General features: G+C 58.2%; 217 protein-coding genes and 1 other annotated feature (2 of these 218 running past the window's edge). Of the genes, 125 read left to right on the forward strand and 92 right to left on the reverse strand.

Annotated features, from left to right (window positions below):
- On the reverse strand, window positions 1-723 hold the 5' portion of the coding sequence (locus WFM45_RS02820; RefSeq protein ID WP_336954473.1) for an oxidoreductase. Its footprint begins 162 nt before the window's first position; the window shows 723 of its 885 coding nt (coding positions 1-723); its start codon is at window positions 721-723; its stop codon lies beyond the left edge, outside the window.
- An 81-nt stretch (window positions 724-804) separates the two neighbouring features.
- The gene (locus WFM45_RS02825; RefSeq protein WP_336954476.1) at window positions 805-2241 is read right to left on the reverse strand and encodes an aminotransferase-like domain-containing protein; all 1437 of its coding nucleotides are present in this window, start codon (window positions 2239-2241) and stop codon (window positions 805-807) included.
- 180 nt (window positions 2242-2421) lie between these two features.
- On the opposite strand from WFM45_RS02825, the gene WFM45_RS02830 reads away from it, so the two are divergent.
- The 3 genes from WFM45_RS02830 (at window position 2422) to WFM45_RS02840 (ending at window position 4596) form a co-directional block, all read left to right on the forward strand.
- Window positions 2422-2604 carry a DUF1127 domain-containing protein gene (locus WFM45_RS02830; RefSeq protein ID WP_072010125.1) on the forward strand — a complete coding sequence of 61 codons (183 nt, stop codon included), beginning with the start codon at window positions 2422-2424 and terminating at the stop codon, window positions 2602-2604.
- A 9-nt stretch (window positions 2605-2613) separates the two neighbouring features.
- Complete coding sequence (locus tag WFM45_RS02835) at window positions 2614-3237, forward strand: glutathione S-transferase family protein (protein WP_004939402.1); 624 nt, start codon at window positions 2614-2616, stop codon at window positions 3235-3237.
- Window positions 3238-3465: 228 nt separating this feature from the next.
- Window positions 3466-4596 carry a Gfo/Idh/MocA family protein gene (locus WFM45_RS02840; RefSeq protein ID WP_015377116.1) on the forward strand — a complete coding sequence of 377 codons (1131 nt, stop codon included), beginning with the start codon at window positions 3466-3468 and terminating at the stop codon, window positions 4594-4596.
- Between the two features lie 102 nt (window positions 4597-4698).
- Here the strand turns inward: WFM45_RS02840 and WFM45_RS02845 are convergent, their stop codons facing one another.
- Genes WFM45_RS02845 through WFM45_RS02855 form a run of 3 tightly spaced genes read right to left on the reverse strand, consistent with a single transcriptional unit; the run spans window position 4699 to window position 7830 of the window.
- On the reverse strand, window positions 4699-6570 hold the full coding sequence (locus WFM45_RS02845) for an amidohydrolase (RefSeq protein WP_103085792.1): 1872 nt from the start codon (window positions 6568-6570) through the stop codon (window positions 4699-4701).
- Window positions 6571-6591: 21 nt separating this feature from the next.
- Window positions 6592-7137, reverse strand: a complete 546-nt coding sequence (locus WFM45_RS02850) for an antibiotic biosynthesis monooxygenase (protein ID WP_048322496.1) — start codon at window positions 7135-7137, stop codon at window positions 6592-6594.
- A gap of 48 nt (window positions 7138-7185) precedes the next feature.
- Entirely contained in the window at window positions 7186-7830 is a 645-nt protein-coding gene (locus WFM45_RS02855; protein WP_004939390.1) for a hydrolase, read from the reverse strand.
- Window positions 7831-7970: 140 nt separating this feature from the next.
- Between WFM45_RS02855 and WFM45_RS02860 the strand changes: the two genes are divergently transcribed.
- From WFM45_RS02860 to WFM45_RS02900, 9 genes are all read left to right on the forward strand, one after another.
- Window positions 7971-8882 (forward strand): LysR substrate-binding domain-containing protein, encoded by a 912-nt coding sequence (locus WFM45_RS02860; RefSeq protein ID WP_004939387.1) that lies wholly within the window; start codon window positions 7971-7973, stop codon window positions 8880-8882.
- Window positions 8883-8925: 43 nt separating this feature from the next.
- The gene (locus WFM45_RS02865; protein ID WP_033633785.1) at window positions 8926-9288 is read left to right on the forward strand and encodes a cell envelope integrity TolA C-terminal domain-containing protein; all 363 of its coding nucleotides are present in this window, start codon (window positions 8926-8928) and stop codon (window positions 9286-9288) included.
- A gap of 139 nt (window positions 9289-9427) precedes the next feature.
- Entirely contained in the window at window positions 9428-9904 is a 477-nt protein-coding gene (locus tag WFM45_RS02870) for an OsmC family protein (protein ID WP_004939379.1), read from the forward strand.
- An 89-nt stretch (window positions 9905-9993) separates the two neighbouring features.
- Complete coding sequence (locus WFM45_RS02875; protein WP_031299703.1) at window positions 9994-11052, forward strand: fatty acid desaturase; 1059 nt, start codon at window positions 9994-9996, stop codon at window positions 11050-11052.
- Window positions 11053-11065: 13 nt separating this feature from the next.
- Window positions 11066-11995 (forward strand): glycine betaine ABC transporter substrate-binding protein OsmF, encoded by a 930-nt coding sequence (gene osmF / locus WFM45_RS02880; protein ID WP_033633783.1) that lies wholly within the window; start codon window positions 11066-11068, stop codon window positions 11993-11995.
- Window positions 11996-12056: 61 nt separating this feature from the next.
- Window positions 12057-13217, forward strand: coding sequence for an ABC transporter permease (locus WFM45_RS02885; protein ID WP_336954485.1), 1161 nt, complete (start codon window positions 12057-12059; stop codon window positions 13215-13217).
- Window positions 13214-14149: an ABC transporter ATP-binding protein gene (locus tag WFM45_RS02890; protein ID WP_016928556.1), complete on the forward strand. Its 936-nt coding sequence runs from the start codon at window positions 13214-13216 to the stop codon at window positions 14147-14149. The genes WFM45_RS02885 and WFM45_RS02890 overlap by 4 nt, the downstream gene beginning before the upstream one ends.
- The gene (locus WFM45_RS02895) at window positions 14146-14919 is read left to right on the forward strand and encodes an ABC transporter permease (protein WP_336954486.1); all 774 of its coding nucleotides are present in this window, start codon (window positions 14146-14148) and stop codon (window positions 14917-14919) included. The genes WFM45_RS02890 and WFM45_RS02895 overlap by 4 nt, the downstream gene beginning before the upstream one ends.
- A gap of 28 nt (window positions 14920-14947) precedes the next feature.
- A complete protein-coding gene (locus WFM45_RS02900; protein ID WP_082996955.1) occupies window positions 14948-15709 on the forward strand; it encodes a phosphate/phosphite/phosphonate ABC transporter substrate-binding protein in 762 nt (253 codons plus the stop codon).
- Between the two features lie 6 nt (window positions 15710-15715).
- Here the strand turns inward: WFM45_RS02900 and WFM45_RS02905 are convergent, their stop codons facing one another.
- A complete protein-coding gene (locus WFM45_RS02905) occupies window positions 15716-16435 on the reverse strand; it encodes an SDR family oxidoreductase (RefSeq protein WP_048322501.1) in 720 nt (239 codons plus the stop codon).
- A 134-nt stretch (window positions 16436-16569) separates the two neighbouring features.
- Between WFM45_RS02905 and WFM45_RS02910 the strand changes: the two genes are divergently transcribed.
- Entirely contained in the window at window positions 16570-17481 is a 912-nt protein-coding gene (locus WFM45_RS02910; protein WP_099981871.1) for a LysR family transcriptional regulator, read from the forward strand.
- Here the strand turns inward: WFM45_RS02910 and WFM45_RS02915 are convergent.
- The 4 genes from WFM45_RS02915 to WFM45_RS02930 form a co-directional block, all read right to left on the reverse strand.
- Window positions 17469-17645: a hypothetical protein gene (locus WFM45_RS02915; RefSeq protein ID WP_004939348.1), complete on the reverse strand. Its 177-nt coding sequence runs from the start codon at window positions 17643-17645 to the stop codon at window positions 17469-17471. The two genes, WFM45_RS02910 and WFM45_RS02915, sit on opposite strands and share 13 nt — an antisense overlap.
- A gap of 103 nt (window positions 17646-17748) precedes the next feature.
- The gene (gene yedA / locus WFM45_RS02920) at window positions 17749-18672 is read right to left on the reverse strand and encodes a drug/metabolite exporter YedA (RefSeq protein WP_015377127.1); all 924 of its coding nucleotides are present in this window, start codon (window positions 18670-18672) and stop codon (window positions 17749-17751) included.
- Between the two features lie 108 nt (window positions 18673-18780).
- Complete coding sequence (locus WFM45_RS02925) at window positions 18781-19275, reverse strand: DUF2878 domain-containing protein (RefSeq protein ID WP_015377128.1); 495 nt, start codon at window positions 19273-19275, stop codon at window positions 18781-18783.
- Between the two features lie 175 nt (window positions 19276-19450).
- Entirely contained in the window at window positions 19451-20104 is a 654-nt protein-coding gene (locus WFM45_RS02930) for a helix-turn-helix transcriptional regulator (protein WP_015377129.1), read from the reverse strand.
- Between the two features lie 103 nt (window positions 20105-20207).
- Between WFM45_RS02930 and WFM45_RS02935 the strand changes: the two genes are divergently transcribed.
- The 3 genes from WFM45_RS02935 (at window position 20208) to WFM45_RS02945 (ending at window position 22888) form a co-directional block, all read left to right on the forward strand.
- On the forward strand, window positions 20208-21662 hold the full coding sequence (locus WFM45_RS02935; RefSeq protein ID WP_048322505.1) for an MFS transporter: 1455 nt from the start codon (window positions 20208-20210) through the stop codon (window positions 21660-21662).
- A 135-nt stretch (window positions 21663-21797) separates the two neighbouring features.
- Window positions 21798-22367: a helix-turn-helix domain-containing protein gene (locus WFM45_RS02940; protein ID WP_048322507.1), complete on the forward strand. Its 570-nt coding sequence runs from the start codon at window positions 21798-21800 to the stop codon at window positions 22365-22367.
- A 2-nt stretch (window positions 22368-22369) separates the two neighbouring features.
- Window positions 22370-22888 (forward strand): GNAT family N-acetyltransferase, encoded by a 519-nt coding sequence (locus WFM45_RS02945; protein ID WP_085336454.1) that lies wholly within the window; start codon window positions 22370-22372, stop codon window positions 22886-22888.
- 3 nt (window positions 22889-22891) lie between these two features.
- On the opposite strand, the gene WFM45_RS02950 is transcribed toward WFM45_RS02945, so the two are convergent.
- The 3 genes from WFM45_RS02950 to ompC all read right to left on the reverse strand — a co-directional run bounded on the left by WFM45_RS02950 (window position 22892) and on the right by ompC (window position 25868).
- A complete protein-coding gene (locus WFM45_RS02950; RefSeq protein ID WP_060558956.1) occupies window positions 22892-23722 on the reverse strand; it encodes a 5'-nucleotidase, lipoprotein e(P4) family in 831 nt (276 codons plus the stop codon).
- 17 nt (window positions 23723-23739) lie between these two features.
- The gene (locus WFM45_RS02955; RefSeq protein ID WP_085336453.1) at window positions 23740-24591 is read right to left on the reverse strand and encodes a GNAT family N-acetyltransferase; all 852 of its coding nucleotides are present in this window, start codon (window positions 24589-24591) and stop codon (window positions 23740-23742) included.
- A 179-nt stretch (window positions 24592-24770) separates the two neighbouring features.
- Window positions 24771-25868 (reverse strand): porin OmpC, encoded by a 1098-nt coding sequence (gene ompC, locus WFM45_RS02960; RefSeq protein WP_004939326.1) that lies wholly within the window; start codon window positions 25866-25868, stop codon window positions 24771-24773.
- Between the two features lie 241 nt (window positions 25869-26109).
- Between ompC and WFM45_RS02965 the strand changes: the two genes are divergently transcribed.
- The 4 genes from WFM45_RS02965 to dinG all read left to right on the forward strand — a co-directional run bounded on the left by WFM45_RS02965 (window position 26110) and on the right by dinG (window position 29870).
- Window positions 26110-26766 (forward strand): glutathione S-transferase family protein, encoded by a 657-nt coding sequence (locus WFM45_RS02965; RefSeq protein ID WP_082996951.1) that lies wholly within the window; start codon window positions 26110-26112, stop codon window positions 26764-26766.
- 124 nt (window positions 26767-26890) lie between these two features.
- Window positions 26891-27223 (forward strand): carboxymuconolactone decarboxylase family protein, encoded by a 333-nt coding sequence (locus WFM45_RS02970; RefSeq protein WP_004939319.1) that lies wholly within the window; start codon window positions 26891-26893, stop codon window positions 27221-27223.
- Complete coding sequence (locus WFM45_RS02975; RefSeq protein WP_033633774.1) at window positions 27213-27605, forward strand: tautomerase family protein; 393 nt, start codon at window positions 27213-27215, stop codon at window positions 27603-27605. The genes WFM45_RS02970 and WFM45_RS02975 overlap by 11 nt, the downstream gene beginning before the upstream one ends.
- Window positions 27606-27671: 66 nt before the next feature.
- Complete coding sequence (gene dinG / locus WFM45_RS02980) at window positions 27672-29870, forward strand: ATP-dependent DNA helicase DinG (RefSeq protein ID WP_015377137.1); 2199 nt, start codon at window positions 27672-27674, stop codon at window positions 29868-29870.
- On the opposite strand, the gene WFM45_RS02985 is transcribed toward dinG, so the two are convergent.
- Entirely contained in the window at window positions 29871-30305 is a 435-nt protein-coding gene (locus WFM45_RS02985) for an Lrp/AsnC family transcriptional regulator (protein ID WP_033633772.1), read from the reverse strand.
- Between the two features lie 136 nt (window positions 30306-30441).
- Here WFM45_RS02985 and WFM45_RS02990 point away from each other — a divergent pair, with 136 nt between their 5' ends.
- Window positions 30442-31350 carry a DMT family transporter gene (locus WFM45_RS02990; protein WP_033633771.1) on the forward strand — a complete coding sequence of 303 codons (909 nt, stop codon included), beginning with the start codon at window positions 30442-30444 and terminating at the stop codon, window positions 31348-31350.
- Window positions 31351-31353: 3 nt separating this feature from the next.
- On the opposite strand, the gene prpR is transcribed toward WFM45_RS02990, so the two are convergent.
- Window positions 31354-32940 carry a propionate catabolism operon regulatory protein PrpR gene (gene prpR / locus WFM45_RS02995; protein WP_261238024.1) on the reverse strand — a complete coding sequence of 529 codons (1587 nt, stop codon included), beginning with the start codon at window positions 32938-32940 and terminating at the stop codon, window positions 31354-31356.
- A 244-nt stretch (window positions 32941-33184) separates the two neighbouring features.
- Here prpR and prpB point away from each other — a divergent pair, with 244 nt between their 5' ends.
- The 4 genes from prpB to WFM45_RS03015 all read left to right on the forward strand — a co-directional run bounded on the left by prpB (window position 33185) and on the right by WFM45_RS03015 (window position 37483).
- Window positions 33185-34075, forward strand: coding sequence for a methylisocitrate lyase (gene prpB / locus WFM45_RS03000; RefSeq protein WP_016928535.1), 891 nt, complete (start codon window positions 33185-33187; stop codon window positions 34073-34075).
- 33 nt (window positions 34076-34108) lie between these two features.
- A complete protein-coding gene (prpC, locus tag WFM45_RS03005; protein WP_016928534.1) occupies window positions 34109-35272 on the forward strand; it encodes a bifunctional 2-methylcitrate synthase/citrate synthase in 1164 nt (387 codons plus the stop codon).
- 50 nt (window positions 35273-35322) lie between these two features.
- Complete coding sequence (locus WFM45_RS03010) at window positions 35323-36774, forward strand: bifunctional 2-methylcitrate dehydratase/aconitate hydratase (RefSeq protein WP_085336608.1); 1452 nt, start codon at window positions 35323-35325, stop codon at window positions 36772-36774.
- Between the two features lie 79 nt (window positions 36775-36853).
- Complete coding sequence (locus tag WFM45_RS03015; RefSeq protein WP_025302070.1) at window positions 36854-37483, forward strand: LysE family translocator; 630 nt, start codon at window positions 36854-36856, stop codon at window positions 37481-37483.
- Here WFM45_RS03015 and WFM45_RS03020 read toward each other — a convergent pair.
- Window positions 37480-38319 (reverse strand): helix-turn-helix transcriptional regulator, encoded by an 840-nt coding sequence (locus WFM45_RS03020; RefSeq protein ID WP_004939285.1) that lies wholly within the window; start codon window positions 38317-38319, stop codon window positions 37480-37482. The genes WFM45_RS03015 and WFM45_RS03020 overlap by 4 nt on opposite strands.
- Window positions 38320-38418: 99 nt before the next feature.
- Between WFM45_RS03020 and WFM45_RS03025 the strand changes: the two genes are divergently transcribed.
- Genes WFM45_RS03025 through WFM45_RS03040 form a run of 4 tightly spaced genes read left to right on the forward strand, consistent with a single transcriptional unit; the run spans window position 38419 to window position 43431 of the window.
- Entirely contained in the window at window positions 38419-39843 is a 1425-nt protein-coding gene (locus WFM45_RS03025) for an MFS transporter (protein WP_033640935.1), read from the forward strand.
- A 57-nt stretch (window positions 39844-39900) separates the two neighbouring features.
- Complete coding sequence (locus WFM45_RS03030) at window positions 39901-40530, forward strand: FMN-binding negative transcriptional regulator (protein ID WP_166729723.1); 630 nt, start codon at window positions 39901-39903, stop codon at window positions 40528-40530.
- Window positions 40531-40568: 38 nt separating this feature from the next.
- Entirely contained in the window at window positions 40569-41528 is a 960-nt protein-coding gene (gene ybiB, locus WFM45_RS03035; RefSeq protein WP_048322521.1) for a DNA-binding protein YbiB, read from the forward strand.
- Between the two features lie 46 nt (window positions 41529-41574).
- Window positions 41575-43431, forward strand: coding sequence for a M3 family metallopeptidase (locus WFM45_RS03040; protein WP_336954515.1), 1857 nt, complete (start codon window positions 41575-41577; stop codon window positions 43429-43431).
- Between the two features lie 63 nt (window positions 43432-43494).
- Here WFM45_RS03040 and WFM45_RS03045 read toward each other — a convergent pair whose 3' ends face one another.
- The 3 genes from WFM45_RS03045 to WFM45_RS03055 form a co-directional block, all read right to left on the reverse strand.
- A complete protein-coding gene (locus tag WFM45_RS03045; RefSeq protein ID WP_004939270.1) occupies window positions 43495-44130 on the reverse strand; it encodes a carbonic anhydrase in 636 nt (211 codons plus the stop codon).
- Between the two features lie 287 nt (window positions 44131-44417).
- Window positions 44418-44678: a multiple stress resistance protein BhsA gene (gene bhsA / locus WFM45_RS03050; protein WP_004939265.1), complete on the reverse strand. Its 261-nt coding sequence runs from the start codon at window positions 44676-44678 to the stop codon at window positions 44418-44420.
- Between the two features lie 168 nt (window positions 44679-44846).
- Entirely contained in the window at window positions 44847-45476 is a 630-nt protein-coding gene (locus tag WFM45_RS03055; RefSeq protein ID WP_250602361.1) for a flavin reductase family protein, read from the reverse strand.
- A gap of 118 nt (window positions 45477-45594) precedes the next feature.
- Here WFM45_RS03055 and rlmF point away from each other — a divergent pair, with 118 nt between their 5' ends.
- The 6 genes from rlmF to WFM45_RS03085 all read left to right on the forward strand — a co-directional run bounded on the left by rlmF (window position 45595) and on the right by WFM45_RS03085 (window position 53790).
- A complete protein-coding gene (gene rlmF / locus WFM45_RS03060; protein ID WP_166444974.1) occupies window positions 45595-46560 on the forward strand; it encodes a 23S rRNA (adenine(1618)-N(6))-methyltransferase RlmF in 966 nt (321 codons plus the stop codon).
- Between the two features lie 210 nt (window positions 46561-46770).
- Entirely contained in the window at window positions 46771-49773 is a 3003-nt protein-coding gene (locus tag WFM45_RS03065; protein WP_336954520.1) for a DUF4214 domain-containing protein, read from the forward strand.
- A 308-nt stretch (window positions 49774-50081) separates the two neighbouring features.
- Window positions 50082-51386 carry a methyl-accepting chemotaxis protein gene (locus tag WFM45_RS03070; RefSeq protein WP_060558977.1) on the forward strand — a complete coding sequence of 435 codons (1305 nt, stop codon included), beginning with the start codon at window positions 50082-50084 and terminating at the stop codon, window positions 51384-51386.
- A gap of 186 nt (window positions 51387-51572) precedes the next feature.
- The gene (locus WFM45_RS03075) at window positions 51573-52142 is read left to right on the forward strand and encodes a TetR/AcrR family transcriptional regulator (protein WP_004939249.1); all 570 of its coding nucleotides are present in this window, start codon (window positions 51573-51575) and stop codon (window positions 52140-52142) included.
- 11 nt (window positions 52143-52153) lie between these two features.
- Window positions 52154-52792, forward strand: coding sequence for a GNAT family N-acetyltransferase (locus WFM45_RS03080; RefSeq protein ID WP_336954523.1), 639 nt, complete (start codon window positions 52154-52156; stop codon window positions 52790-52792).
- Window positions 52780-53790, forward strand: coding sequence for an alpha/beta hydrolase family protein (locus tag WFM45_RS03085; protein ID WP_336954525.1), 1011 nt, complete (start codon window positions 52780-52782; stop codon window positions 53788-53790). Before WFM45_RS03080 ends, WFM45_RS03085 begins: the two co-directional genes overlap by 13 nt.
- Window positions 53791-53792: 2 nt before the next feature.
- Here WFM45_RS03085 and ybiO read toward each other — a convergent pair whose 3' ends face one another.
- From ybiO to dps, 6 genes are all read right to left on the reverse strand, one after another.
- Window positions 53793-56009, reverse strand: a complete 2217-nt coding sequence (ybiO, locus tag WFM45_RS03090) for a mechanosensitive channel protein (protein WP_336954527.1) — start codon at window positions 56007-56009, stop codon at window positions 53793-53795.
- 154 nt (window positions 56010-56163) lie between these two features.
- Window positions 56164-56886 (reverse strand): glutamine ABC transporter ATP-binding protein GlnQ, encoded by a 723-nt coding sequence (glnQ, locus tag WFM45_RS03095; protein ID WP_004939230.1) that lies wholly within the window; start codon window positions 56884-56886, stop codon window positions 56164-56166.
- Entirely contained in the window at window positions 56883-57542 is a 660-nt protein-coding gene (gene glnP / locus WFM45_RS03100) for a glutamine ABC transporter permease GlnP (protein WP_004939229.1), read from the reverse strand. Before glnP ends, glnQ begins: the two co-directional genes overlap by 4 nt.
- 102 nt (window positions 57543-57644) lie before the next feature.
- Window positions 57645-58388 carry a glutamine ABC transporter substrate-binding protein GlnH gene (glnH, locus tag WFM45_RS03105; protein WP_004939223.1) on the reverse strand — a complete coding sequence of 248 codons (744 nt, stop codon included), beginning with the start codon at window positions 58386-58388 and terminating at the stop codon, window positions 57645-57647.
- A 338-nt stretch (window positions 58389-58726) separates the two neighbouring features.
- Window positions 58727-58993 (reverse strand): DksA/TraR family C4-type zinc finger protein, encoded by a 267-nt coding sequence (locus tag WFM45_RS03110; RefSeq protein ID WP_048322540.1) that lies wholly within the window; start codon window positions 58991-58993, stop codon window positions 58727-58729.
- Between the two features lie 140 nt (window positions 58994-59133).
- Window positions 59134-59637, reverse strand: a complete 504-nt coding sequence (gene dps, locus WFM45_RS03115; RefSeq protein ID WP_004939215.1) for a DNA starvation/stationary phase protection protein Dps — start codon at window positions 59635-59637, stop codon at window positions 59134-59136.
- Between the two features lie 355 nt (window positions 59638-59992).
- On the opposite strand from dps, the gene WFM45_RS03120 reads away from it, so the two are divergent.
- A complete protein-coding gene (locus tag WFM45_RS03120; RefSeq protein WP_048322544.1) occupies window positions 59993-60544 on the forward strand; it encodes an AAA family ATPase in 552 nt (183 codons plus the stop codon).
- Here WFM45_RS03120 and nanQ read toward each other — a convergent pair.
- Both nanQ and rhtA read right to left on the reverse strand, forming a co-directional pair.
- Window positions 60526-60993, reverse strand: a complete 468-nt coding sequence (gene nanQ, locus WFM45_RS03125; protein WP_060558984.1) for an N-acetylneuraminate anomerase — start codon at window positions 60991-60993, stop codon at window positions 60526-60528. The two genes, WFM45_RS03120 and nanQ, sit on opposite strands and share 19 nt — an antisense overlap.
- 132 nt (window positions 60994-61125) lie before the next feature.
- On the reverse strand, window positions 61126-62013 hold the full coding sequence (gene rhtA / locus WFM45_RS03130; protein WP_004939202.1) for a threonine/homoserine exporter RhtA: 888 nt from the start codon (window positions 62011-62013) through the stop codon (window positions 61126-61128).
- Between the two features lie 400 nt (window positions 62014-62413).
- Between rhtA and ompX the strand changes: the two genes are divergently transcribed.
- Complete coding sequence (ompX, locus tag WFM45_RS03135) at window positions 62414-62932, forward strand: outer membrane protein OmpX (RefSeq protein ID WP_004939201.1); 519 nt, start codon at window positions 62414-62416, stop codon at window positions 62930-62932.
- 90 nt (window positions 62933-63022) lie between these two features.
- Here the strand turns inward: ompX and WFM45_RS03140 are convergent, their stop codons facing one another.
- Window positions 63023-64003, reverse strand: coding sequence for a nitrilase family protein (locus tag WFM45_RS03140; protein WP_004939199.1), 981 nt, complete (start codon window positions 64001-64003; stop codon window positions 63023-63025).
- 91 nt (window positions 64004-64094) lie between these two features.
- On the opposite strand from WFM45_RS03140, the gene WFM45_RS03145 reads away from it, so the two are divergent.
- Window positions 64095-64967: a LysR family transcriptional regulator gene (locus WFM45_RS03145; RefSeq protein ID WP_336954534.1), complete on the forward strand. Its 873-nt coding sequence runs from the start codon at window positions 64095-64097 to the stop codon at window positions 64965-64967.
- A gap of 4 nt (window positions 64968-64971) precedes the next feature.
- On the opposite strand, the gene WFM45_RS03150 is transcribed toward WFM45_RS03145, so the two are convergent.
- The 6 genes from WFM45_RS03150 to ltnD all read right to left on the reverse strand — a co-directional run bounded on the left by WFM45_RS03150 (window position 64972) and on the right by ltnD (window position 70625).
- Window positions 64972-65502, reverse strand: coding sequence for a GNAT family N-acetyltransferase (locus WFM45_RS03150; RefSeq protein ID WP_004939196.1), 531 nt, complete (start codon window positions 65500-65502; stop codon window positions 64972-64974).
- 63 nt (window positions 65503-65565) lie between these two features.
- Window positions 65566-66936 carry a GntP family transporter gene (locus WFM45_RS03155; RefSeq protein WP_033633751.1) on the reverse strand — a complete coding sequence of 457 codons (1371 nt, stop codon included), beginning with the start codon at window positions 66934-66936 and terminating at the stop codon, window positions 65566-65568.
- 106 nt (window positions 66937-67042) lie between these two features.
- Window positions 67043-67819 (reverse strand): 2-oxo-tetronate isomerase, encoded by a 777-nt coding sequence (gene otnI, locus WFM45_RS03160; RefSeq protein ID WP_336954538.1) that lies wholly within the window; start codon window positions 67817-67819, stop codon window positions 67043-67045.
- A 3-nt stretch (window positions 67820-67822) separates the two neighbouring features.
- Window positions 67823-68455: a 3-oxo-tetronate 4-phosphate decarboxylase gene (gene otnC / locus WFM45_RS03165; RefSeq protein WP_015377162.1), complete on the reverse strand. Its 633-nt coding sequence runs from the start codon at window positions 68453-68455 to the stop codon at window positions 67823-67825.
- Window positions 68452-69711, reverse strand: a complete 1260-nt coding sequence (gene otnK, locus WFM45_RS03170; protein WP_099981696.1) for a 3-oxo-tetronate kinase — start codon at window positions 69709-69711, stop codon at window positions 68452-68454. Before otnK ends, otnC begins: the two co-directional genes overlap by 4 nt.
- Entirely contained in the window at window positions 69711-70625 is a 915-nt protein-coding gene (gene ltnD, locus WFM45_RS03175; protein WP_082996936.1) for an L-threonate dehydrogenase, read from the reverse strand. The genes otnK and ltnD overlap by 1 nt, the downstream gene beginning before the upstream one ends.
- Before the next feature lie 283 nt (window positions 70626-70908).
- On the opposite strand from ltnD, the gene ygbI reads away from it, so the two are divergent.
- Window positions 70909-71679, forward strand: coding sequence for a DNA-binding transcriptional repressor YgbI (ygbI, locus tag WFM45_RS03180; RefSeq protein ID WP_033633747.1), 771 nt, complete (start codon window positions 70909-70911; stop codon window positions 71677-71679).
- A 149-nt stretch (window positions 71680-71828) separates the two neighbouring features.
- Here ygbI and WFM45_RS03185 read toward each other — a convergent pair whose 3' ends face one another.
- From WFM45_RS03185 to WFM45_RS03200, 4 genes are all read right to left on the reverse strand, one after another.
- Entirely contained in the window at window positions 71829-72356 is a 528-nt protein-coding gene (locus WFM45_RS03185; RefSeq protein WP_021504270.1) for a hypothetical protein, read from the reverse strand.
- Window positions 72357-72478: 122 nt separating this feature from the next.
- Window positions 72479-73246 (reverse strand): molybdopterin-dependent oxidoreductase, encoded by a 768-nt coding sequence (locus WFM45_RS03190; RefSeq protein ID WP_004939173.1) that lies wholly within the window; start codon window positions 73244-73246, stop codon window positions 72479-72481.
- Window positions 73239-73844: a cytochrome b/b6 domain-containing protein gene (locus WFM45_RS03195; RefSeq protein WP_250602367.1), complete on the reverse strand. Its 606-nt coding sequence runs from the start codon at window positions 73842-73844 to the stop codon at window positions 73239-73241. Before WFM45_RS03195 ends, WFM45_RS03190 begins: the two co-directional genes overlap by 8 nt.
- Window positions 73845-73857: 13 nt before the next feature.
- Complete coding sequence (locus WFM45_RS03200) at window positions 73858-74484, reverse strand: hypothetical protein (RefSeq protein ID WP_336954545.1); 627 nt, start codon at window positions 74482-74484, stop codon at window positions 73858-73860.
- A 140-nt stretch (window positions 74485-74624) separates the two neighbouring features.
- Between WFM45_RS03200 and WFM45_RS03205 the strand changes: the two genes are divergently transcribed.
- Entirely contained in the window at window positions 74625-75296 is a 672-nt protein-coding gene (locus tag WFM45_RS03205; RefSeq protein ID WP_015377170.1) for a heavy metal response regulator transcription factor, read from the forward strand.
- The gene (locus tag WFM45_RS03210) at window positions 75293-76711 is read left to right on the forward strand and encodes a heavy metal sensor histidine kinase (protein WP_336954548.1); all 1419 of its coding nucleotides are present in this window, start codon (window positions 75293-75295) and stop codon (window positions 76709-76711) included. The genes WFM45_RS03205 and WFM45_RS03210 overlap by 4 nt, the downstream gene beginning before the upstream one ends.
- Here WFM45_RS03210 and WFM45_RS03215 read toward each other — a convergent pair.
- Window positions 76683-78191: a sensor histidine kinase gene (locus tag WFM45_RS03215; protein WP_049278853.1), complete on the reverse strand. Its 1509-nt coding sequence runs from the start codon at window positions 78189-78191 to the stop codon at window positions 76683-76685. The two genes, WFM45_RS03210 and WFM45_RS03215, sit on opposite strands and share 29 nt — an antisense overlap.
- Window positions 78192-78194: 3 nt before the next feature.
- Complete coding sequence (locus WFM45_RS03220; protein ID WP_004939128.1) at window positions 78195-78908, reverse strand: response regulator transcription factor; 714 nt, start codon at window positions 78906-78908, stop codon at window positions 78195-78197.
- Between the two features lie 151 nt (window positions 78909-79059).
- On the opposite strand from WFM45_RS03220, the gene WFM45_RS03225 reads away from it, so the two are divergent.
- The 4 genes from WFM45_RS03225 (at window position 79060) to WFM45_RS03240 (ending at window position 81344) form a co-directional block, all read left to right on the forward strand.
- Window positions 79060-79671, forward strand: coding sequence for a cytochrome b/b6 domain-containing protein (locus WFM45_RS03225; protein ID WP_060559004.1), 612 nt, complete (start codon window positions 79060-79062; stop codon window positions 79669-79671).
- Window positions 79672-79681: 10 nt separating this feature from the next.
- Window positions 79682-80458, forward strand: coding sequence for a molybdopterin-dependent oxidoreductase (locus tag WFM45_RS03230; RefSeq protein WP_164122749.1), 777 nt, complete (start codon window positions 79682-79684; stop codon window positions 80456-80458).
- Between the two features lie 59 nt (window positions 80459-80517).
- The gene (locus WFM45_RS03235; protein ID WP_336954556.1) at window positions 80518-80808 is read left to right on the forward strand and encodes a pentapeptide MXKDX repeat protein; all 291 of its coding nucleotides are present in this window, start codon (window positions 80518-80520) and stop codon (window positions 80806-80808) included.
- Window positions 80809-80873: 65 nt separating this feature from the next.
- Entirely contained in the window at window positions 80874-81344 is a 471-nt protein-coding gene (locus WFM45_RS03240) for a YkgB family protein (RefSeq protein WP_033637683.1), read from the forward strand.
- 44 nt (window positions 81345-81388) lie between these two features.
- Here the strand turns inward: WFM45_RS03240 and WFM45_RS03245 are convergent, their stop codons facing one another.
- Window positions 81389-83428 (reverse strand): choline transporter, encoded by a 2040-nt coding sequence (locus WFM45_RS03245; RefSeq protein ID WP_004939112.1) that lies wholly within the window; start codon window positions 83426-83428, stop codon window positions 81389-81391.
- On the opposite strand from WFM45_RS03245, the gene WFM45_RS03250 reads away from it, so the two are divergent.
- The 4 genes from WFM45_RS03250 to betA all read left to right on the forward strand — a co-directional run bounded on the left by WFM45_RS03250 (window position 83419) and on the right by betA (window position 87721).
- Window positions 83419-83757, forward strand: a complete 339-nt coding sequence (locus tag WFM45_RS03250) for a hypothetical protein (protein WP_134954089.1) — start codon at window positions 83419-83421, stop codon at window positions 83755-83757. The genes WFM45_RS03245 and WFM45_RS03250 overlap by 10 nt on opposite strands.
- A gap of 71 nt (window positions 83758-83828) precedes the next feature.
- The gene (betI, locus tag WFM45_RS03255) at window positions 83829-84431 is read left to right on the forward strand and encodes a transcriptional regulator BetI (protein ID WP_004939107.1); all 603 of its coding nucleotides are present in this window, start codon (window positions 83829-83831) and stop codon (window positions 84429-84431) included.
- Window positions 84432-84445: 14 nt separating this feature from the next.
- Entirely contained in the window at window positions 84446-85918 is a 1473-nt protein-coding gene (gene betB / locus WFM45_RS03260; protein ID WP_082996929.1) for a betaine-aldehyde dehydrogenase, read from the forward strand.
- Window positions 85919-86053: 135 nt separating this feature from the next.
- A complete protein-coding gene (betA, locus tag WFM45_RS03265) occupies window positions 86054-87721 on the forward strand; it encodes a choline dehydrogenase (RefSeq protein ID WP_033633737.1) in 1668 nt (555 codons plus the stop codon).
- A gap of 108 nt (window positions 87722-87829) precedes the next feature.
- On the opposite strand, the gene WFM45_RS03270 is transcribed toward betA, so the two are convergent.
- The 3 genes from WFM45_RS03270 to WFM45_RS03280 all read right to left on the reverse strand — a co-directional run bounded on the left by WFM45_RS03270 (window position 87830) and on the right by WFM45_RS03280 (window position 90967).
- The gene (locus WFM45_RS03270) at window positions 87830-89455 is read right to left on the reverse strand and encodes an FMN-binding glutamate synthase family protein (RefSeq protein WP_015377182.1); all 1626 of its coding nucleotides are present in this window, start codon (window positions 89453-89455) and stop codon (window positions 87830-87832) included.
- 183 nt (window positions 89456-89638) lie between these two features.
- A complete protein-coding gene (locus tag WFM45_RS03275; protein WP_004939094.1) occupies window positions 89639-90229 on the reverse strand; it encodes a LuxR family transcriptional regulator in 591 nt (196 codons plus the stop codon).
- Window positions 90230-90250: 21 nt separating this feature from the next.
- Window positions 90251-90967: an EAL domain-containing protein gene (locus tag WFM45_RS03280; RefSeq protein WP_004939091.1), complete on the reverse strand. Its 717-nt coding sequence runs from the start codon at window positions 90965-90967 to the stop codon at window positions 90251-90253.
- Window positions 90968-91481: 514 nt separating this feature from the next.
- On the opposite strand from WFM45_RS03280, the gene WFM45_RS03285 reads away from it, so the two are divergent.
- From WFM45_RS03285 to WFM45_RS03300, 4 genes are all read left to right on the forward strand, one after another.
- On the forward strand, window positions 91482-92009 hold the full coding sequence (locus WFM45_RS03285) for a fimbrial protein (protein ID WP_004939088.1): 528 nt from the start codon (window positions 91482-91484) through the stop codon (window positions 92007-92009).
- Window positions 92010-92075: 66 nt separating this feature from the next.
- Window positions 92076-92759 carry a fimbrial biogenesis chaperone gene (locus tag WFM45_RS03290; protein WP_004939085.1) on the forward strand — a complete coding sequence of 228 codons (684 nt, stop codon included), beginning with the start codon at window positions 92076-92078 and terminating at the stop codon, window positions 92757-92759.
- A gap of 27 nt (window positions 92760-92786) precedes the next feature.
- A complete protein-coding gene (locus WFM45_RS03295; protein WP_033633736.1) occupies window positions 92787-95402 on the forward strand; it encodes a fimbria/pilus outer membrane usher protein in 2616 nt (871 codons plus the stop codon).
- Between the two features lie 11 nt (window positions 95403-95413).
- On the forward strand, window positions 95414-96454 hold the full coding sequence (locus WFM45_RS03300; RefSeq protein ID WP_033633735.1) for a fimbrial protein: 1041 nt from the start codon (window positions 95414-95416) through the stop codon (window positions 96452-96454).
- Between the two features lie 76 nt (window positions 96455-96530).
- Here the strand turns inward: WFM45_RS03300 and WFM45_RS03305 are convergent, their stop codons facing one another.
- From WFM45_RS03305 to WFM45_RS03325, 5 genes are all read right to left on the reverse strand, one after another.
- Window positions 96531-96989, reverse strand: coding sequence for a helix-turn-helix domain-containing protein (locus WFM45_RS03305; protein WP_004939075.1), 459 nt, complete (start codon window positions 96987-96989; stop codon window positions 96531-96533).
- A 205-nt stretch (window positions 96990-97194) separates the two neighbouring features.
- A complete protein-coding gene (locus WFM45_RS03310; RefSeq protein WP_015377186.1) occupies window positions 97195-98775 on the reverse strand; it encodes a malate:quinone oxidoreductase in 1581 nt (526 codons plus the stop codon).
- 460 nt (window positions 98776-99235) lie between these two features.
- Window positions 99236-100663 carry an alkaline phosphatase gene (phoA, locus tag WFM45_RS03315; protein WP_033633733.1) on the reverse strand — a complete coding sequence of 476 codons (1428 nt, stop codon included), beginning with the start codon at window positions 100661-100663 and terminating at the stop codon, window positions 99236-99238.
- Between the two features lie 131 nt (window positions 100664-100794).
- Window positions 100795-101502 (reverse strand): glutathione S-transferase N-terminal domain-containing protein, encoded by a 708-nt coding sequence (locus WFM45_RS03320; RefSeq protein WP_085336434.1) that lies wholly within the window; start codon window positions 101500-101502, stop codon window positions 100795-100797.
- 74 nt (window positions 101503-101576) lie between these two features.
- Entirely contained in the window at window positions 101577-102260 is a 684-nt protein-coding gene (locus WFM45_RS03325) for an ArsR/SmtB family transcription factor (protein WP_103085772.1), read from the reverse strand.
- 175 nt (window positions 102261-102435) lie between these two features.
- Here WFM45_RS03325 and WFM45_RS03330 point away from each other — a divergent pair, with 175 nt between their 5' ends.
- A complete protein-coding gene (locus WFM45_RS03330; RefSeq protein ID WP_004939060.1) occupies window positions 102436-102783 on the forward strand; it encodes an antibiotic biosynthesis monooxygenase family protein in 348 nt (115 codons plus the stop codon).
- Window positions 102784-102815: 32 nt separating this feature from the next.
- On the opposite strand, the gene WFM45_RS03335 is transcribed toward WFM45_RS03330, so the two are convergent.
- A complete protein-coding gene (locus WFM45_RS03335) occupies window positions 102816-103553 on the reverse strand; it encodes an isochorismatase family protein (protein ID WP_033633729.1) in 738 nt (245 codons plus the stop codon).
- A 132-nt stretch (window positions 103554-103685) separates the two neighbouring features.
- Here WFM45_RS03335 and WFM45_RS03340 point away from each other — a divergent pair, with 132 nt between their 5' ends.
- Entirely contained in the window at window positions 103686-104582 is an 897-nt protein-coding gene (locus tag WFM45_RS03340) for a LysR family transcriptional regulator (protein ID WP_336954571.1), read from the forward strand.
- 170 nt (window positions 104583-104752) lie between these two features.
- Window positions 104753-105250 (forward strand): AAA family ATPase, encoded by a 498-nt coding sequence (locus WFM45_RS03345; RefSeq protein ID WP_079449484.1) that lies wholly within the window; start codon window positions 104753-104755, stop codon window positions 105248-105250.
- Between the two features lie 32 nt (window positions 105251-105282).
- Here WFM45_RS03345 and WFM45_RS03350 read toward each other — a convergent pair whose 3' ends face one another.
- The 4 genes from WFM45_RS03350 to WFM45_RS03365 form a co-directional block, all read right to left on the reverse strand.
- Window positions 105283-105789 (reverse strand): GNAT family N-acetyltransferase, encoded by a 507-nt coding sequence (locus WFM45_RS03350; RefSeq protein ID WP_336954576.1) that lies wholly within the window; start codon window positions 105787-105789, stop codon window positions 105283-105285.
- A 61-nt stretch (window positions 105790-105850) separates the two neighbouring features.
- The gene (locus WFM45_RS03355) at window positions 105851-106108 is read right to left on the reverse strand and encodes a YjhX family toxin (protein WP_004939031.1); all 258 of its coding nucleotides are present in this window, start codon (window positions 106106-106108) and stop codon (window positions 105851-105853) included.
- A 233-nt stretch (window positions 106109-106341) separates the two neighbouring features.
- Entirely contained in the window at window positions 106342-106812 is a 471-nt protein-coding gene (gene cynS, locus WFM45_RS03360; protein ID WP_004939029.1) for a cyanase, read from the reverse strand.
- Window positions 106813-106831: 19 nt separating this feature from the next.
- A complete protein-coding gene (locus WFM45_RS03365) occupies window positions 106832-107485 on the reverse strand; it encodes a carbonic anhydrase (RefSeq protein ID WP_336954579.1) in 654 nt (217 codons plus the stop codon).
- A gap of 111 nt (window positions 107486-107596) precedes the next feature.
- Here WFM45_RS03365 and cynR point away from each other — a divergent pair, with 111 nt between their 5' ends.
- Window positions 107597-108547, forward strand: a complete 951-nt coding sequence (gene cynR / locus WFM45_RS03370; RefSeq protein ID WP_156865361.1) for a transcriptional regulator CynR — start codon at window positions 107597-107599, stop codon at window positions 108545-108547.
- On the opposite strand, the gene WFM45_RS03375 is transcribed toward cynR, so the two are convergent.
- Window positions 108471-108902, reverse strand: coding sequence for a hypothetical protein (locus tag WFM45_RS03375; RefSeq protein ID WP_033633722.1), 432 nt, complete (start codon window positions 108900-108902; stop codon window positions 108471-108473). The genes cynR and WFM45_RS03375 overlap by 77 nt on opposite strands.
- 58 nt (window positions 108903-108960) lie before the next feature.
- Window positions 108961-109428 carry a winged helix-turn-helix transcriptional regulator gene (locus WFM45_RS03380; RefSeq protein ID WP_336954583.1) on the reverse strand — a complete coding sequence of 156 codons (468 nt, stop codon included), beginning with the start codon at window positions 109426-109428 and terminating at the stop codon, window positions 108961-108963.
- 63 nt (window positions 109429-109491) lie between these two features.
- Between WFM45_RS03380 and WFM45_RS03385 the strand changes: the two genes are divergently transcribed.
- Both WFM45_RS03385 and WFM45_RS03390 read left to right on the forward strand, forming a co-directional pair.
- A complete protein-coding gene (locus tag WFM45_RS03385) occupies window positions 109492-109719 on the forward strand; it encodes a tautomerase family protein (protein ID WP_004939015.1) in 228 nt (75 codons plus the stop codon).
- Between the two features lie 136 nt (window positions 109720-109855).
- Window positions 109856-111448, forward strand: coding sequence for an ABC-F family ATPase (locus WFM45_RS03390; protein ID WP_048322591.1), 1593 nt, complete (start codon window positions 109856-109858; stop codon window positions 111446-111448).
- Between the two features lie 53 nt (window positions 111449-111501).
- Here the strand turns inward: WFM45_RS03390 and moeB are convergent, their stop codons facing one another.
- Together moeB and moeA are read right to left on the reverse strand one after the other, a co-directional pair.
- Window positions 111502-112257, reverse strand: a complete 756-nt coding sequence (gene moeB / locus WFM45_RS03395; protein WP_336954587.1) for a molybdopterin-synthase adenylyltransferase MoeB — start codon at window positions 112255-112257, stop codon at window positions 111502-111504.
- A gap of 2 nt (window positions 112258-112259) precedes the next feature.
- Complete coding sequence (gene moeA, locus WFM45_RS03400; RefSeq protein ID WP_336954589.1) at window positions 112260-113498, reverse strand: molybdopterin molybdotransferase MoeA; 1239 nt, start codon at window positions 113496-113498, stop codon at window positions 112260-112262.
- 157 nt (window positions 113499-113655) lie between these two features.
- Here moeA and WFM45_RS03405 point away from each other — a divergent pair, with 157 nt between their 5' ends.
- The 8 genes from WFM45_RS03405 to WFM45_RS03440 all read left to right on the forward strand — a co-directional run bounded on the left by WFM45_RS03405 (window position 113656) and on the right by WFM45_RS03440 (window position 121486).
- A complete protein-coding gene (locus WFM45_RS03405) occupies window positions 113656-114192 on the forward strand; it encodes a DUF924 family protein (RefSeq protein ID WP_004938999.1) in 537 nt (178 codons plus the stop codon).
- A 358-nt stretch (window positions 114193-114550) separates the two neighbouring features.
- Window positions 114551-115507, forward strand: a complete 957-nt coding sequence (locus WFM45_RS03410) for an isoaspartyl peptidase/L-asparaginase family protein (RefSeq protein ID WP_015377209.1) — start codon at window positions 114551-114553, stop codon at window positions 115505-115507.
- 19 nt (window positions 115508-115526) lie between these two features.
- A complete protein-coding gene (locus WFM45_RS03415) occupies window positions 115527-117401 on the forward strand; it encodes a dipeptide ABC transporter ATP-binding protein (protein ID WP_015377210.1) in 1875 nt (624 codons plus the stop codon).
- A 23-nt stretch (window positions 117402-117424) separates the two neighbouring features.
- On the forward strand, window positions 117425-118960 hold the full coding sequence (gene gsiB, locus WFM45_RS03420) for a glutathione ABC transporter substrate-binding protein GsiB (RefSeq protein WP_336954592.1): 1536 nt from the start codon (window positions 117425-117427) through the stop codon (window positions 118958-118960).
- Between the two features lie 52 nt (window positions 118961-119012).
- Window positions 119013-119933: a glutathione ABC transporter permease GsiC gene (gsiC, locus tag WFM45_RS03425; protein ID WP_049241281.1), complete on the forward strand. Its 921-nt coding sequence runs from the start codon at window positions 119013-119015 to the stop codon at window positions 119931-119933.
- Between the two features lie 9 nt (window positions 119934-119942).
- Window positions 119943-120851 (forward strand): glutathione ABC transporter permease GsiD, encoded by a 909-nt coding sequence (gene gsiD / locus WFM45_RS03430; RefSeq protein ID WP_019454428.1) that lies wholly within the window; start codon window positions 119943-119945, stop codon window positions 120849-120851.
- Window positions 120852-120932: 81 nt separating this feature from the next.
- Entirely contained in the window at window positions 120933-121175 is a 243-nt protein-coding gene (locus WFM45_RS03435; protein WP_049278845.1) for a type II toxin-antitoxin system CcdA family antitoxin, read from the forward strand.
- A 2-nt stretch (window positions 121176-121177) separates the two neighbouring features.
- A complete protein-coding gene (locus WFM45_RS03440) occupies window positions 121178-121486 on the forward strand; it encodes a CcdB family protein (RefSeq protein WP_073528876.1) in 309 nt (102 codons plus the stop codon).
- 36 nt (window positions 121487-121522) lie between these two features.
- On the opposite strand, the gene fghA is transcribed toward WFM45_RS03440, so the two are convergent.
- The 3 genes from fghA to ptrR are packed head-to-tail and all read right to left on the reverse strand — an operon-like array spanning window position 121523 to window position 124454.
- Window positions 121523-122365 carry an S-formylglutathione hydrolase gene (gene fghA / locus WFM45_RS03445; RefSeq protein ID WP_048322602.1) on the reverse strand — a complete coding sequence of 281 codons (843 nt, stop codon included), beginning with the start codon at window positions 122363-122365 and terminating at the stop codon, window positions 121523-121525.
- 14 nt (window positions 122366-122379) lie between these two features.
- Window positions 122380-123504 carry an S-(hydroxymethyl)glutathione dehydrogenase/class III alcohol dehydrogenase gene (locus tag WFM45_RS03450; RefSeq protein ID WP_164122942.1) on the reverse strand — a complete coding sequence of 375 codons (1125 nt, stop codon included), beginning with the start codon at window positions 123502-123504 and terminating at the stop codon, window positions 122380-122382.
- Between the two features lie 29 nt (window positions 123505-123533).
- Window positions 123534-124454, reverse strand: coding sequence for a putrescine utilization regulator PtrR (ptrR, locus tag WFM45_RS03455; RefSeq protein ID WP_103085765.1), 921 nt, complete (start codon window positions 124452-124454; stop codon window positions 123534-123536).
- A gap of 105 nt (window positions 124455-124559) precedes the next feature.
- On the opposite strand from ptrR, the gene WFM45_RS03460 reads away from it, so the two are divergent.
- From WFM45_RS03460 to WFM45_RS03495, 8 genes are all read left to right on the forward strand, one after another.
- On the forward strand, window positions 124560-125717 hold the full coding sequence (locus tag WFM45_RS03460) for a YbfB/YjiJ family MFS transporter (protein ID WP_004938972.1): 1158 nt from the start codon (window positions 124560-124562) through the stop codon (window positions 125715-125717).
- Between the two features lie 244 nt (window positions 125718-125961).
- On the forward strand, window positions 125962-126627 hold the full coding sequence (gene folE, locus WFM45_RS03465; RefSeq protein ID WP_004938969.1) for a GTP cyclohydrolase I FolE: 666 nt from the start codon (window positions 125962-125964) through the stop codon (window positions 126625-126627).
- Between the two features lie 79 nt (window positions 126628-126706).
- Window positions 126707-127879 (forward strand): DUF418 domain-containing protein YeiB, encoded by a 1173-nt coding sequence (gene yeiB, locus WFM45_RS03470; RefSeq protein WP_048322605.1) that lies wholly within the window; start codon window positions 126707-126709, stop codon window positions 127877-127879.
- Between the two features lie 127 nt (window positions 127880-128006).
- Window positions 128007-129044: an HTH-type transcriptional regulator GalS gene (gene galS, locus WFM45_RS03475; RefSeq protein WP_004938964.1), complete on the forward strand. Its 1038-nt coding sequence runs from the start codon at window positions 128007-128009 to the stop codon at window positions 129042-129044.
- A 264-nt stretch (window positions 129045-129308) separates the two neighbouring features.
- A complete protein-coding gene (gene mglB, locus WFM45_RS03480) occupies window positions 129309-130301 on the forward strand; it encodes a galactose/glucose ABC transporter substrate-binding protein MglB (protein WP_004938962.1) in 993 nt (330 codons plus the stop codon).
- 99 nt (window positions 130302-130400) lie between these two features.
- Window positions 130401-131909, forward strand: a complete 1509-nt coding sequence (mglA, locus tag WFM45_RS03485) for a galactose/methyl galactoside ABC transporter ATP-binding protein MglA (RefSeq protein WP_004938959.1) — start codon at window positions 130401-130403, stop codon at window positions 131907-131909.
- 11 nt (window positions 131910-131920) lie between these two features.
- Window positions 131921-132931, forward strand: coding sequence for a galactose/methyl galactoside ABC transporter permease MglC (mglC, locus tag WFM45_RS03490; RefSeq protein WP_004938953.1), 1011 nt, complete (start codon window positions 131921-131923; stop codon window positions 132929-132931).
- 229 nt (window positions 132932-133160) lie between these two features.
- A complete protein-coding gene (locus WFM45_RS03495; RefSeq protein ID WP_099783537.1) occupies window positions 133161-133553 on the forward strand; it encodes a tautomerase family protein in 393 nt (130 codons plus the stop codon).
- Window positions 133554-133678: 125 nt separating this feature from the next.
- Here the strand turns inward: WFM45_RS03495 and sanA are convergent, their stop codons facing one another.
- From sanA to metG, 8 genes are all read right to left on the reverse strand, one after another.
- The gene (gene sanA / locus WFM45_RS03500; RefSeq protein ID WP_004938948.1) at window positions 133679-134422 is read right to left on the reverse strand and encodes an outer membrane permeability protein SanA; all 744 of its coding nucleotides are present in this window, start codon (window positions 134420-134422) and stop codon (window positions 133679-133681) included.
- Window positions 134423-134591: 169 nt separating this feature from the next.
- The gene (locus WFM45_RS03505) at window positions 134592-136289 is read right to left on the reverse strand and encodes an NAD-dependent malic enzyme (protein ID WP_004938945.1); all 1698 of its coding nucleotides are present in this window, start codon (window positions 136287-136289) and stop codon (window positions 134592-134594) included.
- A gap of 221 nt (window positions 136290-136510) precedes the next feature.
- Complete coding sequence (gene cdd / locus WFM45_RS03510; RefSeq protein ID WP_336954605.1) at window positions 136511-137395, reverse strand: cytidine deaminase; 885 nt, start codon at window positions 137393-137395, stop codon at window positions 136511-136513.
- Window positions 137396-137532: 137 nt separating this feature from the next.
- Window positions 137533-138228: a CidB/LrgB family autolysis modulator gene (locus WFM45_RS03515; protein ID WP_004938941.1), complete on the reverse strand. Its 696-nt coding sequence runs from the start codon at window positions 138226-138228 to the stop codon at window positions 137533-137535.
- Window positions 138225-138632 (reverse strand): CidA/LrgA family protein, encoded by a 408-nt coding sequence (locus tag WFM45_RS03520; protein WP_033633713.1) that lies wholly within the window; start codon window positions 138630-138632, stop codon window positions 138225-138227. Before WFM45_RS03520 ends, WFM45_RS03515 begins: the two co-directional genes overlap by 4 nt.
- Before the next feature lie 138 nt (window positions 138633-138770).
- A complete protein-coding gene (locus tag WFM45_RS03525) occupies window positions 138771-139985 on the reverse strand; it encodes an MFS transporter (RefSeq protein ID WP_336954608.1) in 1215 nt (404 codons plus the stop codon).
- 131 nt (window positions 139986-140116) lie between these two features.
- Window positions 140117-141184: a sugar ABC transporter substrate-binding protein gene (locus WFM45_RS03530; protein WP_336954610.1), complete on the reverse strand. Its 1068-nt coding sequence runs from the start codon at window positions 141182-141184 to the stop codon at window positions 140117-140119.
- Window positions 141185-141408: 224 nt separating this feature from the next.
- Window positions 141409-143436, reverse strand: a complete 2028-nt coding sequence (gene metG / locus WFM45_RS03535; protein ID WP_048322608.1) for a methionine--tRNA ligase — start codon at window positions 143434-143436, stop codon at window positions 141409-141411.
- Window positions 143437-143595: 159 nt separating this feature from the next.
- Here metG and apbC point away from each other — a divergent pair, with 159 nt between their 5' ends.
- Complete coding sequence (apbC, locus tag WFM45_RS03540; protein ID WP_033633709.1) at window positions 143596-144708, forward strand: iron-sulfur cluster carrier protein ApbC; 1113 nt, start codon at window positions 143596-143598, stop codon at window positions 144706-144708.
- A 45-nt stretch (window positions 144709-144753) separates the two neighbouring features.
- Here the strand turns inward: apbC and WFM45_RS03545 are convergent, their stop codons facing one another.
- Complete coding sequence (locus WFM45_RS03545) at window positions 144754-145383, reverse strand: phosphatase PAP2 family protein (RefSeq protein WP_033633708.1); 630 nt, start codon at window positions 145381-145383, stop codon at window positions 144754-144756.
- Window positions 145384-145614: 231 nt separating this feature from the next.
- On the opposite strand from WFM45_RS03545, the gene udk reads away from it, so the two are divergent.
- The 4 genes from udk (at window position 145615) to dcuC (ending at window position 150368) form a co-directional block, all read left to right on the forward strand.
- Window positions 145615-146256, forward strand: coding sequence for a uridine kinase (gene udk, locus WFM45_RS03550; RefSeq protein ID WP_004938922.1), 642 nt, complete (start codon window positions 145615-145617; stop codon window positions 146254-146256).
- A gap of 125 nt (window positions 146257-146381) precedes the next feature.
- Window positions 146382-146963, forward strand: coding sequence for a dCTP deaminase (gene dcd, locus WFM45_RS03555; protein ID WP_004938917.1), 582 nt, complete (start codon window positions 146382-146384; stop codon window positions 146961-146963).
- 44 nt (window positions 146964-147007) lie between these two features.
- On the forward strand, window positions 147008-148840 hold the full coding sequence (asmA, locus tag WFM45_RS03560) for an outer membrane assembly protein AsmA (RefSeq protein ID WP_336954614.1): 1833 nt from the start codon (window positions 147008-147010) through the stop codon (window positions 148838-148840).
- A 175-nt stretch (window positions 148841-149015) separates the two neighbouring features.
- Window positions 149016-150368, forward strand: a complete 1353-nt coding sequence (dcuC, locus tag WFM45_RS03565; protein ID WP_015377222.1) for an anaerobic C4-dicarboxylate transporter DcuC — start codon at window positions 149016-149018, stop codon at window positions 150366-150368.
- Window positions 150369-150398: 30 nt separating this feature from the next.
- Here the strand turns inward: dcuC and WFM45_RS03570 are convergent, their stop codons facing one another.
- The gene (locus tag WFM45_RS03570) at window positions 150399-151982 is read right to left on the reverse strand and encodes a TerC family protein (RefSeq protein WP_033633706.1); all 1584 of its coding nucleotides are present in this window, start codon (window positions 151980-151982) and stop codon (window positions 150399-150401) included.
- 611 nt (window positions 151983-152593) lie between these two features.
- Between WFM45_RS03570 and galU (WFM45_RS03575) the strand changes: the two genes are divergently transcribed.
- From galU (WFM45_RS03575) to WFM45_RS03635, 13 genes are all read left to right on the forward strand, one after another.
- A complete protein-coding gene (gene galU, locus WFM45_RS03575) occupies window positions 152594-153490 on the forward strand; it encodes a UTP--glucose-1-phosphate uridylyltransferase GalU (protein ID WP_154870908.1) in 897 nt (298 codons plus the stop codon).
- A gap of 53 nt (window positions 153491-153543) precedes the next feature.
- The gene (galU, locus tag WFM45_RS03580; protein ID WP_336954620.1) at window positions 153544-154437 is read left to right on the forward strand and encodes a UTP--glucose-1-phosphate uridylyltransferase GalU; all 894 of its coding nucleotides are present in this window, start codon (window positions 153544-153546) and stop codon (window positions 154435-154437) included.
- A 188-nt stretch (window positions 154438-154625) separates the two neighbouring features.
- Window positions 154626-156143, forward strand: coding sequence for a hypothetical protein (locus WFM45_RS03585; RefSeq protein ID WP_311266221.1), 1518 nt, complete (start codon window positions 154626-154628; stop codon window positions 156141-156143).
- A gap of 26 nt (window positions 156144-156169) precedes the next feature.
- Window positions 156170-157153 (forward strand): polysaccharide pyruvyl transferase family protein, encoded by a 984-nt coding sequence (locus WFM45_RS03590; protein ID WP_336954622.1) that lies wholly within the window; start codon window positions 156170-156172, stop codon window positions 157151-157153.
- 254 nt (window positions 157154-157407) lie between these two features.
- A complete protein-coding gene (locus WFM45_RS03595; RefSeq protein ID WP_311266223.1) occupies window positions 157408-158493 on the forward strand; it encodes a glycosyltransferase in 1086 nt (361 codons plus the stop codon).
- 73 nt (window positions 158494-158566) lie between these two features.
- Window positions 158567-159904 (forward strand): hypothetical protein, encoded by a 1338-nt coding sequence (locus WFM45_RS03600; protein ID WP_336954625.1) that lies wholly within the window; start codon window positions 158567-158569, stop codon window positions 159902-159904.
- Window positions 159905-160027: 123 nt separating this feature from the next.
- On the forward strand, window positions 160028-161167 hold the full coding sequence (locus WFM45_RS03605; RefSeq protein ID WP_311266225.1) for a polysaccharide export protein: 1140 nt from the start codon (window positions 160028-160030) through the stop codon (window positions 161165-161167).
- A complete protein-coding gene (locus WFM45_RS03610; protein WP_336954628.1) occupies window positions 161167-161604 on the forward strand; it encodes an arsenate reductase/protein-tyrosine-phosphatase family protein in 438 nt (145 codons plus the stop codon). The genes WFM45_RS03605 and WFM45_RS03610 overlap by 1 nt, the downstream gene beginning before the upstream one ends.
- A gap of 12 nt (window positions 161605-161616) precedes the next feature.
- On the forward strand, window positions 161617-163776 hold the full coding sequence (gene wzc, locus WFM45_RS03615; protein ID WP_336954630.1) for a tyrosine-protein kinase Wzc: 2160 nt from the start codon (window positions 161617-161619) through the stop codon (window positions 163774-163776).
- 97 nt (window positions 163777-163873) lie between these two features.
- Window positions 163874-164941, forward strand: a complete 1068-nt coding sequence (locus WFM45_RS03620) for a glycosyltransferase family 4 protein (RefSeq protein ID WP_336954632.1) — start codon at window positions 163874-163876, stop codon at window positions 164939-164941.
- A 13-nt stretch (window positions 164942-164954) separates the two neighbouring features.
- A complete protein-coding gene (locus WFM45_RS03625) occupies window positions 164955-166058 on the forward strand; it encodes a glycosyltransferase (RefSeq protein ID WP_336954635.1) in 1104 nt (367 codons plus the stop codon).
- A gap of 232 nt (window positions 166059-166290) precedes the next feature.
- A complete protein-coding gene (wcaJ, locus tag WFM45_RS03630; RefSeq protein ID WP_311266230.1) occupies window positions 166291-167682 on the forward strand; it encodes an undecaprenyl-phosphate glucose phosphotransferase in 1392 nt (463 codons plus the stop codon).
- A gap of 42 nt (window positions 167683-167724) precedes the next feature.
- Window positions 167725-169053 carry a cellulase family glycosylhydrolase gene (locus WFM45_RS03635; protein WP_336954637.1) on the forward strand — a complete coding sequence of 443 codons (1329 nt, stop codon included), beginning with the start codon at window positions 167725-167727 and terminating at the stop codon, window positions 169051-169053.
- Between the two features lie 484 nt (window positions 169054-169537).
- On the opposite strand, the gene WFM45_RS03640 is transcribed toward WFM45_RS03635, so the two are convergent.
- Complete coding sequence (locus WFM45_RS03640; RefSeq protein WP_336954639.1) at window positions 169538-172495, reverse strand: beta strand repeat-containing protein; 2958 nt, start codon at window positions 172493-172495, stop codon at window positions 169538-169540.
- A gap of 598 nt (window positions 172496-173093) precedes the next feature.
- Between WFM45_RS03640 and WFM45_RS03645 the strand changes: the two genes are divergently transcribed.
- The 15 genes from WFM45_RS03645 (at window position 173094) to gndA (ending at window position 196209) form a co-directional block, all read left to right on the forward strand.
- On the forward strand, window positions 173094-174866 hold the full coding sequence (locus WFM45_RS03645; protein WP_028127960.1) for a type I secretion system permease/ATPase: 1773 nt from the start codon (window positions 173094-173096) through the stop codon (window positions 174864-174866).
- A 52-nt stretch (window positions 174867-174918) separates the two neighbouring features.
- A complete protein-coding gene (locus WFM45_RS03650) occupies window positions 174919-176250 on the forward strand; it encodes an HlyD family type I secretion periplasmic adaptor subunit (protein ID WP_004938859.1) in 1332 nt (443 codons plus the stop codon).
- Between the two features lie 2 nt (window positions 176251-176252).
- Entirely contained in the window at window positions 176253-177629 is a 1377-nt protein-coding gene (locus WFM45_RS03655; protein ID WP_336954642.1) for a TolC family outer membrane protein, read from the forward strand.
- Between the two features lie 271 nt (window positions 177630-177900).
- Window positions 177901-179325 (forward strand): mannose-1-phosphate guanylyltransferase/mannose-6-phosphate isomerase, encoded by a 1425-nt coding sequence (locus WFM45_RS03660; RefSeq protein ID WP_336954644.1) that lies wholly within the window; start codon window positions 177901-177903, stop codon window positions 179323-179325.
- A 12-nt stretch (window positions 179326-179337) separates the two neighbouring features.
- The gene (gene cpsG / locus WFM45_RS03665; protein ID WP_336954646.1) at window positions 179338-180711 is read left to right on the forward strand and encodes a phosphomannomutase CpsG; all 1374 of its coding nucleotides are present in this window, start codon (window positions 179338-179340) and stop codon (window positions 180709-180711) included.
- A gap of 143 nt (window positions 180712-180854) precedes the next feature.
- Window positions 180855-181871 (forward strand): UDP-glucose 4-epimerase GalE, encoded by a 1017-nt coding sequence (gene galE / locus WFM45_RS03670; RefSeq protein WP_336954648.1) that lies wholly within the window; start codon window positions 180855-180857, stop codon window positions 181869-181871.
- 609 nt (window positions 181872-182480) lie between these two features.
- Window positions 182481-183893, forward strand: a complete 1413-nt coding sequence (locus WFM45_RS03675; RefSeq protein ID WP_015377242.1) for a mannose-1-phosphate guanylyltransferase/mannose-6-phosphate isomerase — start codon at window positions 182481-182483, stop codon at window positions 183891-183893.
- 14 nt (window positions 183894-183907) lie between these two features.
- On the forward strand, window positions 183908-185281 hold the full coding sequence (cpsG, locus tag WFM45_RS03680) for a phosphomannomutase CpsG (protein WP_025302181.1): 1374 nt from the start codon (window positions 183908-183910) through the stop codon (window positions 185279-185281).
- 11 nt (window positions 185282-185292) lie between these two features.
- The gene (locus tag WFM45_RS03685; protein WP_033633692.1) at window positions 185293-186078 is read left to right on the forward strand and encodes an ABC transporter permease; all 786 of its coding nucleotides are present in this window, start codon (window positions 185293-185295) and stop codon (window positions 186076-186078) included.
- On the forward strand, window positions 186078-187295 hold the full coding sequence (locus tag WFM45_RS03690; RefSeq protein ID WP_015377245.1) for an ABC transporter ATP-binding protein: 1218 nt from the start codon (window positions 186078-186080) through the stop codon (window positions 187293-187295). Before WFM45_RS03685 ends, WFM45_RS03690 begins: the two co-directional genes overlap by 1 nt.
- Entirely contained in the window at window positions 187292-188629 is a 1338-nt protein-coding gene (locus WFM45_RS03695) for a class I SAM-dependent methyltransferase (protein ID WP_336954652.1), read from the forward strand. Before WFM45_RS03690 ends, WFM45_RS03695 begins: the two co-directional genes overlap by 4 nt.
- Window positions 188629-192273 carry a glycosyltransferase gene (locus WFM45_RS03700; protein WP_336954654.1) on the forward strand — a complete coding sequence of 1215 codons (3645 nt, stop codon included), beginning with the start codon at window positions 188629-188631 and terminating at the stop codon, window positions 192271-192273. The genes WFM45_RS03695 and WFM45_RS03700 overlap by 1 nt, the downstream gene beginning before the upstream one ends.
- 104 nt (window positions 192274-192377) lie before the next feature.
- On the forward strand, window positions 192378-193523 hold the full coding sequence (locus tag WFM45_RS03705; protein ID WP_071826104.1) for a glycosyltransferase family 4 protein: 1146 nt from the start codon (window positions 192378-192380) through the stop codon (window positions 193521-193523).
- Complete coding sequence (locus WFM45_RS03710) at window positions 193516-194646, forward strand: glycosyltransferase family 4 protein (protein ID WP_021504313.1); 1131 nt, start codon at window positions 193516-193518, stop codon at window positions 194644-194646. Before WFM45_RS03705 ends, WFM45_RS03710 begins: the two co-directional genes overlap by 8 nt.
- 156 nt (window positions 194647-194802) lie before the next feature.
- Window positions 194803-196209, forward strand: a complete 1407-nt coding sequence (gene gndA, locus WFM45_RS03715) for an NADP-dependent phosphogluconate dehydrogenase (protein ID WP_004938815.1) — start codon at window positions 194803-194805, stop codon at window positions 196207-196209.
- A 74-nt stretch (window positions 196210-196283) separates the two neighbouring features.
- On the opposite strand, the gene hisIE is transcribed toward gndA, so the two are convergent.
- The 9 genes from hisIE to hisL all read right to left on the reverse strand — a co-directional run bounded on the left by hisIE (window position 196284) and on the right by hisL (window position 203569).
- Window positions 196284-196904: a bifunctional phosphoribosyl-AMP cyclohydrolase/phosphoribosyl-ATP diphosphatase HisIE gene (hisIE, locus tag WFM45_RS03720; RefSeq protein ID WP_336954660.1), complete on the reverse strand. Its 621-nt coding sequence runs from the start codon at window positions 196902-196904 to the stop codon at window positions 196284-196286.
- Window positions 196898-197674: an imidazole glycerol phosphate synthase subunit HisF gene (gene hisF / locus WFM45_RS03725; protein ID WP_033633500.1), complete on the reverse strand. Its 777-nt coding sequence runs from the start codon at window positions 197672-197674 to the stop codon at window positions 196898-196900. The genes hisIE and hisF overlap by 7 nt, the downstream gene beginning before the upstream one ends.
- A complete protein-coding gene (gene hisA, locus WFM45_RS03730; protein ID WP_060559073.1) occupies window positions 197656-198393 on the reverse strand; it encodes a 1-(5-phosphoribosyl)-5-[(5-phosphoribosylamino)methylideneamino]imidazole-4-carboxamide isomerase in 738 nt (245 codons plus the stop codon). The genes hisF and hisA overlap by 19 nt, the downstream gene beginning before the upstream one ends.
- Window positions 198394-198398: 5 nt before the next feature.
- Entirely contained in the window at window positions 198399-198989 is a 591-nt protein-coding gene (hisH, locus tag WFM45_RS03735; protein ID WP_085336419.1) for an imidazole glycerol phosphate synthase subunit HisH, read from the reverse strand.
- The gene (gene hisB / locus WFM45_RS03740) at window positions 198989-200056 is read right to left on the reverse strand and encodes a bifunctional histidinol-phosphatase/imidazoleglycerol-phosphate dehydratase HisB (protein WP_015377254.1); all 1068 of its coding nucleotides are present in this window, start codon (window positions 200054-200056) and stop codon (window positions 198989-198991) included. The genes hisH and hisB overlap by 1 nt, the downstream gene beginning before the upstream one ends.
- Complete coding sequence (hisC, locus tag WFM45_RS03745) at window positions 200053-201141, reverse strand: histidinol-phosphate transaminase (protein ID WP_033640854.1); 1089 nt, start codon at window positions 201139-201141, stop codon at window positions 200053-200055. Before hisC ends, hisB begins: the two co-directional genes overlap by 4 nt.
- A complete protein-coding gene (gene hisD / locus WFM45_RS03750) occupies window positions 201138-202445 on the reverse strand; it encodes a histidinol dehydrogenase (RefSeq protein ID WP_004938796.1) in 1308 nt (435 codons plus the stop codon). The genes hisC and hisD overlap by 4 nt, the downstream gene beginning before the upstream one ends.
- A 4-nt stretch (window positions 202446-202449) precedes the next feature.
- On the reverse strand, window positions 202450-203349 hold the full coding sequence (gene hisG, locus WFM45_RS03755; RefSeq protein ID WP_004938793.1) for an ATP phosphoribosyltransferase: 900 nt from the start codon (window positions 203347-203349) through the stop codon (window positions 202450-202452).
- Window positions 203350-203419: 70 nt separating this feature from the next.
- Window positions 203420-203546, reverse strand: a sequence feature (His leader region).
- Window positions 203522-203569, reverse strand: coding sequence for a his operon leader peptide (hisL, locus tag WFM45_RS03760; RefSeq protein WP_100396937.1), 48 nt, complete (start codon window positions 203567-203569; stop codon window positions 203522-203524). (Overlaps the previous feature by 25 nt.)
- 229 nt (window positions 203570-203798) lie before the next feature.
- On the opposite strand from hisL, the gene WFM45_RS03765 reads away from it, so the two are divergent.
- Window positions 203799-204623: an SDR family oxidoreductase gene (locus WFM45_RS03765; protein WP_015377257.1), complete on the forward strand. Its 825-nt coding sequence runs from the start codon at window positions 203799-203801 to the stop codon at window positions 204621-204623.
- Between the two features lie 15 nt (window positions 204624-204638).
- Here WFM45_RS03765 and WFM45_RS03770 read toward each other — a convergent pair whose 3' ends face one another.
- Window positions 204639-205523, reverse strand: a complete 885-nt coding sequence (locus WFM45_RS03770; RefSeq protein ID WP_048322630.1) for a LysR family transcriptional regulator — start codon at window positions 205521-205523, stop codon at window positions 204639-204641.
- Window positions 205524-205660: 137 nt separating this feature from the next.
- Here WFM45_RS03770 and WFM45_RS03775 point away from each other — a divergent pair, with 137 nt between their 5' ends.
- On the forward strand, window positions 205661-206851 hold the full coding sequence (locus tag WFM45_RS03775; protein ID WP_060559079.1) for an MFS transporter: 1191 nt from the start codon (window positions 205661-205663) through the stop codon (window positions 206849-206851).
- On the opposite strand, the gene WFM45_RS03780 is transcribed toward WFM45_RS03775, so the two are convergent.
- A complete protein-coding gene (locus tag WFM45_RS03780) occupies window positions 206842-207747 on the reverse strand; it encodes a LysR family transcriptional regulator (RefSeq protein ID WP_336954667.1) in 906 nt (301 codons plus the stop codon). The two genes, WFM45_RS03775 and WFM45_RS03780, sit on opposite strands and share 10 nt — an antisense overlap.
- 250 nt (window positions 207748-207997) lie before the next feature.
- Between WFM45_RS03780 and speB the strand changes: the two genes are divergently transcribed.
- The 3 genes from speB (at window position 207998) to WFM45_RS03795 (ending at window position 211307) form a co-directional block, all read left to right on the forward strand.
- Entirely contained in the window at window positions 207998-208930 is a 933-nt protein-coding gene (speB, locus tag WFM45_RS03785) for an agmatinase (protein WP_033633494.1), read from the forward strand.
- Between the two features lie 77 nt (window positions 208931-209007).
- On the forward strand, window positions 209008-210393 hold the full coding sequence (locus WFM45_RS03790) for a sodium:solute symporter (RefSeq protein WP_336954670.1): 1386 nt from the start codon (window positions 209008-209010) through the stop codon (window positions 210391-210393).
- A gap of 104 nt (window positions 210394-210497) precedes the next feature.
- Window positions 210498-211307 (forward strand): nitrilase family protein, encoded by an 810-nt coding sequence (locus WFM45_RS03795; protein ID WP_336954671.1) that lies wholly within the window; start codon window positions 210498-210500, stop codon window positions 211305-211307.
- Between the two features lie 74 nt (window positions 211308-211381).
- On the opposite strand, the gene WFM45_RS03800 is transcribed toward WFM45_RS03795, so the two are convergent.
- Both WFM45_RS03800 and WFM45_RS03805 read right to left on the reverse strand, forming a co-directional pair.
- Window positions 211382-212365: a magnesium and cobalt transport protein CorA gene (locus WFM45_RS03800; RefSeq protein ID WP_015377262.1), complete on the reverse strand. Its 984-nt coding sequence runs from the start codon at window positions 212363-212365 to the stop codon at window positions 211382-211384.
- Window positions 212366-212376: 11 nt separating this feature from the next.
- Complete coding sequence (locus WFM45_RS03805; RefSeq protein WP_336954674.1) at window positions 212377-212796, reverse strand: GNAT family N-acetyltransferase; 420 nt, start codon at window positions 212794-212796, stop codon at window positions 212377-212379.
- A 131-nt stretch (window positions 212797-212927) separates the two neighbouring features.
- Here WFM45_RS03805 and WFM45_RS03810 point away from each other — a divergent pair, with 131 nt between their 5' ends.
- Window positions 212928-214028 (forward strand): PQQ-dependent sugar dehydrogenase, encoded by a 1101-nt coding sequence (locus WFM45_RS03810; protein WP_004938764.1) that lies wholly within the window; start codon window positions 212928-212930, stop codon window positions 214026-214028.
- A 13-nt stretch (window positions 214029-214041) separates the two neighbouring features.
- On the opposite strand, the gene WFM45_RS03815 is transcribed toward WFM45_RS03810, so the two are convergent.
- Window positions 214042-214662 carry a glutathione S-transferase family protein gene (locus tag WFM45_RS03815; RefSeq protein WP_048322642.1) on the reverse strand — a complete coding sequence of 207 codons (621 nt, stop codon included), beginning with the start codon at window positions 214660-214662 and terminating at the stop codon, window positions 214042-214044.
- 89 nt (window positions 214663-214751) lie between these two features.
- Complete coding sequence (locus WFM45_RS03820; protein ID WP_004938759.1) at window positions 214752-215408, reverse strand: HAD family hydrolase; 657 nt, start codon at window positions 215406-215408, stop codon at window positions 214752-214754.
- A gap of 107 nt (window positions 215409-215515) precedes the next feature.
- Between WFM45_RS03820 and WFM45_RS03825 the strand changes: the two genes are divergently transcribed.
- Window positions 215516-215752: a hypothetical protein gene (locus WFM45_RS03825; RefSeq protein WP_156865407.1), complete on the forward strand. Its 237-nt coding sequence runs from the start codon at window positions 215516-215518 to the stop codon at window positions 215750-215752.
- Window positions 215697-216719: an isopenicillin N synthase family dioxygenase gene (locus WFM45_RS03830; RefSeq protein WP_033633490.1), complete on the forward strand. Its 1023-nt coding sequence runs from the start codon at window positions 215697-215699 to the stop codon at window positions 216717-216719. Before WFM45_RS03825 ends, WFM45_RS03830 begins: the two co-directional genes overlap by 56 nt.
- 59 nt (window positions 216720-216778) lie before the next feature.
- Here the strand turns inward: WFM45_RS03830 and WFM45_RS03835 are convergent, their stop codons facing one another.
- Both WFM45_RS03835 and WFM45_RS03840 read right to left on the reverse strand, forming a co-directional pair.
- On the reverse strand, window positions 216779-217924 hold the full coding sequence (locus WFM45_RS03835; RefSeq protein ID WP_004938751.1) for a trans-sulfuration enzyme family protein: 1146 nt from the start codon (window positions 217922-217924) through the stop codon (window positions 216779-216781).
- A gap of 12 nt (window positions 217925-217936) precedes the next feature.
- A complete protein-coding gene (locus tag WFM45_RS03840; RefSeq protein ID WP_048322651.1) occupies window positions 217937-219304 on the reverse strand; it encodes a pyridoxal-phosphate dependent enzyme in 1368 nt (455 codons plus the stop codon).
- Between the two features lie 467 nt (window positions 219305-219771).
- Here WFM45_RS03840 and WFM45_RS03845 point away from each other — a divergent pair, with 467 nt between their 5' ends.
- Window positions 219772-220977, forward strand: a complete 1206-nt coding sequence (locus tag WFM45_RS03845; RefSeq protein ID WP_015377270.1) for a serine hydrolase — start codon at window positions 219772-219774, stop codon at window positions 220975-220977.
- Window positions 220978-221071: 94 nt separating this feature from the next.
- Here WFM45_RS03845 and WFM45_RS03850 read toward each other — a convergent pair whose 3' ends face one another.
- From WFM45_RS03850 to WFM45_RS03860, 3 genes are all read right to left on the reverse strand, one after another.
- Complete coding sequence (locus WFM45_RS03850) at window positions 221072-221560, reverse strand: fimbrial protein (protein ID WP_336954681.1); 489 nt, start codon at window positions 221558-221560, stop codon at window positions 221072-221074.
- Window positions 221561-221579: 19 nt separating this feature from the next.
- On the reverse strand, window positions 221580-222386 hold the full coding sequence (locus WFM45_RS03855) for a fimbrial protein (protein ID WP_048322653.1): 807 nt from the start codon (window positions 222384-222386) through the stop codon (window positions 221580-221582).
- A 243-nt stretch (window positions 222387-222629) separates the two neighbouring features.
- Window positions 222630-222959 (reverse strand): hypothetical protein, encoded by a 330-nt coding sequence (locus WFM45_RS03860; RefSeq protein ID WP_048322655.1) that lies wholly within the window; start codon window positions 222957-222959, stop codon window positions 222630-222632.
- 663 nt (window positions 222960-223622) lie between these two features.
- Here WFM45_RS03860 and WFM45_RS03865 point away from each other — a divergent pair.
- From WFM45_RS03865 to WFM45_RS03900, 8 genes are all read left to right on the forward strand, one after another.
- Window positions 223623-224144 carry a fimbrial protein gene (locus WFM45_RS03865; RefSeq protein ID WP_004938731.1) on the forward strand — a complete coding sequence of 174 codons (522 nt, stop codon included), beginning with the start codon at window positions 223623-223625 and terminating at the stop codon, window positions 224142-224144.
- 78 nt (window positions 224145-224222) lie between these two features.
- Window positions 224223-224759, forward strand: coding sequence for a fimbrial protein (locus WFM45_RS03870; protein ID WP_004938729.1), 537 nt, complete (start codon window positions 224223-224225; stop codon window positions 224757-224759).
- A gap of 48 nt (window positions 224760-224807) precedes the next feature.
- Window positions 224808-227342 (forward strand): outer membrane usher protein, encoded by a 2535-nt coding sequence (locus WFM45_RS03875; RefSeq protein WP_336954685.1) that lies wholly within the window; start codon window positions 224808-224810, stop codon window positions 227340-227342.
- 81 nt (window positions 227343-227423) lie between these two features.
- Window positions 227424-228188, forward strand: a complete 765-nt coding sequence (locus tag WFM45_RS03880) for a fimbria/pilus periplasmic chaperone (protein ID WP_336954687.1) — start codon at window positions 227424-227426, stop codon at window positions 228186-228188.
- A gap of 74 nt (window positions 228189-228262) precedes the next feature.
- Window positions 228263-228901, forward strand: coding sequence for a fimbrial protein (locus tag WFM45_RS03885; protein WP_121976449.1), 639 nt, complete (start codon window positions 228263-228265; stop codon window positions 228899-228901).
- A gap of 50 nt (window positions 228902-228951) precedes the next feature.
- Entirely contained in the window at window positions 228952-229506 is a 555-nt protein-coding gene (locus tag WFM45_RS03890; protein ID WP_166729756.1) for a fimbrial protein, read from the forward strand.
- Between the two features lie 24 nt (window positions 229507-229530).
- Window positions 229531-229953, forward strand: a complete 423-nt coding sequence (locus WFM45_RS03895) for a hypothetical protein (RefSeq protein ID WP_033633481.1) — start codon at window positions 229531-229533, stop codon at window positions 229951-229953.
- Window positions 229950-230686, forward strand: partial view of an FKBP-type peptidyl-prolyl cis-trans isomerase N-terminal domain-containing protein gene (locus WFM45_RS03900; protein WP_336954692.1) — the 5' portion only. The gene runs 652 nt beyond the window's last position; only the first 737 of its 1389 coding nucleotides appear in the window; it begins with the start codon at window positions 229950-229952; its stop codon lies off the right edge, out of view. The genes WFM45_RS03895 and WFM45_RS03900 overlap by 4 nt, the downstream gene beginning before the upstream one ends.

Below are 230686 nucleotides of genomic sequence, written 5' to 3' on the forward strand. Positions count from 1 at the left end.
TAGCGGAGGGGCTTCCAGCGCCGCCAACTGCAGGATCGCCTGCGCCGCCTTGGCCGGATCGCCGGTTTGGCTGCCGTTATGCTGCTGCAGGAAGGCCAGCATCGGCCCCAGCGTCGGCTGATAGGCTTCGCCGATCGGCGCAATGGTCATTGAAGAACCGGCCCAGTCGGTGCGGAAGCCGCCGGGTTCGACCATCGTCACCTTGACGCCGAAGGGGGTCATCTCTTTGGCCAATGATTCGGAGAACCCTTCGACCGCCCACTTGGCGGTATGGTAGGCGCTGAGGCCGGCAATGCCGAGGCGAGCGCCGATGGTGGCGATCTGGATGATGTGGCCGCTGCCCTGCCGGCGTAATATCGGCAGCGCCGCGCGGGTGACGTTGAACACGCCGAAGAAGTTGGTTTCGAGCTGCGCGCGAAAATCGGCTTCATCGGCTTCCTCCACCGGCGCGATATTGCCGTAGCCGGCGTTGTTGACCAGCACGTCCAGCCGACCGAAGCGTTCAATCGCCGTGCGCACCGCGCGTTCGGCGGCGGCGGCGTCGGTGACGTCGAGCGCGACTGTGGCGACCCGATCGCCGTAGCGTTCCACCAGCGGCTGCAGCTGTTGCGGCTGACGGGCGGTGGCGACCAGACGGTGCCCGGCGGCCAACACCGCCTGCGCCAGCTGTTGGCCCAGGCCGCGGGAACTGCCGGTGATTAACCATACTTGTGACTGAGACATCATGACCTTCCTGATTGCGAGTGGGTGTGATGCCACTTTAGAGCGCCGGGCAGCGCAGCGATAATCCGATCGCGTCAAGATTTAATCCGATTGCGCCAAACTGTCGGCCGGCATCAGCCGCTGGATGGTGGCGCCGACCTTCTGCACTGCCATCTCGATCTCTGTCGTCAGCGTCGGCGCATAGTTGATGCGCAGGCAGTTGCGGTACTTGCCGGCGGCGGAAAAGATGCTGCCGACGGCGATTTGTACGCCTTGCTGTTCAAGATGGCGGTTCAGCCGCAGGGTGTCGAACGCCTCGTCCAGTTCGATCCACAGCATAAAACCGCCGCGCGGCCGGCTGACGCGGGTGCCGGCCGGGAAGTGTTTCAGGATAAGATCGGTCATGCGGTCGCGGTTCTGCTGGTAGCGGGCGCGCATGCGCCGCAGGTGCTGCAGGTAATGCCCGCCGCGGATAAATTCGGCGATCGCCAGCTGCGGCTGGGTAGCGGTGGCGCCGGAGCTGATGAACTTCATGTGCAGCACCCGTTCCAGGTAGCGGCCGGGCGCGATCCAGCCCACGCGCAGCCCCGGCGCCAGCGTTTTGGAAAACGAGCTGCACAGCAGCACGCGGCCGTCGTCGTCGAATGACTTGATGGTGCGCGGCCGCGGGTAGTGATAGGCGATGTCGCCGTAGACATCGTCTTCGATGATCGCCGCGTCGTGGCGCTGCGCCAGCGTCAGCAGCCGCTGTTTGTGGGCGTCGGGCATGATGTAGCCCAGCGGATTATTGCAGTTGGGCGTCAGCAGGATGGCCTTGACCGGCCACTGTTCCAGCGCCATCTCCAGCGCGGCCAGGCTGACGCCGGTGAGCGGATCGGTGGGGATTTCCAGCGCCTTGATGCCCAGCCCCTTCAGCGTCTGCATGGTGCCGTGGAAGCAGGGCGAATCGACCGCCACGATGTCGCCGGGTTGGCAAACGGCGCGCAGCCCGGCGGAGATTGCTTCCTGACAACCGGTGGTGATCAGCAGCTGATCGGGGCCGATTTGGCAGCCGGAGTCCAGCAGCAGACGGGCGACCTGTTCGCGCAGCGCGGCCACGCCCTGAATGCTGTCGTAATACAGACTGCGCAGGTCGCCGTGGCGGGCGGCGTTGCGCAGGGCGACGATCAGCGGTTTCATCGTCGGTTCGGCGATATCCGGCATGCCGCGCCCCAGCTGGATCAGGCCTTCGCGCGGCCGGCTGCGCACCAGTTCCAGCACCTGCTCCCATTGCGAAATGTCCACCGGCCGCTGCACCGGCGCCGTCATGGCGGGCAGCTCGGCCTGCGCGCGCTGCATATGCACGAAGTAGCCCGACTTCGGCCGCGCTTCCACCAGGCGCTGTTCCTCGAGCAACCGGTAGGCTTGCTGCACCGTGCTGATGCTGACGCCGTGCTCCTGGCTCAACGTGCGCACCGAAGGCAGGCGATGGCCGGCCGGATACAACCCTTGCTGAATGCGTTGGCTGAGAATGGCGGCCAGCGTGGCGTAGCGTGTCATACAGATGCCTCTCATCGGTGGTCAGGATTAAAAAACCGGTACAGATACGTTCAAAATAAACCATTCAGCGGGTTTTTTGGCGCAGCTGTATGAAAAAAATAGCGCCAGCGTGAATCTGTATTGTTTTTTGCCTGGCGCGCATCATCACTACCAGGCGAAAACATCAGGGGGAATAATAAGATGGCTCTGTTTGATGGCATGACGATGTGGCGACGGGTAGGCTGGTCACGCTGGCGTTGGTATTTGTTGCGTCGCAGAACGCGCAGAGAGTTACTGCTGCTGAACGACAGGCAGCTGGCGGATATCGGCCTGACGCGGGCGGATGCCTGGCGGGAAGGGTATAAACCGTTCTGGAGAGAATAAGGAAAGTGAATGCTGAAATTATTGGGTAAAGCCTCATCGATCAACGTGCGCAAAGTGTTATGGACCTGTCAGGAGTTGGGGCTGACGCTGGAACGGGAGGACTGGGGCAGCGGTTATCGCTCCACGCAGGAGCCGGCGTTTTTGGCGCTGAATCCCAACGGCCTGGTGCCGGTGCTGATCGACGGCGAGCGGGTGCTGTGGGAGTCGAATACCATTTGCCGCTATCTGGCGGGGCGGGAAGGGCGGCAAGATCTGCTGCCGCAGGCACCCGGCGCGCGCGCGGCGGTGGAGATGTGGATGGACTGGCAGGCCACCGATCTGAACGGCGCCTGGCGCTACGTGTTTATGTCGCGGGTGCGTGGGCATGCGGATTATCAGGATGCCGCCAGCCTGGCAGCCGCCGAGCGCGAATGGAACCGGCTGATGGGCTTGTTGGACGCACATCTGGCGCAGCACGGCCCTTATGCCGCCGGCGCCGCCTTCACGCTGGCGGACGTGGTGCTGGGGCTATCGCTGAACCGTTGGCTGATGACGCCGTTCGAGCGGCCGCATTATGCGGCGCTGGCGGCCTATCAGCAGCGCCTGCTGCAACGCCCTGGCTACGTGCAGCACGGTGCTAACGGTTTACCGTGATATGAAATAAACGGTTCGTTTCATCTTGTCCGGATACGCCCCGCCGTGTCCGGACTTTCCTCATTACATCATCCCGTCAACGTTTCATGAACGGCATCACGAATATGAACTTTATTTTCCTGTGTGCTTGTTATTGAAATTTATATTCCATATAAACCCGTTATCAACCGGCGCGTTTCATTGAGCGACGCCTGGTTCTACGCAGAATTTCGGTCACGGGAGAAAATGATGAAACAGGTACGCGTTGGGTTAATAGGCACCGGTTATATCGGGCGTTGTCACGCTATCGCCTATGCGCAGGCCGCCACGGTCTTTCCTCTGAAAGGGGACCTGGTGCTGGAGATGCTGGCGGAAGTGACGCCCGAGCTGGCGGCGCAGCGCGCGGCCGAATTCGGCTTTGCGCGCTCGACCGGCGACTGGCGGCAGCTGGTCGCCGATCCGGCGATCGATGTGGTGGACATCTGCGCCCCCAACTTTTTGCATAAAGAGATGGCGCTGGCGGCGATCCGCCACGGCAAGCACGTGTATTCGGAAAAGCCGCTGGCGCTGGACGCCGCCGACGCGGCGGAGATGGTGCAGGCCGCGCGCGCCAAGGGGGTGAAAACGCTGGTCGGTTTTAACTACATGAAAAACCCCACCAGCCAACTGGCGCGCGAAATTATCGCCAACGGCGAAATCGGCGAGGTGGTGCATTTTTACGGCACCCACAATGAGGATTATCTGGCCGATCCGCGCACGCCGATCGACTGGCACTGCCGCCGCGCCAGCGCCGGATTAGGCGCGCTCGGGGATCTGGCGGCGCACATCGTCAATATGGCGCACTACCTGGTGGGCGATATCGTGGCGGTTTCCGGCGATATGCAGACCGTGATCAAACAGCGCCCGGATCCGCAGGACCCGACGCGCCTGCACCCGGTAGAAAACGAAGATCAGGCCAGTGCGCTGCTGCGTTTCGCCGGCGGCGCGATGGGCACTATCGAAACGTCGCGCATTGCCTGCGGGCGCAAGATGGGGTTGACCTATGTGGTTACCGGCACCAAAGGCACGCTGAGTTATACTCAGGAACGGATGGCGGAGCTGAAGCTGTATCGGCACGATGAACCGGCGGAGCGGCAGGGGTTCAAGACGTTGCTGGTGGGGCCGAAACACCCGGACTATGCGGCGTTTTGCATCAGCGCCGGGCACGGCATCGGCTTTAACGATCAGAAGACGGTGGAGATCCGCGATCTGGTCAACGGCATCGCCGCGGGCGATCGCATGTGGCCGGACTTTGAAGAGGGCTGGAAGGTGTCGTGCGTGCTGGACGCGATAGCCGCCTCCGCCGAACAGCGGCGCTGGCTGGAGATCAACCGCGATTGAAAATGAAATGGCGCTCTCCCGTGGACAGCGCCATTAATTTATTATGTTGCTAGCTTAATACCTTATTAAGTTAACTTTATAATAAGTTATTGGCTTGATGACTTAGAACGAGAAACACGAACAGCCGAACGCGCCCCAGAAGGCATTCTCGTCCGACACCGGGATGCTGGAGCGGCGCGCGATGTCATGCTGGTGTGCGTGCACGCCGCACGGGCCGCAGCATTGATGCGCCTGGCTCACTACCCCGACGCGGGCCGCCGCCGACGGTGGTGCTGAGCGGTAATGGCCCGGCACCTGGGTGACCGGCGACCACTCCGGCAGCACCGGCAGCGGTGGCGGCGCCAGCGACGAGAAGCTGCCGGCGGCGTAGACCACTTTGCCGTCCACCACCGTCATCACCGACTCGATGCCTTTGATCTGCTCTTCCGGCACGCTGAAGTAGTCCTGCGACAGCACCGCCAAATCCGCCAACTGGCCGACCTTGATCTGGCCTTTCTTGCCCTGCTCGGTGGAGAACCAGGCGCTGCCCTGCGTCCACAGCATCAGCGCCGTTTCGCGATCCAGCCGCGCGCTGTCGTCGTACATCGCCATGCCGCCGACGGTGCGGCCGGAGACCAGCCAGTACAGCGCCGTCCACGGGTTGTAGCTGGCGACGCGGGTGGCGTCGGTGCCCAGCCCGACCGGCAGCTCGGCCGCCAGCATTTTCGCCACCGGCGGCGTATGTTTGGCGGCTTCGATGCCGTAACGGTCGGCGAAATACTCCCCCTGGAACGCCATGCGGTGCTGGACTGCAATGCCGCCGCCCAGCGCCTTGACGCGCTCGATATTGCGCTCGGTAATGGTTTCGGCGTGGTCGAACAGCCAGTGCAGGCCGTTGAACGGAATATCGCGGTTCACCTTCTCGAACACGTCCAGCATGCGGCTGATGGATTCGTCATAGGTGGCGTGCAGGCGGAACGGCCAGCGGTGCTCGACCAGATGGCGCACCACTCGCTCCAGTTCGTCTTCGGTGCCCGGCGGCAGATCCGGGCGCGGCTGCAGGAAGTCTTCGAAGTCGGCGGCGGAAAACACCAGCATCTCGCCGGCGCCGTTGTGGCGATAGAAGTCGGTGCCCTGGCCCGGCTTGAGCATGTCGGTCCACAGCTCGAAGTCTTCCAGTTCCTGTTTAGGCCGCTGGGTGAACAGGTTATAGGCGATGCGGATGGTCAGCTGCTTTTTCTCGTGCAGCTCGGCGATCACCTGATAATCCTCCGGGTAGTTCTGGAAGCCGCCGCCGGCGTCGATGGCGCTGGTGAGACCGAGGCGGTTCAGCTCACGCATGAACTGGCGGGTGGAGTTGACCTGCTGCTCCAGCGGCAGCTTCGGCCCTTTCGCCAGCGTGGCGTACAGGATCATGGCGTTGGGTTTGGCGATCAGCATGCCGGTCGGGTTGCCGTTGGCGTCGCGCTGGATCTCGCCGCCCGGCGGGTTCGGCGTGTCTTTGGTGTAGCCGACCACCTTCAACGCCGCACGGTTAAGCAGCGCGCGATCGTAGAGATGCAGAATAAATACCGGCGTGTCCGGCGCCGCCTGGTTGATTTCGTCCAGCGTCGGCATGCGGCGCTCGGCGAACTGGAATTCGGTCCAGCCGCCGACCACCCGCACCCATTGCGGGCTCGGGGTGCGCAGCGCCTGTTCTTTCAACATGCGCAGCGCGTCGGCCAGCGAGGGCACGCCTTCCCAGCGCAGCTCCAGGTTATAGTTCAGGCCGCCGCGGATCAGGTGCAGGTGCGAGTCGTTCAGGCCCGGAATGGCGGTGTGGCCGTGCAGATCGATCACCTGGGTTTCCGGCCCGGCGTGCTGCATGACTTCGCTTTCGCTGCCGACCGCCAGAAACTTGCCGTCGCGGATGGCGACCGCTTGCGCGGTGGGGTGTTGGCGATCGACGGTGTGAAACTTGCCGTTGGTGATGATCAATGAAGCGTGGTGGTTCATAACATTCTCCCGGCGAACCGCCTAGCGGCGGGTCAGCCATTGATGAAAAACGCGAGTCACGATAGGCATCCACAGGTACACCACCAGGGCGACCACGGTGGCGTCATTGAGAAAATGGCCGAGCAGCGTGCCGTCCAGCTGCGGCAGCGCCAGCCCCCAAAACCAGGGCACCAGATTGGTGGATGGAAAGATCACCAGCAGGGTGATGATGAATTGCTTCCACTGGGGCGGCTGGCGCACGCTGGGGTTGGGCGGGGTAAACCAGAACTCTGCGCCGGGGCGGATCTCGATATGGTCGTTCTCCAGCAACAGCGGAGTGACTTCTTCGATGTATTGCTTGCGCTGCGGCGAGTTGAGCCAGCGGTAGAGATTGTCGAGATTGTCGAAGCGGACCAGCACCGTATAGGCCTGTTCGTCGCCGGAAGGGCGAATCACGTTGACGCCTAAATGGCCGGTGAAGCCTGCGGCGTCGGGCATGATGCGGTTCAGCCAGGCCTCATAGGCCTGTTCGTTCCCCGGCGCCAAACGGTGGGTGATCACCAGCGTGACATGCTGCGGATGGGCCATAAAACCGACTCCTGAAAATACCCCGGCGCGAGGCCGGGGCAAGGGGAATTATTTCACCGTGCGGGCCGGTGCGTGGTGCACCATGGTGTAAGCGTAGTCGACGCCCATGCCGTACGCGCCGCTGTGTTCGCGCACCAGCGCCATCACCGCGTCGTAGGTATCTTTGCGCGCCCAGTCGCGTTGGTACTCCAGCAGCACCTGCTGCCAGGTCACCGGTACGGCGCCGGCCTGCACCATGCGGTCGATCGAACGTTCGTGCGCATCGACGGAGGTGCCGCCGGAGGTGTCGGTCACCACATACACTTCATAGCCGGCTTCCAGCGCCATCAGCGCCGGGAAGGTCAGGCACACTTCGGTCCACAGCGCGGAGATCACCAGCTTTTTGCGGCCGGTGGCTTCCACGGCTTTAACGAAGGCCGCGTCTTCCCAGGAGTTCATCGAGGTGCGTTCAATCGGGGTGATTTCAGGGTGTACCGCCAGCAGCTCCGGCCAGATATAGCCGCTGAAGCTTTCGGTTTCGACCGAGGTGAAAAGGGTGGGAACGTTGAAAATCTTGCCTGCCTTCGCCAAACCAACAACGTTGTTTTTCAGTTGCTGACGATCAATATTAGCCACGCCGAAGGCCATTTGCGGTTGATGATCGATAAAAATCAGTGCGGAGTTGTCTTTATCAAGCAGTTGAAACTTGGACATAATTTACCTTCCCAGTGATATTTCGGTTGAACATCTGATGAGTGTAACGCCGATAAAACCCATGGTAGGCAGAGGGCGATTTCAAAGATACCGCAGAATTTTTGCCGACTTGTTGAGTTTTTTTATACACGGGAGAAAACATGAGATTAAACCTGGAAGCGCTGCTGATTTTGGATGCGCTGGACCGGCACGGATCTTTCGCCGCCGCGGCCGCCGCACTGTTTAAAACCCCTTCGGCACTGAGCTATATGGTGCAAAAGCTGGAGAACGATCTCGACATCACCCTGCTCGATCGCTCCGGGCATCGGGCGAAGTTCACCGATACCGGCAAGCTGATGCTGGAAAAGGGGCGGGTGCTGCTGCGGGCGGCGCAGGATCTGGAGCAGCAGGCGCGCTATGTCGAAAACGGCTGGGAAAGCGAAATCACGCTCGGGATTGACGCCTCTTTCCCGTTTGCCCGCCTGTTGCCGCTGATCGACGAGTTCTATCGGCAGCATCACCATACCCGGCTGCGTTTCAGCCACGAAGTGCTGGCCGGCTCCTGGGAGTCGCTGGTCTACGGTTGCGCCGACATTATCATCGGCGCCATCTGCGAGCCGCCGTCACGGGTGGGCTATGCGTTCAGCAGGCTGGGGCAGCTGGATTACGTGTTCGCCGTCGCGCCGCAGCATCCGCTGGCGGCATTGCCGGAACCGTTGCCGAAGGACGAAATCCGTCAGCACCGGGCGGTGGTGGTGCGCGACACTTCGCGCGTCAACGCGCCGCAGAGCCTGAATCTGCTGGAAGAGCAGGATACGCTGACGGTCTTCGGTTTCGACGCCAAGCTGCAGGCGCAGCTGGCCGGGCTGGGCTGCGGCTATCTGCCGCGTTCTTTGGCGGAACCTTACCTGAACAGCGGCGAACTGGTGGCGAAACGCGTCGAATCGGAACGCTGCAGCGACATCGCCTATTTCGGTTGGCGGGAAAGCGCCAGCGGCCTGGCGGCCAAATGGTGGCGCGAACGGCTGCAGCGCTACGCGGACGACGGCGAGGCCTACCCGGCGGCGCAGTGAGGGCCGCCCGATAAGGATTAATCCCCCAATAAGGACATCGGGAATGAAAAAGACACTAAGCCTGTTGGCGTTGTTGTTGCTGAGCGGCTGCGGCGCCGGGCGCGAGGCCGGCATGCCGTTGCCGCAGGCCCCGGCACTGGCCGCAACGCAGCTCAGTTATCCGGAGCGGGTACATAACGCGGTGAGCCGTGAGCTGCGCTTGCCGGAACATGCGCACGGTCAGCGTTGCACCCTTGCTATCCGTTTGCAGCCGGACGGCAAGCTGGCGAGCAGCAAGATCGTAAGAGGCGATGCGCCCCTGTGCGCAGCGGCGAGCGCTGCGGTGCAGCGCGCGCAGTTTCCGCCGATGGCCAGCGCCACTGAATACGCATTGTTCAACGCTGTGGTGCTCGATTTCGTTCCCTGAAAGCATGTGATCGACGGGCCGCTTGCGCGGCCCGTTTTTTCTCGTTTCGCCGTTTGCATCTTCGCGCTTTTCCGCCAATAGTGTTCTCCGGGCATGCAGCAAGGCGATTTTTCATTGGCCGGCCAACGGGAGACAAGGCATGAAAGGTGAGCATCATTATCAGGTGGCGGTCACCTGGCAGGGGAATTTGGGGGCAGGCACCGAGGATTACCGCGCCTATGGGCGCGATCACCTGATCGGCGCAGTGGGCAAGGCAGACATCGCCGGTTCAGCCGATCCGGCCTTTCGCGGTGACGCGACGCGTTGGAACCCGGAGGATTTGCTGGTGGCTTCGCTCAGCGCCTGTCACAAATTATGGTATCTGCATTTATGCGCTACCTCGGGCATTTCCGTACTGGCCTATCAGGACAACGCCGTCGGGGTGATGCGCGAAGATGCGGCGCGCGGTGGCTTTTTCACCTCGGTGACGCTGCGGCCGCAGGTCACGGTGCGCGACGGCGACGATCTGCAGCTGGCGCAACAGCTGCACGAGCAGGCGCATCACCTGTGCTTTATCGCCAACTCGGTGAATTTCCCGGTGGCGTGCGAACCGCAGGCCGAGTACGCAACCCGCTGAATTTTCACTTAGCTTTGCCATTTTCGTTATTTTGAACGTCACTGCGGCTCACCGATACTGGGGGAAAATCCCCAACCGCGAGCCGCAGCATGTCCCACGCCCACTATTTGCACCCTGAACAACGCGACCGCATCCGGCGGCTTCATCGGCGCTGGCACTGGCGGCTGGAGTTGCCCACCTGGGGGATCATGGCGGCGGTGTACGGCGGCTGGTTTGGCGTGGCGCATTATTGGCAGGCGCTGGGCCCGTGGCTTGGCGCGCCGCTGCTGATCCTGCTGACCACCGGGTATATGTCGCTGCAACACGAGCTGATCCACGGCCATCCGACGCGCTGGCCGCGCGTCAATCAGCTGTTCGGCCTGTTGCCGCTGGCGGTGTGGTATCCCTACGGGCTGTATCGGGATTCGCATCTGCGCCACCACCGCAACGACCACCTGACCGATCCGCATGAAGATCCCGAAAGTTACTACTTCAGCGCCGCGCAGTGGCGGCGTTATCCCCGCCTGCTGCCGTTATTGGCCGCGGTGCGCAATACGCTGATCGGCCGGGTGCTCCTCGGCCCGGCGCTGGATATCGTCACCACGCTGTTCGGCGCAGTGAAGACGCTTGCAGCGGGCGATCTGCGCGCCTGGGCGATGTGGCTGGCGCATCTGTCGCTGTTGGCGGCGCTGCTGCACTGGCTGCAGATGCAGGGCATCGGCGCGGCGTTTTACCTGTTGGCCATCAGCTACCCGGCGCTGGCGCTGACCAAGGTAAGATCGTTTTTTGAGCATCGCGCCGTGGACGCACCGCAGGCACGTTCTATTATTAATGAGGCGGGCTGGCCGTGGCGGCTGCTGTTTCTCAATCTGAACTACCATTTAGTGCATCACGATTTGCCCGGCCTGCCCTGGTATGGCCTGCGCGAAGTCTATCTGGCGGAACGCGAGGCGTATCAGCGCCGCAGCCAGGGATTCGTCGCGCAGGGTTATGGCGAGTGGCTGCGCGATTACGCACTGACGCCGATCGACGTCGGCGTGCATCCGCTGAGCGCCGGCGAACGGCGGGAGGAACGCGATGTCCTGCCGAAGAAAAAACTTATTGCGCGCTGGAAGCGCGTTTCTCAGGATTTTCCAACCGAACTGGCCCATGAGCCGGAAAACATATAACCAGAGGAAAAGTATGGCAATCACCTTATCACGCGGACGTTCCTTTGCCGTCGCGCTGGCTCTGCTGGCCGTCGGCGGTCTGGCGCAGGCGGCCGACTCGGTGCGCGTCGGCTCCAAGATCGATACCGAAGGTTCGCTGCTCGGCAACATCATCGTGCAGGTGCTGGAAGCCAACGGCATCAAAACCACCAACAAGCTGCAGCTCGGCACCACCAAGGTGCTGCGTGGCGCCATCACTTCCGGCGAGATCGACATCTACCCGGAATACACCGGCAACGGCGCGTTTTTCTTCTCCGATGAGAAAGATCCGGCGTGGAAGAACGCCCAGGCCGGCTTCGAGAAGGTGAAGCGGCTCGACTACGACAAAAACAAAATCGTCTGGCTCGATGCGGCGCCGGCCAACAACACCTGGACCATCGCCATTCGTCAGGACGTGGCGGACGCCAACCATCTCAAAACGCTGGCGGATCTCGGCAAGTGGATCAACGGCGGCGGCAAGTTCAAGCTGGCGGCCTCGGCGGAATTTATCGAGCGGCCGGATGCGCTGCCGGCGTTCCAGAATGCCTACGGCTTCAAGCTGAATCAGGATCAGCTGCTGTCCCTGGCCGGCGGCGATACGGCGGTGACCATCAAGGCGGCGGCGGAGCAGACCTCCGGCGTCAACGCGGCGATGGCCTACGGCACCGATGGCCCGGTGGCGGCGCTGGGGCTGCAGACGCTGGCGGATCCGAAAGGCGTACAGCCGATCTACGCGCCGGCGCCGATCGTGCGCGAAGCGGCGCTGAAGGCGCACGCCAATCTGCCTGAGCTGCTGAAGCCGGTGTTCGCCTCGCTGGACGGGCCGACGCTGCAAAAACTCAACGCGCAGATCGCTGTGGAAGGCCAGGACGCCAAACAGGTGGCGGCCGCTTACCTGAAAGAGAAAGGGTTTGTTAAGGGATAATGCCGAGGTGCCCCCTTTGCCGTCGGGAGAGGGGGTAAACCGAGGGAGCCGGAGCGTTTCTTTGACTATCGCCGTAAAACATCGCGTCTTGTTGACGCTGTTCATGCTGTTGCTGCTGGCCGCGTTCGGCCTGCCGTTCCTCAGTTATGCCCCCAATCGCCTGTTGTCGGGCAAAAGCCTCTCCTTGTTCTCCCTGCTGCACGGCCCGGCGCTGTGGCTGCTGTTGCCGCTGGCGGCATTGGCGATCCTCAGCCTGTTGCCGCCGACGCGGGGGCGGGCGCTGCTGGCGGCGCTGGCCGCCTGCGGGGTGCTGACGCTGGCGTTCTGGATCAGCGGGCAGGCTGCCGGGCGTCTGGCGCAGGAGGGATCGCGCCTGGCGCGCACCTCTTGGGGCAGCGGCTGCTGGTTGACCATGGCGCTGAGCCTGCTGATCGCCGCCGACGCCATGGCGCGTCTCACCGTGTCGCACCTGCGGCGGATGCTCGGCAACGCGCTGGTGCTGGTGCCGCCGGCGCTGCTGCTGTTCGGCCATCAGCTCGATCAGCTGTCGCTGCTGAAGGAGTATCATAATCGGCAGGAGGTGTTTGATGCTGCGCTGTTGCAGCACCTGACCATTCTGCTGGCGACGATGGCGCCGGCACTGGCGATCGGTGTGCCGCTCGGGGTGCTGTGTTTTCGTTCCGAGCGCTGGCAGCGGCCGATCTTCTCCGTGTTGAACATTATCCAGACCGTGCCGTCGATCGCGCTGTTCGGCCTGCTGATCGCGCCGCTGGCGGGGTTGGCGGTGGCGGTGCCCTGGCTGGCGGAACACGGCGTCAGCGGTATCGGCATGGCGCCGGCGATCGTGGCGCTGGTGCTGTACGCGCTGTTGCCGCTGGTGCGCAGCGTGGTGGCGGGGCTGCAAAGCGTGCCGGCCGGCGTGATTGAGTCCGCCACCGGCATGGGGTTGACGCGCGGGCAGATCTTCCTGCGCGTGCAGCTGCCGTTGGCGCTGCCGCTGTTCCTGACCGGCGTGCGCATTCTGGCGGTGCAGACCGTCGGCATGGCGGTGGTGGCGGCGCTGATCGGCGCCGGCGGTTTTGGCGCCATCGTATTTCAGGGGCTGCTCAGCAGCGCGCTGGATCTGGTTCTGCTGGGGGTGATCCCGGTGGTCATGATGGCGGTCATCGTCGATTCGCTGTTTAAATTTTGGGTTTCAATCCTGGACGTATCGCGCCGATGATTCACTTTGAGCAAGTCAGCAAAATTTTTCAGGGCAAGCCGGCGGTGGACGATCTCACGCTGCACATCGCCGAGGGCGAATTCACCGTGTTGATCGGCACCTCGGGTTCCGGCAAGTCCACGACGTTAAAAATGATCAATCGCCTGATCGAACACGATCGGGGCAAGATTCTCTTTGCCGGCGAAGAGATCCAGTCGTTCAAACCGCAGGATCTGCGGCGGCGCATGGGCTATGCGATCCAATCGATCGGCCTGTTTCCGCACTGGACGGTTGAAGAGAACATCGCCACCGTGCCGCAGCTGCTGAAATGGCCGCGCGCGCGCATTCGCGATCGGGTGACCGAACTGTTGGAGCTGCTGCATTTGGAGCCGGATCTGTTTCGCCGCCGCTATCCGCACCAGCTGTCCGGCGGGCAGCAGCAGCGGGTGGGGGTGGCGCGCGCATTGGCTGCCGATCCCGAGGTGTTGCTGATGGACGAACCGTTCGGCGCGCTGGATCCGGTCACCCGTGCGGCGCTGCAGGCGGAGATCGCGCGCATCCATCAGCTCTCCGGCCGCACTATCGTGCTGGTGACGCACGACATCGACGAAGCGCTGGGCCTGGCGGATCGTCTGGTGCTGCTCGATCAGGGGCGGGTGGTGCAACAGGGCACGCCGCTGACGCTGTTGACCGCCCCGGCCAACGATTTCGTGCGTGATTTCTTCGGGCGCAGCGATCGCGGCATCAAGCTGCTGTCGCTGGGGACGGTGGCGGAGCGGGTGCGACCCGGTGTCGCCGGGGGCGAGCCGATCGCCGCCGCCATGAGCCTGCGCGAGGCGCTGTCGGTGTTTGTGGCGCGCGGCAGCGACTGTCTGCCGGTGGTGGATGAACGGGGCGAAGCGTTGGGGGTGTTGCACTTCAACGATCTGATCGCCGGGCAGGCGCTGTCATGAGCGGGCGCATCGGGCGCCTGCTGCGCGATCCTTTGCCCTGGACGCTGGCGCTGCTGTTGGCGCTGGTGTTCGGCATGGATCATCTGCGCGGCCTGTTCGCCGCCTGGTTCCCCGATCTGGAGCGGCCCATTTACCAGCAGGACAGCTTTATCGCGCTGGTGGGGGCGCACCTGTCGCTGGTGGCGATCTCCAGCCTGATCGCGGTGGCTCTCGGCGTGGCGGCAGGCGTGGCCGTGACCCGACTCAGCGGCCGGGAGTTTCGTTCGCTGGTGGAAACGGTGGTGGCGGTGGGGCAGACCTTCCCGCCGGTGGCGGTGTTGGCGGTAGCGGTGCCGGTGATGGGCTTCAGCGAACAGCCGGCGATCATTGCGCTGGTATTGTACGGCCTGCTGCCGATCCTGCAGGGCACGCTGGCGGGCATTGAATCGGTGCCGCCCGCCACGCGCGAGATCGCCCGCGGCGTGGGGATGAGCGCCTGGCAAATTCTGTGGCGGGTTGAACTGCCGCTGGCGGCGCCGGTGATCGTCGCCGGGATCCGCACCTCGGTGATCATCAACATCGGCACGGCGGCCATCGCTTCCACCGTCGGCACCAAGACGCTCGGCTCGCCGATCATTATCGGCCTGAGCGGGTTTAACACCGCCTATGTGATCCAGGGCGCGGCGGTTGTGGCGTTGTTGGCTATTATCACCGATATGCTGTTCGAACGTTGGGTGCGTTATCTCACCGCCTGGCGTCAGCAGACGCTGGCGCCCACTTCGGCGGGGTAAGGGGGAAATGATGCAGGTGTCTCTACCGATGTACGGCGTTGGCCGGGAGCAGGCCGAATCCTTCTGGCAGGTGTTGCGCGACAAGCTGCTGCGGCTGGGGTTGCCGGCGATGCCGGAACGGCTTAGCTGGCCGGACGATCTGGCGCAGCACTGGCGACGCGAGGATCTCTTGCTCAGCCAAACCTGCGGTTATCCGTTGGTCAGCAGTCTGCCGCAGGTACAGTTGATCGGCACCTATCATTATCGGGTGGAAGGGTGCGACGGGCCGAATTACCGCAGCTGGCTGGTGGTGCGCGCGGACGACCCCGGCGAGCGGCTGGCGGATTTTCGCGGCCGAACGGCGGCGTATAACAGCACCGATTCCCAGTCCGGCTACAACGGCCTGCGCGCGCTGATCGCGCCGCTGGCGCAGGACGGGAAATTCTTCGGTGCGGCTATCGCCTCCGGCGCGCATTATCAGTCGCTGCAGCTGATCCGCAGCGGGCAGGCGGATATCGCCGCCATCGACTCCATCAGCATGGAACTGCTGCGCCGCGCGCAACCGCAGGCGCTGGAGGGGCTAAAAATCATCGGCCGCACGGCGGCGGTGCCGGGCCTGCCGTTGATCACCGCAGCCGGCACGCCGCCGGAACAGGTGGAAATCCTGCGCGCCGGTGCCCGAGCGATGCTGGATGAGGCGGTCAGCGACCGCCTGCTGATCGGCGATTTCAGCCTGGTGCCGCGTTCGGCCTACCAGATTATCACCGTGCTGGAACAGCAGGCCGCCGCGCAGGGCGTGACGGCGCTCTAGCCGCCGTTACAGCAGGCCGCCGCCGTCGATGTCGATCACGCTGCCGGTGACGAAGCCATTCTCCATCGCCAGCAGATACCCCGCCGCGACGTCGGCCGCCTGCCCGACCCTGCCGACCGGCAGGCTGACGCCAACCCGTTCGAACAGCGCCTGACGCTGTGCGGCGCTCATGCCGTCGTAGGCTTCGGTGGCGGTGATACCGGGGCTGACCACGTTCACCCGCCGCGGCGCCAGCTCCTTCGCCAGCTGTTTGCCGACCGCTTCCAGCGCGGCGTTGATGGCGGTTTTGACCAACTGACCGTTGAGGTATTTACGCGACAGCTGGCCGGAGGTCAGGGTGATCGAGCCCTGCGGCGCCAGCGTCGGCAGCGCCGCCTGCACCGCGCGCAAACTTCCCCAGAATTTGACGTTGAAGTCGGCCTGCGCCTGTTCAAGGGCGGTCTCCGCCAGCGGCTTCGCGTCCACCAACGGCCCGGCGGTGATCACCAAATGGTCGAAAGCGCCGACGGCGGCAAACAGCGCGCGCAGCGACGCGTCATCGGTCAGATCGGCCTGCATCAGGCGCAGCGCGTCGTTCTTCTCCCCGGCGTGAGGGAGACGACGCGAAGCCAGCACCACTTCAGCGCCGCGCGCCGCCGCCGCGTAGGCCACCGCGGCGCCAATGCCGCTGGTGCCGCCCAGGATCACCAGCTTTTGTCGTTTCAGGGGGGAGTCAGGAATCGTCATGTTAAGGCCTCTTTTTAGGTAAGTTTCAACGGGATCTATCTTTCCTGATTGAAAATGAGGAAAAAAGCCCGCCTAATAGCAAACACTTGTAAATTAATATTAATAATTGATTGGGCTAAAAAGAGAGGGAGCAGATGACCTCATTTGTCGATCTCGAGGTGTTTGTCCGCACGGTGGACGGCGGCAGTTTTTCCGCCGCGGCGCGCGCGCTGGATATCACGCCGGCGGCGGCCAGCATTGCGGTGAAAAGGCTGGAGCAGCAGTTGGGCGCGCGGCTGCTGGTGCGCTCCACCCGCAGCCTGAGGCTGACGGAGGAGGGGGCGCGCTATCTCGACAGCGCGCGCCTGGCGCTGGGGGCGTTGGCCGAAGGAGAGCAGGCGATCCGCGAGAAGCATCAGGGGCTGTCCGGGGTGCTGCAGATTTCCGCGCCGTCGGATTTTGGCCGCAATCTGCTGCTCGGCTGGCTGGATGAGTTCCGCCTGCAGCATCCCCACATTCAGCTGCAGCTTCTGATCAACGATCGGCAGGCGGATCTGTTCCGCGAACCGGTGGATGTGGCGTTGCGCTTCGGGCCGCTGGCCGACTCTTCGCTGGTGGCGCTGCCGATCCTGCCGCAGCATCGGCGGCTGATCTGCGCCAGCCCGGATTATCTGCGGCGGCATGGCGCGCCGCAAACGCCGGCCGATCTGGTTCGGCACAGCATTCTGGTGTATCAGCCCAGCGGCAAACGGCAGGTGGAATGGCGGCTGTGGCGCGGTGAGGAGCTGGTCGAGCTGCCGCTGAACGGCAGCTATTTTACCGATGACGGTGAGGTCGCGCGGCGATGGGCGCTGGCCGGGCACGGCGTGGTGCGCAAGTCGGCGATCGACGTGGCGGCGGATATTCGCGCCGGGCGGTTGATGCAGCTGTTACCGGAATGGCGCAGCGACGCGGTGCCGATCAGTTTGGTCTGCCCGCATCGTTCGCAGGTGTCGGAGCGCGTCAGGCAACTGCAGCGCTTTTTACAGCAGCGCTGCCAGCGCTGGATGGACGATCACTTGGCCTGAAGAGTTTCGGTTTGCGCCGGCGTAGCGGCGGTATCCCCGGCAGGCGCGCTTTCTTCGTGCGGGGTGGTGGAACGGGTGTAGATGTTCAGCCCGGCGAGGAATACGCCGCCCAGAGAACCGAAGGCGCACAGGGCGATGACGATGACGAACGCTTTTTTCAGCATAGGAATAATTTCGCAGGTTGCTTGGAACAGCGGGAATTATAGCCCCTTCGCCGGGTGAAACAAGAATCGTTTTTAACGGCGGCCCGCAGACCGCCCTTTGTGATCATCGCCGTTCGCAGTCGATGGCCTGCACGTTGGCCGGGCGGGCGAACAGGTATTTTCCCAGCGTCACCAGCACCACCGCCGCCACGATGATCACCAGCGCCAGCCACTCGCGCGGCGCCAGCGATTCGCCGGCAAAACCGATGCCGAGCAGCACCGCCACCACCGGATTGACGTAGGCGTAACTGGTGGCGACCGCCGGGCGCACATTCTTCAACAAGAACATATAGGCGCTGATCGCCAGCATCGAACCGAAGACGATCAGATAGCCCAGCGCCAGAAAGCCGCCGGTGCTCGGCATCTGAGTGAGGCGCTCGCCGCTCAGCTGGCTGGCTGCCAATAACACCACGCCGGCGACCAGCATCTCCGCCGCGCCGGCCATCGGCCCGGCCGGCAGCGAGATGCGCGATCCCAACACCGACCCAAAGGCCCAGCTGGCCGAAGCCAGCAAAATCAGCAGCGCGCCGGTCGGGTTGCCCACCAGGTTGTTGCCGGTGTTGAGCAGCACGATGCCCACCAACCCGAGCGCGATGCCGGCCCATTCCAGCTTGGTGTTGCGCATGCCCCACAACAGGCTGAAGCAGAGGGTGAACAGCGGCACCGTCGCCACCATCACCGCGGCGATGCCGGATGGCACATGTTGGTGTTCCGCCACCGTCACCAGGCCGTTGCCCACCGCCAGCAGCAGAATGCCGATGGCGCCGGCGGCCAGCCACTGCTTCAGCGTCGGCAGCGCGTGGCCGCGCCAGGCCAGGAAACTGAACAGCACGATACCGGCTGTCAGAAAGCGAATGCCGGCCATCATCAGCGGCGGCCACTGCGCGACGCCGAGGCGAATGACGAAATAGGTGGAACCCCAAACGATATATAACGTGAACAACGCCCCGATCAACGGCAGGACGCTACGGCTTTGTTGGCTAAGCATAGGATTGTATTTTGCGGGAATGATTATTATTAGAACGCTCAGTAAACCCGATCGGGCAACCGATAAGCAATGGCCTTCGGCATTATTTTTCCGGCTGCTGAAAGCCGTTCAATGGCCTTGCTGTTTCCACTGCAGCCAGCTGACGGCCGGCAGGTAAATCGACCAGCCGACGGCCAGCAGCAGCAGCATGAACTCGGGCGGCACGCCGGGCAACAAGGCGTCCAGCTTCCAGGACACGGCGTAGGCGAAGGGGCCGACGGCGGCGCCCAACACCGCCAGCGGCCAGGGGGCCGCTCTGACCACGTCCAGCAACCAATACCACCAGCAACCGAAGCCGATCCACAGCGCGATGGTCCAGAGCGGCAGGCCGTGTTGCCCGCTGTAGTGCAGCACGCCGCTGTAGCTCCACAGCCCATCCATGCCGATACCGCCGAGGGCGGCCAGGGCCGCGCCTTTGCGGCGGGCGGCAGGGGTAAAGATCAGCGCCAGCGCCGCGCCGGCCAGCAGTATGCCGTTGAGCCGATCGCGAGTCAGCAGCGCCAGCAGCCAGCAAACGCCCAGTCCCAGCGTCGCCAGCCAGAATCCGGCATGCGGCTTCTTCATCGTTCAACTCCCGTGGGGTTACTCTGCCGCTGCGCTAAGCGCCGACGGATTTGCCAGAGCGGGCGCGAGGCCCGCTGTTTGCCTGAATGTTCGTTAGTTCAACCTTAGAAGGGAAGGTGCGGGGTGCACAAGCAGAATAATCTGTACCGGTTGAAAACGTGGGCAAAAACCGGTGTTACAGGCGGGAAATCCGGTAGGCGCAGCGGCGCGAGCCGGCCAGAATGTGTTCGGCGCGCTCCACCTGCGCCTGCAGCACTTCGGTGAAGATGCTTAATTCCGCCCGGCAGAAGCCCTGGCAGACGGTGGCGGCGGCGCAGATCGGGCAGTGGTTTTCCACCAGCAGATAGGAACCGTCCTCCTCCTGGCGCCATTCGGCCATATACCCTTCGCGGCAGCGGATCTCGGTCAGGCGCGCCACGCGTTCGCGCAGCTCGGTGGCGCCGATCATCGCCTGCTTGTAGTTGATGCGGTTTTCCTGTTCGCGGGTCTCGATCAGCACGTCGATCGCCTGTTCGCCCAACTTGTCGCGCACGGTGCGCAGCAGTTGCACCGTCAGATCCGCATGGGTATCGGGAAAGCGCGCGTTCCCGGCAGAGGTCAAATGCCACAGCTGCACCGGGCGGCCCACGCCGCGCGTTTCCGCCACCGCTTCGACCAACCCCTCTTTCGCCAGCTTGACGAACTGCTGGCGGGCCGCCTCACCGGTGGTGCCGAGCACCTTTCCTGCGTCAGAAGCTAGCTGCGGGCCGCGGGTTTTCAATAACGTCAGCAAGCGGTCACTGACCGATTGTGCGGTGCTGCCGCTATTTTCCAAGTTTATTCTTGACATATTTCTCCGCCTCGCCCTAACTTATTCCAAGATAACTCTTGTTAAATTTAACGCAATCTTATGACCAACTCAATGCCATTCCTCTGAAAACAGGACGACAACCGTGATAACCCATGACGACAGCCGCTGGAGCGACCTTTTCTCCGGCAAAAATGCGGCCAGTGCGATTGCGCTTTCGCTCGGCGTGGCGCTGCATGCCATCAATATTCTGGTCGCCACCACCATTCTGCCCTCGGTGGTGCAGGATATCGGCGGGCTGGATCTCTATGCCTGGAACACCACGCTGTTCGTGGTGGCGTCGATCCTCGGCTCCGCGCTGTCGGCCCGGTTGCTCAGCGGCTATGGCGCACGCAGCGCCTATCTGGTGGCTTCGCTGTTCTTTATCGTCGGGGCGGCGCTGTGCGCGCTGGCGCCGAGCATGCCGGTGATGCTGATCGGCCGCACGGTGCAGGGCTTCGGCGGCGGGCTAATCTTTGCGCTCTCCTACGCGATGATCAACCTGGTGTTCGAGCAGCGATTGTGGCCGCGCGCCATGGCGCTTATCTCGGCGATGTGGGGCATCGCCACCCTGGTGGGGCCGGCGGTGGGCGGCATTTTTGCCGAGTTGCACGCCTGGCGTTGGGCCTTCGGCATTCTGCTGCCGATCATGGCGCTGTACGCGGCGTTTACCTTCCTGATCCTGCCCAAGGGCAAGGCGCAGCAGGCGGCCGCGCCATTGCCGACTGCGCAACTGCTGTTGCTGACCGTGGCGGTGCTGGTGGTGTCCGCCGGCAGCCTGGCGCACAGCGTCTGGATCAATCTGGCGGGCATCGCGCTTTCGCTGGTGCTGATGGCCTGGCTGATGAAGCGCGAGGCGCACGCACGCGCGCGTCTGTTGCCTCATGGCTCGCTACGGCGCGGCTCATCGCTGGCGGCGCTCTATATTACGGTCTCATTGCTGGTGATCGGCATGACCAGCGAAATCTTCGTGCCCTATTTTCTGCAGCTGTTGCACGGCCAATCGCCGCTGATCTCCGGCTATATCGCCGCCACCATGGCCGCCGGTTGGACGTTGTCCGAAATCCTCAGCTCCGGCTGGCGCGGGGCGGGCATTCGCCGGGCGATCGTCAGCGGGCCGCTGTTCGTGCTGGTGGGCCTGCTGGCGCTGGCGATCCTGATGCCGACGCCCTCCGGCGGTGACTGGCAGGCGCTGACCCCGATCGTCATCGCGTTGTCGCTGGTAGGGTTCGGCATCGGCTTCGGTTGGCCGCATCTGCTGACGCGCATTTTGCAGGTGGCGCCTGAAGCGGATAAAGATATCGCCGGCGCTTCAATTACCACGGTGCAGCTGTTCGCCACCGCATTCGGCGCGGCGCTGGCCGGGATGATCGCCAACCTGGCGGGGCTGAACGATCCGGGCGGCGCGGCGGGCGCGGCATCGGCGGCGCGTTGGCTGTTCCTGGCGTTCGCGCTGGCGCCGCTGCTGGCGGTATTCAGCGCCTGGCGCTGCGCGGTGATCGCGCCGCCGGGCGCAGAGACGGGCAATTTTGTACAAACTCCGCCCTCGCGCGAGTGCTAGAACGCTTCTCCTCATTCGGCGATGTTTGCGGTGATCCTGGCGTTCTTCCTGCGCGATATTTTTTAAAATCCGCTTGCTATATCTCTAATTTGAGATTATTTCTCTTATATGGGATTTTTAAGCGGAGTGTGAGCGGTGGATAACGGTCTGGACAATGCCGATCTGAGGTTGGCGCAGCGGCTGGCGGATTTGCGCCAGCAGCGAGCGTGGTCGCTGGAGGAATTGGCGCAGCGCACCGGTCTTAGCCGGGCGACGCTCTCGCGTGTGGAGCGCGCCGAGACCAGCCCGACGGCGTCGTTGCTGAACCGGCTGTGCGCCGCCTACGGGTTGACCATGTCGCGCCTGTTGAGCGAAATCGAAGACGAGCCGCCGGAGCTGCTGCGGTCGCAGCAGCAACCGGTGTGGGTCGATCGCGCCAGCGGTTTTCACCGTCGCTCCGTTTCTCCCCCCGCCGCGCTGTATAAGGCCGAGTTTATCGAAGCCCGGCTTGATGCCGGCGCGCAGATCGATTACGACCTGCCGTCGATTCCGGCGCTGGAACATCACCTCTGGTTGCTGTCCGGGCAGTTGGAATTGACCCTGGAAGGGCGCGTTTTCCGGCTGTCGGCCGGCGACTGCCTGCGCTACCGCCTGTTCGGCGCCTCCCGTTTCCATGTCCCCGGCGATGAGCCGGCTCATTACACGCTCGTTATCTGTAGGCCATAGCCATGATTGAATTGCAACAGTGGGATGCCGCTGCGGCGCAAAGCGCCATTGCCGACTTGGCCGAGATGCTGCACGCCAGCGTGGCGCACGGCGCCAGCATCGGTTTTGTCATGCCCTTTACGCAGGAACAGGCGCAGGCATTTTGGCAGGGGGTGCTGCCGGCTCTGGCGCGGGGAGAGCGTGTGATGCTGGTGGCGCTCGTTAACGGCCGACCGGTCGGCACCGTGCAGCTGTTACTGGCGATGCCGGACAACGGCCGCCACCGGGCGGAAGTGGTCAAGCTGATGGTGCACCCGCAGGCGCGGCGGCAGGGCGTTGCCCGGCTGTTGATGCAGGAAGTGCAGGCGCTGGCGGCGCGCCATCAACGCAGCCTGTTGGTGCTGGACACCCTGAGCGGCAGCGCGGCGCAGGGGCTGTACCGCCAATTGGGGTTCGAGGCGGCGGGCGACATCCCGCAATACGCCCGCGCCAGCGACGGCGGGGCGTTGGAGGCCACCTGCTATATGTACAAACTGCTGTGAGGCTTAGCGCCCGCGCCAGGCTTTGAGCGCCTGTTGGCGCACCTGCAGCTTCTGTTGCGGCGTCAGCTTGTTGTAGTCGCGAGCCAGGCCGCTCTCCCAATCGCCGTACAGCGGGTTGGGCAGCACGATGAATTCGGTGCCGAACTTGCCCTGATTCTCGCTGACAAACGCCCGGCGCTGCGCATTATCCTGGTGGTAGGTCGCGGCGCCGAAGTCGTTCAGGTTGTCGCCCGCGTACACCACGATGTCATAGCCGGCTTGTTTGATGGCGTCGAAGCGCGCCTGCTTATTGGACGTGTCGGTACTGAGCAAGACGGTTTTATCCGACATGCCGGTGAAACCGAGCTTCTGCATGTTGGCCACCGTGGCGGCGTATTCGCTCTGCTTGCGGTTCGAGACGTAGAACATCGTCCCCTGGTGGGCGTTAACGTAGCGGGCGAACGACACTGCCCCCGGCACCGCGCCGGCCTGTTCGGCCTGCGTCCATTGGGCCCAGGTGGCGCCGTCATACGGCTGGCCCTGCTGCGCCTGCCAGGCGGAGTAGGCGCTGTTGTCCAGCATGGTTTCATCCAGATCGACCACCACCGCCTTTTTGCGGCCCGGCGCGGCCCTGGCCCGATCGAAGGCGCGTTGCGCGCTGTTGAACGCTTGGTGGGCCAGCGCCTGGTATTCACCGGACTGTTGGAACCAGTTCACCGCCAGCACCGACTGATCCGCCAGCCGCTGCTGGGCTTGGGCGTCGGTGTGCGGCGGCTGCGCGCAACCGGCCAACGTCAGCAGCGCGATGCCAACCGCCGCGCCGAGGGTGAGTTTCCTTGCCTGTTTTCCTGCCATCGTTATCTCTCCCGGTTTTATTTTTGTGGGCTGTCCAGCAGCATATCCATCTCGAACTGGCGCAGGGGATCCTGCCGCCAGCCAAGATGCGTAAAGAAGGGGGCGGCCACCTCGGGCACAAAAACGTTGGCGGTCAGCGGCAAAGGGGCAAACTGCGCTTGCAGGGCGGCCAGCAAGGCGCGGGCATGCCCCTGGCCGCGGTGCTGCGGCGGCACGTAGATCAGGCGCAGCCAGCAGTGCTCGGCGCCGGGCATCACCACGGCGTAGGCCTGACGATTGAGCGTATAGGCTTGCGGTGTGCCCGGCAGCTTGAACAGCGATTCGGGAGCGATCAACCAGGGCAGATCGGTGGCGCCTTCCGCCGTCAGGCGATGGCTGACGGTCAGCGGATCGACCGCCTGCAGCGCCGCCGTGCCTGGCGGCACTTCCGCCGGCGCCTGATGGCCGGTCAGGGTGCGCACGATGCGCAGCCCGGCGCGGTGGTACAGCGCCAGCGCGGCTTCGTTGCCTTCGATCACCTCCAACGACAGCCGACGGTCGCCGCGCTGGCGGGCATCCGCCACCAGCCGCTGCATCAGCGCCTTGCCCAGCCCCTGACCGCGCATCTCCGGGCGCACGGAAAAGGCCGCCACCCGGCTGTGCCGGCCGCGGCGGGCGATCAGCGCCACCGCCACCGGTTCATGGCGGTGGGTGACGATCAGGCTGTCGTTCAGGCTGAGATCTTCGGCGCCGAAGCGGGCGGCGAAGGTCGGCCCGTCGAGCACGAAACGCACGATGTAGTTTTCAAAACAGTGGTTGAGGATGTTGGCCAGTTCGTCGCTGCTGTAGCGCAAGGCGTTGTGGTAGTCGAAGCGTCCGTCGTTATGCATGGCTGATTCCGCTCGGGGGAAAGCTATACATGTAGACCCGTTTGTTTTGCAAGGCAAGCGGGGGGATTCGCCGGCGGGGAAAATAAAAACAAAAAAGCCGGACGCAGCCGCCCGGCGAAATAAAACTCTGGGTATCAAGTGACGCTAAAGTTTGCAGTGGTGGTTATTCATTCATCACATCAGAACTGGTAGGTCAGGGCGACAACAACGACGTCGTCGTTTTTCAGACCCAGCTTGTTGTCGTCATCAAGCTGGTTGATTTTATATTCGACATAAGTGGACATGTTTTTGTTGAAGTAATAGGTCGCCGCCACGTCGAAATATTTCACCAGATCGACGTCGCCGATGCCTTCAATATCTTTGCCTTTCTGCTGAACGTAACCCAGCGATGGGCGAAGACCGAAGTCGAACTGATATTGCGCGACCAATTCAATCCCTTCCGCTTTATTGGCGAAGCCGCTAACGGAGGTCGAGTTATTATTGATGGTGGCGGTGCCGGAAATAGGCGCGATATTGCGGCTCTGCGAATAAGTCGCGGCCAGGTAGACATTGTTGTTGTCGTATTTCAGACCGCCGGCCCAGATATCGGCCTTGTCGCCTTTACCGAAGGTGCCCGCCTTTTGCGTGGCGGTGCGGTTGGAAGAGGCATAGGCGGCGCCCACGCTCAGGCCGTCGATGATTTCATAGCTGGAGGAGAGACCCCAGCCGTCGCCGTTCGCCTTGCTGGCGGAGCGGCCGTCGTTTTCGTTCTTGCCCTGGTACTGCACGGCAAATTTCAGGCCGTCAACCAGACCGAAGAAGTTGTTATTACGGTAGGTGGCGACGCCATTGGTACGGCCGTTCATAAAGTTGTCGGTCTTGATATAAGCATCGTCGCCGAATTCAGGGATCATATCCGTCCAGGCGCCAACGTCGTAAATGATGCCGTAGTTGCGACCGTAGTCGAAGGAGCCGAGGTCCTTATATTTCAGACCGGCGAAGCCCAGACGCGTTTTGGTGTCTTTGGTGCCGTCGGATTCAGAATGGTTGGCGGCGATCTGATATTCCCACTGGCCATAGCCGGTCAGCATATCGTTAATCTGAGTCGCGCCTTTAAAGCCGATACGGACGTAGGTTTTATCACCATCATTGCCGGCATCATCAGAGAAATAATGCAGGGCTTTCACACGGCCGTAAAAATCGAGTTTGTTGCCGTCTTTATTGTAGATTTCTGCTGCCTGTGCCGCTTGCGCAAGTAAAAGTGCCGGAATAATAACGGCCAGAAGATTACGTTTCATGGGTTACCCTGCTTTATTCGATTGAAAGACGCTTATCATCAGTTGCATTGCTGTTTTACTGTGCCGCCTGATTGTTGGCGGCGGAGAATTTTTACCGTAGTAATGTGATCTATTTATGACAAAAAATTCATTTTCATGTCGAACGATTAAAAAAGTCGCGCAAAGGGTGAATTTTTTCTTCAGCCGATGGTCGGCGGCTGGTCTACAGTTACCGATACCTTGTTCCGCTGCGGGAGGAATCATGCACGATACTTATACTTTGTTCGGTACGCAGGGCTGCGGTTCGACCATCGTGGCCGCCGCGTTGGCGTTGACCGCTTTCCCCTGGGGCTATGAGGAGGTGGATTACACGCAGGACGGCCCGGAGCGCGATCGCCTGTTGGCGCTGAACCCGCTGGGTCAGGTGCCCACCTTAGTGCTGCCCAATGACGAAGTGATGACGGAGAGTGCGGCGATTATCCTGCTGCTGCACGATCGCGCACCGCATGCCGAGCTGGCGCCGCCCGGCGGTTCGCCGCTGTTGCCGCGTTTTCTGCGCTGGCTGCTGTTCATCAACGCGGAGATTTACCCCACTTTCACCTATGCCGACCATCCGCAGCGCTGGCAGCCGCAGGCGGCAGGGGCGGAACAGCTGAAAAACGCGGTAATGGATTATCGCGAGCGTTTATTGCGGCAGTTGAACGCCGCCGCAGGGGGGGCTGGCCCGTGGTTTCTCGGCAAGAGCTTCAGCGCGTTGGATCTGTACGTGGCGGTAATGTGCAACTGGCGGCCGGGCCGCGCGTGGTTCCGGCAACACTGCCCGCGACTGTACGCCATTGCCGAACGGGTGGAGCAGCGGCCGGAGCTGAATGCGCTGCTGAGCGCCCATTTCGACGGCGTTGCCTCGCTGGAACCGTGAAATCGCTCCGCCGCCTGGCGGGGAACCATCCCGTTTTTCTGAACTGAGAGTGCCGAAAATCCCGATTTTCACTCGCCTCGGCGGCGGGTAGCGTAAGGCTATCCGCAACTGACAGGAGAGTGTGATGCCATCAAAATCCCAGGCCGGGCAACAGGCGTTCGGCGATATCGCCCCCAAGCTGGCGCAGCTCAGCGACAGCGTCTTGTTTGACGATGTCTGGCAGCGGCCAGAGCTGAGCCCGCGCGAGCGCAGCCTGATCACCGTCGCCGCGCTGGTGGCGCTCAACCGCGTGGAACAGCTGCCGTTTCATCTGCAGCTGGCGCAGCGCAATGGCGTGGCGCATCAGCAACTGGCGGAGCTCATCACCCACCTGGCGTTTTACGCCGGCTGGCCCGCGGCGGCGTCGGCCGTGGCGCGCTTGCGCGAGCTGGAACCGGAGGCGCCCCATGCCGTTTAGCCGCATCGCCCTGCATCAGGGCAAGTCCGCCGACTATCTGCAAACCTTGTCCGACAGCCTGCATCAGGCGCTGGTGGAGGCGTTCGACGTGCCGCCGGCGGACAGGTTTCAGGCGATCGATCAATACCGCCCCGGCGAGCTTATCTACGATCGCGACTATCTCGGCGGGCCGCGCAGCGCGGATTTCGTGCTGTTTTACATCACCGCCGGGCGGCCGCGCGACAGCGACACCAAGCGGCGCTTCTACGGGCGGCTGGCGGCGCTGCTGGCGGAAAACCTGCGGCTGAACCCCGAGGATGTGATGGTGGTGATCGCCACCACCCAGTTGGACGAGTGGTCATTCGGCGGCGGGCGCGCCTCAATGATCGATCCGCAGACGTAACTCGGGCTGACGTCGTCGGCGGTCTGTGGGACAATAGCGCCATCATTTCGTTTAGATAAGAGTTGAATGGCGCTCTCCTCCGCAGTTAAAGATCAGATTGGCCAGTGGTACAAAGCCCTGCAGCAGCAAATACCGGATTTTATTTCCCGCGCGCCCCAGCGCCAGATGATCGCCGAGGTGGCCAAGACGCTGGCCGGCGACTACCCGCGCCATCTGGCGATCGAGGCGCCGACCGGCGTCGGCAAAACGCTGTCTTACCTGATCCCGGGCATCGCCGTCGGGCGGGCGGAGAGCAAGCCGCTGGTGGTGAGCACCGCCAACGTGGCGCTGCAGGATCAGATTTACAGCAAGGATTTGCCGCTGCTGAAGAAGATTATCCCCGATCTGAAATTTACCGGCGCCTTTGGCCGCGGGCGTTACGTCTGCCCGCGCAACCTGGCGGCGATGAGCACCGACGTCAGTCAACAGGGCGATCTGACGCTGTTCCTCGACGACGAGCTGGCGCCGTCCAGCGGCGAAGAGCAGGCGCTGTGCCAGAAACTGACCAAGGCGCTGGCCCGCTTTGAGTGGGACGGGCTGCGCGATCACTATCAGCAAAGCATCGACGATCCGCTGTGGGCCAAGCTGAGCACCGACAAGGCCAACTGTCTGGGGCGCAACTGTCACTACATTCGCGAATGCCCGTTCTATATCGCTCGCAAAGAGATCGAGAGCGCCGACGTGGTGGTGGCCAACCACGCGCTGGTGATGGCGGCGCTGGAGACGGAATCGGTGCTGCCGAACCCGAAAGAGTTGCTGCTGGTGCTGGACGAAGGCCACCATTTGCCGGAGGTGGCGCGCGACGCGCTGGAGATCGACGGGGAAATCACCGCGCTGTCGACCAACCTGCAGCTGGACATGATCGTGCGCCAGGTCGAACAGTGCATGACGCAGTACCGGCCGAAGAATCCGCCGGGGCTGGCCAACAGCGAACGGCTGAAAAACCATTGTGAGGAGCTGCGCGAACTGGTGCAGATCTTCGAGCATCAGGTCAGCGCCTACCTGCCTGGCGACAGCGTGGCGGCCGAGCATCGTTTTGAAATGGGCGAGCTGCCGGCGGAGATGGTGGAGAGCTGCGCGCGGTTGTTCAAACTGACCGATGCGCTGCGCGGGCTGGCGGAGTTCGTGCTTAACGATCTCACTGAGCAGACCGGCAAGCACGACATCATGCGCCTGCACCGCGCCATCCTGCAGATGAGCCGCACGCTGGGCTATCTGGAAGCGATGAGCAAGCTGTGGCGGCTGGCGGCGCTCGACAAGTCGTCCAATGCGCCGATCTCCAAATGGGTCACGCGCGAACTGCGCGATAACGTCACCCATCTGTATTTGCACTGCGTCGGCATCCGCGTCAGCGATCAGCTGGAGAAGCTGCTGTGGCGCAAGGTGCCGCACGTGGTGGTCACCTCGGCCACGCTGCGTTCACTGAACAGCTTCGCGCGTTTGCAGGAGATGAGCGGGCTGAGCGAGAAGGCCGGCGATCGCTTCGAAACGCTCTCTTCGCCGTTCAATCACGTCGAACAGGGCAAGATTGTTATTCCGCAGATGCGCTACGAACCGGCGCTCGCCAACGAGGCGGAACACCTCGAGGAAATGGCGCGGTTTTTCCGCGCCGAGCAGGCGAGCGGCAAGCACAAAGGCATGCTGATCCTGTTCAGCAGCCACCGGGCTATGCAGACTTTCCTCAGCTACGTGACCGATCTGCGGCTGATGCTGCTGGTGCAGGGTGACCAGCCGCGCTACCGGCTGGTGGAAGAGCACCGCAAGCGGGTGGAGAAGGGCGTCGCCAGCGTGCTGGTGGGGCTGCAATCGTTCGCCGAAGGGCTGGATTTGAAAGGCGAACTGCTGACCCAGGTGCACATTCACAAAATCGCGTTCCCGCCGATCGACAGCCCGGTGATCATCACCGAAGGCGAGTGGCTGAAATCGCTGAAGCGCTATCCGTTCGAAGTGCAGAGCCTGCCGAGCGCCTCGTTCAACCTGATCCAGCAGGTCGGCCGTCTGATCCGCAGCAACCAATGCTACGGCGAGATCGTGATCTACGATCGCCGGTTGCTGACTAAAAATTACGGTTCGCGGCTGTTGGCGTCGCTGCCGGTGTTCCCGATCGAACAGCGCGCGGTGCCGGAGGCCGACAAGGCGCATCTGGCGGCGTTGAAATCCGCCGCCGACGCGGCCAAAAAAGAGAAGAAGCGCGGCAACCCGTTCGCCCGCAAGCGGCGGCGTTAATCAGAGCAGCGGCGGCAGGCGGCGCTTGACCGGCGTGGTTTTCACGATCGAGGTGTTGCTCTGCGCATGCTCGGCCAGCCGATCGAGGGTGTGGTCGAGCTGTTCCATCGAGTGCGCCACCAGCCGCACGATAAAGCAGTCTTCGCCGGTCACCTTATCGCATTCGACCACTTCCGGGATCGCCTGAATCAGCTGCTCGACCTTCTTCAGCATGCCCGGCAGCGGCTTGATGCGCACCAGCGATTCGAAGGCGTAGCCCACCGCCTGCAGATTGACGTTCAGGGTATAGCCCTGGATCACGCCGTTTTCCTCCAGCCGCCGCAGTCTTTCCGACGTGCTTGGCGACGACAGGCCCACCTGCGCGCTCAGCGTCTTCAACGATGCGCGCGCATCGTCCGCCAGAATGGTCAGGATTTGGCGATCGATATCATCCATAACGCCTCCGTTAGGTATTTTCATTATTATAACTGCGAGAAAAAGGCAGTTAAGCATATCTGCCTTTTTTATGCTATGGAAAGCCGCCCTGCGAAGCCGCAAGCTATGTCTCTGGGCAAGCTTCGAGGAACGCAGAATGAATGCAGAGATAAAACGCGGATCGCTGGAGATGGCGGCGGCGATGTTGATTTCCGGCTCTATTGGCTGGTTTGTGTTGATGTCCGGCCAGCCGGTTATCAACGTGGTGTTTTGGCGCTGCGCGGTAGGCGCGCTGACGCTGCTGGCGGTGTGCGGCGTATTGGGGCAGCTGCGACGCGATGCGCTGACGCGCGCCACGCTGCTGCTGGCGATCGCCGGCGGCGTCGCGCTGGTGATCAACTGGCTGCTGCTGTTCGCCGCCTATTCCTATGCGTCTATCTCCATCGCTACCGCGGTGTACAACACCCAGCCGTTTATGCTGGTGGGGCTGGGGGCGCTGTTTCTGGGGGAACGGCTGACCGCCCGCAAGCTGCTGTGGCTGGGGCTGGCGTTCGGCGGCATGATGCTGGTGGTGCTGGCGCAGCCGCGGCAGGCGGGGGAGCAGAGTCATTATCTGGCGGGCATCGCGCTGGCGCTCGGCGCGGCGTTTTTCTACGCCCTGATGGCGCTGGCGGCCAAGCGGCTGAAGGGCACGCCGCCGCATCTTATTGCGCTGATCCAGGTGACGGTGGGGGCGGTGATGCTGTTGCCGCTGGTGGATTTCCACGTTTCGGCCAGCGTGGGGCAGTGGGGGATGTTGGCGACGCTCGGCGTGCTGCACACCGGCCTGATGTACGTGTTGATGTACGGCGCCCTGCAGAAGCTGCCCACCAATCTGATCGGCTCGCTGTCGTTCATCTACCCGATCGCCGCCATGCTGGTGGATCGCCTGGCGTTTGGTCACCGGCTGTCTGTGTGGCAGCTGCTGGGCGCGGCGATCATCCTGCTGGCGGCGGCGGGCATGAACCTGCTGGGCGAGCGGCGAGCGCGGCTGCTGCCGGCCTCGGACGGCCGGCGCGCCGGCTGATGCTCAGCGCGGTTTTTTCAGCCGGCGCCATAAAGTGGTGCGGCTGATCCCGAGCAACCGGGCGGCGGCGGCGTGGTCGCCTCCGCACCGCGCCAGGGCTTCGTGGGCGGAGACGGGCGCCGCCTGCGTCTCGGGCGGCGGCGCCACCGCCAGCTCCGGCAGCAGCCACTGCAGGGTCTCGCCGCTCGGCGCAGCGCCGGTGCTCAGCATCAGCGCCACCCGCTCCATCATGTTGCGCAGCTCGCGCAGGTTGCCGGGCCAGGCGTAATGACTCAGTGCGGCGTAGCAGCCGGCCAGGGCGGTGCGCAGCGGCTCCGTCAGCGGCACGTCGAGCGCCGCCAGCGACTGTTTCAGAAAGTGTTCCGCCAGCATCGCAATATCGTCGCCACGCGCCCGCAACGGCGGCAGCTGCAGCCGCAGGGCGCTCAGACGGTAAAACAGATCGGCGCGAAAATCGCCCTGTTGAATCGCCTGCTCCAGGCGATTGTGGGTGGCGCTGATAACGCGAAAATCGACCGTTACCGGCTGTTGCCCGCCGACCCGGGTGATGGTTTTCTCTTCCAGCGCGCGCAACAATCGGGTTTGCAGGTGCAGCGGCATTTCGCCGATCTCATCCAGAAACAGGGTGCCGCCGTTGGCGGTTTCCAACAGCCCGCGTCGGCCGCCGCGCCGTGAGCCGGTGAAGGCGCCTTCCTCATAGCCAAACAGCTCCGCCTCCAGCAGCGATTCGGCGATGGCGCCGCAGTTGATGGCGACGAACGGCGGCGTCGCGCCGCGCCGGGAAAAGTATTCGCGGTGGATCGCCTGCGCCGCCAGCTCTTTGCCGGTGCCGGTTTCGCCTTCGATCAACACCGCCGCCGGCGATCGGGCGTACAGCATGATGGTGCGCCGCGTCTGCTCCATCTGCGGGGAATCGCCCTGTAAATCGCTCAGCCCATAGCGCGGTTGCAGGGTATTGCGCGCGGCGTAGTCGCCGCCGCGCTTGGCGCCGCCCAGCATCAGGCGCGTCACGTCCAGCGCGTCGCTGAAGGCGGCGCGCAGGGTGGCGGCGGAATAGAGAAAAATGGCGGTGAGCCCGGCCTCTTCCGCCAGATCGCTGATGAGGCCGGCGCCGACCACCGCCTGAATGCCGGCGGCTTTCAGCTCGGCGATCTGGCCGCGCGCGTCCTCTTCGGTGACGTAGCTGCGCTGCTCCAGCGGCAGATCGAAGGTTTGCTGGAACTCCAGCAGCGCGGGCAGCGGCGTTTTGTAGGTGATGACGCCGATTCGATCGGCGGTTCTGCGCGCCTTGCTCAGCGCCTGCAGCAGATCGAAGCCGCCGGGTTTGACCAAAATGACCGGCACCGACAGGCGGCTTTTCAGGTAGGCGCCGTTGGAGCCGGCGGCGATGATGGCGTCGCAAGGCTCGGTCGCCAGGCGAGCGCGGATATGCTGCACCGCCTCCTCAAAGCCGAGGCGGATCGGGGTGATGACCGCCAGATGGTCGAACTCGAGGCTGATATCCCGGAACAGATCGAACAGGCGGGTGATGGAGACGGTCCAGATCACCGGTTTGTCCGGCGTGCGGGACGGCGTGATGTGATCGCTCATGGTGGGTTACCGAATGAAAGTGGCTGCATTAGGTGTAGCCTTGTTTCAGTCATGTTTCAAATATGCCGAGTGAAACCGCGATTGAAACGTTAACTGAAACGTTTTTTATCGCTTGGTCTGCCCAATGGCGACGCGAATTTTATAACTCACTTATTTTTATCGCTTTTAATTTTTTCCTCGCCAAAGTGCAACCTGGCCCGCCCCTTGCTCTGTCTGTTCCATCTAGCTAATCGGAGAGAACGTCATGACGCTGCGCTCACCCGGGCTCGCCTTTCGTCAGGCCCTGAGTAAAGAGAAACCCCTGCAAATCGCCGGCGCGATCAACGCCAACCATGCCCTGCTGGCCCAGCGGGCGGGGTTCCAGGCCATCTATCTTTCCGGCGGCGGCGTGGCGGCCGGTTCGCTGGGGCTGCCGGACCTGGGCATTTCGACGCTGGACGATGTGTTGACCGATATTCGCCGTATCACCGACGTCTGCCCGCTGCCGCTGCTGGTGGATGTCGACAGCGGTTTCGGCGCATCGGCGTTCAACGTCGCCCGCACGGTGCGCTCGGTGAGCAAGGCCGGGGCGGCGGCGCTGCATATCGAAGATCAGGTTGGCGCCAAGCGCTGCGGCCATCGGCCCAATAAGGCCATCGTTTCCACCGAAGAGATGGTGGATCGCATCAAGGCGGCGGTGGATGCGCGCAGCGATCCGGACTTCGTGATCATGGCGCGCACCGATGCGCTGGCGGTGGAGGGGCTGGAGGCGGCCATCGAGCGCGCTCAGGCTTACGTGGCGGCCGGGGCCGACATGCTGTTCCCGGAAGCGATCACCGAACTGGGCATGTACCGCCGCTTCGCCGAAGCGACGCAGGTGCCGATCCTCGCCAACATCACCGAATTCGGCGCGACGCCGCTGTTCACCACCGACGAGCTGCGCAGCGCCCGGGTGGATATGGCGCTGTATCCGCTGTCGGCCTTCCGGGCGATGAATCGGGCGGCGGAGCGGGTGTACCGCGCCCTGCGCGAAGAGGGCACGCAGAAAAGCGTCATCGACACCATGCAGACCCGCAACGAGCTGTATGAAAGCATCAACTACTATTTGTTCGAAGAGAAACTCGACGCTCTGTTCGCTCGCCAACGCGACGAATAAGCGCCATTCACGCAGAAGCCAAATGAGGACAGTATGAGCCAAGCGATCCCCCCGCAAAGCCCGACTGGCGTTAAGCCGAAAAAATCCGTGGCGTTATCCGGCGTGCCCGCCGGGAATACCGCGCTGTGTTCCGTAGGACGCAGCGGCAACGATCTGCACTATCGCGGTTACGACATTCTCGATCTCGCGCGCCACTGCGAGTTTGAAGAGGTCGCCCATCTGCTGATCCACGGCAAGTTGCCCAACCGCGACGAGCTGCAGGCCTATAAACACCGTCTCAAAGCGCTGCGCGGCCTGCCCGCCAGCGTGCGCACGGTGCTGGAGGCGCTGCCGGCGGCGTCTCACCCGATGGACGTGATGCGCACCGGCGTTTCGGCCCTCGGCTGCACCCTGCCCGAAAAAGAGCAGCACGGCGCAGCCGGCGCGCGCGACATCGCCGATCGGCTGCTGGCGTCGTTGGGATCGATGCTGCTCTATTGGTATCACTACAGCCACAACGGCGAGCGCATTCAGCCGGAGACCGACGACGATTCCATCGGCGGCCACTTCCTGCACCTGCTGCACGGCGCAGCGCCTTCCGCCAGCTGGGAACAGGCAATGCATGCGTCACTGATCCTGTACGCCGAGCATGAGTTCAACGCCTCGACCTTCGCCGGCCGGGTGATCGCCGGCACCGGATCCGACGTCTATTCGGCGATCGTCGGCGCCATTGGCGCGCTGCGCGGGCCGAAGCACGGCGGCGCCAACGAGGTATCGCTGGAGATCCAGCAACGCTATGAAACGCCGGACGAAGCGGAAGCCGACATTCGCCGCCGCATCGACAACAAAGAGGTGGTGATCGGCTTCGGGCACCCGGTGTACACCGTCTCCGATCCGCGCCATCAGGTGATCAAAGAGATCGCGCTGCGCCTGTCGCAGGATGCGGGCGCGATGAAGCTGTATGACATCGCCGACCGGCTGGAAAGCGTGATGCGCGACACCAAAAACATGTTCCCCAACCTTGACTGGTTCTCGGCGGTGTCTTACCACCAGCTGGGGGTGCCTACCGAAATGTTCACGCCGCTGTTTGTCATGGCGCGGGTGAGCGGCTGGTCGGCGCACATCATCGAGCAACGGCAGGACAACAAAATCATTCGCCCGTCCGCCAACTATACCGGGCCGGAAGCGCGGGCGTTCGTACCGCTGGATCAGCGCTGAGCGCCGATCGTTATCGTGTCGTTTTCACTATGGAGCCTTTGGAAATCATGATGCTTGAGTCTGCCAACACCGGCCGTCCGCCGTTCGATCGCGAAATGGTCGATATCGTCGATTATGTGATGAAAGAGGCCGTCGATACCCCGGCGGCGTACCGCACCGCCCACTATTGCCTGCTCGATACCCTCGGCTGCGGGCTGGAGGCGCTGAGCTACCCGGCCTGCAAGAAACTGATGGGGCCGGTGGTGCCGGGCGCCGAGGTGCTGAACGGCAGCCGGGTGCCGGGCACCCGCTTCCAGCTGGATCCGGTGCAGGCGGCGTTCAATATCGGCGCCATGATCCGCTGGCTCGATTTCAACGACACCTGGCTGGCGGCGGAGTGGGGCCACCCGTCGGACAACCTGGGCGGGATCCTGGCGGTGGCCGATTGGCTCTCTCGCCAGGCGGTGGCGGCGGGCAAAGCGCCGCTGACCATGCGGCAGGTGCTGATCGCCATGATCAAGGCGCACGAGATCCAGGGCTGCCTGGCGCTGGAAAACGCCTTCAACCGGGTGGGGCTGGATCACGTGCTGCTGGTAAAGGTGGCGTCCACCGCGGTGGTGGCGCAGCTGCTCGGCCTGAGCCGCGAGGCGATCCTGAACGCGGTGTCGCTGGCGTGGGTGGACGGGCAGTCGCTGCGCACCTACCGCCACGCGCCGAATGCCGGCACCCGCAAATCCTGGGCGGCGGGGGATGCGACCGCGCGCGCGGTGCGGCTGGCGCTGATGGCCGCCACCGGCGAGATGGGTTATCCCTCGGCGCTCACGGCGCCGACCTGGGGATTCTACGACGTCTCGTTCAACGGCGAACCTTTCCGCTTCCAGCGGCCGTACGGCGCGTATGTGATGGAGAACGTGCTGTTTAAAATTTCGTTCCCGGCGGAGTTCCATGCCCAGACCGCCGTGGAGGCGGCCATGACGCTGCACCGCCAGATGCTGGCCGCCGGCAAAACCGCCGCCGATATCGCCAGGGTGAGCATCCGCACCCACGAGGCCTGCCTGCGCATTATCGACAAGCAAGGGCCGCTGGATAATCCGGCGGATCGCGATCACTGCATTCAGTATATGGTGGCGATCCCGCTGCTGTTCGGCCGGCTGACGGCGGCCGATTACGAGGATCGGGTGGCCGAGGATCCGCGCATCGACGCATTGCGCGGCAAGATCCACTGCCATGAAGATCCCGCCTTCACGCGCGATTATCACGATCCGGAAAAACGCTCGATCGCCAATGCGCTGACGGTGGAGTTCACCGACGGCAGCCGCCTGGATGAGGTGGCGGTGGAGTACCCTATCGGCCATGCGCGGCGGCGCGAAGCGGGCATCCCGCTGCTGATCGAGAAGTTCAAAACCAATCTGGCGCGCCAGTTCCCGGCCCTGCAGCAGCAGCGCATTCTCGAGGTGTCGCTGGATCGGCAGCGGCTGGCGCAGATGCCGGTCAACGAGTACCTCGATTTGTGGGTGATCTGACGCGAGCGGCGCTGACAAGCCACGTCGGCGTCGCTATGATGGAGGCTCCATCCCCGTCCGTCTTCTTATCAGGTGATTCATGATTGATGCCGCAACGCTGTTGTTGTTTTCCGGCGCCTGCGTGGCGCTGGCGCTGACCCCCGGCCCGGATATGCTGCTGATCGCTTCGCGCAGCGTCAGCCAGGGGCGGCGCGCCGGTTTCGCTTCGCTGGCGGGCATTCAGCTCGGCACGTACTGCCATGCGCTGGCGGCGGCGCTGGGGTTGTCGCAACTGTTCGTGGCGGTGCCGCTGGCTTACGACGCGGTGAGAATGTTGGGCGCGGCCTATCTGCTCTATCTGGCGTGGAAAACGCTGCGATCCGGCAGCAGTCTGCAGGCTTCCGCCGGGTTGCAGGCGGTGCCGACCGCGCGCATTTTCCGTCAGGGATTGTTCACCAACATCCTCAACCCGAAGATGGCGCTGTTCGTGCTGGCGCTGTTCCCGCAGTTTATCGATCCGCGCGCCGGCTCGGTGGTGGTGCAGATGCTGGCGCTGGCGACGGTGCTGAATCTGGTCGGCTTGCTGATTAACGGCGGGGTGATCCTGGCGGTCAGCGGCATGAAAAGCCGTTTCGCCGGCCGCCGTTTCAGCGCCCGCTGGCCGAACTATCTGCTGAGCGGCGTGTTCGCCGGGCTGGCCTGCAAACTCATTTTCGACAGCCGTCGTTAATCTTCGCGCAGCAGCGCTTCAAACGCCGCGCTGGCCGGTTCGTCCGGCAGCGCGCTGTACATCACCAGCCGCAGGTGGTTCTCTTCGTCGACGATGAAAGAGGCGTGGTCAAAGGTGACCGGGCCGATCTCCGGGAGGGTGAAGCTGCGCCGCCCCTGGCAACGTCCGTGAATATCATGCTGTCGCCAGAGCTGGCGGAACTGCGGCGATACCTGCTCCAGCGCCTGTACCCGTTGGCGCATCACCTCATCCTCCGGCGCACGGGCGTAGTCGCGGCGGAAGCTGGCCAGGATTTGCGGCGCCTGCGCCCGCCACTCCAGCAGGCGCGCATTGAGCTGCGGATCGGCAAACAGCATCCACAACATGTTACGCTCTTGCGCCGGGCGCTCGCCGATGGCGAACAGCCGCTGCGCCGCCGGATTCCAGGCGATGATGTCCCAACTGAGGTTCATGACGTAGGCCGGCCGCAGCGTCAGGTCGTCCAGCAGGCGCCGCACCAACGGCGAAACCTGGCACCACTGATGCCCGACCGGCACCGGCGGGCGCTGATGCGCCAATAAAAACAGGTGGTAGCGGCCGGCGGCGTCGAGCTGCAGCACCCGCGCCAGATTTTCCAAAAACGTCACCGACGCATTGATTTCCCTGCCTTGCTCCAGCCAGGTGTACCAGGTGAGGCCGACGCCGGCCAGCGCCGCCACCTCCTCGCGCCGCAAGCCCGGCGTGCGGCGGCGGCTGCCGCTCGGCAAGCCGACTGCCTCCGGCGACAGTTGTTCTCGCTTTTGCCGCAGAAAATCCCCCAGTTCGTGGCGGGTGCGTTCGAGGGTGCGTGGGGGCATGTCGGCCGTCCTGTTGCTGTTAGTAATAGTATAAATGGCTATATAGTAACAGTTTAAACGCTATTCCATACTGCGACCATCATAATCTCTGGAGGTGGTATGGAACATTCATTATCTGTTGAACGGCGGGGATTGCCCGGCCTGCCGGTGCTGCTGTTGGGCGGCTTCGTCACGGTGTTCGATCTGTTTGTGGTCAACGTGGCGGCGCCGGTGATCCAGCAACAGTTCGCCGCCGATTTCGCCGGTATCGGTTTGATCGTCGCCGGTTATGAACTGGCGTTTGGGGTGCTGTTGATCGCCGGTGGGCGTCTGGGCGATCGCTTCGGGCGTCGGCGTCTGTTCAGCCTCGGCATGCTGGGATTCACGCTGAGTTCCCTGTTGTGCGGACTGGCGGGATCGCTCAGCCTGCTGATCGCCGCGCGTATCCTGCAGGGGGCGGCGGCGGCGCTGTTGTTCCCGCAAATTTACGCCTTGATGCGGGTGCTGTACGCGCCGCAACAGCGGCGGCGTGCTTTCGCCTGGCTGGGCATGACACTGGGGTTGGCGGCAATCTTCGGCCAGATCCTCGGCGGATTTATCATCGAGGCCAACCTGTTCGGCAGCGGCTGGCGCATGATCTTTTTGATCAATTTGCCTATCGGCGCGCTGGCGCTGTGGGCGGCGCGGCGCATTCCCGAATCGCGAGTGGCGCAGGCGCAGCGGCTGGACGGCGTCGGCCTGTGGCTGGCGGCGGCCGGCCTGTCGCTGTTGCTGCTGCCGTTGCTGGAAGGCCCGGCGCGCGGTTGGCCGTGGTGGATCGCGCCGATGTTGGCATTGGCGTTGCTGACGCTGTGGGGCTTCCTGCGTTGGGAGCGCCGCCTGGCGCAGCGCGGTGATGATGCGGTGCTCGATCCGGCGCTGTTCCGCCAGGCGGGCTTCGCGCCGGGCATGGCGGTGGTGCTGGCGATTTATGCCACCGCCTCCTCGTTTTTCTTGTGCTTCGCGCTGCTGCTGCAGGCGGGGGCGGGGCTGACGCCTTTTCAGGCGGGCAGCCTGTTCGCCCCGGCCAGCGCGGCCTTTATGCTGGCCTCGATGCTGGCGCCCCGGCTGACGTTGCGTTGGGGCAACGGCGTGCTGAGCGCGGGCGTGGCGATTTACGCCGCCGGGTTGGCGCTATTGATGGCGCAGGCGCTGTGGGGCGGGGCGCTGGCGCATCCGCTGCGGCTGCTGCCGGGGTTGGTGGTGTTGGGATTCGGCCAGGCGTTGAGCATGACGCCGCTGCTGAATCTGGTGCTCGGTTTGGCGCCGGAGCGGCAGGCGGGCATGGCGGCGGGTCTGGTGGCCACCGTGCAGCAGGTGGGGGGCGCGCTGGGCATCGTGGTCAGCGGCGTCGGTTTTGTGCCGCTGTTGGCGAGCGGCGGCGCGGCGGAACGCTATGCGCAGGCCTTTGCCGGCGCGATGCTCTGTAATTTGGTGGCGATGGGCGTCGCCCTGATCTTGTTAAACCGGATCACTCGAAATACTCAGAAAGCGGATCTTAAGTAGGCCGCCGGCGGGTGCTTTACTGTCGACATCATGAGAGAGCGATAAGGAGCCACACTGATGTTTCAACCCGCCGCATTTCGCGAAGACGATCTGGATGCCCAACTGGCGTTGGTGCGCGCCCACCCGCTGGGGCTGTTGGTCAGCCACGGCGAGCAGGGATTGACGGCCGATCCGCTGCCGTTTCTGGCCGATGTCGAACAGGGGCAGATCCGGCTGCGGGCGCACCTGTCGCGCGCCAACGAGCACTGGCGACGGTTGCAACAGGCGGCGGAATGTCTGGTGATTTTTCAGGGCCAGGGGGGCTATGTGTCGCCCGGCTGGTACCCGAGCAAGCGCCAGACCGGCAAGGTGGTGCCGACCTGGAATTACAGCGTGGTGCAACTGCATGGCGTGCCGACGGTGACGGACGACCCGGCCTGGCTGCGCCGCCAACTGATCGATCTCACTGCGCAGCAGGAAGGGCGGCGTCCTGAACCCTGGCGGATCGAGGATGCGCCGGCCAACTACATCGCCGCACAGCTTAAAGGCATCGTCGGTATCGAGATCGCCGTCACCCGGCGCGAAGGCAAATGGAAGATGAGCCAAAACCGCAGCGCCGAGGATGCCGATGGGGTGATCGCCGGGCTGCGCGAGGGCGATGAAGCGCAGCAGCGACTGGCGGCGGAGGTTGAGCGGCGGCGCGGATAGGGTATGCTAACCGAAGAGTGGGCTGAGGGAACCTTCGGATGGATTACACCAAAATTATCAAAGAAATAGGCCGCGGCAAAAACCATGCGCGCGATCTGGATCGACAGACCGCCTTTGAGCTGTATCAGGCGATGCTGGCCGGGGAGGTCCCCGAGCTGGAGTTGGGCGGCATTCTGATCGCGCTGCGTATCAAGGGCGAAGCCGAAGAAGAGATGCTGGGTTTTTACCAGGCGATGCAACAGCAGGTCTTGCCGTTGCAGGCGCCGCAGGGGAGGCCATTACCGGTGGTGCTGCCGAGCTACAACGGCGCGCGCAAGCAGGCCAACCTGACGCCGCTGCTGGCGCTGCTGCTGGCGAAAGTGGGCCTGCCGGTGGTGGTGCACGGCGTGCTGGACGACAGCACCCGCGTGACCAGCGCCGAGATTTTCCGCGCGCTTGGGCTGCCGTGGTCGGAACAGGCCGCTCACGCCCAACAGCGTCTCGATAACGGCGAGGCGGTATTCATGCCGGTTTCCACGCTGTCGGCGCCGCTGGCGCGGCAGCTCGGGTTGCGTTGGCGCATGGGAGTGCGCAACAGCGCCCATACGTTGGCCAAGCTGGCGACGCCGTTCGGCGAACAGGATGCGTTGCGCCTCGCCAGCGTTTCACACCCGGAGTATGTCGGCCGGGTGGCGTCGTTTTTCCGCCAGATCGGCGCCCGCGGGCTGTTGATGCACGGCACGGAAGGCGAAGCTTACGCCAACCCGCTGCGCTGCCCGCAAATTCATCATATCGTCGGCGGCGAACAGCGCATCTTGCTGGAACGGACCTTGCAGGATGAAACGCCGGCGTTGCCGGCGGCGAAAGACGCGGCAACCACCGCGCGCTGGACCGAGCGCTGCCTGGCGGGCGAGGTGGCGATCCCGCAGGCCATCCAGCGGCAGGTCGCCTGTTGCCTGGTGGCCGCCGGCGAGAGCGAGACGCTGGAGCAGGGGCTGAAACGCCTGCATCAGGCCTAAGCGCGACTATACTGGGATATTTCCTCATCGGCTGAGAAGGACGGTTATGCAACAGGCTCTCGATTACTTCAATCAATTGAACCAGGATTACCTCGACGTACACCGCGCCAAAGAAGAGCTGTTCTGGCAAAACTACATGGGCACCGGCGGTGAAGACGTCTCGGCGCGCTTTTCCGCCGCGGAAAGCGCCTATAAGCGCTTTATCGCCGAACCGCGCCGGCTGGCGGAGATCCGCACTCTGCTGGCCGGATTGGAAGCGTTGCCGCAGGAGGCGCAGCGCGATGCGCTGATCCACGGCCTGCAAGGTTGGCTGCGCTTTTTCGACTGCAACGCCATTGAAGACCCGCAGGCGCAGGCGCTGTTGGATCAGATCATCCACGCCGAATCCGATCTCTACTCGCGCCGCAAGGGCTATCAGGTCACCCATCTGAACGCCGACGGCCAGCGCGTGGCGGCTTCGCTCGGCGAGCTGTTGACCAATCAGGCGACCAACCCGAACGAAGACTATCGCCGCAGCTCGCAGCAGGCGCTGCGCGATCTGGAGCAATGGCTGCTGCATAACGGCCTGCCGGAGCTGATCGGCCTGCGCAACCGCTTTGCGCGCCAGATGGGCTATCGCAACTATTTCGACTACAAGGTGAACAAAACCGAGCGCATGACGCCGGAGCAGCTGTTCGCCATTCTGGATCGTTTCGAGCGGGAAACCCGCGAGGCCAACGCGCGCAGCCTGCAGCAGCTGGCGGCCGAGAAGGGCAGCCAGGCGCTGGAGCCATGGAACGTCCGCTTCGCCAGCGCCGGCGACGTCACCCGCCAACTGGATCCTTACTTCCCGTTTTCCCGTTCGTTGGAACGCTGGGTCGACAGCTTCAAACGCCTGCACATCGGTTTTGGCGGCGCGGAGATGAATCTCGATCTGCTGGTGCGCAAAGGCAAGTATGAGAACGGCTTCATGCACGGCCCGGTGCCGCCGTTTGTACGCCAGGGGGAATGGGTGCCCGCGCGCATCAACTTCACCAGCCTGGCGCAGCCGGGGCAGGTGGGCAGCGGCGCTTACGGGCTCAACACCCTGTTCCACGAGGGCGGCCATGCGGCGCACTTCGCCAACATTCGCCAGAATGCGCCGTGCTTCTCGCAGGAGTTCCCGCCGACTTCGATGGCCTATGCCGAAACCCAGTCGATGTTCTGCGACAGCCTGCTGGACGACGCCGATTGGCTGAAACGCTATGCGAAAAACGCCGCCGGCGAAGCGGTGCCCGATGCGCAGATCGAAGCCGGCATCGCGGCGCGCCAGCCGATGCGCGCGTTCAACGAACGCCATATCCTGCTGGTGCCGTACTTCGAGTGGGCGCTGTATCAGTGGGATGACGAGCAGCGCACGCCGGAAGCCATCACCGCGCTGGCGCGTGAGGTTGAGCAGAAGATCCTCGGCATCAGCGGCAGCCCGCGCCCGACGTTGGCGATCCCGCACCTGCTGTCGCTGGAGTCCGCCTGTTCCTATCAGGGTTATTTGCTGGCGATGATGGCGGTGGAGCAAACCCGTCACTTCTTCCTGCAGCGCGACGGTTATCTGACGGACAACCCGGCCATTGGCCCGGATCTGGCGCAACACTACTGGTTGCCGGGCAACAGCGTCAGCCACGACGACACGCTGCGCAGCCTGACCGGCGAAGGGTTTAATCCGGACTATCTGGCGCAGGCCTGCAACCAGACGGTGGCGCAGGCGTGGCATGAGGCGCAGCAGACGATGGCCGCCGCCGCTGCACGCCCGCAGCCGCCGGCGGATTTCGATTTGCAGGCGCATATTCGGGTGGTGGATGGCGAGACGGTATTGGCAGACAACGCCGACGGTGACGAACGGATGTGCCGCGACTTCGCTGCGGCGATAGAGGCGCGTTTGGTTTAAGGCTGACAGTAAAATCCACGCGGAAGCGTGGATTTTATTTAATGGTTAAAACCAGGCGTGATTTTATTCGAAATACACGTCGGGATTATCGGCCAAAGACACGAAGCTCTTGGTGTTTCTATCCAGCGTGCGAATTTCGCCGCTTTCGATATCGTACACCCAGCCGTGCAGGCGCAGCCCGCTGTTGCGCAGACCCACCGCCACAGAAGGATGGGTTTTGATATTATTTAGCTGAGCAATAACGTTCTCTTCCACCATAGCGTTAACTTTGTCTGTTTCGCTATTCCAGGTTTTCTTCTCGACCACTGCTTTGGCCGCATCCGCATAGTGCAGCCAGTGAGCTACCGCAGGCATGGGGTCGAGACACTGGCAGGACGCGATAGCCTTCATGGCGCCACAGTTTGAGTGGCCACAAATCACGATATCAGTAACACCCAATGCCACCACCGCGTACTCGATGGTGGCAGAAACCCCGCCCGGCTCCGGGCCAAAGGAAGGAACGATGTTGCCGGCGTTGCGGATAACGAACAGTTGCCCAGGTTCTTGCTGCGTCACCAGCTCGGGCACCAGACGGCTGTCAGAACAGGAGATGAAAAGCGCTTTAGGATTTTGGCTGGAGGCAAGGCTGCGAAACAGTTCCTTACGCTGTGGGAAAATCTCTTTCTGGAAACTGAGGAAACCTTCAATGATATGTTGCATACAACGCTCTCTGCATCTGTAGTCTGCGTAACATGATAATCATCCTCTCCTGTTAGTCCAGCCATGGGCAGGTAAAAAAATGTGTGTGCAAGCCCCCCGCAATCCCCATTGAATACAGGGTTTCTGCCTGTTTGCGACAGAATTTTCCGGTTCGTTTACTCGTGGGGGGATGATAATGCGGGGCGGCAAGAAATTCGCTGTTGTGCCCATTCAGCGCTGACGTACGCGAACATAAAAAAGCCCGCCGGGGTGATATCCGGCGGGCTTTTTGACGTCTGGGGCGGCGATTATTTGTAGATAACCGCGGTGGCGTGCATCAGGTTATTGCCGCTGGTGGAGGTGATGGTGAAAGCCTTGGCGCCTGCGGCATCGGCTTTGGCGGCCAACTGAGACTTCAGGCTGCTCAGGTCGGTTGCGCCGCTGGCGACGATCACGCCGGCTTTTTCGAATTGGGCGGCATCCTGGGCGCTGACGTGTTCAGCGGCGAAAGTGGTGAAAGAAGCGGTGGCCAGGGCGATAGCGGCAGCAAAAGTTTTGATGGTTTTCATGTGGGTCATTCCTGTCAAAGTGAATTAGGGAGAAAGGGGTTTGCCTTTCGATGGGAGGATTATTGCGCAGTGACAGGCAGGATGAAATCGGAGAGTGTTGACAGTTTTATTCAGATTTTTTGATGATTAATTCCCCCGTTCATCTTCTGCATAAACAGGGGGAGACGATCAGCGCGTCGGGCGCGCCAGATCGAAACGGTGCTGTTCGGAAATGCCATAGTAGGCGGTTGGGCCGCCGGCGCGCAGGATAGGTTCGGCAGCGGCGGTCTGGTAGACGCCGTGTTCGTCCAGCAGCGCCGGATCGAGGTGCACCGCCACCACTTCGCCCAATATCAGCCAGGTCTCCACCTGTTCGCCGGCGGCGGTTCGCAGCTGAATGCACTGGGTCAGGCGGCATTCGAAGTTCACCGGGCTTTCGGCCACGCGCTCGGCTTTGACCCGGCGTCCGGGCAGCGGCGTGACGCCGGCGAAGGCGAATTCATCTTCGCCGCGCGGCAGGTTGATGGCACTGTGGTTCATCGCTTCCGCCAGCGGGCGTGTCGCCAGGTTCCAAACGAACTCGCCGGTTTCCACGATATTCGCCACGCTGTCTTTCCAGCCGGTGCTGGCGAAACCGATGATCGGCGGGCGATAGTTGAAGCAGTTAAAAAAGCTGTAGGGCGCCAGATTACGCAAGCCGGCGGCGCTGCGGGAAGAGATCCAGCCGATGGGGCGCGGGCCGACGATGGCGTTCAGCGGATCGTGCGGCAGGCCGTGGCCGGCGGCGGGTTCATAATAATAACGAGATTCACGGTTCATGGGGGATCCTGCGGCAATCGATGAAGCTTTCATTGTGCCGGGTTTCCCGCCGCTGCGCCATTGCGGGCCGGATGTGTTATCTTACGCGCCGGAAATCCCTTCAAGAGAGCCCGTCACGGTGGAAAAAAAGAAAACCTTCCCGCAGCAGAAAAGCGGCCTGCATCCGCGCAACCGTCATCGTTCGCGCTACGACTTCCCGGCGCTGATCGCCAGCTGCCCGGCGCTGGCGCCGTTCGTAAAACCGAACGCCTGGGGCGATGTCTCGGTGGACTTCGCCGATCCGGCGGCGGTGAAAATGCTCAACCGTGCGTTGCTGCAACACTTTTACGGCATCGAACACTGGGATATTCCGGCTGATTATCTGTGCCCGCCGATCCCTGGTCGCGCCGACTATCTGCATCACCTGGCGGATCTGCTGGCGACCAGCAACGGCGGCGAGATCCCGCGCGGCAAGGGCGTGGCGATCCTCGACGTCGGCGTCGGCGCCAACTGCATTTACCCGATCGTCGGCCTGCGCGAATACGGTTGGCGTTTCACCGGCTCCGAAATCGATCCGGTGTCGCTCAACTCGGCCAAGATGATCGTCGAGATGAACCCGACGCTGCGCAACAGCGTGCGCCTGCGGCTGCAAAAACAGCCTGAGCTGATTTTTAGCGGCATTATCGGCGCGGCCGAGAAATTCGACGCCACCCTGTGCAACCCGCCGTTCCACGCGTCCGAGCAGGAAGCGCGCGCCAGCACCCGCCGCAAGCTGCATAAACTGGGCAAAGGGGAAGTGGCCGACAAGCCGGTGCAAAACTTCGGCGGCAAGAACAACGAGCTGTGGTGCGAAGGCGGTGAAGAAGCCTTTGTGCGCAAGATGGTGGCAGAGAGCGTCGGCAAGGCCAACAACTGCCTGTGGTTCACCTCGCTCATCTCGAAAAACACCACGTTGCCTGCCATCTACCATGCGCTGAAAGTGGCGGGGGCGGCCGAGGTGCGCACCATCGAGATGGCGCAAGGGCAAAAGATCAGCCGCTTCGTCGCCTGGACCTTCCACGACGCCGAGCAACAGGCCGCCTGGGCAGCCGAACGCTGGCGCTAGGTCTTCAGGTGCTTCGGTATGGGAGCAAAGTCCCATACCGAGGATCGGTTTTCCCCGTTTTATTGACTTATCGCATCAGCATTTCTTAACTGTAGTCATACCTATAAAAACCCCTCCAGGCAGTGTGCAATGTCTCTCTTCGCGATGTAGGAGACAGGCCGCGGCGCAGCCATGCCGCGAACTTAGTCCATTACACTGACGGGATTTATTATGATTCCTTTAGCTACGCAACAAGAGGTCGGCGCCTTAATCATCGGCATTTTCGGGCGTTTGCCGACGGCGGCGGAAATCGATTACTACGACAGCGCATTTGATATCGGCAGCCAGCCGCCCGCCTATATGGCCAGCATTTTAATGAGCCAACCCGATGCCGGTTGGATGAGCGGCCAAAGCGAATACGACATTCTCAGCCAGGTTTATTTCTCCGTTTACAATACCGCTCCCGATCCGGATTACATCAATGCCTTACTGCAACAGGGGCATTTCAACAGCGCTGTCGCCAGCGTTGTTATCGACCTCTTTAACTATCTGGGGGACGATCCGGTGATGCTGGCGCAGCGTGATGCGCTCGATCAGCGCATTGCTGAAGGTTTGTATCCCGGCACGGCCGCCGATGCCGCCGGCGGAAGCGGCGACGCGCAGGCGATGTTTTATCTGCTGCGAGCACCCTGGCAGACCGATGAAATTGCGCATGACGGCAAGCTGCTCAATCAGGGGGGCAATCTGGCTGCGTTGGCGCAGAGCAAGATTGCCACCCTGCCGCTTAACGATCTTTCCGATCATGACTTCATTTTGCATCTGTTCGCTCAGGGATTCGAACGGCCGCCGACGGCGCCTGAACTGGCCGCTTACCAGCAACGGCTGGCGGAAGGCGCGACGCGCGGCGATCTGCTGGTGGATATGATCGCGCAGTTGCGCGGGGTGGTGGCGCCGGAAGATGCGGCGGCTCAACAGCATTTCAATGCGGCGGGCCAGGAATATTCGCCGGGCGAACTGCCGGCGACCGAGTATCTGGAGCAGATAGCGGCGCTGTTCCGTGCATTGCCCGAGCGGGCGGTGGACAGCGTCTCGCTGGACAATTGGAGCAAGACGCTGGCCTCCGGCACCTTGAGCTATGCCGAATTGGTCACGGCCCTTCTGGCGACGCCGGAATTTCAGGCGCAGATCGGTGGTTTACAGGGGGACGACTTTATTCAGCACGTCTATCAGGCGGTGCATGGCCGGGCGGCGAATGAACAGCAGTTGGACCACTACCGGGCGTTGGGCGGCGACAAGGCCCTGGTCACGCAGGCGGTGATCGCCGATCTGATCAATGCGCCGCCGACAGGTGATGTTCAGTATGAACAGTGGATGTTCGCGCGCGATGTCGGCGCCAGCCTGGCGTATAAAACGATCGCGTCTCTCGCCACCAGCGAGGGTGGCGGCAACGCGTCGGGTACGGTGAATACGCATGCTCATCATACGCTGAGCAATGCGGAAACCGCCGTGCTGTTCAGGGTGTTCCTGGATGCTGACGCGGACGTCACGGTTGACCTGAGCTATGCCTCGCAGCTTTCTTACCTGATCGTCAATGGCGACGCTGCGGCGGATATCCGGCTGCATAATAACCCTGCGGCTCGGTATGGGGTGGAGATGACGGTAAACAATGCCAATGTGACAGTGCATGGCACCCATGGCGACGATCGGGTGCAGCTCACTTCGCAGGCCGACCTCGCCGCCGCCCAAGGGCACTTTTATCTGAACAACGGCAATGACAGCCTGCTGTGGGGAGGCAATGCCGATGGCGGCGCCAATCATGTGGGGTGGATATTCAGCGCCGATGGCGGTGACGGGCACGATATTTTGTCCGCCAACCTGATCGTCAAAATGACCTCGACGCTCGATCTTTTTGGCGTGCGCATCAGTACGGTGAGCAGCAATGCCGCCAATTTCAGTCATTTCGAACAGATAGATATGGCGGGTTACATCGGCCAGGCGGAAGCTACGCTGACGCAAATCGGTTGGAACGGTTACAGCACGAAAGCGCTGGCGACGAGCGCTCATGTGTTTGACTACGGGGTGCTGAGCGGCAACGCCACCGTAGAGGGAACGGACGGAGGGACGGTCGTGCAGAGCCGGGCGGCGCAGGCGCTTGGCCGTGAGGGATTGTTGCTGTCCGGGCGGGCGGATAACGTCAAGGTGATCAACGCCAATGCCGATGCGGCGCGCCTTGAAATCAGCGGCATCGGTGATCATGCGGACAGCCGGCTGGAGATAGCCTTCCTTGAGAATGCCACCGATCGTTTCGACCTGTTGTTCTCCGGGCGCGGTAATGCCGGCTCATTGGCGCTTGACTCGCATGGCGATGAAAATCCATTGACATTGGTTGCCATTAACACCGGCGGCTGGGGAAATGGCGCCTTGACGCTGACGGGGCAAAATGATCAGGTGCAAGACATTACGTTGTCCGGCGGCGCGAATTTCAACCTGACGCTAACGGAGGGGTACACTCAGGTCCGCCAGGTTGACGCTTCGGCCTTTGCCGGTAATGGGTTCACCCTGACGTCCTCTCATGGCGGCAGCGGTGACGGCACGATCATTCAAATGTTGGGCTTGCTGCCGTTAAGTGGTGGCGCGCAGGCCAAATTGGCGCCGCTGCTGGAAGATCTTGGGCTACAGGGCGAACAGCTGTTGGTCAAAGGCGGAGGAGGCAGCGATCAATTTAACGTGCAGGGAGACACGACGATCGTCGCCGGCGCAGGGAAAAGCCACGTTACGCTGCAGAGCAGCACGGCGGCGTCAGGCGTGACGTTAAAAGACTTTTCGCTGACGCAGGGCAGCATCGACGATGTGCTTTCAGGTCTGCGGATCGCTCAGGGGGCCGGCGGCGGGAAGCTGGCGGATTATGGCGTCAGCGATGCGCAAGGCGTGGAGGCGAGAATCGGCGCCCTGACGGCCGAACAGGGCAGCAGCGCCAGCCAGCTGTTGGCCGCGTTGCTCGATCTCGGTCAGCCTGGAGCATTGAGCGCCAAGGTCGGGGTCAGCAGCGTTCTCGGCGAGCAAAACAGCAGCTACCTCATTGTCGATAACAATGATGACCACCGTCTGGATGCCGCGGACAGCGTCATCCTGCTCTTGGGGCAGGACCATCAAAGTTTGCTCAATGAACTGCGCTATGTGCCGGAAATCATGCTCAACGGCACGGTGGTTGAGCCGGAGCCGCTGGTCGCGTAAGAGGCGATGTGTTAGCTCAACGGCGCCGGTTATCCTGCCGGCGCCGACAAAAATCCGCATTTTACCTTTCAATTTTCATCACTTACGTTATTCTCATTACGCATTTAATAATAAAAATCTTAGGTTATTGGTTTATTTAAATTCGAATAATTACTTTACTGAATAAATAAATTTAATCCGGTTAAGAGCAATAACCAGAAGGTTCGGCGCTGCCCGTACCTTCCGCGATGGCACGTCTGCGTGTGGGCGCGGCATGTGGCCAGACAAAATAAGAAAAGCGCCATCATCTGCCACAAGGACTACACCTTATGCTGTTACGATTCAGTCAGTTAACTACCCACAAAGGCGCCGAGCTGGGCGCGATAGAACACGCCGTTCCCATGATCGTATTCTCGCCCGACGGCACGGTCTTGCGCGCCAACGATCTCTTCCTCAACACGCTGGGATTTCAACGCGATGACGTGATTGGCCGGCATCACCGTATTTTCTGCGATCCGAACTATGTCGCCAGCCCGTTGTACCGCAAGCATTGGGAGACGCTGAATAAGGGGCAACCCATCACGGACACCCTAAAACGCATCGCGAAAAACGGCGAGACGGTATGGCTGCAGGGCACCTACGCGCCGGTGCTGAATAAACAGGGTAAGGTGGTGGAAATCGTCAAGATCGCCAGCGAAGTGACCGAGCGAGTGACCCAGGCGCAGGAACACCGCAGCCTGCTGGCGGCGCTGAATCGATCGATGGCGATGATTGCTTTCACGCCGCAGGGCACCATTGTCAGCGCCAACGACAATATGCTGGCGCTGATGGGCTATCGGCTGGATGAGGCGTGCGGGCAGTCGCATGCGGTGCTGTGCCCGCCGGCGTTCGCCGCTTCCGACGACTATCGGCGGCACTGGCAGCGCCTGGCGCGCGGCGAGTTCATCACCGGGCGTTTTGAACGCATCAACCGGCGCGGCGAACGGGTATGGCTGGAGGCCAGTTACAACCCGATCCTCGACAATGATGGCCAGGTGGTGAAAGTGGTGAAAATTGCCCAGGACATCACCCGGTTGATGCAACAGCAGCAGCACGAAGAAGAGATGGTGCGCAACGCGCATCATCTGTCGCTGGATACCGACCGGCAGGCGGCGCAGGGCGCGGTCATCGTGCAGCAGGCGGTGAAAGGCATGCAGCAGGTCGAAGCGGCGGCGCGCGAAACCTCGGACGTGGTCACCGAGCTCGGCAAGTGTTCGCAGCAGATCGGCACCATCGTCGAAGCCATTCGTAAAATCGCCTCCCAAACCAACCTGCTGGCGATTAACGCCTCCATCGAAGCTGCCCACGCCGGTGAGCACGGGCGCGGTTTTGCGGTGGTGGCCAACGAGGTGCGCACGCTGGCGGAACAGTCGCGCAAGGCGGCGACCGAGATCGAACGCATGACCAAGTCTATCCAGCAAGGCGTGGCGGCGGCGATCGCCGGCATGGCGACCTGTGTGGAACAGGCCGGCGGCGGTGTGGCATTGACCCATGACGCCGGAGAAGTGATTAACCAGGTCAATATCGGCATGCATGACGTCGTGAAGCTGATGCAGGCCTTTACCTCGGTGAAGCAGGGCGATGCGCTGCACTGAGTCTGCCGGACGCCGCCCCTGAAAACGGGGCGGCGTTTGCCTCCCCCCAGCGATTCCTGCGCCGTTGAGCCGCGGTTCAATTTTACCGGTCTATGCTAGACTTGATATGAACGAACGTTCGTTCATTAATTAATTAATATCAATTTATGGCGCCAGGCGCCCCCTTCACCGTTTCGGGAACTGACGATGGGAAACCGAGAAAAGATTGTCGAGGCCGCGCTGCACAGCTTTACCCATCAGGGATTTCACCAGACCAGCATGCGGGATATCGCGCAGGCGGCGGGCGTCAGCGTCGGCAACCTCTATAACCATTTTTCCGGCAAGGAGGCGCTGATCGGCGAGATCGCGCTGCTGGAAAACGGCGTATTCGCCGAGTTCGCCGCCGGATTATTGGCCGACAGAAAGCGGCCGAAACAGGCGCTGTCGATTTTTTTCACCGCCTATCATGCCTTTGTCGCCGAACCGGCCAATGTTCAGCTGTCGGCGGAGATCGTGGCGGAGGTGGCGCGCAACCCGGCGTTGGCCGAGCCGTTCAGCGCCAACCAGCGGCAGCTGATTGAGGCGCTGGCGACGGTGATCGCCGAGGCTCAGCAAACCGGTGAAATCGCGGCGGCGATAGCGCCGTTACCGCTCGCGCAGCTGGTGCTGGACGTGATCGAAAGCCAGGCCTGGCGGCAGGCGATCTTTGCGTCGCCTGCGCCGGAGGAGACCACGCCGGTGCGGCTGTTGGAACAACTGCTCTACCGGCATCCCTAGTCGAGGTGGATATGCTGCACATTGAGCCGTATCGCGACGCTGACCGCCTGCAAACGGCGGCGTTGATCTACGCCGCGTTCTGCGACAAGTTCCAGCGCGCGCGCCGTTTGAGCGCCCGCCGGCAGTGGCGTCTGTTTTATCGGCTGTGGTGTTGGCAGCAAAGCGGCAGCCGGGAGCGCAGCTTCGTGGTGAAACAGGATGAACAGGTGGTGGCGGCTTTTGCCCTCAATGTGGCCGAGGCAGAGGGCGACGGCGGGCTGCGCCCGCGCGCCTTGCCGATTTGGCGGCTGTGTCGCCGCTATGGCTGGCTGAACGTTTGGCGCATGTATCTGCAAATGGCGGTATTGCAGCATACTCCGGCGGCCGATGAGCTGTATCTCTCTTACCTGGCGGTGGCGGAGAGTCAGCGCGGTAAAGGGGTGGGCAGGTGGCTGCTGCAGTGGATGAACGACTATGCCGCCGAACAGGGCGCAGGCCGGCGTCTGAGTCTGCACGTCAGCCGGCGCAATGTCGATGCGCAGCGCCTGTACCGGCGCTGCGGTTTTCTGGTACGGCGCGAAGAGCACTACGCCTTGCTGGGGGGGCTGTTCGGCCAGGCCGATTGGGTATTGATGGAGAAACGCAACGGGGAGGCGACGTGCGCAAAATAGGGCTGTGCCTCGTGGCGCTGGTTTTGGCGGCGCTTGGCTGGGTGATTTACGTCAACGACTTTCGCTTTGTCACCGAACCGGTCACGGTGACCGCCGGCGGCAACCGGCTGAGCGGCACGCTGGTGCTGCCGGAGCATGCGCCGGTTAAGCCTGGCGTGGTGGTGTTCATACACGGCGATGGGCCGGCCAACGCCAGCCGCGACGAAGGCTATTACGGCATTTGGGAGGCGATAGCGCAGCAGGGCTATGCGGTTTTATCCTTCGACAAGCCGGGCGTAGGCGGCTCCAGCGGCAACTGGCTGCATCAGACCATGGCGGATCGCGCGCGGGAAACCGCTGATATCATCGACTGGGCCAGACGGGACGGGCGCTTCGATGCGCGCTGCGTGGGGCTGTGGGGCGCCAGCCAGGCGGGATGGGTGATGCCGGAGGTGGCGCGTTTACGGCCTGACATTGCTTTCACTCTTGCACTCTCGCCGGCGATCAACTGGCTGCGGCAGGGGCGCTACAACACCCGGGCGGCGATGGCGGCGGCAGGGGACGATGAAGCGTCGATCGCCGCGCGCGAGGCGCATTGGCGCCACATCCAAACGCTGCTCGAACAGCCGGACGGTTACGAACAGTACCGCCGTGAGTTTAGCGCCGCCGCTGCATTGAGCGCCGACCGCTGGCGCTTTATTCGCGCCAACATGGCCAGCGACGCGACGGCGGGATTGCGGCATTTCGCCACGCCGGTGCACCTGATCCTGGGCGGGCGCGACGTCAACGTGGACGCGGACGAAACCGAGCGCGTGTATCGGCAAACGATCCCGGCCTCGCTGCTGACGGTGACGCGTATCGCCGAAGCCGACCACGTGATGATCAAACCGCTGTTCGCCCGCCATCCGTGGCTGATCAACGTGGTTGGCCTGTTTGCTCCGCGCTCGGTGCAATACGACGCCTACCGGCGGGACGTGGCGGCCTTCCTGGCCGCCCATCCTTGCGGCCAGGGGCGTTAGCCTCAGCTCGCGGCAGGCGGCGGCTCTTCATGCGGCTGCGGCGCGCGGGAGATCTGCATCGCCTGCTGCGGCATGCCGATGCCGGCCCGATCGAAATGGATTTTCACCAGCCGATCGAGGGCGTATTGCACCACCCACTGTTTCAGCGCCTGTGTGCGCACCGTCACGCGGGTGGTGAACGAGCGGTCTCCCAGCGCCACCACGCCGTTGAAGACCGGTTCGCCAATCAGGAAATGCTTCACCTGTTCATCTTGCTTCAGCGCCGCGACGGCCTGATGCAGCACCTCATTGACCCGATCGATGTCCTCGTCGCGGCTGACGGTGTAGTTGGCGCGGTATACCCCGAACTCACGCGCATAGTTGGCCAGCGTGGTGATCGAGGAGTACGGCACGATGTGGTAGACGCCGTAGTCGTCGCGCAGGCCGATCGAGCGGATGGTCATGCGCTCCACGGTGCCGGTGATACCGCTGACGGTCACGTACTCGCCGGTGTTCATGCCGTTTTCGAACTGGATGAACACGCCGGTAATCACGTCTTTCACCAGCGTCTGGGCGCCGAAGCTGATGGCCAGCCCCAGCGCGCCGGCGCCCGCCAGCAGCGGCGCGATGTTCAATCCCACCTGTGACAGCACGATCATCACGGTAATGGTGCTGATAACGATAGCCAGCACGTTGCGAAACAGCGTCAGCAGCGTGCGTTCGCGCGCGCTCGGCCGCACGCCGTTGCTCAGCTCCAGCGCCAGACGGTGCTCGATGATGCTGGCCATCAGCGTCCAGCTGAACACGGCAATCAACAGGATCAGCAGGATATGCACCAGCCCGCCGAGCGTCCGCTGGCCATTTTCGCTGCCCGCCCACTGGTACAGGTTGATCAGGTGCCAGGCATCGAGCAGGAACAGCGTCACCGCCAGCACCACCATCACCCGCAGTATCTTCAGCCCGTTGGGGATGTAGGAGTTGATGCGCCGCTCGAGCATCGGGTAGCGCAGATTGACGTCGGTCGGCAGTGAAATGCGGCGGAAAATCCAGCGGGTCAGCATGCCGGACAGCAGCGCGCCGACGCCGACCACCAACAGGCTTTTCACCGTGGCGCTCATCATAAAGCGCAGGCTGTTGCCGATGTCGAACTGGGACAGCACGAACAACACCAGAAAATAGGCGATCGCCAACAGATGCCAGATATGCCCCAGCCCGCGCAGGATCACGCTGAAAAACGCCATCGATCGTTCGGCCAGCAGATTGATCTGTTGCTGTATCGGCTTGCGGTTGTGCAGGATCAGCCAAATGGCGTACAGCGTCAGCGCCAGCATCACCACCAGGTTGACGGTGGCGGCGGCCGGGTAGCTTATCTGTACCGCCACCACCGGCACCACCACCATCAGGCCGTAGCCGATCAGGCCGCTGAGCCAGGCGAGGCGGGTGTTCCAGTAGTGCGCGCTCCGGTCGCTGAAGGGGAAGGGGCGCAGATATTCGAAGCGGGGGGCGAAAATCAGCCGCAGCACCGCCTTGAAAAATTCAATCACCGCGAAGGCGCTGAGAAACAGGGTCTGCAGCCGCAGAATGGTGGCGCTGTCGGCGTGGACGTGGCGGGCGAACAGATTGCCCGCCGCCAGCGCCAGCAGCAGCACCAGCAGATCGATGGCGAAAGCGCCGAGAATGGCGGCGGGGCGTTTATACCACGGGCCGCGCTGTAGCCGCGCATTGTGTCCCCAACTGCCCATGCGTTTGTACAGCGGCGCGATCAGCCGCCGGATCAGGTGGAACAGCGCAAAGGTGACCGCCACCGTCAGCAGAAAGTAGCCCAGCGCGCGGAAAAAGCCGGCGGGATTGAAAACGCGCTTCGGGCCGGAGTCGATCAGCTTTTGCAGCGCGCCGAGCTTTTGGTTAAAGGTGCCGATGCCTTCCTGCGCCAGCGAGTTCAGGCTGTCGCTCAGCGTAGCGGGCGTCGATTCCTCCGGCGTTGCCGGCGCGGCGGCGGGGGCGTCGCCGGCGGTCTGTTTCAGGTGGTTGATGAGTTCCGCGCGCGCTTTGTCGTCTTGCAGCAGCTCGGCCAGCGCGGCGTAGGCGGCTTTCTGCTGCTCGCTCTTGTCGGCGGGCGCGGGCGGCGCATTTTGCGCCAGCGCCGGTGGTGCGAAGACGTTCAGGGTCAGCAACAGCAGCAGGAAAAGCAGGTGTTCTCGCAGATGAGAACCTCGTCGGGAGTCTGCGTTTGGCGGCATGGTTCCTCTCTTTGGCGTTCTGTGATCGGCGGATGTAAAAGCAATACGATGAAAAACAATGAATATAGTAGGAAAGGTGGCGCGACGGGGCGTGGGAGAGCGTGCGGAATGAAAGCGGCGGGCGCGTGGTGCGCCCGCCGTTAAACCGCCAGGATCAGGACACGTGCTGCAGGAACTCCTGCAGACGCGGGCTTGGCGGATGATTGATCAGATCGTGCGGGTTGCCGTCTTCGGCAATCCGGCCCTTGTCGATAAAGATCAGGCGCGACGCCACTTTTTCGGCAAAGCCGACTTCATGGGTAACGATGACCATCGTCATGCCTTCCTCGGCCAGATCCTGCATCACCTTCAGCACTTCATGGCGCAGCTCCGGATCGAGCGCGGAGGTCGGCTCGTCGAACAGCATCATTTTCGGCTTTACCGCCAGCGCGCGCGCGATCGCCACGCGCTGCTGCTGGCCGCCCGACAGTTCGGACGGGTAATGGTGGGCGCGCTCCGCCAGGCCGACCTTGGCCAGCAGTTCGCGCGCCAGCTTTTCCGCATCGGACTTCTTCGCGCCGCGCACGCGGATCGGGCCGAAGGCGACGTTTTCCAGCGCCGTCAGGTGCGGGAACAGATAGAACTGCTGGAACACCATGCCGGCTTCCTGGCGGATCAGCCGATCGTCCACTTTCGGATCGTTGGCTTTCAGGCCGTCGACGATCAGATCGCCGCTGGTGACTTCTTCCAGCTTGTTGATGCAGCGCAGCAGGGTGGATTTGCCGGAGCCGGACGGCCCGATGATCACCACCACTTCGCCTTTGTCGATCTTCAAATCGATGTTGTGCAGCACCTGGGTTTGGCCAAAATGCTTGGAGACGTTTTTAAATTCAATCACAGGATTTTCATCCTTCTTTCCAGACGACGCAGCACGAAGCTCAGCACCAGGGTAATAATCAGATAGATAACCGCCACGGCGCTCCAGATTTCCAGCGCGCGGAAGTTACCGGCAATAATTTCCTGACCCTGACGGGTCAGCTCCGCCACGCCGATTACGATGAACAGCGAGGTGTCTTTGATGCTGATGATCCACTGGTTGCCCAGCGGCGGCAGCATGCGGCGCAGCGCCAGCGGCATAATGACGTAGCGGATGGTTTCGCGGCGCGACAGGCCGAGCGCCAGGCCGGCCTCGCGGAAACCGTTATGGATAGACAGCACCGCGCCGCGGGTGATTTCCGCGATGTAGGCGCCGGAGTTGATCATGATGGTCACCACCGCCGCGGTGAAAGGATCGATGCGCAAATCGGTGAACGCCATCGGCAAGGCGAAGTAGATGAACATCACCTGCACTACGATCGGCGTGCCGCGGATCACTTCGATAAACACCAACGCGATGTGGTTGGCGATCCAACCGCCGTAGGTGCGGGCAAAGCCGGCGACGAGGCCGATGATCAGGCCGCCAATCAGACCGAGGACCGAAATCCACAGGGTCATTTTGGCGCCCTCTAACAAGATAGGAATGGCGGGCCAGATGGCGCTCCAGTCGAACTGCATGATATTTCTCCCGGTGATCCCAAACGTGGGCATCAGATACAACAAAGCGCAGGGGGTTAAGCGCCCCCTGTGCTTAAGTTAATCGCTTGCCAAATTCACAGCTTACTTAGGTTCGGTGCCGAACCACTTCTTGTAAATCTCGTTATAGGTGCCGTTCTCGCGCAGCGTTTTCAGCGCGCCGTTCACCTTCTCGCGCAGCTCGTCGCTGCCTTTAGGGAAGGCGATGCCATACTGCTGCGCTTCCAGCGAATCGCCGACGGTTTTGAACTTGCCGGCGCCGGCCGTCTTAATGAAGTATAGGATGTTTGGCGTGTCGTGCAGCACCGCGTCGGCGCGCTTGGTGCCCAGTTCCATGTAGGCGTTGTCGATGTTAGGGAACTGACGCAGATCCTTGGTTTTGATGTGCTGCTTGGCATAATCCACCGAGCCGGTGCCGCTCTTCACCGCCACCACTTTGCCGTTCAGATCGTCGATGCTTTTCACGCTGTTGTTGTCGGCGTTGACCATCACCAGCAGGCCGCTCTTGTAGTAGCCGTCGGAGAAATCGATGGCTTTCTTGCGCTCATCGGTGATGGTGATGCCGGCCAGCGCCAGATCGACGTTTTTGGTCTGCAGCGCCGGAATGATGCCGCCGAAGTCCATCGGTTTCAGGGTGTAGTCCAACTTCAGCTCTTTGGCGACCGCGGCCCACAGGTCGATGTCGAAGCCGACGTATTTGTCGCCTTGCTTGAACTCAAAAGGAACGAAAGCGGTGTCGGTGGCGACCACCAGTTTGTCTGCTGCGTGGGAACTTACGGCAAAGGCCAGAGAGAGTGCGGCCAGGGAGACTTTAAAAATCGACTTCATGAGAGGAATTCCTGTACAGGTTGCGGATTACCCATTTTTTATATTGCAGTTGGTGCCATGAAAAAATCGTGCCATGTTTTCAACTAATATAAAAACAAAGAGTTACTGCGTGATGTTGTGCCATGACGGCGAATTGTTATGGTTATGCACCACAATGAGGCACCGAAATGGTGCGTAAGAATTATCTTGGTGCACGGGGCTATCATTAACCAAATTTTGGCTGTGAAACAACCGTTCTTTAACGTTTTTGCTTCAATATTGATAACTAACTCTAACTTTCATGATCCATTGACGGTGCAAGGGTGACTGCGAGAGGGGTAAAAGGGGAGCAGATAATGCTAGCGCAACTGGCTGTCTTTGCTGCCGCGCCGGTTGTACAGGCTGGTGGCCGCGTGTTTTTTGTCTTGTTCGGCCTGGCAGGCGACGCAAAAACGCACGCCCTTCAGCGCCTTGCGACGCGCCTCGGGGATCGGTTCTCCGCATTCCTGGCAATAGCGTTCGCTCTCGCCGTGCCCGAGCGCTTCACGCGCGCGCTGCACCGCATCGTCGATGGTGGAATCAATCTGATCTTGTACGGCGCCGTCCGCCGCCCAGCCGCTGGCCATCATCACCTCCTGACAAGGAAACCCTACCGTTTAATATGGGCCGTTTTTTGTACAATGCAACGGTCGCGCAAAAGAAAACAGGCCGGGCAAAGCCCAGCCTGCGCTGCCCGGAACGACGGGCGATCTGCAACGTTTTCGCGTTATTCGATATTGGATTCGATGAACCACAGGAATTTGTCCAGATCGCGCGAGGCGGCGGTGAACATATCGGCGGTGTCTTCGTCTTCCACTTCGGTAATGGCTTTGCGGATGTCATTCGCGACCGCGCCGTAGCGATCGGCCAGCGCTTTCAGGTGCTCTTGCACGCTGTGGATATTGGTCGGGTAGCTTTTCAGCGGCGTGCGATCGTTGACCACCTGTACGGTGCCCAGCGCCACGCCACCCAGTTGCACCACGCGCTCGGCGAAGGTGTCCTGATGCTCGATGATGGCGGTGCGGAAGCCGTCCAGCATTTCATGGACCGCGATGAAGTTTGCGCCGCGCATGTTCCAGTGCGCCTGTTTGGTGATCAACGAAAGATCGATGAATTGCACGACCTGATGGTTCAGCGCCTTGATGGCGGCCAGTTTAACTTTTTCGTCCAGATCGTTACGGGTATACAGCAGATCAGAAGATTTCGTTTTCACCAGTTTAGCGGTACTCATATCAGATATCCTCTTGATTAGTCGTTGTCCTATTTCGTTACGGGATTAATTATAGCAGGGATGTTTATTTTTGCCGCACGAAAATGGCTATTGCACAAATAGGGGGGGCCTAATGGCAATATTTTTATTTGTTTTCTGTCTATTGTGTAATTTTATGAATTTTATTGTTATTTTGTTTTTTATTATTATTTTTGTCAGTGACAATTTATCCCCGTTATCTTATTTTCTGCGGGCGCGCAGGTTTGGTTAAATATCCACTTTGTTATCGTGGTGTTAATGCCAAGCCTATTCAGATTGATAGACGTAATTGATACGGCTAAAGTATGGAAATTATCCCAGTCTTTATTGGCGAGTGATGAAAATTAACGTCGTCGGCACCAGCGGCAGCGGTAAAAGCACCCTGGCGCGTCAACTGGCGGAACGTCTTGACGTTCCCTATATCGAGATGGACAGACTCTATTGGCGGCCCGAGTGGCAGGGGACGCCCGATGGCGCGTTTCTGGCGCGGCTTGAGCAGACGCTGGCCGAAGCGGAAGGAGGTTGGGTGCTGGACGGCAACTACAGCCGCACGCAACCGATCAAGTGGCGCGAGGTCGATTATATCCTGTGGCTGGACTACGGTTTCTGCCGCACGCTGTGGCAGGCCGTGCGCCGCGCGTGCCGACGCGCGGCCAGCAAAAGCGAGCTGTGGCCGGGCACCGGCAATCGGGAAAGTTTCCGCCGTTCCTTCTTTAGCCGCGAGTCGATCGTGCTGTGGACGATCCGCACTTACTCGAAGAACCGGCGAAAATACCTGGCGGAGATGGCCCGTACCGATATAGGGGGCCGTTTCAAGCGCTTGCGCTCTCCCCGCCAGGCCGCCGATTTTCTACGGACGCTGCCGCAGGCTCACAGCAGCAGGCGGTGATGGATCCTCACCACCGCTTTCTTGATGTGCTGCGGCCGCTGCCACAGGCAGCCGGTCTTATGCGGTTCCATCTGGAAAAAGATCGCGAACATGCCGTGCGTCATGTGCAGCGTTTGCGGGTGGCGTTTGATGTCCAGCAGCAGCAGATCGCTATTTTCTGCATGCGGATGTTCGCGATGCCAGTCGCCCGCCAGGCCGTATTCGATGCGTTCTTCGCCGCTGATCAGCAGATGCAGCGCGATGTACTCCTGATGCATTTCGGCGCGCTTTTCCGCCGTAGGCACGGTGGTCAGCGTCATCACGTCCATAAAGATGTTGTCGCCGTCGATCGGGTGATGGCCCAGCGCCAGTTCGGGCAGGTCGCATCGGCGCAACTCGGTCAGGGTTGAAACCAGCGCCGGCGCGAGTCCGCGGCCGAAGCGTGGGTTGAAAAGGCTGTTGTGAATCACTGTTATTCTCCATGTGAGCGAAAGTCCAAAGAACCTGCGATACAGGCTAAGGGGAAGTATGCCGATTTGTCACGAGGAAAACAGTTAACCCGCCTGCATTCCGGCGTTGCGGACGGCAGGCGAGTCAGGCGATCAGGAAAGGCTTTCGAGGCGCGGTTTGGGGCGAATGGTCAGGGCGGAACCCATGGAGGCGGCGATAATCGCCGCCAGCGCCAACCATTGCACGCCGCTCAGGTGTTCGCCGAGGAACAGCATGCCGGACAGCGCCGCCATCGCCGGCTCCAGGCTCATTAAGGTGCCGAAAGTGCGCGCCGGAATTTTGGGCAGCGCGATGATCTCCAGCGAATAAGGCAGCGCGGTGGAGAGGATCGCCACCGCCAGCGCGACCGGCAGAATATCGAGGTTGAACAGCACGCTGCCGGTTTGCCAGGCGCCGATCGGGCAGAACACCAGCGCAGCGATCAACGAACCGAGCGCCACCGTGCCGGGGCCGTGATCGCCGCCGGCTTTTTGGCCGAAAATGATATAGACCGCCCAGCAGGCGCCAGCGCCGAGCGCACAGGCGGCGCCGAACGGATCGATCCCGCCTACGCCATGGCCGAGCGGCAACAGGAACCACAACCCGGCGATCGCCAGCGCCACCCAGAGAAAGTCGATCGGCCGCCGCGACGAGAACATGGCCACCGCCAACGGGCCGGTAAACTCCAGCGCCACGGCGATGCCGAGCGGCACGGTGCGCAGCGACAGGTAGAACAGGTAGTTCATCGCGCCGAGCGACAGGCCGTAAATCAGCAGCGGCAAGCGGCTGCCGGCGACGATGCGCATACGCCACGGGCGGAAGATAATGAACAGAATCAGGGTGCCGATGAAAAGACGCAGCGTCGTAATGCCTTCCGCGCCCACGATCGGGAACAGGCTTTTGGCCAACGAGGCACCGCTTTGGATAGACACCATGGCGATGATTAACAGACAGATGGGCAGCAGCGCGGAGGGCGCTCTGCCGGAAGTAGATAACGACATCCTTAACGGGCCTTTTTTGCGCCGTTCCTCAGCCTTGAGAAAACGGTCGAAACGGGGATGCGAGCAGTGTAAATGAAATGGCGAAAATCTGTCTGAGAAAAGCGCGCATCGCGGTGAAATCCGCCGATCCTCGGATGAGATGTGGCGGATTTGGTCAAAAAGTGCGCTTTTTCTTAAGAATTATCTGGATATTAAATTGGTGATTTTTGTCACAGAAAGCCGTAGAATACGGCCGAAAATAGAGCGAAAAGAAGCAGATACACTGTTCTTGAAATCTTCTGTTACACGATATAAAGCATTAGACACTCATTTCAAGGCAGAGTTTCACGCTAATTTTTGTTATATTTTCAAAGCATGAACAAATGGATGTACTTAATAATAAAACGCGTTTGAGGTGGTTATGAAAAAAATTGCATGTCTTTCCGCAGTAGCAGCTTGCGTATTAGCAGTTAGCGCAGGTACCGCATTCGCTGGTCAGAGCACCGTATCCGCTGGCTATGCGCAGGGTGATCTCCAAGGCGTTGCTAACAAGGCCAACGGTTTCAACCTGAAATACCGTTACGAGTTCGACAACAACCCACTGGGTGTGATCGGCTCCTTCACCCACCTGGAAAAAAATCGTTCTGAAAGCGGTTTCTACAAGAAATCTCAGTACGATTCCATCACCGCAGGTCCAGCTTACCGCTTCAACGACTGGGCGAGCATCTACGGTGTGATCGGTGTTGGCTACGGCAAAAACATCGACAACGCCCAGGCTGGCGGTAACAAAGGTGGCAACAGCGACTACGGCTTCACCTACGGTGCAGGTCTGCAGTTCAACCCAATCGAAAACGTTGCCCTGGACGTTGGCTACGAGCAGAGCCGCATCCGCAGCGTGGACGTTGGCAGCTGGAACGTTGGCGTAGGCTACCGCTTCTAAGATTTCTTCATGCCTGCGGGCGTGAATGCGCGGCACAGGTTGCCGCGCGGATAAAAAATCCGCCTTCGGGCGGATTTTTTTTATCTGTCGTTAGCCGCTGCGCCCCGTCGGCTGCGTCGAAAAGCGCGCGCTGCGGGCATCGCGCTCATAGCCTTGCGGTTCGGTCAGTAAACCGTACAGCTCGGGGCGGCGTCCGTAAATCCAGCGGCGTCCGGTACTGAGCGGGATCAGCGTCAGATCGAGATCGGCACTGACCAGCCGGTCTTCCGCCGCCCAGGTCTCCGCTACGATGCGGCCGTAGGGATCGAGGATCATCGCATTGCCGGTGCGTACCTCATCGTCATCGCGGCCCACGCCGTTGCTGAATAACAAAAACAGCCCGTTGTCATGAGCGCGCGAGGGCAGCCAGCGCATCAGCCAGCCGCGGCCGTGTTCGCCGCGAAAGGCGGCTTCTATCGCCTGCGGATCTTCCGCTCGCCGCTGCCACAGCGCCTGTGGGATCGGCTTCATGCCGTGCGGGCTGCGCGAATGGGTGCCGCCGGTCTGGTGTGGGGCCATCAACACCTCCGCGCCCAGCAGTGCCGTCGCGCGCACATTCTCCACCAGATTGTTGTCCCAACAGATCAATACGCCCACGCGCACGCCCCAGGGAGTGTCGAACACCGTATAGCGATCGCCGCTGGCGATAGCCGGGTGTTCGAAGGCGTGCAGTTTACGGTGCACATGCAGCGCGCCGTCCGGCAGGCATACGGCGTAGGCGTTGTAGCAACGGCCGTCGTCGCCCAGCTCGATCAGCCCGACGCCGATCGCCATATTGTAACGCTCAGCCAGCGGGCGAATGCGCGCCAGCGAAGGGCTGGACGCGATCGGTTCCGCCAGCGCCCGCACTTCGGCGTCGGACAGATGGCGCACGTGCCAATAGCCGGTGATACACATTTCCGGGAAGGCCAGCAGCTGTACCTGCTGCTCGGCCGCCTGAGCGATAAAGCGCTCGATGGTAGACAGGTTGTAATTCTTATCGTTGGCGCGATGCTGGAATTGCACCGTGGCGGCGCGTAATGAGATGGTCATGGTGTTTCTCCGATGAGGGTCTGCGTTGATTACAGCAGGTGGTTTGATTACTGTATAATCAATTAAATTCCCTATTTGATAACCTAATGGAATGGATATAAAACAACTGCGCGCCCTGGTGGCGCTGGCTGAACAGGGCAACTATCGGCAGGCGGCGAGCTGGCTATGCATCAGCCAACCGGCGCTGAGCAAGCAAATTCAGGCGCTGGAAACCCAGCTCGGCGTTCGATTGTTTGAGCGTGGCCGACAGGGGGCGGAGCTCACCGCCGGCGGGCAGCGGCTCTACCCGGAAGCGCAGGCGCTGGTGGAGCAGTACCAGCAGTTTCAGCGGCGCGCGCGGCGGGTGGCGCTCGGGGAAGCGGGGCGGCTGGCGCTGGGATTTGGCCTTTCCAGCTTTCATCTGGCGCCGCAGCTGGTGGCGGCCTTTCGCCAACGGTTTCCCGAAGTGGCGATCGGACTGGAGGACTTGCCGTCGGAACGCCAGTATCAGCTGTTGCTGCAGGGAGAGTTGCAGGCGGGGTTCGTGCGCTTGCCGGTCAATACGCCGCTGTGCGGCGTGGCATTGCTGAGCGATCGGTTGGTGCTGGCCGCGCCGGGCGCGCTGGCGCTGCGCGCCGACGATCTGATGGCGCGTTTCAATCAGCTGCCGCTGTTGCAGTTGACTCCCAAACGCGGGCGCGGGCTGAGCGATCAGTCGCTGCGGTTTATCGCCGCCCACCGGTTGACGCCGAACGTGGTGCAGCAGGCCGGCGATATCCAGACGTTGCTGGCGCTGGTTGCCGCCGGCGTCGGTGTCGCGCTGCTGCCGCACAGCATCACGCATATCGCGCCGGCCGGCATCGACATTTTACCGCTGAGCGGCGAGGAAACGGAGTGGCAGGTCGGTATCGCCTGGGATCCGCAGCGCGCCGATGCGCTGCGGGACAACTTCATCCAGACGGCGTTGGCGGTGCAACGCGCTTAGGCATTCAAAGCGGGCAATGCATCACGACGATCGGGCTCTGGTGATACTCGCTGCGGTGGCTTTCGCTAAAGCCGACTTTTTTCGCCAGCGCCAGCGAAGCCTGGTTCTCCGGTGAGATGATGCAGACGGTTTGCTTGCCGGGCAGGTGCGTTTTACCCCAGGCCAGCGCCGCCCGCAGCGCCTCGGTGGCGTAACCTTTGCCGTGCGCCGAGCTCACCAGCGTCCAGCCCATTTCCGGCGCGTCGAGCGCCGGGGTGATGTCACGCAGGAAGTTGGAGAAGCCGATGCTGCCGAGATACTCGCCGCTCTGTTTGTCACGCACCGCCCAATACCCGTATCCCAACAGCGCCCAGTGGCCGACGTAGCGCATCAGGCGCCCCCAGGAGTCTTCCCGGTCGCGCGGCGTGCCGCCGATATAGCGCACCACCAGCGGATCGGCCCACAGCGCGGCCAGCGAGTCGAAGTCGTCCAGCGTGTGCGCGTCCAGCCGCAGGCGTTCGGTGATAAGCGTTGGCGCGGTGTTGATTACGGTCATGTTGCTGCTCCTGCACAGGGTGAAAGGCGATGAAAAACAACGGCGTTCAGTATGCCAGAGAAATCACACCGCCAGCCACAACAGCCAGGTGAACAGAAAGCCGCTCAGGCCGAGCAGGGTGGTCAGCACCGTCCAGGTCTTCAGGCCATCGGCCACCGACAGCCCCAGATAGCGCGTGACGATCCAAAAACCGGAGTCGTTGACGTGGGAAAGCCCCAGCCCGCCAAAACAGGTCGCCAGCGTCACCAGCACCAGCTGCAGCTGATTCAACCCGCTGACCGCTTCCGACAACAGGCCGCCGGTGGTCAGGATCGCCACGGTGGCGGAACCCTGCGAAGCGCGTAGCGCCAGCGAAATGATAAACGCGGCGGGCACCAGCGGCAGGCCGATGGCCGTCAGCACTTCGGCCAGCGCCTTGCCGACGCCGGATTCCACCAGCACCTTGCCGAACACGCCGCCCGCGCCGGTCACCAGGATCACCACCGCGGCGGTCGGCAGCGCGGCGCCCATTACGTCACCGGTGTGTTGCAGGCTCCAGCCGCGGCGCAGCGCCAGGAAGTAGAAGGCCAGCAGCAGGGCTATCATCAGCGCCACCGCCGGCGACCCCAGCAGCGACAGCGCATCGCGCAGCGCCGAGCCTGCCGGCAACAGCGTGGCGGAGACGGTGCCGAGCATGATGATGGCGATCGGGATGACGATCAGCGCCGCCACCAGGCCAGCGCCGGGCGGGTTGATGCGATCGCTGAGCGGCGCTCGCCCTTCCGGCCGCGGCTCCGGCGCCGCCAGCTGCAGCTGTTCCAGCACCTCTATCGATAACGGATAGGTTTTGCGGTTGAGGTAGTTGGCGGCGAAATAGCCGATCGCGCCGACCGGAATACAGATCGCGAGGCCGATGATGGTCAGCCAACCGATGTCGGCGTTGAGCAAGCCGGCGGCGGCGACCGGGCCGGGGTGCGGCGGCAGCGCGACGTGTACCGTCAACATCACGCCGGCCATCGGCAGGCCGAACTTCAGCGGCGACACTTTGGCGACCTTGGCGAAGCCGTAAATAATCGGCGCCAGAATGATAAAGCCGACGTCGAAGAAGACCGGAATGCCGAGGATAAATGCGGCGAGGGTCAGCGCGGCGACGGTATGTTTCGGCCCCAGCCCCTGGCTGAAACGTTGCGCCAGCGACTCGGCGCCGCCCGAGTGTTCGATCATGCGCCCGAGCATCGCCCCCAGACCGATGATGATGGTTACCGAGCCGAGCACGCCGCCCATCCCGGCGGTCATCACTTTCATCACTTCACCGGTCGGAATGCCGCTGGCCAACGCCACCAGCAGACTGACCACCAACAGCGCGACAAAGGGTTGCACCTTCGCCTTAATCACCATCAATAACAGCAGCACCACGCCGAGTACGGCAATCAGCAACAGCAGAGAGGTAGACATGAAAAAAGCCTTTCGTTGGGTAAGCGTTGGGCACCGCGATCGCCGCGTGGCGATACGGGTGCGTTTCATTGTTATAAAATCGTTTTCCTGGTGTCGGCGTGCGACGTTAGCGGTAAGGCTTCAGCCAGCCGAGCCCGGCGGCGGTGTCGCCGCGCGGCCGGTATTCGCAACCTATCCAGCCCTGATAGCCGAGCGCATCCAGCCTGTCGAACAGCCATGGGTAATTCAGTTCGCCCTCGTCCGGTTCGTGACGATCCGGCACTGAGGCTATCTGGATATGCGCGTAGCGCCCGGCCAGCGTCTCCAGCAGCCCGCTGATATTGCCGTCCACTAACTGCGCGTGGAAAAAGTCGAACTGAATGAACACGTTCGGTCTCTCGATCGCCGTCACCACCTCCGTCGCCTGATGTTGACTGGCGAACAGGTAGTCGGGCTTGACCGGTGGGCTGAGCGCTTCGATCAGCACCTTGACGCCGTGCGGGGCGAAGGCGTCGGCGGCATAGCGCGCATTGGCGATAAAGGTGTCGAGATAACGTTGCCGATCCGCGCCCGCGGGCACCACGCCGGCCATCAGGTGCACGCAGGGACAGGAAAGGGAGATGGCGTAGGCCAGCGCGCGATCGATATCAGCGCGCGCATCTTGCTCGCGGCCCGGCAGCGCCGCCAGCCCCCATTCGCCGGCGGCGACATCGCCGGGCGCGGTATTGAACAGCACCTGTTGCAGGCCGTGCTCGCGCAGCTTTTCGGCCAACAGCTCAGCGGGATGCTCGTAAGGGAACAGGAATTCCACCGCGCTGAAGCCTTGTTCGGCAGCGGCAGCGAAGCGCTCGAGGAACGGCACTTCGTTAAACATCATCGATAAATTGGCGGCAAATTTAGGCATGGGTCAGCTCCGTAATTCGGCAATTTCATCATCGGTCAAATAGCGGATCGGACGATCGCCGAGGGTGAAGATCAGCCGCGCCGCATCTTCCATCTCTTCGGTATTGTCCGCCGCCGCTCGCAGGTCTTTACCGGTCACCACCGGCCCGTGGTTGGCCAGTAAAAAGGCGCGGTGGGCCGGCGCCAGGCGCGCCAGATCCTGCGCCAGCCTTTCGTCGCCAGGGCGATAGTAGGGCACCACCGGCACCTTGCCGACGCGCATCACCACATAGGGGGTGAACGGTTTGATGGCGTTGTCGACGTCCAGCCCTTGCAGGCAAGAGAGCGCCGTGAGGTAGGTGCAATGCAGGTGCACCACCGCTTTGCATTCCGGATTGTTCAGATACAGCGCTCGGTGAAAGCTGATCTCTTTCGACGGCTTGTCGCCGGACAGCCAGTCGCCGTTCAGGCTCACTTTAGACAGGCGATCGGCCTGCAGCTCGCCCAGGCAAGAGCCGGTCGGCGTCGCCAGCAGCGCGCCGTCCGGCAGCAACAGCGAGAGGTTGCCGGCGGAACCAGTGGCGTAACCGCGTTGAAAAAACGAGGCGCCGAGACGCACCATCTCTTCGCGCGCTTGCTGTTCGGTCGTCATGCTCATACTGGAAACTCCGTTTGCGCGCGCGAGAAGAAGGCTTCATCGCCAAAATTGCCTGATTTCAGCGCCAGGGAAATCGCCCGATCGCTGGCGCGCACCCAGGGAACGCCGGGAGAAATACCGGGGCCAATATGGAAGCCGCGAATGCCCAGCGCCTGCGTGACCACGCCGGAGGTTTCGCCGCCGGCGACGATAAAGCGGCTGAATCCCAACCGGTGCAGTTGCACCACCAATTCGGCGAACAGCGCTTCCACCGCCTCGCTGGCGGCGCCACCGTGCTGCCGTTGCGTTTGCTGCAGCGCTTCCGGCGGCGCAGTGGCGTAGATCAGCGGGGCAAGCGCCTCCCCGGCGTGATGCTGCGCCCAGTGCGCCAACTCGGCGGCGTAGGCGGCGCGTGCCTGTGGTTCGAGGCAACGGCCGATATCGATGGCCTGCGCCGAAGCGCGCTCGCGGTAGTGCGCCACCTGCCGGTTAGTCATCACAGAACACGAGCCCGACAGCACTGCTGCCTTTTCCCCCTGCGGCGCGCCGGCTGCCTCTGCCGAACGAGCGCCGCTTTGCGCCCATTGCCGCGCCAGACCGATCGCCAGGCCCGAACCGCCGGTCACCAGCTTCATCGTTTTCAACGCTTCACCCTGAATGAGCAGATGCCGCTCGTTGAGCGTATCCAGCACCGCGTAGCGCACGCCTTCCTGCGCCAATTGGCGCAGCTTCTCGCTGACCGCCTCGGTGCCGCGATCCATTTCCGCCGCCGTCACCAGCCCGCAGCGCCCGGCGGCCTGGGATTCCATCAGGCGCAGCAGGTTGCTGTCGGTCATCGGCGTGACCGGGTGATGACGCATGCCGGATTCAGACAGCAGCTGTTCCCCGACGAACAGGTGGCCCTGATAGACCGTGCGGCCGTTTACCGGCAACGCCGGTGAGACAACCGTGAAATTTTCCCCCAGCGCGGTGAGCAGGGCGTCGGTCACCGGGCCGATATTGCCCTGTGCGGTGCTGTCGAAAGTGGAGCAGTATTTGAAGTAGAACTGGCGGCAGCCCTGTTTTTGCAACCAGGCCAGGGCCTGCAACGACAGTTCGACCGCCTGTTCTGCCGGGCAGGAACGCGATTTCAGGCTGATGACCGCCGCCTGTGCGTTTACCTGCGTTTCGTCCTGCGGCACGCCGTTCAGCTGCACCGTCGGCAGGCCGTTTTGCACCAGAAAACTGGCGATGTCGGTCGCGCCGGTAAAGTCATCCGCGATTACGCCAAGCAGCATCAGAGCGCCTCCTTTTTTTGCGGCAGATCGATGCCGGCAAAGATTTTGATTACCGCACTGTCGTCTTCTTTACCGTAACCGGCGTTGCTGGCGGCGGTAAACATGGTGAAAGCGGTGGAGGCCAGCGGCAGCGGGAAGTGCAGCGCCCTGGCGGTATCCGCCACCAGCCCCAGATCCTTGACGAAGATATCCACCGCCGATTTGGGCGTATAGTCGCCGTCGACCACGTGGCGCATGCGATTTTCGAACATCCAGGAGTTGCCGGCGGCGTGGGTGACCACGTCGTACATCACGTCCAGCGGGATGCCGGCGCGGGCGGCCAACGCCATGGCTTCCGCTCCGGCGGCGATGTGCACGCCGGCCAACAGCTGGTGGATGATTTTTACCGTCGCGCCCAGACCGATGGTCTCGCCGATGCGATAAACCTTGCCGGCGATGGCGTCCAGCACGGGTTGCAGACGCTCGAAGGTGGCGTCGGCGCCGGCGGCCATCACCGTCATCTGACCTTCCTCCGCCTTGGCCGCTCCGCCGGAAACCGGCGCGTCCAGCATCGGTAGCCCGTAGTCCAGCAGCCGTTGCTCGATCTGTTTGGCGTCATCGGCAGAAATGGTCGAAGAGACCATCACCGCAGTGCCTGGCTTGAGCTTTGGCGCCAGGCCTTGTTCGCCGAACAGGATCTGTTTCACTTGGACGGCGTTCACCACCAGCAGCAGCACGGCGTCCAACTCGGCCGCGAAGTCGCACGCGCTGGTAGACGCTTGTTGCGCGCCGGCCTGCTGCAGCGTCGCCAGCGCCTGCGGATTCAGGTCCGCCCCGTAGGTGGCCAATCCGGCGCGAAGGCACGAACGCGCCGCGCCCATGCCCATCGCGCCCAGTCCGATGATGCAGACGGCATAATTCCCTGGGTGTGTCATACTGCACTCCTGTTAATTTTAGTGATAATTTGTTTTGTTGTGTTAAATGTAAGCGCTTGACGACGGTTTATCCGCGATCGATATCACAATAATTAACAATATGTGAAACGGATTTTTCGTCTGATTTCTGGCCTGAATTAACATTACTATTCTGTTTTTAAATAAGTTTATGTTTACCTGGCCTAACTGCGTGCGCCGTCACGCCGCGAAAAATTAGGGCTATCGGCGAACGAAAATTGACGTAAAATCACAATTATTATCACCGCAGCAACGAGAGGGAACCGTGATACCTGTAGAACGCCATCAACAAATTCTTGCGCTGGTATCCGAACGCGGCGTCGTCAGCATTGCCGAGCTGACCGAACGGCTGGGGGTGTCGCACATGACGATCCGCCGTGATTTGCAAAAACTGGAGGAACAGGGCTCGGTGCAGTCGGTCTCGGGCGGCGTGCAGGCGCCCGAGCGGGTGGCGAGCGAACCTTCGCACCAGGCCAAAGAGGGGATGTTCGGCCGGCAGAAAATCGCCATTGGCCGGCTGGCGGCGCGGCAAATTCCCGCCAACAGCTGTATCTATCTGGATGCCGGCACCACCACGCTGGCGCTGGCGAAACAGATCGGTGAACGTGACGATTTGACGGTAGTGACCAACGACTTTGTCATCGCCGGCTTCCTGATCGAACACAGCCAGTGCCGAATCATCCACACCGGCGGCACCGTGTGCCGGGAAAACCGCTCCTGCGTCGGCGAAGCGGCGGCGCAGGCGCTGCGCGGTCTGTTTATCGATCTGGCGTTCATCTCCGCCTCTTCGTGGAGCATGCGCGGCCTGTCGACGCCGAACGAAGACAAGGTGATGGTGAAGAAGGCCATCGTCGAGGCCAGCCGCCGCCGCATTCTGCTCAGCGATACGTCCAAATACGGCAAGGTCGCGACTTACCTGGCGCTGCCGATCGCCGCCTTTGACGCCGTCATTACCGACGAGGGGTTGCCCGCCGCCGCGCGGGAGGCCATTGAGCACGCGGGGATTGCATTGCTGACGGCGGGAGAAGAGGAATAAGAACGAAGCGGGATCAGGATGAAAGTTCGGTATCGATGCCACGTGCGGGCGGTTCACTGGCTTCAACGCCGCCGCGTTCACGCCATTCGCGGCGCCTTTGTTCCCACCACTCTTCGTGGAAAGCTTGCATCTCTTTCAGGCGCTGTTCCTTAACGTGCTGCTGGTAAGTGTGGGATGCTATGGGGGTTACGCGGGATTTCGATGACATAGAGGCCGTCCTTTATAAACTCTATTTTGTATAAATAATGCCCTTTGTGGGCGTATTTTTTCAACAATAAATCATAAATTTTAGCTAATGCTGGCCTTAACGGTGCGCTTAAGATGAGCCTGGCATGATACTGATAGGCAAACTTGAGAAGGGTTTCCCCGATGCCAACTACGAATAAGCGTTCGCGTTGGAAAAGGGTATAACGCATTGCGGTATAGGTATCGAAAGCTGAGCGCCGATGCCTGTTTGCGTCGCTCAACGCCTTAACATCATAAAACTCCAGAGAGAAAGCATTATTGAGGAGAGCAGTGTCCACATACACTGGGGCAAACCAATGGTGCATGTTTTGCCCAATTTTCTTGAAATCCAAATGATAGATGGCCGTTTTACCATCATCTTTACTTACTGCAATCTGATACCTGTATGTGTCTGCTACCCCTGTGTGTGACTCCCTCACATCAATCTCCATGATAAAATCCTTTTTACTATTATTTTTCCTATAGTTATCCCCTTTGTGACAAACAGATTATTAACCGCGACGGAGAGGCTCCTCCAGCCGCCGATGAGGCTTATGCGCAGCGCCGCGCAAAACTAAATGCCGCTGAACCAGTTGTAGCCCTGATCTTCCCAGTAGCCGCCCGGATTGACGTCGCTGACGAAGATCGCGGCGATATGTTTGGCGTTTTTGAACCCCAACTTGGTTGGCACGCGCAGCCGCAGCGGGTAGCCATAGTCCGCCGGCAGCGCCTTGCCGCCGAAGTCCAGCGCCAGGATGGTCTGCGGGTGCAGCGCGGTGGCCATGTCGAGGCTGGAGTAGTAACGATCGGCGCATTTGAAGCCTACGTAACCGGCATTCAGATCCGCGCCGACGTGCTGCAGAAAGGTGCGCAGCGGCACACCGCCCCATTGGCCAATGGCGCTCCACCCCTCAATGCAGATCAGGCGCGTGATTTGGCTTTGCTGCGGCAGCCGCTGCAGCTGTTCCAGCGTCCAGGGCGCTTTTTTCTCCACTTTCCCCGCGACCTCAAGCCGATAGCCGGCGAGATCGATCTCGGGGACGTTATATTCCGGGTAAAACGCGTTGAAGGGGAAAGGGTGGGTGATCTGATCCGGCCGGTAAGTTTGCGCCAGCCGTTGGCCGCTGAACAGCCAGGCCTGCACCCGGTCGTTCCAGCGCGACATGGCCCACAGCACTTTATCCACCCGATCGCCGTCTTGCAGGTTGCAACCGGTAAGCATGGCGATGCCGCCCAGCGTCAGGCCGGAACGCAGCATCAGGCGGCGCTGCAGATTGACCAACTGCTTTTTTTGGTCCGGTTCCAGTTTTGGCGCGGTTGCCCGCGGTTTTTTCTCATTCATGTTTGCCACCCGTTATCATCGCCCACAGCGTTTTGGGCACGACGATCACCATGAAGACGTGGATCGCCACGAACAGGCCGATGCCGGCCATGGCGAAGAAATGCACGTAGCGCGCGAAATCGAAGCCGCCAAACAGGGCGACCAATCCCTGCAGCTGAACCGGCTTCCAAATCGCCAGGCCGGACAGCACCAGCAATAGGCCCAGCGCCAGTACGCCGAGGTACATCAGTTTCTGAATGGCGTTATAGTGGCCATGCCGGTGGCGCAGGCGCAGCGTCAACGCCAGCCAGATATCCTGCCGCAGCGCGCCGATGCGAAGCGGCAACAGATCGCGGCGAAAATGACCGCTGAGCAGGCTCCACAGCAGATAGCAGACGGCGTTGAGCGCCAATAGCCACATCACCGCCAAATGCCAACCAATCGCGCCGCCCAGCCAACCGCCCAGCGTCATCTGCGGCGGAAAGCGGAAATCGAACAGCGGCGAGGCGTTGTAGATTTCCCAACCGCTCATGAACATGCACACCATGGCGAACAGGTTGATCCAATGAGTGATGCGAACCGGCCAGCGATGCACTGGCGGCGACGCGTTGGTTTTCATGGCTTTCCTCCGGTTACATCGGCGGCACGGTGCCGTCTTTGCCGGCGGAAATGCGGGTGGCGATGCGTTCGCCCTTATCGTTGACGGCGGAGAACAGCACAATGTGCACGCCCGGTTTCAGCAGGCTCAGATCGCCCGGATCCAGCGTCACGATCGGCACGTCTTCCGGCACGACGACGGTTTTCTGCTGGTTGCCGTAGGTGACGGTCAGGGTGCGGCCGTTGGATTTCACCAGTTTACCGACGGTGCCGTTGGTCATGGTGTCCACTTTGCCGTCGGCGGATTCCCAGGCCGAATGCCCTTCGCCGGTGCCGCGCAGGCTGGCGGCGAACACGTGCACCTCCAGCGCTTTGAGCGTGCCGTCCGGCTGCGGCACGGCGGCGGTGCCGATAAAACTGTCCGGTTTGATGTCGTCCAGCGTGGCTTTGGAAACGCTGAGCACTTTGGTCTGATCGTTCAGCTTGACGCTGAGGGTCTCGCCCTTGCGATCGGTCAGCTGCAAATTGCCGTCGGCAACCTGGCTGATGGTGCCGCGCAGCGGCGCAATCACCTTGCCCGGCGGTTGGGCGGCGGCGGCCAAGCCGCTGGACAGCAGCAAGGTGGATAACAGTAAACCGGCTATACGATGACGGGTAATCATAACGTTCTCCTGAAATGAGTTTGCCGGTTAAGCATGGTTGAGCCATTGGGTCAGCGCCATGGCCGTTTGATGACATTAATGTCATCAAGTTTGTCCGCCGAAGCTGCTAGTATTTTTGCAGACGTAACGAGGTGGCGAGCATGCGAATACTGGTAGTTGAAGACGATATCGGCACAGGGGATTACCTGAAGAAAGGGCTGGGGGAAGCGGGCTACGGCGTCGATTTGGCGCGCACCGGCACCGACGGGCTGTTTCGCGCGTTGGAGCAGGACTACGATGCGATCGTGCTCGACGTGATGCTGCCGGGGCTGGACGGCTGGCAGATCATCGAGGTGTTGCGCAAGAAAAGCGACGTGCCGATCCTGTTTCTCACCGCCCGCGATGGCGTACAGGATCGCATCCACGGTCTGGAGCTGGGCGCGGACGACTATCTTATCAAACCCTTTTCCTTTACCGAGCTGGTGCTGCGTTTGCGCACCTTGCTGCGCCGCGGGCCGGCGCGCGAAGCCGATCATTACGCCATCGCCGATCTGCAGTTGGACGTGCTGCGCCGCCGGGCGGTGCGCCAGGATCAGGTGATCCCGTTGACCAACAAGGAGTTCATGCTGCTGCATCTGCTGGTGCGGCGCGAAGGCGAAGTGCTGTCGCGCACGCAGATCGCCTCCCAGGTGTGGGACATGAATTTCGACAGCGACACTAATGTGGTTGATGTGGCGATCAAACGCCTGCGCGCCAAAATCGACCGGCCGTTCGACGTCAAGCTGATCCACAGCGTGCGCGGCATCGGCTATGTTTGCGAGCCGCGCCCGTGAACGCCCGCGCTTCACGTCGGCCGGTGTCGCTGACGCTGCGCACCGCCATGCTGTTCGCGCTGGTGGCCGCCTGCGTGGTGAGCGGGGCGGGCTGGTATCTGTTCGGCGCCATGCGTCAGGAAATGACGCTCCGCAGCGATCTGCAGGTGACCGGGCGCGTAGAGTATTTCCGCCATTTATTGGGGCAGCGCTTTCCTTTGGCGCGCCTGACGGCTAATAACGGCCTGTTCGAAAATATGCTGGGCAATGAACAGGATGTGTTGATTTTCCAAATGCCGGGGCAAAAACCGCTCATCAATGTGAATCCGGCCAGGGTGGCCCTGCCGCCGATCGCGCCGACGCCGCCCGAACAGGCGCAGACGCTGGCCGCCGTGCGCGGCGGGGAAACGGCGCAGGGGGTGCCGCTGCGCGCGGCGTCGGCAATGGTGCGCCTGGAAGACGGCAGTTTGCTGCAGATTTCCGCCGCGCACGTGATGGTCAACGAACAGAAAATGTTGGCGCGCTACCTGTGGCGCATTGTCGCGGCGGTCGTTGTGGCTTTCCTGCTGATTGCGCTGCTGGGCTATGGGGTCATGCGCCGCGGATTGCGGCCGCTATGGCGCATGGCGGCGCAGGCGTCGGAGATCGCGCCCAATACATTGTCGACGCGCCTCAGTGAACAGGGGGCGCCGAAGGAGCTACAGCAATTGACCCAGGCGTTTAATGCGATGCTCGATCGGTTGAATGAAGGCTATCAGCGGCTGACGCAGTTTTCCGCCGATCTGGCCCATGAGATCCGCACCCCGGTGGGCGCGTTGATGGGCCAGTGTCAGGTGGCGTTGTATCAGCCCCGCAGCGTGGAGGAGTACGAAACCCTACTGTCGAACAATATGGATGAGCTGGAGCGTATTTCGCGCATGGTGGAAAACATCCTGTTTCTGGCGCGCGCCGGTGAGGCGCAGTCCGCGCTGAACTACAGCCGTCTGGATGTGGCGGTCGAGCTGCGGCGGGTGGCGGATTACTTCGAAGGGCTGGCGGAAGAACGCGGCATCGCGCTGAGCTGCGAAGGGGAAGGCGAGCTGAAGGCGGACGCGATGTTGTTCCAGCGGGCGCTGAGCAATCTGGTGGCCAATGCGGTGCGTTATGCCGATGAAAACAGCCTGATCGTATTGCGAGCTGAACGGCGCGCCGATGCCTGGTGGGTGCAGGTCATCAATCAGGGGCCGCCGATCGCGCCGGCACAGCTGGAAAAACTGTTCGATCGTTTCTACCGCGCCGATCCCGCGCGCAGCGCCGGCAGCCATGCCAGCGGCCTCGGGCTGTCTATCGTACGCGCCATCATGACGCTGCACTGCGGTGAGGTGCGCGCCGAATGTACCGGGCGCGCGCCTGTCGCCAGCCTCATTTTCAGCCTGTGCTTCCCGCTTGTGCAATAACCGTTGTGCCGGACTCACGCGGCGGAATGGCAAAGCGGAAGCAGGCACCGCTTTTCGGTTGTTCGATCAGCTGAATATCGCTGTCGTGCAGCTGCAGAATGCGCCGCACGATCATTAACCCCAGCCCGCCCGCAGGGCGCCGGGCGCCGCTCAGGACCGACGGCCGCACGAACAGATCGGCGCGCAACGTCTGCGGAATGCCGGGGCCGCTGTCGCTGACCTGCACCATCACCCGATCTTCCTGCCGCCACAGCCGCACGCCGATGTCGCCGCCGGGCGGCGTATGGCGAATGGCGTTGTCCAGCAGATTGGTCAACACCCGCTCAATCATGCTGAGATCGGCGAATACCGGCGGAATGCCGGGAGCAATATCGGCGTGCAGCCGCTGATTACGCGCCTCCGCCGCCAGCTCGAACTTTTGGAACACGTCCTGCAACAGCTCGCTGAGGGAGAAGGGCTCTTTCTGCGGTTTCACCACGCCGTACTCCAGCCGCGCCAGCTCGAACAGCTCCTGCGCCAGCTTGCCCACTTTGCGGCTCTGCGCCAGGGCGATCTCCAGATAGCGGCGCCGATCGGCGTCGCTCAGGGTGGCGGCCTTGACCGACAGCGTTTCCAGATAGCCGTGCAGCGAGGTGAGCGGGGTGCGCAGATCGTGCGAGACGTTGGCGATGAATTCGCGCCGCAGCCGATCCTGTTGCGCCAGCGTTTGCCACTGTTCGGCGAGACGCTGCGCCATGCGGTGAAAGGCCTGTTGCAGCTGGCTGACCTCGTCGCGCCCGGCCGGCGCCGCCGGCAGCGCCGCGTAGGCCTGCACCGCCTCGATGCCGCCGCTGTCCAGCGCATTGACCTGGCGGGTCAGGCGCCGGATGGGGCGAGTGACCCAGTAAAACGCGAAACCGCCGGCCAGCAGGCTGAACAGCACCATTACTCCGGAGGTCCACAGCGCCATCCTGGCCGCCGAATTGAACTGGGCGTTGCTGGCCAGCGCCGTGTACTCCTCACCGAGCAAGACCACATACAGGTAACCTTCGATCCGGCCGTCGACCTTCAGCGGCGCAACGCTGAACACCTTGCGCCCGTCCGCGCTGCGCGGATCGTCGCCGTACACCGGCATCTGCGCGCCATCGAGCAGCGCCTGCAGCGGCGCCAGCGCGACCCGCTGCCGCTTCAGATGCCCGGCCGGCGCGGCGTTGCCGATAATCGTGCCCTGTTTGTCGAGCAGGTAAACCTCAACGCTGGGGTTCACCGCCATCAGTTGGTCGAACAGGGTATGCACCGCCTGCGGCTCCGGCCCGTTCACCCCCAGCAGCGGATTGCTGTCGGCGATATGCTGCGCCAGGTTGCCGGACAGGCGCTGGATCACCGCCTGGCTGTACTGGGTATTGCTGCGCACCTGCATCCAGCCGGAAAAGGCGCAGCCGATGACGATCAGCAGCGCGAAGATAATCGTGAGGCGTTGCGCTAACGTAAGGTTTTTCATGGCTCACTCTTGCGGCGCGGCCGCGAATTTATAGCCCATGCCCCACACCGTGAGGATGCGCTCGGGTTCCGCCGGATTGCGCTCAATCTTGATGCGCAGCCGGTTGATATGGGTGTTGACGGTGTGCTCATACCCTTCGTGCTGATAGCCCCAGACCTGATTCAACAGGCTGAGGCGCGAGAATACCTGGCCCGGGTGGCGGGCGAAAAAGTACAGCAGGTCGAATTCGCGCGGCGTCAGCTCGATCGGCTGTTGGTGCAGGCGCACCTCGCGGGCGATAGGATCGATGGTCAGATCGTTGAAGCTGAGCGCGCCGGCGTCCAGGCGCAGGTTGCGGCTCATCGCCTCCTGGCGGCGAAACAGCGCCTTGACCCGTGCTACCAGCTCCAGCATGGAAAAAGGTTTGGCCAGATAGTCGTCGGCGCCCAGTTCCAGCCCCAGCACGCGGTGCACCTCGCTGGAGCGCGCGCTGGTGATGATGATCGGCGTGTAGCGCGTCATGGTGCGCGCCCGGCGGCAAATCTCCAATCCATCGACGCCCGGCAACATCAGATCGAGGATCAAGGCGTCCCAGCCGCCCTGTTCCAGCATCGCCATGCCCTGATTGCCGTCGGCGGCGTGGCTGATGGCGTAACCCTCGTCACGCAGATGCAGCTGCAGCAGCTCGGCGATGTCGCCGTCGTCTTCGACGATCAAAATTCGTTTTGGCTTGTCCATTCTCATTACCGCTGATTAGCCCGATTCTCTCTGAAGTCTACACAACCGCCACCGGCGGAGTTATCACATTTTATTTAACTTTGCGTGAGGTCTTGGGGAACAAATCCGGGGAATACTGGGCTCATCGCATCGTTAGCTGGCAGGAATCGCTATGAGCTTCACCCTCACCCCGGAACAACGACAGACGGTACATCCTCTCTGGTTGCGGTTGACGCATTGGCTGAATGCGCTGGCGATGCTGATTATGGTCGCCAGCGGCTGGCGCATCTATAACGCCTCGCCGCTGTTCAACTTCAGTTTTCTCAACGAGCTGACGCTTGGCGGCTGGCTGGGCGGCGCGCTGCAGTGGCACTTCGCCGGCATGTGGCTGTTTGGCGTCAACGGGCTGTGCTACCTGCTGCTTAACCTCGCCAGCGGGCGTTTCAAACGCAAATATTGGCCGCTCAGCCCGAAGCAGTTTCTCGCCGATGTCGGCGCGGCGCTGCGCGGCCGGCTGCAGCACGCCGATTTGCGCCATTACAACATGGTGCAGCGCGTGGCCTATCTGTCGGTGATGCTCCTTGGCGTGCTGAGCGCGTTGTCCGGATTGGTGTTGTGGAAATCGGTGCAGTTTCCGCTGCTGCGCACGCTGCTCGGCGGCTATGAAGCGGCGCGCTATATCCACTTTTTCGCCATGTCGGCGCTGGTGACCTTCGTCGCGATCCATCTGGTGATGGTGGCGCTGGTGCCTCGCACGCTGCTGGCCATGCTGCGCGGACGTTAAGGAGTTCACGATGAAAAAGGATAAACAGATCATGACGATCGTTGAAGGGCAGGCGATCGTCAAAGAAGCGCAGCGCTTGTTGATCGCGTCGTCCCGCCGCCGCTTTCTGCGCAACGGTCTGACGCTGGGCGGCATTGCCATGCTCACCGGCTGCGATCTCAGCGGCAACGCCAACGTTGAACAGGCGCTGAGCCGCATCTCGCGTCTCAACGATCGGGTGCAGGGCTGGCTGTTCAACGGCGATCGCCTGGCACCGGTCTACCCGGAATCGATGATCACCCGGCCATTCCCGTTCAACGCCTTTTACGCCGAGGAGGACGCGCCCGACATCAACGGCGACGACTATCGGCTGGAGTTGGCGGGGCTGGTGCAGGACAAGCGCGCCTGGAGCCTGCCGCAGCTGCACCAAATGGCGCAGGTCAGCCAGGTGACGCGTCATATTTGCGTCGAGGGTTGGAGCGCCATCGGCAAGTGGGGCGGCGTGCCGTTCGCCACCTTTCTTAAGGTAATCGGCGCGGATCTGAGCGCCCGCTACGTCAGCTTCAAATGCGCCGACGACTATTACACCAGCATCGATATGGCCACCGCGCTGCATCCGCAGACGATTATCGCGCTGACCTACGACGGCCAGATCTTGCCGCGCAAGTACGGCTACCCGATGAAGCTGCGCATGCCAACCAAGCTGGGCTACAAGAATCCGAAGCACATTCAGGTGATCGAGGTCACCAACCGCTTCCCGGGCGGTTACTGGGAAGACCAGGGCTACAACTGGTTTGGCGGCAGCTGAGGCGGCCGCCGGCCATTCTCCGGCACTCCGGTGCCTTTGACATGACGGAAGGAAGTACCATGAAAAAGTTATTCGCAATGATGATGTGCAGCGCGCTGATGCTGGGTGTGGCCGGCGCCAACGCCGCCGATGGCATGAGCAAAGACGCGATGAAAAAGGACGGCATGAGCCAGATGTCGCACGACGGCATGAAGAAAGAGTGCATGGGCAAGGACTGCATGAAGAAAGACAAGCTGGGCCAAGACGCCATGAAAAAGGATGGCATGGCGAAAGACGGTATGGCCAAAGACGGCATGAAGAAAGATGAGATGAAGAAAGATGAGATGAAGAAGGATGCGATGGGGCACTAAGCCGCCGTACCCCGTGGCCGCAAGCGGCAGATCCGCTGCGGCTGCGGGCAACATAAGGAGAGAGGATGATGTTGGCGACATGGTTACGGCGCTTTCAGCGCTCGAACGGGGACGTTATCTTTATGCGCGCGGCGTTGGTGGTGATTTTCGCCGCCTTCGGTTACGCCAAGTGGTTTGATTACGAAGCGCAGGGGCTGGTGCCACTGATCGGCAACAGCCCACTGCTGAGCTGGATGCACCAGGCGTTCGGCATTCGCGGCGCCAGTTATGCGCTGGGCGTCGCCGAGTGGAGCTTCGGTTTGCTGCTGCTGGCGGGATTCTGGTCGCGGCGGTTGGGGTTGCTGGGGGCGATCGGATCGACGGTGACCTACCTGACCACGCTGACGCTGATCTTTTCCACGCCGGGCGCCTGGGAGCCCTCCGCCGGCGGTTTTCCCGCCATGGCCGGCGCCACCAGCTTTTTAATCAAGGATCTGGTGTTGTTGGCCGGCTCCCTGGTGCTGCTGAAAGCCGACTTGCCGGCCGAGCAGGCATAAAAAAGGGCGTAGCCTGGCTACGCCCTCTGGTTATTGATTGACCGTCACATATCCGGGAAGGTCAGGGTGCCCCCCGGCGCTTCGCGATGAATGTGCAGGAAGTTCAGGTGCTTCTCGTACTGGTCGAGGATATCGCCAATCACCTGTTCCTTGCTGTAGTCCATCAGGTCATTGCCCTGGGTGCCTTCCATCAGGAAGGTTTCCAGCCGGTAGTAGTGCGACTTGCCGGAGCGGGCGCGGTAGGTGAAGCCCGGCACCGAGTAGCGCATCGGCCAGATCTGATAGATGAAGTTCTGTTCCTCGCCCAGGTGCACCAGCAGCTCCAGGTGGTTCAGGCGTTCGTCTTCGGTCGGCGGCACTTCGCTGAACTCCACTTTCGCGCCGCGCAACTCCAGCTCGCGCGCCACGTCCTGCATCGCCGGGCGGCAAACCTTATCCAACATTTTCTGCGTGTACTGCGTGCCCGGGTAGTTCATCACCCGCGACAGGCGCTGTTTCCAGTTGAGCACGTCGTGGCTGGAGACTGGCACCGGCGCCAGGGTGCTGAGCGCGCTGGCCTTGCGGTAGTCCTCCACCCGCAGCGATTTGTACAGCCCGGCCATCACGAAGAAGATCACGAAGCTGAACGGCAGACCCATGATCACCGTGGTTTTCTGCAGCGCCGGCACACCGTCGGTCATCAGCATGCCGATGGTCAGCAGGCCGATGGCCACCGACCAGAAAATCCGCAGCCAGTTCGGCGCATCATTATTGATGTCGGCCAGGCGCGAGGTGAAGTTACCCAGCACCAGCGAGCCGGAGTCCGCCGAGGTGACGTAGAACAGCAGGCCGGTGATGGTGGCGACCGAGGCGCTGAAGGTGAAGCCGGGGTATTGCGCCAGCAGGCTGTAGAAGCCGCGCTCCGGGAACTGCATCACTTCCTGAGCAAACTCGGCGTTGCCGTGGATGATCTGGTACAGCGCGCTGTTGCCGAAGATAGACAGCCACAGCAGAGTGAACACGAACGGTATGATCAGCGTGCCGACCACGAACTGGCGAATGGTGCGCCCGCGCGAGATGCGCGCCAGGAACAGGCCGACGAACGGCGACCACGCCACCCACCAGGCCCAGAAGAACAGCGTCCAATTGTTCATCCACTCCACCGGCCGATCGAAGGCGAAGCTGTTGAGCGTCATGCCCATAAAGCGATTGACGTAATCGCCGACGTTGAGCACCAGCGCGTTGAGCAGGAACTCGGTGTCGCCGAAGAACAGCACGAACAGGATCAGGCCCAGCGCCAGCAGCACGTTCAGCTCGGACAGGATGCGGATGCCCTTGTTAACGCCCGAAGTCACCGAGATGGTGGCCATGATCACCGACAGCAGGATCAGCGAGCCCTGCACCGTCAGGTTTTCCGGGATCTCGAACAACACCTTGAGGCCGTAGTTGAGCTGCACCACGCCGATGCCCAGCGTGGTGGCGATGCCGAAGATGGTGCCTAGCACCGCGGCGATGTCCACGCTGTGGCCGATCGGGCCGTTGATGCGCTTACCGAAGATTGGGTACAGCGCCGAGCGGATGGTCAGCGGCAGATTGTAGCGATAGCTGAAGTAGCCGAGGGCGATGCCCATCAGCGCATACATCGACCAGCCGGTCAGGCCGTAGTGGAACAGCGTCCAGACCATGGCCTGGCGCGCGGCCTCCAGCGTTTGCGCGTCGCCTTCCGGCGGCATCATGTACTGGGTCACCGGCTCGGCGACCGAAAAGAACATCAGGTCGATGCCGATGCCGGCGGCGAACAGCATCGCCGCCCAGCTCATCAGGCTGAACTCCGGCTTGGACTGCTCCGGCCCGAGCTTGATGGAACCGAAGCGCGAGGCGGCGATAAACACCACGAACACGATGTACAGCGTCGCCGCCAGCAGGTAGTACCAACCGAAGGTGGTCGACACCCAATTCAGCGTGCGGGTGATCCACTGCCCGGAGAAGTCGGTGAAAAAGATGGTCATCAGCGAGAAGGCCAGGATCAGCCCCGCCGAGGTGAAGAAAACCACAGGGTTGAGGCGGTCCTGCTGCGGTTTGGAGGAGGTTTCGCGTGTTGTCATCGTCATCCTCTGAACTGAGTAAAATCGTGCCGCTCCGCATTTCGGGGCGCGTTGGCGCCGCCGAAAAACGGGCGAATGAAGGCGGCGACCATCCCCATCGGAATGGCCTGAGTAACGCCGCTTTCGCCTGTTGCCGAAGCACCGGAGCGCTTCGCGGTGGGAACCGCTTACAGCCACTGATTTTGGTCAGATTCGTTAATTACCTCACAAAAATCAGCCAGTTCCACAACCAGATAGTACAAATTTTTAACCAGGCGGCAATAAAATATATGCAATTTTTATTGAACGTTCAATCAAAAAAAAGTTTAATAGTCCGCATGATGACCTGAATCACGGGCGAAACGGCAGTGAAATTTGCCCGCTGAGATAAGGCCGAAGTCGGTTTTGTGAGAGTCGAAATATGCCAAAGGTAGGAATGCAGCCAATCAGAAGGCAGCAGTTGATTGATGCCACGCTCGCCGCGGTAAACGAAGTGGGAATGCATGACGCCACCATCGCGCAGATCGCGCGGCGGGCCGGCGTTTCCAACGGCATCATCAGCCATTATTTCAAGGATAAGAACGGCCTGCTGGAAGCCACGATGCGCTATCTGATCAGCCACCTGGGCGAGGCGGTGAAGCTGCGGTTGCAGGCGCTGACCGATAACAGCCCGGCGGCGCGGCTGCAGGCGATCGTCGCCGGCAACTTCGACGACAGCCAGATCAACAGCGCGGCGATGAAGACCTGGCTGGCCTTTTGGGCCAGCAGCCTGCACCAGCCGCAGCTCAACCGACTGCAACAGGTGAACGGCCGCCGGCTTTATTCCAACCTGTGCGCCGAGTTTCGCCGCGTCATGCCGCAGCCGCAGGCGCGGTTGGCGGCCAAGGGGCTGGCGGCGCTGATCGATGGGCTGTGGCTGCGCAGCGCGCTGCGCGGCTCCGCGTTCAATCAGGCGCAGGCGCTGGCGCTCACGACCGAATACATCACGTTCCAACTCCGGGGGCAAACGCCGCCCGGAGGATAACTCAAGGAGATCCTATGTCCCGTTTTGGCTTGCAGAAGCTCTATATTCATGGCGCCTATGTAGACAGCACCGCTGGAAAAACCTTCAACGCCATTAATCCGGCGAACGGCGAAGTTCTGGCTGAAGTCCAGTCCGCCGGCGCTGAAGACGTCGATCGTGCGGTGGCCAGCGCGGCCAGCGGGCAGAAGGTGTGGGCGGCGATGACGGCGATGGCGCGTTCGCGCATCCTGCGTCGCGCGGTGGATATTCTGCGCGAGCGCAACGATGAGCTGGCGGCGCTGGAAACGCTGGATACCGGTAAAGCGATGTCGGAAACCACCGCGGTGGACATCGTCACCGGCGCCGACGTGCTGGAGTACTACGCCGGCCTGATCCCGGCCATTGAAGGCGAGCAGATCCCGCTGCGCGATACCTCGTTCGTCTACACCCGCCGCGAACCGCTGGGCGTGGTGGCCGGCATCGGCGCCTGGAACTACCCGATTCAGATTGCGCTGTGGAAGTCCGCGCCGGCGCTGGCGGCGGGCAATGCGATGATTTTCAAACCGAGTGAAGTCACGTCGCTGACGGCGCTGAAGCTGGCGGAAATCTACACCGAAGCCGGCCTGCCGGACGGCGTGTTCAACGTGGTGACCGGCAGCGGGGCGGAAGTGGGGCAATATCTGACCGACCATCCGGGCATTGCCAAAGTCTCTTTCACCGGCGGGGTGAAAACCGGCAAGAAGGTGATGGCCAACGCGTCGGGTTCGACGCTGAAGGAAGTCACCATGGAGCTGGGCGGCAAGTCGCCGCTGATTATCTTCGACGACGCCGATCTGGATCGCGCCGCCGATATCGCCATGATGGCCAACTTCTACAGTTCCGGCCAGGTGTGCACCAACGGCACCCGCGTCTTTGTGCCGGCGACGCTGCAGGCGCAGTTTGAGGCGAAAATTCTCGAGCGCGTGAAGCGCATTCGCCTCGGCGATCCGACCGATCCGCAAACCAACTTCGGGCCGCTGGTCAGCTTTGCGCACATGGAATCGGTGCTGCGCTTTATCGAGAGCGGCAAAAACAGCGGCGCGCGCCTGCTGTGCGGCGGCGAACGCGTCACCCACGGTGAATTCGGCAAGGGCGCTTACGTGGCGCCGACGGTATTCAGCGACTGCCGCGACGACATGGAAATCGTGCGCGAAGAGATCTTCGGGCCGGTGATGAGCATTCTCAGCTACCAGAGTGAAGAGGAAGTGGTGCGCCGTGCCAACGACACCACCTTCGGCCTGGCCGCGGGCGTGGTGACCCACGATCTGGCCCGCGCGCACCGCGTGATCCACCAGCTGGAAGCCGGCATTTGCTGGATCAACACCTGGGGCGAGTCGGCGGCGGAAATGCCGGTCGGCGGTTACAAGCAGTCCGGCGTCGGCCGCGAAAACGGCCTGACCACGCTGGAGCACTACACCCAGATCAAATCGGTGCAGGTTGAGCTGGGCGAATACGCCTCGGTATTTTAACTATCCCCGTCGTCTTTCGAGCCGCAGCCGGGTTGGCTGCGGCCGACACTCCCCGAGAGCCAAATACACCGCCTGTTGCGGATCCGCGTTTCGCGTTTTCGTCTCATGCAGGCCAATAAAGTAAGGAGATAATGAATGGAATTTGACTACATCATTATCGGTGCCGGTTCCGCCGGCAACGTGTTAGCCACCCGATTGACTGAAGACGCCGACGTCAGCGTCCTGCTGCTGGAAGCCGGCGGCCCGGATTACCGGATGGATTTCCGTACCCAGATGCCGGCCGCGCTGGCGTTTCCGCTGCAGGGCCGCCGCTATAACTGGGCGTATGAAACCGATCCTGAGCCGCACATGAACAACCGCCGGATGGAATGCGGCCGCGGCAAAGGTCTGGGCGGTTCGTCCCTGATCAACGGCATGTGTTACATTCGCGGCAACGCGATGGATTTCGACAACTGGGCCAAGGCGCCGGGTCTGGAAGACTGGACCTATCTGGACTGTCTGCCGTATTTCCGCAAGGCGGAAACGCGCGATATCGGCCCGAACGATTACCACGGCGGTGATGGCCCGGTGAGCGTCACCACGCCGAAGGCCGGTAACAACGAACTGTTCCACGCCATGGTGGAAGCCGGCGTGCAGGCGGGCTATCCGCGCACCGACGATCTGAACGGTTACCAGCAGGAAGGCTTCGGCCCGATGGATCGCACCGTGACGCCGAAGGGGCGCCGCGCCAGCACCGCCCGCGGTTATCTGGATCAGGCGCGTTCCCGGCCGAACCTGAAGATCGTCACCCATGCGCTGACCGACCATATCGTGTTCGACGGCAAGCGCGCAGTGGGCGTCAACTATCTGCAGGGCGACAGCAATCAGCTGACCCATGCCAAAGCGCGCCGCGAAGTGCTGCTGTGCGCCGGCGCCATCGCCTCGCCGCAAATTCTGCAGCGTTCGGGCGTCGGCCCGGCGGCGCTGCTGAAAAGTCTGGACATCAACGTGGTGCACGATCTGCCGGGGGTAGGGGAAAACCTGCAGGACCACCTGGAGATGTACCTGCAGTACGCCTGCAAGAAACCGGTGTCGCTGTACCCGGCGTTGCAATGGTTCAATCAGCCGAAGATCGGCGCGGAATGGCTGTTCAACGGCACCGGCGTCGGCGCCAGCAACCAGTTCGAGGCCGGTGGTTTCATCCGCAGCCGCGCAGAGTTTGCCTGGCCGAACATTCAGTATCACTTCCTGCCGGTGGCGATTAACTATAACGGCAGCAACGCGGTGAAAGAGCACGGCTTCCAGGCCCACGTCGGCTCGATGCGTTCGCCGAGCCGCGGCCGGGTGCAGGTGAAGTCGAAGGATCCGCGCCAGCACCCGAGCATTCTGTTCAACTACATGTCGACCGAACAGGATTGGCAGGAGTTCCGCGACGCTATCCGCATCACGCGCGAAATCATGGCGCAGCCGGCCCTGGACGAATACCGCGGCCGCGAGATCAGCCCAGGGCCGGAGGTGCAGACCGACGAGCAGCTGGACGCCTTCGTGCGTGAGCACGCCGAAACCGCCTTCCACCCGTCCTGCTCGTGCAAGATGGGCGAAGACGAGATGGCGGTGGTCGACGGCCAGGGCCGGGTGCACGGCATGGAAGGATTGCGGGTGGTGGATGCGTCAATCATGCCGCTGATCATCACCGGCAACCTGAACGCCACCACCATCATGATCGCCGAGAAGTTAGCCGACCGCATTCGCCAGCGCGCGCCGCTGCCGCGCAGCACTGCCGACTACTACGTCGCCGGCGATGCGCCGGTGCGCAAGCAGTAACCGACACGCCCTCTCGCCGTTGAGGGGGAGGGCCGCCGTAGCAAGCAACCCCTCTCCATATGCTCTTCCCCAAGGCGAGGGGGCAACTCTCTTTTATCCCTTATCCCATCATGCCGCCGGCAGCGAGATCGCCTGATCGAAACTGGTGGGCGTCGCCATGCGCCACATGCGAGCGTAGAACTCGCTTTTGATCTCCGGCTGCAGCAGCGCGCCCGGCTCCAGGTAATAATAGATATCGGCGTATACCTTGATCTCGGTCGGCGTGATGCGGCGCAGCATATGGTGCGAGGTCAGCTGCTCCGGGCGGCTGACGCCGGCCGCCGCCAGCATGTCCGCCAGCGCTTTCACCGTATTCTGATGGAAGTGGTAGACGCGTTCCGCCTTGTTCGGCACCACCAGCGCCTTTTGCCGCAGCGGATCTTGCGTCGCTACGCCGGTCGGGCAGTGGTTGGTGTGGCAGCTTTGCGACTGGATGCAGCCTACGGCGAACATAAAGCCGCGCGCCGAATTCACCCAGTCGGCGCCGAGCACCAGCACGCTGGCGATGTCAAAGGCGCTGATGATCTTGCCGCTGGCGCCAATCTTGATTTGGTCGCGCAGGCCGCAGCCCACCAGCGTGTTATGCACGAACAGCAGCCCTTCGCGCAGCGGCATGCCCATATAGTTGGAGAGTTCGAGCGGCGCGGCGCCAGTGCCGCCCTCCTTGCCGTCCACCACGATGAAATCCGGCAGGATGCGGGTGTGCAGCATCGCCTTGACGATGGCGACGAACTCCCACGGGTGGCCGATGCACAGCTTGAAACCGACCGGTTTGCCGCCTGACAGCTCGCGCAGCTGTTGGATAAATTGCATCATTTCCAGCGGGGTGGTGAAGGCGCTGTGCGAGGCCGGCGAGATGCAATCCACGCCTTCCGGCACGCCGCGGGTGGCGGCGATTTCCGCATCTACCTTCTTCGCCGGCAGAATGCCGCCGTGGCCGGGTTTAGCGCCCTGGCTGAGCTTGATTTCAATCATTTTCACCTGCGGGCTTTGCGCCTGTTCGGCAAAGCGGCGCGGATCGAAATGGCCGTCGGCGGTGCGGCAGCCGAAATAGCCGCTGCCCAGCTCCCACACCAGATCGCCGTTGTTTTCGCGGTGATAGCGGCTGATGCTGCCCTCACCGGTGTCGTGGTAGAAGTTACCCTTGGCCGCGCCGAGGTTGAGCGCGCGGATGGCGTTGGCGGAGAGCGCGCCGAAGCTCATGGCCGAAATGTTGAAGATCGACGCGGAGTAGGGCTGGCGGCAATCGGCGCCGCCGATGGTGATGCGGAAACTGGTTGGGTCGGCGGCTTCCACCGGCCGCATGGAGTGGCCGATGCACTCATAGCCGGTTTGGTAGACGTCCAGCAGGGTGCCGAACGGTTTGTCACCCATCTCGTTTTTCGCCCGGCGATACACCAGCGTGCGCTGGGTGCGCGAAAACGGGATCTCTTCATTATCCTGCTCGAGGAAATACTGGCGCAGTTCCGGACGGATGAACTCGAAGAAGAAGCGCAGGCGGCCGATGATCGGGTAGTTGCGGCAGATGGCGTGGCGCTGCTGCGTGAGATCGTAGATACCCAGTACCATCAGGCAACCGCAGGCCAGGGCCGGCAGCCAGAACCAGGGATGGTTGTGCATCATGATCAAGAAAACCAGGGTGAGCAAGATGCTCAGCACAAAGCAGGTATAGCGGCTGAATAAGGACGACTTCATAACATCTCCTGATGTTTATTTTAATCCACACGACATGACTCACGGATAATCCGTGTGCAAATCGTAACCAACAGGAGAGGATGTTGTGTGTCTGTTGCTGCTTTGTCGCCGGTTGTTACATTAATTTAACCTGGCGGAAGGGAGGGGTTGCCGCGCGGCGTGCCGCGCAACAAGCCAAGATGTTTATTTGCCGGCGACGAAGATGGTGCTCATGCTGCGCAGCCGCAGCTTTTTCATCGCGCTGTATTTTTGCGAGAAGATGGTTTTCGGGTGCGTGCCGCGCTTTTCCGCAATGTGCAGCAGGCTGTCGCCGCGCAGCAGATTGAAGATCACGTCGCTTTCCGCCGGGCTAAGCTCGCGGGTTTTCTGCACTCTGATGCCGCCCGGTTCTTTGCTTTCCAGCAGCCGCTGGATTTTTTCCTGCAGCGAATAAAGCGGAATGCGGGTAGAGACCAATTCAACGGAAATCCCCAGGATCGACAGCAGTTTCACGACGCGCTCGTCGTCATAGAACACCAGCAGGCGCGTCTTGCTGTTGTATTGCTGGTGCAGGGACACCAGGCTTTCGATCACGTTGACGCTCTGTTCCAGGTTTTGCGAGGTGAAAATCAGCGCGATATCGTGCTTGGTGATCTTCTCTGCTTTAGCGCCGCCGTGCATGAAATCAGAAAACAGGCGGATATCGTAGGCGCCGTAATGTTTCTTCAGCAGCACCGACAGGCCAACATAGCTGTACTTACACTCACTAATCACAAGAACGTTGTTTTTAGACATAGGGCAAACACCAATACCGAGTTAAAAGTATTCAGCTGTAAGAAGCGAGTTCAAATCCTTGATGCTGGATTCCTTCCACAGCTTTCCCTGCAGTGCGTAATATGGCATTTCATCCAGCCATTTCTTGTGTTCGGGAGTTTCAACTCCTTCGATAATTACCTTGTAATGATTAAGGTAAAAGAAGCGCAGTAACGCGCGCATCAAGCCCTCGCCGCCGGACTTTTTCATAAAGTCCCAGAGCAGAAAACGATCGAGCTTAACGAAGCGGAACTGGCTGTTGTACAACGCGGAAAAACCCGCATAGCCAGAACCAAAATCATCGAGCCAAAATGAATAACTATTCAATGACGGATCGCCGTGCACGCGATCTTTCACCAGCCGGGTTGAATTCTCGCTGATCTCAAAATGAATACAGCGCAGGGCATTAATTCTTTCGGCAAAGTGACTATTCGCCAGCGATTGCAGGGAATAATCGTCAACATTCAAAGTGGCTATCACTTGGTTTTCATGAAACCAGTGTTTGTATTTATCGATCAGATTGATCTGATCCATCAAAATCTCAATCCGGGTGGCGCTGTCGGCGTGACGAAAGAACTGTTCAGGAGAAAAATGGGCATATTCGCTATTAAATGTAAAGCGAGACAGACATTCAACGGCCAGCAATTGTCCCGATTTCGCGAACATTGGCTGAAAAACATAATTAATGCCGTTATTTTTCTCTCTGAAAGAACCGCTCATTTCCCAATCCTTGGATTGATATTTAACTTGTTGATTTTAAATGATTAAAAAGAAAGTTACTCCAGGTTTATTGGTAAATTTCTTATTTAAAGCGTCAGGATGGCCGAAACGTGTCGACAGACCATTAAACGCGTAATTCGTGCCAAAGTCCAAACGTCGCAATCTGTTACTAAATGTAAATATTCGGGATAATATTCTGATTTTCAGGCCTTAACGCAAAATCTTGAACTCTGCAGCTTTCCCAAACACAGATTATTCCTATTCATATGAATCGTCAACATCGATCGATAGGTATCCGCCGATAGTTTATTCCTATCAAGAGGGGGCTTATGAATGTTTTAAACGATTTAACATTAAGAATATGCTTAGTCTATATTTCGTCCGGCAATGAGTTCATCGAGGCAACGCTCCTTTTCAGCAAGGGAGTGCTATCGCTGAGTGTATGCTCAGTGGCGGCAATATATATATAAGCCCGCCACTGAATCGATTATTTTATTGTTCTATGGAGCTGGAAATGAAAAAAGTATTATTGCCTTTGGCTGCCCTGGTATTGTCTGCAACTGCTTCCAACGCAATGGCAGCAAACGGCAACGTTAAATTCACCGGTGAAATTGTACAGTCCACCTGTAAAGTTGTTGATAAAGACCAGAATAAAGAAGTTTACCTGGGTAAATATCCTACCACCGCTTTCCCAACTGCCGGTTCTACCAGCGGTGCTAAAGCTTTCGATATCAGCCTGGAGAAATGTGAAGCGGGTAACTACACCCTGCGTTTCGACGGTAACACCCCAGCCGGCCACCCAGAGCTGTTGGCTGTAACTGGCGGCGCGACTGGCGTTGGCGTTGAAATTCTGGATAACAACGGTTCTACTCTGCCAATCTCTCAGGAAGTGGCTACCCCAGCTACCGTAACTGTTGCTGCTGATGGCGATAACCCAGGCGCTGCGACTTTCAACCTGCGCGCTCGTTACAAATCCTTCCAGGATCTGGTAACTGCCGGTCAGGCAAACTCTAACGCTACCTTCACCATCGAATACAAATAATTCGCTGGCAGGATAGATAGAGTTATTGGCCAAGGATGGCTAAATTTTGAGAGTTGAGACATTCCGATGAAAAAAATTCTGACTGGTATTTTATTCGCATTCTCTGTTAATGCCTTTGCCGGCATTCAGGTTGATGCGACGCGTGTCATCTATAACAGTGCAAGTAAATCCGCATCGCTCTCAATCAGCAATGACAGCGACGATACCTACATGGTGCAAACCTGGCTGGATACTGGCGATGCAAGCCAGATGCCTAAGAATTTGCCGATCGTGGTGACGCCACCCATTTTGAAGCTGGCTGCCAAGAAAGACGCCATTTTGCGTTTTATCTATTCCGGCAGCGGTTTGCCGCAGGACAGAGAATCTCTGCTCTGGGTCAACGTACAGGAAATTCCGCCAACGCCTAAGCAAGATAACGTGCTGCAGGTGGCGATCCGTACTCGTATCAAACTGTTCTATCGCCCGGATTCGTTGAAAACCAACCTGCAACAGCAGGCGGAAGCGCTGAAGTGGAAGCGCCAGGGCGGCAATTTAGTCGTGACTAACGATGGCCCGCTGTTCGTCACGCTGGGCGTCTTGAACCTGAAGAGCGGCGGCAAGAGCTGGAAAGTGAACGCCGACATGGTCAAGCCACACGACAGCCTGCGTATTTCCCTGCCTCAGGGGGCGCAATCAGCCAACAATATGTCGTTTACCTATATCAACGACTATGGCGGTCACACCGAGATTAAAAACGTCGCACTGAATTGATTTGAAGCACTTCAAGGAATGAAAGAAATGGCACACAAAAGAATAACAACCCTCGCGCCAAAACGTTTGGTGAAGCTGATTAATGGTGTAATTTATTTTTCTGCTGTGCCTTTTTCATTCTCACATATGGCCATGGCGGAGGAGCAGTTCAACACCTCCTTCATCCATGGCGATGACAATATCGCCCAGGTGGCGTCGTTGGCCAGCGGGGATGACATTCTGCCGGGTAAATATCCGTTTGATATCTATCTCAACGGGCAGCGTATCGATCACCGCGAAATCGAATTCAAGAAAGAATCCAAAGACTCTCCGGTAGCGCCGTGCCTGACGGCCGCGGACTATCAGGATTACGGCGTAAAGCTGCCCGGCGATCTGACCACCGCCGGTGCCGCGCAATGCTACGCATTGCCACAACAGATCTCCGGCGCCAAGCTGAGCTATGACGCCGCCGTACAGCGTATGGATCTGGAAGTGCCGCAGGTGTTTCTGATCCCGCGCCCGCAAGGTGCCATTTCGCCGAAAGTTTACGATCGCGGCATCAATGCCGGCTTTGTTAACTATAACTTTAGCGGCACTCATAACCGCTACGGCAACAACCAGAACGACAAGACTTCCGACTATTACTTCCTGAGCCTTAACAATGGCCTCAATATTGGCGATTGGCGCCTGCGCAACAACTCGACGTTGAACCAACAGTCGGGCGCCGGTACGCATTGGAAGAACATTTCCAGCTGGGCGGAAACGGACATCGTTTCTCTGCGCAGCCGTCTGGTGATCGGCCAGACCAACACCAATAACAATGTGTTCGACAGCATTCAGTTCCGCGGTGTGCAGATGTCCAGCGCCGACGACATGCTGCCGGAAAGCCAGCGCGGCTATGCGCCGGTGGTGCGCGGTGTGGCGACGACCAACGCGCGCGTTGAAGTGCGTCAGAACGGCTATACCATTTACAGCACCAACGTGCCGCCAGGGCCGTTTGCACTGACGGACATTTTCCCAAGCACCCTGAGCGGTAACCTGGACGTGACGGTTATCGAAGCCAACGGTTCGAGAACCTCTTTCGTCGTGCCGTTCTCCTCGGTGCCGAACATGCTGCGCGAAGGGATTTGGAACTATCAGCTGACCGCCGGTAAATACCACGACGGCACCAGCCGCTATCAGCCCAAGTTTGTCCAAGGCACCTTGTCGCATGGTATGGCGTATGACATCACGCCTTACGGTGGCGTGCTGGTGGCGGAAAACTACCGTTCAGCGGTCGTGGGCCTCGGTAAAAACCTGGGGAACTGGGGGGCTGTCTCTTTTGATATGTCCTATTCCGACACCAACCTGGTGAACGGCGATGACAAGCAGGGGGAGAGTTTCCGTTTCCTGTATTCCAAGTCGCTCAACGATTGGGGGACGGAATTCCGCATTGCCGGTTACCGTTACTCGACCTCCGGTTATTATGATTTCTCCGATGCGGTTGCCGAGCGCGAACGCTATGAGAACGGTTATTACCGTAACGATTACTACGATCAAAACGATCGCAACCTGGGCGTGCCGGACTGGGCGGAATCTCGCCGCCGCAGCTATTACACCAGCCGTTTCAACAACAAACGCCAGCGCGTTGAGCTGTCTGTCAACCAGCGCATCGCCGGTAATTCGACGCTGTACGCCAACCTCAGCAACCAGTCTTACTGGGGCGGATCCGGCGAAGACCGCACCGTACAAACCGGTTTTAACAGCAGCTATAAAAATATCAGCTATGGCGTCTTTTATCAGGACAGCCGCAGCAACTACGGCTATAAAGACCGCAGCGTCAACCTGACCGTATCGATTCCGTTCAGCTTCTTCAGCAAGGATTCGTCGGACATGACCGCCAGCTTCAACGCCGGCCACAGCAAGCAGAGCGGCAACACCTACAGCGCCGGCCTGAGCGGCACCGCGCTGGATGACAACCGCTTGAACTATGCGGTGCAAAGCGGCCATGATCGTTATTCGGGCCAAACCAGCTCGGCCAACGTCGGTTATCAGGGCAGCATGGGGACCATCAATGCCGGTTATAGCTACAGCAAAGATTATCAGCAGTCTTCGTTGGGCGTGGCGGGCGGTATCGTCGCACACTCCGGCGGCGTGACGTTGACCCAGCCGCTGCAGAATACGTTTGTGCTGGTGGAAGCCAAAGACGCCAAGGGCGTTCGTATCGAAAACCAACCCGGCGTCGCCATCGACCGCTTCGGTTACGCGGTGATGACCTCTGCGTCGCCATACCGCCATAACCGCGTGGCGTTGCGCACCGAAGATATCGGCAACGGCCTGGATATCCCGATGGCGGCAAGAGACGTGGTGCCGACTTACGGCGCAATCACCCGCGTGAAGTTTGAAACGCACACGGGCCAAAGCCTGTTGGTACACAGCAAGATGGCCGACGGCAGCGTACCGCCGATTGGCGCCAACGTCTTCAGTGCGGACGGCAAGAACAACGGTACTGTCGGTACCAACGGCGATATTTATATCTCAGGTGCCTCCGCAGGGGATCGTCTGCTGGTGAAATGGGGCAACGACGCGGGCGAAAGCTGCTCACTGGTGGTGCCGGAATTGAAAGCGGCGACCGAACAGTTGATGGGTTATCAGGAACTTTCGCTGACCTGCGGAAAACCGTAAAAGGAAAGGATATGTCTTCTTTGTTAAAGCATAAGAATCTCGGGTTGGCGGCTGGGCTGCTGGTCACGCTGGGCGCGTTTTCGCAGAGCAGCTATGCGCTGTCGTGTAAGCAGAACGGCAGCATTCGCCAGGATATCGTGCTGGATAAAGCCATCAAGGTGTCGACCGCCAATACCGCGCCGGGCGCGTTGCTGTGGCGTTCGCAGACCTTTACCTCGACCTTCCAATGTACGGATGACTGGAACAACCCGAAAGGGGAAAATGCCTACCTGTACTGGGATCCGCAGTCCCGGATGAGTCAGATCCATAATTCGATCGAAGTGGGTGTCACTTATCAGGGGATCGATGTCAAGCCGACTAAAGGCGCACGTCAGGACGTCGGTCCCGGCACGGAATGCCGCCGTTCGGGCAACCGCTGTTTGTCTCCGGCCAGATCGCTGACGGTAACCGTGTCTTACGCCATCTATATTAAAGCAACCGGCAAGGCGCCGCCGGCCGGCGGCAAGATCAACGACAACAACTCGTACTCGGTATTTCAGGTTGATGGCGTCGGCGGCTTGAACGGCACGCCGAACAGCAACTTTAACGCCTACATTTCCGGGCTGGGCAATATTCAGTTTATTTCCTGCAACCCGAAAATCACCGTGGTGGCCAACAACGGCTCGACGGTGAATTTCGGCACTATCCCGCGTCAGAATGCGGTGGTGGGCAAAATCGAGAAACAGGTGCCATTCTCGGTTGCCGCCAATATGTCCGATCCGACGACCGGACAGGACTGCCAGGGGGAGACGCTGCAGGCCAGCTTCAGCAGTACTTATCCGCTGCAGGATAACAGCGTGATCCTGCCGACCAGCGACAGCGGCTTCGGTATTTTGATCTCGCAGGCGGCGACGCCAAATACGCCGATCATGATGAACAGCCCGGTCGATCTGGGCCTGGTCAACGGCACCATCGTTGAAAAGAACTTTATGGCCAGCCTGAAATGGTTGAGCACCAACCCGAAAGTGGGGCCGTTCAGCGCATCGGCGAATATTGACGTCACCTTCAAATAATTCGGTGCCTGGTCAATAAAAGAAAGGGTTCAGTTCTCGCGAACTGAACCCTTTTTTGTGCCTTATACCGCGCTGATTAACGCAGCCCCATCCAGCTGGTGCAAACGCCTTCCGGCGGTTTGCCGGCGTACCAACGGGGCAGCGTGGGGGCATCATGGCGCGGTTCGGCCTGCATTTCTATCGGCTGCGCCGGCCATTCTGCGACGTCCCAGCGGGTGGTGCGGCGATACACTGCCGGGGTTTTGCCGAACTGTTTCTTGAAGGCGCGCGAGAACGAAGGCTGAGAGTCGAAATGGTATTGCAGGGCGATATCCAGGATCGGGCGTGGGGTGGAGCGCAACGCCTGCGCCGCCTGCGACAGGCGCCGCTCGCGGATATAGCTGCCGAGCGCGTGGCCGGTGGTGCTGCGGAACATGCGCTGCAGGTGCCATTTGGAGTAGCCCGACTTGGCGGCGACGTTATCCAGCAGCAGCGGCTGATCCAGATGAGTTTCAATCCAGTCTAGTAAATCGTGAATGATATTGACGCGATCCATGGTTTTAGTTCTCCCGCAAAAACGACATTCAGGTCACAGTGACTTAGCTTAATTATCCAAGAATATGCTTTGATAATAGGCGTGACTACGCCGTTACGCAAGGGTAAGCCGGGGATAAAAAGGTGGCCAAAAATGCTCTTTGAACGGCAGGGGAATAAAAGAAAGGCCGCATAAAGCGGCCTTTTCAGTAGGAAGTGACGGAAAATCAGTTAGTTTCCGGTTTCACTTCAATGTAGTTCAGACCCAGCACGCTGCTGGTGTAACCGCGGATCTTGTTGGTCATCTCGATATCGCCGTTCAGCTTGTGGCCGTAGGACGGGATGATCTCTTTCAGCTTGCTCTGCCATTCCGGCGTCGCCACTTTGTCTTTGAACACGGTTTCCATCAGGTGCAGCATGATTGGCGCAGCGGTGGAAGCGCCCGGCGAAGCGCCCAGCAGAGCGGCGATGCTGCCGTCTTCAGAGCTGACGACTTCGGTGCCGAACTGCAGCACGCCGCCTTTATCCGCGTCTTTCTTGATGATCTGTACGCGCTGGCCTGCGGTCCACAGCTTCCAGTCTTCCTGCTTGGCGTCCGGGAAGTACTCTTTCAATGCGGCGAAGCGATCGTCGTCGTTCATCATCAGCTGGCCGACCAGATATTTCACCAGATCGAAGTTATCCAGACCGACGTGGGTCATCGGCATCAGGTTCGAGGTGCTCAGCGAGTGCAGCAGATCAAACAGCGAACCGTTCTTCAGGAACTTGCTGGAGAAGGTGGCGAACGGCCCGAACAGCAGCACGCGCTTGCCGTCCAGCATGCGGGTATCCAGGTGCGGCACGGACATCGGCGGCGAACCTACGCTGGCCAGGCCATACACTTTGGCCAGGTGCTGGTTGGCGATCTCCGGGTTGGTGGTGACCAGGAACTGGCCGCCGACCGGGAAGCCGCCGTAACCGTCGGCCTCAGGGATGCCGGATTTCTGCAGCAGGGTCAGGGACGCGCCGCCTGCACCGATGAACACGAACTTGGCGTTAACGGTGGTTTCTTTACCGTCGCGGTTCAGATCGGCAACGGTTACGCTCCAGGTCTGGTCGGCGTTGCGCTTGATGTCGCGCACTTCGTGGCTCAGGTTCAGCTTGAACTTGTCGCTGGCGCTCAGTGCGTCAACCAACTGGTGGGTGATCACGCCGAAGTTAACGTCGGTGCCCAACGGCATGCGGGTCGCGGCGATTTTCTGCGCCGGATCGCGGCCGTTCATCACCAGTGGCGCCCACTGTTTGATTTGCGCAGGGTCTTCGGAGTATTCCATGCCGCGGAACAGGGTGCTGTGCTGCAGCGCCGCGTAGCGTTTACGCAGGAAGTTGACGTTGTCGTCGCCCCACACGAAACTCATGTGCGGCACGCTGTTAATGAAGGATTTCGGATCTTTCAGGACATTGTTTTTCACCTGATAAGACCAGAACTGACGGGAGATTTCGAAAGACTCGTTGACCTTCACCGCCTTGCTGATGTCGATGGTGCCATCGGCTTTTTCCGGCGTGTAGTTCATTTCGCTGAAGGCGGAGTGGCCGGTACCGGCGTTGTTCCAGCCATTGGAGCTCTCTTCCGCCACGCCGTTCATGCGCTCGTACATGTCGATGGTCCAGGTCGGCTCCAGCTCATGCAGATAGGTACCCAAGGTGGCGCTCATGATGCCGCCGCCGATCAACACCACGTCGACGGTTTTATTCTTCTCTTCAGCCGCCGCCTGTTGCGTAACGCCAAACAGGCTGAGACTGAAAATCAGGACGAGTAATTTTCTCATTGAATTAAATCTCTTGTGTGTAAATTCTACTCATTGCAGGTGAAAGAATTTAGCGGGAGTTACCCTGGAAATAATGAAGCCGACCGCCCGGCGTGAGCCGATAGGCAGCAATAATGCCTTTTTGTTAATAGGGTTTTTAACGAAAAGTGAACTATTGCAGGCCGTCCGGGTGCAAATTGATCGGTTCACGTTACTGGCGGGGTATTATTGTTTGCGAGAATGTTAAAAACTACTTTTGTAACTAAAAAAAATGAATATAAGCAAAAATAGGCCGGTTGTTGTCGCAGTAATAAACAAAGAGGGAGGAGATGCTGTATAACCGCGTTATTTCCGGGGGTTAATTGTCGCGCAATTAAACGTTATTTCGTTATCACACAATAATTGCGGTTAAATTGCAAATACCTATCGGTAACCAATAATAAATGGCCGCCGTTGCGGGCGGCCATCGTGCAGAAGGCGGTTATTTGATGCCCATCGCATCGCGCATGGTGAAGAACAGATCGGTCTGATCGGTCAATCCCACCACGTTGGCGGCGTGCGGGCCGTAGGCCGCGACGCGCAATTGGGTGCCGGTGTGCCCCTGCGACTCTTCTTCCGAGTTGCCGTAGCTGAGGGTCATCGGCGCGCCGTCTTTGGTGGTCAGCATCTGGGTCAGGCCCGGCGCTTTGGCGTCGGCGGCGACGATCTGGCTGGCGTGCGCATGGTCGGCGGTGACGATCACCAGCGTGTTGCCGTCGGCGCGGGCGAAGGCCAGCGCTTTTTGCACGGCTTCGTCCAGATCGACGGTTTCACCAATCTGCCCGCACGGGTTAGCGGCGTGATCCTGCTTATCGATCGACGCGCCCTCTACCTGCAGGAAGAAGCCGTTCGGGTTATCTTTCAACAGCGCGATCGCTTTTTCGGTCATCGCCGCCAGCGTTGGCGTGGCCGCGGTGCGCGCCGGGTTGTTTTCGCAGGTTACCGCCGGCTTGTCGAGGTTGCCGTGATAGCTGGCTTTCGGCCCCAGCCAGCGCACCGGCATGTTGCCGTCGGCGAACAGACCCAGCAGCGGTTTTTGCTGGTTGGCCAGCGTAACGGCCTGCAGCTCATCCGCGTTGCTCACCCACTGGTAACCCTGCGCTGCCGCCTGATCTTTCAGCGATTTTCCTTGCCATTCGCCGCTTTTCGCCAGCTGGTTGAAGGACTTTGCGCCGCCGCCCAGCGTGACGTCGGCGCGGGTTTTCAGCAACTGCTCGGTGATGGAGCCGCGGCCACCGTTTTCCAGCGCGTTAGCGGCGCATTTCTCGCTGGTTTCCTCCGGGCCGTAGCATTTGCGCGAGGTGACGTGCGACACCAGCGCCGCCGGCGTAGCGTCTTGCAACTCGGCGGTGGAGACGTTGCCGGTGGCCTTGCCGGCCGCCTTGGCGATCTCCAGCAGCGTCGGCTGATCTTTGCCGTTCACGTCCACGCCGAGCGCGCCGTTATAGGTTTTCACCCCGGTGGCCCAGGCGGTGGCGGAGGCGGCGGAATCGGTCACGTAATCCGGCTTGTGGGTTTTCTTGTCCAGCGAGTAGTGGGTGTATTGCCCGGTCAGCGGCAGAGCGTCGATGCCCTTGAAGTAACCGCCTGCGCCTTCAGCGTAGTTGCGCGCGGCGGTGATCTCGGAATCCCCCATGCCGTCGCCGATCAGCAGAATCACGTTTTTCGCCGTTTTGTCCGACAGCGACGCCTTCAGCGCGGCGGTCTGATCGCCGGCCAGACGACGGGCGCCGCCCGGTTCGGCGAGGTTGCCGCGCGCGGCGCGCTCGGTCAGGCCATCGGCATTGGCCGAGGTTTCCGCCGCGATGGCGGAGGAACAGAGCAGGGCGGACAGCACGGCGCCGGCGATCAGAGATACAGCAGGTTGCATGGGGTAAGCTCCTTGTCGTAATACAACAATGTAAATAACATCAAATTGTTACGAAAGGAGAGTAGAGCAGAGGGATGACAATTTTATGACAATGAAAGACGGGACGGCCCGGCGGCCATCCCGTTTGACGATCAGGCCGCGCGCGCCGGGATAGCCAGCCCGCGCTGCACCGCCGGCCGCGCCAAACCGCGCTCCAGCCACTGCGCGACGCGCGGGAAACTGTCGAACGCCACCAGCTCGCGCGCCTCATAGAAGCCGATCAGGTTACGCACCCAGCCCAGCAGCGAGATATCGGCGATGGTGTAGTCCGCGCCCATGATCCAGTCGCGGCCTTCAAGGCGCGTTTCCAATACGCCGAGCAGACGTTTCGATTCGTTTTTGTAACGCTCCAGCGGCCGCTTGTCTTCATATTCGCGTCCGGCAAACTTGTGGAAGAAACCGAGCTGGCCGAACATTGGGCCGACGGCGGCCATCTGGAAGAACACCCACTGAATGGTCTCATAACGCTGCGCCGGATCCTGCGGCAGGAAACGGCCGCTCTTTTCCGCCAGGTAGAGCAGAATGGCGCCGGATTCGAACAGCGGCAGCGGCCGGCCGCCGGGGCCGTCGGGATCGATGATCGCCGGGATCTTGCCGTTCGGGTTCAGCGCCAGGAATTCCGGCGTCCAGGTCTCGTTGTTGCCGATGTCGATCAGGTGCGCTTCATAAGGCTGGCCGATCTCTTCCAGCATGATGGACACTTTGACGCCGTTCGGCGTCGGCAGAGAGTAGAGCTGCAGCCGTTCCGGGTGCTGAGCCGGCCAGCGTTTGACGATCGGGAATTGGGTGGAATCGAGCATGGAAACTCCTCGGGTTGGCGGGGTCGCTTAAGCGTACCCCTTGAGTATTGCAGTAAAACTACCCCGCCGCCGGGTTACACCGTGAGGTCAAAATGTGCGGCCAGCGCTTTTTTACCGGCGGGGGGCAGCTGCAGTTCGCGGCTGTCGAGCCGGCGGACGATCCAGCCGCGTTGGATAAAGGCGGCTAACAGCGCGGCGCCCAGCGCGCCACCGAGGTGAGAGCGGCGTTCGCTCCAGTCCAGGCAGCCGCAGGCGAAGCGGCGGCGGGTGGGAGCGGGGGAGCAATCGACGCCCAGCCGAGCCAGCGCGGCCTGACCGATGTCGCTTAACCGGTAGTCTTCTTCGCCGGTCAGCCAGTTCAGCGCATGCAGCCGATCGTGCAGCTTCACCGCCACCTCGCCCGCCATATGGTCGTAACAGGTGCGAGCATATTGCAGCGAGGTGGGCGTGCTGCTTTTCACCGACGGGCGCGGCGCGCCCGCCAGCGCCATCAGACCCTCCAGCGCTGCGGCCACCGGTTGCCCGGCCAGCCGAAAATAGCGATAGCGCCCCTGTTTGACGCAGGCAATCAGCCGCTGCTCCAGCAGCTTCGCCAGATGTGCGCTGGCGGTAGACGGGGCGACCTCGACCGCCGCGCTGAGCTCGGTGGCGGTGTAGGCGCGCCCGTCCATCAACAGGCACAGCATGCGCGCCCGGGTGCGGTCGGCGATGGCGGCGCTCAGCGCCGCTAAACGATCTTCTATCTCGATGTTATGCATACTTCGAGGTTAGACGAAGTATGACGGCGCGTCCATCGCTAGCCTGTGGCTATCGCATTCTGGTGCTGTGCGCCCGTGTCCGCTGGATATTGATGAGCGGGCGCTGAAATCGGTGCAGTGGCGCCGTTCGCTCAATGCGCGCGTGCCGGAATTTTACCGTTGAGAGGAGACGAGGATGATTGCCGTGATGTTTGAACTGCAGGCTGCCGACGGGCAGCGCGATACCTATCTGACGTTGGCGGCGGAGCTGAAGCCGCTGCTGGCGCAGATCGACGGATTCATTTCCATCGAGCGCTTTCAAAGCCTGGCCGATCCTGCGCGCCTGCTGTCGCTCTCCTTCTGGCGCGACGAGGCGGCGGTGCAGCAGTGGCGCAATCTCGAGCAGCACCGGGCGGCGCAGGCGCGCGGCCGTGGCGAGGTGCTGGCGCAGTATCGCCTGCGGGTGGCGGAGGTGGTGCGGGACTACGGGCTGGAAAGTCGCGACCAGGCGCCGCAGGATAGCCGTTGTTATCACCGTACCTGAGAAAAAGCCCGCCGTCGGCGGGCTGTCACCGGCTATTTCGCCTCGCTGCCCACCTTCATCGCCCCGGCGTAGCTGGCGCCCATCCCCCAGGCGGCGCCGTGGTCGCGAGCGATCTGCAATACGCCCCCCGCCGTGGCTTTACGGCTCCAGTCCTGCTGCCATTCCAGCATCAACGCTACCCAGTTGATGGGCGTGGCGCCCGCCTGAACCAGACGCTGCATGGCGTTGTTTTGGCTGTCTGGCGTAATGTCGCCGGTGACGTCCGACAGGATATAAACCTCATACCCCTCGCCCAGGGCGGACAGCGCCGGCAACATCACGCAACTGGCGGTCCACAGCCCGCCGATGATGATTTTCTTGCGGCCGGATTGTTTGATCAGATCCACCACGCGCCGATCCTGCCAGACGTTGATGGCGGTGCGGTCGTACACCTGCAGGTCCGGGCGTGCCTGCGTCACCTGCTGGAATACCGGCCCGGCGAAGCTTTTGGCGTTGGCCGAGGCCAGAATGGTCGGCACGTTGAACACTTTGGCGGCCTTGGCGATGCCGGCGGCGTTATTCACCAGATTGGTTTGATCGATAGAGGAAATGGTCATGCCGAACATGTCCTGCAGATCGACCAACAGCAACAGGCTGTTGTCGGCGGTCAGCGGCTGCACATAACCCGCCTGGCGGCTATCGGCGGCGGGGGATTGCGCCAGCGCGGCGACGGGGGCGGTGGCGGTGGCGGCGCTCAGGCCGAGCATCAGGGCGAACAGGGTCTTTTTCATTATTAACTCCATTATTATCAGTAGATTAAATTCACTTACCACTCAGGGAAGCGGTTGGATAAAGTCTACTTAGGTTGTTGGGGTTAATAATCTGTGTTTTATTGAATTTATAATTAACTATCAGGACATAATATGGACGTGCTACTGACGATGCGCGCCTTTCGCCGCGTGGTTGAGCGCAACAGTTTCTATAAGGCGGCGGAGGATCTGGCGATCACCCCGGCGGCGTTGAGCAAGCAGATTAAGCAGTTGGAAAGCCGGTTGGGGACGCTGTTGCTCGTGCGCACCACCCGCAGCATGAGCCTGACCGAAGCCGGGCAGATCTATTACCAGGAAGCCTGTCGGTTGCTCGGCGAGTTCGACGCGCTGGAACAGACGGTTGCCGCCAGCGCGCAGCAGGTCTCCGGCACGCTGCGGGTCAATGCGCCGCTCTCATTCGGCCTGACGGTGCTGTCGCCGCTGTTGCCGCTGTTTATGCAACGTTACCCGCAGTTGCAGGTGGAACTGACGCTGGACGACAGGGTATTGGACGTAGTGGCGGCTGGTTTCGATATTTCCTTGCGCATTCGCCGACGGCTGCCGGACTCTTCCCTCAGCGCCCGGGCGCTGGGTGACGTGCACCAGCGAATTTGCGCCGCGCCCGGCTATTTGGCGCAGCACGGCGTGCCGCAAACGCCCAATGAATTGCCGCGACACAGCTGTCTGGCCTATTCCCTGGCGGAAAAGCCGGGGCAGTGGCAGTTCACCGCCGGCGAGGAGAGCCTGAGCGTGACGTTCACTCCCCGGCTGATCGCCAACAACAGCCTGATGCTGCGGGATATGCTGATGGCGGGACTGGGCATCGGTTCGCTGCCGTCGTTCGTGGCGGATCCCGAAATCGCCGCCGGCAGACTGGTGCGGCTGTTCCCTGAACAGATTGCCGACGTGCATCAGGTCTTCGCGGTTTACCCGACGCGCCGGCATCTGCAGCAGAAAGTGAGTTTATTCACCGAGTTTGTGCGAGAACAGGGATTGATGACGGCGAATTGACAACGGCGCACGGTTGTCATATTCCTTAGTTATGAAAAGATCCTATCGCCCATTCGCGCAAATTATTATCACCATGCTTCGTGTGGTGGGATAGCGCGTGTGTCGCCAATAAAAAACCCGCCGGCAAGGCGGGTTTTTTTATCCCCTTCCGGCAATGACCGGAGAACGGCATGAAAACCTACCCTGCAGTTTTACACCTGATGTGCGGCAAGGCCGGCGCAGGCAAATCGACGCTGGCGCAGCGTTTGGCGCAGCAACCGCAAACGCTGTTGCTGAGCGAAGATGCGTGGCTGGCGACGCTATATGAACAGGAGATGGCCAGCCTGCAAGACTACGTGCGCTGTTCCGAACGGTTACGGCGGGCGCTGGGCGGGCACCTCGTTCAGCTGCTGCGCGGCGGTTGGTCCGTGGCGCTCGATTTCCCGATGAATACGCCGGACAGGCGGCGCTGGGCCAAAGCCTTGGCGGAGGAGGCCGGCGTCGCGCACTGCCTGCACTTTCTCGACGCCAGCCATGCGCAGTGCCTGAGCCGGATAACGCTGAGAAACGCGCGCGGCGAGCACCCGTTTACACTGAGCGAAGCGGAGTTTGAACGCCTGGCACAGTACTTTGTTCCCCCGGCGGAAGAGGAAGGAATGACCGTCTTGCGTTATGGCGAACGGGACTGAAAACCGGCGCCATGACGGCGCCGGCAACAGGGTTAGGCTTCGGCGTTAAACGCGTTGTGGAAGGCGACCTCCGCGCACGGCAGCGCGCCCTGGAAGGCGATGGCGCGGAAGTAGTCTTGCGGCACGCCCGGCAGGGTCAGCGCGCTTTGCGCCTGGAAGCCGAAACGGCCGTAATAGTTCGGATCGCCCAGCACCACGCAGCCTGCGGCGCCGCGTTCCTGCAGTTCGGCCAATAGCTGGCGGATCAGCCGGCTGCCGATCCCCAAGTTCTGACAGGCCGGCAGCACCGACACCGGCGCCAGCCCGTACCACCCGGCGGCGCCGTTGCTGAGCACGACCGGCGAGACGGACGCGTGCCCGATCGGTGTGCCATTTTGCTCGGCGACCAGCGACAGAGTGAGGGCTCCCGCCGCGCGCAGCGCATTGACGATAAACTGTTCGGTGTGGCTGCTGTGTTCGGCGTGCAGGAACGCGGCGGCGGTCAGGGTGGTGATGGCGCCGACGTCGGCCGGCGTTTCGTGGCGTAACGTGATGTTCATGGTTGTATCCTGATTAAAAACGCTGAACCGACCGGACTGCCTGCCCGGCCGGTATCGATGATTAACGGTTGTCCAGCTGCGCCCGCACGGCCTTGAGCCCGGCGAAGGTGACGCGATAAGGGCGCCCCTGGCGAGAGAGGATCAGGCGTTTGGTTTTGAGCTTGGTGAAAACGGCCAGCGAGCAGTCGGCCAGGCCGAGCCCTTCGCGGGTGTAGCATTCGACGTGGGTGACGCGACCGGCGTCGTTGCGGGTGAAGGCGATATAGCCGCCTTTGGCCAACACGTGCAGCACGCGTTGTTCCGCTTTGGAAATGTTCATGTTGGGAGATCCTGTAATAACCCCAGATACGCGCATCCCCGCGCAAACGCGCGTCGGATACGTCAGAGTCCCTCGCCATACGGCAAGGAAGCGACTATCGGGTGGTTACAATCTCCAACATACAGGCCTCGGGCAGTGAAAAACGCCAGGGCGGCGTTTCAGCGCAGTTAATGTAGCCAATGGCCGGTTGGCTGTCAATTTGCCGGCGACGCGGGCCGCCGGCGCAAGGCCAATCAGAAAGGCTTGGTCGGCAGGTATTTGCCGTCCAGGGTGATCACCGCGCGTTCGCCGCCGTCCGGATCGGCGACCTTCTTGATATCCAGCTTGAAGTTGATGGCGCTGATGATGCCGTCGCCAAACTGCTCGTGCACCAGCGCTTTCAGCGTGGAGCCGTAGACCTGCAGCATTTCATAGAAACGATAAATGGTCGGGTCGGTCGGCACGCCGCCGGGAATGCTGCCGCGCAGCGGGATGGTTTGCAGCAGCTGCACCGCTTCTTCATCCAGCCCCAGCTTGGCCGCCACGGTGCGCGCTGCCGGTTCCGGCAGCGCATGCTGCCCCAGCAGGGCGGCGGTGACAAACGCCAGGCTGAGGCCGGTGCCCTCGGCCAGCGCTTCGAACGTCAGGTTATGGCGGATCTTGGCGGCCATGATGGTGTCGGTGAGCGCTTCGCGCGGGGCGGCGTTATGCAGAGAGTGTGTCATGTTGGCTCCTTTTGTTGGCTTAAAAACGGACGATCGCCGGCGTGGCGGTCACCTCGGGATGGGTGGCGAGCGGCACGAAGCGGCGGGTTTCGCCGTCCAGCGCCTCGATAGCGCCGCTGGCGATGTCATAGACCCAGCCGTGCAGCGTCAGGCGGCCCTGATCCAGCGCCAGGGCGACGGAAGGGTGCGTTTTGATGTTGTTGAGCTGGGCGATGACGTTCTCGCGCACCATCGACGCGACCCGGGCCTCGTCGGAGACATGCGGATAAGCCTGATTGACCGCCTTGGCGGAATCGGCGTAACGCAGCCAGCCGGCGACCGTCGGCAGGTGATCCAGACACTGACAGGTGGCGATGGCGGTCATCGCGCCGCAGTCGGAATGGCCGCAGATCACGATATCTTCCACGCCCAGCGCGGCGACCGCGTACTCGACCGAGGCGGTCACCCCGCCGGGTTCGGGGCCGAAAGAAGGCACGATGTTACCGGCATTGCGGATCACGAACAGATCGCCCGGCTCGCGCTGGGTGACCAGCTCCGGCACCAGGCGGCTGTCGGAACACGAGATAAACAGGGTGCGCGGATTTTGGCGGGTCGCCAGCCGCTGAAACAGCGCCGTGCGTTCAACAAAGGCTTCGCGCTGGAACTTCAGGAAACCCTCAATCACCTCTTTCATTGTTTTTCTCCCTGGGGGGTAAGCGATGACGGCATGATGAACGCTTCTGGCTATAGGGTCTAAGACCCATTTATAATGATGGCTATAGGTATTACTAATAGTTGGGGCGCTATGCTGCTGCGACATATCCGTTATTTTCTGGCCGTGGCCGAACAGGGCAGTTTCACCCGCGCCGCTGAAGCGCTGCACGTCTCGCAACCGACCTTGTCGCAGCAGATCAAACAGCTGGAGGATGCGCTGGGAGCGCCGCTGTTCGATCGCAGCGGCAGAAGGGTGCAGCTGACCGACGCCGGTGAAGCCTGGATGCGCTATGCGCGGCTGGCGCTGCAGGATCTGGACGCCGGCGCGCGGGCGATCCATGACGTGGCGACGCTGGCGCGCGGCCATCTGCGGCTGGCGATGACGCCGACGTTCACCGCCTATCTGGTGGGGCCGGCGATCGATGCGTTCTACCGCCGCTATCCGGGGATTACGCTGAGCATTGAGGAGATGGCGCAAGAGCGGATCGAGGCGTTGCTGGCGCAGGATAGGTTGGATCTGGGGATTGCCTTCGAGATGGCGCAGTCGGCGGAGGTGGAAGCCACGCCGTTGTTCAGCGAGACGCTGGAGCTGATGGTCGGCGCCGATCATCCCCTGGCTGCGCGGCGTCGGCCGCTGACGCTGGCGGAGTGGCGACATCTGCCGCTGGCCTTGCTGAGCGGCGATTTTGCCACGCGCCAGTTTATCGATCGCTACTGCACGCAGCTCGGTTTCCGGCCGCTGGTGGCGGTGGAGGCCAATGCGCTGGGTGCCATCGTCGAGATCGTGCGGCGGGGGCAGCTCGCCACGCTGTTGCCGGCCGCCATTGCGCGCGAGAACCGGCAGTTGAAAAAGGTGGCGCTGGCCAACGCCATGCCGGCCCGGCAGGCGGTGTTGCTGCAGCGCCAAGGCGCTTACCGCAGCGCCGCAGCGCAGGCGTTTATTGCCGTATTGCAGCAACAGGGCGTTACGCCAACGCCCCCCAGCGCTGCATCATCCCCAGCAGATGCACCAGTCCGAAACCGAGGCAAATCAGCGAGCTGACGACGATGAAGCGTTGGCTGCGGCCGGTATCGCGCAGGGCGAAAGGGCCGGCGACGCCGCGCAGCAGGTAGATAAAGGTGATGATAAACAGCGCGGGCCGCAGAAGCGGCAGCGGCGCGATCAGGCCCGCACCGGATAGCGCATACAGCGCCCAAATAAACAGCACCAGCGCGATACCGGCGGTGACGACGGCCGGGAACTTTTTACCCGCTTCCGCCGCCTTAATGAAGCGATCGCCGGCACCGCACAGCCGATAGCCGCGCGGCCCGGCGGCGATCACCCAAATATGCAGCAGGGCGGCGATGGCGCTCAGCGCGGCGCCGATCAGCAGCGCGGTGTTATAGAGGTGTGGCATGGTTCAGCATCCTTGTCCTAAATCAGTCTGGTATCAAGCGTAGACCAGAATGGGTAAGTCAGGCCCGGGGGAGCTCAACGGCCGACATTTGCAGCGCGTTTTCAGGCACCACGCGGGCCTGCGCATCGATAAATGCCAGCTGCACCGGCAGCCCGCTGTGTTTATCCACCAGTTGAACGTGGGGGGTGTCATGCAGAATATGCCGGTGGCCCCATGCCATCAGCGCAATCAGGATGGGCCCCAGGCTGCGCCCCTTGTCCGTCAAGACATATTCATGTCGTTCGCGCTCGCCCGGCTCCCGGTAAGCGCGTTTGGCCAACAGTTCTTGTTCTACCATGGCATTCAGACGGTTGCTCAACGCCTGGCGCGAAGCGCCGATATTCTCGCGCAGCTCTTCAAAACGGCGAACGCCGTAGAATGATTCGCGCAGGATCAGCAACGTCCAGCGATCGCCAAGCAGGTCCGCGGCCTGCGCCAGCCCGCACAGGGCAAGAGAAACGGTAGGGAGATCGGGAGATTTTGACATGGGCATTTTCCTTCGCTAGTCTAAGTCTTGTTTTTAGACTTATCTATATTCAAGGAGAGTATAATGCCATTTGTTAATGTGCAAACGGTGAAAGGCATGCTGGATGAACGGCAAAAAAGCGAATTGCTGTCCCGCATTACCGATCTGTTGGTGGAGATAGAAGGGCGAGGCGATCCGGCGTTCAGGCAGTCGGTTTGGGTCAGAATCGATGAACATGCGCCCGAACAATGGAGCCTGGGCGGCGTGCAGCCGACGGCGGCGATGATTGCCGCGAAGTTCCCGCCGCGTTAATTCAACTATGCCGCCTGCGAAAAGGATAGGATGCCGCAGGCGCTCAAAATGTCACCGAAACTTCCCGCGATCTCTGCACCCCGTTGTGGCATAATGCGCGCCAAATCACATTCCCTATGTATAAAGAGCGAGCGCTGTGTTAAGCACTAACAACATCACCATGCAGTTCGGCAGCAAGCCGTTGTTTGAAAACATCTCTGTCAAATTCGGCGGCGGCAACCGTTACGGCCTGATCGGCGCCAACGGCTGCGGCAAGTCCACCTTTATGAAAATCCTCGGCGGCGATCTGGCGCCGAGCGGCGGCAACGTGTTCCTCGATCCGAACGAGCGCCTGGGTAAACTGCGTCAGGATCAGTTCGCCTTCGAGCAGTACAGCGTGCTGGACACCGTGATCATGGGCCACACCGAACTGTGGGCGGTGAAGGAAGAGCGCGACCGCATCTACGCCATGGCGGAGATGAGCGAAGAAGACGGCTATAAAGTGGCCGATCTGGAAGTGGCCTACGGCGAAATGGACGGCTACAGCGCCGAAGCGCGCGCCGGCGAACTGTTGCTCGGCGTGGGTATTCCGGTGGAGCAGCACTACGGCCCGATGAGCGAAATCGCGCCGGGCTGGAAGCTGCGCGTGTTGCTGGCGCAGGCGCTGTTCTCCGATCCGGAAATCCTGCTGCTCGACGAACCGACCAACAACCTGGACATCGACACCATTCGCTGGCTGGAAAACGTGCTCAACGAGCGCAACAGCACCATGATCATCATTTCGCACGACCGTCACTTCCTGAACATGGTCTGCACCCACATGGCGGATCTGGACTACGGCGAACTGCGCGTTTATCCGGGCAACTACGACGAATACATGACCGCCGCCACCCAGGCGCGCGAGCGTCTGCTGGCGGACAACGCCAAGAAGAAGGCGCAGATCAGCGAGCTGCAATCGTTCGTCAGCCGCTTCAGCGCCAACGCCTCCAAATCTAAGCAGGCCACTTCCCGCGCCCGCCAGATCGACAAGATCCAACTGGAAGAGGTGAAAGCCTCCAGCCGCCAGAACCCGTTCATCCGCTTCGAGCAGGACAAGAAGCTGTTCCGTAACGCGCTGGAAGTGGAAGCGCTCACCAAGGGCTTCGACGAAGGCCCGCTGTTCAGCAAGCTGAACCTGATGGTGGAAGTGGGCGAGAAGGTCGCGGTGCTGGGCGCCAACGGCATCGGTAAAACCACCCTGCTGAAAACGCTGGTGGGCGACGCGCAGCCGGACAGCGGCACCGTCAAGTGGTCAGAAAACGCCCGTATCGGTTACTACGCGCAGGATCACGAATACGAGTTCGACGACACCCTGAGCGTGTTCGACTGGATGAGCCAGTGGAAGCAGGAAAAAGACGACGAGCAGGCGGTGCGCAGCGTGCTGGGCCGTCTGCTGTTCAGCCAGGACGACATCAAGAAAAAAGTGAAGGTGCTGTCCGGTGGTGAGAAGGGCCGCATGCTGTTCGGCAAGCTGATGATGCAGCGCCCGAATATTCTGGTGATGGACGAACCGACCAACCACCTGGATATGGAATCCATCGAATCGCTGAACATGGCGCTGGAGATGTACGAAGGCACGCTGATCTTCGTCTCCCACGACCGTGAGTTCGTCAGCTCGCTGGCGACGCGCATTCTGGAAATCACCCCGAACAAGGTGATCGACTTTACCGGCAACTACGAAGACTATCTGCGCAGCCAGGGTATCGTGTAACCCTCGCGGCAACGCATCAGGGCGGGAATTATCCCGCCCTTTTTTTTTATCCGTCATTCCCCGCCGCACACCTCGCAGTGCAGATCCTTCGGCAGTTTCATCTCGCGGAACTGCATGCTCATCGCATCGAACATCAACAGCTTGCCGTGCAGCGGTTGACCGTAGTCGGCCAGCAGCTTGATGGCTTCCATCGCCTGCAGAGTGCCGATAGTGCCGACCAGCGGCGCCATCACGCCCGCCTCGACGCAGGTGAGGGCGCTGTCGCCGAACAGCCGGCTCAGGCAGCGGTAGCAGGGCTCGCCCGGCTGATAGGTGAACACGCTGAGCTGGCCTTCCATGCGGATCGCCGCGCCGGAAACCAGCGGTTTGCGCAGTGCGTGGCACAGGCGGTTCAGGGCGTCGCGCGCCGCCACGTTGTCGGTGCAGTCCAGCACCAGATCGCAGGCGGCGATCTCTGCCGCGATCGCGTCATCTTCCAGCCGGCCGTCGATGGCGTCGATGCGGATATGCGGATTGATGGCGCTCAGTTCCTGTCTGGCGGAGGCGACTTTGCTCTGGCCGATGCGATCGTCGCGGTGCAGGATCTGGCGCTGCAGATTGGAGAGCGAGACGGTGTCGAAATCCACCAGTATCAGATGGCCGACGCCGGCCGCCGCCAGATAAGGCGCAGCGGCGCAGCCCAGCCCGCCCAGCCCGGCGATCAGCACGCGGGCGGCCTTCAGCTTCTCCTGGCCGTCGAAGTCAAAGCCGCGCAGCACGATCTGGCGGTTGTAGCGCAGCGCTTCGGCGTCGGTCAATTCCGGCAGCATGCTCAGCTCCTCAGCAGGGCGTTGAACGGCTCAATCTCCACCGTTTCACCCGCCGCCACCGAACCGCGTTCGCGCTCCAGCACGATGAAACAGTTGCCCTGGCTGTAGGAGCTGAAGACGTGCGAGCCCTGGTGGCCGGTGGTGCTCACCTCCAGTTCGCCCGCGGCGTTGCTGCTGAACACGCCGCGCTGAAAATCGAGGCGCCCCGGCGATTTCTTCAGCGGCGTCAGCGCCCGCGCGCGCAGGCGCGGCGGCAGGCGCCAGTCGCTGTGGCCGGCCAGCTTCGCCAGCAGCGGTTGCACCAGCTGGTAGAAGGTCAGGGCGGCGGAAACCGGGTTGCCCGGCAGGCCGCAGAACCAGGCGTGGCCCAGTTTGCCGAAGGCGAACGGTTTGCCGGGTTTGATCGCCAGCTTCCAGAAGCTGACCTGGCCCAGTTCGTCGAGCATCTGTTTGGTGTAGTCGGCTTCGCCGACCGAGACGCCGCCGCTGCTGATCACCACGTCAGCCTGGCTATCCGCTTGTTCGAAGGCGGCGCGCAGCGCATCGCGATCGTCGCGGATAATGCCGAGATCGAGCACTTCGCAGCCCAGCTGCTCCAGCATCAGGCGCACTGCGAAACGATTGGTGTCGTAGATCTGGCCTGCCTGCAGCGGCTGGCCGACCGGCTGCAGTTCGTCGCCGGTGGAGAACACCGCGACCTTCAGCTTACGCATCACCTGCACTTCGGCGACGCCGAGCGAAGCCAGCAGCGGCAGCTGCGCGGCGCCCAGCCTCACGCCGGCCGGCAACACGCTGGCGCCTTGGCGAATGTCTTCACCCGCCAGACGGATATTCTGGCCGGCTTCTACCGGGGCGGTAAAACGCACGCCCTGGTCGCTCACTTCGGCCTGCTCTTGCATGACAACCGCTTCCGCCCCGGCCGGGATCGGCGCGCCGGTCATGATGCGCACGCAGCTGTTGGCTGGCCATTGGCCGTCGAACGGCGCGCCGGCGAAGGCTTTCCCGGCGATCGGCAATGGCGCATTGGCCGCCAGATCGGCGAGGCGTACCGCATAACCGTCCATCGCCGAGTTGGCGAATGGCGGCACGTCGAGCGGTGAGACCACCGGCGCGGCGGTGATGCGGCCGGCGGCGGCGGTCAGCGCGACGGATTCGGTTTGTTGCAGCGGTGCGATCTGCCCGAGCATTTTTTCCAGCGCTTGCTCCAGGGAGATGAGATCGGAAGTATGGCAATGATCCATAAGGGGAACTCCGTAATCAGGGTGCGCAATGATAGCGACAAAGTGCGGCTATTATGGCAGAGAACGCCGGGGGGGAGAACGGGTTATGCCCGCCATCTTTCGCACTGCGCCGGAAGCGCGAACGGGTATAAACTGCCTAAAACACAGGAGGATCATGATGCATAAACAGGTTATCGAGTTCTGGTTCGACGAGATCGAACCGGTGATGTGGTTCAAAAAGGACGATGATTTCGATCGTCTGCTGCATAGCCGCTTCGGCGAAATCTGGCGGGCGGCGGCGGCGGGGGAACTGGCGCACTGGCGCGACACCATCGAAGGGCGCCTGGCGGAGGTGATCGTGCTCGATCAGTTCAGCCGCAACCTGTTTCGCGGCACGCCGCAGTCGTTCGCCTGCGACGGCATGGCGCTGGTCCTGGCGCAGGAGGCGATCCGCAGCGGCGAGTGCGAACGGCTGAGCCGTGAGCAGCGCGGCTTCCTTTATCTGCCGTTCATGCATTCGGAATCGCCGCTGATCCACCAGCAGGCGCTGGTGTTATATACCGAGCTTAATAACGGCGACCAGCTGGAGTTCGAGCTACGGCATAAGGCGATCATTGATCGTTTCGGCCGCTACCCGCATCGCAACGCAATATTGGGGCGCATCAGCACGCCGGAAGAAGAGGCCTTTTTACGGCAGCCCGGCTCGGGTTTTTAATCGTCGGATCATCTGCGCCCGGCCGGGGAAAAAACAGCAGGCCGGGCGCCACAATAAGCGTGACTCAGCGCGAACGTTTATTTCATTACGCCATGCCGCTATTTCCTCTCGCGAAATTACCAATAATCCCAGCCGCACTGTCAGCGGTTTGCCGCTTTTTATAACCTGCTGTTTTTATTCCAATAAGCTATTTCAAGGTGCGAAATGGTCTAAGCGCGCTACGCTAAAAGCGGGACGTGGACGTTATGCTGTACTTCCACTGTAGGACTAAATAGAGTCGAAAAAGACTGAATAATAATGATACCGCGCTCAGCTTATTCGCTGCGCAACGGCGGGATTAACACAGGGTGTCAGGCAAATGAGCAAACCAGTGATTGCCATTCATGGCGGCGCGGGCGCAATTACCCGGGCGGCGCTGAGTGCGGAAAAAGAACGGCAGTATATCCAGGCGCTGTCCGAGATCGTGGCCGCCGGGCAGGCGGTACTGGCGCAGGGCGGCAGCGCGCTGGACGCGGTGACCGAAGCGGTGCGGCTGCTGGAGGAATGCCCGCTGTTCAACGCCGGCAAAGGCTCGGTGTTTACCCATCAGGGCACCCACGAACTGGACGCCTGCGTGATGGACGGCCGCACCTGCGACGCCGGCGCTGTCGCCGGCGTCAGCCATATCCGCAACCCGGTGCTGGCGGCGCGCGCGGTGCTGGAAAACAGTGAGCACGTGCTGTTTGCCGCCGAAGGCGCCGAGAAGTTTGCCGCCGCCCACGGCCTGGAAATGGTTACTCCCGACTTCTTCTTTACCCAGGAACGCTTTGATCAGTTGCACCGCGCCCAGGCGGAGCAGGGGCGGGTCTTGCTTGATCACGACGGCGCGGCGCAGGCCGGCGATCCGCTCGATCCCGATCGCAAATTCGGCACCGTCGGCGCGGTGGCACTGGATGCGCTGGGCAACCTCGCCGCCGCCACTTCCACCGGTGGCATGACCAACAAGCAGGCCGGGCGGGTAGGCGACACGCCGATCATCGGCGCCGGTTGCTATGCCAACAACGCCACGGTGGCGGTCTCCAGCACCGGCACCGGCGAAATCTTCATGCGCGGCGTGGCGGCCTATGACGTCTCTGCCCTGATCGAATACGGCGGCCTCAGCCTGCAAGAGGCCAGCGATCGGGTGGTGATGGAGAAGCTGCCGGCGCTGGGCGGCAGCGGCGGCATGATCGCCGTCGATCGCCACGGCAATATCGCGCTGCCGTTCAACAGCGAGGGGATGTACCGCGGTTTTGGCTATGTCGGCGATGCGCCGTCCGTCGGGATTTATCGCTAAGCGTTCACCGGGAGGGTGTATGACCGACGTTTCATTCCGGCCCGCCGGCGACGGGCTGCCATTGCCGCCGCAGCGTGTGCTGTCGGTGCGCGATCTGAGCATCAGCTTTCCTCAATCGGAAGGCGCCGTGGAAGCGGTGCGCAACCTGTCGTTCGAGCTCGATCGCGGCGAGACGCTGGCGATCGTCGGTGAGTCCGGTTCCGGCAAATCGGTGACTTCACTGGGGCTGATGCGGCTGGTGGAGCAGGGCGGCGGGCGCATCGTCGGCGGCGCCATGACGCTGCGCCGGCGCGACGGCGCGCTGCTCGATCTGGCGCGCGCCTCGCAGAGCACGCTGCGCACGGTGCGCGGCGCCGATATGGCGATGATCTTTCAGGAGCCGATGACCTCGCTCAACCCGGTGTTTCCGGTCGGCGAGCAGATCGCCGAATCGCTGCGTTTGCATCAGGGCATGGATCACCGCAGCGCGCGCCAGGAGGCGCTGCGCATGCTCGATCTGGTGCGTATTCCGGAGGCTAAAGAGGTGCTGGGGCGCTACCCGCACCAGCTTTCCGGCGGCATGCGCCAGCGGGTGATGATCGCCATGGCGCTCTCCTGCAAGCCGGCGCTGTTGATCGCCGATGAGCCCACCACCGCCCTCGACGTCACCATTCAGGCGCAGATCCTGCAGCTGATCCGCGTGCTGCAACAGGAGATGCAGATGGGGGTGATTTTCATCACTCACGACATGGGGGTGGTGGCGGAGATTGCTGACCGGGTGCTGGTGATGCGCCGCGGTGAGCAGGTGGAGCAAAATCGGGTGCGCGAGCTGTTCGCCACGCCGCAGCAGGCCTATACCCGGGCGCTGCTGGCGGCGGTGCCGAAGCTGGGGGCGATGGCCGATCGGCCGCTGCCGGCGAAGTTTCCGCTGCCGGGGGGCGAGGAGGATGAAGCGCCGCAGGATACCGTGCCGCCAGGCGCCGCGCCGATCCTGCGGGTGGATCATCTGGTCACGCGTTTTGATCTGCGCGGCGGGCTGTTCAATCGGGTCACTCGCCGGGTGCACGCGGTGGAAAACGTCAGTTTCGATCTTTACCCCGGCGAGACGCTGGGGCTGGTGGGCGAGTCCGGCTGCGGCAAGTCCACCACCGGGCGTTCTTTGCTGAAACTGGTGGACAGCCAGAGCGGCACCATCACCTTCGCCGGGCGGCGAATCGATCGGTTGAAGGGGCCGGCGCTGCAGCACCTGCGGCGCGATATTCAGTTCATCTTTCAAGATCCTTACGCCTCGCTCGATCCGCGCCTGACGGTCGGTTTTTCCATCATGGAGCCGCTGCTGGTGCACAACGTGATGCGCGGCCGGGAGGCGGAACGGCGGGTAGCCTGGCTGTTGGAACGCGTCGGCCTGTTGCCGGAACACGCGCGCCGCTACCCGCACGAATTTTCCGGCGGCCAGCGCCAGCGTATCTGCATCGCACGCGCGTTGGCGTTGAACCCGAAAGTGGTGATCGCCGACGAGGCGGTTTCGGCGCTGGACGTGTCGATTCAGGCGCAGATCGTCAATCTGCTGCTCGATCTGCAGCGCGAGTTCGGCATCGCTTTTCTGTTTATTTCACACGACATGGCGGTGGTGGAGCGGATCAGCCACCGGGTGGCGGTGATGTACCTCGGGCAGATCGTCGAGATCGGCCCGCGGCAGGCGGTGTTCGACAATCCGCAGCATCCCTACACCCGCAAGCTGATGGCGGCGGTGCCGGTGGCCGATCCCGCTCACGCCCACAAACGGCAGCCGCTGCCGGCCGATGAGATCCCGAGCCCGGTGCGCGCGCTGGGCGATGAACCCGTTACCGCACCGCTGGTGCAGGTTGGCGCCGGGCACTTTGTCGCCCGCCACCCGATCGCCGGTGCTTTTTAAAGACCTCAGGAGAGACAAGCGACATGAAGCACACATTCAAACGCAATGCGCTGTTGGTCGCCGTACTGCTGGCGGCGGGAACCGGCCCGGTCTGGGCGGCGAAGGACGCGGTGATCGCCGTGGCCTCCAACTTCACCACCCTCGATCCTTACGACGCCAACGACACGCTGTCGCAGGCGGTGGCCAAGTCTTTCTATCAGGGGCTGTTCGGCTTTGATAAGGACATGAAGCTGGTAAACGTGCTGGCGGACAGCTATGAGGTCAGCAAAGACGGCCTGACCTACACCGTCAAACTGCGCCAGGGCATTAAATTCCACGACGGCACCGCGTTCAACGCCGAGGCGGTGAAGGTCAACCTCGATCGCGCCAGCAACCCGGACAGCCACCTCAAGCGCTACAACCTGTTCAAGATGATCGACAAAACCGAAGCGGTGGACGCCAATACGGTGAAGATCGTGCTGAAGGCGCCGTTCTCGGCGTTCGTCAACAATCTGGCGCACCCGGCGGCGGCGATCATCTCGCCGGCGGCGCTGAAGCAATACGGCAAGGAGATCGGTTTCCACCCGGTCGGCACCGGGCCGTATCAGTTCGTGACCTGGAACCAGACCGATTTCGTCAAGGTGAAGAAGTTCGACGGCTACTGGCAGCCGGGGCTGCCGAAGCTCGACAGCATCACCTGGCGCCCGGTGGTGGATAACAACACCCGCGCGGCGATGCTGCAGACCGGCGAGGCGACCTTCGCCTTCCCGATCCCTTACGAGCAGGCCAAGGTGCTGGAAGGCAACGCCAAGCTGGACGTGGTGGCCGCGCCGTCGATCCTGCAGCGTTACATCAGCATGAACGTCACCCAAAAGCCGTTCGACAACCTGAAGGTGCGCCAGGCGCTGAACTACGCCATCAACAAGGACGCGCTGATCAAGGTGGCGTTCGCCGGTTACGCAGTGCCGGCGGAAGGGCCGGTGCCGCCGGCGATCGATTTCGCCGCCCGCTATAAGCCGTGGCCGTACGATCCGGCCAAGGCGCGCGAGCTGCTGAAAGAGGCCGGCTACCCGAACGGCTTCACCACCACGCTGTGGTCTTCCCACAACCACAGCACCGCGCAGAAAGTGCTGCAGTTCACCCAACAGCAGCTGGCGCAGGTGGGGGTGAAAGTGACGGTGACGGCGATGGATGCCGGGCAGCGCGCGGCGCAGGTGGAGAGCGTCGGGGTGAAAGACACCGGCGTGCGGCTGTTCTACACCGGCTGGTCGGCCTCGACCGGGGAAGCGGACTGGGCGCTGTCGCCGCTGTTCTCCACCCAGGCGGCGCCGCCGAAGCAGTTCAACACCGCGTTCTACAGCAATCCGCAGGTGGACAAGGATCTGACCGACGCGCTGGCGACCACCGATCGCGCCGAGAAGCAGAAACTGTATCAGGACGCGCAGGATCGCATCTGGGCCGACGCGCCCTGGATCTTCCTGGCGACCGAACGCTTGCTGTCGGCCAACAGCAAACAGCTGAGCGGTTTCTACGTGATGCCGGATACCTCGTTCAACTTTGATAACGCCGATCTGAAATAAGGCGCCCATCCCCGCCTGCGGCCAGACGGCGGCGGGCGGGGGAAGGAATGAGATGCTCAATTATTTTCTGAAACGACTGCTGGGCCTGATCCCGACGCTGCTGATCGTGGCGGTGCTGGTGTTCCTGTTCGTCCACCTGCTGCCGGGCGATCCGGCGCGGCTGGCGGCGGGGCCGGAGGCCGACGAGGCGGTGGTGCAGCTGGTGCGCAAGGATTTGGGGCTGGATAAGCCGCTGCCACAGCAGTTCGCGCACTTTTTCGTTAACGCGCTGCGGGGCGACTTCGGCATCTCGATGGTGTCCAAACGCCCGGTGAGCGAAGAGATCGCCTCGCGCTTTCTGCCGACCTTCTGGCTGACCGTCGCCAGCATGCTGTGGGCGGTGGCGTTCGGTCTGGCGATCGGCGTGGTGTCGGCGGTGTGGCGCAATCGCTGGCCGGATCGCCTCGGCATGACGCTGGCGGTGTCGGGGATCTCGTTTCCGGCCTTTGCGCTCGGCATGCTGCTGATGCAGGTGTTCTCGGTCGAGCTGGGGTGGCTGCCGACGGTGGGCGCCGACAGCTGGCGGCACTACATTCTGCCTTCGGTAACCCTGGGGGCGGCGGTGGCGGCGGTGATGGCGCGCTTCACCCGCGCTTCGTTCGTCGAGGTGCTGCAGGAGGACTACATGCGCACCGCCCGCGCCAAGGGCGTGCGGGAAAGCGTGGTGGTGATGAAACACGGCCTGCGTAACGCGATGATCCCGGTGGTGACCATGATGGGGCTGCAGTTCGGCTTCCTGCTCGGCGGTTCGATCGTGGTGGAGAAGGTGTTCAACTGGCCGGGGCTGGGGCGCTTGCTGGTGGACTCGGTGGAGATGCGCGATTACCCGGTGATCCAGGCCGAGGTGCTGCTGTTCTCGCTGGAGTTCATCCTGATCAACCTGCTGGTGGATATGCTGTACGCGGCGATCAACCCGGCGATTCGTTACCAATGAGGATGCGGCATGATTAAGCATTGGCGGCGCAACGCTGCACTGAAGGCGATGCCGCTTATTGACCCCAACGCGGTACGCACGCCGTGGGGTGAGTTTTGGCGGCGTTTTCGCCGCCAGCGGGCGGCGCTGGTCGCCGGTCTGTTGGTGCTGCTGCTGATTGCGGCGGCGCTGCTGGCGCCTTATCTGGCGCCGTTCGATGCGGAAAACTATTTCGATTACGATCGGCTGAACGAGGGGCCTTCGCTGATGCACTGGCTGGGGGTGGATTCCCTCGGGCGCGATATCTTCAGCCGCATCCTGATGGGCACGCGCATTTCGCTGGCGGCCGGGGTGTTCTCGGTGCTGGCGGGCGGGGCGATCGGCACCTTGCTGGGGCTGCTGGCCGGCTACTATGAGGGCTGGTGGGATCGCCTCACCATGCGCGTCTGCGACGTGCTGTTCGCGTTTCCCGGCATTCTGCTGGCGATCGGCGTGGTGGCGATCATGGGCAGCGGCATGGCCAACGTGATCGTCGCGGTGGCGATCTTCAGCATTCCGGCCTTTGCTCGCCTGGTGCGCGGCAACACGCTGGTGCTGAAGCACCTGACCTATATCGAGTCGGCGCGCAGCATCGGCGCCTCGGACTGGACCATCATTCTGCGGCACATTCTGCCGGGCACGTTGTCGTCGATCGTAGTCTATTTCACCCTGCGCATCGGCACCTCGATCATCACCGCCGCCAGCCTGTCGTTTTTGGGCCTGGGCGCTCAGCCGCCGACGCCGGAGTGGGGGGCGATGCTCAATGAGGCACGCGCCGATATGGTGATCGCGCCGCACGTGGCGATCTTCCCCAGCCTGGCGATATTCATCACCGTGCTGGCGTTCAACCTGTTGGGGGACGGATTGCGCGACGCGTTGGATCCGAAGCTGAAGGGGTGAGGGCATCGCTGAATTGGCATACCCCTGTTTTACGAGTATAATTGATGAAAATTTGACCCGTGTATATTACAGGGATGAGGAATGGATATGGCAAATAACAATGTGACGAAAAAGACAGTCAACGTAACCATCGATCGCGATCTTTTCCAGCGCGCAAAATCCCTGGGCGTCAATGTGTCATCCGTATTGACGGACGCATTGAGCGTTCGTGTCAGGGACATTGAGATTCAACAGTGGCGCGAGCAAAATCGCGAGGCGTTAGAAGAACTTAATCGCATCACTGAAGAAAATGGTTTGTTGTCTGATGAATATCGGACATTTTGAATATGCAGTTTACCGTATATGACAATACGTATCCGGCATCAGCCTATCCCTACTTACTGGACGTTCAAAGCGATCTTATTGATGCCCTCTCGACCCGGTTAATGATCCCTCTTTATGCTTTGGATAACGTCAGGGTTAAAATTTCTGCACGCTTATGCCCGGAGATTGAGGTAAACGGCGAAAAGTTTCTCGTTATGACCCATGAGATGGCTGCCGTACGTATTTCACAGATCGGGAAGGCCGTTGGTAATGCCAATGAGCACAGGAATCAAATTAAAGCTGCCATCGATTTTCTGATTGATGGCTTTTGAAGAAATCCGGGCGGTTTAACCGCCCGGATTTTTTTATCAGCGGAACAGGTGCTCGGCGTGGAAGCGCAGGTGATCTTCCACGAAGGTGGCGATGGTGAAGTAGCTGTGATCGTACCCCGGCTGAATGCGCAGCGTCAGCGGCCAGTCGCGCTGGCGCGCCAGTTCGGCCAGCCGCGCCGGCTGCAGCTGATCGGCCAGGAACTGGTCGTCGTCGCCCTGATCGATAAGGACCGGCATTTTCTCCGCGCCGCTGGCCAGCAGATGGCAGCTGTCGTACTGCAGCCACTGGCTTTCGTCGCTGCCCAGATAGGCGGTGAAGGCTTTGCGGCCCCACGGCACCTGGCACGGGTTGACGATCGGCGCGAAGGCCGATACCGAGCGGAAGCGCTGCGGATTGCGAAACGCCATCATCAGCGCGCCGTGGCCGCCCATCGAGTGGCCGAAGATCGACTGACGATCGCTGACGCTGAAGTGCTGTGCGATCAGCGCCGGCAGTTCGGCGCTGATGTAGTCGTACATGCGGAAGTGACGATCCCACGGCGCCTGGGTGGCGTTCAGGTAGAATCCGGCGCCCTGGCCCAGATCGTAGCCTTCATCGTTCGGCACCTCGTCGCCGCGCGGGCTGGTGTCCGGCATCACCAGCACCAGGCCCAGCTCGGCGGCGATGCGCTGCGCGCCGGCTTTCAACGTGAAGTTCTCGTCGTTGCAGGTCAGCCCCGACAGCCAGTACAGCACCGGCGGCGGGTTATCATCGCGCGGCGGCGGCAGGTAGATGCTGAATGTCATGTTGCAATTCAGGCTCTGCGCCGCGTGGCGATAACGCTGTTGCCAGCCGCCGAACATGCGGTGCTCTTCGAGAAGTTCCAATGACAACGTCATCTCTGCCTCCTGGCTTATTGGTCGAAGTGGATGACGGTGCGGATCGATTTGCCTTCGTGCATCAAATCGAACGCTTCGTTGATCTGCTCCAGCCCCATGGTGTGGGTGATAAAGTCGTTCAGCGCGAATTCGCCGTCCAGATAGCGCTCGACGATGCCCGGCAGCTGCGAACGGCCCTTGACGCCGCCGAATGCCGAGCCGCGCCAGACGCGGCCGGTGACCAGCTGGAACGGCCGGGTCGAGATCTCTTCGCCGGCGCCCGCGACGCCGATGATCACCGATTCCCCCCAGCCCTTGTGGCAGCATTCCAGCGCGGAACGCATCACGTTGACGTTGCCGATGCACTCGAAGGAGAAGTCGACGCCGCCGTCGGTCAGCTCGACGATCACCTCCTGAATCGGTTTGTCATAGTCTTTCGGGTTGATCAGATCGGTAGCGCCCAGCTTGCGCGCCAGATCGAACTTGCTGGTGTTGATGTCGATGCCGATGATGCGGCCCGCGCCGGCCATCTGCGCGCCGATGATCGCCGACAGGCCGATGCCGCCCAGGCCGAAGATCGCCACGGTGTCGCCCGGTTGCACTTTGGCGGTGTTCATCACCGCGCCCATGCCGGTAGTGACGCCGCAGCCCAGCAGGCACACTTCCTCCAGCGGCGCTTCCTTGTTGATTTTCGCCAGTGAAATTTCCGGCACCACGGTGTATTCGGAGAAGGTGGAGGTGCCCATGTAGTGGAAGATCGGCTTGCCGTCCTTGAAGAAGCGGGTGGTGCCGTCCGGCATCAGGCCTTTACCCTGAGTGGCGCGGATCGCCTGGCACAGGTTGGTCTTGCCGGATTTACAGAATTTGCACTCGCCGCATTCCGGGGTATAGAGCGGGATCACGTGGTCGCCGACTGCCACGCTGGTGACGCCTTCACCGACCGCTTCCACCACGCCGCCGCCCTCATGGCCGAGGATCGCCGGGAACACGCCTTCCGGATCTTTGCCGGACAGGGTGTAGGCGTCGGTATGGCAGACGCCGGTAGCGACGATCCGCACCAGCACTTCGCCTTTTTGCGGTGGCATCAGATCGACTTCCTCAATCTTCAGCGGCTGGTTCGGGCCCCAGGCAACGGCGGCGCGGGTTTTGATCATCTCCATCATAGTCTCCTCAGTGGTTTTCTTTTAAATCAGGCGATATCGCTAACGTCTGATAAATCGTTGGGGGTGCTTTCATCAACAGCGGCGGTTTCCGTCTGTTCAATAATCAATTCTTTCAGCGCGCGCACGTTCGGCCCGAACGCGTCGCGGCGCCACAGCAGCCAGGTGGCGGTGTCGGCCACGTCCGGCGGCAGGGGGTGAACCCGAACCCGCTCATGGCCCGGCAGCAGGCTGAGCACCGAATGCGGGATCATCGCCAGCCCGGCGCCGCTGGCGACGCAGGCCAGCATGGCGTGATAGGACTGGATCTCCATGATCTGCCCCGGCCGTGCGCCTTCGCGCTTGAACCAGGCCTCCAGCCGCAGGCGGTAGGAGCAGCTGGCGCGAAAGGCGAACAGCGTCTCGCCGTTGGCGTCTTTGGCGCTGTGGATCGGCGCGTGATCGAGACAGGAGATCACCACCATATGTTCAGGATAGGCGATACAGCCGTTCAACTCGTCATAGGGCACCGGGCCGTCGACCAGCGCTGCCGCCAGCGTGCCGGCGCGCACCCGATCGGCGATTTCGCCGGAGGTGCCGGTAGTCAGCGACAGAGACACCTGCGAGAAACGCTGGTGGTAAGCCGCCAACAGCGAGGGCAGGCGGGTGGCGGCAGTGCTCTCCATCGAGCCGAGAGCGAAGTTGCCCGCCGGTTCGCCGGCATGGGTGATGCTCATCGCCTCGTCGCTCAGCGCCAGGATGCGATTGGCGTAGCACAGAAAGTTATGGCCCATCGGCGACAGGCGCAGGCGCTGTTTTTCGCGGATAAACAGATCGGCGCCCAGCTCCTGCTCGAGCTGGCGCAGCCGGGTGGTCAGATTCGACGGCACGCGGTGCAGCTGCTCGGCGGCGCGGGCGACCGAGCCGGTTTCCGCTACGCAGCAGAACATGCGAAGCTGGGTCAGATCCATAATGTTCTCGTTTCGTGATGAACTTGATTAGTATTATTCAGTTTTTGTGAGTTTAATACTGCGGCATGATACTGGCAACTTTCTTTTAACTTTTTGGATGCCGATATGGCTTTACGTATTGCCTTGAGCGGGTTTGCCGCGCTGATCGTGGCGATGGGCATTGGCCGCTTCGCTTTCACCCCTCAGGTGCCGCTGATGATCGCGGAACATCAGTTCAGCCTGACCGGTGCCGGGCTGGTGGCGGCGATCAACTATTTGGGCTACCTGTGCGGCGCCTACGACGCGATGCGCGCTACGCGCCACGTCGAGCGGCGCCTGTGGCTGGGCGTATGGGGCGCGATGGCGCTGACGCTACTGTCGGCGCTGGCGCAGGATGAATGGACGCACGGCGCGCTGCGCTTCGTCATCGGCTGGGCCAGCGGCTGGGCGATGGTGCTGGTGGCGGCCTGGACCAACGAGCGGTTGGCGCACTACGGCCGGCCGGCGCTGAGCGCAGCGGTGTTCGCCGGGCCGGGCGCCGGCATCTTCCTCAGCGGCATGCTGGCGGTGGGCATCAACGCGCTGGGGCTGACGGCGGCGCAGGCCTGGTTGGTGTATGGCGGGCTGGCGCTGGTGCTGGTCGGGGGGATTAGCGCCTTTCTGCCGCGCAGCGGCGAGCTGCATCGCCCGGACGTGGCCCCGGAGCCGCTGCTGCTGACGCCGGCGCTCAAACGCCTGGTGTGGAGCTACAGCCTGGCCGGCTTCGGCTACATCCTGCCGGCGACCTTCTTGTCGCAGATGGCGGCGGCGCGCTTTCCCGCCAGCCTGTTCGCGCAGTTCGTCTGGCCGGTGTTCGGCGGTGCGGCGGTGCTGGGGATTGTCATCGGCATTCTGACCCGCCATCGGCTGACCACCCAGACCCGGCTGGCGATCACGCTGTGGATACAGGCGCTCGGCGTACTGAGCGCCGAAGTGGTGCCGGGCGTGGCCGGCCTGGCGCTCGGGGCGTTGCTGACCGGCGGCGGTTTCCTCTGCGTGGTGCAGCTTGCTCTTCAGCACGGGCGTGAGCTGGCGCCGCGTCATGCGCGTTACATGGCCGGATTGCTGACCACCGGTTATGCGATCGGCCAACTGGTCGGGCCGATGCTGTCGGCGCTGTCGACCGCCTTGACCCATCGGCTGGAGCCGGCGCTGTATGTGGCGGTGGCGGCGCTGTTGGCGGCCGGAGGGCTGGTGGTGAATACCCCGGCGCGGCGGTTGGCGCAAAAAACGGCGACTCGGTGATTAAAATCCATACAAAACGCATGGAAACCCGCAGCCGGCCTGATTGTGCTAAATGCGAATATTTCACCTGCGGATGAAACACTATCGCTGGATAATCGCCGCGCTCTCATCTACAGTGGGGGCAAAATCTTGACCGGGTTCACGTTATCCACCACGAAAACTCTGCCGTCACGAGAGCAAGCAATTCGCCGGCCGCACGCCCTATCAGGCCGCCGGCGGGTTCCGTCCGCAGGAGAACAAATACATGACATCATTAAGTAAAGAAGCCGCGCTGGTGCATGCGGCACTGGAAGAGCGTGGTCTGGAGACACCGCTGCGCGGGGAAGTGCTGGATCGCGAAACGCGCAAGCGTCGCATCAAAGAGCACATGACCGAAATCATGCAGCTGCTGAATCTCGATCTGTCCGATGACAGCCTGGCGGAAACGCCGCATCGCATCGCCAAAATGTATGTCGACGAGATCTTCTCCGGGCTGGACTACGCCAACTTCCCGAAAATCACCGTCATCGAGAACAAGATGAAGGTGGATGAGATGGTGACGGTGCGCGATATCACGCTGACCAGCACCTGTGAACACCACTTCGTCACCATCGACGGCAAGGCCACCGTGGCCTATATCCCGAAAGACTCGGTGATCGGCCTGTCGAAGATCAACCGCATCGTGCAGTTCTTCTCCCAGCGTCCGCAGGTGCAAGAGCGCCTGACCCAGCAGATCCTGGTGGCGCTGCAGACTCTGCTCGGCACCAATAACGTGGCGGTATCGATCGATGCGGTCCATTATTGTGTCAAGGCGCGCGGTATTCGCGACGCGACCAGCGCCACCACCACCACCTCGCTGGGGGGGCTGTTCAAGTCCAGCCAGAATACCCGCCAGGAGTTCCTGCGTGCGGTGCGTCATCACCAGGGGTGATGGCGTTGCGGGGCGACCCGCAAGACGACAACAGGCGCCTGCGGGCGCCTTTTTCATGAGCGGAAGACAGCGATAAAAAATGAACAGTCATCCTCTGCCGCGCATTGCCACGCTGGACTGCGTGCGCGGCATCGCCATCCTCGGCATTTTATTGCTGAACATCAGCGCCTTCGGCTTGCCGAAGGCCGCCTACCTCAATCCGGCCTATCTGGGGATGCCGTCATCGCGCGATGCCTGGACCTGGGCGCTGCTGGATATCTTCGCCCAGGCCAAGTTCCTGGCGATGTTCGCGCTGCTGTTCGGCGCCGGGCTGCAAATGCTGCTGCGGCGCGGCAAAAGCTGGATCCGTGCGCGGCTGTCGTGGCTGGTGTTGTTCGGCCTCGCGCACGCCATCTTCCTGTGGGACGGTGACATTCTGCTGGCCTACGGGCTGATCGGCCTGGTGTGCTGGCGCATGATCCGCGAGGCCAAAGAAACCTTCCAACTGCTGAAAACCGGCGTCGTGCTGTACCTGATTGGCGTGGCGGTGCTGCTGCTGCTCGGTTTTGTCTCGCACGGTGAGCCGGGCAGCTTCTGGCAGCCGGGTGTGGCGGAGTTGCAGTACGAGAAGTTTTGGAAGCTGCAGGGCGGTTTCGAAGCCTGGCGCAGCCGCGCCGATCTGCTCTCGTCCAGCCTGCTGGCCATCGGCGCGCAGTATGGCTGGGAGCTGGCGGGGCTGATGCTGTTCGGCGCCGGGCTGATGCGCAGCGGCTGGCTGCGCGGCAGCTATTCCTCCGGCTATTACCTGCGGCAGGCGGCGTGGCTGCTGCCGCTTTCGGTGCTGATCCAACTGCCGGCGGTGGCGCTGCAATGGCAGGTGCACTGGGACTATCGCTGGAGCGGTTTCCTGCTGCAGGTGCCGCGCGAGCTGGGCGCCCCGCTGCAGGCGATGGGCTATCTGGCGCTATGTTACGGTTTCTGGCCCGCGCTGTCGCGCCTGCGCATCGCTCGCTGGCTGACCCTGGTGGGGCGTATGGCGTTAAGCAACTACCTGCTGCAAACGCTGATCTGCACCACGCTGTTTTATCGTTTCGGCCTCTATGAGCAGTTTGACCGGCTTCAGCTGTTGGCGTTTGTGCCGCTGGTCTGGTTGGTCAACCTGGTCTTTTCCGCACTGTGGCTGCGTTACTTCGAGCAGGGGCCGATGGAATGGCTGTGGCGCAAACTGACGCAGTTGGCCGCCGGTGAAGCGGAAGCCAAAGCGCTGAAGTGAGCGCCCGTCGGCAGGTTAAAAAAATGTATGTAAACGTTTTCTTTCCTGTGACGTAATTCACGCAGAGCAGCGTGCCAATCGGGGTAGGATAGCGCCACCGGCCACTACCCCGATTTCAGGATCCCGCATGCCTCCAGTTCATCCGATCACCATTCGCGACGTGGCGAAACGCGCCGGGGTCTCCGTGGCGACCGTCTCCCGCGTGCTGAACCACAGCGCGCTGACCAGCAAAGAGACGCGCGAGCAGGTGCTGCAGGCGGTGGCGGATCTGGGCTATCGCCCCAATGCCAACGCGCAGGCGTTGGCGACCCAAAGCAGCGATACGTTGGGCGTGGTGGTGATGGACGTCTCCGATCCGTTCTTCGGCGCGCTGGTGAAAGCGGTAGACACGGTAGCGCAGAAACACCACAAGTATCTGCTGATCGGCAACAGCTATCATCAGGCGGACAAAGAGCGCCACGCGATCGAAGTGCTGATCCGCCAGCGCTGTAACGCCTTGATTGTTCACGCCAAAGCCCTGAGCGACGCCGAGCTGATCGGTTTTCTGGAGCAGGTGCCGGGCATGGTGCTGATCAACCGGATTATCCCCGGCTATGAGCCGCGTTGCGTCGGGCTGGATAACGTCTGCGGCGCAGAAATGGCGATGCGTCTTTTGCTGTCGCAGGGCCACCGGCGCATCGGCTATCTGGGCTCCAATCACCCGATCGAAGACGGGCCGCTGCGCCAGCAGGGCTATGCGCAGGCGATGGCCGCCGCCGGGCTGGCCACGCCCGACAACTGGCGTGCCTACGGTTCGCCGGATCTGCAGGGCGGCGAGGCGGCGATGGTCGAGCTGCTGGGGCGCAACTTACAGCTGAGCGCGGTGTTCGCCTACAACGACGCTATGGCCGCCGGCGCTATGGCGGTGTTGAAAGAAAACGGTATCACGGTGCCGCAGCATTTCTCGCTGATCGGCTTCGACGACATCCCCATCGCGCGTTATACCAGCCCCAAACTCACCACGGTGCGCTACCCGATCGTCTCGATGGCCACGCTGGCGACCGAGCTGGCATTGCAGGGCGCAGCAGGCCTGGCGGAGCCGCAGGCCGCTCACCTGTTCATGCCGACGCTGGTGCGGCGCCATTCTGTCGCCCCCTGGCAAAGTGAGGCGACGGTCACTCTCTGACGATTTAATCTTGTGTAACCGTTTTCAATCTGTGAGAAAATTCACAGAATATTAACATCGCGCCGTCTATGCTCTAGGCGTTTTCCGGCGCAAAGGCCCTTGCCGCTGCAACCTTTATCTCGCGCTGACACAGCATTTCTCGGAAATAACAAGATCCACGGACGACAGGTGTTGAGTGGAAATCGCCAGGCCTGGGGTGTACGCACTGCCGGTGACCATTGGCTCAAAGACGAGTAATACCCTACACAGAACCGGAGACTGACAATGAATAAGAAGGTTTTCACCCTGGCCGCCATGGCCGCTGCCATGATGTTTGGCGCCGCAGCCCATGCTGATACCCGTATTGGCGTCACGATTTACAAATACGACGACAACTTCATGTCGGTGGTGCGTAAGGCGATCGAGAAAGACGCCAAGGCTTCACCGGACGTTACCCTGCTGATGAATGATTCGCAGAACGACCAGTCCAAGCAGAACGATCAGATCGACGTGCTGCTGGCCAAGGGCGTGAAAGCGCTGGCGATCAACCTGGTCGACCCGGCCGCGGCGCCGGTGGTTATCGATAAGGCGCGCGCAAACGATATCCCGGTGGTGTTCTACAACAAAGAACCTTCCCGCAAGGCGCTGGACAGCTATGACAAGGCATATTACGTCGGCACCGACTCCAAAGAATCCGGCGTGATCCAGGGCGAACTGATCGCCAAACACTGGCAAGCCAACCCGGCCTGGGATCTGAATAAAGACGGCCAGATCCAGTTCGTGCTGCTGAAGGGCGAGCCGGGCCACCCGGATGCCGAAGCGCGCACCACCTACGTGGTGAAAACGCTGAACGAAAAAGGCATCAAGACCCAGCAGCTGCAGATGGATACCGCGATGTGGGATACCGCGCAGGCGAAAGACAAGATGGATGCCTGGCTCTCCGGCCCGAACGCCAACAAGATCGAAGTGGTGATCGCCAACAACGACGCCATGGCGATGGGCGCGGTGGAAGCGCTGAAAGCGCACAACAAGACCAGTATTCCGGTGTTCGGCGTCGATGCGTTGCCTGAAGCGCTGGCGCTGGTGAAATCCGGCGCGATGGCGGGCACGGTGCTGAACGACGCCGACAACCAGGCGAAGGCCACCTTCGAGCTGGCGAAAAACCTGGCGGCGGGCAAGCCGGCCACCGAAGGCACCCAATATAAAATCGAAAATAAAGTCGTGCGTATTCCTTACGTCGGCGTAGATAAAGACAACCTGTCTCAGTTTGTTAAATAAGAATTGAGATCCCGCTAAGACCCCGCCTGCGGCGCCAACACCAGGGATACCGCCGGCGGGGATGTTTACGACTGCAAGATCGTTAAGCCAGGTGTATTTATGGCCGATAGCTCACGCGAATTTTTGCTGGAAATGACGGATATCTGTAAGTCATTTCCCGGCGTCAAAGCCTTGGACAATGTCAATTTACGCGTCCGTCCGCACTCGATTCACGCCCTGATGGGGGAGAATGGCGCGGGGAAATCGACGTTGTTGAAATGCCTGTTCGGCATTTACAAAAAAGACAGCGGCAGCATTGTATTTCAGGGCCGGGAAATCGATTTCAAGAGCTCGAAGGAAGCGCTGGAACACGGCGTTTCGATGGTGCATCAGGAGCTGAACCTGGTGCTGCAACGCACCGTGATGGACAACATGTGGCTGGGGCGCTACCCGACCAAAGGCCTGTTCGTCGATCAGGACAAGATGTTCAAAGACACTCAGGCGATCTTCGACGAGCTGGATATTGACATCAACCCGCGCGAAAAGGTGGGCAACCTGTCGGTGTCGCAGATGCAGATGATCGAGATTGCCAAGGCGTTTTCCTACGACGCCAAGATCGTCATCATGGATGAACCGACCTCTTCGCTGACGGAGAAAGAGGTCAATCACCTGTTCACCATCATCCGCAAGCTGAAAGAGCGCGGCTGCGGCATCGTCTATATCTCGCACAAGATGGAAGAGATCTTCCAGCTGTGCGACGAGATAACGGTGCTGCGCGACGGCCAGTGGATCGCCACCCAGCCGCTGGAAGGGCTGGATATGGACAAGATCATCGCCATGATGGTCGGCCGCTCGCTGAGCCAGCGTTTCCCCGACAGGCAGAACACGCCGGGTGAGGTGATCCTCGAGGTGAAGAACCTGACATCGCTGCGCCAGCCTTCGATCCGCGATGTTTCCTTCGATCTGCACCAGGGCGAGATCCTCGGCATCGCCGGGCTGGTGGGCGCCAAGCGCACCGATATCGTCGAGACGCTGTTCGGCATTCGTGAAAAGGTGGCGGGCACCATCAAGCTGCACGGCAAGGCGATCGACAACCACAGCGCCAACGAAGCGATCAACCACGGCTTTGCGCTGGTGACCGAAGAGCGGCGATCCACCGGGATTTACGCCTACCTCGACGTGGGTTTCAACTCGCTGATCTCCAATATCCGCAATTATAAAAACAAGCTCGGCCTGCTGGATAACGCGCGGATGAAGAGCGACACCCAATGGGTGATCGACGCCATGCGGGTGAAAACGCCGGGGCATCACACCCATATCGGCTCGCTGTCCGGCGGCAACCAACAGAAGGTGATCATCGGCCGCTGGCTGCTGACGCAGCCGGAGATCCTGATGCTGGATGAACCGACGCGCGGCATTGACGTGGGCGCCAAGTTCGAGATCTATCAGCTGATGACCGAGCTGGCGAAAAAGGGCAAGGGGATCATTATCGTCTCGTCCGAAATGCCGGAGCTGTTGGGGATCACCGACCGCATTTTGGTGATGAGCAACGGCCAGGTTGCGGGCATCGTTAATACCAAGCAGACCTCGCAGAATGAAATCTTACGTCTCGCCTCCCTGCACCTTTAAGGATTCGAATTATGAACGCGCTAAATAAAAAAACCTTATTTACCTATTTCAAGGAAGGCGGCATTTACGTGGTGTTGCTGGTGCTGTTGGCTATCATCATCATTCAGGACCCGACTTTCCTCAGCCTGATGAACCTGAGCAATATCCTGACGCAGTCTTCGGTGCGCATCATCATCGCGCTGGGCGTGGCGGGGCTGATCGTTACCCAAGGCACCGACCTGTCCGCCGGGCGGCAGGTGGGGTTGGCGGCGGTGGTGGCGGCCACGCTGCTGCAATCGATGGATAACGTCAACAAGGTGTTCCCGCACATGGAAACCTGGTCGATTCCCCTGGTCATCCTGCTGGTATGTGCGGTCGGCGCGGTGATCGGCCTGGTTAACGGCCTGATTATCGCCTATCTCAACGTGACGCCGTTCATCACCACCTTGGGCACCATGATCATCGTCTACGGCATCAACTCGCTGTATTACGATTCGGTCGGCGCGTCGCCGGTCGCGGGCTTTGATCCGAAGTTTTCCACCTTTGCCCAAGGCTTCTTGCGCTTCGGCGATTTTAAGCTGTCGTATATTACCTTCTACGCGCTGATTGCCATCATTTTCGTCTGGATCCTGTGGACCAAGACCCGCTTCGGCAAGAACATCTTCGCCATCGGCGGCAACCCGGAAGCGGCCAAGGTCTCCGGCGTCAACGTGCCGCTGAACCTGATCATGATCTATGCGCTGTCCGGCGTGTTCTACGCCTTCGGCGGCCTGCTGGAAGCGGGGCGTATCGGCAGCGCCACCAATAACCTTGGCTTTATGTATGAGCTGGACGCCATCGCCGCCTGCGTGGTGGGGGGCGTATCCTTCGCCGGCGGCGTGGGTACGGTGTGGGGCGTGGTGACAGGGGTGATCATCTTTACCGTCATCAACTACGGCCTGACCTATATCGGCATCAACCCGTACTGGCAGTACATCATCAAGGGCAGCATCATCATCTTCGCCGTGGCGCTGGACTCGTTGAAATACGCCAAGAAGAAGTAGAGCTACCGCAGCACAGACGACAAGGCCGGCCTATTGCCGGCCTTGTTGCATTCTAGGAGGCAGGGCGCAGCAAAAACAGTAAGGCATTATTTGGCAATGGCTGCCGGGGTATTTCGGGATATCGCCTGATCTTAGGTTGGATTGGTTACAGCGCGACACAGTTTTCGGGCTACCAACGCGGTATGAAGTCAGTAAACTGGTTTTACCTATCGTTTCCGGGGAGCAAACTATGCCTGTATTTACCATTACGCTGAAAAGTCGTAATACGCTTGATAAGAAAAGAATTTCATCAGCTATTCACGCGGCGGTAGTAAAAACCGGCTATCCTGCGAACGATCAATTCCAGCGCTTTATCAGTCTTGGGGAAGACGATTTATATGTGGATCCAACATATCCCGACCTGGATTCGCCCCGCAGCGCCAACTTCGTGTTGATTGAAGCCATGCTTTCCTCTGGTTCCCCTGATGCCCGCAAACAATTGCTCTTGCAATCACTGGTACAGGAACTCGCCCTGATTGGACTGGACAGCAATGATCTGATGGTCCTTTTCATTGAACTGGATCGTTTGAATAGTTCATTCGGCGGCGGCAAAAGGGCATCGCCGCTTTCTATGTCACAATAACGTATGGGCCTACGCAGAGAGTGCTTCCCGCTTTTGAACGGAAGTCATTCGGCGTTCGTGACTCGAATGATGCGCCTTTTTAGCGTATTGCGCAGGGGAGAGTGTAAAGTCCTGAGTTCGGGTGATTAAGGCTGTTTGGCTTTTTGCTTCTCTTCTTTCAGCTTGTGCTCCAGCTCCACCAACTGTTCCGGTGATACGGCGGGATAACCCTGGGCGTCTTCCGGCACGGTGTGCATGGCGGAGATCGGGATCAGCGGGCCGAGGAAGCGCGGCTCGCGCTTGAGGATGTACAGATCGGTCAGCGCGCCCAGACGGGCGAAGATCTCGCGGGCGCGCACCGTCATCATGTCCTTCGGCGACGGCACCGCGTAACACTGCGCCTGAATGCCCATGTGCAGGGCGATAAACAGCGCGCGCTCGCAGTGGAAGCGCTGGGTGATGATGATGAAATCGTTGGTGTCGAACACCTTGCGGGTGCGCACGATGGAATCCAGGGTGCGGAAGCCGGCGTAGTCCAGAACGATATCGCTCGGCGCAACGCCGGCGGCGATCAGATCGCGGCGCATGGTCATCGGTTCGTTATAGCTTTGCTGGGCATTGTCGCCGCTCAGCAGCAGGTATTTCACCTTGCCGCTGTTATAGGCGTTGATCGCTCCCTGAATGCGGTAACGGTAGTACTGGTTGATCACGCCGGTGCGGTAATACTTGGCGGTGCCGAGCACCACGCCGACCTGGCGATGCGGTAATTCCTGCAGTTCGTCGTAGACGTAAGGCGCGGTTTTCCAGCTGATCCAGCGATCGAGCGCAATAGCCGAGCCCATCAACACCGCAATGATGATGAACAGGCTGATTATCAGGCGTTTCCACATGTTGTTGCCTTACGCGCGCCGGGCTGAAAAAGATGGATCAAGGCTACTTTACCTGACCGACCGACGCAAGACGCGAACCGCCTGAAGCACGCGCGTCGCCGTATTTTTCGGCGGTTTTGCCGCACAAAAAAGCCCGGCGGAGCCGGGCTGGGTCATTTCAGCGCGTCAATCAGAACGAGGTGCGCTTATAGCTGCGGTACTGCGGCCGCCAGAAGTTGTGCTCGATGGCTTTCGACAGCGCGTCTTCGGAGGTGACGATCGCCACACCCTGCAGCTGGGCGGCTTTGCCCACTTCCATGGCGATGCACTTGGATACGCCCTGAATATCGTCGATATTCGGCAGCAGCGCGCCGTGGCCGTCGGTCGCCAGCGGCGAACAGTCCGCCAGCGCGCGGCTGGCGGCCATCAGCATGGCGTCGGTGACGCGGGTGGCGCCGGAGGCCAGCACGCCCAAACCGATGCCCGGGAAGATGTAGGAGTTGTTGCACTGGGCGATCGGGTACAGCTGCTCTTTGTAGCTTACCGGCGCAAACGGGCTGCCGGTCGCGACCAGGGCGGCGCCGTCGGTCCAGTTGATGATGTCTTCCGGACGGGCTTCCACGCGCGAGGTTGGGTTGGACAGTGGCATCACGATAGGGCGTTCGCAGTGCTTGTGCATCTCGCGGATCAGCTCTTCGGTAAACAGCCCCGGCTGGCCGGAAACGCCGATCAGAATGGTCGGCTTGGCGTTGCGCACCACGTCCAGCAGCGAGATGGCGTCGCTGGCGGTTTCCCAACCGGCCAGGTTGTCGCTCTTCTGCACCAGCTTGCTCTGGAAGTCGAGCAGGTTCGGCAGTTTGTCGGTCAGCAGGCCGAAACGGTCAACCATGAATACGCGGGCGCGCGCTTCGTCTTCGCTCAACCCTTCGGACTTCATCTGCGCGATGATCTGCTCGGCGATGCCGCAGCCGGCGGAACCGGCGCCGAGGAAGGTGACGGTCTGATCGCGCAGCTGGCTGCCGGCGGCGCGGCTGGCGGCGATCAGGCTGCCGAGGGTGACCGCGGCGGTGCCCTGGATGTCGTCGTTAAAGCAGCAGATCTCGTCGCGGTAGCGGTTCAGCAGCGGGGTGGCGTTGTTCTGCGCGAAGTCTTCGAACTGCAGCAGCACGTTCGGCCAGCGGCGTTTGACCGCCTGAATAAACTCTTCGACGAAGGCGTGGTATTCCTCGCCGGAGATGCGCGGATGGCGCCAGCCCATGTACAGCGGATCGTTGAGGCGCTGCGGGTTGTTGGTGCCGACGTCCAACACTACCGGCAGGGTATAGGCCGGGCTGATGCCGCCGCAGGCGGTATACAGCGACAGCTTGCCGATGGGAATGCCCATGCCGCCGATGCCCTGGTCGCCCAGGCCGAGAATGCGTTCGCCGTCGGTCACCACGATCACCTTGACGTTTTGCTTGGTGGCGTTTTGCAGCATGTCATCGATGCGATCGCGGTTCGGGTAGGAGATGAACAGCCCGCGCGCGCGGCGGTAGATATCGGAGAAGTGTTCGCAGGCCTCGCCGACGGTCGGGGTGTAGATGATCGGCATCATCTCGCTCAGGTGCGAGTCCAGCAGGCGATAGAACAGGGTTTCGTTGGTGTCCTGGATGTTGCGCAGATAGATGTGCTTATCGTTATCGTTCTTGAAATCCTGATACTGACGGTAGGCGCGTTCCACCTGTTCTTCGATGGTCTCCACCGCTTCCGGCAGCAGGCCGTGCAGGTTGAAGTGGCTACGTTCTTCCTCGGTGAAAGCGCTGCCTTTGTTCAGCAGCGGAAATTCCAGCAGAATCGGGCCGGCGTAAGGGATATAGAGCGGGCGTTTGCTTTCGTATTCTAGTTCCATCAGTTTTACTCTTCACGTATCAGATAACTTTATTGCCGACGATCCTAAGAGATAAAGAGAAGATGTACAGCATTTGTTGCCAGATGATGAACCAGGTTGGCGTAATTATCGACAATCAAATGATTTTTTAACTAAAGAAAGTGTCTCTGGCGGCGTCTGGGCATTGTATTTGGCGGGCGGGGCTGTTAACGGCGGAACCGGATGGCCCCGCCGTGGCGCGCTTAGAAAGCGGCGCGGCTGACGTTCTGGCAGCCCAGCGCCGCCAGGGTGGCGCGGGTGGCGTCCCACTGGCTGAGGATCGCCTTCTGCGGCTCGGCCAACACGGCGCGGCGGATGTTCAGGCAATCGCCGCCGGAGAGGTTCAGCAGGATCAGCGCAGCCTGCAGCGGCGGCAGGCTAGGGTTGAAGGCGGCGTTTTCTGCATAGCGGCCGGCGTAGAGGCTGCCGTCCTGCGTTTCCAGCGCTACGCCGCTGTGGGCGTTGCTGTACGGAGCATGGCTCTGATTGGCCGCCGCCAGCGCTGCCTGCGCCAGCGCATCGTCCAGCGCCAGCCGGTGGCCGTGATCGACCTTGTCCATCAGCAGCGAAGCGATATCCAGATCTTTCGGGCCGAAGGCGTCCGGCAGATAGTCCGCCAGCGTGGTCGGCGCGCGGCCCGGCAGACGGATCTGCAGCTCGCTGCCGCTGTTCAGTTCATTCATAAACTGGCGGCAATGGCCGCACGGCGTGTAGTTGACGGTGACCGAGGCCAGCGACGGCTCGCCGCGCAGCCAGGCATGGGTAACCGCGCACTGCTCTGCATGCACGGTTTGCTGCAGCGGCGCGCCGCTGAACTCCATATTGGCGCCGAAATAGAGGTTGCCGCTTTGCCCGCGCGCGATGGCGCCGACGTGAAAGTGCGATATCGGGGTTAACGAGCAGGCCGCCGCCAGCGGCAGCAGCGCGAATGCCAGCGCATCATCGTCCAGCCCGCAGCCTGTGCGGATCGCCGCCGCTTGCTCGGCCGTGAACATCGCCGGAAAGTCTGGCGCGTCCAGATAGGGCCGCAGGGCGGATTGCAGTGTCGCGGGCAGTGCGCTGAAAGCGGTGTGAAAACGCGGATGCATAGAAAGTCTCTCTACGGGTTAACGGGATCACATTCTAGGCAGGCCAGAGACATTAAAGTGTGATTAATGTCTCTTAATTGATGAGATTAATGCAATGAAATACATAAATGCGAGATGTATCGCAAGTTTCACCCTGTTCAGCCGAACAGGCGCAGCAGCACCGGGAACAGGAACGGTGCCAGCAGCGAGGTGATGATGCCGCAGATCACCAACGCCAGCGAGCCGAAAGCGCCTTCCTGGTAGTCCATCTCGGCGCAGCGTGCGGTGCCCAGCGCGTGGGATGCCGTGCCCATCGCCAGGCCGCGCGCCGAGTGGGTGGTGATTTTCAACAGGTTGAACAGCGTATGGCCGAACACGGCGCCGAGGATACCGACGAAAATGACGCAGACTGCGCTGATCGCCGGAATGCCGCCGAGCGAGTCCGCGACGGCCATGGCGATCGGCGTAGTGACCGATTTCGGCAGGATAGAGGCGGCGATTTCCGGCGTGGCGCCCAGCCACAGGGCGATGGCGCCGCCGCTGATCATGGCGGTCAGGCTGCCGATGAAGCACACCGCGATAATCGACTTCCAGCGCGCGCGGATCTGGTGCAACTGCTCATAGAGCGGGAAGGCCAGCGCGACGACCGCCGGCTGCAGCAGATCGTTGAGGATTTTGCTGCCCTGAAAGTAGCGTTCATAGGGAATACCGGTGAGCAGCAGCAGCGGGATGATCACCGCCATGGACACCAGCAGCGGGTTGAGCAGCGGCATATTCAGCTTGCGCGCCAGCCAGCGCGCGGCGAAATAGACCGCCAGCGTCAGCGGCAACGACCACCAGATTTCATGGATCATGAATTGTCCTCCGTGTCGTCGGGCTTGCCGGCGATGCGGCGTTCGCGATGAAAATAGTGTGAGGTATAGCCGACCACCACCAACACCATCAGCGTGCTGATGAGGCAAGAGATAACCAGCGGGCCCAGATGCGCGACGATCTGGTCGTAGTATTTCATCACCCCGACGCCGATCGGCACGAACAGCAGCACCATATAGCGGATCAGCAAATGGCAGCCGGGTTTAACCCATTTGGCCGGCATAATCTGGGTAGAGAGCAGGGCGAACAGCAGCAGCATGCCAATGATGCTGCCGGGAATGGCGAACGGCAGCAGCGCCGCCACCGCGTTGCCGACGAACAGACACAGGTAGATAAGGAGCAGGGCCCTCAGGTATTTCCAGCACAGTGTGAGCACGTTGGCCATTGTCTTTTCCCGTTTAACTGATGTATTCATCATACAATTAAACTGTGAGCCATGCCACAGATCGCACCATGAATTCTCGCTATGGGTGCTATGCCCGAGCGGCGGGTTGACAGCCCGTATAGGCCGCTGCCTGCGGGATCAGCGTACGTCTTCGGCGGCTGCCGCCGTGTGTTCTGCCAGCCGGTGGCCGAGGAAGAAAAACAGCAGGCTGAGCAGGGCGGCGACGATCAGCATCACGAACATCAACGGCGGCGCGGCATAGCTGAGCAGCACCCCGCACAGCACCGGGTTGATGGCGCCGCCCAGCGCGCTGAGGTTTTGTACTCCATAGTAACTGCCTTTCAGGTGCGGCGGCGCAATGAAGTCGATGAACATGTATTCCACCGGGATAACGATGATTTCACCGAGGGTAAACACCGCCATCGCCGCCAGCCACAGCCAGACCGCCTGGCCAGCCGCCATGAAACCGAGCAGCCCGACGATGAAAAACAGCGTGCCCAGCACCAGCCAGCGCAGCATGTTTTCCTGGCGCATGCCGCGGCTGATCAGGTATTGCAGGGCGATGACGATGCCGGCGTTGACGATCATCACCAACCCAATGATTTTGTAGGCGAACTCGGCGCTGGAGACGGTGATCAGATACTGCGACAGATAGCCGGTGAACTGACCGAACACCACGGCGCCCAGGGTGCTGCCGAGGGTGAAGTAGATAAGCCGCCGATCGCTGCGCAAGATGGTCAGCGTCTGACGGAAGTTGGGGAGTGCCGCCGGTGCGGCGGCGGTTGGCGCCGGGCGCTGTTCCCGGCCGCGCAAGCGCAGGCTTAGCGCCGTCACCGTCGCCAGCGCCAACCCGCCCGACAGGTAAAACGGCAGCAGCGGGCTAAGCCCGGCCACCAGAACGCCGAGCGCAGAGCCGATCGCCCAGCCGACGTTGACCAGCGTGTAGTTGATTGAGAAAGCCTTGATGCGCTGCTCGACCGGCAGCCAGTCGGCGAAGCAGGCCTTTATGGTGATGCTTAACACCGAATAACAGGTATGCAGGATCGCCAGCACCACGATCACGCCGCCGGGGCGCGGGATCCAGGGAATGGCGAAGAAACTCAGCGCGAACAATAAAATCGACAGCAGGATCAGGCGGTTTTTGCTGAATTTGTCCACCAGATAGCCGCCGTACAGGCTGGCGATGATGCCGAGGGTCAGGCTGACGCCCAGGATCACGCCCACGCTCTTCGGCAGCAGATGGAAATGTTCGGTGAGGTAGATGGTGATGAACGGCAGCGTCACGCCGCGGCCGATGGTCAACACCAGCGAACTGGCCAGCAGTACGTTGATCAGCGGGGGGAATCCCTTCATTCGAGGCCTGTCTATGCATACAGTTATTGGGCGATGCAGATAACATAGCGCATTTTGGCGAGGACGGAAGGGGAAAGCCGATAATTAGTTTAAAAACAGAGGCTGCGTCGGCAGCCTCGTCAAAAACAGCATTATTTACCGTGTTCGGCCTGCAGCGTGGCGAACCACGGCTGGACGAAATCTCTGCTGCTGCCCCAGCCGGGGATGATCTTCGCCAGCCCGGCGACGTTGACCGGCCCCGGCTGCGCCAGCAGCAGCGCTTGCGGAATGACCGTCGCTTTGAACTGATAGCTGTCCGGCGTGCTTTCTCCGGCGATCTTGTTGGCCACCAGGCGCAGGTTGACCGCGCCGATCAGCTTCGGATCCACCGCCACGCTGACCTGCCATGGGCTGCCGGCCTCGCGCATCAGCTGCAAATCCTGGTTGGAGATATCGATGCTGTACAGTTTGATTTCGGTGCGGCCGTTCTCTTTCAACGCCTTGTAAGCGCCCTGGGTGAAAGCGTCCCAGGTGCCCCAGATGGCGTCAATCTTGCCTTTCGGGTATTTCGCCAGCACCGCACCCACTTTATTGGCGGTATCTCCCTGCACGTCGGATGAAACCGCGCCAATCGATTCCAGCTCATGAATGCCCGGATGCTGTTTCAGCAACTGCTGGTAAGCGGCCTGGCGGCGCTCCATCGGCGGGAAGCCCGCCACCCAGAGTTTGATGATGTTGGCCTGCCCGTTGAAATCCTTCACCAACTGGCCGAACGAGGCGTTAGCCAGCGAAGCGTCGTCCTGCTGCGAGACGGTGACGCCGGGAACGCGGCCGCTGACGTCGGTATCGAAAGCCGCGACGGCGATACCGGCCGCCGCGATGCGCTTGACCAGGTCGGTGGAATAGGGGGCTCGCCCCTGCGAGAGAATGATGCCGTCATATTTCTGGCTGATAGCCTGGTTGACGAAGTCCTGAAAACGCGCGTCGTCGCCGTTGCTGAGGAAGGTGTCCACCTTGAAGCCCAGCTTGCGCCCTTCCTGAATGGCACCCGCCAAAAATTGCGTGGTGTTGTCGTCTGATCCGAGGTTGCGGATCACCGCGATGCGCACCGGCCCCTGATGTTGAGCGATGGCGGCCGGCACGGCGGCGTTTTCCGCCGCCTGCAGCGGCAGGGCGGCCAGCAGACTGAGGGCGAGCAGCGAAGTCTTGAGGTTTTTCATTATTATAGGCTCCAAAAAAGCAGGGAAACGATCCCGGTGAAGGTCTGTTATAGCAGTCTTTCTGTCTGGACGTCTATTTTGGGTTTCGGAGCATCATAGCCGGATGCGGCGGGCAGGGGAATCAGGGCGGTTATGACTTTTTCTTCATGCTTATAACGTGGGGGTTGGGGCAATAAAAAAGGGCCGAGCAAGCTCGACCCTCCCTATGCCACGCATCTGCGCGATTACTTGACCTGCATGCCAGGCTGCGCGCCGCTGTCCGGGCTCAGCAGGAAGATCTCTTTCCCGCCTGGGCCTGCCGCCATCACCATGCCTTCTGACACGCCGAAGCGCATTTTGCGCGGCGCCAGGTTGGCGACCATGATGGTCAGACGGCCTTCCAGCGCTTTCGGGTCCGGGTAAGCGGAGCGAATGCCGGAGAAGATTTGGCGCGATTCGCCGCCCAGATCCAGCTGCAGCTTCAGCAGCTTGTCGGAGCCCTCGACAAAGTCGGCGCTCTTGATCAGGGCGATACGCATGTCGACCTTGGCGAAGTCGTCGAAGGTGATGGTTTCCTGGATCGGATCGTCAGCCAGCGGGCCGGTCACCGGCTTGGCGGCGGCCATGTCTTCCTTCGAGGCGTTGACCATCTCGTTGACCTTGTCCAGATCGATGCGGTTGAACAGCGCTTTGAACGCGTTCACCTGATGGCCCAGCAGTGGCTGCGGGAGCGCATCCCAGCTCAGCTCGGCGTTGAGGAACGCTTCGGCGCGCTCGGTCAGCGAAGGCAGCACCGGCTTCAGGTAAGTCATCAGCACGCGGAACAGGTTGATGCCCATCGAGCAGATGGCCTGCAGATCGGCGTCGCGGCCTTCTTCCTTCGCCACTACCCACGGTGCCTGCTCATCCACATAACGGTTGGCCAGATCGGCCAGCGCCATGATTTCGCGGATCGCGCGGCTGAACTCGCGGCCGGCGTAGGCTTCGGCGATGCTCTGCGCCGCGTCGACGAAGGTCTGGTACAGCGCCGGATCGGCCAGGCTGTCGGCCAGCTTGCCGCCGAAGCGCTTGTTGATAAAGCCGGCGTTGCGTGACGCCAGGTTCACCACCTTGTTGACGATGTCGGCGTTCACGCGCTGCACGAAGTCTTCCAGATTGAGATCGATGTCATCAATGCGTGAAGAGAGCTTGGCGGCGTAGTAATAACGCAGGCAGTCGGCGTCCAGATGCTGCAGGTAGGTGCCGGCCTTGATGAAGGTGCCGCGCGATTTTGACATCTTGGCGCCGTTCACCGTCACGTAGCCGTGCACGAACAGGTTGGTCGGTTTGCGGAAGTTGCTGCCTTCCAGCATCGCCGGCCAGAACAGGCTGTGGAAGTAGACGATGTCCTTGCCGATAAAGTGATACAGCTCGGTGGTGGAGTCTTTGCGCCAGAACTCGTCGAAGTCCAGATCGCCGCGCTTGTCGCACAGGTTCTTGAAGGAACCCATGTAGCCGATCGGCGCGTCCAGCCAGACGTAGAAGTATTTGCCCGGCGCATCCGGGATTTCGAAGCCGAAGTAAGGCGCATCGCGGGAGATGTCCCACTGCTGCAGACCGGATTCGAACCACTCCTGCATCTTGTTCGCCACCTGCTCCTGCAGCGCGCCGGAGCGCGTCCACGCCTGCAGCATTTCGCTGAAGGCCGGCAGATCGAAGAAGAAGTGCTCCGAGTCGCGCATCACCGGCGTCGCGCCGGAAACGACGGACTTCGGATCGATCAGTTCCGTCGGGCTGTAGGTGGCGCCGCACACTTCGCAGTTGTCGCCGTACTGATCCGGCGATTTGCATTTCGGGCAGGTGCCTTTCACGAAACGGTCCGGCAGGAACATGCCTTTCTCCGGATCGTACAGCTGAGAAATGGTGCGGTTCTTGATAAACCCGTTTTCTTTCAGGCGGCTGTAAATCAGGGTGGACAGCTCACGGTTTTCATCGCTATGGGTCGAATGATAGTTGTCATAGCTGATGCCAAAGCCGGCGAAATCCTGTTGGTGCTCCTGGCTCATCTCCGCGATCATTTCTTCCGGTTTCACACCCAGTTGCTGCGCTTTCAGCATGATCGGCGTGCCGTGCGCGTCGTCCGCGCAGATGAAATGCACTTCGTGGCCGCGCATTCGTTGGTAACGCACCCAGATATCCGCCTGGATGTGCTCGAGCATGTGGCCGAGATGGATGGAACCATTTGCGTACGGTAGCGCGCACGTCACCAATAATTTTTTCGCGACTTGAGCCATAGTGAGAACTTGCTTTCTGTAATGAATAAAAGGGCCTTCGATGTTAACCGATCGCGCCCTTCGCTGCTAGGGCGGTTTCTTACAGGTTATACGCGCCAGCTACCGGGCAGTTCTGATATGCTTAGCCGGAAGCGACTCATTCAAAATCAAGGAGCCGGGATGAACGCAAAATCCCCTGAGCAGACCAACCCCGAAGTTCTGCGCGCCCTGGTGACCGGTGTACTGGCCGCCTTTGAACACCCGACGTTGAAAAACAACCTGACTGCGCTGAAGGCTATTCATCACTGCGCATTATTGGACGACGTACTGCATATCGAACTGACGATGCCGTTTGCCTGGCAGAGCGGTTTTGAAGCGCTGCAGGCGAGCGTCGGCCCTGAGCTGTTGCGCGTGACCGGCGCCGCCGCCATCGACTGGAAGCTGAAACACGATATCACGACGCTGAAACGCGCCAACGGCCAGGCCGGGATCAAAGGCGTGCGCAACATCATCGCCGTCAGCTCCGGCAAAGGCGGGGTGGGGAAATCCAGCACTGCCGTCAACCTGGCGTTGGCGCTGGCCGCCGAAGGCGCCAAGGTCGGCATTCTGGATGCCGACATTTATGGCCCGTCGATCCCCAATATGCTGGGCACCGAACATGAGCGGCCGACTTCGCCGGACGGGCAGCACATGGCGCCGATCATGGCGCACGGCCTGGCGACCAACTCCATCGGTTATCTGGTGACCGACGACAACGCCATGGTGTGGCGCGGCCCGATGGCCAGCAAGGCGCTGATGCAGCTGCTGCAGGATACGCTGTGGCCGGATCTGGATTATCTGGTGCTGGACATGCCGCCGGGCACCGGCGACATCCAGCTGACGCTGTCGCAGAACATTCCGGTGACCGGCGCGCTGGTGGTCACCACGCCTCAGGATATCGCCCTGCTGGATGCCGCCAAGGGCATCGTGATGTTCGAGAAAGTGCATGTGCCGGTGCTGGGCATCGTGGAAAATATGAGCGTGCACATCTGCAGTAACTGCGGCCACCATGAGCCGATCTTTGGCACCGGCGGCGCCGAGAAGTTGGTGCAGAAATATAACAGCCGTCTGCTGGGGCAGATGCCGCTGCATATCTCGCTGCGCGAAGACCTGGATCGCGGTACGCCGACGGTGATCAGCCGTCCGGACAGCGAATTCGCCGACATGTATCGTCAACTGGCCGGCCGTGTGGCGGCGCAGATGTATTGGCAGGGTGAAGCGATCCCGACGGAGATTGCCTTCCGCGCGCTGTAATCTGTTTGCGGCAGTGAAAGAACCCGGCTTAAGCGCCGGGTTTTTTTATCGGATAGGGGTAGGCTTGTGCAGGTCGGCACGGGTATAAGGGCGTTCGATCTGCGCCAGCGTTTTGGCGATATGCTCCAACAATCCCTGGGTGGGGGCCGGCTGTCGCTGCCCCATCAGCGCCAACGGCAAGGCCAGCGCGATGGCGAAGTGTGACCAGGAGAGATGCGGGCGCGTTTTGCTCCGCTGCAACCGCAGGAACAGGGCGCTGGCCAGGTAGCCTAAAATCAGCCCGCTGATCACCTCGGATACCGAATGCACGCGAATTTCCAGCCGCGAAACGCCGATGGCGAAAGGCAATATCCACCCGGTCAGCAAAGCGATGCTACGTATCGGGTGGGAAAATCGGCCGGTCAACGTCCACAGCAGTGGCGGCCAGATGCTGGCCGCGAGGGCGGAATGACCGCTGAATCCGGTGAAATCATAGCGCTCGCTGCCGATGCCCCAGCCCATAAAGGCCAGTTTGGACAGGCAGACCACCCCGCCGGTGAACCCGAAGATCAGCGCCCACTGCCAACCCGCCGCGCGGGTGGCGGGAGACATGAGCAGCAATAAAAACAGAATCAGCGCGCAGGGCAGCAGCAACATGCTGTCGCCGAAAAAAGTCAGAAAATACCAATCCAGCACATCAATCTCCGATGAAAGGGGGGCGGGGAGCAAAAGTCAGCGCCGGGGAGTGTAACCCGTTACGGTGCGTTGCCCTAGCCGCGAGATTCTTAAAATGCCGCGTGCCCGTGGCGTGGCAGCCCGAATTCGCCCGCCGCCGCGCAATATACAGTGGCGCAATCCCCGGCGACTCCCTATAATTGTCGCGTTTTAGTTCCCCCCTTCACACTATGAAATCAGGTCTTTAATTTTATGACTGACAATCCGCATCAGTGCGTCATTATTGGTATAGCTGGCGCATCTGCCTCCGGAAAAAGCCTTATCGCCAGCACGTTGTACCGCGAACTCCGCGAGCAAGTCGGCGATGAGCACATCGGCGTTATTCCAGAAGACAGTTACTATAAAGACCAGACTCACCTGACCATGGAAGAACGGGTCAAAACCAACTATGACCACCCGAGCGCCATGGATCACAACCTGCTGTTCCAGCATCTGCAGATGCTGAAGGCCGGTAAGGCGATCGAGCTGCCGCTGTACAGCTACACCGAACACACGCGCAAGAAAGAAACCGTCCACCTGGAACCTAAAAAAGTGATCATTCTGGAAGGGATCTTGCTGCTGACGGATATCCGTTTGCGCCAGGAGATGAACTTCTCGATCTTCGTCGACACGCCGCTGGATATCTGCCTGATGCGCCGCATGAAGCGCGACGTCAACGAGCGCGGCCGCTCGATGGATTCGGTGATGGCGCAATACCAGAAGACCGTGCGCCCGATGTTCCTGCAGTTTATCGAACCTTCCAAACAATACGCCGATATCATCGTTCCGCGCGGCGGCAAAAACCGCATCGCGATCGATATTCTGAAAGCCAAAATCAGCCAATTCTTTGAATAATGCCGCTTAATGGCCGGAAATGCGCATTTCCGGCCGACGGCCAACTATTTGCACCCTGGCGTAGACCTTTCGCCCGTTGTGTGGCAATTTTTGTTTAGTTACGCGTTTTGATGGAGAAGAAAGACATGAGACTGTGCGACCGCGATATAGAAGCCTGGCTGGATAGCGAGAAACTGGTGATTTCGCCGCGCCCGCCGCTCGAACGCATCAACGGGGCCACAGTAGATGTCCGTTTGGGCAATCAGTTCCGCGTGTTCCGCGGCCATACCGCGCCGTTTATCGATCTCAGCGGGCCGAAAGATGAAGTCAGCGCCGCGCTGGATCGCGTGATGAGCGACGAGATTGTCCTGCCGGAAGGCGAGGCGTTCTTCCTTCATCCCGGCGAACTGGCCCTGGCGGTGACGTTCGAATCCGTGACGCTGCCGAACGATCTCGTGGGTTGGCTCGACGGCCGTTCTTCTCTGGCGCGTCTGGGGCTGATGGTGCACGTCACCGCGCACCGGATCGATCCGGGCTGGCACGGGCGCATCGTGCTGGAGTTTTACAACTCCGGCAAGCTGCCGCTGGCGCTGCGGCCGGGGATGCTGATTGGCGCCTTGAGCTTTGAGCCGTTGTCCGGCCCGGCGGCCCGGCCATATAACAGCCGGCAGGACGCAAAATATCGCGATCAGCAGGGCGCAGTAGCCAGTCGAATCGACAAGGACTAACGGCGCGAGATGCACCGTCGGTGTGGCGCTGACAAGAGGGTGGCATGAGAAGATTACTGACGACATTGGCGATTTTACTGGTGGTCGTGGTGGCGGGAATGTCCGCGCTGGTACTGCTGGTCAATCCGAATGATTTTCGCGGTTACATGGTCAAAAAGGTCGAGCAGAAGAGCGGCTACCAGCTAACGCTTGAAGGCGACCTGCGTTGGCATATCTGGCCGCAGCTCAGTATTTTGGCCGGGCGCATGACGCTGACCGCGCCGGGCGCCAAGGTGCCGGTGGTGAGCGCGGAAAACATGCGCCTTGACGTCAAACTGTTGCCGCTGCTGTCGCATCAGCTGTTTGTGAAACAGGTGATGTTGAAAAATGCCGTCATTCGCCTCACGCCCGACAGTGAAGAGCACTCGCAAGTGGACGCCCCGATTGCGCCGGCCGGCAGCGGCGTTGATGCGGCAGACACGGCCTGGAAGTTCGACATCGATAACTTGCGCGTCGTGGACAGCTTGCTGATTTGGCAGCGCGCCGACAACGCGCAAATCAATGTCCGGGACATCAATCTTACCCTGCAGCAAACGGAGAAACGGCAGGCGCAGCTGGACATTTCCAGCCGGGTCAACCGCGATCAGCGCGACCTGGCCTTCAGCATGGCGGCCGATATCGATCTGCAGCAGTTCCCGCACCAGATCGGCGCCAAGGTGACCCAGTTCAATTACCAATTGGCGGGAGCGGATATTCCGAACGGTGGTATTCAAGGCGAGGGGAATGCTCAGGTGGTCTATCAACAGACGCCGGCGCAAATTGCCGTCACCCAGCTGAACGTCAGCGCCAATAACAGCCAGTTGACCGGCGATATCAGCGCCAGCCTGGGAGCGATACCCGGCTATGTGGTGAACCTGAATTCGGCTAATCTCGATCTCGACGCGCTTTCCGGTTGGCAATCCAGCACCAATACCGCCGAACAGCCCGCCGTGACCGCCGCGCCGGTGATCGCCAGCCAGGTCGACGATCGGCAGCAGAACCTGGAAGCGCTGCGCGATTTCAATGCACAGTTGAATCTGCAGGCGGCGCAGTTGACCTACCGCGGTATGAACGTTACCCAGTTAGCCGTCGCGGCAGATAATCAACGCGGCCTGCTGACGCTGCATAAACTTGCCGGGCAATTGGCCGGCGGTGATTTCTCCTTGCCGGGATCGCTCGACGCACGCGGCAATAAACCGGTGATAAACGTGCAGCCGACCCTGAACCAGGTTGAGCTCGGCGCGGTGCTCAAAGCCTTCGAGATGCCGCAGATGCTGACCGGAAAATTCAGCATGAAAGGGGATTTGACCGGCGATCGTCTTTCTTCAGAGTCATTTGAGCACCGTTGGAGCGGTACGGCGCAGCTGGCGATGCAGGATGCGCAGCTGCACGGCCTGAACATTCAGCAATTGATCCAACAGGCGGTGGCGCGCAACGATAACAGCGTGCGCGGGCAAGATAGCTATCAGCGCTATACCGAAGTCAAAAGCGTCTCGGCGCGGGCCAGCCTGAGCCAAGGCACTGTCAAGCTCAGCAGCCTGACGGCGGATTCGCCGTTGCTGGCGCTGACCGGCGCCGGCAGTATCGATATGCCGGGAAAACAGTGCGATATGGCGCTTAATGTGCGCGTCACTGGCGGTTGGCAAGGGCGCGGCGAACTGATCGAGCAACTGCAAAAAACGCCGATCCCGCTGCGGGTCTATGGGCCTTGGCAACAGCTGAATTACCAACTGCAGGTCGATCAGGTGCTGCGTAAAACGCTGCACGATCGGGCCAAAGATGCGCTGAACAAATGGGCTGAAAAGAACAAGGATTCACGCGAGGGTCAGGATCTGAAAAAGCTGCTCGACAAGCTGTAATCCCTCCTGACGCGGGCCGTCTTGCGGCCCGCGTCAGTATCGACGTTTCCCGCGATAATTTCCCTCCGTTACCTTGATGAAGGTCATGAAGACCCGCGCTCAATTTGTGCAGAGTAAGGGCGCATTCTGCTATGACTATGCGCCTAAGCGCGAAAAAATGACGAGTTGAGGAAACATGATAGAGCTTCTTATTGGCGCGGCGGTGGCGGCGGGCGTGGGCCGTTACATCATCAAAGGGTATTCCGCCACGGGCGTCTTGATGGTGGGAGGGCTGCTGCTGCTTGGCATCAGCGCCCTGATGGGGAAAACGCTGTTGCCGTCCGGCGCCGCATCTACCGGCTGGCGCGCGACCGATATGATCGAGTACGTCAAGATTTTGCTGATGAGCCGCGGCGGCGATCTGGGCATGATGATCATGATGCTGTGCGGTTTCGCCGCCTATATGACGCATATCGGCGCCAACGACGTGGTCGTCAAGCTGGCCTCGCGCCCATTGCAGATGATCAATTCGCCTTATCTGCTGATGGTGGCGGCCTATTTTGTCGCTTGCCTGATGTCATTGGCGGTCTCTTCCGCTACTGGACTTGGCGTATTGCTGATGGCGACGCTGTTCCCATTGATGGTGAACGTTGGCATTAGCCGCGGCGCCGCTGCGGCCATTTGCGCTTCGCCGGCGGCGATTATCCTGGCGCCGACTTCCGGCGACGTGGTACTGGCAGCCAAGGCGGCGGAAATGCCGCTGGTGGACTTCGCGTTCAAAACCACGCTGCCTATCTCGATTGCCGCCATCGTCTGCATGGCCGTAGCGCACTTTTTCTGGCAGCGTTATCTCGATAAGAAGAGTGATGAACAGCACCACATTATGGACGTCAGCGAGATCAAAACCCATGCGCCGGGGTTCTACGCGATATTGCCGTTTACGCCGATCCTCGGCGTGCTGATCTTCGACGGTAAATGGGGGCCGGAACTGCACATTATTACCGTGCTGGTAGGGTGCATACTGTTGGCGGCAGCGATCGAGTTTGTGCGCAGCTTCAGCGCCAAACAGGTATTCAGCGGCCTGGAAGTGGCGTATCGCGGTATGGCGGACGCTTTCGCCAGCGTGGTGATGCTGTTGGTGGCCGCGGGTGTCTTCGCGCAAGGGTTGAGCACCGTCGGCTTTATCAGCGGGTTGATCGGGTTGGCGCAGTCGTTCGGTACCGGCGGTTTGATTATGATGCTGGTGTTGGTGGTGATCACCATGCTGGCGGCCATGACAACCGGCTCCGGCAATGCGCCGTTCTATGCGTTTGTCGAACTGATCCCGAAACTGGCGGCACAGATGGGCGTGAATCCTGCCTATCTGGTGATCCCGATGCTGCAGGCCTCGAATCTCGGCCGTACGCTGTCGCCGGTTTCCGGCGTGGTGGTGGCGGTCTCCGGCATGGCGAAAATCTCGCCGTTTGATGTGGTGAAGCGTACTTCAGTGCCGGTAATTGTCGGGTTGGTGGTGGTGATTGTGGCGACGGAGCTGCTGGTTCCCCAGTAAAGGAAGGCCGGGCGATGCCCGGCCTCGATGTTAAACCTCGTACTCCTCCGGTGGAGGAGGCGGGGTGATCTTCACTTTCAAGATGCGGTGGCTGTTGACCTCCAATGGTTCGAACAGGTAGTCACCGATCTTGATTTGTTCTCCTTCTTGCGGCACGCGCTGGCTGTGTTCCATCAACAGCCCCGCCAGCGTATGGTATTCGCGCTTTTCTTCCAGCGGCATCGGCAGGTACAACACCAGATCTTCCAGCGGCATATAGCCGTTGGCGATCCAGCTGCCGTCCTCGTTTTGCTGAATGTCGTGGCGTGCGTCCACCTCTTCACCGGCCTCCGGCAGGTTGCCGGCGATGGTTTCCATCACGTCCGTCAGGGTGACGACGCCTTCGACGGAGCCGAACTCATCGACCACGAAGGCGAAGTGCGTCTGCGCCTGGCGGAATTGCTCCAGGGCGCTTAACAGCGTGAGCTGCTCCGGGAAGATCAACGGTTGGCGTATCAGCGCACGCAGATCCAGCGGCGCCTGCGCCAGTTGCTGTTTGAGAACGTCGATGGTGTGGATCACGCCCAGCGGTTCGTCGCTGGCGCTGCTTTCCACCACCACGATGCGCGTGTGCTGATTACGTTCCAGCAACTGCGTCAGCTTTTCCTGCGGATCGTTCAGCTCAAGGTATTCGACGTCGTGACGCGAGGTCATGATGCTACTGACTGTGCGCTGCGCCATGCCGAGTACGCGTTCGATCATGCGCCGCTCTTGCTGATTGAAGATCTCGCCGTTTTCGCTGTCGCTGTCCGCCAGCAGGTTGGCGGAATGGCTGTCGACCTCCGCTTCTTCATGTTTGCCGCTCAGCATGCGCAGCACCGCTTCGGCGGTGCGTTCACGTAGTGGCCGCACCTTCGACAGGAAGCGACGGCGGTTGAACTGCGCCAGCTGGTTCAGCGCCTCGATCATGACCGAGAAGCCGATCGCCGCGTAGAGGTAGCCTTTAGGAATGTGATAGCCGAAGCCCTCCGCCACCAGGCTAAAGCCAATCATCAGCAGGAAACTCAGGCACAGGATAACGATAGTCGGGTGCGCGTTGACGAAGCGCGTCAGCGGTTTGCTGGCCAGCAGCATCAGACCGATGGCGATACAGACCGCGATCATCATCACCGCCAGGTGATCGACCATCCCCACCGCGGTGATCACCGAGTCGAGCGAGAAAACGGCGTCCAGCACCACGATCTGCGCCACGACCGGCCAGAAACGTGCGCCTTTGCGCGCGCCGTGCTGCTCTTCGTCCTTGCCTTCCAGCCGCTCATTGAGCTCCATGGTGGCTTTGAACAGCAGAAATATCCCGCCGACCAGCATGATCAGATCGCGGCCGCTGAAGGGATGCTCCGCGACGATGAACATCGGTTTGGTCAGCGTCGCCAACCACGAGATGGAGGCGAGCAGCGCCAGACGCATGACCAGCGCCAGCAATAAACCGACGACACGGGCCTTATCTCTTTGTTGTTTTGGTAATTTGTCCGCCAGAATGGCGATGAAGACAAGGTTGTCTATACCCAGCACGATTTCCAGCACGACCAAAGTGGCCAGGCCGGCCCAAATTGTTGGATCAGCGATCCATTCCATACGCCCAATTTCACCTGTAAGTTCTACGGCTTATGCCGCACGGGAATAATGGGCGTTGAGGCGGCAAAATTCAACTTTAATCGAGTGGATGTGGTTCAGAACAGGAGGATTACCATAAACATCGATCGGCGCCGAGCGGCCAAAGGAATCACGGGCCTGGGGAGCAAATATCTACCGGGATGCCATGCGCTCAGAAAAGAAACGCCTTATTAAATTTATTTAAATCAAAACATTAAAACAATTTTCTTTGACTATGATTCTTATCGGTATGCGGCACGAGTAGTCTTATTCTGAAAACGTCTGACTGGGGGGATCTAAGGCTTGTATCACTTAGACATTAGTATAAGAATCTTAGTCATATAACGGCAGTAACTAACATTGTTTGGTTATAAAGGCACCGTTTTTTTTATTTTTTTGTGAACAGCATGACAGTTCAAACTAAGAATGAGTGCCGCTTTGCATAAAAATTGCCTGGCTCATGCAATGACGTGGGGGGATACGCCATTAACAGTACTTTGGTAGCTGCAAGCCAAGGGCGGTAGCGTGCCCGATTGAATCCCCTTGTTCACGCTGCACAGATGAATGCAGCGCTACGATGAATTGGAATGAAAATGCAAACAAGACTTAAGGCAGTGATCCCCGTTGCGGGCTTGGGAACCCGTATGTTGCCGGCGACCAAGGCTATCCCTAAAGAAATGTTGCCCGTGGTCGATAAGCCCTTAATCCAGTACATTGTTGCTGAATGCGTGGCGGCGGGGATTAAAGATATCGTATTGGTCACGCATTCATCAAAGAATGCGATTGAAAACCATTTTGACACTTCGTTTGAGCTGGAGGCGATGCTTGAAGCGCGTGTGAAGCGCCAGCTCCTGGCCGAAGTGCAAAGCATTTGTCCGCCGGATGTCACCGTGATGCAGGTGCGTCAGGGACAGGCGAAAGGGTTGGGGCATGCGGTGCTGTGCGCCAAACCTATGGTAGGTGATTCTCCTTTCGTGGTGCTGCTTCCGGATGTTTTGCTGGATGATTCTACGGCGGATCTGCGCAAAGAAAATCTGGCTAAAATGATCCAACGTTTTGGCGATACGGGTTACAGCCAAATCATGGTTGAACCTGTGCCGGAACAAGATGTGTCCAAATACGGTGTGGTAGATTGCGCAGGCGCGACGATCGCCGCGGGAGAAAGCGCACCGATGACGGCGGTGGTTGAGAAGCCGGCCCGCGAGGATGCCCCTTCCAATCTGGCCGTCGTCGGCCGGTATGTGCTTGCCGCCGATATTTGGCCGCTACTTGAGAAAACCCCTCCCGGCGCGGGTGATGAGATTCAACTGACCGATGCGATTGCGATGCTGATGGATGAACAAACGGTGGAAGCGTTCCATATGAGCGGTAAGTCCCATGATTGTGGTGACAAGCTTGGCTATATGAAGGCGTTTGTGCAGTATGGGGTGCGTCACGGTTCCGAAGGCGAAAACTTCACCCGCTGGTTGAAGCAGACGTTGGGAAAGTAACAGGCTGTCGCCACTGCGGCTGAAAGCGATCACGAGATTGAATGAGGTCTACCATGACGAAGTTGAAAGCGGTTATTCCCGTTGCCGGATTGGGCATGCGTATGCTGCCGGCGACCAAAGCGATTCCGAAAGAGATGTTGCCAATCGTTGATAAACCGTTGATTCAATACATTGTCAACGAATGCGTCGCGGCGGGGATTAAAGAGATCATCCTGGTGACGCATTCTTCCAAGAACGCCATTGAAAACCATTTCGATACCTCATTCGAGCTGGAGGCGATGCTGGAGGCGCGTGTGAAACGGCAACTGCTGGATGAGGTACAGTCGATAACGCCAAAAGGCGTAACGCTGATGCACATTCGCCAGGGGCAGCCAAAAGGACTGGGACATGCCGTTCTCTGCGCTAAACCGTTGGTCGGTGATTCTCCATTTGTCGTTCTGTTGCCGGACATCTTGCTGGATGACGCAAAGGCCGATTTGAAGAAAGACAACCTGTCACACATGATTGCGCGCTTTGAGCAGACCGGTCTGAGCCAGGTTTTGGTGCAAAAGGCAGACGAACACGTGCTGCATGATTATTCCGTGGTTGAGTGTGAGGCCAGCAACCTGAAACCGGGTGAAAGTGCTCGTATCACATCGATTATTGAAAAGCCGGCGCCGGAAACCAAGTTGGAATCCAACTACTCTGCGGTAGGGCGCTATGTCTTGTCCGCCGATATTTGGCCGCTGCTGGAGACCACGGAACCGGGAGCCTGGGGGCGTATTCAACTGACCGATGCGATTGCAGAATTGTTGAAACGCAAACCGGTCGAGGCGACAGAGCTGGTGGGGGAATCGTTCAACTGCGGTGAAAAACTGGGTTACCTTCGCGCTTTTGTCACTTATGGGTTGCGTCACCCAACCCAAGGCAAAGCTTTCCGTGAATGGGCTGAACAAATTAAATTTTGAACCTGTTGAAAAACGATACTCTTTCTTTCTAAATATGTAGGCCAGTTAGCAAAAAGCGAACTGGCCTGTGAGCATTTGGTGGCGGAGTAACATAAAGCATGTTTGTTCACTTACTTTTTCTCTAAAATAGTAAAGCAGAGTTAACTCCATGGTTCATATCTTTTCATTACTTTATGAGAGAACGATAAGTGGTCGATAAAAAGTTAATGGCAAAAAATACCTTCATGTTGTATGGTCGCATGTTGCTAATCATGTTTGCAACATTCTATACATCCAGAATGGTCTTGGAAGCCTTAGGTGTTTACGACTTTGGATTATATAGTCTTGTTGGCAGTATAATCGTTCTTTTTTCTTTTATTCAAAACGTGTCCGCGCTTGCGACACAGCGCTTTTTATCCGTGGGTTTGGGAAAAGGGGATTTTAATTGGGTAAATAGAGTATTCAATACGAGTATTCTTGTTCATTTAATTATCTGTGCTTTGATTCTGCTCTTTGCAGAGACCTTAGGTATGTGGTTCTTGCTGAATAAGCTGAAAGTCCCAGAGTCGCGACTATACGATGTGTTTTGGGTTTATCAGATATCGATTTTTTCTCTACTTTTCCAGATAATGCAAACACCATTTATTGCATCGATGATTGCATGTGAAAAAATGGATCTTTTCGCAAAAATAGGTATTTTTGATGCATTTCAGCGATGGTTCATGGTGTTCTTGTTTACGCTTTTTGGTTTTGAGAATAAAATAATCTGGTATGCAATATTTCTTTTGATAGGCTATTCTTTAGTATTCTCAGTTTATTACTCATTCTGTACAAGTAGACTAAGTATATGTAAAATAAAACTGAGAGTAAAAGAGAATAATAATTTGCTTAAGGAGATGTTCTTTTTTTCTAGTTGGTCAATGATCGGTTCATTAAGTGTTGTTGGACTATCACAGGGAATTGCTTTATTAACTTACTACTTTGTTGGGGTGGTCGCGAATGGATCGATTTGGCTCGCAGAACAGATATTAATTGCGTTTAATCGCATTATCGGCACGTTGCAGACTGCTTTCAATCCTCAGATTATCAAACAGTATTCTAAGGATAATCAACAAGAAGTTGCCTCATTATTATCACTATCTTGCAAGCTTACAGCATTTGTTGTAATGATTTCAGCCATACCTGTTTATCTTGATGCGAAGACGATTGCAGGAATTTGGCTCAATAACGTTCCTGATTACCTCATTGATTTGATAAAGATTGTCGCTATTTATATTCTTGTTGACTCATTGTCCGGGCCTTATGTTACGACAATTTATGCTGTTGGAAAATTGAGAAATTATCAATTAATAGTATCGGGTATTATGCTTATTTCCCTGTTTATGACTTTCATCATGTATTATGCGGGGTTCTCTTTATATCTGGCAGTGTCGTCAAGGATTGCATGCGCATTTTTGCTACTGGTATTTCGGGTTCTTTACGTTAAAAAAACAGTTGGCATTAATGCCAGGGGTTTTCTGTTCAATATCTTTCCAAAATTGATAATAGTTGCTGCAATCTCAATGTTCGCAAGCGATTATTTGAATGGCCATATTCCAGATGGAATAATAGGCGTATTCATTCTGACGGCGATCAATGCAATTATTGTTACTGTCCTTTTCTTTCTGTTTGTGTTACGCGCAAGTGAGAGAAAGAATATTTATGTTATGGTTAAGAAAAAATTTTAAATACATTGTTTTTATAAGGTGGAACTATGAGTGCTAAGTATGGTGTTTTAACTTACGAAAGTGATATTTATATCAAACGGGATTGGATAAATCTGGGCGATTACGTGCAGAGTACGGCGGCAAAACAATTTTTTCCTGAGGTAAATGAATTTATTCCGCGAGATCACATGAATGCTTACAGTGGTGATCCTGTAAAAATGATAATGAATGCTTGGTACATGGACCTGCCTGAAAACTTTCCACCGTCCGAAGAAATTAATCCACTTTATGTCTCTATTCATATTAACTCGACTATAGCAGAAAAAATTTTTACTCCAGCCTCTATTGAACATTTTAAAAAGTTTGAGCCTATCGGCTGTAGGGACTTTTATACCCGAGACATGCTGCGTGCAAAAGGCATTGATGCGTATTATTCAGGGTGTATGACACTAACATTAGGCCAGACTTACAAGCGTGATAATGTTACTGATGATGTATATTTCATTGATGTCATGTATGATTCTATGTCTTTGCCAGAATTAATCCGTCAGCCTCTTCGTTTTGGCAAACGTATTCTAAATGGTCGTGCATTTGAGTTCTCGCACCGTAAAAAGATTTTGAATAAATACTTTGATGAAGAGCTATTAGCAAACGCCAAATTTGAAACACAAATTCTGCCCTATATTTCTGCTCAGGAAGGTTTCAAACTGGCAGATGAATTTTTAAGACGATTATCCAACGCTAAATTAGTAGTGACATCTCGCATTCATACTGCTCTCCCGTGTCTCGCTATGGGGACACCAGTGATCTTTGTTAACGGCGGCTTTAAAAACAAGGTAGATAACTGTCGATTTGATGGTTTGTTCGATTTCTTTAATAGAATTGATGTTAATAGTAATGCGGAGTCCACTATCAATTTTGATTTTAATGGTGAAAAAATCGGTATCGAGACTAAAATAAAAAACAAAGATGTTCATGTTCCATATGCGAAAGAGTTGATTGCTAAGTGCCATATTTTTTCTGAAGGTTGAGTTAAATTTATGTTTTTATAAGGGCTGTATCCAAAAAGATTAATGTAACTAGCAGGTTGTTATTGATGTTTTTTTAAAAGCTTTTATAAAATATCCTGAGTGTTTTTGAAAAGTGAACCAATATAATAACCATCAATACTTATAATAGGTGGATCAAGCAGGGATGCTATCGATTCCCGATTATTTTTGTTGCTATGATTGCCAATGGTTCTTCATCAGTAGCTTACTGTCAAGTTTATAACTTTGAGGTCAAAATGATAGAAAAAGACGAACTGGTTTCTTTTCACAAAAAAGGGGAGAAAACAGGCGTTATATTTACATCGATGATTATTGGCGGTCATGAAATAATGACGCTTGCTATTATTGAACAAATCCTCACTGATAACCCGGAATGTTCATCTGAAATAATTTTATATATTCCTTTTGACAATACTGCGCTGATTGATAAGGTAAAGAAAAAAGGCTACCAATATCAAGTTTTCTTTGTGGCGCATCGCCGTATGGAAATAGTGCATGCTTTCTTGAATTTCAAATTCTTGGGAGAGTGCATGAAGGTTCTGAAAAAGGTAAAGGCAGAAAACGATCACATAGTTTTGGTTCAGGGAGATATTCAACAAGGCTCCGGATTTATAATAGCTTCAAAGTTAACGGGTACCAAGTTGACTTCCTATATTCCTTTCGCACATAGCTATAAAGTGATGAATGCACCAGGGTATAAGATAAAAGACACTTTAGCCAATGTAATATACAGGATGTGCAATGAATACATAACTATATCCTCCTGCTTTAAAGATGACTTATTGTTGCTTAACCCTAAAGCCAACGTTCATTTGATTAAAAACTCGGTACCGAAGAGCACGAGAAAATATATCTCTAGATGTCTTGGAAAAGAAGATGTCATAAATATATTTATTATAGGACGTGTGCATATCCAACAAAAAGGACATGATATCCTTATAGATGCGCTAAAGAATATTTACGATTATAAAATTCGTCTTAATATTGTAGGTGATGGGCCCGATAGAGATACCGTTATAGCAAAGGCGGAGACTTTACCACCTAACATAACGCTTAAATACTTTGGTTGGGTGGATGATTGCTGGTCAGTTGCTGACTCGGCTAATGTTCTGGTTATCCCTTCACGCTATGAAGGTGTGCCTTTGGTCATGCTTGAAGCAATTGAGCGAGGTTTGCCTGTGGTAGCCGTAGCGAGAGACGGTATGAAAGATTACTTGCCTGCAGATTGGCTCTACGCGCCTGGTAAGGATGAGAGTGAAGCGCTAAAATTGAAATTGAGCGAAATTTTTCATAAAATTACCGACATGAAAAATTTCAATTAGGCATGTGGGGCTACTGGATGTTACTATTTGGTAAATGTGCGACACTTTTTTTTTCCAAGCTGGCAAGAATCGTATGAATACTGCAGAAAAAAAACTCACAAAATTTGCTCTTGCGTGTTTGTTCATGTTTACCTTTTCTGGGGTCATGTCACTGATCGCTGTCAAGTACGACAACATGTTGTTGAAAATATGGAAGGAAGGGTTAATTATCACGCTTTTTTGTGTGAGTTTGGTGATGTTGGTTTTTAGAAGAGAGGTTCCGCTTACAAAAATAACTGTCTTCTTCATTCTTTTTCTTCCATTTATCGCCATCTATTTTCTTTTATCAATAAACATCAATCCGTTACTCGTTGCTTATCAGATTAAAAATGATGTTGTTCCTTTCTTGTTTGTATTTTCATTATTTCTTTTTTTGAGAACTGATGAAGGGAAAATAAATTTTTATCATAAACTAATAAGATTGATTATAATCACGGCTTTGATAAATTCTTTCTTTATATATATTGAAAGTTTTTTCTCTGATGTTTTCATGAGTTATTTGAATATTGAAGATCTGAATAATGAAGGTGGTAAGTCCGGGGTTCGTCTTGATAACTCTCTATGGGGGTTACGAGCTATGGGGACGATGACATCTTTCATTAACTCAGGTACATTGACTTTTTTTGGCATAGTATGTGTTTTAGAAAGTCGCCAGTTTAAATTTACGACTAAAGTCCTGTTTTTGTCGATTTTGACTTCAGCAATGATTCTGACTACATATAAATCAACAATGATTGCATTGGTGTTTTATTTTGCGACGAAATTTTTTTACTCTGTATTTAAACGAGTGAAAGGTGCTAAGCTAATTTATCCTATTTCAGGTTTTTTAATATTTTGCTTGCTGGCATTTACCTTTAACTCAATGAGTATTTACAATCTTCTTTCTACGGGAGAATATAAAGAAGTTGCCTATAACTCCATCTATAACCGTGTTATCCAGCATGAGGATATTATTAACGAGATGGAGTCGAAAAATGGATTTTATACTGGGGTTGGCGTTGGCACTAACGGTACTATGGGGCCGGATCAAAAATTAAAGGTTTCGAGCAAACCCCTCGATAGTACTTACATTTATATCATGAGTAACTATGGGTTCATAGGTGTTATAATCTATATACTTGTACTCATGAGTGTTTTTATATATCTAAGCACCTTTAATCGTAGGTTTGATAATGTTGCACTTGTGATGGTCTTTTATACTTTTAGTACAGAGTTTTTTATAAACAACATTTTTGCTAACTTTCCGTGCAATATTATATTTTATAGTGCCGTTTTCATGAGCATGACTTTGAAGAAGAATGGACCTGGAAATATTGTATTGCCACAGAACAGGCAGAGCACGGCACGTCAGAACTTCGTCACGAACGGTTGATGTAAAGATGCTTTAGCTTAGCCGTAGACACCTTGCCTGGTCTTCGGCAGTCATTTATAGTGCTAATCAATTTGATTGGCATGAGGCCTGTTCATCTCATTTTGATTGTCCTGGATGATAGTTATGTTAAATAATCAGATAAAACAACTTAGTGTTGCATTGAGCTGTATCCTTCTTGCCAGCTGTACGGTCGTTCCTGGTCAGCACTTAAACTCCAGTGATAAGGCCATAGTGCAACAGCAAGATGAAAATTACGATCTAGACAAAGTGGTTAATGTTTATCCGCTTACGCCCAAGTTAGTTCAAAAGTTGCGCAGCAAACCCATTATTGCACAACCTAATCCACTTCTGGATAGAGAAATTAGCAACCATGAATACCGGGTTGGCGTTGGCGATGTATTGATGGTTACAGTTTGGGATCACCCCGAATTGACCACTCCTGCTGGTACATATCGCAGCGCAAGTGACACAGGAAACTGGGTTCATTCCGACGGCACGATCTTTTATCCGTATATAGGTAAAGTGAAAGTTGCGGGAAAAACTGTCTCGCAAATTCGCCAGGAGATAACTAATCGTCTTAAGCAATTTGTCGAAAGTCCTCAAGTCGATGTTAGCATTGCTGCTTTTCGCTCGCAAAAAGTTTATGTTACCGGCGAGGTGAAAAATTCAGGGCAGCAGGCAATTACTAATATACCTCTCACCATTCTTGATGCAATAAATGCCGCTGGTGGATTAACGGAAAATGCAGATTGGCGGAATGCTGTCCTAACTCACTCAGGAAAAGAAACGACTATATCTTTGCGAGCGCTAATGCAAAATGGTGATTTGCAACAGAACAGATTACTTTCTCCTGGTGACATACTTTATGTTCCGCGTAACGATGAGCTGAAAGTGTTCGTTATGGGGCAGGTTGGCCAGCAGCAGACTTTGAAAATGGACCGCAGTGGAATGACATTGACCGAAGCGCTTAACAATGCCGGTGGTGTTCAGCAAACGACTGCAAACGCGACAGGGATCTTTGTTATTCGTCCAAATAAAGATGCGGAGCAATCAGGTAAAATTGCCAATATCTATCAATTGGATGCCAGTGATGCCTCTGCCATGGTACTAGGTACTGAGTTTGAGCTGCATCCTTATGATATTGTATTTGTCACAGCAGCCCCTGTCGTACGTTGGAACCGCGTAATTGGTCAGTTGATTCCAACAATTACCGGCGTACATGACGCTATTGAAGCGACTCGCCTGATCAGGAATTGGGACTAATGAAATTTAATTCTATTCTGGTAGTTTGTGTGGGAAACATATGCCGTTCCCCCACTGGTGAAGCACTTTTACGAGAACGTTTGCCTGGTGTAAAAGTTGCTTCTGCGGGGATTCATGCGTTAGTTGGTGAAGCTGCAGATGAAAGTGCTGTTTATATAGCAAATAAACACGGAGTATCTCTCGATGACCATGTTGCTCAACAATTGACTGGCTCCCTTTGTCGCAATTACGATCTCATTCTAACTATGGAAAAGAGGCATGTCGGGGCCATCGCGAGAATTGCACCTGAAGTTCGAGGGAAAACTATGCTATTTGGACATTGGTTGGGGCAAGTTGAGATTGATGACCCTTATCGCAAGAGCCAAGAAGCTTTCGAGCATGTTTTTCAGTTATTGTTGCGTTCTGCAGACAAGTGGGCGCAGTCATTAACATCTTAATACGAGATTTTTATGTTAGATAAAGAAACTCCTCAGGGACAAAAAGAGCAAAATGAAGAAATAGACCTGCATCGCTTATTTGCCGAGTTATTAGCTAATAAGTGGCTGATCACTGCAGTAACCGGTCTTTTTGCTGCTGTATCATTGGTGTATGTAATTTTTGCTACACCTGTTTATAAAAGCACTGCACTGATACAAGTAGAAAAAAATACAGGTACGTCTTTACTGAATGACATTTCTTCTATGTTGCCCGATAGTCAGCCACAGAGTGATGCTGAAATTGAGTTGATTCAATCTCGCATGGTGGTGGGAAAAACAGTGAAAGATTTGGGATTGGAAACTCAAGTCACACCAGAGTATTTTCCTATTTTTGGAAAAGGGTGGGCGCGTTTGACATCGCAAAAGCCAAATGAAATTGCGCTCTCGCGTCTCTCGGTTCCAGATTCGCTGATTGATGAAGAATTGACTCTAAATGTTTTAGACGAAAATAGTTATCAATTAGAGTTTAACGGTGATGAAGTACTGCAAGGTAAAGTAGGTAAATTAGCCTCGGCGAATGGTATCTCGCTGTTGGTAAGTGACATCAAGTCTAAACCTGGCACGAAATTCTCTGTGATAAAAAGAAGTGAGCTACGCGTTCTTGAAGACATGGGGCAGAACCTTACAGTCGCCGACAAAGGTAAAGATACTGGTGTATTGGGATTAAATTACACGGGCGAAGATCCTGCTCTCATTAAAAAGATTCTCAGTAGTATTAGCCATAATTATCTGCAACAGAACGTAGAGCGTAAGTCAGAAGAGGCTGCAAAGAGCCTGAAGTTTCTTGAACAACAATTACCTCAAGTTCGGGCTCAGTTAGATGATGCTGAAAATAAACTAAACGCCTATCGCGAGAAAAAGGACTCCGTTGACCTTTCGCTTGAGGCCAAGTCGTTGTTGGATACTGTCGTTGGTGTTGAGTCTCAATTAAATCAATTGACCTTGCGTGAAGCCGAAATATCTCAGCTGTACACTAAAGATCACCCAGCCTATCGTTCCTTAATGGATAAGCGGAAGACTTTGGAAGGAGAGAGAGATAAGTTAAATAAGCGTATTAGCGCGATGCCAGCGACGCAACAAGAGATTTTGCGTTTGAACCGCGATGTCCAAGCGGGGCAGGAAATATATATGGCTTTACTGAATAAGCAACAGGAACTTAGCATCAGCAAAGCTAGTACTATTGGTAATGTGCGAATTGTTGATGATGCTGTGACATTACCAAATCCAATTTCACCTAAGCGATTTTTGTTAGTCTTCTTAATCACTATTATTGGCGCATTCTTCTCTGCAGGTATTGTGTTCCTCAAGGTTATCTTGCATCGTGCTCTGCAAAACCCTGGGCAATTGGAAGAAATTGGAATTAACGTTTATGCCAGCATTCCTATTTCTGAAATTCAACAGAAAAAAGATCTTATGTTGATCAGAAGTAAAAATCGGCTCCGCCAAGATGGGTTACTGCTCGCCGAAGCTAATCCCGCAGATCTGGCAATTGAAGCAATACGTAGTCTGCGAACTAGTCTGCACTTCGCCATGCTAGAAGCTAAAAATAAAGTAGTAATGATTTCCGGTGCATCTCCTGCAATTGGTAAAACATTTGTTTGTGCTAACCTGGCAGCAGTGATCGCCCAATCAGGCGAGCGTGTGTTATTGATTGATGCTGATATGCGTCGCGGACGGTTGCATGAAGTACTTAGCAATGATAATCAATACGGACTGTCTAGTGTTCTTTCTGGTCAAGTACCGCTGGATAAGGCAATCAGTGCGACAGAAGTGGCAAATTTGGACTTTTTGCCGCGTGGCAAAGTACCGCCTAATCCTTCTGAACTATTGATGCACGAACGTTTTTCTGAATTCGTCAAATGGGCTGCGGAAAATTACGATATGGTCTTGATTGATAGCCCACCAATCTTGGCTGTAACTGATGCATCCATTATTGGACGGTTGGTGGGTACCAGTATGATTGTTGCTCGTTATAATGTGACGACGTTGAAGGAAATTGAAGTGAGCGTTAGACGCTTTGAAAACAGTGGCGTTCACATTAAAGGCGTAATTTTCAACGCTCAAGAGCGCAAGTCTGCTGGTTACTATGGCTATGGTTACTATAACTATAGTTACGAGAGTAAAAAAGACTAATTATTATACGAGCTGATTAGAATGAATTAGCTCGTATCTCCACTTGGTTTAATCACCTCTCCTGGATAAACAGTAAAAATATATCAGGGATTTTCGTATGTTATATGTCAATGCAAGATTTCTTACGCAGGAAATGACTGGTGTTCAACGATTCGCGGAGCAAATATGCTTGGCATTAATTAAAATCAGAGATGATATTGTGTTTGTTGCTCCAAAAGGGATATTAAGAAACCCCTTCCCCGAGGGGGTGAATATAAAGATAATCGGTGAGAGAGCTGGGCATTTTTGGGAGCAAGTTACATTGCCGAGCTTTTTAAAAGAAAATGGTTCTCCATTATTGCTAAATCTGTGTAGTACAGCTCCCATGTTCTATAAAAATCAGATTGTCACTCATCATGACATTACTTATAAGCGATACCCTCATAGTTTTTCTAGAAAATTTCGCTTGATGTATAATACGCTAATACCATTAATGCTCCGGAACAGCCTCCATTTAATTACAGTAAGTGAGTTCTCGAAACGAGAAATAAATAAAGCCTATAAGTACCCCTCTGAGAAGATCAGCGTTGTATATAATGCTGTTAGTGAGGTATTTGTACCAAATGCAGAAAATAGAAAATTTTCGAGTGGTAAGCCTTATTTGTTGGCAGTTTCATCTCCTAATTTTCATAAGAATTTTCATGGTATGTTGGAAGCCTACTCTTTATTGCCAAATAAAAACAATTTGTCATTGAAGATCATTGGGAAAACGGCGGAGAGCTTTCTTGCTCCAGAATTTAACGAAAAAATTCTGACTGATGAAAATATCCAGTTTTTAGGTCGTGTTGATGATGAGCAATTGGTCACGCTATACCAAAATGCGTTGGCTTTTGTGTTTCCTTCATTTTATGAGGGTTTTGGAATACCTCCATTGGAAGCTCAAGCCTGCGGTTGTCCGGTTATTGCATCTAATACTGCATCTATGCCGGAGGTATTGGGTGATAGCGTACTTAGTTTTAATCCCAATGATGTTCTTCAAATTCGAGATGCTATGGAAAAGGTCGTTGTTGACGATGCATTCAGAGATGAGTTGAGAGTTAGGGGTAGGGAAAATATAACTCGCTTCTCTTGGCATCATTCAGCAAGAATAGTTAATGACCTCGTGGCTGGTATGAATTTAAAATAATTGGTTGGGTGTAATGAAGATTTTTCACGCTGCGGAAACGATTAAAGGTGGTGTTGCCACCGTTATGCGACAAATTGCCATACATCAGGCAAAGAATGAAAATGTATCCCATATGATATGTTTGGTTCCTGAGGATCAGGCATCTGAGCTATCACCACTTAATATGAACAATATTGTTACTTTCAAGCGGACTGGGCGTAACCTATTATCTTTTGTCGCATTTACGAAAAGATTTGTTCAGCTTGTTTTAAAGGATAAGCCTGATATTGTTCACCTGCATAGTACATTTTCTGGTGTACTGGGAAGATTGGCATTAATACTTCTTTGGCCAGTGCGAAGACCCAAAATTGTATACTGTCCTCATGCCTTTTCATTCATTATTCCAGGCTCATCTGCAAAGAGAAAAGCCTATGCTTTCGTTGAAGTAATGTTGTCGAAAATAACCGATGCAATTATTTGTGTTAGTGAATATGAGCGCCGGCAAGGCATCAATCATGGCCTTCCGGAAAATAAACTTGTCGTTGTCTATAATGGTGTGCCGCAAGTAAAAGATGTGCAGCAGGTATACAAGAATCCTTATCCTGAGGGTGTTACCAATTTGTTGTTTGTTGGCCGTTTTGATTATCAGAAAGGTTTTGATATTTTGGAGCTAACAATGGGCATGTTAAAAGGCAAACCCTTTCATTTAACTGCGATTGGTGGCTCGGTGCACGGTTCCTATATCGAAAATAAGGAGCTGCCTCAGACCAGCTATACGGGGTGGTTGAGCGCTGATGAGTTGATTCCTTACTTTACCCATGCTGATATTCTGGTAATTCCTAGTCGGTGGGAAGGTTTTGCGATGGTTCCGTTGGAAGCAATGAGTTATGGTTTACCCGTTGTAGCCAGTGATTCCACTTCCTTGCCGGAAGTTGTAACAGATGGTCTTACCGGTAAATTATTCCCTTTATCGCGCCCTAAGGCACTGGCTGAATTACTCTCCAAGTATAGCGCTTCTGATTGGCGTATTATGGGAGAAAATGCCAGAGAGGAGTTTCTAAGGAAGTTTACTTCTGAAAAAATGCTTTCGAATACGGATAAAGTCTACCAGGCTATAATACCCTCAATGAAAATTTGATAATGATTTATTTTGATTATCGATACTGTTTATCAGTGACTCACGAATACAAAGCATCCAATATATTTAATGATTTGCTAGAGTATCTGGTCAACATGTTTTAACCCTCCATAATATTGCTTCGTTACTGCGATTTTAACTGTAAATTAATTTATTCAACATGTATTAACGCGATGTAATACGAGGTAGAAGCTGTCTAAACAGTGTTCATTATATTAATAGGTAAGGAAATATGAGTGCATTCCGACGTGGGGCAGTCCAAGCAAATTCTTCTTTAACATCTATATTGCAGAGATTCGTCGATATCTCCATTATGTTTTTCGGGTTGTATGTGGTTTGCACTTTTTCCGATAAGTCGTTTGAAGTTCAACACTTGTTAGTAGTGCTAGCTAACTTGGTCGTTTTCCAAATGATCGGAGGGATGACTGATTTCTATCGTTCTTGGCGCGGAGTGAGAGGAAGCCTCGAAATAAAAGCTATATTGATCAATTGGACTATGAGTTTGTTAATAACCTCTTTCCTTTTCATTTTTACGGATTATATTTCAAGCGAGCCAAGAATCTACGTTGAATGGTATGTGTTAGTTGCTCTTGGGCTGATCGTTGGACGTTATCTAATTAGAAAGTTATTAGGTATTCTGCGTAAACTGGGCTATAACACACGTAACGTTGTGGTCGTTGGTTCACTGCCTGTTGGTATCAAGCTGGCAGAAAGTTTATCTGAGGCGCATTGGATGGGCTTCAATGTGCTTGGTATTTACAATGATACATCTGTAAATAGTCAAACGTTACTATTTAAAGGAGGGATTGAGCAACTTATCATCGATGCTAAGCAGGGGGAAATTGACCGTATATATATAGCAATGCCTATGGAGCAAGAACAAGAAATAAAGAGGATAACGGCTGAACTAACAGATACCACTTGTTCTGTTATGCTGATTCCTGATCTGTTCACCTTTAACTTACTGCAGTCCAGAAGTGAAGAGATAAATGGAGTGCCCGTTATCCCACTTTTTGATTCTCCGATGAGTGGTGTTAATGCTATTATTAAGCAGATCGAAGACTTCACGCTAGCACTACTTATTATTTTATTTATCTCTCCGGTTTTATTGATTATTGCGTGCCTGGTTAAGCTAACCTCACCAGGTCCTGTTATATTCAAACAAAAGCGTTATGGCATTGATGGTAAAGCTATTGAAGTGTGGAAGTTCCGTTCAATGAGCGTCATGGAAAATGGCGACAAGGTTATACAGGCTACGAGAGGTGATTCAAGAATTACTCCTCTGGGCGCATTTTTACGTAGCACTTCTCTTGATGAGCTACCGCAATTCTTTAATGTACTGAAGGGGGATATGTCAATTGTTGGTCCACGTCCGCACGCAATAGCTCATAATGAGCAGTACCGTAAGTTGATTAGTGGTTATATGTTGCGACATAAAATGAAGCCTGGCATCACGGGTTGGGCTCAGATTAATGGTTGGCGTGGTGAAACCGATACCCTGGATAAAATGGAAAAGCGTGTTGAGTTTGATCTTGAATATATTAGGAATTGGTCTGTTTGGTTTGATTTGAAGATAATTTTCCTAACCGTATTCAAAGGTTTTATTCATAAGGCTGCTTATTGAAATTTTAATGATTAAACATCGACTCCCGGAGATTGTTGGAATATGCGGTTAATCAACAGGCGGAAATGTAGTAATCGTGTGGCTTTGTTTTTTATTTCTTTACTAGTTACTCCGTCCGTTTTTTCTTTTGAACTCGGAGTCTCAACTCATATGCGTAATTACCCGCGCGCTAATGAATTTTATCTTGACTTGATGAAGAAAGATGGGTTTAACTCTGTGCGCTTTGATTATGATTGGAGCCATGTAGAAGAAAATAAAGGAGTATACGAAGCCGGTCAGTATGTGGCGCGGAATGATGATGTTATCAACAACGAGCTGAGTAAGTATGGCTTTAGTGGTTTAGTGATCCTAGGGTATGGTAATAATCTTTATAATCAACCTAAAGGATATCCGAGAACCGGTAGGGCGACGGATTATCCAAGAACGCCTGAGGCTATAGCTGCATTCGCCAATTATGCTTACTGGGTAGCCTCTCGCTTCAAGGGTAAGGTAAAGTACTACGAAGTTTGGAATGAATGGCTGTATGGTACTGGAAATATAGCTAAACCCTTAGATATTCCTCCTCCAGAGGTTTTCTATCAGCTGGTGAAGCAGACTTCCGTGGCGATACGTAAAGCTGATCCTAATGCGATTATCTTGACTGGATCTTTTAACCCAATTACTCAGAGCTCAATTGATTGGTTTGATTCATTGATACGTTTGGGCATTCTTGATGAGATTAATGGCATTGCATTGCATCCTTATGGTTATCGTGCTGCAGATAAAAATTTAGGAACGCCTGAGGGTAATCTGGCGGTCATCGATAATTATGAGCGACATTTGAAAAATTCCTTCGGAAAGGAGGTGCCACTCTATATCACCGAGATTGGTGTTCCTAACTATAGTGGTCAGGGAGGGCTTGATTTCAATAGTTCCGCACAATTTGTTGTAAAATATACGTTGATGGCTAAGGCTAGACCGTATATTAAAGGGGTTTGGTGGTACGATCTAATAAATGATGGCACTAACCCACGGGTTAATGAGCATAATTTTGGCTTATACAATGCAAATGGTAGTGCTAAACCTGCCGCTATTGCATTACAGAGAATTTCCGCATTTTCTACTAAATATAAAGTTAAAGGCTATCAATCTTCACAAGATGGCCGCGTGAAAATTGAGTTCGTAAATGGTGATGAAAGTGCCTTGGTTTTCTGGAGGAAATCTAGCGACGATGTTAACAAAGCCTCAATGAGTTTCATGCATTCTCTTGTGCAAAAAAATAAAACAGAAATTCAGCCCTTTATCGAGATGAAAACCACAGACAGTTATGACATAAATAGTAGTACGCCGATTATCATACGATCAAAGGGAGATATTAAGTCACCCTGGTAAATCCCAAAATAAAAGCGCCGTCATTAGTTAATGATGGCGCTTTTATTTTAATGATAAGAAGGTTTTAATCTTCTTGTATGCTTCAGTTCTGAACCACTGCTATGATTGTCGGTACGGGCTAATTAGGGTGCCTTGTTCAATATAATATACTTTCCTCATCTCATAGTTGAACCTTTCTTGCAGCCACCAGTTCCCCGGATATTTCGTTACCCCACCATTAGTCGGCATGTTAAGTCGTTAGTCCGTTATACCTTTTTAGGTATTTCCAAGTAATAAGCATTAGTATTTCTGCAAACCTTCTCAAAATTCTATTACCCCTACCTTATTGACTTGACTGAGCCGCTGCATGATTACAATTTTTCTTGCATCGAATGAAAAACTATGACTCGGGATTCATTAATCCAAGCTGTCTATCATGAGTTAACAAATAGCGGATTGAAAAACCCGGGGTTTCCCCCGGGTCAGTGTGTTAGCTGGTAGTATTTCATGCGTAATGCAGGTCGCTGATTAAACTTGCATGACTTTGGCCCGTTAGATAAATCACGGTATCGCCCGAATCTAGGTTATGGTTGTCGTTGTTATCGATGATAACGTAGTTACTATTGGTTCCGTTATCAAAAGCAACAGACGCAACCCCAACCTTGGCGGTTAGTGACCCTGTATTCAAGCCAAGGATACCACCGAGTAAACCGACAACTCCGCCGGTCAGAGTGCCCAGCAAGCTACCCAATACACCGTCGAGAATATCCGCTGAACGCGTACCGTAGTCTGCAACCGCAGAGCCTGTATTAGACAGGGTTAAACCCGACAGATGGTCGACAATCTTGTCTTTAGCGGTATTGAAGTCAGTTATAGTGTTACCTGCTTGCGAGGTACTGGATTGCAGCATGTAAGTGTTGGCGCCGGCGCCGCCGGTCAACGTGGTGTTTGCCGCAACATTCAGCGTATCGCCGGCGCTGGAACCTTCAACGGTCATTTGGTAACCGTTTAACCCCAAGGTATTAAGGACAGGTGTAAGTAGCGACGTAGTCAGAGCGCTCAATGGAAGGATATTCAACAATTGAACAATGAGGCCGTCACCGGTACCGCCGTGGCTGGTTGTCAGGTTTAAACCACCACTGTTGCCAGATGCATTGATGTCATGAATAAAGGTAAAGCCCGACCCAACGGTTAAATCGAGCTGATGATCCCCCGTCACGTTAATGTTGGTCAGTACACTGTTATTACCGGCAAGTGAAAGTACGTTATCAAAAGTGCCGGTACCACCAGAGGCAATATTCAGTGCAGTCAGCGCGCTGCCGGTCAGGCCGATGGCACCGGCGTTGACATTGGAGGAGCTGGCCGCATCAAAGGTAATGCCAAATTGCGTTGCGGCGTTAACGAAGCTGAAGTTAAGTGTTGTCGAAGCTGTTGCATCGCCATTCACTTCCAAAGCGGCCGCACTCCCGCTGGCGACGTTGATGACGCTGGCGTTCGTTAGGCCATTCAAGACAAAGCCCTGCGATCCCATATTGGTTGGCGTGGCTGCCTGTGTGACCGTGCCACCGGTCGTTCCTTCTACCGTTGCGGTACCGTTCAAAAGACCGAAGTCAAAAACGTGAGACGGAGTGGTGACCGGTGTAGTGGTTGGGCTGCCAATCAACGGTGTAGTGATTAGAGTACCGGTAGACTGGCCGATATAGCCTGTCATATCGATTTTCTCAAAGTTGCTGAAGTTGTTGGCGTTGCTGCTGATTGTGCTGGTACGGATGCCCAGAGCGTTCTGGTTGGTGACAACTGACTTGGTAAAGAAGTTGGCGGAAATAGTATCGGTGCCAGCGCCGCCATCAGCTTTGATGGAGGACGACACGGTGTTCGGACTATTGGTTGCTGCATTACCGGCCCACTTAAGGATATCGTTGCCAGCACCCACGTTGAAATTGCCTGTGCCGGTTGCAACGTTAGCCGTTGATGTTACGGTGACGACGTCGTTACCGGAGCTGCCGTTGAGGATCACATTACCGTTATTAACGGATACCGCGACGCCAGGATTGACACCATTGGCTGACAGGTTAACGGTTGAAGCTGCTGTGCCGTTGATTGTGAGATTGGACAAGTGATCGGCAAACTGGAGGTTAACCGTGCTTGCTGTACCTGCGTTGAGAATCACATTGAGCAAAACGGCAGTTTCGGCATTACTCAGCACATGGCTGTTACCGGTGTTGATGGTACCGGTAGCATTACCGCCTGCGCTGGTGCTGGATAAAGTGGCGAAGGTTTTATATAACAAGCTGGTACCAATCGCGTCTTCAAATGCATGTTGTTGAGAAACGGTAGTATTATCTGTCGCGGTCGAATTTCGTAAATCGTTGATGATTGCGGCCGAAATGGCTTCTTTAGAACCCAGAGCGGAGTATGCTGCTAACTGAGCCGCTGTTGCCGGTACACCGTATACAGCAGTAAATACATGTTGAATAAATGCGTCACCGGTAAGTTGAGCGCCTTTAGCTTGGAACTCTGGGGTTGCAATCAGTTTCGCATTAAGCGCTACGAAGCTGGTTCCAGAAGCCAGAGCTTTGCTCCATGTGTCCAGGGCGCGAGCATCAATGCCGCGGTCTGGTAAAGCCAGATAAATAGAAGCGGCTTGCTCTTGCAGGCTGAGGTTTGGTAATTCACCCGGTTGGTAAACGTGGGTCGCGGCGTTAAAGTTAGTTTGCGCAGTGGCATCGCTTGGAGCGACGGTACCTCGAATGCCAGTAATGACCTCGGTCAGTATCTGACCACGTGTAGCTCCCCCAGTCAATTCAGAAAGATATTGGTTCAGCTCGGCAGAGCTTGCTGCACGGGCGTAGGCGTTCTGGAAAACCAGGTTAATAAAATCACTGTTACTTAGCCCGGTTAGTGTCGGACTGGAGTTAGCAAAAGTGTTGGCAACTTGCGCGAAGGTTTTTGTGCCATTAGCAAGCACAGTGCCCCAGAAGTTGATACCCGACTGAACCTGATCTTGACCCAATACGTAGTAAAGAGCTTGAACGTTGGCGGAACCTGCAGTTGCAGTCGACGTTGTTACAGGATACAGGGCCGTGTCGATCTGATTGACGAAGGTATTTTGTTGAGACAAGACTGTAGTATCGAATCCTTGATAATTAATTAAATTCGAAACTAGCGTGGAGAGGGCAGACGCAGCAGAACCTGTTCCTACAAGGCTTGCCAGAGTTGACGAGTCAGGTGCGGTTCCATAAACACTGGTATAAACCTGAGTAATCGTTTGTTCCAAAGTTTTCCCGGCGAAGCGTGCAGTAGCTTCAGCTGAGCTCAGGAGGCTACTTGTTAAGGTGGCAATGGTTTTATTGCCTGTTTCCAATTGCTTGCCGAAGAAATCATACGCGTCTGCGGACGCATTCTTGCCAATGACAGCATAATAAAGCGCAGCAGCCATCTGCTGTGATGCTAAAGAAGCCATAATTTACCCCTTGGATATATATGCCATTTTAATTGACTTACCGTTCTCAAAGCCCCTTCGGGTAAGTCAAAAGATGACGCCTAAAAAAGGCGTCAAGCCGTGGCGCTCTCAAAGAGAACGTATAAAATAAACCCACTGCCGTTTATTAAATAAAGAAGCATTCGGATAAAATGTCAAGGTTAGGAAAATCTTTATTAAATTAATTGGTTTTCAGGGAATGCTAATAAATTCAGTGTGTTAATTTTTTTTCGTGTTTTTTTTGAAATTTTTGTATAGAATTAACCATTGTTTTGTTGGTGATTATTTCATTTGAAACTAATTTTTTGACAACTATCACGTTATAATAATGGGGTACCTGGTTGTTTGTTTTTTGCTCTTTCTGTAATTTGATGTTTTATATGATTTTTTTATTAAATTGGTTTGCTTTTTTTTTAATGGTCGCCTTGCTGGTCTCCACTTTATCTGTCTATAGTTAAAGGAAATCTACCTTGGCCTAAGATATGTTCTTGAAGAAGGAGGCATTGAAGTCTCTTTTTAAGAATTTCCTTACCTAGTGGTTAGGGCTACATAGGCGATGTTGGTGATATAAGGAAAAAAAGTGAATCAATTTATACCGCGCAATGAAATTGCGGATGTTATACGGACTCGCAGTAAGGTTTTTTGGACCGTTGGCATATTTACCGCATTTATTAATTTATTAATGCTAGTTCCTTCTATCTATATGCTCCAGGTTTATGACCGGGTGCTTCCTTCTCGTAATGAAATCACGCTGTTAATGCTGACGCTGATCATGCTGGGCATGTTCGGCATGATGTCGCTGTTGGAATACGTGCGTAGCATGGTGGTGATCCGTATCGGCAGTCAGCTGGATATGCGTCTCAACACGCGAGTCTACACTGCGGCCTACGAGGCGAATCTGAAAAACGGTTCGTCTGACGCCGGCCAGATGCTGAGCGACTTGACCAATCTGCGCCAATTCCTTACCGGCAGCGCGCTGTTCGCCTTCTTTGATGCGCCGTGGTTTCCGATCTATCTGTTGGTGATATTCCTCTTTAACCCTTGGTTGGGGCTTTTCGCCCTGGTCGGTGCGCTGTTGCTGATCGCATTGGCGGTGATCAACGAAATGGTGTCGAAAAAGCCGCTGGCGGAGGCCAGCAAGCTGTCGATTATGTCCGGTACGCTGGCCAGCACCAATCTGCGAAATGCCGAAGTGATCGAGGCTTTGGGGATGTTGCCTAACCTGAAACGCCGGTGGTTCGGTCTGCACCAGCGGTTTTTGAACAGTCAGCGCATCGCCAGCGAACGCGCATCGCGGGTCACATCGATCACCAAGTTTGTGCGCATGTCGCTGCAATCGCTGGTGCTGGGGCTGGGGGGCTGGCTGGCGATCGATGGGCACATTACGCCCGGTATGATGATCGCCGGCTCCATTCTGATGGGGCGAACGCTGGCGCCGATTGAGCAGGTTATTAACGTCTGGAAGAGCTACAGCGCGGCGAAGCTTTCTTATGGCCGGTTGGTCAAGCTGCTGGAAACGCACCCGCAACGTGGTACCGGTATGTCCTTGCCGCGTCCGGAAGGGGTACTCGCAGTAGAAGGCGTCACCGCCACGCCGCCGGGCTCCAAAGGCGATGCGGTATTGCATAACGTGACTTTTGCCATCCAGCCCGGTGACGTGCTGGGGATCATTGGCCCGAGCGCGTCGGGGAAATCGACGCTGGCGCGTTTGCTGGTCGGCATTTGGCCGGTCAGTGAAGGGATTGTTCGGTTGGATAATGCTGACATCTATCAGTGGAACAAGGATGAATTGGGGCCGTATATCGGCTATCTGCCGCAGGACATTGAGCTGTTTGCCGGGACTATCGCCGAGAATATCGCTCGCTTTAACGATATCGACTCAGAGAAAGTCATTGAAGCCGCTAAGCTGGCCGGTGTGCACGAACTGATCCTGCGTTTCCCTAACGGCTACGATTCGGTGCTCGGCAACGGCGGCGCTGGGTTGTCCGGTGGACAGAAACAGCGTATCGGCCTGGCGCGCGCCTTGTACGGCGACCCTTCGCTGGTGGTATTGGATGAGCCTAACTCCAATCTGGATGATGCGGGCGAGAAAGCGTTGAACCAGGCGATTATGTTCCTCAAGCAACGTAATAAAACGGTGGTTCTGATTACCCATCGCACCAATTTGCTGTCGATGACCAGCAAGTTGTTGCTGTTGGTGAATGGCAACGTCAACGCGTTCGGCCCGACTCAACAAGTGCTTCAGGCGTTGGCCAATGCGCAAAAAGCCCAGACGCAACAGCCTCAGCAAGCGGTGAGGGCGGTAAATTCTGAGCCGGATGAAGGCAACATCCCAAAAACGCAAATTAATTAAGCCGTGAATTGCCTGATGGCTTTATTGCCATCCGCAGTTTAAAGGAGTTGGTATGTCGACGCATATTGGCGAGCCGCAAGACTCGTATATTGAAGAGATCCCGCAGGACGAACGGCGGTTTACCCGGATGGGCTGGCTGGTAGTGGGAATTGGTCTGTTCGGATTTCTGGCCTGGGCAGCGTTCGCCCCTCTGGATAAAGGGGTGGCATCACCGGGATCGGTAACCGTTTCCGGCAACCGCAAAACGGTGCAGGCCCCGGCCAGCGGCATCATCAAGAACATCGCGGTGAAAGACGGCGACAAGGTGAAAGCCGGTGAGGTTCTGGTGCAATTGAGCCAGGTGCAGGCACAGGCTCAGGTTGATTCGCTGCGCGATCAGTACTACACCACGCTGGCCACTGAAGGGCGTTTACTGGCTGAACGCGATGGTCTGAGCAAGGTCACTTTTTCCCCTGTTTTCACCCAGGTTAAGGATCAGCCGCGCGTGGCCGAAATCATCGCGTTGCAAACGCAGCTGTTCGCCTCTCGCCGCCAGGGGCTGCAAAGTGAAATTGACGGTTATAAGCAGTCGATGGATGGGATCCGATTCCAGTTGAAAGGCCTGCAGGATTCGCGCGCCAACAAGCAGATCCAACTTTCCAGCCTGCGTGAGCAGATGAACAGCATGAAGCAACTGGCGGCGGACGGTTATTTGCCGCGCAACCGTTATCTGGAAGTCCAGCGCCAGTTCGCTGAGGTGAACAGCAGCATCGATGAAACCATCGGGCGGATTGGTCAATTGCAAAAGCAGCTGCAGGAATCTCAGCAGCGTATCGATCAGCGCTTCGCCGACTATCAGCGCGAGGTCAGGACGCAACTGGCGCAAACCCAAATGGACGCCAGCGAGTTCCGCAACAAGCTGCAAATGGCCGACTTCGATCTGGGCAACACCGCCATCACCTCACCGGTGGATGGCACCGTGGTCGGATTGAATATTTTCACTCAGGGGGGCGTCGTGGGAGCGGGTGACCACCTGATGGACGTTGTACCCAGCCAGGCGACGCTGGTGGTGGATTCTCGCCTGAAAGTCGATTTGATCGACAAGGTGTACAACGGGTTGCCGGTGGATCTGATGTTTACCGCCTTCAACCAAAACAAAACCCCGAAAATTCCGGGGACGGTCACGCTGGTTTCCGCCGACCGCCTGGTCGACAAAGCCAATGGAGAACCTTACTACCAGATGCAGGTCACGGTCTCGCCGGAGGGCATGAAGATGCTCAGTGGCGAGGACATCAAGCCGGGGATGCCGGTCGAGGTGTTCGTGAAAACGGGCTCACGCTCGCTGCTGAGTTATCTGTTTAAACCTATTTTGGATCGCGCTCATACTTCATTAACCGAGGAATAATTTTGATTCAATCAAAACGACAGGCTGCCGGTCTGGTTATCGGCACCCTTTTGTTTGCGATATCTGCGCCGGTTTATTCGATAGGGATTTTAGACGCATATTCGCTGGCATTAGAGAAGGACCCGACTTTCCGGGCGGCTATAAAAGAGAAAGAGGCGGGAGATGAAAACGAAAACATCGGCAGGGCGGGGCTGCTGCCGAAGGTATCGCTGAACTATCAGAATTCGCCGCGCAACTGGCAGACGCAAAAGTACCCGCAGAGCGACTTTTTCGGCAATGTTTCGGAGGTCACCCGGCGGCAGCAATATCGCAGTTATTCCAGTTCGATCACGCTGACGCAGCCGCTATTCGACTATGAAGCGTACGCGCGCTACAAAGCCGGTGTGGCACAGACGATGATGTCGGACGAGCGCTATCGCGGCAAGTTGCTGGATCTCGCTGTTAGGGTGATTAACGCCTATGTCGAAGTCGCCTATTCCAAGGATCAAATCGCGTTGGCCGAAGCGCAAAAGGCGGCTTACAAGGAACAGCTGACCTTGAACGATCGCCTGATGAACGCGGGTGAAGGCACAATTACCGACGTATCGGAAACCCAGGCGCGCTACAGCCTGGCCGAAGCGCAGGTAATTGAAGCGCGCGACGCGCTGGACGCCGCACAGCGCGAGCTGGAAGTGATTATCGGCATGCCGCTGAACCAACTGGATGAATTGCAGGTCTTGCGGCCGGGCAAGTTCAAGGTGGCACCGCTGATCCCGTCCAGGTTCGAAGATTGGCAGAAGATCGCGCTGGAGAACAACCCGGTGCTGGCCGCCTCGCGTCATAGCGTGGATGCCGCCAAGTATGATGTCGAAAGGAATCGTGCGGGCTTTATGCCTCAGGTTCAGCTGTATGCTTCGCATTCGGAAAACGACTCCAGCAGCGATAATACGGTTAACCAGAAATACCGTACCGACAGCATCGGCGTGCAGGTCAGCATGCCTATTTATTCCGGCGGCGGCGTTTCGGCGTCGACCCGGCAGGCGGCGGCGCGCTATGGCCAGGCGATGTATGAAATGGATGCACAGACGGGCACCACGCTCAACGATCTGCGCAAGCAATACAATTTGTGCATCAGCAGCCGCGCCAAGGTAGCGGCCTATGAGTTGGCGGTACAATCGGCTACTACACAGGTGACGGCGACTCGGCAGAGCGTGCTGGCCGGGCAACGCGTCAACGTCGATGTGCTCAACGCCGAACAGCAGCTCTATAGTGCCCAACGCGATCTGGCCTCCGCCAAGTACGCCTACATCAAATCATGGATCACCTTGCTGAGCGACTCCGGTACGTTGGATGAAAAAGATGTTATGCGGGTCGCGCAGTATTTTGCCCGCAGTCGCTAGCAACATATTCACTATGAGCATTAATCTGAAAGAGCAGCGCTATGCTGCTCTTTTTTCGTTAATACGTTATGTTATCGGCAGGTTGTTCCTCCTGTGTTTTTACTCGTCGGGTTTATTTCTGAACATCATTCCTGACAAAGGGCAGTAGGTTAGGGGAATTTATACTTTAGCAAAATGTAGCGATTGGTCGACGATCGTACGAATTTTAGAATGATGCTGCTGATGAGTGGCGTCGTCCTTATAAGAACGATGACTGAGTAAAGGGTAGATAATGTCCAAATTAATCCCTGTGGTTATGGCCGGCGGTGCTGGGAGCCGTCTGTGGCCGATGTCGCGAGAATCGTTCCCTAAACAGTTTCTTTCTATTGATGACAGTGGGATGAGCCTGCTGCAACAGACGTTACAGCGCTTGTCGGGGCTGGGCGGTATTGAAATTGCCGCTCCTTTGGTCATTTGCAATGAGGAACATCGTTTTTTGGTTGCCGAGCAATTGCGTGAAATCGGACAATTAGCGACCAATATCATTTTAGAGCCCGTAGGGCGCAATACTGCGCCGGCAGTGGCGTTAGCCGCTCATCTTGCAGCGGAAGAAGACGAAGACAGCATGCTCTTGGTGCTGGCTGCAGATCATCTGATCACGAAGGTCGATAATTTTCACGCGGCGATCCAGACGGCTATCTCGTTTGCAGGCAATAACCATCTGGTCACGTTTGGCATTATTCCGGAACATCCGGAAACCGGGTACGGCTACATCAAACGCGGCAGTCACCTGTCCAATGATTGTTTCAAGGTTGATGCATTCGTGGAAAAACCACGTTTGGAGAAAGCGGTCGAATACCTCGCCAGCGGAGATTATAGTTGGAACAGCGGTATGTTCATGTTCAAGACCGCCAAGTTCTTACAGGAATTGCGGCAGTTCAGCCCCGACATCTTTAGCACAACCCAGCAGTCTGTGGATAAGAGCCAACGCGACATGAATTTTATCCGGGTTGAGCAAGACATCTTCAAACACTGTCCAAGTGATTCCATCGACTATGCGGTGATGGAAAAAACGCGTGATGCCGTAGTGATTCCCATTGATGCCGGCTGGAGCGACGTCGGCTCTTGGTCTTCATTGTGGAACGTTTCCAAGAAAGATCCGTTGGGCAATGTCAATGTGGGTGACGTTATTTCGATCGACTCCAGTGACAATTACATCTCTTCGGAGTCTGCGTTGGTGGCAACCATTGGGTTGGAAAACCTGATCGTGGTCAACACCACTGACGCCTTGCTGATCGCTCATAAGGATAAAGTACAGGATGTAAAGAAAGTGGTTGATGAGCTTAAAAAGCGCAATCTTCATCATTTTCGCCAACATTCCACCGCCTACCGGCCCTGGGGCAAGATTTGCGACATCGACAGCGGCACGCACTTCCAGGTGAAGAAAATCATTGTGCGGCCAGGGGAGGGGTTGTCGGTGCAACGCCATCTCCACCGTGCCGAACATTGGATCGTTGTGAGTGGGACAGCAAGAGTTAACGTTGATGATCAAGAGTTCTTCTTGTCGGAAAATCAGTCTACCTTCATTCCTGCGGGCAGTGTCCATACGCTAGAAAACCCGGGAAAAATCGATTTGGAAATGATCGAGGTCAGGTCGGGGCGCTATCTGGAAGAAGATGATATTGAGCGTTTGCAAGATCGCTATGGCAGAGTTTAACAGGGTTTGGTAATGCAAAAATTGACGTGTTTTAAAGCTTATGACATCCGGGGAAAGCTGGGCGAAGAGCTGAATGAGGACATCGCGTATCGTATTGGGCGTGCCTATGGCGAGTTTTTGAAGCCCAAACGGATCGTGTTGGGCTGCGATGTGCGGTTGACCAGTGAAAGCCTGAAACTGGCGCTGGCGAAAGGTTTACAGGATTCTGGCACTGATGTGATAGACATCGGTTTAACCGGTACCGAAGAAATCTATTTCGCCACAACCTATTTAAAAACCGATGGTGGCGTGGAAGTGACCGCCAGCCATAATCCTATCGATTACAATGGCATGAAGTTAGTGCGCGAAGGCTCTCGCCCAATCAGCGGCGATACCGGGCTACGAGCGATTCAAGAACTGGCGGAGAAAAATCACTTTCAGGCGCCGGCAGCAACGCGCGGTAGCTATGTCCGCCAGGACGTATTGGGGGCTTATGTAGAGCACATACTGTCTTACGTCGACGTGAAAAACTTCAAGCCGTTGAAGCTGGTGCTCAACTCGGGCAACGGTGCGGCAGGGCATGTGATTGATGCCATCGAGGCGAAACTCAAGGCGCGGGGCGTGCCGTTGGAGTTTATCAAGGTGCATCACCAGCCGGACGGGGCTTTCCCTAACGGTATTCCCAACCCTTTGCTGCCTGAATGTCGCGCGGATACCGCCGATGCGGTGCGTGAGCATGGCGCTGATATGGGGATCGCGTTCGACGGCGATTTCGATCGCTGCTTCCTGTTCGATGAAAAAGGCGATTTCATTGAGGGTTATTACATCGTCGGCTTGCTGGCGGAAGCCTTCCTGCAGAAACAGCCGGGAGCGAAGATCATCCACGACCCGCGTCTGAGTTGGAATACTGTCGATGTGGTCACCGATGCGGGTGGCGTGCCCGTGATGTCGAAAACCGGCCATGCTTTCATTAAGGAACGCATGCGTGCGGAAGACGCCATTTATGGCGGTGAGATGAGCGCCCACCACTATTTCCGTGATTTTGCTTATTGTGACAGCGGCATGATCCCGTGGCTGTTGGTTGCCGAACTGGTCAGTGTGAAAGGACAAACTTTGGGGCAACTGGTACAGGATCGCATTGCCGCCTACCCGTCTTCCGGTGAGATCAATATCAAACTGACACAGCCGGCCGTGTCCATTGAAAGCGTCAAGCAATACTATTTGGCGCAAGCGGATGAGGTAGACTATACCGATGGCATCAGCATGTCGTTCGCAAACTGGCGTTTCAACCTGCGTTCCTCCAATACGGAACCTGTGGTGCGTCTTAATGTCGAATCGCGCGCCGATGTTGCGCTGATGCAAGCGAAGACCGACGAGATTTTGGCGTTGCTCGGTGCACAAATTTAACGATTAATACATTGAATAGTCTAGGATGAGAGCGGTTTTACCGCTCTCTCTTCATGGTACGCCCAGAAGGTTGTATGATGCGCCCGGTATCGATAAGGGCGTTTTTGTCGAATCAAGAATGTTGCGAAGTATAAGGGGGGGATATGGCAATTTTAGTTACCGGTGGTGCTGGTTACATCGGATCACACACCGTGCTATCGCTCCTGGAGCGTGGCGAGGACGTCGTGGTGTTGGATAATTTGTCCAACTCATCTGCGGAGTCATTGCAGCGGGTGGAGAAACTGTCGGGGAAAGCCGCAGAGTTCCATCAGGGAGACGTTCAGGATGCCGAATGCCTGCAGCGCATCTTTGGCGCTCATGAGATCACTGCCGTGATCCATTTCGCCGGTCTTAAGGCGGTAGGGGAGTCAACGCGCAAGCCGCTGGAGTATTATCAGAATAACGTTACCGGCACGCTGGTGTTGTTGGATGCTATGCGTCGTGCCGGCGTGCACGACTTTATCTTTAGCTCTTCTGCCACTGTCTATGGTGCCAATTCGCCGGTACCTTATGTAGAGACGACACCGATCGGCGGGACAACCAGCCCTTATGGGACATCAAAGTTGATGGTGGAGCAGATCCTGCAAGATTTCGCTAAAGCAGAGCCTCAGTTCTCGATTATCGCCTTGCGTTATTTTAATCCGGTAGGTGCTCACGAGTCCGGTTTGATTGGTGAAGATCCCAATGGCATTCCCAATAACCTGCTGCCGTACATCTCACAAGTGGCTATCGGCAAGCTGGAGAAGCTGGGTATTTTCGGTGGGGATTATCCGACAAGCGATGGAACGGGAGAACGCGATTACATCCATGTCATGGACCTGGCCGAAGGCCACCTGAAGGCGATGGATCATCTGCCAAAGATCAATGGATTTAAGGCCTACAACCTTGGGGCTGGCGTAGGGCATTCGGTGCTGGCGATGGTTCAGGCGTTTGAGAAAGCGTCAGGCGTAACGATCCCTTATCAGATCTTGCCACGTCGTGATGGCGACCTGCCTGCTTTCTGGGCCAATGCCGATCTGGCTTATCAGGAGCTGGGATGGAAAGTCAGCCGAGGCATTGATGATATGATGCGCGATACTTGGAATTGGCAGCGCACTAATCCACAAGGTTACCAAAAGTAATACCTTACAGATAAGCTCCCTCTCTTTGTTAGATCATGATTGCGGTTTGCGATCGCAATCATGCATCCCACCAGGATACACATTCTTTAAATATTATAACGTATTTAACAATGCGATCGCGATTGTTACACGGGTTAAGCCCTTTTCGGGTGCTGAGTGAGCGTTCATCTCAGATAAGCCTGAAAAAGCGGATAATCTACAGGTGTTTTGATGGTTAAGGTGGTAGCATACGCAGCAAAAATATTTATTATATCCGTCCCCTATACCTGACAGGGGGGGACACGAGTATGGCTTTTTGTGCCATATGCGAGGTACAACAGTGTGGCGAGTTTTGGCCATGGATAAAATTCAAAAGCAAGATCAGTCGGTTGGTAGCTGTTGAGCCAAGGGCGGTAGCGTGATTTTTGCAGGCCTTCGTCACCGTGAGAGGTTGAGTAATCTCCTGTATTATCACTGCCAGCGAAATGCCCTTCGTTGCTGTTTGGCCTTCATCTAAGCACTACATAAGGCAATAGTAAGCGCGATGATTGAACGTTATGTATTGGTGTGACCTAACTTAACATATTGTATTTAAAGCTTTATATATTTTTAGCGTCATAAGGACAAAAAATGTTATTACCTGTAATTATGGCAGGCGGTACTGGTAGCCGTTTATGGCCGATGTCACGAGAACTCCACCCTAAGCAGTTTTTGCGCTTGCACAGCGTAAATTCAATGCTTCAGGAAACGTTGAAACGACTCGATGGCGTGGAGATCGGTGAGCCTGTTGTAATCTGCAACGAAGACCACCGTTTTATGGTGGCTGAACAGCTGCGTCAAATTGATATGTTGTCACACAACATTATCCTGGAGCCCATTGGCAGAAATACTGCGCCAGCGATTGCTCTGGCTGCATTGAATGCTACCGCAGCAGGTAACGATCCTATCATGCTGGTATTGGCAGCAGACCATATCATCAAGGATGTGAATGTTTTCCACCAGGCGATCGAAGCAGCATTGCCTTACGCAGCGGAAAAAAGCCTGGTTACGTTTGGTATTGTGCCGACAGGTCCAGAAACTGGTTATGGTTACATCCAGCGTGGAGAGTGCTGCGATGATAAAGCGGTGGCCGCTAACGTAAAACGTTTTGTTGAGAAACCTGATCTCGCAACCGCTCAGGCCTATGTCGACTCCGGTGAATATTTTTGGAACAGTGGTATGTTCATGTTCCGTGCCAAGCGTTACCTGGAGGAACTGGAGGCATTCCGTCCCGATATCCTGGCTGCCTGTCGCCGCTCGCTGGATGATACCGAATGTGACAAAAACTTTATCAATGTCAATCGCGACGCCTTTGCGAGTTGCCCAGACGAGTCGGTCGATTATGCGGTAATGGAAAAAACACAAGATGCGGTCATGATCCCGCTGGATGCCGGTTGGAGTGATGTCGGCTCATGGTCTGCATTATGGGAAGTCAGCCAGAAAGATGGGGCTGGTAATGCATTGACCGGCGACACTTTCCTGCATAATACCCGTGATTGCTATATCAATACTGATGAAAAATTAGTTGCGGCTGTTGGCGTAGATAATCTGGTTATTGTTAACACTAAAGATGCCGTTCTCGTGGTTGATAAGTCGAAAGTTCAGGACGTTAAAAAAGTTGTTGAGTATCTGAAAAAACATAAGCGGAGTGAATATCGAAGACACCGCGAGGTTTATCGACCATGGGGTATTTGCGATATTTTGGTTGCTGAAAAGCGTTTTAATGTCAATCGTATCACCGTTAATCCCGGGGAAGCATTTTCTCTGCAAATGCACCATCACCGCACGGAACACTGGGTGGTTCTTTCTGGTACGGCTAAAGTAACAACGGGGGATAAAACGTTCTTACTTACAGAAAATCAGTCGACATTCATTCCAATTGGGGTTGTCCACCGTTTAGAAAATCCCGGAAATATTCCTTTGGAGCTGATTGAGATTCAGTCAGGCTCTTATTTAGGTGATGATGACATTATCCGTATTAAAGATCATTACGGTCGTTGCTAATTTTTGAGGTTTTAATGAGTGCCTTAACTTGTTTTAAAGCGTATGATATCCGTGGTCAACTAGGTGAAGAGCTGAATGAGGATATTGCCTATCGTATCGGCCGAGCTTATGGCGAATACCTGAAACCTCAGCGCGTTATCGTAGGTGGCGATGTACGGCTGACCAGCGAGTCTCTTAAAGTGGCTCTCGCCAACGGATTGCAGGATGCTGGTGTTGACGTATATGACATTGGTATGAGTGGCACTGAAGAAGTCTATTTTGCCACTTTCCATTTGAATATGGATGGTGGCATTGAAGTTACTGCTAGCCACAATCCAATGAATTATAATGGTATGAAACTGGTTAAAGCAAATGCTCAGCCGATTAGTGGTGATACCGGTTTATTTGCGATTAAAAAATTAGCGGAAGAAAATACGTTTCCTGCGGTAGTGAAGGATAAACGTGGTAGTTATCAACAAATATCCATTCTCACCGATTATGTAGATCATTTGCTGAAGTATATTGATGCAACAGCATTGAAGCCAATGAAGTTGGTCATTAACTCTGGAAATGGTGCTGCAGGCCATGTTATCGACGAAATAGAGCGACGTTTCCAGCAAGAAAATATTCCCGTTACCTTTGTAAAGGTTCATCATCAACCTGATGGGAATTTCCCTAACGGTATCCCTAACCCGTTATTACCTGAATGTCGGGATGACACAGCAAAAGCCGTGCTTGAGCATCAGGCGGATATGGGAATTGCTTTTGACGGTGATTTCGATCGTTGTTTCCTGTTTGATGAGAAGGGCGCTTTCATCGAGGGCTACTATATCGTTGGCCTATTGGCAGAAGCTTTCCTGCAAGCCAACCCTGGCTCCAAGATTATTCATGATCCTCGTCTGTCATGGAATACCATCGATATCGTTACCCAAGCTGGTGGCATCCCTGTTATGTCCAAAACGGGGCATGCCTTTATCAAGGAGCGCATGCGCAAAGAAGATGCTATCTATGGTGGCGAGATGAGTGCGCACCATTACTTCCGTGATTTCGCTTATTGTGACAGCGGTATGATTCCATGGCTATTGGTAGCGGGTTTACTTTCAGTTAAAGGCAGTGTGTTGAGTCAGCTAGTGAAGGATCGTATGGAAGCGTATCCAGCATCTGGTGAAATTAATCGCAAATTGCCTGATGCTAAAGCTGCCATTGAGCGTGTTTTAGGCGTTTACAAAGATGATGCCGTGGCTTTTGACATGACAGATGGTATCAGCCTTGAATTCAATGAATGGCGTTTTAATCTGCGGACATCGAATACTGAACCTGTTGTACGTTTGAATGTTGAGTCAAAAGGGGATGTTGAATTGATGCAGAAAAAAACTAAAGAGATTCTGGCGCTCTTAGGCGGAGAATAACGATGAAAGAAATGTTATTAGCCATCTATGGTTACCGGGGTTTTATTTGGAGCAGTATTAAGCGGGACTTTCAGTCCCGTTACCAAACCAGCATGTTGGGAGCTTTATGGCTGGTATTGCAGCCGTTAGCGATGATTTTGGTATATACACTGGTATTCTCAGAAGTGATGAAGGCACGGATGCCTGATAATTCAGGTCCTTTTGCCTATAGTATTTATCTTTGCTCTGGGGTGCTGACGTGGGGATTATTTACTGAAATTCTTGATAAAAGCCAAAGTGTCTTCATTACTAATGCTAACTTAATAAAAAAGCTCAGTTTCCCAAAGATTTGCTTGCCGGTCATTGTGACCGCGTCTGCGATTTTAAACTTCGCCATTATATTTAGCCTGTTTTTAATTTTTCTTGTTTTTACCGGAAACTTTCCCGGGGTTTTATTCTTCTCCGTCTTACCCGTTTTGGCTCTGCAAGTTCTGTTCACCGTCGGTCTGGGTATGACATTGGGCGTGATGAACGTTTTCTTCCGGGACGTTGGGCAGTTTGTTGGCGTATTATTGCAATTCTGGTTCTGGTTCACACCCATCGTTTATGTATTAAATTCGCTGCCTGAATGGGCCAGAACATCGCTGATGTACAATCCAATGGCCCGAGTTATGCAAGCATACCAGTCAATATTTGCATACCAACAGCAACCTAACTGGTACTCATTATGGCCAGTATTGGTTCTGGCCATAATTTTCTGTGCGTTTGGTATGAGATTATTCAGGAAACACGCTGCAGATATGGTGGACGAGTTATAATGAGTTACATAAAAGTACATAATGTTGGCAAGGCATACAAACAGTATGCCTCTAAGACAGGGCGTCTGCTTGAGTGGATTTCGCCATTTAATACCGTCAAACATAAACTAAAATGGATCCTGCAGAACATCAGTTTTCATGTTGAGCCTGGTGAGGCGTTAGGCATTATTGGTATTAACGGCGCCGGTAAAAGTACATTACTGAAATTGATTACTGGCACAGCGAAACCAACCTGCGGCGAAATTGCTCTCGACGGTCGAGTTGCGGCATTATTGGAGCTCGGCATGGGCTTTCACTCGGATTTTACCGGGCGCCAAAACGTTTATATGTCAGGGCAACTGCTGGGTATGTCCGTCGAAAAAATTACGGAACTTATGCCGGAAATCGAGGCGTTCGCTGAGATCGGTGATTATATCGATCAACCGGTTCGTGTTTACTCAAGCGGTATGCAAGTTCGATTGGCATTTAGCGTTGCAACAGCGATTCGCCCGGATATTTTGATTGTTGATGAGGCCTTATCTGTTGGTGACGCTTATTTTCAGCATAAGAGTTTCGAGCGGATACGTGAGTTTCGCAAGCTAGGAACCACCCTCTTGCTCGTGTCACATGACAAACAAGCGATCCAAAGCATATGTGATAGAGCTATTTTGCTTAACAAAGGCAGAGTAGAAATGGAGGGTGAGCCTGAAGCAGTAATGGATTACTATAATGCCCTACTCGCTGATAAGCAAAATGTGTCGATTCGTCAGGTTGAAAATAATGGAAAATTGCAGACGCTCTCTGGCTCAGGCGAGGCAACTATTACCGATATTAGTCTTCTTAGTACCGAAGGTGAAAGTATTGAGGTGGTAGCGGTAGGGCAACCTGTCAACCTTCAGGTGAAGGTGCATGTCAATGAGGCTGTTCCTGAACTTGTCGTGGGATATTTGATTAAAGACCGATTGGGACAGCCGGTTTTTGGTACCAATACTCATCACCTGAAACAGCCATTATTCGATTTGAAAGAGAATGAATCGAGAACCTTTTCATTTGCGTTCTCTGCCAATTTGGGGGTTGGGTCTTACTCGGTTGCCGTAGCGTTACATACGGCAGGAACTCATGTTGGAAAAAATTACGAATGGCGCGATCTGGCGGTTGTTTTCAACGTTGTTAATTCAAACGAGAAAGATTTTATTGGAGTAGCTTGGTTGCCCCCTAAGTTGGAGATTTTTGAATGAGTGGTAATTTTTATCGCGTTTTTGAGGAAAAACATCGGGGGAGCGTGCAAGATATCAAACAACGCTTATCTGTATATCTTCCTTTTATTATGGCGTTGGCAAAAATTTACCCTTCAGCTGAAGTTGTCGATGTTGGCTGTGGGCGTGGAGAATGGCTCGAGATCTTACGAGATAATGCTATTCCTGCCATGGGAGTTGATCTCGATGATGGTATGCTCGAGCGTGCTTTGCAGGTTGGGCTGAACGTGAAGAAAATGGACTGCCTGGATTTCCTCCAGCAGCAGGAGGACGGCAGTCTACTGGCCATCACCGGTTTTCATATCGCAGAACATCTGCCCTTCGAGTTTTTACAGTCTTTGGTGAAAGAGGCGTTGCGGGTGCTTAAACCCGGTGGTTTGCTGATTCTTGAGACGCCAAACCCCGAAAATGTAAGCGTTGGAACCTGTTCTTTTTATATGGATCCGACGCACAACCATCCGCTGCCTCCAGCGTTGCTCGAATTCATTCCGAACTATTACGGTTTTCTGAGAACTAAAATACTGCGTTTGCAGGAAAAAGCGGCACTGAGAGACGAAGAGACATCGGTATATTTGGTCGATGTGTTGAAAGGTGTCAGCCCAGACTATAGCATGATTGCCCAAAAAGAGGGTGAGGCATCGATTGTCTGTGAATTGGACGCCTATTTTGATAAAGAATATGGGGTTACTCTCGACGGCTTAAGCGATCGCTATGACCTACGCTTGAATAACGAGTTTAAGCGAATGAACACGGCGTTGCGTGCGCAGACAGTGAAGTTCCACGAAGTGAGTAACCAATTGGAGCGTTTTCAGCACCAATTGGACAAGTCACATCAAGAGCTGATGGCTGTACATGCTAATAATCAAAGCCTACAGCAGCAGCTCATTGACGTGCATGCTAACAATCAGAGTCTGCAACAACAGCTTTTTGATGCGCATACCAGCAATTCCTGGCGTGTGACCTCCCCATTGCGTTGGGTTTCATATCAATTTAAAGCGGTGCGTGAGCAAGGCGTTAAAACTCGAGCTCGCAAAGCAGTCAAAAAGGTTTTGAGAAAGGGAATAAATACGGCTCTGGCTTTATTCCATGAACATCCTAAATTCAAAGCATTCATTCTTTCCAGCGCTAGAAAGCTGGGTGCTTACCGATTTCTGCAATCTGTTTTCAGACGGGTTTTAATTTCCGCGCCTGACTATCACGCCGATCTTATGGCGAATGAACGTCATGTTGTGTATAAGGAAAATATGACGAGCAGAGCTATCGATATATATGAGCAGCTAAAGAGAATAAATAATAAGAAACACGGGGATTCATAATGCGTATTGTTATTGACCTGCAAGGAGCACAAACGGAAAGCCGTTTTCGGGGTATTGGCCGTTATACTCTTTCGATTGCAAAGGCAATCATCCGTAATAACAGTCAACACGAAATTTTTATTGCTTTGTCTGCGCTGTTTCCCGAAACCATCGCTGAACTTAAAGCGCAATTTGCTCGCTTAGTGCCGGCCGAAAATATCGTTATCTGGTATGCGCCTGGCCCTGTCAGAGCGATGGATAGAAACAATGCTTGGCGCAGTGAGTGTGCAGAATATGTGCGTGAAGCCTTCTTACATAATCTTAAACCTGATGTCGTTTTTATAACCAGTTTGTTCGAAGGGCATGTAGATAATGCGGTGACGTCGATCGCTAAATTAACGCCAAAAACTAAAGTGGCGGTGTTGCATCACGATCTAATCCCTTTGGTACAAGCGGATGTTTACCTGCAAGATGACGTTTATAAAGATTATTATTTAAAGAAAATCAATTGGTTGAAGAACGCGGATCTGCTGCTGACCAACTCGGACTATACTTCTTCGGAGGTGATTGAGTGGTTGGATATTCCCGAAAGCAAAGTATGCACGATTTCGGCGGCGACCGAAGAACATTTTGATATCAGCGAGATTTCCGCTAATAATTTTTCTGAAGAATTAAAAGAGAAATATGGCATTACCCGTGATGTCGTACTTTATGCTCCTGGCGGTTTTGACTCCCGTAAAAACTTCAAGAGGTTGATTGAGGCTTACAGCAAATTAACGCCTGAATTGCGTGAAAAAAATCAACTGGTTATCGTTAGTAAGCTATCGGACAGCGATCGCAGTTATCTGCATTCCATCGCGCGTAATCAACAACTGCGTGATGACGAGATGGTTCTGACTGGATATGTATCGGAACAGGATCTGGTCGTGTTTTCTCAGTTGGCCAAGTTGTTTGTCTTTGCTTCGTTGCATGAAGGCTTTGGATTACCGATTCTGGAGGCCATGACGTGCGGTGCGGCGACAATCGGTTCTAACGTCACCAGTATCCCGGAAGTGATCGGTTATGCCGATGCGCTGTTTGATCCCTATTCTGTTGAGTCAATAAGAGACAAGCTTCAACAGGCTTTAAGCGATGACGTTTTCCTCGCTCAATTAAAGAAACACGCTTTGGAGCAATCCGCCAAGTTTTCGTGGGATAAGGCGGGAACTATCGCCTTGTCTCGTTTTGAGCGGTTAGTTGCTGAGGCCGGAGATGTGGAGTTTGAATCGGTAACGTCATCGCAATTGATCTCCGCCGTTTCCTCGATCAAATGTCGTGAAGAGCCTTCGGATAACGATCTGCGGTCAACCGCTGAGGCGATGGATAGAAATGCCAAAAGACTCGAGTTGCAAGGCATTGCGCTAGAGTCTCTCTCTTGGCGCGTTGAAGGACCTTTTGACAGCTCCTATAGCCTGGCTTTGGTAAATCGAGAATTCGCGCGAGCACTCAGTCGCGACAATGTTGACGTTCTGCTGCATTCAACGGAAGGGCCTGGCGACTTTGCTCCAAATGAAACCTTCCTGAGTGATGAAAGTAATGCGGATTTGAAGGCATTCCATTCGCGTTTGCAGCAGCGGAGTGAGCAGCAGGTTAATGTATTGAGCCGCAATATCTATCCGCCACGTGTCAGCAACATGGCTGCGGATGTGAAGCTTTTGCATTGCTATGCATGGGAAGAAAGTGGCTTTCCACAAGGTTGGATCAATAATTTCAACCGTGAATTGGATGCGATCCTTTGCACTTCAGAACATGTGCGCAAAGTATTGATTGATAATGGTACTAAAGTTCCCGTTTTTAATGTCGGGAATGGTTGCGAGCACTGGGAGCGGATTCAGTCAGCCAATCCTCCGCAACTGAATGCCAAAGCATTCAAATTCCTGCATGTTTCTTCGTGCTTCCCGCGGAAGGGGGTTCAGGCGATGCTGGCGGCCTATGGCGCCGCTTTTACCGGAGAGGATGATGTTTCCCTGGTCATCAAAACTTTCCCTAACCCGCACAATGAAATTCAGGCATGGCTAACGCAAGCTCAGAAGCGGCACGTCAATTATCCCCATGTCATTATTATCGAACAAGATATGCCGGAACAAGAGCTGAAAGCGCTCTATGAACAGTGTGATGTCTTGGTGGCGGCAAGCTGTGCTGAAGGATTTGGTTTGCCGATTGCGGAGGCGATGTTGAGCGGTTTACCCGCTATCACCACTGGTTGGAGCGGGCAGCTTGATTTTTGCACGCAGGAAAATTCATGGCTGGTTGATTATCGTTTTGAACGCGCGAAGACCCATTTTGGCCTGTTTTCTTCATCATGGGTGCATGCCGATATTGATAAACTGGCCGAGGCGATGGCGCAGGCGGCGGCGACTGACAAAAAGCAACTATCGGCAATGGCAGCAAAAGGGCGTGAACTGATACTTAGTCAGTTTACCTGGAGCTCGGTTGCGCAGCGATCAAAGGCTGCGGTAGGCGAATTGCGTAAGCATTTTGACGTCGCTCAAGTGGAACCCCGCATTGGCTGGCTCTCGACGTGGAATACCAAATGCGGCATCGCCACCTATTCCCAACATTTGGTAGCTGACATGCCCAGCGACCAAATTGTGATTTTTGCACCGACAGCAAATGATCTGGTACACGCGGACGAAGGTAACGTTCTGAGGAGTTGGGTTGTTGGAAAAGAAGACAATTACCTTGATGCTTTAGATACTCAAATTGAAACCCTGAATCTGAACACCTTGGTCATCCAGTTTAACTATGGATTCTTTAACCACCGCGAGTTATCGGCCTTTATCAAAAGGCATCACCAGGCGGGACGGGTTATCGTTATGGCCATGCATTCGACGGTTGATCCGATCGAAAAAGAGCCGTATTGGAATTTCCGTTTATCAGAAATGACTGACGCGTTGAAAATGTGTGACCGTTTGCTGGTTCATTCTATTGCTGATATCAACCGCCTGAAGTTGCTTGGATTAGTCAATAATGTAACTCTGTTCCCACATGGCGTGATTAACTATCCCGCTCTGGCATCGACTGCTCATCGCAATCTGCCGCCTTTGGTTGCCAGCTATGGTTTTTGCCTGCCGCATAAAGGGTTGAAGGAACTTATCGAAGCCGTGGCCTATTTGAAAAAAGCGGGGAACCCTATTCGACTAAGGTTGGTCAATGCGGAATATCCCGTCAGTGAATCCACCGCTTTGGTTCGTGAGCTTAAAGAGACTGCGGCTAATTTGAAGGTTGAAGATCTGGTAGAGATGCATAACGATTTTCTTGATGATAAAGAAAGCTTACGTCTGCTCTCTGACGCCGATCTGCTGGTTTTCGCGTATCAAAATACCGGCGAATCGGCCAGTGGTGCCGTTCGCTACGGCATGGCGACGCATAAACCTGTGGCAGTGACGCCGCTCGCTATTTTTGATGATCTTGGTGACGCTGTCTTCAAATTGAAGGGAACCTCCGTAGTGGATGTTGCTGAAGGTATTGCAGATATTATTTCTGAGATTGTTAAAAACTCTTCGAGTGCAGTTGAAACGCAACGACGTGCTGATGCGTGGTGCGAGCAGCATGATTATCATGCCGTTGCCAGACGGCTAGAAAACATGTGTGCGGGCTTGTTAAGAGCAAAACATTTCAAATAACCTCCTCTAGCTATAGCCTTATTCAATGCAGTAGGTGTGATTTCTACTACTGCATTGAATCTACTATGTTGAAAGCATAGATATTCTATGGAATGTGACTTTAGATGAAAATAATTCTTTCCGTTGAGCCTATCAAGTTCCCGTTGACTGGCATAGGGCGTTATACCTATGAGTTGGCAAAAGGCTTGCAAAGCCACAACGAAATTGAAGAACTAAATTTTTTCTCCGGTACCCGTTTTTTATCTAACATACCTACGGCAAAAAATACATCTGATAGTAGTCACTGGTTGAAAAAAATTGTGCAGAGCAATTCATTGGCTATTGAGACCTACAGATTGCTTATGCCACAACTAAAAAAGAAGGCGCTGCGTGGCTACGAACGTTGCCTTTTTCATGGACCTAATTATTTCCTCCCTCCTTTTGACGGCCCTGCAGTGGCAACGTTTCATGATCTTTCTCCTTTTAAATGGGAGCACTGTTTCGATCCTAAAAGGAATCGTTATACCAAGAAAGAAATGATGAAAGCATTGTCGAGGGCGAATGGTCTCATCACGGTCTCGAACTATATTCGTAAAGAGATTCATGAATATTTCGATTATCCAATTGAGAAAATCCACACGGTTCATCTGGCAAGCTCGCCTGATTTTTACCCTCGTCAGGTAGAACACGTATCTGGAGTTTTAAAAAAATTTGATTTAAGCTATAAAGCCTTCACCTTATTCGTTGGTACCATTGAGCCGAGGAAGAATATTCTTTCCCTTATTCATGCTTATAGAAAACTGCCTGACGGATTGCGTGCCCGTTATCCATTAGTCCTCTCCGGCTATAAGGGATGGCGCAATGATGACATTATGCAGGAAATAGAGCGAGGACAGCGTGAGGGATGGCTTAAGTATCTGGGATTTGCGGCTGCAGAAGAATTGCCATTATTGTACTCTGCAGCCAGGCTGTTTGTTTTCCCATCACACTATGAAGGCTTTGGGCTTCCGGTATTGGAAGCGATGAGCTCGGGAACTCCGGTGATTTGTTCCAACAGTTCATCTTTGCCGGAAATCGCAGGTGATGCGGCATTAACTCACTCTCCTGAGGATGTCAGCTTATTAACGCAGCTTATTATCAGAGGGCTGACAGATGAAGCGTGGAGAAAGGATGCAATTGCATTAGGTTTGTCACATGCAGCAACGTTTTCCTGGAAAAATTGCACTAGCCAAACTTTAAACGTTTATCAAAAATTGACTAATAATGATTAAAGTACTCCATTTTTATAAAACCTATTATCCTGACTCATTTGGCGGCATTGAGCAAGTGATATACCAACTCGCTGAAGGTGGTGTAGAGAAGGGTATATCGACGGATGTTTTGTCCGTAACGCCTGCAGATAAGGATAGTTGCGAAACTATTTCACAGCATACAGCTCATAAAGTCAGACAAGATTTCAGCATTGCATCTAACCCATTTTCATTTCGCGTCATAAAGAAATTTAAAGAGCTCAGCGAGCAAGCGGATATCATCCACTATCATTTCCCATGGCCATACATGGATCTTGTACACTTCCTCTCGGGAGTGAATAAGCCGACAGTGGTTAGTTATCACTCTGATATTATCAGGCAAAAAAACCTTCTTAGGTTATATAAGCCACTGATGCACCTGTTCTTGCGTAAAATAGATTGCATCGTAGCAACATCACCGAACTATGTGGCCACCAGTGACGTATTGGAAACGTTCAAAAATAAAGTCTCTGTGATTCCGATAGGTCTGGATAAAGAGACATATCCGGTGCCAGAACCGAGCCGCTTGGAAAAATGGCAGCGTCAGCTCGGCCAACCATTTTTCTTATTTATTGGCACGTTACGCTATTATAAAGGATTACATATACTGCTAGAGGCGGCTATCGGTGCAAACTATCCTATCGTGATCGTAGGGGCCGGGCCGATCGAAAGTGAATTACGTGAGCAGGCTCAGAACTTGGGACTGAAAAACGTTCATTTTCTTGGCGCATTGCCGGATGAGGATAAATCGGCACTACTGACGCTGAGCTATGGTATTGTATTTCCGTCACATTTACGCTCGGAAGCGTTTGGCATTTCGCTACTGGAAGGTGCCATGTACCGAAAACCCATGATTTCAAGTGAAATAGGGACAGGGACTACCTTTATCAACGTCAATGATCAGACGGGACTGGTGATCCCTCCATCGGATCCTTCGGCATTGAGAAAGGCAATGGATAAGCTTTGGGAGAACCCCAAGTTGGCGGAGACATTCGGTAATAAGGCGTATGAACGCTACGAAGAGATGTTCACCTCCAAACAAATGGTCGAGGCATACGCGAAAATCTACGAATCCCTGCTGGGAAGGCATAATAAGCCCGATTGAATGGTCTGGCAGGTTACTGAAAATTTAGACGAGTTATGTGACCTATCGCACCAATCACTACCCACCCGGCTCAATCCTGAGTTAACATGTGTGCCACATCACAAAACCTGCTGGCCGACGTTGCCGGCAGGGTCATCCTCAGACAGGAGTTCCTAAATGTCCAAGCAACAAATCGGCGTTGTCGGCATGGCGGTAATGGGCCGCAACCTCGCGCTGAACATCGAGAGCCGTGGTTACACCGTTTCCATTTTCAACCGTTCTGGCGACAAAACTGACGAAGTGATCGCTGAGAACCCGGGCAAGAATCTGGCGCCGTATTACACCGTTGAAGAGTTTGTCGAATCACTGGAAAAACCGCGCCGCATCCTGCTGATGGTGAAAGCGGGCGAAGCAACGGATAAAACCATTGCCTCGCTGACTCCGCACCTGGACAAGGGCGACATCTTGATCGACGGCGGCAACACCTACTATCAGGACACCATCCGTCGTAACCGCGAACTGTCCGACCAGGGCTTCAACTTCATCGGCACCGGCGTTTCCGGCGGTGAAGAGGGCGCGCTGAAAGGGCCTTCCATCATGCCTGGCGGCCAGAAAGAAGCTTACGAGCTGGTGGCGCCGATCCTGGAGAAAATCGCTGCGGTTGCGGAAGGCGAGCCTTGCGTGACCTACATTGGCGCAGACGGCGCCGGCCACTATGTGAAGATGGTGCATAACGGCATCGAATACGGCGACATGCAGCTGATTGCCGAAGCCTATTCTCTGCTGAAACAGGCGCTGAATCTGAGCAACGAGCAGCTGGCCGAAACCTTCGCCGAGTGGAACAAGGGTGAGCTGAACAGCTACCTGATCGACATCACCAAAGACATCTTCACCAAGAAAGACGAAGAGGGTAAATACCTGGTCGATGTGATCCTGGACGAAGCCGCCAACAAAGGCACCGGCAAATGGACCAGCCAGAGCTCGCTGGATCTGGGCGAACCGCTGTCGCTGATCACCGAATCGGTATTCGCACGCTACCTGTCCTCGCTGAAAGATCAGCGCGTTGCCGCGTCTAAAGTGCTGACCGGCCCGAAAGTGGCGCCGTTCACCGGCGACAAAGCCGAGTTCATCGAGAAAGTGCGTCGCGCTCTGTATCTGGGCAAAATCGTGTCCTACGCGCAGGGCTTCTCTCAGCTGAAAGCCGCGTCTAAAGAAAACAACTGGGATCTGCACTACGGCGAAATCGCCAAGATCTTCCGCGCCGGTTGCATCATCCGCGCTCAGTTCCTGCAGAAGATCACCGACGCTTACGCGGCGGATGCCGATATCGCCAACCTGCTGCTGGCGCCATACTTCAAGCAAATCGCCGACGAGTACCAGCAGGCGCTGCGTGACGTGGTGGCCTACGCCGTGCAGAACGGTATCCCTACGCCAACCTTCTCCGCTGCGATCGCTTACTACGACAGCTACCGTTCCGCGGTGCTGCCGGCGAACCTGATCCAGGCGCAGCGCGACTACTTCGGTGCGCACACCTATAAACGCATCGACAAGGAAGGCGTGTTCCATACCGAATGGATGGAATAAGCCCGCTCGTTGAGCGATAAAAAAAGCCGCCGAGGTTAACGCCCGGCGGCTTTTTTATTGCGTGCGAGTTAACGTCATGCTTTTTTCTGATGCCGCTCGCGCAGCCGGCCGATCACCGCGCTCAGATCCAAATCCTGGTCCTGCAGCAGCACCAGCAGGTGATAGATCAGGTCCGAAGCTTCGTTGGTCAGCTCTTCGCGATCGTTGACCGTGGCGGCCAGCGCGGTTTCCACGCCTTCCTCCCCGACCTTCTGCGCGATGCGCTTGGTGCCGCTGGCGTACAGGCTGGCGGTGTATGAGCTGTCCGGGCTGGCATGCTTGCGCTCCGCCAACAGCTGTTCCAACTGATAGAGAAACGTCCAGTCGCTGGCGGCCGGGTGGAAGCAACTGCTGTTGCCTAGGTGGCAGGTCGGGCCGATCGGGTTGGCCAATATCAGCAGCGTATCGTTATCGCAGTCCGGCGTGATGCTGACCACCTTAAGGAAGTGGCCGGAGCTTTCACCCTTGGTCCACAGGCGCTGCTTGGTGCGCGAGAAGAAGGTGACGTTGCCGCTTTGCTCGGTGGTGGTCAGCGCTTCCGGCGTCATGTAACCCAGCATCAGCACTTCGCCGGAAACGGCGTGCTGCACGATGATCGGCATCAGGCCGTCGGTTTTTTCCCAGTCCAGCTGGTTTCTCTGTTGTTCTGTCAGCACACGCGAATCTCCACGCCTTGTTCGACCAGGAACCTTTTCAGTTCGCCGATATTGATGATTTGTTTGTGGAACACCGACGCCGCCAGCGCGCCGTCGACGTCCGCATCGCGGAACGCCTCCAGGAAGTGCTCCATGGTGCCCGCGCCGCCGGAGGCGATCAGCGGCACTTTGCAGACCTCGCGCACCCGACGCAGCTGCTGCAGATCGTAACCGTTGCGCACGCCGTCCTGGTTCATCATGTTCAGCACGATCTCACCGGCGCCGCGGCGCTGCACTTCCTGCACCCAGTCGAGGGTTTCCCACTGGGTGATGCGGGTGCGGCTCTCGTCGCCGGTATATTGGTTGACGTGATACTTGCCGGTTTCACTGTCGAACCAGGTGTCGATGCCCACCACGATGCACTGCACGCCAAAGCGTTCAGCCAGGCGGCTAATCAGCTCAGGATCGGCCAGCGCCGGCGAGTTGATCGAAATCTTGTCGGCGCCGAAAGACAGGATCTGGCTGGCGTCCTCGGCGCTTTTAATGCCGCCGGCGACGCAGAACGGAATATCAATCACCTCCGCCACGCGCGACACCCAGCTTTTGTCCACCACCCGGCCATCGCTCGAGGCGGTGATATCGTAAAACACCAGCTCGTCCGCGCCTTCTTGCGCATAGCGCTGCGCCAGCGGCACGATGTCGCCGATGATTTCGTGGTTGCGGAACTGCACGCCTTTCACCACTTGCCCGTCTTTAACATCCAGGCACGGGATTATCCGTTTTGCCAGCATGCGATCGCCTCCTCAACGCTAAATTTACCTTCCAGCAGGGCGCGCCCCACGATCACGCCGGCAACGCCGCTGCCGCGCAGCTGGGCGATGTCGTCCAGATTGCCGATGCCGCCCGAGGCCTGGAAGGCCACCTGCGGATAACGGCGGCTGATCTCCTGATACAGCGCCACGTTGGAACCGGCCAGCGTGCCGTCGCGCGAAATATCGGTGCACAGCACGTGTTTGAGCCCGTAGGGCAGGAACTGCTCCACCACCTGTTCCAGCGTGGCGTCGGAATCTTCCTGCCAGCCGCTGATGGCCACGCGTTTTACGCCCTGTGCATCGATGCGCACGTCCAGCGCCAGCACCAGCGCGTCGGCGCCGTAGCGCTCGAACCAGCGTTGCACCAACTGCGGCTGTTTCACCGCGGTGGAGCCGATCACCACGCGCGTGGCGCCGGCCTCCAGCAGGGCGCTGACGTCTTGTTCGTTGCGGATGCCGCCGCCGACCTGCACCGGCACGTCAACCCCCGCCAGCAGTTTGCGCAGCAGCGGGATCTGGCGCGCCGCCGGATCCTTGGCGCCGGTCAGATCGACCAGGTGCAGCACCTGGGCGCCCTGTTGTTGATAGTCCTGCAGACGCAGCAGCGGATCGTTGCCGTAGTCGCGCTGCTGGCCGTAATCGCCCTGATGCAAACGCACCACGTTGCCGTCGATCAAATCCAAAGCCGGAATAATCATGCTGCCTACATCTCCAGAAAGTTTTTCAACAGTTGCGCGCCGGCTGCTCCAGAACGTTCTGGATGAAACTGCACGCCGAAGAAGTTGTCTTTTTGCACGGCGGCGGTGAAGGGCTCGCCGTAGTTCGCCTGGGCGATGGTGCTGGGGCATATCGGCATCGCATAGCTGTGTACGAAATAGAAGTAGGCGCCGTCATCGATGCCGCGGAACAGATGGTGGCCCGCCTGCGCGGACACCTGGTTCCAGCCCATGTGCGGCAGCGGCAGGCCGAAGTCGGTCATCTGCTTGACCGGCGTATCGATGAGGTCGAGCGTGGTCACGCCGCCGTTCTCTTCGCTGCTGGCCGCCAGCAGCTGCATGCCGAGGCAAATGCCCAGCACCGGCTGCGTGCAGGCCCTGATCAGTTCGATCAAATCGCGCTCGCGCAGCTGATCCATCGCCGCCTGCGCAGTGCCGACGCCCGGCAGGAACAGCTTGTCGGCGCGCAGCACGATCTCCGGATCGCGGCTCACCTCCGGCTGATAACCCAGGCGCCGCACCGCGTAGGTGACGGAGGCCAGGTTGGCGCAGCCGGTATCCAAAATCACCACGTTCATCACAGCACTCCTTTCGAACTCGGCAGGGTATTGCCCTCGACGCGGATCGCCTGGCGCAGCGTGCGGCCAAACACTTTGAACAGGCTCTCGACCCGGTGGTGGTCGTTTTTGCCCTTGGTCTTCAGGTGCAGCGTGCAGCCCATGGTGTAAGAGAGCGAACGGAAGAAGTGCTCGACCATTTCGGTGCTGAGATCGCCGACGCGCTGATAGTTGAACTCGGCCTTGTACTCCAGGTGCGGGCGGCCGGAGATATCCAGCGCGCAGCGCGCCAGGCATTCGTCCATCGGCAGCACGAAGCCGAAGCGGGCGATGCCGCGCTTGTCGCCGAGCGCCTTGTTCAGGGCTTCACCCAACGCCAGGCCGGTGTCCTCTACCGTATGGTGATCGTCGATATACAGATCGCCTTTGACGTCGATCTCCATGCGGAAGCCGCCGTGGGTGGCGATCTGATCCAGCATGTGATCGAAGAAGCCGACGCCGGTTTTGATCTTGCTGCCGCCTTCGCGATCCAGCCAGACGTTGACGTCGATCTGCGTCTCTTTGGTCACGCGATTAACACGCGCGTGACGGTCACGCAGGGTCAACTGGCGCACGATCTCTTTCCAGCCCAGCACGCCGCGCTGGTAACGCAGCCCCTGGATGCCCATGTTTTCCGCCAGCTGCACATCGGTCGGCCGATCGCCGATCACGTAGCTGTGCGCGGTATCGAGCACGCCGGGTTCAAGGTAGCCTTTCACCAGCGCGGTTTTCGGCTTGCGGCAGTCGCAGTTGTCCGCCGGCAGGTGCGGGCAAATCAGCACGTCGGCGAACTGAATCCCCTGGGAGCTGAGGATCTGCATCATCAGGTTGTGCGGCGGATCGAAGGTCTCCTGCGGGAAACTGGCGGTGCCGAGCCCATCCTGATTGGTGATCATCACCAGCTGATACCCCGCCTGCTGCAGCGCCAGCAGGGAAGGGATCACGTCTGGCTCGAGCGCCAGCTTGTCCAGGCGGTCAACCTGGAAATCTTCCGGTGGCTCGGCGATCAGCGTGCCGTCACGATCGATAAAGAGGATTTTTTGGCTCACATTGGCTCCTGGCGAGTCTGGTTGGCGCCGGGCAGGGCGGACAACGCGTCCACCACGCGTTGACATTCGTCGCGGGTGCCTATGGTGATGCGCAGGCAGCCGGACAACCCGGGCTGTTTGTTTTGGTCTCGTAAGATAATGCCCTGATCCCACAAGCTTTTAAACACATTACTTGAGGCGGTGAAGCGAGCCAGCAGGTAATTGCTGTCGCTGGCGAAAACCTGCTCGACGCAGGCGCATTTCTCCAGCTGTTGCTGCAGCCAACTGCGGGTGGCTGCGATGTCGGTGACGCGCTGGCGCATGGTGCGGATACCTTCTTCGCTCAGCGCCTGCGCGGCGATATCCGCCACCGGCGTCGAGAGCGGGTAAGGGGCGATCACCTTCAGCAGCAGGGCAATCAGATCTTCATTGGCGAGCGTAAAGCCGCAACGCAGGCCGGCCAGCGCAAAGGCCTTTGACAGCGTACGCAGAATAGCCAGGTGCGGGTAGTCGCTCAGCCAACCGGCCACCGAAGCCTGCGGGCAAAACTCGATATAGGCTTCGTCCACCGCGACGATCGCTTTGCCTTTGGCCAGCTCCAGCAGACTGCGTAAATCGTCCGGATCGATCAGGTTGCCGGTCGGGTTGTTCGGGCTGCAGACGTAGATCAACTTCACGTTGTCCAGGCTGTCCGCGATGGCCGGCAGATCCAGCTGCCAGTCCTCTTTGGCGGCCACGGTGCGGCGCTCCACGCCAAAGGTTTCGGCGCTGACGGCGTACATGCCGTAGGTCGGCGGGCAGAACAGAATGGCGTCTTTGCCCGGCTCGCAGAAGGCGCGGATCAGCAGCTCGATGCCTTCATCGGCGCCGCGGCTGACCAGCACCTGCTCTTTCTTCACCCCGGCATAGGCGGCGTAGCGTTCGATCACCTGCGCCGGCTGGCACTCCGGATAGCGGTTGAAGGTTTGCGCGGTCAGCTGGAATTCCGGGGCGATTGGGTATTCGTTGGCGTTCAGCCACACATCGCCCTTGCCGCCGAGGCGGCGCGCCGATTGATAAGGGGTCAGCTCGCGAACGTTGGCGCGCGCCAGTTTTTCGATGCTCATGCTTGCTCCTTCAGGGCGGCGACGCGCAGGGTCACGGCGTTCTTGTGGGCGATCAACTGCTCGGCGGCAGCCAGCGTTTCTATGGTGGCGGCCAGGTTGCTGAAGCCCTGCGGCGTCAGCTCCTGCACCGTCATGCGTTTTTGAAAGTCGGCCAGCCCCAGGCTGGAGCAGGTGGCGGTATAGCCGTAGGTCGGCAGCACGTGGTTGGTGCCGGAGGCGTAATCACCGGCGGATTCCGGCGACCAGTCGCCGAGGAACACTGAACCGGCGCTGGTGATGCCGTCCACCAGTTCGCGCGCATTGCGGGTCTGAATAATCAGGTGCTCCGGGCCGTAGCGGTTGCTGATCGCCACGCACTCAGCCAGATCGCGCGCTACGATCAGGCGGCTGCTCGCCAGCGCCTGGCGGGCGGTCTCGGCGCGTGGCAGCTCGGCCAGCTGGCTTTCCACTGCTTCGGCCACTGCCTGCGCCATTGCCGCGTCCGGCGTCAGCAGGATCACCTGCGAATCCGGGCCGTGTTCGGCCTGCGACAGCAGATCGGAAGCGACGAACGCCGGGGTGGCGCCGGCGTCGGCGATCACCAGCACCTCCGAAGGGCCGGCCGGCATGTCGATGGCCGCGCCATCAAGGCGCTGACTGACCTGCCGCTTGGCTTCGGTCACGAAGGCGTTGCCCGGCCCGAAGATCTTCGCCACGCGCGGCACGCTCTCGGTGCCGAACGCCAGGGCGGCGATCGCCTGCGCGCCCCCGACCTGAAACACTTCCTGCACGCCGCACAGCTGAGCCGCATACAGGATTTCATCGGCGATCGGCGGCGGCGAGCACAGCACCACCCGGCGGCAGCCGGCGATGCGTGCCGGCGTCGCCAGCATCAGCACGGTGGAGAACAGCGGCGCCGATCCGCCGGGAATATACAGGCCGACCGAGTCGATGGGGCGGGTCACCTGTTGGCAGCGCACGCCCGGTTGCGTTTCGACGTCCACCGGCGGCAGCCGCTGCGCGTTGTGGAAGGTTTCCACGTTGGCGACGGCCACCGCCATCGCCTGTTTGATGTCGTCGCCCAACCGCGCGGCGGCGGCGGCGATCTGCTCGGCGCTGACGCGCAGCGCCGAGACTTCCGCCTTGTCGAAACGGGCGCTATAGTCGCGCAGCGCCCGATCGCCGTTGGCCTTCACGTTGTCGAGGATCTCGCTCACCGTGCGGGTGATGCTGTCAGAGGCGGCGATGGCCGGGCGCATCAGCAGCTCGGCCTGGCGTTCGGCGCTGCTGGTCGCCCAATCGATCGGCGTGTTGAAGGTCGACATGGCGTTACTCCATCATCTTTTCAATCGGCAGCACCAGAATCGAGCTGGCGCCGAGCGCTTTCAGTTTTTCCATGGTTTCCCAGAACAGGGTTTCGCTGCTTACCATGTGCATCGCCACGCGGTTCTGCGCGCCGGCCAGCGGCAGAATGGTCGGGCGCTCGGCGCCCGGCAACAGCGCGACGATCTCGTCCAGTTTCTCGCTCGGCGCGTGCAGCATGATGTATTTGGATTCACGCGCCTGGATCACGCCCTGAATGCGGGTCATCAGGCGATCGATCAGCTGCTGTTTGGCTTCCGGCATTTCGCCGTCGCGCTGGATCAGGCAAGCCTTGGAGCGGTAGATCACTTCGACTTCACGCAGGCCGTTGGCCTCCAGCGTGGCGCCGGTAGAGACCAGATCGCAGATGGCGTCGGCCAGACCGGCGCGCGGCGCCACTTCCACCGAGCCGTTCAGCAGGCAAGATTTGAAGCGCACGCCCTGCTTGTCGAGGTATTGCTTCAGCAGGTGCGGGTAAGAGGTGGCGATGCGGGCGTCCTGCAGGCTTTGCGGGCCGGTGTATTCGGCGTCGAGCGGGGTGGCCAGCGACAGGCGGCAGCCGCCGAAATCGAGGCGGCGCAGCGTGAAGTAACGCGGGTCTTCGCCCTGGGCGCGGCGGCTGAGCAGCTCTTCTTCCAGCACGTTTTCGCCGATGATGCCGAGATCGACCACGCCGTCCATCACCAGGCCCGGAATATCGTCGTCGCGCACGCGCAGGATATCGATCGGCATGTTCTCGGCGAAGGCGATCAGACGCTGCTGCTGCAGGTTGATCTTGATGCCGCAGCGCGCCAGCAGTTCCTGGGATTCATCGCTCAGGCGGCCCGACTTCTGCATTGCGATCCGTAAACGTGTCTTGTCCAGCATGGTAACCTCTGTTTAATCTGTAATTTTATGAATTTATTGTAAAAACTATTCTTTCTGTCTGTCCGGAGCCAAAAAAAAACCCTCGGAAGAAATCTTCCGAGGGCTCTCTCTTGCGTTCTGCGCGCCACTGGAAGATTAACAAACCGTCTTCCAGCACTCATCGCCTGAAAGACTAGTCAGGGTGATGGTGATGATGGTGGTTGAACTGAACGCGTGTCATGGTGTTTTTCTCTAATCAAAAGCCGGTAAAAACCGTATGCCAATTAAGCTAAACTATCCGCTGTCCACCGCGCAACCCTTTTTTAACGTCATAAATTTAATTTATTGAAACAGGTTAGGTTATTAGCCACAGACAGCTTTACCTGACCTTAAGCCGGGCAGATTGTATCGCCGTGCGCAGTGGCGTAGCCTTAGGGGTAGGGCGCTGCGATCTTCAGGAGAGGAAGAGGATGAAAAAGGTAGCCATTATTGGTTTGGGTTGGCTGGGCATGCCGTTGGCGCTGTCGCTGATGGGGCGCGGATATGACGTGGTCGGTAGCAAAACCACGCCGGACGGCGTCGAGGCCGCGCGCATGAGCGGCATCGAATGCTACCAACTGGAACTGACGCCGGAGCTGGTGTGCGATCCGGACGATCTGGAGTCGCTGCTGCGCGTGGATGCGTTGGTGGTGACACTGCCCGCTCGCCGCACCGTCGAAGGCAGCGAAAACTATTTCAATGCGGTGCGCATGCTGGTGGACAGCGCGATGGCCTTTGGCGTGCCGCGGGTGATCTTCACCAGTTCCACCTCGGTGTACGGCGAAACCGCAGGCACGCTGCGCGAAGAGTCGCCGTTGCGGCCGGTCTCGCCGTCAGGGCGGGTGTTGGCCGAGCTGGAACGTTGGCTGCATGAATTGCCGAACACCTCGGTGGACATTCTGCGCCTGGCGGGGCTGGTGGGCGCCGATCGTCACCCCGGCCGCTTCCTGGCGGGCAAGCTCGACGTGAAGGGCGGTTCGCAGGGGGTAAATCTGGTGCACCAGGACGACGTCATCGCCGCCATCCAACTGTTGCTGAAGCTGCCGAAGGGCGGCCACGTGTACAACCTGTGCGCGCCGCGTCATCCGGCCAAGCGCGAATTTTATCCGGCGCTGGCCGAGCAGTTGCATCTGGAGCCGCCGCAGTTCGCCGACGAGGCGGAGCAGGATGAGCGGCTGGTGGACGGCAACCGCATCTGCAACGAGCTGGGTTTCGAGTACCAGTATCCCGATCCGGCGCGTATGCCGGTCAGTTAAGACGGTATATGTCGTTTAAAGCGGGAACAGATGGCTCGTCACAAAGTCGACGAACAGCCTGATTTTGACTGACAGGTGGCGGCCCGACGGCCAAAGGACATGAAAAACCATGTTCTCGCGGTGGTACTCATCCAAAACCGTCACCAGGCTGCCCTGTTCCAGCTGTCTGCGCACGGCGATCTCCGGCAAATAAGCGATGCCTAACCCTTGTTCCGCGAAGCACACCTGCGGATCGAGGGTATTTGTCACCATGCTGGCCGGCCGTTCGGGGATCATCTCCGTTTTGTCCCCCAGCGGCCAGACATCCAGTTTGCCGGTGCTGGGAAAGCGATAATGCAAACGGGCATGGCTTGTCAGATCCTCGGGCTTGCGCGGCATACCCGCTTGGCTGAAATAACCCGGCGCGCCAACGAAAACCTTGCGGCAGGTACCCAGCCGGCGGGCAACCAGCCGTGAGTCACTCGGGGTTCCGCTGCGGATAACGGCATCGAAACCTTCCTCAATCACGTCAACCAGCCGATCCGAATAATCAATATCCAGCTCGATCTCAGGATAGCGGCGCTTGAAGTCCCCCAGTTTTGGCATGAAAAGCGTGCCCAGCGACGGGAGGCTGATGCGCAGCTTGCCCTGAGGCGTTCCCCGCGTTTGCAACAGTTCGGCTTCCGCCTCTTTCACCTCACTCAAAATGCGACGGCACCTTTCCAGGAACAGGGCCCCTTCCGGCGTCAGGTTGACCGTGCGGGTGGAACGGTGGAACAAACGCACGCTGAGCCGCTCCTCCAGCCGGGCGATGGTTTTGCTGACCGCCGACGCGGAGATCCCCAGCTGCTGCCCGGCCACCGTGAAACTGCGGCTTTCACTGACCCGGACGAAAACGTCGAGAGAACCCAGACTTTCCATAGGCTTCCATTCTATTGATGACATCTTTGTCATGAGTGTTGTTCACTTTAGCCTATTTTTCTTTTATCAGCGAGTGGGCAGCATGATGCAACCGTCATCCGCAATGAGCGGAAACATCTTTGAATGGGGAGTGATTGATGAATCAAACGACGATATCTGCGCCTGCCGGGAGCATCGAGCGGTTGCCGCTGGGGGGCCTGCTGGCATTGGCAATGGCCGCTTTCATCACGCTGCTGACCGAGATCATGCCGGCGGGCGTGCTTTCTTCGATCGCGGGCGATTTGAACGTGTCTGAAAGCCTGGCGGGACAATTCATCACCGCCTATGCGGTGGGCGCGTTGGTCGCCGCCATTCCGCTGACCGCATTAACGCAAGGCATGCGGCGCCGCCCCTTGCTGTTGAGCGCGATCTGCGGTTTTGCCATCGTCAACCTCGTCACGGCGCTGTCGCATGATTACCATGTCTCATTGGCGACGCGTTTCTTCGCCGGCGTTTTCGGCGGCATCGTTTGGTCTTTGCTGGCCGGTTACGCCGTGCGCATGTCACCGGCTCATCTTGGCGGCCGCGCTATTGCGATCTCCGGCGCCGGCGCCACCCTGGCGTTGGTGCTCGGCGTACCGCTTGGCACGTTGCTTGGTCGAGCCATCGGTTGGCAGGGCGCCTTTGGCCTGATGACGTTGATGGCGCTCGCGCTCGTGGCGTGGATCATCGCCATTGTGCCGGATTTCCCCGGCCAGGCTAAGGCGCATCGCCCGTCTCTGAGCGGCGTCTTCTTGCAGTGCGGGATCCGCGCCGTGCTGTTCGTGGTGTTCACCTTCATCGTTGCCCACAACATTCTGTATATCTACCTGGAGCCTTTCCTCAAGCCGTCGGGGTTATCCGAGCGGGTCGATATCGTTCTGTTTATCTTCGGGCTGGGCGCGATTGCCGGATTAGGCATTGCCGGGATGCTGGTCGATCGGCGAGTCCAATCTCTTACGGTGACGAGTATCGTTATCTTTTCCCTCGCCGCCGTGCTGCTGGGGAGCGGGGGACGGGCGGCCCCGATCGTCTATCTCTCCGTCGCATTGTGGGGCGTGGCTTTCGGCGGTTTCGCCACCCTCACGCAGACGGCATTGTCACGGCTTTCCGGCCGCGCGGCCGACGTTGCGCAGTCCATGTATACGACGGGCTGGAATACCGCCGTGGCCGCCGGTGGCGCGGTCGGCGGCATGGTGCTCGACAAGGGCGGAGCGGCCTCTTTCGCCTGGGCCATCATCGGGTTCCTCGTCCTGTCTTTAACCGGCACGCTGTTTGCCATGAATCGGGCGCTGGCCTCTCAGCGATGAGGTGATTGGCGTGCGGCGCGCGCCAAATCCTCCAGCAGCGCGTTCAACGCCTCGTCGGGCTGGACGGGGCGGCTGACCAGGCTAAGCGTGGCGCGATAAGAGAGCGCCGTGCCGCCCAACTGCCGCAGCAGCCCCAGTTCCACCCAGCGCGCCGCGTAGTGGGTGGGCAGATAGCCAAGACAGGTACCGCTCAGCACCAGATGGGCGACGCTTTCCATATGGTGAGCCACCGCCGCCAAGTGAGGGGGCGCGATCGGGCACAGCTGCTGCGCCAGCAGGTAGCCGCGCTTGACCCAGCGCGCGTTTTCAATCTGCTCGCGCTCGGGTTCTTCCACCGCGAACAGCGGGTGATCCTCACTGCAATAGATCGCCTGCGTCTCCTCCAGCCACGGTTGATAACGCAACGCCTCCAGCTGCTGGCCGAAGTAGCCGATGCCCAGATCGAGCTGCTGGTGCAGCAGCCCTTGCTCAATCTCGTTCGGCGAACAGATGCGGCACTGCAATTGCACGTCCTGGTGGCGCCGCTGAAAGTGCTTGATGGCCTGGCTGAACGGATTGCCCGGCAGTGAAACCAGGTTATCCACCAGACCGATTTGCAGATCGCCGGTCAGCAGGCCGTTCAGCGACTGGCTGACCCGGGTGAAGTCGCGAGCGGCGTTGAACAACGAGCGGCAGGCGATCAGCATGCGTTCCCCCTTGGGCGTCAGCCGGAAGCCGGAGCGCCCGCGCTGGCACAGGCGAAAACCCAGTCGCGTTTCCAACGAGGCCAGATGGGTGCTGATGGTGGATTGGTTCATCAGCAGCGTTTCCTGCGCGGCGCTGACCCCCTGGGCTTCCGCCACCGCGACGAACACCCGCAACAGCTTCAGATCGATATCGCTTAGGTTAGTGAGCATCTGTCCCTCCGCAGAACGTCGGCCGGTTAACCCATTTTTAACATCGAAGAAATAGGCGCGGCGCTGAAGATATGGCCTTTCTTATGGCATGATATTGAAATAAAAATCAATACTTCAATGGGTTAGTTACATCGCGTTTTCCGATGTTTACATGTAAAAGCAGGAATGGTAGCCGGTGCGGTCAACGGGGTAGCCTGCGAATGTTGCTTAAATGTTTCAATTTATCGCAAGCCCAAGACAAGGAAACGCCATGCTGAACCAACCCCAAAGCGGTAACGATATGCCGCGCTTTGCCGGCCTCCCCACCATGATGCGCCTGCCCGCGGCCGAACAGGCGCGCGGTCTGGACGCCGCCTTTGTCGGCATTCCGCTCGATATCGGCACCTCCAACCGCAGCGGCACTCGCTATGGCCCGCGCCAGATCCGCCAGGAATCGGTGATGATCCGCCCCTACAACATGGGTACCGGCTCTGCGCCGTTTGAACGGCTGCAGGTGGCCGATCTGGGGGATATCGCCATCAACCCCTACAGCCTGGCGGACAGCGTGCAGCGCATCGAGGCGGCTTACCACGAGATCCTGGCGCACGGCTGCACGCCGTTGACGCTCGGCGGCGATCACACCCTGACGCTGCCGGTGCTGCGCGCCGTCGCCCGCCGTCATGGCCCGGTCGGGCTGATCCACGTCGATGCGCATTCCGATACCAACGAGGAGATGTTCGGTGAACAGCTGGCGCACGGCACCACCTTCCGCCGCGCGTTTGAGGAGGGGCTGCTGGCGCCGGAAAAGGTGGTGCAGATTGGCCTGCGCGGCAGTGGCTATGCGGCGGACGACTTCGACTGGTCACGCCGCCAGGGCTTTCGTGTGGTGCCGGCCGAGGCCTGCTGGCACCGGTCGCTGACACCGCTGATGGCGGAGATCCGCGAACAGATGTGCGACGCGCCGGTTTATCTCAGCTTCGATATCGACGGGCTGGATCCGGCCTTCGCACCGGGCACCGGCACGCCGGAGGTCGGCGGGCTGTCGGTCTGGCAAGGGCTGGAGATCGTGCGCGGCTGTCATGGACTGAACCTGGTCGGCGGCGACGTGGTGGAGGTGTCGCCGCCTTACGATCGCTCCGGTAACACCGCGCTGCTGGCGGCCAATCTGCTGTTTGAAATGTTGTGCGTGCTGCCGGCCCGCTGAGGCCGGCTCACTGACTCTACCGGCGGAGCGGTTGCGTCGGGGCCCCTGATAACAATAACTACGGAGTGGAGGTACCCATGAATCTCGATCTGCTGGTCGTGGTGTTTTACTTTCTGGTGATAGGCGCGGTGGGGTGGATGGGCATTCGCCGCGCCAATTCCAAAGAGGCGTATCTGGTGGCCGGGCGCAACCTGGGGCCGGGGCTGTATCTGGGCACGCTGTCGGCGGTGGTGCTCGGCGGCGCGTCGACCATCGGCAGCGTCAAGCTCGGCTACACCTACGGCATCTCCGGCGTCTGGCTGTGCGGCGCGCTGGGGCTGGGCATTGTGGTGCTGAGTCTGGTGCTGGCCAAGCCGCTGCTCAAACTGAAGCTGTATACCGTCAGCCAGGTGCTGTCGCGGCGCTATCACCCGGCGGCGCGGGTCACCAGCGGCGCGATCATGCTGGCGTATGACCTGATGGTGGCGGTGACCTCGATCATCGCCATCGGCAGCGTGATGCAGGTGATGTTCGGCCTGTCGTTCAGCGCGTCTATCCTGCTCGGCGGCGGGCTGGTGGTGCTGTATTCGACGCTGGGGGGCATGTGGTCGCTGACGCTGACCGACATCATTCAGTTCATCATCATGACCGTCGGCATGATGCTGGTGCTGATGCCGATGAGCATCGTCAAGGCCGGCGGCTGGGAGGCGTTCACCAGCCTGCTGCCCGCCGGTTACTACCAGCTGTCGTCGATCGGGCTGGACACCATTCTGGTGTTCTTCCTGATCTACTTCTTCGGCATTCTGATCGGCCAGGACATCTGGCAGCGGGTGTTCACCGCCCGCAGCGCCAATGTGGCGCGCTTCGCCGGGCTGGGGGCGGGCGTCTATTGCGTGCTGTACGGCGTGACCGGCGCGCTGATCGGCATGGCCGGCAAGATCGTGCTGCCGTCGCTCAGCAACACCGACGGCGCCTTCGCCGCCATCGCGCAGGCGGTGTTGCCGGTTGGCGTCAGCGGGCTGGTGGCCGCCGCGGCCTTGGCGGCGCTGATGTCCACTGCCAGCGCCTGCCTGTTGGCGTCTTCGACCATCGCGCTGGAGGACGTGCTGCCGGCCATCCGCCGTAAACCTTCAGGCGGGCTGGCCGCCGGGCGCTTCACCACGCTTTTCATGGGCGCGGTCATGCTGGGGCTGGCGTTTGTGGTGCGCGACGTGCTGGCGGCGCTGACGCTGGCTTACAACCTGTTGGTAGGCGGCATGCTGATCCCGCTGGTGGGGGCGATCTTCTGGCCGCGCGCCACCAGCGCCGGGGCCATCGCCAGCATGCTGACCGGCAGTCTTTGCGTGGTGGGGCTGATGATCTGGCACGGTATCGACGCTAACAGCCCGATCTACGGCGGCCTGCTGGGTGGCGGCGTCGCCTTCGTGCTGGGCAGCCTGCTGAGCCGCCCGGCGCCGCAGCTGCAGACCCAAACCGAGCGTTGAGGCGCGATCCGGGCTTTTATCACGGTGCCTTTACTGATTTACTGAGGAGCAGGGTGCATTGCCGCCCTGTCGGTTTAACGGTGAGGGTAAGGAGAAGGTGAGTCATGGGTAAAATCAGCGTCGCATGCTGCCAGTTAGCGCTGCGGGTAGGGGAAGCAGAGCATAATCGGGCGCAGTCCGCTCAGGCGATCCGTCATGCGGCGCAGCGCGGCGCCAACGTCATCGTGTTGCCGGAGCTGGTGAACAGCGGTTATGTGTTGCGCGATAAGGCGGAGGCGCTGACGTTGGCCGAGACCGAAGACGGGCCCAGCCTCAGCTTGTGGTGTGCCCTGGCGCGTGAGTTGGATGTGGTGATCGTCGCCGGTTTCTGCGAGCGGCTGCCCGATGGCGGGGTGGCCAACAGCGCGGCATTGATCGATGCGCAGGGCGTGAGGGCGATTTATCGCAAGGCCCACCTGTGGCATGAGGAGAGCACGATCTTTACCCCCGGCGATCGGCCACCGCCGGTCGTCGAGACCCGCTTTGGCCGGTTGGCGGTGATGATCTGCTACGATCTTGAATTCCCCGAATGGGTGCGGCTGCCGGCGCTGGCCGGCGCTCAGCTGCTGTGCGCGCCGGTCAACTGGCCGCAGGCGCCGCGCCCGCAGGGCGAACGGCCGGCGGAGATGGTGAAAGCGCAGGCCAACGCCGCCGTCAATCGGCTGTTCATCGCGGTGTGCGATCGCTGCGAAACGGAGCGCGGCGTTGCGTGGATCGGCGGATCGGCGATCGTCGACGCCGATGGCTACCCGTTGACGCAGAGCCTGACAGGTGAAGGCATGGTGCTGGCATCGATGGATATCGGCGAGGCCGATGACAAGCGCATCGGCCGCTACAATCATGTGCATCGCGATCGGCGGCCGATGCTGTATTGAAGCGGCGGGGCAGTCGGCGGATCCGGCTGCCCCGCCGATCGTTTCTCCGGCGGGAAAATCCGCCGTTTTGGCGCTTACAGCCAGCCTGATTTCTTCAGCTTCTGATACAGGAAAATACAGCCGACGGCGGTCGCCCCCAGCGTGGCGTGATAGGCCCACGGGAATTTCAACTCCGGCATGTCGGCGAAGTTCATCCCGTACAGGCTGAAGATCACCGTCGGGATAGCCAAAATCGCCCCCCAACCCGCCAGCCGTTTCACCACTTCGTTTTGTTTGACCGTCACCAGCGCCAGATTGACGTGCATGGCGTTGGTCAGCATTTCGCGCATGTCGTCGATGTTGCTGACCACCTGATGCGCGTGATCCTGCACGTCGCGCACGTAGGCGCGCAGCTCTTTCGGGATCACTTCTTCGTGCAGACGGATCAGCTGGTTGCAGATTTCATCCATCGGCAGCGCGGCGTTGCGCAGCGCCAGCAGGTGGCGGCGCAGAGTATAGACGTTCTCGATCGCCGCCTGATCGAACTCCGACTGAAACATGTTGGCTTCGATGTTCTCGATGGTGCTCTCGAAGCGCGTTACCACGCTGCGGTAGTTATCCACCACGAAGTCCAACACCGAATAGAGGGCGAAGCCCGGCCCGCGGCACATCTGCTTGTGGTTCTCTTCCGCCTTGGCGCGGATCGGCGCGTAGCTGGGTGAGGCGCCGTGGCGCACCGTCACCAGAAAGTTTTTGCCGACGAAGAAGTGGGTTTCGCCGTATTCGATTTCGTCGTGCTCGCCCCACTGCGCGGTTTTCACCACGATGAACAGCGAGTCGCCGTAGGTCTCCAGCTTCGGCCGCTGGTGCGCGCACAGCGCGTCTTCGATCGCCAAATCGTGCAGGCCGAACTCCTCCTGCACCTTGCGCATAAACGCCGGCTCCGGCTGCCGCAACCCCAGCCAGACGAAGGTGTCCGGTTGTTTGACCACCTCGCTGATATCGTCGATGGTCACTTCGCCCAGCCGTTGGCCGGCTTTGTACGCCACGCAGTTCACCACCATGCTTTTGCTGTCCATCTGTCCGTCCATTAATCAGTCAGGGTTTTGGTAAGAAAATAGCACTCATGTTCCACCGGATACTCTTTCAGCGTCATTTGCAGCTGATAGCCGAGCTTTTCGTAGAACGGTCGCGCCTGGAAGCTGAAGGTGTCGAGACGGGCGTAGCGGCAGCCGCGCGCCTGCGCCTCATGCTCGGCGGCGCGCATCAGCCGGCCGCCGAGGCCGCTGCCGCGCTGGGTATCCGCCACCCACAGCCACTCGACGCTCAGCCAGTTGCCCCAGGTTTCGGCGGTCAGCCCGCCGATCACCGTGCCGGCCTCGTCGCGCGCATAGACGCTGAGCGGCTTGCGGTGGCTGGCGTCGATATGCGGCAGGTTGTAAGCGCGCAGGCCTTGCCTGATCGCATCGAGGGTTTGTTCGTCAATCGCGTCGGTAACGGTAATGTCCATTTTTCCTCCTGGGTTATGGATTAACTTAAGCACACTGCGGCTAAAAGGCAACCTGTTGAAATGTAATGTAAACGACCATTCCGACTGGGTGAACTACACTAAACGGGTCATTTTATCCTCAGGAGGACGCCATGCCCCGATTGACTCTGCTGGCCGGTTTGCTGCTGTGCAGCGGCCTGCTGCACGCCGCGCCGACGGTCAGCCAATTGCAGGACGGCCTGGAACACCCATGGTCGCTGGCCTTCTTGCCGGCGGAACAAGGCCTGCTTATCACCGAACGGCCCGGCCGGCTGCGGCTGTGGCTGCAGGGCAAGGGCCTGTCGCCGCCGATCGCCGGCGTGCCGCAGGTCTACGCCGAGGGGCAGGGCGGCCTGCTGGAGGTGTTGCCGGCGCCCGACTTCGCCGCCAGCCGCCGGGTATATCTCAGCTTCGCCGAACCGGGCGAGGGCGGCAAAGCCGGCACGGCGGTCGGCTATGGCCGCCTGAGCGACGACGGCGCGCGGCTGGAAAACTTTAAGGTGATCTTCCGTCAGCAACCCAAGCTGTCGGTCGGCAATCACTTTGGCGGCAAGCTGGCGTTCGATCGGCAGGGCTACCTGTTTATCGCGCTGGGCGAAAACAACCAGCGGCCGACGGCGCAGGAGACTGACAAACTGCAGGGCAAGCTGGTGCGGCTGACCGCCGAGGGCGCGGTACCGCCGGACAACCCCTGGGTCGGCCAGGCAGGTAAACGCCCGGAGGTTTGGTCTTACGGCCACCGCAATCCGCAAGGGTTGGCGCTGAATCCGTGGAGCGGCGCGATCTGGGAGCATGAACACGGTCCGCGCGGCGGCGATGAGCTCAATATCCCGCTGCCGGGTAAAAACTACGGCTGGCCGCTGGCCACCTATGGCATCAACTATTCCGGCCAGCCGATCCCGGAGGCCAAAGGAGAACGGGTGCCCGGCACCGAACAGCCGCTGCACTATTGGCGGGTTTCGCCCGGCCTCAGCGGCATGGCGTTTTATGACGGGCAGCGTTTCCCCGCCTGGCGGCATTCGCTGTTCATCGGCGCACTGGCGCAAAAGGCACTGATTCGCCTGACGCTGGAGGGGGACAAAGTGGTGGCGGAAGAGCGGCTGCTGGGCGATCGCGGCGAACGCATTCGCGAGGTGCGCAGCGGGCCGGACGGCTACCTGTATCTGCTGACGGACGAACGGGACGGCAAGCTGCTGAAGGTCGGGGCGTCGTAGCGCCCCGCACGTGTCAGGTGAGCTCGCTCATCACGCCGCGCTGATAGGCCGGGCGTGCGCGCAGTTGCTGATACCAGCGCTCCATGTTCGGCCGTGGGCGGCGGGCGATCGGCATTTCGAACCAGGCGTAGGCGAAGCTGCCGAGCGGGATATCGCCGAAGCCGAACGCGTCGCCGGAGAGGTAAGGCTGGTGCGCCAGCGTCTGTTCAATGACGTCGAAGTGTTTTTCCAGCGTGGCGATCGCCGCTTCGATTTTCGCCATGTCGCGCAACTCTGGCGCGGTGCGGATCAGGCCCCAAAAGACGATGGTGAAGGCCGGAACGATGGTCGAGGTGGTCCAGTCCATCCATTTCTCGGCGGCGGCGCGCGCCTGCAGATCTTGCGGATAGAACGTCGCGTCGCCGAACTTCGCCGCCAGGTAGCGCACGATGGTGTTGGACTCCCACAGCACGAAGTCATCGTCCTGCAGTAACGGCACCAGGCCGTTCGGGTTCAGCGCGCGGTAACTCTCTTCGTTGACCTTGCCAAACGCCCCGCCGGCGTTGATGTGGGTATAGCTCAGCCCCAGTTCGGCGGCGCACCACAGCACCTTCCTGACGTTGTTCGAATTCTCACGACCCCAAATGGTCAGCATGGGATAACTCCGTTAGCGGATTAAAGACCCTTAATACCTACGCCACAATGCGCTTTTTGTCACACCGCAGGGCATTTTTTGTCTGCCGCTCAACGCTCCCAGCGGCACACTTCCCAGCCGTGCTCCGCCGCTAGCGCGCTCAGTTCGCTGTCGGGGTTGATCACCGTGGCGCTGTCGACGAATTGCAGCATCGCCTTGTCGTTGAGAGAGTCGCTGTAGCCGTGGCTGTGCTCGAACTTCAGGTGCGGGTGCTGCGCCAGCCAGTGCTGCAGGCGGATCACCTTGCCCTGCTGATAGGTCATGGTGCCGTAGGTGTTGCCGGTGAAGCGGCCGTCGCTGATTTCCACGCCGATCGCCAGCGCGTCGTCGGCGCCGAGCTGTTCGGCGATCGGCGCCACCAGGTGTTCGCCGGTGGCGGAGATCACCAGGATGCAGTCGCCGCGTTCGCGGTGCCACTGCAGGCGTTCACGGGCGGCGGGATAGACGCGCGGCAGGATGTCGCGCCGGATGTAGCGTTGCACCCAGCCGGCCACGGTTTGCACGCTCAGGCCGGTCAACGGCGCCAGCGTGGCCTGCATGTAGTCCTCCATCGACAGCTTGCCCTGATAATAGAGCTGCATCAGCTGCTGCTCCTGCAGTTCAAGCTCCGCCGGCGCGAATCCCTGGCCGACCAGCCAGCGGATCCACAGGCTGGCGCTGTCATCGTCAATCAGGGTTTCATCCAGGTCGAATAAGGCTAAATCCATCAGTATTTCTCCGGCAGGCAGGGTATGAGGTCGTTTACAGGATAGCGGATAGCGCACGTCGCCAGCCAGCGGCGTCGGCGAAATTGCGCAGAGCATAAGAAACATTGATGACGGTTTTGCGACAGTTTGTTGAACGTTTGCATATCTTAGAACGCAACAATATTGGCCGTCCCGGCGAGCGCGGTGGTAACTATGGGGCAAATGCAGCCACCCGCTGGGGAGGGTCAATGTTGATTATTCGCCTGTATGGCAGCCCGATCGTAATCGGGGAAGAAGAGGAACCGCATGATGACGCACCTGACGACGCTGAAGACGTTGCCGCTGCTGGATCTTTCGCAGCTTGACGGCGATGCGCGCCGGCGGCGCGCTTTTCTTGACGATTTGCGCGCGGCGGCGCGCGACGTCGGTTTCTTCTATCTGCGCGGTCACGGCGTGGACGGCGCGTTGAATGCGCGGTTGCAGCACGCCGCGCGACAATTTTTCGCTCTGCCGGAAGCCGACAAGCTGGCGGTGCAGATGGTGCATTCGCCGCACTTTCGCGGTTACAACCGGGCGGCGGCGGAACTCACGCGCGGGCAGCCTGACTGGCGCGAGCAGTTTGATATCGGCGCCGAACGCCCGGCGCTGACGCTGGCTGACGACACGCCACGCTGGGCGCGTCTGCAGGGGCCAAACCAGTGGCCGGCGGCGCTGCCGGCGCTGAAACCGCTGCTGCTGGAGTGGCAACAGGCGATGACCGCCATGTCGCTGCGGCTGCTGCGCGCTTTCGCGCTGGCGCTGTCGCTGCCGGAGCAGGCTTTCGATCGCTTATACGGCGAGAAGCCCAACGAGCACATCAAACTGATCCGCTACCCGGGGCGGGAGGCCACCGCCAGCGCACAGGGCGTCGGCGCGCACAAGGACTCCGGTTTCCTCAGCTTCCTGCTGCAGGACGCGCAAAAAGGGCTGCAGGTGGAGGTCAGCGAGGGGCAGTGGATAGACGCACAGCCGCGTGAAGATACCTTCGTAGTGAACATCGGCGAGCTGCTGGAGCTGGCGACTAACGGCTATCTGCGCGCCACGGTGCACCGGGTGGAAACGCCGCCGGCGGGGAGTGACAGATTATCGATCGCGTTCTTCCTCGGCGCGCGTCTGGACGCGGTGGTGCCGCTGTATCAACTGCCGCCGCAGCTGGCGGCGCAGGCGCGCGGCCCGGCCAGCGATCCGCTCAATCCGCTGCTGCGCGACGTGGGGTATAACTACCTGAAAGGCCGCATCCGCTCTCACCCCGATGTGGCGCACCGTTTTTATCAGGACGTCATCGGCCTCTGAACGCCGGGCGTAAAAAAGCCCGGCGCGTCGGCCGGGCTGATCATGCGCTGATGCGGCGATTATTCCGCCAGCGCCTGCTGCAGATCGGCGATCAGATCTTCCACATCCTCAATCCCCACCGACAGGCGCACCAGCTGCGGCGTGATGCCGGTTGCCAGGCGCTGTTCCAGCGGAATGGAGGCGTGCGTCATGCTGAACGGCTGGCTGATCAGGCTTTCCACGCCGCCCAGGCTTTCCGCCAGGGTAAACAGGCGCGAACGCTGGATGACCCGGCGCGCATAGGCGTCGTCGCCTTTCAGCCGTACCGAGATCATGCCGCCGAAGCGCGTCATCTGGCGCGCCGCCAGTTCGTGCTGCGGGTGGCTCGGCAGGCCGGGATAGTAGACGTTTTCCACCTGCGGCTGGCTCTCCAGCCACTGGGCGATGCGCAGCGCGCTGTCGCTGTGGCGCTGCATGCGCAGCGCCAGGGTGCGGATGCCGCGCAGCGTCAGGAAGCTGCTGAACGGATCGAGAATGCCGCCGACTGCGTTTTGCAGGAAACCGAGCTGTTCCGCCAGCGCCGGGTTATCGCCCACCGCCGCGACGCCCGCCACCACATCGGAGTGGCCGTTGAGGTATTTGGTGGCGGAGTGCACCACCACGTCAAAACCCAGATCCAGCGGGCGTTGCAGATACGGCGAGGCGAAGGTGTTGTCCGCCACGCTGATGAGCCGGTGCTTTTTGGCGATCGCGGCGATGGCGCTCAGATCCGCCAGCTTAAGCAGCGGGTTGGTCGGCGTTTCCACCCAGATCATTTTGGTGTCCGGCTCGATCGCCTGTTCCAGCCCGGCGAGATCCGCCGGCGCCACGTAGGTGACGCGCAGGCCGGCGGTGCGGCTGCGCACTTTTTCCAGCAGGCGATAGGTGCCGCCGTACAGGTCGTCCACCGCGATCAGGTGGCTGTCTTTATCGAGCAGCTCCAGCACCGTGGAGCAGGCCGCCAGGCCGGAGGCGAAGGCGTAACCGCGGCTGCCGCCTTCCAGTTCGGCGATGGCGCTTTCCAGCGCGGTGCGCGTCGGGTTGGCGCTGCGGGAGTATTCATAGCCGGTATGTTCACCCGGCGCCGGTTGGGCGTAGGTGGAGGTGGCGTAAATCGCCGGCATCACTGCGCCGGTCGCGTCCGGGGTGTAACCGGCGTGAACGGTCAACGTATCAAACTTGGCCATAATGGGTCCTTATTAACGTAATTTTTGGCGCCAGGCGTTAAGCACGTCTGTGCGGGTAATCAGGCCGAGGAAGCGCTCGCCGTCGAGCACCACCGCGACGTGGCCATGGTTGAAGGTGGCCTGTAATTCCTCGTAGCCGGCTTCCTTTTGCAGCGTATGAACCTGTTTGGTCATCGCGCTGCCGGCCGTCAGGCTGAAGTGGGCGGCGTCGGCCTGGACGGCGTTCAGCAGATCCCACTCATCGATCAGACCGACCACCCTATCGCCTTCCAGCACCGGTAGCTGCGAGATGTCGTACAGCCGCATGCGGGCGTGCACGATCGCCAACGTGTCGTCCGGCGCGGCGGAAACGGCGGCGCCCTCGTCGTGGCGGTAGGCGATCAGATCGCGCAGATCGCCGTGCTGTGGCTTGCTCAGCAGGCCCTGTTCCAGCATCCAGTGATCGTTATACATTTTAGACAGGTATTTGTTGCCGCTGTCGCAGACGAAGGTCACTACCCGCTTGGGTTCGGTCTGTGCGCGGCAATAACGCAATGCGGCGGCCAGCAGGGTGCCGGTGGACGATCCCGCCAGCACGCCTTCCTTGCGCAGCAACTCGCGCGCGGTGGTGAAGGCTTCGGCGTCGCCGATGCGGTAAGCGTTGCGCACCTGGTCAAAGTCGCTGAGCGGCGGGACGAAGTCTTCGCCGATGCCTTCCACCAGCCAACTGCCGGCTTCGCCGATATGGCCGTTGTCGAGATAGTCCGCCAGTATTGAACCCGCAGGGTCGGCCAGCACGAATTCCGTCTGCGGCGAAACCTCGGCGAAATAGCGGCTCAGCCCGCCCAGCGTGCCGCCGGAGCCGACGCCGACCACGATGGCGTCCACGTCATGCTCCATCTGCCGCCACAGTTCGGGCGCCGTGGTGGTGGTATGGGCCGCCGGATTGGCCGGGTTGTTGAACTGATCGATATAAAAGGCGCCGGGGATCTCTTCCGCCAGGCGTTTGGCGTAATCCTGGTAGTAAGCCGGATGCCCTTTGCCGACGTCCGAACGGGTCAGCAGCACTTCCACCCCCAGCGCGCGCAGGTGGAAGATCTTCTCGCGGCTCATCTTGTCCGGCACTACCAGCAGCAGCTTATAGCCTTTCAGCGCCGCCACCAGCGCCAATCCCAGGCCGGTATTGCCGGCGGTGGCTTCGATGATGGTGCCGCCCGGCTGCAGTTTGCCGTCGCGCTCGGCCTGCTCGATCATCGACAGCGCCACGCGGTCTTTGATCGAACCGCCGGGATTTTGGTTCTCCAGCTTGACGAACAGCCGGCACGGGCCGGTATCGAACTGGGTCAGTTCCAGCATCGGGGTATTGCCAATCATCTCGATGACGGAATGGGGGATCGCCATGACTCATCTCCAGGATTATTCGGTATAAAAGTCGTTGTGCGGATGATAGCGCTGAGGATAAGCGCTTTAAAAAGAACAAATAGCGGTTCTATATGCCATTATGGAATATATTAATCTTTTTTGGACGTATGGATGCGCAGATGTTTAGCGGTGCAGATGCTTGGCCGTGTAGCCGTGGGTAGGTGCGAAAATGCGCGTCGCGATGCTTTTTTGAACGATAAGTGCGTGCCTGCGTACAGTTATGTAAAAATGCTGAAAATTCACGCTAAACCCTGCAAAAATAAGATAAATCACATAAACTCACAGCAAGGGCATTTTCGGTGCGTTGCGTTACCCGCTACGGGCGCCGCAAGGGGTTGCGGCCGACACGCGCGCACCGGGCCACTCTCGCTGGTTGGCTTAAAACGTGAACATGTTTGAAAGTTAACGCTATTTCAATGGTTTTGAATGGACACTCTGGCGACGTCATGATGAAAAAAAACTTATCCACTTCCCTGAAAAAACTGACCTTCAGCGTAGGCATCCTGTTGCTGGCCGCCCCGGCCGTACACGCGGCCGAGCCGCCGGCGCCGCCGCAGGTAGACGCCAAGGCCTTCATTCTGATGGATTACAACAGCGGCAAAGTGCTGACCGAAGGCAATGCCGACACCCGTCTCGATCCCGCCAGCCTGACCAAGATCATGTCCAGCTACGTGATCGGCCAGGCGATCAAGGCCGGCAAGATCAAGCCGGAAGACATGGTCACCGTCGGCAAAGACGCCTGGGCGCCCGGTAACCCGGCGCTGCGCGGCTCTTCGCTGATGTTCATCAAGCCGGGCGATCAGGTGCCGGTGCTGGAACTGAATAAGGGCATCGTGATCCAGTCCGGCAACGACGCCAGCATCGCGCTGGCGGACTACGTGGCGGGCAGCCAGGATTCGTTCGTCGGCCTGATGAACAACTACGCCAAATCCCTCGGCCTGCAGAATACCCACTTCCTGACGGTGCACGGTCTGGATGCGGAAGGGCAGTACAGCACCGCGCGCGACATGGCGCTGTTGAGCCAGGCGCTGATCCGCGACGTGCCGGACGAATACGCGCTGCATAAAGAGAAAGAGTTCACCTTTAACAAAATCCGCCAGATTAACCGCAACCGTCTGCTGTGGAGCAGCAACCTGAACGTCGACGGCATCAAGACCGGTTACACCAGCGGCGCCGGCCACAACCTGGTGGCGTCCGCCACCGACGGCCCGATGCGTCTGATCTCGGTGGTTTTAGGCGCGCCGAGCGATCGCGTGCGCTTTAGCGAAAGCGAAAAGCTGCTGACCTGGGGCTTCCGCTTCTATGAAACCGCGACGCCGATCAAGGCCGATAAGCCGTTCGTCACCCAGAAAGTGTGGTTCGGCGACGTCAGCGAAGTGCCTCTCGGCGTGGCGAAAGACGCCTCGGTCACCATTCCGAAAGGGCAGATGAAAAACCTGAAGGCCAGCTACAAGCTGACCCAACCGACCCTGGAAGCGCCGCTGGCGAAAAACCAGGTGGTCGGCACCATCGATTTCCAGCTGGACGGCAAAACCATCGAGCAGCACCCGCTGGTGGCGATGCAAGAGGTGAAAGAGGGCAACTTCTTCAGCCGCATCTGGGATATGGTGATGATGAAGCTGAGCCAGTGGTTCGGCGGGATCTTCGGCTGAATGCCCTGACACCGCTGCCGCATCGTCGCGTGCGGTTCCTGAAAAAGCCGCAACCTTCCGTTGCGGCTTTTTCATTTTCAGCATCCGTGGCGTTTCAGAAATAGTCCACCAGCATGGTGGCTCCGCTGGAGAAGTCACCTTCCGCCAGGGTGACGGCGCTGTTTTTCACCGGCACCGCATCAAGCGTCGGCGGATTGGCGTAATCGATGTTCAGCGGCGTATTGATGGCGAAAGCCTTGCCGTTGGCCAGCAGTTTGATGCCCAGCCCATTGACGCTGCTGTTCAACACGCTGCTGTCAAAGGCCGCCGCGCTGCCCATGATCTTCATTTTCAGCTGGCGGCTGTTATCCAGAAACTCACACTTGATGCTGTAATCGATGCGTTGCATATAGCGATTACCGTCGATACGTTTGATGCCGACCTTGCCAAAGTTGATATCGATGGTGCGCCCGTCGTTGATCACGCAAGGCGGAGGCGCCACCACGGTGGCGGTGATACTGACCTTGGTGCCCTGGTCGGCGGCCTGGGCGGCGCTGATCACACCCAGCGTAAACAGCAGAGCGCAACGCGTTTTCCTCGTCATGTTCATTCTGGCTCCCGTCTCAAGGTGCGCTGAAGATCAGCGTGGCCGAGCCTGACATCGGACCGGTGGCGATGCTGGTGTAAGGCACATTGTTCTTCACTGGCACAAAGGTGACGGTGTCGTTGCCCTGCCCGTTGACGATGCGCGTTCTGAACGTATTGTTGGGTTTCACCACCGCGCCATTGTGCACCATGGCTACGCCGACATTAGAATTGGAGGTCTTGATGAAATCGCTGGAGAAGCCGCTGGCATCGCTGACCATGCGAACCAAAATGTCTTGTGTCGCGCTCTGATCGTCACACCGGTAGCTGAGCGCCTTGTCCTGTTTGATTTGGGCGTCGCTGGCGCTCTGCGTGAGAAAGTCCTGGCGGATCTGACCGAAGTCGACGTTAATCTGCTGGCCGTTGTTGATAGTGCAACTGGTGGTGACGAAGTAGGCGTCGTTGTCGGCGATCAGGCGCCACCGGTAAGGCCCACATTTTGGGCAACCTGACTGGTCATTTTTTTGTTCAAAGTTGATTTGGCCGATGACGTCGCCCTTGTTCACCTTGATATCCTGCGTCGGCGAACGGTTGAGCACGATGTAAACCCTGATGGAAATGCTGGCACTGTTTAGGCCGGTGATCGTCATCACCTGGATACCTGATTGGATCGGGGATAAGTAGTCGGTGCCGTTGATTGTCATACCGTTGGCAAGCGTACCGAAAATGGCGGTGTTCATCGTCAACGCCGGGCTGCCGGTGAGTAAAATATCTTTCCAGCTGGCGACGTCGTTTTTACAGGTCACCTGGCTGACGTTGACGATTTCATTTTTCCCGATGGACAATTCAGGGCCTATCTTTACCCTGACGTCGACCGGCGTCATTGAACCACCCTGACCAATGTTCCCGCCGTCGGAGGTTTTACAGGTAAATGCATTGGCGTTACCAATGAGGACGAAAAAAGATAATGCCAGGCAGTGTTGTAGAAATAGGATGGTTGTTTTTCTCACAATAATATCCCGATTATATAGTGTCATTTGGCTAGGTGCCGCCACGAAATAGGGCTAATTAGGCTGGCTGTGCCGGCGTTATTCCGTTAAATGAGAATAAGGCGCATCTATTCCTGGTATTTCCTTGTTGTCAGCTGGCAGTAGGGCGGTGGGGTACCACCTCAACGAGTTGTTGATGGAGCCGTCCGTTACGAGCACGTCTTGTTTGGCGACGAGTTCCAACAGCAGTAGCCGGGCGCGGTAAACGCCGACGTTGACGGCGTTGGCCAGTTGCCGGGTAGACAACCACAGATGCTGAGGTGGCAGTCCGGTGTCGGGACATGGACGGGGCGACTGCGCGAATAATGTTTGCAGCAGATCGTGCTGCAATTGCCGTATTTCCTTTTGTTTTGGAGATAACGCTTCCATAGCACTTCCTCTGTATTTTGATTGCTGTATTCCTAAGAAAAAACAAAGTTTCACTGCCTACCAATAACGAGGTAAATCGCGAATCAAGAAAAATCCTATCTATTTATCAGGATTGAAAAAAAGAAGGTTCCCACTCCGTTTCTACCTGTTTGCAGGCTGAGGGAGTGTCACGCAGAAACCTAAAGTTTTGGTTTATTATATTCACAAAGAGCGTCTTTGCGATCTGATTAATTGTGAAACAGAGAAAAACAGGATATTGCACTATAAAAGTATTTTTTACGATCTATGAGCCTAAAAATAACACTAAATTAACTTTAATTAGGAAATAAATTGCGAATGTTCGTCTTGATCAAAAAAAGACTTTTTTTGCCGGTGGGCATTTGCCAGAATATTCATCGCCAGACGAGAAGGGCGGGTTAGAAAGTATTGGTCTCTGCTTGTTGTGATTTCGTTTATTTTTATATGACGAATTCATTAATGGGCGGGCCGCTGCAGACTTGCCGTTATCGACGTATTTATTGTCGGTTTCTTTGGTTTTGGCAGTTAACCAACCAGCAAGATGCTAAAGAATCAGGGCTGCGCATATATAAGCGCGAGCAGATTTCCTGTTGCTCTTTTTCTTGATTGGAATATGCATTTTTTCTTATAAGGAATATAGGTTCTATGAAACTTAACAAAATCATGATGGCTGCAGTGATTGCATTTGGCGCAAGTTCTTTTGCACAGGCAGCCGATCAGGGACACGGTAAAGTGACCTTCACGGGTTCTATTATTGATGCGCCATGCTCTATTGCACCCGAGTCGATCGATCAGACCGTAGATCTGGGCCAGGTTTCTAACGTGGCGTTGAAAAACGGCGGCAAATCCAACCCGCGTCCGTTTGAAATCAAGCTGGAGCAGTGTGATACCACGACGCTGAAAACCGTTAAAACCACCTTCAGCGGCATTGCGTCGTCAACCAACAAAGATCTATTGGGTATCGCGGGGACCGCCAGCGGCGCTGGCGTAGCAATCACTTATGGCGGCCAGCCGATCAAACTGGGTCAGGCGACTGCGGCACAGACGCTGAATACTGGCAACAACAGCCTGAACTTCGCCGCTTACCTGCAGGGTGAAGGCGCTTCCGCAGCCATCGTTCCGGGCGATTTCACCGCCGTAGCCGACTTCACTCTGGCTTATCAGTAAGTGAGACCGCAGGCTTAATCAACCAGGCATGGGGCACGCCGCATGCCTGGTGACTCTCTGTGTCAAAGGAATGTCGCGATGTTTTTTTCAAGGAATCGGGCGGGTGCCGTTCTTTTGGCGTCGTTGGCGTTTGCGCCCGGCAGTGCAATTTCCGCCGCACAGGGGTGGGGCAAAGTCAGTATGCACGGCGCCATTATCGACACTGCCTGCGCCATTGCCGCCGGCAGCCGCGATCAGACAATCGATATGGACACGCTTCCTATCGGACAGATCATTCGTGACGGCCAGGGAATGACTAAACCTTTCAGTATTGAATTGGTTAATTGCATTTTGGAACGTCCGGAAAACAAGCCTGATTGGAAATTCTTTCAGGTCACGTTTGATGGTTTGGCGGAAGGCGCTTTGTTTGGCGTACAGGGCGATGCGCGCGGCATCGCATTGAAGATAAAAGACAGCCGCGGCAGGCCGGTTATTCCAGGGGAGCCGTTGCCGATGGAGGGAATAATACCGGGCAACCGAGTGCTGAATTATTCCATGACGTTAATGCCGAATCACCAGCCGTTGAAGGTGGGAGCGTATTTTTCCACAGTGCGTTTTAAGCTGGATTATTTTTGATTTTTTTTTTCGTACTGACGGTTAATTCGTTATTGAAAGGACTTTATTATGCTTTCACCGGCAGGGAAGTTATTTCGTCTTCAGGCCTTGGGGCTCTGTGTCGCCCTTTCTCTGGGAAATCCGATCGCGTTGGTTTATGCCGCCGACGTTATTCAATTCAATACTGACGTCTTGGACATCAACGATCGTAAAAATATCGATCTGAGCCAATTTACGCGCAGCGGCTACATCATGCCGGGCGTTTATACCATGGTGGTGCACGTCAATAAGAACGATCTGGCGGAACAGCCGGTGACGTTTATGGCGCCCGAGAACGATCCTAAAGGCAGCGAAGCCTGTCTTTCGCCGGAGTTGGTCAACCAACTGGGGCTGAAAGAAAAACTGTTAAGTACGCTGAACTGGACGCACGGCGGCCGTTGCCTTGACGCCTCCAGCCTGGCAGGGATGGAAGCCCGCGGCGATCTTGCCAGCTCCTCGCTGTACCTCAACATTCCTCAGGCCTATCTGGAATACAGCTCGGAAAACTGGGACCCGCCTTCGCGCTGGGATGACGGTATTCCCGGGCTGCTGTTTGACTATAACGTCAATGCTCAAACACAAAAACATCAGAAAGGCGGCAGCAGTTACAGCCTGAGCGGCAACGGCACCGGCGGCGCCAATCTGGGCGCCTGGCGTCTACGCGCCGACTGGCAGGCTAATCTCAGCCATCAGACCGGTTCTTCTCAGTCGACCGACAAACAGTTCGACTGGAGCCGCTATTACGCCTACCGGGCTATTCCGGCGCTGCGCTCGCGGCTGACGATGGGGGAGGATTATCTGAACTCCGACATTTTCGACAGCCTGCGCTTTACCGGCGTCAGTCTGCGATCCGACGACAGCATGTTGCCGCCCAACCTGCGCGGCTATGCGCCGGAAGTGACGGGCGTGGCGAAAACCAACGCCAAGGTGGCGGTCAGCCAACAGGGGCGCGTGCTGTATGAGACGCAGGTGGCGGCGGGGCCATTCCGCATTCAGGACATCAACGACGCGGTTTCCGGCGAGCTGGACGTGCGCGTCGAAGAGCAAGACGGCAGCGTGCAGGCGTTCAAGATGAATACCGCCAACATCCCTTACCTGACGCGACCGGGCACGGTGCGTTACAAGCTGGCGACGGGCAAGCCGTCGGAGTGGGGGCATCACCTGCGCGGGCCGATGTTCGGCACCGGTGAGTTCTCCTGGGGCATCAGCAACGGCTGGTCGCTGTACGGCGGGGGCATCGCCGGCGGCGATTACAACGCGCTGTCGCTGGGGATCGGGCGCGATCTGATGGCGCTGGGGGCGTTGTCGTTCGATGCCACGCAGTCGCGTGCGCGCTTGCCGCAGGAGGGCGCTCTGACCGGCGGTTCGTACCGGTTGAGCTATTCGAAGAACTTCGACCAGTACGACAGCCAGATCACTTTCGCCGGCTACCGCTTCTCCCAGGAGGACTTCATGAGCATGGGGGACTACCTCGATGCGCGTTACGAAGGGGGACGCAGCGGCAAGAGCAAGGAGATGTACACCATCACCTTCAACAAACAGTTCCGCGATCTGGGGCTCAGCACCTATCTCAACTACAGCCACCAAACCTACTGGGATCGGGCGCCGAACGATCGTTACAACCTGATGGTATCGCGCTACTTCGATATCGGCGATTTCAAGAACGTCAGCGTATCGCTGTCGGCCTATCGCAACCGTTACAACGAGCGCAATGACGACGGGATGTACCTGTCGCTGTCGCTGCCCTGGGGCAGCGCCGGAACGCTCAGTTACAACATGACGCTCGATCGCGAAGAGAACGCCCATCGGGTCGGTTACTACAACCGGGTCGATGAACACAACAACTATCAGATCAGCGCCGGCGCAGCGCGCAGCGGGGCGACGGCCAGCGGCTATTACAGCCATCAGGGCGATATGGCGCAGATCAACGCCAACGCCAGCTACCAGGCCGGCCGTTACAGCGCCGTCGGCATCGGCGCGCAGGGCGGCCTGACGATGGCGGCGGAAGGGGCGGTGCTGCACCGGGTCAATACGCCGGGCGGCACGCGCTTGCTGCTGGATACCGAAGGCGTCGCCGGCGTGCCGGTGCGCGGCTACGGCAGTACGGTGCTGACCAACCGTTACGGCAAAGCGGTGGTGGCGGATGTAAACAGCTACTACCGCAATAAGGCCAGCATCGATCTCAACAGCCTGAGCGACAACGTCGAGGCGACGCGTTCCGTGGTGCAGGCCACGTTGACCGAGGGGGCCATCGGCTACCGCAAGTTTGAGGTGATAGCCGGCGAGAAGGCGATGGCGATCGTCAAACTGGCGGACGGCAGCGAGCCGCCGTTCGGCGCCACGGTGCTGAATGCCCGCAAACAGGAGACCGGCATCATCAATGACGGCGGCAGCGTTTACCTGTCCGGCCTCAACCCTGGCGAGCGCATGCGCGTGCATTGGAACGGCGCGGCGCAGTGTGAAATCCAGCTGCCGGCGCCGCTGCCGGCCGAAATGCTGATGAACACGCTGCTGCTGCCTTGTCGTCCTCTTGCCGGCAACAAGCCGGCGGCTGACGCCAACTGACTTACACCCGGCGGAGTGCGCTCCGCCGCTAAACCGCCGGGGCGGGATTGCCCGCCTTCGGCCGACTGGAACCGTGAAGACATGATGAATCTGACTATGACCAGAAAGACCGTTTCCCTTGTGGGCCCGCTCGCCGCCGCATTGACGCTCGGCGCGGTCGGCCTGCCCGCTCAGGCGGCTATCGCGCTGGATCGCACGCGCGTGATTTTCGACGGCGACCTGAAAACGGTCAGTCTCAACATCAGTAACCAGAACAAACAGTTGCCGTATCTGGCGCAGGGATGGATCGAAGACGATCGCGGCAACAAGATCCAAAGCCCCTTCACCGTGCTGCCGCCGGTGCAACGGGTGGAGCCGGGCAAACCGAGCCAGGTGAAGATCCAGTCGCTGCCGGCGGCGCGTCAGCTGCCGCAGGATCGGGAGACGCTGTATTACTTTAACCTGCGCGAAATCCCGCCGCGCAGCAATAAGCTGAACACGCTGCAGATAGCGTTGCAGACGCGCATCAAAATGTTTTATCGCCCGGCGGCGCTCGCCCCGAAGAAGAACGCGGCGCCGTGGCAGGAGCAACTGACCCTGACCCGGCAGGGTGACAAGTACGTGGTGAACAACCCGACCCCGTATTACGTGACGATCGTTGAGGCGAGCGCCGGCAAGGGCGGCAAAGGGGCCGCCGGCTTTGAACCGTTGATGGTGGCGCCGAAGGCCAGAGCCCCGCTGAACGTTTCCGCCGCGAGCCTCGGCAACGCGCCGTCGCTGGCGTACATCAACGATTACGGCGGGCGGCCGCAGTTGAACTTCCGCTGCGCCGGCAGTGCCTGCCAGGCCGTGAAGGCCGCCAAATGACGAGCCGCGCGCAAGCAGGGAAGACCGAGTCATGAACACAGCGGAGTGAACGAATCATGCAACGAAAGATCCCCATGCTGTTGGGAAAGTCCTATGAACGTCATCAGCGACGCACTATCGGCCTGACGGTGTTGGCCGCGCTGATGGTGCCGCTGACGGCGGGCACGATGCTGATGCTGATGCCGCCGGCCCGCGCGGTGGACAACTGGGACGTGGAAGGGGCGAACGGCACGCTCCACGTCTACGGCGCGTTGACGGAAAGCGCCTGCAGCCTGGAAATGACCACCGCTCGTCAGGAAGTGTGGTTGGGTGAGACGGGAACGGCGCACTTCCAGCGCCCGGGCGATCGCGGCACGCCGGTGGCGTTCGAGCTGACGCTGAAAGACTGTCTGCGGGCGCCGGCGAGCAACCGCGACGCCTGGACCGGTGTGCTGGCCTGGAGCGGCAGCCAGCCTGCGGTGTCCGTGGCGTTTGCCGCGCCGACGGATGACGACGCGCCGGGGCTGATCAGGGTTGCCGGCGTCACCGGGTTGGGGTTGCAGCTGGCGGATGCCAGCGGCCTGCCGGTGCGCCTCGGCGCACGTAACAAACCGGTATTGCTGACGCCGGGGCAGAACACCCTGACGTATACGGTGACGCCGGTGCGCACCCCGGCGACGCTGAGCGCCGGCGCTTACCGCGCGGCGATCGATTTCCGGCTTTACTACGACTAATACGCCGCTTGCGCCGGATTGGCGCAAGCATAACCAAAGGGAGTGGCGTCATGCGCGCGACAGAGACGAACCGGCGCCGGAGCGCGCTGTTGGGGGCCGGCATGGTCATGGCGGCCGGCATAATGGCTCAGCCGGCGGCCGCGGCGGAAAACATGCGCTTTCACGGCACGCTGGTGGCTGAGCCGTGCGTCATTCAGCCGGGAGATGAGGATATCCAACTGGATTTCGGCACCATCGTCGACAAATACCTGTATCTGAACACCCGTTCCCACAGTCAAACCTTCGCGTTGCACCTGACCGAGTGCGATCTCAGCCTGGGCAATACGGTGGCTATCACGTTTACCGGCACCGAGAACGCCAAATTGCCCGGCCTGTTGGCATTGGATGCCGGCAGCCTGGCGTCGGGGATCGGCATCGGGCTGGAAGACAGCAGCGGCAAGGCGCTGCCGCTCAATCGCGCCAGCGATAAATTCCGCCTGAGTGCCGGCAACACCACGCTTACGCTGCAGGCCTATGTGCAAGGGGAACCGGAGGCTATCCAGACGAAGTCCATCGGCCGCGGCACCTTCAGCGCGGTGGCCACTTTTACGTTGGAATACGAATAAGCGTCTACAAGGACAAGAAACGCAATGATGAGAAAGCACGTCAATCACGCCCTGCGCATGGGGCTGCTGTGCCTGTTGGCGTTGAGCGCCGCCGCTTGCCAAAGCCAAAAGTCGGGCAAGCCCGCCGTGAACACTAAAAATCAGGTTGTGCAACCACCGTCAGAAGAGGCTTTGCGCAAGCAGCGTGAGGCCGAACAGCTGCAGCAGTGCCAGCAGCAACTGGGCGCATTGCGCGCGATCGACGAGAAACAGTATCAGCGCTATCAGCAGGCCTTCGACAGCCTGATGAGCGGCGCCTCGCAGTACGCCAGCTTGCGCGCCAGGGTAAACGGCGACACGCAGGAGACGGTGGATGCGCTGTATCGCTACAAGGTCAACTATCTGTGCGCCGGGGTGAATCAGGCGGTGTTGACCGGCTTGGCGGATCGTGGGGAGCAGATTAAATGAGGCTGCGCCTGCTGGGCTGCGTCGCTCTGCTGTTCTCCGGCGTCGCGCTGGCGGACGACGGCGTGCCGGCGCTGCTGCAGTTTGCCGAGCAGTATCAACGGCAAAACATCGTGCCGACGAACGAAAAAGCGGCGCCAGTCGACCGCGAGTCGGGGCAAAAAAAGCGTGAGCCCGCGAAGCGCTCGTCGGACAACAATAAGCCAGCCTCACCGGCCAAAGCTTTTACGCTGACCCAGGAATTATTGGCGCGTGACCAACAGCTGGCGCGCCAGCGAATGGAACTGACGATGTTGCGCCAGGAACTCGCCGCGTTGCGGGCGGAGAAAGCGACGCCATCCGTCGCGACGTTGCCCGATTCGTCAACGCTGCAAAAGTGGATCGCCGGGCTGGGCGCCGCCTGGCGCGGCTCGCCCGACGCGCAGCGCGCCGAGGCGTTGCTGCGTCAGGCGACGCAGGAAACCGCCCAAAGCAGAGCGACGGCGGCGCAGGCCGAACGGCGCGTCACCGAACTGGAATCTGCCGCGCAGGCATCGGCACAGACGCTTGCACAACGCCAACGCGAGCACCAGGAGGCGTTGCACGCTCTGCGCGCCGCGTTGGAAGAGAGCGAGCAGAAGCGGGCCGGTGAGCAGAGGGCGACTCAGCAGGCGCGCGAAGACCTGCTGGCGTTGCGTAAGCGGCTGCAATGGGAGGTGACGCCGGAGCAGTTGAAGGATGATCGCAAGCGTCTGTC

This window comes from Serratia sp. KG1D, from assembly GCF_037150675.1.
Classification (GTDB): domain Bacteria; phylum Pseudomonadota; class Gammaproteobacteria; order Enterobacterales; family Enterobacteriaceae; genus Serratia; species Serratia nematodiphila.

Coding starts and splice junctions, on each gene's coding strand:
- WFM45_RS03765 (WP_015377257.1), top strand. CDS start 203,799: ATGAAAAAGGTAGCCATTATTGGTTTGGGTTGGCTGGGCATGCCGTTG.
- WFM45_RS03145 (WP_336954534.1), top strand. CDS start 64,095: ATGGATATAAAACAACTGCGCGCCCTGGTGGCGCTGGCTGAACAGGGC.
- WFM45_RS03020 (WP_004939285.1), bottom strand. CDS start 38,319: ATGCCCCCACGCACCCTCGAACGCACCCGCCACGAACTGGGGGATTTT.
- WFM45_RS02865 (WP_033633785.1), top strand. CDS start 8,926: ATGAAAAAGACACTAAGCCTGTTGGCGTTGTTGTTGCTGAGCGGCTGC.
- ompC (WP_004939326.1), bottom strand. CDS start 25,868: ATGAAACGTAATCTTCTGGCCGTTATTATTCCGGCACTTTTACTTGCG.
- WFM45_RS03835 (WP_004938751.1), bottom strand. CDS start 217,924: ATGGCCAAGTTTGATACGTTGACCGTTCACGCCGGTTACACCCCGGAC.
- prpB (WP_016928535.1), top strand. CDS start 33,185: ATGACGCTGCGCTCACCCGGGCTCGCCTTTCGTCAGGCCCTGAGTAAA.
- WFM45_RS03830 (WP_033633490.1), top strand. CDS start 215,697: ATGACGCACCTGACGACGCTGAAGACGTTGCCGCTGCTGGATCTTTCG.
- WFM45_RS03150 (WP_004939196.1), bottom strand. CDS start 65,502: ATGACCGTAATCAACACCGCGCCAACGCTTATCACCGAACGCCTGCGG.
- WFM45_RS03285 (WP_004939088.1), top strand. CDS start 91,482: ATGAAAAAAGTATTATTGCCTTTGGCTGCCCTGGTATTGTCTGCAACT.
- WFM45_RS03790 (WP_336954670.1), top strand. CDS start 209,008: ATGAATCTCGATCTGCTGGTCGTGGTGTTTTACTTTCTGGTGATAGGC.
- WFM45_RS03625 (WP_336954635.1), top strand. CDS start 164,955: ATGAAGATTTTTCACGCTGCGGAAACGATTAAAGGTGGTGTTGCCACC.
- WFM45_RS03335 (WP_033633729.1), bottom strand. CDS start 103,553: ATGAAAAAGACCCTGTTCGCCCTGATGCTCGGCCTGAGCGCCGCCACC.
- WFM45_RS03015 (WP_025302070.1), top strand. CDS start 36,854: ATGATTGATGCCGCAACGCTGTTGTTGTTTTCCGGCGCCTGCGTGGCG.
- cpsG (WP_336954646.1), top strand. CDS start 179,338: ATGCAAAAATTGACGTGTTTTAAAGCTTATGACATCCGGGGAAAGCTG.
- prpC (WP_016928534.1), top strand. CDS start 34,109: ATGAGCCAAGCGATCCCCCCGCAAAGCCCGACTGGCGTTAAGCCGAAA.
- udk (WP_004938922.1), top strand. CDS start 145,615: ATGACTGACAATCCGCATCAGTGCGTCATTATTGGTATAGCTGGCGCA.
- WFM45_RS03080 (WP_336954523.1), top strand. CDS start 52,154: ATGCTGCACATTGAGCCGTATCGCGACGCTGACCGCCTGCAAACGGCG.
- WFM45_RS03460 (WP_004938972.1), top strand. CDS start 124,560: ATGGCTTTACGTATTGCCTTGAGCGGGTTTGCCGCGCTGATCGTGGCG.
- WFM45_RS02850 (WP_048322496.1), bottom strand. CDS start 7,137: ATGGCCCATCCGCAGCATGTCACGCTGGTGATCACCCACCGTTTGGCG.
- sanA (WP_004938948.1), bottom strand. CDS start 134,422: ATGTGGAAACGCCTGATAATCAGCCTGTTCATCATCATTGCGGTGTTG.
- WFM45_RS03380 (WP_336954583.1), bottom strand. CDS start 109,428: ATGTCAAAATCTCCCGATCTCCCTACCGTTTCTCTTGCCCTGTGCGGG.
- asmA (WP_336954614.1), top strand. CDS start 147,008: ATGAGAAGATTACTGACGACATTGGCGATTTTACTGGTGGTCGTGGTG.
- hisH (WP_085336419.1), bottom strand. CDS start 198,989: ATGAACGTGGTGATTTTGGATACCGGCTGCGCCAACCTGGCCTCCGTC.
- WFM45_RS03405 (WP_004938999.1), top strand. CDS start 113,656: ATGCATAAACAGGTTATCGAGTTCTGGTTCGACGAGATCGAACCGGTG.
- WFM45_RS02825 (WP_336954476.1), bottom strand. CDS start 2,241: ATGACACGCTACGCCACGCTGGCCGCCATTCTCAGCCAACGCATTCAG.
- WFM45_RS03435 (WP_049278845.1), top strand. CDS start 120,933: ATGGATATGGCAAATAACAATGTGACGAAAAAGACAGTCAACGTAACC.
- WFM45_RS03275 (WP_004939094.1), bottom strand. CDS start 90,229: ATGTCTAAAAACAACGTTCTTGTGATTAGTGAGTGTAAGTACAGCTAT.
- gndA (WP_004938815.1), top strand. CDS start 194,803: ATGTCCAAGCAACAAATCGGCGTTGTCGGCATGGCGGTAATGGGCCGC.
- hisA (WP_060559073.1), bottom strand. CDS start 198,393: ATGATTATTCCGGCTTTGGATTTGATCGACGGCAACGTGGTGCGTTTG.
- WFM45_RS02830 (WP_072010125.1), top strand. CDS start 2,422: ATGGCTCTGTTTGATGGCATGACGATGTGGCGACGGGTAGGCTGGTCA.
- ompX (WP_004939201.1), top strand. CDS start 62,414: ATGAAAAAAATTGCATGTCTTTCCGCAGTAGCAGCTTGCGTATTAGCA.
- WFM45_RS03075 (WP_004939249.1), top strand. CDS start 51,573: ATGGGAAACCGAGAAAAGATTGTCGAGGCCGCGCTGCACAGCTTTACC.
- WFM45_RS03825 (WP_156865407.1), top strand. CDS start 215,516: ATGACGGTTTTGCGACAGTTTGTTGAACGTTTGCATATCTTAGAACGC.
- mglB (WP_004938962.1), top strand. CDS start 129,309: ATGAATAAGAAGGTTTTCACCCTGGCCGCCATGGCCGCTGCCATGATG.
- WFM45_RS03415 (WP_015377210.1), top strand. CDS start 115,527: ATGACCGACGTTTCATTCCGGCCCGCCGGCGACGGGCTGCCATTGCCG.
- hisC (WP_033640854.1), bottom strand. CDS start 201,141: ATGAGCATCGAAAAACTGGCGCGCGCCAACGTTCGCGAGCTGACCCCT.
- WFM45_RS03640 (WP_336954639.1), bottom strand. CDS start 172,495: ATGGCTTCTTTAGCATCACAGCAGATGGCTGCTGCGCTTTATTATGCT.
- WFM45_RS02985 (WP_033633772.1), bottom strand. CDS start 30,305: ATGGATGATATCGATCGCCAAATCCTGACCATTCTGGCGGACGATGCG.
- moeA (WP_336954589.1), bottom strand. CDS start 113,498: ATGGATCATTGCCATACTTCCGATCTCATCTCCCTGGAGCAAGCGCTG.
- WFM45_RS03025 (WP_033640935.1), top strand. CDS start 38,419: ATGGAACATTCATTATCTGTTGAACGGCGGGGATTGCCCGGCCTGCCG.
- WFM45_RS03365 (WP_336954579.1), bottom strand. CDS start 107,485: ATGAAAGAGGTGATTGAGGGTTTCCTGAAGTTCCAGCGCGAAGCCTTT.
- WFM45_RS03775 (WP_060559079.1), top strand. CDS start 205,661: ATGAATCAAACGACGATATCTGCGCCTGCCGGGAGCATCGAGCGGTTG.
- WFM45_RS03200 (WP_336954545.1), bottom strand. CDS start 74,484: ATGATTACCCGTCATCGTATAGCCGGTTTACTGTTATCCACCTTGCTG.
- glnH (WP_004939223.1), bottom strand. CDS start 58,388: ATGAAGTCGATTTTTAAAGTCTCCCTGGCCGCACTCTCTCTGGCCTTT.
- gsiB (WP_336954592.1), top strand. CDS start 117,425: ATGAAGCACACATTCAAACGCAATGCGCTGTTGGTCGCCGTACTGCTG.
- WFM45_RS02845 (WP_103085792.1), bottom strand. CDS start 6,570: ATGAACCACCACGCTTCATTGATCATCACCAACGGCAAGTTTCACACC.
- dinG (WP_015377137.1), top strand. CDS start 27,672: ATGGCGCTCTCCTCCGCAGTTAAAGATCAGATTGGCCAGTGGTACAAA.
- WFM45_RS03185 (WP_021504270.1), bottom strand. CDS start 72,356: ATGGAGATTGATGTGAGGGAGTCACACACAGGGGTAGCAGACACATAC.
- rhtA (WP_004939202.1), bottom strand. CDS start 62,013: ATGTCGTTATCTACTTCCGGCAGAGCGCCCTCCGCGCTGCTGCCCATC.
- dcd (WP_004938917.1), top strand. CDS start 146,382: ATGAGACTGTGCGACCGCGATATAGAAGCCTGGCTGGATAGCGAGAAA.
- WFM45_RS03520 (WP_033633713.1), bottom strand. CDS start 138,632: ATGGCCAACGTGCTCACACTGTGCTGGAAATACCTGAGGGCCCTGCTC.
- WFM45_RS03705 (WP_071826104.1), top strand. CDS start 192,378: ATGAAAATAATTCTTTCCGTTGAGCCTATCAAGTTCCCGTTGACTGGC.
- phoA (WP_033633733.1), bottom strand. CDS start 100,663: ATGCAACCTGCTGTATCTCTGATCGCCGGCGCCGTGCTGTCCGCCCTG.
- WFM45_RS03410 (WP_015377209.1), top strand. CDS start 114,551: ATGAGCAAACCAGTGATTGCCATTCATGGCGGCGCGGGCGCAATTACC.
- WFM45_RS03635 (WP_336954637.1), top strand. CDS start 167,725: ATGCGGTTAATCAACAGGCGGAAATGTAGTAATCGTGTGGCTTTGTTT.
- WFM45_RS03690 (WP_015377245.1), top strand. CDS start 186,078: ATGAGTTACATAAAAGTACATAATGTTGGCAAGGCATACAAACAGTAT.
- WFM45_RS02965 (WP_082996951.1), top strand. CDS start 26,110: ATGCACGATACTTATACTTTGTTCGGTACGCAGGGCTGCGGTTCGACC.
- WFM45_RS03155 (WP_033633751.1), bottom strand. CDS start 66,936: ATGTCTACCTCTCTGCTGTTGCTGATTGCCGTACTCGGCGTGGTGCTG.
- betI (WP_004939107.1), top strand. CDS start 83,829: ATGCCAAAGGTAGGAATGCAGCCAATCAGAAGGCAGCAGTTGATTGAT.
- WFM45_RS03650 (WP_004938859.1), top strand. CDS start 174,919: ATGTCGACGCATATTGGCGAGCCGCAAGACTCGTATATTGAAGAGATC.
- WFM45_RS03065 (WP_336954520.1), top strand. CDS start 46,771: ATGATTCCTTTAGCTACGCAACAAGAGGTCGGCGCCTTAATCATCGGC.
- WFM45_RS02890 (WP_016928556.1), top strand. CDS start 13,214: ATGATTCACTTTGAGCAAGTCAGCAAAATTTTTCAGGGCAAGCCGGCG.
- WFM45_RS02945 (WP_085336454.1), top strand. CDS start 22,370: ATGATTGAATTGCAACAGTGGGATGCCGCTGCGGCGCAAAGCGCCATT.
- WFM45_RS02835 (WP_004939402.1), top strand. CDS start 2,614: ATGCTGAAATTATTGGGTAAAGCCTCATCGATCAACGTGCGCAAAGTG.
- WFM45_RS03385 (WP_004939015.1), top strand. CDS start 109,492: ATGCCATTTGTTAATGTGCAAACGGTGAAAGGCATGCTGGATGAACGG.
- cdd (WP_336954605.1), bottom strand. CDS start 137,395: ATGCATCCGCGTTTTCACACCGCTTTCAGCGCACTGCCCGCGACACTG.
- WFM45_RS03325 (WP_103085772.1), bottom strand. CDS start 102,260: ATGCATAACATCGAGATAGAAGATCGTTTAGCGGCGCTGAGCGCCGCC.
- WFM45_RS03600 (WP_336954625.1), top strand. CDS start 158,567: ATGAATACTGCAGAAAAAAAACTCACAAAATTTGCTCTTGCGTGTTTG.
- WFM45_RS03840 (WP_048322651.1), bottom strand. CDS start 219,304: ATGGCGATCCCCCATTCCGTCATCGAGATGATTGGCAATACCCCGATG.
- WFM45_RS02975 (WP_033633774.1), top strand. CDS start 27,213: ATGCCGTTTAGCCGCATCGCCCTGCATCAGGGCAAGTCCGCCGACTAT.
- WFM45_RS02840 (WP_015377116.1), top strand. CDS start 3,466: ATGAAACAGGTACGCGTTGGGTTAATAGGCACCGGTTATATCGGGCGT.
- WFM45_RS03300 (WP_033633735.1), top strand. CDS start 95,414: ATGTCTTCTTTGTTAAAGCATAAGAATCTCGGGTTGGCGGCTGGGCTG.
- WFM45_RS02905 (WP_048322501.1), bottom strand. CDS start 16,435: ATGACGATTCCTGACTCCCCCCTGAAACGACAAAAGCTGGTGATCCTG.
- galU (WP_336954620.1), top strand. CDS start 153,544: ATGACGAAGTTGAAAGCGGTTATTCCCGTTGCCGGATTGGGCATGCGT.
- cynS (WP_004939029.1), bottom strand. CDS start 106,812: ATGACACACTCTCTGCATAACGCCGCCCCGCGCGAAGCGCTCACCGAC.
- WFM45_RS03220 (WP_004939128.1), bottom strand. CDS start 78,908: ATGGACAAGCCAAAACGAATTTTGATCGTCGAAGACGACGGCGACATC.
- WFM45_RS03780 (WP_336954667.1), bottom strand. CDS start 207,747: ATGCTCACTAACCTAAGCGATATCGATCTGAAGCTGTTGCGGGTGTTC.
- hisD (WP_004938796.1), bottom strand. CDS start 202,445: ATGTCGACCTTCAACACGCCGATCGATTGGGCGACCAGCAGCGCCGAA.
- WFM45_RS03525 (WP_336954608.1), bottom strand. CDS start 139,985: ATGAAGGGATTCCCCCCGCTGATCAACGTACTGCTGGCCAGTTCGCTG.
- WFM45_RS03845 (WP_015377270.1), top strand. CDS start 219,772: ATGATGAAAAAAAACTTATCCACTTCCCTGAAAAAACTGACCTTCAGC.
- folE (WP_004938969.1), top strand. CDS start 125,962: ATGACATCATTAAGTAAAGAAGCCGCGCTGGTGCATGCGGCACTGGAA.
- dps (WP_004939215.1), bottom strand. CDS start 59,637: ATGAGTACCGCTAAACTGGTGAAAACGAAATCTTCTGATCTGCTGTAT.
- WFM45_RS03805 (WP_336954674.1), bottom strand. CDS start 212,796: ATGGACATTACCGTTACCGACGCGATTGACGAACAAACCCTCGATGCG.
- WFM45_RS03770 (WP_048322630.1), bottom strand. CDS start 205,523: ATGGAAAGTCTGGGTTCTCTCGACGTTTTCGTCCGGGTCAGTGAAAGC.
- WFM45_RS02895 (WP_336954486.1), top strand. CDS start 14,146: ATGAGCGGGCGCATCGGGCGCCTGCTGCGCGATCCTTTGCCCTGGACG.
- yeiB (WP_048322605.1), top strand. CDS start 126,707: ATGAACAGTCATCCTCTGCCGCGCATTGCCACGCTGGACTGCGTGCGC.
- WFM45_RS03040 (WP_336954515.1), top strand. CDS start 41,575: ATGCAACAGGCTCTCGATTACTTCAATCAATTGAACCAGGATTACCTC.
- WFM45_RS03505 (WP_004938945.1), bottom strand. CDS start 136,289: ATGGAACTAGAATACGAAAGCAAACGCCCGCTCTATATCCCTTACGCC.
- WFM45_RS03190 (WP_004939173.1), bottom strand. CDS start 73,246: ATGAATGAGAAAAAACCGCGGGCAACCGCGCCAAAACTGGAACCGGAC.
- WFM45_RS03890 (WP_166729756.1), top strand. CDS start 228,952: ATGCGCGCGACAGAGACGAACCGGCGCCGGAGCGCGCTGTTGGGGGCC.
- WFM45_RS03450 (WP_164122942.1), bottom strand. CDS start 123,504: ATGGAGATGATCAAAACCCGCGCCGCCGTTGCCTGGGGCCCGAACCAG.
- WFM45_RS02860 (WP_004939387.1), top strand. CDS start 7,971: ATGAGATTAAACCTGGAAGCGCTGCTGATTTTGGATGCGCTGGACCGG.
- WFM45_RS03295 (WP_033633736.1), top strand. CDS start 92,787: ATGGCACACAAAAGAATAACAACCCTCGCGCCAAAACGTTTGGTGAAG.
- WFM45_RS03120 (WP_048322544.1), top strand. CDS start 59,993: ATGAAAATTAACGTCGTCGGCACCAGCGGCAGCGGTAAAAGCACCCTG.
- WFM45_RS03330 (WP_004939060.1), top strand. CDS start 102,436: ATGATTGCCGTGATGTTTGAACTGCAGGCTGCCGACGGGCAGCGCGAT.
- cynR (WP_156865361.1), top strand. CDS start 107,597: ATGCTGCTGCGACATATCCGTTATTTTCTGGCCGTGGCCGAACAGGGC.
- wcaJ (WP_311266230.1), top strand. CDS start 166,291: ATGAGTGCATTCCGACGTGGGGCAGTCCAAGCAAATTCTTCTTTAACA.
- WFM45_RS03055 (WP_250602361.1), bottom strand. CDS start 45,476: ATGAACCGTGAATCTCGTTATTATTATGAACCCGCCGCCGGCCACGGC.
- WFM45_RS03215 (WP_049278853.1), bottom strand. CDS start 78,191: ATGAAAAACCTTACGTTAGCGCAACGCCTCACGATTATCTTCGCGCTG.
- WFM45_RS03375 (WP_033633722.1), bottom strand. CDS start 108,902: ATGCCACACCTCTATAACACCGCGCTGCTGATCGGCGCCGCGCTGAGC.
- WFM45_RS03610 (WP_336954628.1), top strand. CDS start 161,167: ATGAAATTTAATTCTATTCTGGTAGTTTGTGTGGGAAACATATGCCGT.
- WFM45_RS03290 (WP_004939085.1), top strand. CDS start 92,076: ATGAAAAAAATTCTGACTGGTATTTTATTCGCATTCTCTGTTAATGCC.
- galE (WP_336954648.1), top strand. CDS start 180,855: ATGGCAATTTTAGTTACCGGTGGTGCTGGTTACATCGGATCACACACC.
- WFM45_RS02990 (WP_033633771.1), top strand. CDS start 30,442: ATGAATGCAGAGATAAAACGCGGATCGCTGGAGATGGCGGCGGCGATG.
- WFM45_RS03195 (WP_250602367.1), bottom strand. CDS start 73,844: ATGAAAACCAACGCGTCGCCGCCAGTGCATCGCTGGCCGGTTCGCATC.
- betB (WP_082996929.1), top strand. CDS start 84,446: ATGTCCCGTTTTGGCTTGCAGAAGCTCTATATTCATGGCGCCTATGTA.
- WFM45_RS03030 (WP_166729723.1), top strand. CDS start 39,901: ATGTTTCAACCCGCCGCATTTCGCGAAGACGATCTGGATGCCCAACTG.
- cpsG (WP_025302181.1), top strand. CDS start 183,908: ATGAGTGCCTTAACTTGTTTTAAAGCGTATGATATCCGTGGTCAACTA.
- WFM45_RS03810 (WP_004938764.1), top strand. CDS start 212,928: ATGCCCCGATTGACTCTGCTGGCCGGTTTGCTGCTGTGCAGCGGCCTG.
- WFM45_RS03875 (WP_336954685.1), top strand. CDS start 224,808: ATGCTTTCACCGGCAGGGAAGTTATTTCGTCTTCAGGCCTTGGGGCTC.
- WFM45_RS03795 (WP_336954671.1), top strand. CDS start 210,498: ATGGGTAAAATCAGCGTCGCATGCTGCCAGTTAGCGCTGCGGGTAGGG.
- WFM45_RS03045 (WP_004939270.1), bottom strand. CDS start 44,130: ATGCAACATATCATTGAAGGTTTCCTCAGTTTCCAGAAAGAGATTTTC.
- WFM45_RS03320 (WP_085336434.1), bottom strand. CDS start 101,502: ATGCTCGATTCCACCCAATTCCCGATCGTCAAACGCTGGCCGGCTCAG.
- moeB (WP_336954587.1), bottom strand. CDS start 112,257: ATGCTGCCGGAATTGACCGACGCCGAAGCGCTGCGCTACAACCGCCAG.
- WFM45_RS03355 (WP_004939031.1), bottom strand. CDS start 106,108: ATGAACATTTCCAAAGCGGAACAACGCGTGCTGCACGTGTTGGCCAAA.
- WFM45_RS03245 (WP_004939112.1), bottom strand. CDS start 83,428: ATGACAACACGCGAAACCTCCTCCAAACCGCAGCAGGACCGCCTCAAC.
- WFM45_RS03815 (WP_048322642.1), bottom strand. CDS start 214,662: ATGCTGACCATTTGGGGTCGTGAGAATTCGAACAACGTCAGGAAGGTG.
- WFM45_RS03820 (WP_004938759.1), bottom strand. CDS start 215,408: ATGGATTTAGCCTTATTCGACCTGGATGAAACCCTGATTGACGATGAC.
- gsiD (WP_019454428.1), top strand. CDS start 119,943: ATGATTAAGCATTGGCGGCGCAACGCTGCACTGAAGGCGATGCCGCTT.
- ptrR (WP_103085765.1), bottom strand. CDS start 124,454: ATGGATCTGACCCAGCTTCGCATGTTCTGCTGCGTAGCGGAAACCGGC.
- hisG (WP_004938793.1), bottom strand. CDS start 203,349: ATGCTGGACAAGACACGTTTACGGATCGCAATGCAGAAGTCGGGCCGC.
- otnC (WP_015377162.1), bottom strand. CDS start 68,455: ATGAGCATGACGACCGAACAGCAAGCGCGCGAAGAGATGGTGCGTCTC.
- WFM45_RS03865 (WP_004938731.1), top strand. CDS start 223,623: ATGAAACTTAACAAAATCATGATGGCTGCAGTGATTGCATTTGGCGCA.
- WFM45_RS02855 (WP_004939390.1), bottom strand. CDS start 7,830: ATGTCCAAGTTTCAACTGCTTGATAAAGACAACTCCGCACTGATTTTT.
- WFM45_RS03860 (WP_048322655.1), bottom strand. CDS start 222,959: ATGGAAGCGTTATCTCCAAAACAAAAGGAAATACGGCAATTGCAGCAC.
- WFM45_RS03685 (WP_033633692.1), top strand. CDS start 185,293: ATGTTATTAGCCATCTATGGTTACCGGGGTTTTATTTGGAGCAGTATT.
- WFM45_RS03885 (WP_121976449.1), top strand. CDS start 228,263: ATGCTGTTGGGAAAGTCCTATGAACGTCATCAGCGACGCACTATCGGC.
- WFM45_RS03675 (WP_015377242.1), top strand. CDS start 182,481: ATGTTATTACCTGTAATTATGGCAGGCGGTACTGGTAGCCGTTTATGG.
- WFM45_RS03070 (WP_060558977.1), top strand. CDS start 50,082: ATGCTGTTACGATTCAGTCAGTTAACTACCCACAAAGGCGCCGAGCTG.
- WFM45_RS03530 (WP_336954610.1), bottom strand. CDS start 141,184: ATGAAAAACCTCAAGACTTCGCTGCTCGCCCTCAGTCTGCTGGCCGCC.
- glnP (WP_004939229.1), bottom strand. CDS start 57,542: ATGCAGTTCGACTGGAGCGCCATCTGGCCCGCCATTCCTATCTTGTTA.
- hisF (WP_033633500.1), bottom strand. CDS start 197,674: ATGCTGGCAAAACGGATAATCCCGTGCCTGGATGTTAAAGACGGGCAA.
- WFM45_RS03270 (WP_015377182.1), bottom strand. CDS start 89,455: ATGAAGTCGTCCTTATTCAGCCGCTATACCTGCTTTGTGCTGAGCATC.
- WFM45_RS03280 (WP_004939091.1), bottom strand. CDS start 90,967: ATGAGCGGTTCTTTCAGAGAGAAAAATAACGGCATTAATTATGTTTTT.
- WFM45_RS03595 (WP_311266223.1), top strand. CDS start 157,408: ATGATAGAAAAAGACGAACTGGTTTCTTTTCACAAAAAAGGGGAGAAA.
- WFM45_RS03605 (WP_311266225.1), top strand. CDS start 160,028: ATGTTAAATAATCAGATAAAACAACTTAGTGTTGCATTGAGCTGTATC.
- galS (WP_004938964.1), top strand. CDS start 128,007: ATGCCTCCAGTTCATCCGATCACCATTCGCGACGTGGCGAAACGCGCC.
- WFM45_RS03240 (WP_033637683.1), top strand. CDS start 80,874: ATGATGTTGGCGACATGGTTACGGCGCTTTCAGCGCTCGAACGGGGAC.
- WFM45_RS03700 (WP_336954654.1), top strand. CDS start 188,629: ATGCGTATTGTTATTGACCTGCAAGGAGCACAAACGGAAAGCCGTTTT.
- otnK (WP_099981696.1), bottom strand. CDS start 69,711: ATGCTGCTTGGCGTAATCGCGGATGACTTTACCGGCGCGACCGACATC.
- galU (WP_154870908.1), top strand. CDS start 152,594: ATGCAAACAAGACTTAAGGCAGTGATCCCCGTTGCGGGCTTGGGAACC.
- prpR (WP_261238024.1), bottom strand. CDS start 32,940: ATGAGCGATCACATCACGCCGTCCCGCACGCCGGACAAACCGGTGATC.
- WFM45_RS02925 (WP_015377128.1), bottom strand. CDS start 19,275: ATGAAGAAGCCGCATGCCGGATTCTGGCTGGCGACGCTGGGACTGGGC.
- WFM45_RS02970 (WP_004939319.1), top strand. CDS start 26,891: ATGCCATCAAAATCCCAGGCCGGGCAACAGGCGTTCGGCGATATCGCC.
- WFM45_RS03620 (WP_336954632.1), top strand. CDS start 163,874: ATGTTATATGTCAATGCAAGATTTCTTACGCAGGAAATGACTGGTGTT.
- WFM45_RS02930 (WP_015377129.1), bottom strand. CDS start 20,104: ATGTCAAGAATAAACTTGGAAAATAGCGGCAGCACCGCACAATCGGTC.
- WFM45_RS03515 (WP_004938941.1), bottom strand. CDS start 138,228: ATGATCCATGAAATCTGGTGGTCGTTGCCGCTGACGCTGGCGGTCTAT.
- WFM45_RS03590 (WP_336954622.1), top strand. CDS start 156,170: ATGAGTGCTAAGTATGGTGTTTTAACTTACGAAAGTGATATTTATATC.
- ybiO (WP_336954527.1), bottom strand. CDS start 56,009: ATGCCGCCAAACGCAGACTCCCGACGAGGTTCTCATCTGCGAGAACAC.
- WFM45_RS02900 (WP_082996955.1), top strand. CDS start 14,948: ATGTACGGCGTTGGCCGGGAGCAGGCCGAATCCTTCTGGCAGGTGTTG.
- WFM45_RS02870 (WP_004939379.1), top strand. CDS start 9,428: ATGAAAGGTGAGCATCATTATCAGGTGGCGGTCACCTGGCAGGGGAAT.
- WFM45_RS03695 (WP_336954652.1), top strand. CDS start 187,292: ATGAGTGGTAATTTTTATCGCGTTTTTGAGGAAAAACATCGGGGGAGC.
- WFM45_RS03660 (WP_336954644.1), top strand. CDS start 177,901: ATGTCCAAATTAATCCCTGTGGTTATGGCCGGCGGTGCTGGGAGCCGT.
- osmF (WP_033633783.1), top strand. CDS start 11,066: ATGGCAATCACCTTATCACGCGGACGTTCCTTTGCCGTCGCGCTGGCT.
- WFM45_RS03340 (WP_336954571.1), top strand. CDS start 103,686: ATGGACGTGCTACTGACGATGCGCGCCTTTCGCCGCGTGGTTGAGCGC.
- WFM45_RS03230 (WP_164122749.1), top strand. CDS start 79,682: ATGAAAAAGGATAAACAGATCATGACGATCGTTGAAGGGCAGGCGATC.
- gsiC (WP_049241281.1), top strand. CDS start 119,013: ATGCTCAATTATTTTCTGAAACGACTGCTGGGCCTGATCCCGACGCTG.
- WFM45_RS03495 (WP_099783537.1), top strand. CDS start 133,161: ATGCCTGTATTTACCATTACGCTGAAAAGTCGTAATACGCTTGATAAG.
- wzc (WP_336954630.1), top strand. CDS start 161,617: ATGTTAGATAAAGAAACTCCTCAGGGACAAAAAGAGCAAAATGAAGAA.
- WFM45_RS02875 (WP_031299703.1), top strand. CDS start 9,994: ATGTCCCACGCCCACTATTTGCACCCTGAACAACGCGACCGCATCCGG.
- WFM45_RS03800 (WP_015377262.1), bottom strand. CDS start 212,365: ATGGACAGCAAAAGCATGGTGGTGAACTGCGTGGCGTACAAAGCCGGC.
- bhsA (WP_004939265.1), bottom strand. CDS start 44,678: ATGAAAACCATCAAAACTTTTGCTGCCGCTATCGCCCTGGCCACCGCT.
- WFM45_RS03205 (WP_015377170.1), top strand. CDS start 74,625: ATGCGAATACTGGTAGTTGAAGACGATATCGGCACAGGGGATTACCTG.
- WFM45_RS03140 (WP_004939199.1), bottom strand. CDS start 64,003: ATGACCATCTCATTACGCGCCGCCACGGTGCAATTCCAGCATCGCGCC.
- mglA (WP_004938959.1), top strand. CDS start 130,401: ATGGCCGATAGCTCACGCGAATTTTTGCTGGAAATGACGGATATCTGT.
- WFM45_RS03305 (WP_004939075.1), bottom strand. CDS start 96,989: ATGGATCGCGTCAATATCATTCACGATTTACTAGACTGGATTGAAACT.
- WFM45_RS03350 (WP_336954576.1), bottom strand. CDS start 105,789: ATGAACATCACGTTACGCCACGAAACGCCGGCCGACGTCGGCGCCATC.
- mglC (WP_004938953.1), top strand. CDS start 131,921: ATGAACGCGCTAAATAAAAAAACCTTATTTACCTATTTCAAGGAAGGC.
- ybiB (WP_048322521.1), top strand. CDS start 40,569: ATGGATTACACCAAAATTATCAAAGAAATAGGCCGCGGCAAAAACCAT.
- apbC (WP_033633709.1), top strand. CDS start 143,596: ATGAACGCAAAATCCCCTGAGCAGACCAACCCCGAAGTTCTGCGCGCC.
- WFM45_RS03895 (WP_033633481.1), top strand. CDS start 229,531: ATGATGAGAAAGCACGTCAATCACGCCCTGCGCATGGGGCTGCTGTGC.
- WFM45_RS02955 (WP_085336453.1), bottom strand. CDS start 24,591: ATGCATAACGACGGACGCTTCGACTACCACAACGCCTTGCGCTACAGC.
- WFM45_RS03850 (WP_336954681.1), bottom strand. CDS start 221,560: ATGACGAGGAAAACGCGTTGCGCTCTGCTGTTTACGCTGGGTGTGATC.
- WFM45_RS03225 (WP_060559004.1), top strand. CDS start 79,060: ATGAGCTTCACCCTCACCCCGGAACAACGACAGACGGTACATCCTCTC.
- WFM45_RS03710 (WP_021504313.1), top strand. CDS start 193,516: ATGATTAAAGTACTCCATTTTTATAAAACCTATTATCCTGACTCATTT.
- yedA (WP_015377127.1), bottom strand. CDS start 18,672: ATGCTTAGCCAACAAAGCCGTAGCGTCCTGCCGTTGATCGGGGCGTTG.
- WFM45_RS02915 (WP_004939348.1), bottom strand. CDS start 17,645: ATGCTGAAAAAAGCGTTCGTCATCGTCATCGCCCTGTGCGCCTTCGGT.
- WFM45_RS03880 (WP_336954687.1), top strand. CDS start 227,424: ATGATGAATCTGACTATGACCAGAAAGACCGTTTCCCTTGTGGGCCCG.
- ltnD (WP_082996936.1), bottom strand. CDS start 70,625: ATGACACACCCAGGGAATTATGCCGTCTGCATCATCGGACTGGGCGCG.
- WFM45_RS03110 (WP_048322540.1), bottom strand. CDS start 58,993: ATGGCCAGCGGCTGGGCGGCGGACGGCGCCGTACAAGATCAGATTGAT.
- dcuC (WP_015377222.1), top strand. CDS start 149,016: ATGATAGAGCTTCTTATTGGCGCGGCGGTGGCGGCGGGCGTGGGCCGT.
- WFM45_RS03310 (WP_015377186.1), bottom strand. CDS start 98,775: ATGAGAAAATTACTCGTCCTGATTTTCAGTCTCAGCCTGTTTGGCGTT.
- WFM45_RS03440 (WP_073528876.1), top strand. CDS start 121,178: ATGCAGTTTACCGTATATGACAATACGTATCCGGCATCAGCCTATCCC.
- speB (WP_033633494.1), top strand. CDS start 207,998: ATGCTGAACCAACCCCAAAGCGGTAACGATATGCCGCGCTTTGCCGGC.
- WFM45_RS03570 (WP_033633706.1), bottom strand. CDS start 151,982: ATGGAATGGATCGCTGATCCAACAATTTGGGCCGGCCTGGCCACTTTG.
- betA (WP_033633737.1), top strand. CDS start 86,054: ATGGAATTTGACTACATCATTATCGGTGCCGGTTCCGCCGGCAACGTG.
- WFM45_RS03345 (WP_079449484.1), top strand. CDS start 104,753: ATGAAAACCTACCCTGCAGTTTTACACCTGATGTGCGGCAAGGCCGGC.
- WFM45_RS03235 (WP_336954556.1), top strand. CDS start 80,518: ATGAAAAAGTTATTCGCAATGATGATGTGCAGCGCGCTGATGCTGGGT.
- otnI (WP_336954538.1), bottom strand. CDS start 67,819: ATGCCTAAATTTGCCGCCAATTTATCGATGATGTTTAACGAAGTGCCG.
- WFM45_RS03870 (WP_004938729.1), top strand. CDS start 224,223: ATGTTTTTTTCAAGGAATCGGGCGGGTGCCGTTCTTTTGGCGTCGTTG.
- WFM45_RS02910 (WP_099981871.1), top strand. CDS start 16,570: ATGACCTCATTTGTCGATCTCGAGGTGTTTGTCCGCACGGTGGACGGC.
- WFM45_RS02950 (WP_060558956.1), bottom strand. CDS start 23,722: ATGGCAGGAAAACAGGCAAGGAAACTCACCCTCGGCGCGGCGGTTGGC.
- WFM45_RS03010 (WP_085336608.1), top strand. CDS start 35,323: ATGCTTGAGTCTGCCAACACCGGCCGTCCGCCGTTCGATCGCGAAATG.
- metG (WP_048322608.1), bottom strand. CDS start 143,436: ATGGCTCAAGTCGCGAAAAAATTATTGGTGACGTGCGCGCTACCGTAC.
- fghA (WP_048322602.1), bottom strand. CDS start 122,365: ATGACGTTGTCATTGGAACTTCTCGAAGAGCACCGCATGTTCGGCGGC.